Source organism: Aeromonas sp. CA23, from assembly GCF_002587065.1.
Classification (GTDB): Bacteria; Pseudomonadota; Gammaproteobacteria; order Enterobacterales; family Aeromonadaceae; genus Aeromonas; species Aeromonas bestiarum.
The window spans coordinates 444,499-670,835 of sequence record NZ_CP023818.1 but is presented as its reverse complement, the minus strand read 5'-3'; the positions used below and the strand labels follow the sequence as shown (position 1 = coordinate 670,835).

At 62.0% G+C, this 226,337-nt stretch carries 205 protein-coding genes, 3 pseudogenes and 2 riboswitches (2 of these 210 only partly in view); of the genes and pseudogenes, 109 read left to right on the top strand and 99 right to left on the bottom strand.

Translation table 11 applies throughout. The features are described from left to right. The 20 genes from CK910_RS03085 to tldD all read left to right on the top strand — a co-directional run. Positions 1–609: the 3' portion of a tetratricopeptide repeat protein gene (locus CK910_RS03085; RefSeq protein ID WP_172955221.1), read on the top strand. It extends 477 nt beyond the left edge of the window; only the last 609 of its 1,086 coding nucleotides appear in the window; its start codon lies beyond the left edge, outside the window; it ends in the stop codon at positions 607–609. A 32-nt stretch (positions 610–641) separates the two neighbouring features. Then, positions 642–2,351 carry an MSHA fimbrial ATPase MshE gene (gene mshE, locus CK910_RS03080; RefSeq protein WP_043139715.1) on the top strand — a complete coding sequence of 570 codons (1,710 nt, stop codon included), beginning with the start codon at positions 642–644 and terminating at the stop codon, positions 2,349–2,351. 68 nt (positions 2,352–2,419) lie between these two features. Beyond that, complete coding sequence (gene mshG / locus CK910_RS03075) at positions 2,420–3,640, top strand: MSHA fimbrial biogenesis protein MshG (RefSeq protein ID WP_098980980.1); 1,221 nt, start codon at positions 2,420–2,422, stop codon at positions 3,638–3,640. A gap of 237 nt (positions 3,641–3,877) precedes the next feature. Further along, entirely contained in the window at positions 3,878–4,339 is a 462-nt protein-coding gene (locus tag CK910_RS03070) for a hypothetical protein (RefSeq protein ID WP_098980979.1), read from the top strand. A gap of 77 nt (positions 4,340–4,416) precedes the next feature. Beyond that, a complete protein-coding gene (locus CK910_RS03065; RefSeq protein ID WP_098980978.1) occupies positions 4,417–5,088 on the top strand; it encodes a prepilin-type N-terminal cleavage/methylation domain-containing protein in 672 nt (223 codons plus the stop codon). A 14-nt stretch (positions 5,089–5,102) separates the two neighbouring features. Next, positions 5,103–5,534 carry a prepilin-type N-terminal cleavage/methylation domain-containing protein gene (locus CK910_RS03060; protein ID WP_098980977.1) on the top strand — a complete coding sequence of 144 codons (432 nt, stop codon included), beginning with the start codon at positions 5,103–5,105 and terminating at the stop codon, positions 5,532–5,534. Positions 5,535–5,600: 66 nt separating this feature from the next. Beyond that, on the top strand, positions 5,601–6,101 hold the full coding sequence (locus CK910_RS03055; protein ID WP_098980976.1) for a prepilin-type N-terminal cleavage/methylation domain-containing protein: 501 nt from the start codon (positions 5,601–5,603) through the stop codon (positions 6,099–6,101). Beyond that, on the top strand, positions 6,088–6,648 hold the full coding sequence (locus tag CK910_RS03050; protein WP_098980975.1) for a type IV pilus modification PilV family protein: 561 nt from the start codon (positions 6,088–6,090) through the stop codon (positions 6,646–6,648). Before CK910_RS03055 ends, CK910_RS03050 begins: the two co-directional genes overlap by 14 nt. A gap of 11 nt (positions 6,649–6,659) precedes the next feature. Continuing rightward, entirely contained in the window at positions 6,660–7,475 is an 816-nt protein-coding gene (locus tag CK910_RS03045) for a PilW family protein (RefSeq protein ID WP_441296860.1), read from the top strand. Then, a complete protein-coding gene (locus CK910_RS03040) occupies positions 7,465–7,935 on the top strand; it encodes an MSHA biogenesis protein MshP (protein WP_172955220.1) in 471 nt (156 codons plus the stop codon). Before CK910_RS03045 ends, CK910_RS03040 begins: the two co-directional genes overlap by 11 nt. Continuing rightward, entirely contained in the window at positions 7,932–11,600 is a 3,669-nt protein-coding gene (locus CK910_RS03035; RefSeq protein ID WP_098980973.1) for a DUF6701 domain-containing protein, read from the top strand. Before CK910_RS03040 ends, CK910_RS03035 begins: the two co-directional genes overlap by 4 nt. A 204-nt stretch (positions 11,601–11,804) precedes the next feature. Beyond that, the gene (locus tag CK910_RS03030; RefSeq protein ID WP_005308111.1) at positions 11,805–12,845 is read left to right on the top strand and encodes a rod shape-determining protein; all 1,041 of its coding nucleotides are present in this window, start codon (positions 11,805–11,807) and stop codon (positions 12,843–12,845) included. A 42-nt stretch (positions 12,846–12,887) separates the two neighbouring features. Continuing rightward, entirely contained in the window at positions 12,888–13,793 is a 906-nt protein-coding gene (mreC, locus tag CK910_RS03025) for a rod shape-determining protein MreC (RefSeq protein WP_042868624.1), read from the top strand. After that, positions 13,793–14,278, top strand: a complete 486-nt coding sequence (gene mreD / locus CK910_RS03020) for a rod shape-determining protein MreD (RefSeq protein ID WP_042037959.1) — start codon at positions 13,793–13,795, stop codon at positions 14,276–14,278. Before mreC ends, mreD begins: the two co-directional genes overlap by 1 nt. A 51-nt stretch (positions 14,279–14,329) precedes the next feature. Next, the gene (locus tag CK910_RS03015) at positions 14,330–14,917 is read left to right on the top strand and encodes a Maf family protein (protein ID WP_042868627.1); all 588 of its coding nucleotides are present in this window, start codon (positions 14,330–14,332) and stop codon (positions 14,915–14,917) included. A 194-nt stretch (positions 14,918–15,111) separates the two neighbouring features. Continuing rightward, positions 15,112–16,581, top strand: coding sequence for a ribonuclease G (gene rng / locus CK910_RS03010; protein ID WP_042868629.1), 1,470 nt, complete (start codon positions 15,112–15,114; stop codon positions 16,579–16,581). Next, the gene (locus CK910_RS03005; protein WP_098980972.1) at positions 16,582–20,481 is read left to right on the top strand and encodes a YhdP family protein; all 3,900 of its coding nucleotides are present in this window, start codon (positions 16,582–16,584) and stop codon (positions 20,479–20,481) included. Positions 20,482–20,518: 37 nt separating this feature from the next. Then, complete coding sequence (locus tag CK910_RS03000; RefSeq protein WP_098980971.1) at positions 20,519–20,839, top strand: Dabb family protein; 321 nt, start codon at positions 20,519–20,521, stop codon at positions 20,837–20,839. 25 nt (positions 20,840–20,864) lie between these two features. After that, a complete protein-coding gene (locus CK910_RS02995) occupies positions 20,865–21,686 on the top strand; it encodes a carbon-nitrogen hydrolase family protein (protein ID WP_098980970.1) in 822 nt (273 codons plus the stop codon). A 271-nt stretch (positions 21,687–21,957) separates the two neighbouring features. Next, the gene (gene tldD, locus CK910_RS02990) at positions 21,958–23,406 is read left to right on the top strand and encodes a metalloprotease TldD (protein ID WP_172955219.1); all 1,449 of its coding nucleotides are present in this window, start codon (positions 21,958–21,960) and stop codon (positions 23,404–23,406) included. A gap of 153 nt (positions 23,407–23,559) precedes the next feature. On the opposite strand, the gene CK910_RS02985 is transcribed toward tldD, so the two are convergent. The 3 genes from CK910_RS02985 to CK910_RS02975 form a co-directional block, all read right to left on the bottom strand. Then, positions 23,560–23,763, bottom strand: coding sequence for a hypothetical protein (locus tag CK910_RS02985; protein WP_042868639.1), 204 nt, complete (start codon positions 23,761–23,763; stop codon positions 23,560–23,562). A gap of 161 nt (positions 23,764–23,924) precedes the next feature. Then, positions 23,925–24,641 carry a MarC family NAAT transporter gene (locus CK910_RS02980; RefSeq protein WP_043139769.1) on the bottom strand — a complete coding sequence of 239 codons (717 nt, stop codon included), beginning with the start codon at positions 24,639–24,641 and terminating at the stop codon, positions 23,925–23,927. Positions 24,642–24,776: 135 nt separating this feature from the next. Beyond that, on the bottom strand, positions 24,777–26,093 hold the full coding sequence (locus CK910_RS02975; protein ID WP_098980967.1) for an MFS transporter: 1,317 nt from the start codon (positions 26,091–26,093) through the stop codon (positions 24,777–24,779). A gap of 247 nt (positions 26,094–26,340) precedes the next feature. On the opposite strand from CK910_RS02975, the gene CK910_RS02970 reads away from it, so the two are divergent. After that, complete coding sequence (locus CK910_RS02970; protein ID WP_098980966.1) at positions 26,341–27,024, top strand: ATP-binding protein; 684 nt, start codon at positions 26,341–26,343, stop codon at positions 27,022–27,024. Here CK910_RS02970 and CK910_RS02965 read toward each other — a convergent pair. Genes CK910_RS02965 through CK910_RS02945 form a run of 5 tightly spaced genes read right to left on the bottom strand, consistent with a single transcriptional unit; the run spans position 27,021 to position 33,509 of the window. Continuing rightward, the gene (locus CK910_RS02965) at positions 27,021–28,151 is read right to left on the bottom strand and encodes an HD-GYP domain-containing protein (protein ID WP_172955218.1); all 1,131 of its coding nucleotides are present in this window, start codon (positions 28,149–28,151) and stop codon (positions 27,021–27,023) included. The two genes, CK910_RS02970 and CK910_RS02965, sit on opposite strands and share 4 nt — an antisense overlap. Positions 28,152–28,161: 10 nt before the next feature. After that, entirely contained in the window at positions 28,162–30,828 is a 2,667-nt protein-coding gene (locus CK910_RS02960) for a response regulator (protein ID WP_098980964.1), read from the bottom strand. Continuing rightward, positions 30,829–31,893 carry an ATP-binding SpoIIE family protein phosphatase gene (locus tag CK910_RS02955; protein WP_098980963.1) on the bottom strand — a complete coding sequence of 355 codons (1,065 nt, stop codon included), beginning with the start codon at positions 31,891–31,893 and terminating at the stop codon, positions 30,829–30,831. A 5-nt stretch (positions 31,894–31,898) separates the two neighbouring features. Beyond that, entirely contained in the window at positions 31,899–32,270 is a 372-nt protein-coding gene (locus tag CK910_RS02950) for an anti-anti-sigma factor (protein ID WP_098984970.1), read from the bottom strand. 15 nt (positions 32,271–32,285) lie between these two features. Beyond that, complete coding sequence (locus CK910_RS02945; protein ID WP_098980962.1) at positions 32,286–33,509, bottom strand: PAS domain-containing protein; 1,224 nt, start codon at positions 33,507–33,509, stop codon at positions 32,286–32,288. A gap of 293 nt (positions 33,510–33,802) precedes the next feature. Between CK910_RS02945 and aphA the strand changes: the two genes are divergently transcribed. Beyond that, entirely contained in the window at positions 33,803–34,513 is a 711-nt protein-coding gene (aphA, locus tag CK910_RS02940; RefSeq protein WP_098980961.1) for an acid phosphatase AphA, read from the top strand. 64 nt (positions 34,514–34,577) lie between these two features. Here the strand turns inward: aphA and ypfJ are convergent, their stop codons facing one another. Beyond that, entirely contained in the window at positions 34,578–35,423 is an 846-nt protein-coding gene (ypfJ, locus tag CK910_RS02935) for a KPN_02809 family neutral zinc metallopeptidase (RefSeq protein WP_098980960.1), read from the bottom strand. 107 nt (positions 35,424–35,530) lie between these two features. Continuing rightward, positions 35,531–35,794 carry a hypothetical protein gene (locus tag CK910_RS02930; protein WP_043134924.1) on the bottom strand — a complete coding sequence of 88 codons (264 nt, stop codon included), beginning with the start codon at positions 35,792–35,794 and terminating at the stop codon, positions 35,531–35,533. Positions 35,795–35,968: 174 nt separating this feature from the next. Here CK910_RS02930 and CK910_RS02925 point away from each other — a divergent pair, with 174 nt between their 5' ends. From CK910_RS02925 to CK910_RS02905, 5 genes are all read left to right on the top strand, one after another. Continuing rightward, the gene (locus CK910_RS02925; protein WP_043134925.1) at positions 35,969–36,790 is read left to right on the top strand and encodes an HDOD domain-containing protein; all 822 of its coding nucleotides are present in this window, start codon (positions 35,969–35,971) and stop codon (positions 36,788–36,790) included. A 117-nt stretch (positions 36,791–36,907) separates the two neighbouring features. After that, positions 36,908–37,411, top strand: a complete 504-nt coding sequence (locus CK910_RS02920; RefSeq protein WP_098980959.1) for a GNAT family N-acetyltransferase — start codon at positions 36,908–36,910, stop codon at positions 37,409–37,411. A 218-nt stretch (positions 37,412–37,629) separates the two neighbouring features. Then, positions 37,630–38,982: an alpha-glucosidase/alpha-galactosidase gene (locus CK910_RS02915; protein WP_098980958.1), complete on the top strand. Its 1,353-nt coding sequence runs from the start codon at positions 37,630–37,632 to the stop codon at positions 38,980–38,982. A gap of 43 nt (positions 38,983–39,025) precedes the next feature. Next, the gene (gene melB / locus CK910_RS02910; protein ID WP_098980957.1) at positions 39,026–40,426 is read left to right on the top strand and encodes a melibiose:sodium transporter MelB; all 1,401 of its coding nucleotides are present in this window, start codon (positions 39,026–39,028) and stop codon (positions 40,424–40,426) included. A 61-nt stretch (positions 40,427–40,487) separates the two neighbouring features. Beyond that, positions 40,488–42,086, top strand: a complete 1,599-nt coding sequence (locus CK910_RS02905; RefSeq protein WP_157774589.1) for a hypothetical protein — start codon at positions 40,488–40,490, stop codon at positions 42,084–42,086. Between the two features lie 27 nt (positions 42,087–42,113). Here the strand turns inward: CK910_RS02905 and melR are convergent, their stop codons facing one another. The 3 genes from melR to CK910_RS02890 form a co-directional block, all read right to left on the bottom strand. Then, positions 42,114–43,040 (bottom strand): transcriptional regulator MelR, encoded by a 927-nt coding sequence (gene melR, locus CK910_RS02900; RefSeq protein WP_098980955.1) that lies wholly within the window; start codon positions 43,038–43,040, stop codon positions 42,114–42,116. A 344-nt stretch (positions 43,041–43,384) separates the two neighbouring features. After that, a complete protein-coding gene (locus tag CK910_RS02895) occupies positions 43,385–43,561 on the bottom strand; it encodes a hypothetical protein (RefSeq protein ID WP_098980954.1) in 177 nt (58 codons plus the stop codon). A gap of 466 nt (positions 43,562–44,027) precedes the next feature. Beyond that, entirely contained in the window at positions 44,028–45,305 is a 1,278-nt protein-coding gene (locus CK910_RS02890; protein ID WP_098980953.1) for a cation:proton antiporter, read from the bottom strand. Positions 45,306–45,508: 203 nt separating this feature from the next. Between CK910_RS02890 and metH the strand changes: the two genes are divergently transcribed. From metH to brnQ, 3 genes are all read left to right on the top strand, one after another. Continuing rightward, positions 45,509–49,204 carry a methionine synthase gene (metH, locus tag CK910_RS02885; protein ID WP_098980952.1) on the top strand — a complete coding sequence of 1,232 codons (3,696 nt, stop codon included), beginning with the start codon at positions 45,509–45,511 and terminating at the stop codon, positions 49,202–49,204. Positions 49,205–49,442: 238 nt separating this feature from the next. Continuing rightward, a complete protein-coding gene (rimK, locus tag CK910_RS02880; protein WP_043134929.1) occupies positions 49,443–50,339 on the top strand; it encodes a 30S ribosomal protein S6--L-glutamate ligase in 897 nt (298 codons plus the stop codon). A gap of 512 nt (positions 50,340–50,851) precedes the next feature. After that, the gene (brnQ, locus tag CK910_RS02875) at positions 50,852–52,186 is read left to right on the top strand and encodes a branched-chain amino acid transport system II carrier protein (RefSeq protein ID WP_098980951.1); all 1,335 of its coding nucleotides are present in this window, start codon (positions 50,852–50,854) and stop codon (positions 52,184–52,186) included. A gap of 74 nt (positions 52,187–52,260) precedes the next feature. Here the strand turns inward: brnQ and CK910_RS02870 are convergent, their stop codons facing one another. Next, on the bottom strand, positions 52,261–53,520 hold the full coding sequence (locus CK910_RS02870; protein ID WP_098980950.1) for a sensor histidine kinase: 1,260 nt from the start codon (positions 53,518–53,520) through the stop codon (positions 52,261–52,263). A 131-nt stretch (positions 53,521–53,651) separates the two neighbouring features. Continuing rightward, positions 53,652–54,320, bottom strand: a complete 669-nt coding sequence (locus tag CK910_RS02865; protein ID WP_043556991.1) for a response regulator transcription factor — start codon at positions 54,318–54,320, stop codon at positions 53,652–53,654. Positions 54,321–54,410: 90 nt separating this feature from the next. On the opposite strand from CK910_RS02865, the gene CK910_RS02860 reads away from it, so the two are divergent. Beyond that, positions 54,411–54,827 carry a hypothetical protein gene (locus CK910_RS02860; protein ID WP_098980949.1) on the top strand — a complete coding sequence of 139 codons (417 nt, stop codon included), beginning with the start codon at positions 54,411–54,413 and terminating at the stop codon, positions 54,825–54,827. Positions 54,828–54,914: 87 nt separating this feature from the next. Then, positions 54,915–55,388, top strand: coding sequence for a hypothetical protein (locus tag CK910_RS02855; protein ID WP_098980948.1), 474 nt, complete (start codon positions 54,915–54,917; stop codon positions 55,386–55,388). Positions 55,389–55,423: 35 nt separating this feature from the next. Here the strand turns inward: CK910_RS02855 and CK910_RS02850 are convergent, their stop codons facing one another. Beyond that, entirely contained in the window at positions 55,424–56,953 is a 1,530-nt protein-coding gene (locus tag CK910_RS02850) for an aryl-sulfate sulfotransferase (protein ID WP_172955217.1), read from the bottom strand. A 652-nt stretch (positions 56,954–57,605) separates the two neighbouring features. Here CK910_RS02850 and aerA point away from each other — a divergent pair. The 7 genes from aerA (at position 57,606) to thiH (ending at position 66,228) form a co-directional block, all read left to right on the top strand. Next, positions 57,606–59,087: a beta-barrel pore-forming toxin aerolysin gene (aerA, locus tag CK910_RS02845; RefSeq protein WP_098980947.1), complete on the top strand. Its 1,482-nt coding sequence runs from the start codon at positions 57,606–57,608 to the stop codon at positions 59,085–59,087. 105 nt (positions 59,088–59,192) lie between these two features. Next, a riboswitch (TPP riboswitch) is annotated at positions 59,193–59,306 on the top strand. Between the two features lie 278 nt (positions 59,307–59,584). Then, the gene (gene thiC, locus CK910_RS02840) at positions 59,585–61,621 is read left to right on the top strand and encodes a phosphomethylpyrimidine synthase ThiC (protein ID WP_098980946.1); all 2,037 of its coding nucleotides are present in this window, start codon (positions 59,585–59,587) and stop codon (positions 61,619–61,621) included. Beyond that, on the top strand, positions 61,618–63,240 hold the full coding sequence (gene thiE, locus CK910_RS02835; RefSeq protein WP_098980945.1) for a thiamine phosphate synthase: 1,623 nt from the start codon (positions 61,618–61,620) through the stop codon (positions 63,238–63,240). Before thiC ends, thiE begins: the two co-directional genes overlap by 4 nt. Beyond that, positions 63,230–64,003 carry a HesA/MoeB/ThiF family protein gene (locus tag CK910_RS02830; protein ID WP_098980944.1) on the top strand — a complete coding sequence of 258 codons (774 nt, stop codon included), beginning with the start codon at positions 63,230–63,232 and terminating at the stop codon, positions 64,001–64,003. The genes thiE and CK910_RS02830 overlap by 11 nt, the downstream gene beginning before the upstream one ends. Beyond that, on the top strand, positions 64,000–64,212 hold the full coding sequence (gene thiS, locus CK910_RS02825) for a sulfur carrier protein ThiS (RefSeq protein ID WP_098980943.1): 213 nt from the start codon (positions 64,000–64,002) through the stop codon (positions 64,210–64,212). Before CK910_RS02830 ends, thiS begins: the two co-directional genes overlap by 4 nt. A gap of 1 nt (position 64,213) precedes the next feature. Then, a complete protein-coding gene (locus CK910_RS02820) occupies positions 64,214–64,981 on the top strand; it encodes a thiazole synthase (protein WP_098980942.1) in 768 nt (255 codons plus the stop codon). Positions 64,982–65,010: 29 nt separating this feature from the next. Beyond that, positions 65,011–66,228 carry a 2-iminoacetate synthase ThiH gene (thiH, locus tag CK910_RS02815; protein ID WP_098984968.1) on the top strand — a complete coding sequence of 406 codons (1,218 nt, stop codon included), beginning with the start codon at positions 65,011–65,013 and terminating at the stop codon, positions 66,226–66,228. Positions 66,229–66,857: 629 nt separating this feature from the next. Here thiH and CK910_RS02810 read toward each other — a convergent pair. Then, on the bottom strand, positions 66,858–67,661 hold the full coding sequence (locus tag CK910_RS02810) for an AadA family aminoglycoside 3''-O-nucleotidyltransferase (RefSeq protein WP_098980941.1): 804 nt from the start codon (positions 67,659–67,661) through the stop codon (positions 66,858–66,860). Positions 67,662–67,813: 152 nt separating this feature from the next. Further along, the gene (locus CK910_RS02805; RefSeq protein ID WP_441296866.1) at positions 67,814–68,473 is read right to left on the bottom strand and encodes a Vat family streptogramin A O-acetyltransferase; all 660 of its coding nucleotides are present in this window, start codon (positions 68,471–68,473) and stop codon (positions 67,814–67,816) included. Between the two features lie 219 nt (positions 68,474–68,692). Here CK910_RS02805 and CK910_RS02800 point away from each other — a divergent pair, with 219 nt between their 5' ends. Further along, complete coding sequence (locus tag CK910_RS02800) at positions 68,693–69,274, top strand: penicillin-binding protein activator LpoB (protein WP_098980939.1); 582 nt, start codon at positions 68,693–68,695, stop codon at positions 69,272–69,274. Between the two features lie 100 nt (positions 69,275–69,374). Here the strand turns inward: CK910_RS02800 and CK910_RS02795 are convergent, their stop codons facing one another. The 3 genes from CK910_RS02795 to CK910_RS02785 all read right to left on the bottom strand — a co-directional run bounded on the left by CK910_RS02795 (position 69,375) and on the right by CK910_RS02785 (position 71,141). Next, a complete protein-coding gene (locus tag CK910_RS02795; protein ID WP_098980938.1) occupies positions 69,375–69,977 on the bottom strand; it encodes a DUF642 domain-containing protein in 603 nt (200 codons plus the stop codon). 267 nt (positions 69,978–70,244) lie between these two features. Further along, positions 70,245–70,673, bottom strand: a complete 429-nt coding sequence (locus CK910_RS02790; protein WP_098980937.1) for a GNAT family N-acetyltransferase — start codon at positions 70,671–70,673, stop codon at positions 70,245–70,247. Positions 70,674–70,823: 150 nt separating this feature from the next. Beyond that, positions 70,824–71,141: a DUF6968 family protein gene (locus CK910_RS02785; protein ID WP_059169200.1), complete on the bottom strand. Its 318-nt coding sequence runs from the start codon at positions 71,139–71,141 to the stop codon at positions 70,824–70,826. A 370-nt stretch (positions 71,142–71,511) separates the two neighbouring features. On the opposite strand from CK910_RS02785, the gene CK910_RS02780 reads away from it, so the two are divergent. Both CK910_RS02780 and CK910_RS02775 read left to right on the top strand, forming a co-directional pair. Next, the gene (locus tag CK910_RS02780) at positions 71,512–72,351 is read left to right on the top strand and encodes a sensor domain-containing diguanylate cyclase (RefSeq protein WP_098980936.1); all 840 of its coding nucleotides are present in this window, start codon (positions 71,512–71,514) and stop codon (positions 72,349–72,351) included. Positions 72,352–73,097: 746 nt separating this feature from the next. Then, positions 73,098–74,150: an amino acid permease gene (locus CK910_RS02775; RefSeq protein WP_253852810.1), complete on the top strand. Its 1,053-nt coding sequence runs from the start codon at positions 73,098–73,100 to the stop codon at positions 74,148–74,150. A 66-nt stretch (positions 74,151–74,216) separates the two neighbouring features. On the opposite strand, the gene CK910_RS02770 is transcribed toward CK910_RS02775, so the two are convergent. Next, positions 74,217–74,855, bottom strand: coding sequence for an exopolysaccharide biosynthesis protein (locus tag CK910_RS02770; protein WP_042868709.1), 639 nt, complete (start codon positions 74,853–74,855; stop codon positions 74,217–74,219). Between the two features lie 247 nt (positions 74,856–75,102). Here CK910_RS02770 and CK910_RS02765 point away from each other — a divergent pair, with 247 nt between their 5' ends. Further along, positions 75,103–75,723 (top strand): outer membrane beta-barrel protein, encoded by a 621-nt coding sequence (locus CK910_RS02765; protein ID WP_098980933.1) that lies wholly within the window; start codon positions 75,103–75,105, stop codon positions 75,721–75,723. Between the two features lie 23 nt (positions 75,724–75,746). Here CK910_RS02765 and CK910_RS02760 read toward each other — a convergent pair whose 3' ends face one another. Then, complete coding sequence (locus CK910_RS02760) at positions 75,747–76,052, bottom strand: monooxygenase (protein WP_098980932.1); 306 nt, start codon at positions 76,050–76,052, stop codon at positions 75,747–75,749. A gap of 121 nt (positions 76,053–76,173) precedes the next feature. On the opposite strand from CK910_RS02760, the gene CK910_RS02755 reads away from it, so the two are divergent. Continuing rightward, a complete protein-coding gene (locus CK910_RS02755) occupies positions 76,174–76,542 on the top strand; it encodes a winged helix-turn-helix transcriptional regulator (protein WP_098980931.1) in 369 nt (122 codons plus the stop codon). On the opposite strand, the gene CK910_RS02750 is transcribed toward CK910_RS02755, so the two are convergent. From CK910_RS02750 to CK910_RS02720, 7 genes and pseudogenes are all read right to left on the bottom strand, one after another. Then, positions 76,539–76,973: an N-acetyltransferase gene (locus CK910_RS02750; protein WP_098980930.1), complete on the bottom strand. Its 435-nt coding sequence runs from the start codon at positions 76,971–76,973 to the stop codon at positions 76,539–76,541. The two genes, CK910_RS02755 and CK910_RS02750, sit on opposite strands and share 4 nt — an antisense overlap. A 127-nt stretch (positions 76,974–77,100) precedes the next feature. Continuing rightward, a complete protein-coding gene (locus tag CK910_RS02745; RefSeq protein ID WP_098980929.1) occupies positions 77,101–77,673 on the bottom strand; it encodes a hypothetical protein in 573 nt (190 codons plus the stop codon). 146 nt (positions 77,674–77,819) lie between these two features. Beyond that, positions 77,820–78,857, bottom strand: coding sequence for an acyltransferase (locus tag CK910_RS02740; protein WP_098980928.1), 1,038 nt, complete (start codon positions 78,855–78,857; stop codon positions 77,820–77,822). 177 nt (positions 78,858–79,034) lie between these two features. Further along, entirely contained in the window at positions 79,035–79,655 is a 621-nt protein-coding gene (locus CK910_RS02735) for a PepSY-associated TM helix domain-containing protein (protein WP_098980927.1), read from the bottom strand. Between the two features lie 65 nt (positions 79,656–79,720). Continuing rightward, positions 79,721–81,763: a TonB-dependent receptor gene (locus CK910_RS02730; RefSeq protein ID WP_098980926.1), complete on the bottom strand. Its 2,043-nt coding sequence runs from the start codon at positions 81,761–81,763 to the stop codon at positions 79,721–79,723. 230 nt (positions 81,764–81,993) lie between these two features. Further along, a pseudogene (locus tag CK910_RS02725) lies at positions 81,994–82,907 on the bottom strand (ABC transporter substrate-binding protein). Positions 82,908–83,039: 132 nt separating this feature from the next. Continuing rightward, the gene (locus CK910_RS02720) at positions 83,040–84,104 is read right to left on the bottom strand and encodes a porin (RefSeq protein WP_043134966.1); all 1,065 of its coding nucleotides are present in this window, start codon (positions 84,102–84,104) and stop codon (positions 83,040–83,042) included. A gap of 218 nt (positions 84,105–84,322) precedes the next feature. On the opposite strand from CK910_RS02720, the gene glpX reads away from it, so the two are divergent. Together glpX and CK910_RS02710 are read left to right on the top strand one after the other, a co-directional pair. Beyond that, entirely contained in the window at positions 84,323–85,333 is a 1,011-nt protein-coding gene (glpX, locus tag CK910_RS02715) for a class II fructose-bisphosphatase (protein ID WP_043134967.1), read from the top strand. A gap of 184 nt (positions 85,334–85,517) precedes the next feature. Next, positions 85,518–85,769 carry a YkgJ family cysteine cluster protein gene (locus tag CK910_RS02710; protein WP_043556964.1) on the top strand — a complete coding sequence of 84 codons (252 nt, stop codon included), beginning with the start codon at positions 85,518–85,520 and terminating at the stop codon, positions 85,767–85,769. A 92-nt stretch (positions 85,770–85,861) separates the two neighbouring features. Here CK910_RS02710 and CK910_RS02705 read toward each other — a convergent pair whose 3' ends face one another. Genes CK910_RS02705 through hemC form a run of 4 tightly spaced genes read right to left on the bottom strand, consistent with a single transcriptional unit; the run spans position 85,862 to position 89,792 of the window. Further along, positions 85,862–87,025 carry a heme biosynthesis HemY N-terminal domain-containing protein gene (locus tag CK910_RS02705; protein ID WP_098980925.1) on the bottom strand — a complete coding sequence of 388 codons (1,164 nt, stop codon included), beginning with the start codon at positions 87,023–87,025 and terminating at the stop codon, positions 85,862–85,864. Between the two features lie 10 nt (positions 87,026–87,035). Further along, on the bottom strand, positions 87,036–88,085 hold the full coding sequence (locus tag CK910_RS02700; RefSeq protein WP_098980924.1) for a uroporphyrinogen-III C-methyltransferase: 1,050 nt from the start codon (positions 88,083–88,085) through the stop codon (positions 87,036–87,038). After that, positions 88,082–88,816 carry a uroporphyrinogen-III synthase gene (locus tag CK910_RS02695; RefSeq protein ID WP_098984967.1) on the bottom strand — a complete coding sequence of 245 codons (735 nt, stop codon included), beginning with the start codon at positions 88,814–88,816 and terminating at the stop codon, positions 88,082–88,084. The genes CK910_RS02700 and CK910_RS02695 overlap by 4 nt, the downstream gene beginning before the upstream one ends. 46 nt (positions 88,817–88,862) lie before the next feature. Then, positions 88,863–89,792: a hydroxymethylbilane synthase gene (gene hemC, locus CK910_RS02690; protein WP_157774588.1), complete on the bottom strand. Its 930-nt coding sequence runs from the start codon at positions 89,790–89,792 to the stop codon at positions 88,863–88,865. Between the two features lie 323 nt (positions 89,793–90,115). On the opposite strand from hemC, the gene CK910_RS02685 reads away from it, so the two are divergent. Continuing rightward, positions 90,116–92,647, top strand: a complete 2,532-nt coding sequence (locus CK910_RS02685) for a class I adenylate cyclase (RefSeq protein WP_043134973.1) — start codon at positions 90,116–90,118, stop codon at positions 92,645–92,647. Between the two features lie 114 nt (positions 92,648–92,761). On the opposite strand, the gene CK910_RS02680 is transcribed toward CK910_RS02685, so the two are convergent. Together CK910_RS02680 and cyaY are read right to left on the bottom strand one after the other, a co-directional pair. After that, a complete protein-coding gene (locus tag CK910_RS02680) occupies positions 92,762–93,415 on the bottom strand; it encodes an alpha/beta hydrolase (protein WP_098980922.1) in 654 nt (217 codons plus the stop codon). Further along, positions 93,412–93,726: an iron donor protein CyaY gene (gene cyaY, locus CK910_RS02675; protein WP_042868743.1), complete on the bottom strand. Its 315-nt coding sequence runs from the start codon at positions 93,724–93,726 to the stop codon at positions 93,412–93,414. The genes CK910_RS02680 and cyaY overlap by 4 nt, the downstream gene beginning before the upstream one ends. Positions 93,727–93,799: 73 nt before the next feature. Here cyaY and lptM point away from each other — a divergent pair, with 73 nt between their 5' ends. The 6 genes from lptM (at position 93,800) to CK910_RS02650 (ending at position 98,657) form a co-directional block, all read left to right on the top strand. Beyond that, positions 93,800–93,976: an LPS translocon maturation chaperone LptM gene (lptM, locus tag CK910_RS23595; RefSeq protein ID WP_017408874.1), complete on the top strand. Its 177-nt coding sequence runs from the start codon at positions 93,800–93,802 to the stop codon at positions 93,974–93,976. A 19-nt stretch (positions 93,977–93,995) separates the two neighbouring features. Further along, entirely contained in the window at positions 93,996–95,246 is a 1,251-nt protein-coding gene (lysA, locus tag CK910_RS02670) for a diaminopimelate decarboxylase (RefSeq protein ID WP_098980921.1), read from the top strand. 124 nt (positions 95,247–95,370) lie between these two features. Next, positions 95,371–96,201 (top strand): diaminopimelate epimerase, encoded by an 831-nt coding sequence (gene dapF, locus CK910_RS02665; protein WP_042868747.1) that lies wholly within the window; start codon positions 95,371–95,373, stop codon positions 96,199–96,201. An 81-nt stretch (positions 96,202–96,282) separates the two neighbouring features. Continuing rightward, on the top strand, positions 96,283–96,963 hold the full coding sequence (locus CK910_RS02660) for a DUF484 family protein (RefSeq protein WP_172955216.1): 681 nt from the start codon (positions 96,283–96,285) through the stop codon (positions 96,961–96,963). Next, the gene (gene xerC, locus CK910_RS02655) at positions 96,956–97,912 is read left to right on the top strand and encodes a tyrosine recombinase XerC (RefSeq protein ID WP_098980920.1); all 957 of its coding nucleotides are present in this window, start codon (positions 96,956–96,958) and stop codon (positions 97,910–97,912) included. Before CK910_RS02660 ends, xerC begins: the two co-directional genes overlap by 8 nt. A gap of 34 nt (positions 97,913–97,946) precedes the next feature. Then, entirely contained in the window at positions 97,947–98,657 is a 711-nt protein-coding gene (locus CK910_RS02650) for an HAD-IA family hydrolase (protein ID WP_098980919.1), read from the top strand. A 28-nt stretch (positions 98,658–98,685) separates the two neighbouring features. Here CK910_RS02650 and CK910_RS02645 read toward each other — a convergent pair whose 3' ends face one another. Both CK910_RS02645 and CK910_RS02640 read right to left on the bottom strand, forming a co-directional pair. Beyond that, on the bottom strand, positions 98,686–99,084 hold the full coding sequence (locus tag CK910_RS02645; RefSeq protein WP_098980918.1) for an STY0301 family protein: 399 nt from the start codon (positions 99,082–99,084) through the stop codon (positions 98,686–98,688). A 41-nt stretch (positions 99,085–99,125) separates the two neighbouring features. Beyond that, complete coding sequence (locus CK910_RS02640; protein WP_098980917.1) at positions 99,126–100,652, bottom strand: mechanosensitive ion channel family protein; 1,527 nt, start codon at positions 100,650–100,652, stop codon at positions 99,126–99,128. Between the two features lie 115 nt (positions 100,653–100,767). On the opposite strand from CK910_RS02640, the gene CK910_RS02635 reads away from it, so the two are divergent. Next, on the top strand, positions 100,768–101,181 hold the full coding sequence (locus CK910_RS02635; protein WP_098980916.1) for a hypothetical protein: 414 nt from the start codon (positions 100,768–100,770) through the stop codon (positions 101,179–101,181). On the opposite strand, the gene CK910_RS02630 is transcribed toward CK910_RS02635, so the two are convergent. The 3 genes from CK910_RS02630 to CK910_RS02620 form a co-directional block, all read right to left on the bottom strand. Next, on the bottom strand, positions 101,182–101,955 hold the full coding sequence (locus CK910_RS02630) for a gamma-glutamyl-gamma-aminobutyrate hydrolase family protein (RefSeq protein ID WP_098980915.1): 774 nt from the start codon (positions 101,953–101,955) through the stop codon (positions 101,182–101,184). It abuts the gene before it with no gap. 361 nt (positions 101,956–102,316) lie between these two features. Next, positions 102,317–103,126: a sugar-phosphatase gene (yidA, locus tag CK910_RS02625; protein ID WP_098980914.1), complete on the bottom strand. Its 810-nt coding sequence runs from the start codon at positions 103,124–103,126 to the stop codon at positions 102,317–102,319. A 156-nt stretch (positions 103,127–103,282) separates the two neighbouring features. Beyond that, complete coding sequence (locus CK910_RS02620; RefSeq protein WP_353852268.1) at positions 103,283–104,953, bottom strand: DUF342 domain-containing protein; 1,671 nt, start codon at positions 104,951–104,953, stop codon at positions 103,283–103,285. Between the two features lie 292 nt (positions 104,954–105,245). Between CK910_RS02620 and CK910_RS24565 the strand changes: the two are divergent. The 3 genes and pseudogenes from CK910_RS24565 to CK910_RS02605 all read left to right on the top strand — a co-directional run bounded on the left by CK910_RS24565 (position 105,246) and on the right by CK910_RS02605 (position 108,333). Beyond that, a pseudogene (locus tag CK910_RS24565) lies at positions 105,246–106,210 on the top strand (HlyD family secretion protein). Further along, the gene (locus tag CK910_RS02610) at positions 106,203–107,132 is read left to right on the top strand and encodes an ABC transporter ATP-binding protein (protein ID WP_098980912.1); all 930 of its coding nucleotides are present in this window, start codon (positions 106,203–106,205) and stop codon (positions 107,130–107,132) included. Before CK910_RS24565 ends, CK910_RS02610 begins: the two are co-directional and overlap by 8 nt. A 106-nt stretch (positions 107,133–107,238) precedes the next feature. Next, positions 107,239–108,333, top strand: a complete 1,095-nt coding sequence (locus CK910_RS02605) for an ABC transporter permease (RefSeq protein ID WP_042868772.1) — start codon at positions 107,239–107,241, stop codon at positions 108,331–108,333. A gap of 44 nt (positions 108,334–108,377) precedes the next feature. Here CK910_RS02605 and CK910_RS02600 read toward each other — a convergent pair whose 3' ends face one another. Together CK910_RS02600 and CK910_RS02595 are read right to left on the bottom strand one after the other, a co-directional pair. Then, positions 108,378–109,541, bottom strand: coding sequence for a competence/damage-inducible protein A (locus CK910_RS02600; protein ID WP_098980911.1), 1,164 nt, complete (start codon positions 109,539–109,541; stop codon positions 108,378–108,380). Positions 109,542–109,599: 58 nt separating this feature from the next. Beyond that, on the bottom strand, positions 109,600–110,838 hold the full coding sequence (locus CK910_RS02595; RefSeq protein WP_098980910.1) for an HD-GYP domain-containing protein: 1,239 nt from the start codon (positions 110,836–110,838) through the stop codon (positions 109,600–109,602). A gap of 143 nt (positions 110,839–110,981) precedes the next feature. On the opposite strand from CK910_RS02595, the gene metA reads away from it, so the two are divergent. Further along, positions 110,982–111,926 carry a homoserine O-acetyltransferase MetA gene (gene metA, locus CK910_RS02590; protein WP_098980909.1) on the top strand — a complete coding sequence of 315 codons (945 nt, stop codon included), beginning with the start codon at positions 110,982–110,984 and terminating at the stop codon, positions 111,924–111,926. A gap of 17 nt (positions 111,927–111,943) precedes the next feature. On the opposite strand, the gene CK910_RS02585 is transcribed toward metA, so the two are convergent. Continuing rightward, complete coding sequence (locus CK910_RS02585) at positions 111,944–112,462, bottom strand: cyclin-dependent kinase inhibitor 3 family protein (RefSeq protein ID WP_098980908.1); 519 nt, start codon at positions 112,460–112,462, stop codon at positions 111,944–111,946. A 157-nt stretch (positions 112,463–112,619) separates the two neighbouring features. On the opposite strand from CK910_RS02585, the gene CK910_RS02580 reads away from it, so the two are divergent. Then, entirely contained in the window at positions 112,620–113,090 is a 471-nt protein-coding gene (locus CK910_RS02580) for an Lrp/AsnC family transcriptional regulator (protein ID WP_042868783.1), read from the top strand. A 64-nt stretch (positions 113,091–113,154) separates the two neighbouring features. On the opposite strand, the gene CK910_RS02575 is transcribed toward CK910_RS02580, so the two are convergent. Next, the gene (locus CK910_RS02575; protein WP_098980907.1) at positions 113,155–115,119 is read right to left on the bottom strand and encodes an LTA synthase family protein; all 1,965 of its coding nucleotides are present in this window, start codon (positions 115,117–115,119) and stop codon (positions 113,155–113,157) included. Between the two features lie 259 nt (positions 115,120–115,378). Here CK910_RS02575 and CK910_RS02570 point away from each other — a divergent pair, with 259 nt between their 5' ends. After that, on the top strand, positions 115,379–115,636 hold the full coding sequence (locus CK910_RS02570) for a DUF2442 domain-containing protein (RefSeq protein ID WP_043556947.1): 258 nt from the start codon (positions 115,379–115,381) through the stop codon (positions 115,634–115,636). Here CK910_RS02570 and CK910_RS23590 read toward each other — a convergent pair. Beyond that, entirely contained in the window at positions 115,629–115,883 is a 255-nt protein-coding gene (locus CK910_RS23590) for a hypothetical protein (RefSeq protein WP_157774587.1), read from the bottom strand. The two genes, CK910_RS02570 and CK910_RS23590, sit on opposite strands and share 8 nt — an antisense overlap. Between CK910_RS23590 and CK910_RS02565 the strand changes: the two genes are divergently transcribed. Then, on the top strand, positions 115,882–117,849 hold the full coding sequence (locus tag CK910_RS02565) for a TonB-dependent copper receptor (RefSeq protein ID WP_098980906.1): 1,968 nt from the start codon (positions 115,882–115,884) through the stop codon (positions 117,847–117,849). The two genes, CK910_RS23590 and CK910_RS02565, sit on opposite strands and share 2 nt — an antisense overlap. Before the next feature lie 123 nt (positions 117,850–117,972). Beyond that, a complete protein-coding gene (locus CK910_RS02560) occupies positions 117,973–119,589 on the top strand; it encodes an alpha-amylase family protein (RefSeq protein ID WP_172955215.1) in 1,617 nt (538 codons plus the stop codon). Positions 119,590–119,644: 55 nt separating this feature from the next. Here CK910_RS02560 and CK910_RS02555 read toward each other — a convergent pair whose 3' ends face one another. Then, positions 119,645–120,181: an MgtC/SapB family protein gene (locus CK910_RS02555; protein ID WP_172955214.1), complete on the bottom strand. Its 537-nt coding sequence runs from the start codon at positions 120,179–120,181 to the stop codon at positions 119,645–119,647. Between the two features lie 24 nt (positions 120,182–120,205). After that, positions 120,206–121,648 (bottom strand): RimK family protein, encoded by a 1,443-nt coding sequence (locus tag CK910_RS02550; RefSeq protein WP_098980904.1) that lies wholly within the window; start codon positions 121,646–121,648, stop codon positions 120,206–120,208. Positions 121,649–121,834: 186 nt separating this feature from the next. Here CK910_RS02550 and CK910_RS02545 point away from each other — a divergent pair, with 186 nt between their 5' ends. The 3 genes from CK910_RS02545 to CK910_RS02535 are packed head-to-tail and all read left to right on the top strand — an operon-like array spanning position 121,835 to position 123,434. Continuing rightward, a complete protein-coding gene (locus CK910_RS02545) occupies positions 121,835–122,389 on the top strand; it encodes a GNAT family N-acetyltransferase (protein WP_052449206.1) in 555 nt (184 codons plus the stop codon). Then, positions 122,386–122,631, top strand: coding sequence for a DUF3624 domain-containing protein (locus tag CK910_RS02540; protein ID WP_098980903.1), 246 nt, complete (start codon positions 122,386–122,388; stop codon positions 122,629–122,631). Before CK910_RS02545 ends, CK910_RS02540 begins: the two co-directional genes overlap by 4 nt. A gap of 56 nt (positions 122,632–122,687) precedes the next feature. Further along, the gene (locus tag CK910_RS02535) at positions 122,688–123,434 is read left to right on the top strand and encodes an SDR family oxidoreductase (RefSeq protein WP_098984964.1); all 747 of its coding nucleotides are present in this window, start codon (positions 122,688–122,690) and stop codon (positions 123,432–123,434) included. Between the two features lie 62 nt (positions 123,435–123,496). On the opposite strand, the gene CK910_RS02530 is transcribed toward CK910_RS02535, so the two are convergent. After that, a complete protein-coding gene (locus CK910_RS02530) occupies positions 123,497–124,969 on the bottom strand; it encodes a C69 family dipeptidase (protein WP_098980902.1) in 1,473 nt (490 codons plus the stop codon). Between the two features lie 465 nt (positions 124,970–125,434). Here CK910_RS02530 and CK910_RS02525 point away from each other — a divergent pair, with 465 nt between their 5' ends. Beyond that, on the top strand, positions 125,435–125,887 hold the full coding sequence (locus CK910_RS02525; protein WP_098980901.1) for a hypothetical protein: 453 nt from the start codon (positions 125,435–125,437) through the stop codon (positions 125,885–125,887). Positions 125,888–126,136: 249 nt separating this feature from the next. Here the strand turns inward: CK910_RS02525 and CK910_RS02520 are convergent, their stop codons facing one another. After that, on the bottom strand, positions 126,137–126,718 hold the full coding sequence (locus tag CK910_RS02520; protein WP_098980900.1) for a hypothetical protein: 582 nt from the start codon (positions 126,716–126,718) through the stop codon (positions 126,137–126,139). A gap of 196 nt (positions 126,719–126,914) precedes the next feature. Between CK910_RS02520 and CK910_RS02515 the strand changes: the two genes are divergently transcribed. Further along, a complete protein-coding gene (locus tag CK910_RS02515) occupies positions 126,915–128,090 on the top strand; it encodes an iron-containing alcohol dehydrogenase (protein WP_098980899.1) in 1,176 nt (391 codons plus the stop codon). Between the two features lie 211 nt (positions 128,091–128,301). Here the strand turns inward: CK910_RS02515 and CK910_RS02510 are convergent, their stop codons facing one another. The 3 genes from CK910_RS02510 to CK910_RS02500 all read right to left on the bottom strand — a co-directional run bounded on the left by CK910_RS02510 (position 128,302) and on the right by CK910_RS02500 (position 130,637). Further along, positions 128,302–128,928, bottom strand: a complete 627-nt coding sequence (locus tag CK910_RS02510; protein ID WP_098980898.1) for a glutathione S-transferase family protein — start codon at positions 128,926–128,928, stop codon at positions 128,302–128,304. Between the two features lie 106 nt (positions 128,929–129,034). Beyond that, entirely contained in the window at positions 129,035–130,303 is a 1,269-nt protein-coding gene (locus CK910_RS02505; protein ID WP_098980897.1) for an O-acetylhomoserine aminocarboxypropyltransferase/cysteine synthase family protein, read from the bottom strand. Positions 130,304–130,460: 157 nt separating this feature from the next. Beyond that, positions 130,461–130,637, bottom strand: coding sequence for a hypothetical protein (locus CK910_RS02500; protein WP_098980896.1), 177 nt, complete (start codon positions 130,635–130,637; stop codon positions 130,461–130,463). 100 nt (positions 130,638–130,737) lie between these two features. Here CK910_RS02500 and sgrR point away from each other — a divergent pair, with 100 nt between their 5' ends. The 3 genes from sgrR to CK910_RS02485 are packed head-to-tail and all read left to right on the top strand — an operon-like array spanning position 130,738 to position 133,671. Beyond that, a complete protein-coding gene (gene sgrR, locus CK910_RS02495; RefSeq protein ID WP_172955213.1) occupies positions 130,738–132,480 on the top strand; it encodes an HTH-type transcriptional regulator SgrR in 1,743 nt (580 codons plus the stop codon). Positions 132,481–132,530: 50 nt separating this feature from the next. Continuing rightward, complete coding sequence (locus CK910_RS02490) at positions 132,531–132,926, top strand: acyl-CoA thioesterase (RefSeq protein WP_043140443.1); 396 nt, start codon at positions 132,531–132,533, stop codon at positions 132,924–132,926. Between the two features lie 31 nt (positions 132,927–132,957). Continuing rightward, positions 132,958–133,671: a hypothetical protein gene (locus CK910_RS02485; RefSeq protein WP_098980894.1), complete on the top strand. Its 714-nt coding sequence runs from the start codon at positions 132,958–132,960 to the stop codon at positions 133,669–133,671. 145 nt (positions 133,672–133,816) lie between these two features. Here CK910_RS02485 and CK910_RS02480 read toward each other — a convergent pair whose 3' ends face one another. Continuing rightward, complete coding sequence (locus CK910_RS02480) at positions 133,817–134,575, bottom strand: lipase secretion chaperone (protein ID WP_098980893.1); 759 nt, start codon at positions 134,573–134,575, stop codon at positions 133,817–133,819. After that, positions 134,572–135,483 (bottom strand): lipase family alpha/beta hydrolase, encoded by a 912-nt coding sequence (locus tag CK910_RS02475; RefSeq protein WP_172955212.1) that lies wholly within the window; start codon positions 135,481–135,483, stop codon positions 134,572–134,574. The genes CK910_RS02480 and CK910_RS02475 overlap by 4 nt, the downstream gene beginning before the upstream one ends. A 289-nt stretch (positions 135,484–135,772) precedes the next feature. Here CK910_RS02475 and CK910_RS02470 point away from each other — a divergent pair, with 289 nt between their 5' ends. After that, positions 135,773–136,198 (top strand): hypothetical protein, encoded by a 426-nt coding sequence (locus tag CK910_RS02470; RefSeq protein ID WP_043557062.1) that lies wholly within the window; start codon positions 135,773–135,775, stop codon positions 136,196–136,198. A gap of 21 nt (positions 136,199–136,219) precedes the next feature. Then, positions 136,220–136,834 carry a superoxide dismutase gene (locus CK910_RS02465; protein ID WP_098980891.1) on the top strand — a complete coding sequence of 205 codons (615 nt, stop codon included), beginning with the start codon at positions 136,220–136,222 and terminating at the stop codon, positions 136,832–136,834. Positions 136,835–136,906: 72 nt separating this feature from the next. On the opposite strand, the gene CK910_RS02460 is transcribed toward CK910_RS02465, so the two are convergent. The 3 genes from CK910_RS02460 to CK910_RS02450 form a co-directional block, all read right to left on the bottom strand. After that, positions 136,907–137,893, bottom strand: coding sequence for a SanA/YdcF family protein (locus tag CK910_RS02460; RefSeq protein WP_098980890.1), 987 nt, complete (start codon positions 137,891–137,893; stop codon positions 136,907–136,909). A 171-nt stretch (positions 137,894–138,064) separates the two neighbouring features. After that, complete coding sequence (locus CK910_RS02455) at positions 138,065–140,812, bottom strand: collagenase (protein ID WP_098980889.1); 2,748 nt, start codon at positions 140,810–140,812, stop codon at positions 138,065–138,067. A 479-nt stretch (positions 140,813–141,291) separates the two neighbouring features. Continuing rightward, positions 141,292–141,615 (bottom strand): fimbrial protein, encoded by a 324-nt coding sequence (locus tag CK910_RS02450; RefSeq protein WP_172955211.1) that lies wholly within the window; start codon positions 141,613–141,615, stop codon positions 141,292–141,294. A 93-nt stretch (positions 141,616–141,708) separates the two neighbouring features. After that, a riboswitch (cyclic di-GMP riboswitch) is annotated at positions 141,709–141,795 on the bottom strand. Positions 141,796–142,862: 1,067 nt separating this feature from the next. Here CK910_RS02450 and CK910_RS02445 point away from each other — a divergent pair. The 6 genes from CK910_RS02445 (at position 142,863) to CK910_RS02420 (ending at position 148,803) form a co-directional block, all read left to right on the top strand. Continuing rightward, complete coding sequence (locus CK910_RS02445) at positions 142,863–143,399, top strand: fimbrial protein (protein ID WP_065401982.1); 537 nt, start codon at positions 142,863–142,865, stop codon at positions 143,397–143,399. Between the two features lie 99 nt (positions 143,400–143,498). Then, positions 143,499–143,879 (top strand): hypothetical protein, encoded by a 381-nt coding sequence (locus CK910_RS02440; RefSeq protein ID WP_172955418.1) that lies wholly within the window; start codon positions 143,499–143,501, stop codon positions 143,877–143,879. Positions 143,880–143,947: 68 nt separating this feature from the next. Continuing rightward, positions 143,948–146,482 (top strand): fimbria/pilus outer membrane usher protein, encoded by a 2,535-nt coding sequence (locus tag CK910_RS02435; protein ID WP_098980886.1) that lies wholly within the window; start codon positions 143,948–143,950, stop codon positions 146,480–146,482. A 10-nt stretch (positions 146,483–146,492) separates the two neighbouring features. Next, the gene (locus CK910_RS02430) at positions 146,493–147,224 is read left to right on the top strand and encodes a fimbrial biogenesis chaperone (RefSeq protein WP_098980885.1); all 732 of its coding nucleotides are present in this window, start codon (positions 146,493–146,495) and stop codon (positions 147,222–147,224) included. Positions 147,225–147,226: 2 nt separating this feature from the next. Further along, positions 147,227–148,255, top strand: coding sequence for a fimbrial protein (locus CK910_RS02425; protein WP_098980884.1), 1,029 nt, complete (start codon positions 147,227–147,229; stop codon positions 148,253–148,255). Positions 148,256–148,263: 8 nt separating this feature from the next. Then, positions 148,264–148,803: a fimbrial protein gene (locus CK910_RS02420; RefSeq protein WP_098980883.1), complete on the top strand. Its 540-nt coding sequence runs from the start codon at positions 148,264–148,266 to the stop codon at positions 148,801–148,803. Positions 148,804–148,805: 2 nt separating this feature from the next. On the opposite strand, the gene CK910_RS02415 is transcribed toward CK910_RS02420, so the two are convergent. From CK910_RS02415 to CK910_RS02385, 7 genes are all read right to left on the bottom strand, one after another. Beyond that, on the bottom strand, positions 148,806–150,029 hold the full coding sequence (locus tag CK910_RS02415) for a winged helix-turn-helix domain-containing protein (RefSeq protein ID WP_098980882.1): 1,224 nt from the start codon (positions 150,027–150,029) through the stop codon (positions 148,806–148,808). A 301-nt stretch (positions 150,030–150,330) separates the two neighbouring features. After that, positions 150,331–151,737 carry an AMP-binding protein gene (locus CK910_RS02410; protein ID WP_098980881.1) on the bottom strand — a complete coding sequence of 469 codons (1,407 nt, stop codon included), beginning with the start codon at positions 151,735–151,737 and terminating at the stop codon, positions 150,331–150,333. 10 nt (positions 151,738–151,747) lie between these two features. Beyond that, positions 151,748–152,677 carry an o-succinylbenzoate synthase gene (gene menC, locus CK910_RS02405; protein WP_098980880.1) on the bottom strand — a complete coding sequence of 310 codons (930 nt, stop codon included), beginning with the start codon at positions 152,675–152,677 and terminating at the stop codon, positions 151,748–151,750. Beyond that, entirely contained in the window at positions 152,677–153,537 is an 861-nt protein-coding gene (gene menB / locus CK910_RS02400; RefSeq protein WP_098980879.1) for a 1,4-dihydroxy-2-naphthoyl-CoA synthase, read from the bottom strand. The genes menC and menB overlap by 1 nt, the downstream gene beginning before the upstream one ends. Before the next feature lie 158 nt (positions 153,538–153,695). Further along, positions 153,696–154,463 (bottom strand): 2-succinyl-6-hydroxy-2,4-cyclohexadiene-1-carboxylate synthase, encoded by a 768-nt coding sequence (menH, locus tag CK910_RS02395; protein WP_098980878.1) that lies wholly within the window; start codon positions 154,461–154,463, stop codon positions 153,696–153,698. Continuing rightward, positions 154,453–156,171: a 2-succinyl-5-enolpyruvyl-6-hydroxy-3-cyclohexene-1-carboxylic-acid synthase gene (gene menD, locus CK910_RS02390; protein WP_172955416.1), complete on the bottom strand. Its 1,719-nt coding sequence runs from the start codon at positions 156,169–156,171 to the stop codon at positions 154,453–154,455. Before menD ends, menH begins: the two co-directional genes overlap by 11 nt. 50 nt (positions 156,172–156,221) lie before the next feature. Next, positions 156,222–157,541 carry an isochorismate synthase gene (locus tag CK910_RS02385; RefSeq protein WP_098980876.1) on the bottom strand — a complete coding sequence of 440 codons (1,320 nt, stop codon included), beginning with the start codon at positions 157,539–157,541 and terminating at the stop codon, positions 156,222–156,224. A gap of 207 nt (positions 157,542–157,748) precedes the next feature. Here CK910_RS02385 and CK910_RS02380 point away from each other — a divergent pair, with 207 nt between their 5' ends. The 5 genes from CK910_RS02380 to CK910_RS02360 all read left to right on the top strand — a co-directional run bounded on the left by CK910_RS02380 (position 157,749) and on the right by CK910_RS02360 (position 162,670). Next, entirely contained in the window at positions 157,749–158,654 is a 906-nt protein-coding gene (locus CK910_RS02380; protein WP_172955210.1) for a 1,4-dihydroxy-2-naphthoate polyprenyltransferase, read from the top strand. 251 nt (positions 158,655–158,905) lie between these two features. Then, the gene (gene cstA, locus CK910_RS02375) at positions 158,906–161,041 is read left to right on the top strand and encodes a pyruvate/proton symporter CstA (protein WP_216640173.1); all 2,136 of its coding nucleotides are present in this window, start codon (positions 158,906–158,908) and stop codon (positions 161,039–161,041) included. A gap of 59 nt (positions 161,042–161,100) precedes the next feature. Further along, positions 161,101–161,298, top strand: a complete 198-nt coding sequence (locus tag CK910_RS02370) for a YbdD/YjiX family protein (protein WP_025325546.1) — start codon at positions 161,101–161,103, stop codon at positions 161,296–161,298. Positions 161,299–161,424: 126 nt separating this feature from the next. Next, the gene (locus CK910_RS02365; RefSeq protein ID WP_098980874.1) at positions 161,425–162,438 is read left to right on the top strand and encodes a CobW family GTP-binding protein; all 1,014 of its coding nucleotides are present in this window, start codon (positions 161,425–161,427) and stop codon (positions 162,436–162,438) included. A gap of 13 nt (positions 162,439–162,451) precedes the next feature. Then, the gene (locus tag CK910_RS02360) at positions 162,452–162,670 is read left to right on the top strand and encodes a DUF6500 family protein (protein WP_042868861.1); all 219 of its coding nucleotides are present in this window, start codon (positions 162,452–162,454) and stop codon (positions 162,668–162,670) included. A gap of 73 nt (positions 162,671–162,743) precedes the next feature. Here the strand turns inward: CK910_RS02360 and CK910_RS02355 are convergent, their stop codons facing one another. After that, positions 162,744–164,189: a PepSY-associated TM helix domain-containing protein gene (locus CK910_RS02355; protein ID WP_098980873.1), complete on the bottom strand. Its 1,446-nt coding sequence runs from the start codon at positions 164,187–164,189 to the stop codon at positions 162,744–162,746. A gap of 277 nt (positions 164,190–164,466) precedes the next feature. Between CK910_RS02355 and CK910_RS02350 the strand changes: the two genes are divergently transcribed. Next, positions 164,467–164,880, top strand: a complete 414-nt coding sequence (locus CK910_RS02350; RefSeq protein ID WP_098980872.1) for a hypothetical protein — start codon at positions 164,467–164,469, stop codon at positions 164,878–164,880. On the opposite strand, the pseudogene CK910_RS24250 reads toward CK910_RS02350, so the two are convergent. The 3 genes and pseudogenes from CK910_RS24250 to dbpA form a co-directional block, all read right to left on the bottom strand. Continuing rightward, a pseudogene (locus CK910_RS24250) lies at positions 164,867–164,989 on the bottom strand (YkgJ family cysteine cluster protein); the annotation flags it as partial. The gene CK910_RS02350 and the pseudogene CK910_RS24250 overlap by 14 nt on opposite strands. A gap of 163 nt (positions 164,990–165,152) precedes the next feature. Further along, positions 165,153–165,443 carry a YkgJ family cysteine cluster protein gene (locus CK910_RS02340; protein ID WP_042868866.1) on the bottom strand — a complete coding sequence of 97 codons (291 nt, stop codon included), beginning with the start codon at positions 165,441–165,443 and terminating at the stop codon, positions 165,153–165,155. 114 nt (positions 165,444–165,557) lie between these two features. Next, positions 165,558–166,937, bottom strand: a complete 1,380-nt coding sequence (gene dbpA / locus CK910_RS02335; protein WP_043140516.1) for an ATP-dependent RNA helicase DbpA — start codon at positions 166,935–166,937, stop codon at positions 165,558–165,560. A gap of 563 nt (positions 166,938–167,500) precedes the next feature. On the opposite strand from dbpA, the gene CK910_RS02330 reads away from it, so the two are divergent. Further along, positions 167,501–168,706 carry a NupC/NupG family nucleoside CNT transporter gene (locus CK910_RS02330; protein WP_043140518.1) on the top strand — a complete coding sequence of 402 codons (1,206 nt, stop codon included), beginning with the start codon at positions 167,501–167,503 and terminating at the stop codon, positions 168,704–168,706. 114 nt (positions 168,707–168,820) lie between these two features. Here CK910_RS02330 and CK910_RS02325 read toward each other — a convergent pair whose 3' ends face one another. From CK910_RS02325 to CK910_RS02310, 4 genes are all read right to left on the bottom strand, one after another. Beyond that, positions 168,821–169,321, bottom strand: coding sequence for a metal-dependent hydrolase (locus CK910_RS02325; RefSeq protein ID WP_098980871.1), 501 nt, complete (start codon positions 169,319–169,321; stop codon positions 168,821–168,823). A 92-nt stretch (positions 169,322–169,413) separates the two neighbouring features. Beyond that, entirely contained in the window at positions 169,414–169,971 is a 558-nt protein-coding gene (locus CK910_RS02320; protein WP_098980870.1) for a cytochrome b/b6 domain-containing protein, read from the bottom strand. A 48-nt stretch (positions 169,972–170,019) separates the two neighbouring features. Then, positions 170,020–170,289 (bottom strand): PepSY domain-containing protein, encoded by a 270-nt coding sequence (locus CK910_RS02315; RefSeq protein WP_043140526.1) that lies wholly within the window; start codon positions 170,287–170,289, stop codon positions 170,020–170,022. A gap of 119 nt (positions 170,290–170,408) precedes the next feature. After that, positions 170,409–170,861, bottom strand: a complete 453-nt coding sequence (locus tag CK910_RS02310; RefSeq protein ID WP_098980869.1) for a YaiI/YqxD family protein — start codon at positions 170,859–170,861, stop codon at positions 170,409–170,411. 104 nt (positions 170,862–170,965) lie between these two features. On the opposite strand from CK910_RS02310, the gene zntB reads away from it, so the two are divergent. Beyond that, positions 170,966–171,958 carry a zinc transporter ZntB gene (zntB, locus tag CK910_RS02305; protein ID WP_098980868.1) on the top strand — a complete coding sequence of 331 codons (993 nt, stop codon included), beginning with the start codon at positions 170,966–170,968 and terminating at the stop codon, positions 171,956–171,958. 9 nt (positions 171,959–171,967) lie between these two features. Beyond that, positions 171,968–172,486, top strand: a complete 519-nt coding sequence (locus tag CK910_RS02300; RefSeq protein WP_042868883.1) for a mechanosensitive ion channel domain-containing protein — start codon at positions 171,968–171,970, stop codon at positions 172,484–172,486. Between the two features lie 42 nt (positions 172,487–172,528). On the opposite strand, the gene CK910_RS02295 is transcribed toward CK910_RS02300, so the two are convergent. The 11 genes from CK910_RS02295 to CK910_RS02245 all read right to left on the bottom strand — a co-directional run bounded on the left by CK910_RS02295 (position 172,529) and on the right by CK910_RS02245 (position 185,577). Further along, entirely contained in the window at positions 172,529–172,777 is a 249-nt protein-coding gene (locus tag CK910_RS02295) for a hypothetical protein (protein ID WP_098980867.1), read from the bottom strand. 64 nt (positions 172,778–172,841) lie between these two features. Continuing rightward, a complete protein-coding gene (locus tag CK910_RS02290; protein WP_098980866.1) occupies positions 172,842–173,426 on the bottom strand; it encodes a DNA-J related domain-containing protein in 585 nt (194 codons plus the stop codon). Further along, entirely contained in the window at positions 173,423–175,210 is a 1,788-nt protein-coding gene (locus CK910_RS02285; protein ID WP_098980865.1) for a cation:proton antiporter, read from the bottom strand. Before CK910_RS02285 ends, CK910_RS02290 begins: the two co-directional genes overlap by 4 nt. Before the next feature lie 176 nt (positions 175,211–175,386). Continuing rightward, the gene (locus CK910_RS02280; protein WP_042868891.1) at positions 175,387–175,908 is read right to left on the bottom strand and encodes an MltR family transcriptional regulator; all 522 of its coding nucleotides are present in this window, start codon (positions 175,906–175,908) and stop codon (positions 175,387–175,389) included. Between the two features lie 126 nt (positions 175,909–176,034). After that, positions 176,035–177,180: a mannitol-1-phosphate 5-dehydrogenase gene (locus tag CK910_RS02275; RefSeq protein ID WP_172955209.1), complete on the bottom strand. Its 1,146-nt coding sequence runs from the start codon at positions 177,178–177,180 to the stop codon at positions 176,035–176,037. Positions 177,181–177,217: 37 nt separating this feature from the next. Next, entirely contained in the window at positions 177,218–179,140 is a 1,923-nt protein-coding gene (locus CK910_RS02270) for a PTS mannitol transporter subunit IICBA (RefSeq protein WP_098980863.1), read from the bottom strand. Positions 179,141–179,595: 455 nt separating this feature from the next. Next, positions 179,596–180,642 carry a heparan-alpha-glucosaminide N-acetyltransferase domain-containing protein gene (locus CK910_RS02265; protein ID WP_098980862.1) on the bottom strand — a complete coding sequence of 349 codons (1,047 nt, stop codon included), beginning with the start codon at positions 180,640–180,642 and terminating at the stop codon, positions 179,596–179,598. Positions 180,643–180,663: 21 nt separating this feature from the next. Further along, the gene (locus tag CK910_RS02260) at positions 180,664–181,257 is read right to left on the bottom strand and encodes a TetR/AcrR family transcriptional regulator (RefSeq protein ID WP_098980861.1); all 594 of its coding nucleotides are present in this window, start codon (positions 181,255–181,257) and stop codon (positions 180,664–180,666) included. 378 nt (positions 181,258–181,635) lie between these two features. After that, the gene (locus CK910_RS02255; RefSeq protein ID WP_098980860.1) at positions 181,636–183,687 is read right to left on the bottom strand and encodes an exoribonuclease II; all 2,052 of its coding nucleotides are present in this window, start codon (positions 183,685–183,687) and stop codon (positions 181,636–181,638) included. Between the two features lie 100 nt (positions 183,688–183,787). Beyond that, complete coding sequence (locus tag CK910_RS02250; RefSeq protein ID WP_098980859.1) at positions 183,788–184,687, bottom strand: LysR family transcriptional regulator ArgP; 900 nt, start codon at positions 184,685–184,687, stop codon at positions 183,788–183,790. Between the two features lie 266 nt (positions 184,688–184,953). Then, entirely contained in the window at positions 184,954–185,577 is a 624-nt protein-coding gene (locus CK910_RS02245) for an acyl-homoserine-lactone synthase (RefSeq protein ID WP_098980858.1), read from the bottom strand. A 62-nt stretch (positions 185,578–185,639) separates the two neighbouring features. Here CK910_RS02245 and CK910_RS02240 point away from each other — a divergent pair, with 62 nt between their 5' ends. The 3 genes from CK910_RS02240 to CK910_RS02230 all read left to right on the top strand — a co-directional run bounded on the left by CK910_RS02240 (position 185,640) and on the right by CK910_RS02230 (position 189,352). Further along, complete coding sequence (locus CK910_RS02240; protein WP_042868909.1) at positions 185,640–186,422, top strand: LuxR family transcriptional regulator; 783 nt, start codon at positions 185,640–185,642, stop codon at positions 186,420–186,422. A gap of 202 nt (positions 186,423–186,624) precedes the next feature. After that, positions 186,625–187,245 (top strand): L-lysine exporter, encoded by a 621-nt coding sequence (gene lysE / locus CK910_RS02235; RefSeq protein ID WP_043140744.1) that lies wholly within the window; start codon positions 186,625–186,627, stop codon positions 187,243–187,245. Positions 187,246–187,372: 127 nt separating this feature from the next. Beyond that, a complete protein-coding gene (locus CK910_RS02230) occupies positions 187,373–189,352 on the top strand; it encodes a bifunctional 2',3'-cyclic-nucleotide 2'-phosphodiesterase/3'-nucleotidase (protein ID WP_172955415.1) in 1,980 nt (659 codons plus the stop codon). Positions 189,353–189,427: 75 nt separating this feature from the next. Here the strand turns inward: CK910_RS02230 and CK910_RS02225 are convergent, their stop codons facing one another. The 8 genes from CK910_RS02225 to hslR form a co-directional block, all read right to left on the bottom strand. Continuing rightward, a complete protein-coding gene (locus CK910_RS02225) occupies positions 189,428–189,904 on the bottom strand; it encodes a glycine zipper 2TM domain-containing protein (protein ID WP_043140749.1) in 477 nt (158 codons plus the stop codon). A 138-nt stretch (positions 189,905–190,042) separates the two neighbouring features. Continuing rightward, positions 190,043–190,495 (bottom strand): GNAT family N-acetyltransferase, encoded by a 453-nt coding sequence (locus CK910_RS02220; protein ID WP_098980856.1) that lies wholly within the window; start codon positions 190,493–190,495, stop codon positions 190,043–190,045. 124 nt (positions 190,496–190,619) lie between these two features. After that, entirely contained in the window at positions 190,620–191,015 is a 396-nt protein-coding gene (locus CK910_RS02215) for a nitrous oxide-stimulated promoter family protein (protein WP_172955208.1), read from the bottom strand. Between the two features lie 112 nt (positions 191,016–191,127). Beyond that, the gene (locus CK910_RS02210; protein ID WP_098980854.1) at positions 191,128–192,930 is read right to left on the bottom strand and encodes an aminopeptidase P family protein; all 1,803 of its coding nucleotides are present in this window, start codon (positions 192,928–192,930) and stop codon (positions 191,128–191,130) included. Between the two features lie 33 nt (positions 192,931–192,963). Further along, positions 192,964–193,629 carry a GntR family transcriptional regulator gene (locus CK910_RS02205; protein ID WP_043140759.1) on the bottom strand — a complete coding sequence of 222 codons (666 nt, stop codon included), beginning with the start codon at positions 193,627–193,629 and terminating at the stop codon, positions 192,964–192,966. Between the two features lie 178 nt (positions 193,630–193,807). Continuing rightward, positions 193,808–195,433 (bottom strand): phosphoenolpyruvate carboxykinase (ATP), encoded by a 1,626-nt coding sequence (gene pckA, locus CK910_RS02200; RefSeq protein ID WP_043140762.1) that lies wholly within the window; start codon positions 195,431–195,433, stop codon positions 193,808–193,810. Positions 195,434–195,582: 149 nt separating this feature from the next. Next, the gene (hslO, locus tag CK910_RS02195) at positions 195,583–196,467 is read right to left on the bottom strand and encodes an Hsp33 family molecular chaperone HslO (RefSeq protein ID WP_043140765.1); all 885 of its coding nucleotides are present in this window, start codon (positions 196,465–196,467) and stop codon (positions 195,583–195,585) included. 108 nt (positions 196,468–196,575) lie between these two features. After that, positions 196,576–196,974, bottom strand: a complete 399-nt coding sequence (gene hslR / locus CK910_RS02190) for a ribosome-associated heat shock protein Hsp15 (protein WP_043140769.1) — start codon at positions 196,972–196,974, stop codon at positions 196,576–196,578. Between the two features lie 214 nt (positions 196,975–197,188). Here hslR and exeC point away from each other — a divergent pair, with 214 nt between their 5' ends. The 12 genes from exeC to exeN all read left to right on the top strand — a co-directional run bounded on the left by exeC (position 197,189) and on the right by exeN (position 209,027). Then, complete coding sequence (gene exeC / locus CK910_RS02185; RefSeq protein ID WP_277604369.1) at positions 197,189–198,037, top strand: GspC family type II secretion system variant ExeC; 849 nt, start codon at positions 197,189–197,191, stop codon at positions 198,035–198,037. A 21-nt stretch (positions 198,038–198,058) separates the two neighbouring features. After that, positions 198,059–200,095 carry a GspD family T2SS secretin variant ExeD gene (gene exeD, locus CK910_RS02180; protein ID WP_098980850.1) on the top strand — a complete coding sequence of 679 codons (2,037 nt, stop codon included), beginning with the start codon at positions 198,059–198,061 and terminating at the stop codon, positions 200,093–200,095. After that, positions 200,095–201,600, top strand: a complete 1,506-nt coding sequence (gene exeE / locus CK910_RS02175) for a GspE family T2SS ATPase variant ExeE (protein ID WP_098980849.1) — start codon at positions 200,095–200,097, stop codon at positions 201,598–201,600. The genes exeD and exeE overlap by 1 nt, the downstream gene beginning before the upstream one ends. Positions 201,601–201,671: 71 nt before the next feature. Next, entirely contained in the window at positions 201,672–202,892 is a 1,221-nt protein-coding gene (gene exeF, locus CK910_RS02170) for a GspF family T2SS innner membrane protein variant ExeF (protein ID WP_098980848.1), read from the top strand. A 151-nt stretch (positions 202,893–203,043) separates the two neighbouring features. Next, positions 203,044–203,475, top strand: coding sequence for a GspG family T2SS major pseudopilin variant ExeG (exeG, locus tag CK910_RS02165; protein ID WP_042868940.1), 432 nt, complete (start codon positions 203,044–203,046; stop codon positions 203,473–203,475). Positions 203,476–203,638: 163 nt separating this feature from the next. Further along, positions 203,639–204,190 (top strand): GspH family T2SS minor pseudopilin variant ExeH, encoded by a 552-nt coding sequence (gene exeH / locus CK910_RS02155; protein WP_098980847.1) that lies wholly within the window; start codon positions 203,639–203,641, stop codon positions 204,188–204,190. Continuing rightward, complete coding sequence (exeI, locus tag CK910_RS02150; protein ID WP_043140785.1) at positions 204,187–204,546, top strand: GspI family T2SS minor pseudopilin variant ExeI; 360 nt, start codon at positions 204,187–204,189, stop codon at positions 204,544–204,546. Before exeH ends, exeI begins: the two co-directional genes overlap by 4 nt. Positions 204,547–204,650: 104 nt before the next feature. Beyond that, entirely contained in the window at positions 204,651–205,268 is a 618-nt protein-coding gene (gene exeJ, locus CK910_RS02145; RefSeq protein ID WP_098980846.1) for a GspJ family T2SS minor pseudopilin variant ExeJ, read from the top strand. Positions 205,269–205,381: 113 nt separating this feature from the next. Further along, a complete protein-coding gene (exeK, locus tag CK910_RS02140; RefSeq protein ID WP_441296859.1) occupies positions 205,382–206,377 on the top strand; it encodes a GspK family T2SS minor pseudopilin variant ExeK in 996 nt (331 codons plus the stop codon). Positions 206,378–206,498: 121 nt separating this feature from the next. Then, a complete protein-coding gene (exeL, locus tag CK910_RS02135) occupies positions 206,499–207,683 on the top strand; it encodes a GspL family type II secretion system protein ExeL (RefSeq protein ID WP_098980845.1) in 1,185 nt (394 codons plus the stop codon). Then, positions 207,680–208,171, top strand: coding sequence for a GspM family type II secretion system protein ExeM (gene exeM, locus CK910_RS02130; protein WP_043557439.1), 492 nt, complete (start codon positions 207,680–207,682; stop codon positions 208,169–208,171). The genes exeL and exeM overlap by 4 nt, the downstream gene beginning before the upstream one ends. 97 nt (positions 208,172–208,268) lie before the next feature. Continuing rightward, on the top strand, positions 208,269–209,027 hold the full coding sequence (gene exeN / locus CK910_RS02125; protein WP_098980844.1) for a GspN family type II secretion system protein ExeN: 759 nt from the start codon (positions 208,269–208,271) through the stop codon (positions 209,025–209,027). 62 nt (positions 209,028–209,089) lie between these two features. Here exeN and CK910_RS02120 read toward each other — a convergent pair whose 3' ends face one another. Beyond that, positions 209,090–209,911: a helix-turn-helix transcriptional regulator gene (locus tag CK910_RS02120; RefSeq protein ID WP_098980843.1), complete on the bottom strand. Its 822-nt coding sequence runs from the start codon at positions 209,909–209,911 to the stop codon at positions 209,090–209,092. A gap of 159 nt (positions 209,912–210,070) precedes the next feature. Between CK910_RS02120 and tyrS the strand changes: the two genes are divergently transcribed. Beyond that, the gene (gene tyrS / locus CK910_RS02115; protein WP_098980842.1) at positions 210,071–211,339 is read left to right on the top strand and encodes a tyrosine--tRNA ligase; all 1,269 of its coding nucleotides are present in this window, start codon (positions 210,071–210,073) and stop codon (positions 211,337–211,339) included. A 134-nt stretch (positions 211,340–211,473) separates the two neighbouring features. Here tyrS and yrfG read toward each other — a convergent pair whose 3' ends face one another. Continuing rightward, positions 211,474–212,142, bottom strand: coding sequence for a GMP/IMP nucleotidase (gene yrfG, locus CK910_RS02110; RefSeq protein ID WP_098980841.1), 669 nt, complete (start codon positions 212,140–212,142; stop codon positions 211,474–211,476). A 148-nt stretch (positions 212,143–212,290) separates the two neighbouring features. Here yrfG and nudE point away from each other — a divergent pair, with 148 nt between their 5' ends. The 3 genes from nudE to CK910_RS02095 all read left to right on the top strand — a co-directional run bounded on the left by nudE (position 212,291) and on the right by CK910_RS02095 (position 215,443). Then, positions 212,291–212,899 carry an ADP compounds hydrolase NudE gene (gene nudE, locus CK910_RS02105; RefSeq protein WP_172955207.1) on the top strand — a complete coding sequence of 203 codons (609 nt, stop codon included), beginning with the start codon at positions 212,291–212,293 and terminating at the stop codon, positions 212,897–212,899. Positions 212,900–212,943: 44 nt separating this feature from the next. Next, positions 212,944–213,765 (top strand): 3'(2'),5'-bisphosphate nucleotidase CysQ, encoded by an 822-nt coding sequence (gene cysQ, locus CK910_RS02100; RefSeq protein ID WP_042868960.1) that lies wholly within the window; start codon positions 212,944–212,946, stop codon positions 213,763–213,765. A 406-nt stretch (positions 213,766–214,171) separates the two neighbouring features. After that, a complete protein-coding gene (locus CK910_RS02095; protein ID WP_098980840.1) occupies positions 214,172–215,443 on the top strand; it encodes an aromatic amino acid transport family protein in 1,272 nt (423 codons plus the stop codon). A 70-nt stretch (positions 215,444–215,513) separates the two neighbouring features. On the opposite strand, the gene CK910_RS02090 is transcribed toward CK910_RS02095, so the two are convergent. The 3 genes from CK910_RS02090 to metJ all read right to left on the bottom strand — a co-directional run bounded on the left by CK910_RS02090 (position 215,514) and on the right by metJ (position 217,058). Continuing rightward, a complete protein-coding gene (locus CK910_RS02090) occupies positions 215,514–215,852 on the bottom strand; it encodes a tRNA-binding protein (RefSeq protein ID WP_043140821.1) in 339 nt (112 codons plus the stop codon). 84 nt (positions 215,853–215,936) lie between these two features. Beyond that, positions 215,937–216,695, bottom strand: a complete 759-nt coding sequence (locus CK910_RS02085) for an AraC family transcriptional regulator (RefSeq protein WP_098984961.1) — start codon at positions 216,693–216,695, stop codon at positions 215,937–215,939. A 39-nt stretch (positions 216,696–216,734) separates the two neighbouring features. Continuing rightward, on the bottom strand, positions 216,735–217,058 hold the full coding sequence (metJ, locus tag CK910_RS02080) for a met regulon transcriptional regulator MetJ (RefSeq protein ID WP_005315809.1): 324 nt from the start codon (positions 217,056–217,058) through the stop codon (positions 216,735–216,737). A gap of 210 nt (positions 217,059–217,268) precedes the next feature. On the opposite strand from metJ, the gene metB reads away from it, so the two are divergent. Together metB and CK910_RS02070 are read left to right on the top strand one after the other, a co-directional pair. Further along, the gene (metB, locus tag CK910_RS02075) at positions 217,269–218,441 is read left to right on the top strand and encodes a cystathionine gamma-synthase (RefSeq protein ID WP_098980839.1); all 1,173 of its coding nucleotides are present in this window, start codon (positions 217,269–217,271) and stop codon (positions 218,439–218,441) included. After that, complete coding sequence (locus CK910_RS02070; protein WP_098980838.1) at positions 218,441–220,897, top strand: bifunctional aspartate kinase/homoserine dehydrogenase II; 2,457 nt, start codon at positions 218,441–218,443, stop codon at positions 220,895–220,897. Before metB ends, CK910_RS02070 begins: the two co-directional genes overlap by 1 nt. Before the next feature lie 272 nt (positions 220,898–221,169). On the opposite strand, the gene ppc is transcribed toward CK910_RS02070, so the two are convergent. Together ppc and argE are read right to left on the bottom strand one after the other, a co-directional pair. After that, a complete protein-coding gene (gene ppc / locus CK910_RS02065) occupies positions 221,170–223,803 on the bottom strand; it encodes a phosphoenolpyruvate carboxylase (RefSeq protein ID WP_043140830.1) in 2,634 nt (877 codons plus the stop codon). A gap of 214 nt (positions 223,804–224,017) precedes the next feature. Further along, on the bottom strand, positions 224,018–225,163 hold the full coding sequence (gene argE / locus CK910_RS02060) for an acetylornithine deacetylase (RefSeq protein ID WP_098980837.1): 1,146 nt from the start codon (positions 225,161–225,163) through the stop codon (positions 224,018–224,020). A 278-nt stretch (positions 225,164–225,441) separates the two neighbouring features. Between argE and argC the strand changes: the two genes are divergently transcribed. After that, on the top strand, positions 225,442–226,337 hold the 5' portion of the coding sequence (gene argC, locus CK910_RS02055; RefSeq protein WP_098980836.1) for an N-acetyl-gamma-glutamyl-phosphate reductase. 112 nt of this gene lie beyond the right edge of the window; only the first 896 of its 1,008 coding nucleotides appear in the window; the start codon lies at positions 225,442–225,444; its stop codon lies off the right edge, out of view.

Sequence of the window (226,337 nt, the reverse complement as noted above, 5' to 3'; positions counted from 1 at the left end):
CCGGGCGTACTGAAGATAGAGACGGTGAACCTCTCCGAGGCCGAACTGGCGACCCTGGCCGAGCGCAAGGCCACCACCGCCATGGCCAGAGGGCAACTGCGCGATGCCCAGGACAACTACTATCAGGTGCTGGCCCACGACCCGCACAATCAGGGCGCCCGCGAACAACTGGCGGGCCTGCTCTATGGCGAAGGGCGGCTGAGCGAGGCCACCCAGCTGCTGGAAGAGGGGATCCAGCTCGATCCCGCACAGGCGGATTTTCGGCTGCTGCTGGCGCGGCTCGCCATCAGCAGCGGCGATCAGCTCAAGGCGCTCGGCTGGTTGACCGGCTATCAGCCGGATCTGGCCAGCAATCTGGATTATTACGCCACCTGGGCCGGCCTGACCCAGGAGCTGGGCCGCAACGCCGAGGCGGCCGAAATCTATGTTACCTTGCTGCGCCAGCAGCCGGATCAGGGGCGCTGGTGGCTCGGGCTCGGCGTGGCCGAAGATGGTCAGGGCCACAGCCAGCGGGCGCTCGACGCCTATCGCAACGCCCAGCTGCACGGCAACCTCGGCGAGGCCTCGGCCAGCTGGATTGAACAGCGAATTGCCCAGCTTGCCCCCTGACGGGCGGGCTGGTTCACTTTTTTGGAGTTTGCATGGCACAACCCAGACTGAAAATGCGCCTCGGCGACCTGCTGGTGCAAGAGCAGATCATCTCGGATGATCAGCTGCAGCTCGCCCTGCAGCAGCAGCGTCAGACCGGCCGCAAGCTGGGCACCACACTGATCGATCTCGGCTTCATCAGCGAGGTACAGCTGTTGCAGTTTCTTGCCCGCCAGCTGGACGTGCCCTTCTTCGATCTCAACAACCTCACCATAGACGCCTCGGCGGTACCGTTGCTGCCCGAGGTGCAGGCGCGTCGCTATCGCGCGCTGGCGGTCAACCTCACCGACAACCGGGTGACCGTGGCCATGTCGGATCCGGCGGACTTGAGCGCCCTCGACGCCATCGCGGCGCTGCTGCGCCCGCGGGAGATGGTGCTGGCGGTGGCGCGGGAAGGCCAGCTGCTGGAGTATTTCGACCGCCTCTATCGCCGTACCCGTGAAATAGAGAGCTTCGCCGAACAGCTGCACGAGGAGTACCAGGATACCGGCTTCGAGCTGGGTTCCAGCAACCTCGGGGCCAACGACGAGGGGGAGGCGACGGTGGCCAAGCTGCTGCGCTCCCTGTTCGAGGACGCGGTGCAGGTGGGGGCCTCCGATATCCACATAGAGCCGGACGAGAAGGTGCTGCGCATTCGCCAGCGGATCGACGGCATCCTGCACGAGAATATCCTCAGCGAGGTGCGCATCGCCCAGGCGCTGGTGCTGCGCCTGAAACTGGTGGCAGGGCTCGACATCTCGGAGAAGCGGCTGCCCCAGGATGGCCGTTTCAACATGAAGGTGCGCGGCCGGGACGTGGATGTGCGTATGTCCACCATGCCGGTGCAGTACGGCGAGTCGGTGGTGATGCGGCTGCTGGATCAATCCTCCGGCATACTGTCGCTGAGCGAGACCGGCATGCCGCCGGAGATCCTGACCCGTTTCCGCCGTCAGCTCAAACGCCCCCACGGCATGATTTTGGTGACGGGCCCGACCGGAAGCGGCAAGACCACCACCCTCTACGGCGCCCTCTCAGAGCTCAATCAGGCCAGCCACAAGATCATCACGGTGGAAGATCCGGTGGAATACCGGCTGCCCAGGGTCAACCAGGTGCAGGTGAACCCCAAGATTGGCCTCACCTTCTCCCACGTGCTGCGTTCCACCCTGCGCCAGGATCCGGACATACTGCTGGTGGGCGAGATGCGGGACAACGAGACGGTGGAGATAGGCCTGCGCGGCGCCATCACAGGCCATCTGGTGTTGACCACACTGCACACCAACGATGCGGTCACCAGCGCCTTGCGTCTCATCGACATGGGCGCGCCCGGCTATCTGGTGGCGAGCGCGCTGCGGGCCGTGGTGGCCCAGCGGCTGGTGCGGCGGGTGTGCGAGCACTGCGTCGAGGAGAGGGCGCCTGACGAGGGTCAGGCCACCTGGCTGACCGTGCTCTCCGGCGAGGCGCCCGGTCAGCATGCCTATCACAAGGGGCGTGGCTGCCAGAGCTGCAACTTCACCGGTTACTCCGGCCGGATCGGGGTCTACGAGCTGCTGGAGCTGGATCAACCCATGATGGATGCCCTGCGCCGCAACGATGCCGAAGGCTTCGCCAAGGCGGCGCGCCAGCATGAACACTATCGGCCGCTGGCCCTCACCGCCCTTGACTACGCACGCCAGGGGATCACCTCGGTGGACGAGGTGCTGAGGTTGGCCGAGGATCTGGGGTAAGCCATGACTCACTTCAACGCCAACCCCCGTGCTGGTTGCCATGACGCTGTCGGTCAGGGGCACTCCTCATGAGTACCTTTGCCTACAAGGGGCGCGACAGCCAGGGCAATGCCGTCAGCGGCGTGGTGGACGCCGCCAACGAGATGGCGGCGGCCGAGCAGCTGATGCGCCGCGGCGTGATGCCGACCGAACTCAAGCCGGGCAAGGCGAAATCCGCCGCCATCGACTGGTCGCTGCTGCTGGAAGGGGGCGTCAAGCTGGACGAGCTGGTGGTGTTCAGCCGCCAGATGTATGCCCTGACCCGGGCGGGGATCCCGATCCTGCGCGCCATCGCCGGGCTGGAGGAGAGCGCCCACAGCAAGCCACTCAAGCGAGCGCTGCACGCGCTGGGGGAGGATCTTGGCAACGGCCGGCCGCTGTCCAGCTCGATGCAGGCCCACCCCAAGGTATTCGGCAGCCTGTTCGTCGCCATCATTCACGTGGGCGAGAACACGGGTCAGCTGGAAGAGGCCTTCCTGCAGCTCGCCAACTATTTCGATCTGGAGCTGGAAACCCGCAAGCGGATCAAAACCGCCATGCGCTACCCCAGCTTCGTGCTGGCGGCCATCGGCATCGCCATGGTGATCCTCAATATCATGGTGATCCCTGTCTTCGCCGGCATGTTTGCCAAGTTCGGCGTCGAGTTGCCGCTGGCGACCCGGATCCTGCTCGCCACCTCCCACTTCTTCGTCCACTACTGGTGGCTGCTGCTCGGCATACTGCTGGCCATGGTGTTTGGCTGGCGCCGCTGGGTGAGCACGGTCAAGGGCAAGCTGATCTGGCACAGATGGCAACTCAGGCTGCCCATCGTCGGCACCATCATAGAGCGCTCCCTGCTGGCCCGCTTCGCCCGCAGCTTCTCCATGATGCTCAAGGCCGGGGTGCCGCTGAATACGGCGCTGACTCTGGTCGCCGATGCGGTGGACAACGCCTGGATGGCGGGCCAGATCCGCGACATGCGGGCCGGTATCGAACGGGGTGAGAGCCTGCTGCGCACCGCCGGCAGCAGCGGCCTGTTTACTCCCCTGGTGATGCAGATGATCGCGGTGGGAGAAGAGACGGGGCAGGTCGACGATCTGCTGCACGAGGCCGCCGAGTATTACGAGCGGGAGGTGGATTATGACCTCAAGAGCCTGACCGCCCGTATCGAGCCCATCCTGATCGGCATAGTCGCCGTCATGGTGCTGGTGCTGGCGCTCGGTATCTTCACGCCCATGTGGGACATGATGCGTGCCGTGCGCGGCAAGTAAACCGGTATTTTTGCCGTCAACGAGGCGGGAGATAATGCGGGCCGTGCGTGGCAAGTAAACCGGTATCTTTGCCGTCAACGAGGCGGGACATGATGCGGGCCGTGCGCGGCAAGTAAACCGGTATCTTTGCCATCAACGAGGTGGCACATGATGCGAGCCGTGCGTGGCAAGTAAACAGGCAGCTTTACCGTCAGTGATGCGGGGAGTGGATAAGCGGCAAGATGTGGAGCGAAACGGGTGAGCAGACAGTCACAACAGGATGATCGCTGGCTGGGGGGATATAGACGGATGGCCGTGCTGATCTTGCTGCTGATCATAGTGGCGACCCTGGCCCAGAGCTATCGCACCCACAGAGCGGAGGCGCTGGCCCTCAGCCTGGCCCTGCTGGGGGAACAGTTTGCCGAGCGGGCACAAAGGTTGCACGGGCTCTGGCTGGATCAGCGCCGTCCCACGAGTCTGTTCGCCGATGGTCTGGCCTGGCAGTTCGATGACAGGGGTTGGCCGATCGGGGCCGGATCCCTGCTGGCGCCCTCGGAAAATTGCCGCCAGCTCTGGTTGTCGATCATAGGTGCACAGAGCCAGGATCTGCCGCCGCTGCAAGCGCTGGCGAGCCGCGATGGCGGGGGATGCGAGTTCGGTTGGGAAGATAATTGGCTGATTTATCAATTTTCTGATGGCAGAGTGCTGCAAAAGCCTTGAATGAGGCCGATTGTGTGGCTCAGTTAAATGATTTTTTTATATCTGCATGAAATAATGCGGGTTATTACGGAGGGACCATGGCAACAAATCGAATGGCACCAACACATCCCAGGTTGGTGATGACACCTCGGGCGGCGGGTTTCTCGTTGATCGAACTGGTGATCGTCATCGTTATTCTGGGGATCCTGGCGGTGACCGCCTTGCCTCGCTTCCTCGATGTGACCGACGAGGCCAAGAAGGCCAGCGTGGAAGGGGTCTCCGGCGGCTTTGCCACCGGCGTTTCGCTGGTGCGTGCCCAGTGGGAGGCCGAAGGGCGCGCCAAGCAGGACAGCCTCAATACCGTGCTGTATGACGGTTCCCGCTTCTATCTGACCACGCCGACCGAGACCCAGGTCAGCAATGGCGAGCTTTCTCCCGGTTATCCCATGGATACCTCGGCGGGTGGCGGCATCGATGTGGATCCGGCCAACCTGACGGCCCCGCGCTGTCTCAAGATTTGGGAGGGTCTGTTGCAGAACCCGCCCAAGGCTACTGCCAGCTTTAACGAGGTGCGCGGTAGCGGCAATGACCTGAAATACTATGTCAGTGTGACCAATAACGGCCTGGACTCGGTCTGCCGCTACTATCTGGTCAATAGTTTGAGTAAGGGTAGTGATGGCAAGTATCAGGATCCGCAAGGCAGTACTGATGCATTCATGAGTTTCAGTTACCGTCCGGCTTCCGGTCAGGTGACCACCAATATCAATTGACAGAGGAAAGTAAAATGAAAAAACAGGCGGGTTTTACCCTGATCGAGCTGGTCATAGTGATCATCATTCTGGGCATTCTGGCAGTGACAGCTGCGCCCAAGTTCCTGAATCTGCAGGATGATGCCAAGAAGTCTGCCGCTCAGGGCGTGCAAGCCGCAGTCAGCAGCTCAGCTCAGCTGGTTTACAGCAAAGCAGCACTGGTTGGTGTTGAACGTGATGCGAGCGGTGCTGTGAGCAGCAGCGATGGTACCAGCATTAGCGTTGTTTATGGTTATCCGGCTGCGACCAACACTGGTATCCCGCGTGCTGTCACCATCGATGGCTCTTGGGCTGGTGCTGTATCTGGCGGTACTTTCGTATTTGCCACCAGCGGTTCCAAATGCACCGTGACCTATGCCCCTGCTACCAGCACTGCCGGAGCTACTACCACTCTGGGTGGATGCTGATTCAAAGTTAGTTTCAAGGAGGCGAGGCTTATGCCTCGCCTCATTGTTTATAAACAGGGAGCAAGAATGCAACGAGGCTTTACCCTGATTGAACTGGTGATTGTGATCCTGTTGCTCGGGATTCTGGCCGCCTTTGCCGTGCCCAAGTTGCTGGGCAAAGGCGGCTTTGAAACTCAAACCGTCCGCGATGAGCTGCTGACCCGGCTGCGGCTGGTGCAGACCGTCAATATGCACGAACCTGCCAGCCGCTGTACCCAGTTGATCGTTGCCTCCCCCCGTTTTGCCCATCGCACCTATGGCGTCACGGCCCAGACGGCTTGCCCGGGCAGCGATCCCTTGACTGGCTGGACTGACAACCAACTGACCCGTGGCCGGGTGGTGAGCGCCTCATCCGGCCTGCAGATCTCTCAGGTCGGTACCGGTAATGGCCGTTTTGTGCTCCGCTTTGATCCGATGGGACGGCCGCTTGGCGCCTGCGCGGGGGGCTGCACTCTGCAGGTGAGTGATGGGGGCGAGACGAGTCGCATCAAGATCGAATCCGAGGGGTATATCCATGAGAGCCCCTGAGCGCGGCTTTACCCTGATAGAGCTGATCGTCGGCATAGTGCTGCTGGCGGTGGCGCTGACCGGCATTCTCGGTCTCTTGATCAATCAGGCGCCCCAGGCGGTGGACCCGGTGCAGCAGGTACGCGCCGCCCAGCTGGCCCAGCGCCTGGCCGGGGAGATACTGCAAAAGTCGTTTGATGAAAACTCGGATCACAACGGCGGCCGTTACCGCTGCGGCGAGACGGTCGTCGGCGTCACCATTCCTGCCTGTTCGACCCGCTATGGCCTGGATGGCGAGCCAGCCCCTTATGCTTTCAACGATGTGGATGACTTCGATACCTCGGGTAACTGGGTGGATGCCAATCTGTTTACTCAGACGGCAGCGGGGATCAGCAGCGAGGAGTATCGCAACTATCGGGTCAAAATCGCGGTAAATGCGGTCGATTTCAGCGATGGTACTTTCAAAAGCTGCGCCGCCCCCTGCTCTGTGGGCAAACGCATCGATCTGCAGGTGCGCCTGCCGGATCAGAGCCTGCTCGACTTCTCCTTCTACCGGGGGAACTACTGATGAGAGGGGCAATGCGCGGTTTTACCCTGATCGAACTGGTGATGGTGATCCTGCTGCTCGGCATCATGGCGACCTTTACCAGCCAGTTTATCGGCATCGGCACCCAGATCTATGGGGATGCCAGCAGCCGCGAGCAGTTGATGAGTGATGCCCGTTTCGCCATGGAGCGGCTCAATCGCGAGCTGCGTGATGCTGTGCCGGGCTCTGAGCGGATTGAAGACCAGAATGGCAACTGGCTTGACGAGGGGGCCTGCCTGCGTTTCTGGCCCATCAGCGCCTCCAGCCGCTATCTTGCCCTCAACCGTGCCCAGTCTGGTAGCACATCCACCCTGGAGCTGGTGATGGCCACTCCCGCCTCTGCGGCCAATCCACTGAGTCAGGATGCCAATGCCGTCAAGGCAGGGGATCTGATGGCCGTCTTCCCGGTGCCGAATTCAGACGTGGATTCACTGACCGCTGGTTGCGACTATGGCCGTTGTGTCGCCCGAGTGACCGAGGTGCTGGCTCCGGTATCCGGGGCCCAGACCATTCGCTACAGCAGTAGCGAGACCCTGGCAGGCCTCTCGCCGGGCAGCCGGGTCTACTTTGCCAGCCAGCAGGTACGTTACTGCGTGGCAGGGAACAGGCTCACCCGCGCCAGTGCGGCCATCGCTGCCGCGTTACCTGCCACGGGAGTGCTGATGGCGGAGTCCCTTCGTACTGGCGCTTTCTATCGGGAAACCTCGGCCTTCAACGCCGAAGGGGAGTTTGGCATGCGGCTGGTGTTTGAGCGCAAAGGTGAATCCGTCGCTTTCAACCACAAGATAGGGGTGCTCAATGTGCCCTGATGCCAGACAACCGAGACGGGCGGGGGGCAGCGCCCTGATGATAGCCCTGTTTGTCATAGTGGTGATGGCGCTGCTGGCGGCCGCCATGGGCCGCTTTCTGACCGACAGCAGCGAGAAAAACACGGTGGAGGTGCGCAGTGTGCGTGCCCTGCTGGCAGCCCAGAGCGGGCTTGAGGTCATTCTTTATCGGCTGTTCCCGAATCGCACCCTGGCGCAACCTCTGCCGCCGGCGCTCTGTGACGCCAGCTTTGTGACCTCTTTCCCCGGCAATGCGGGCCTTGCCGGCTGCAGGGCCGAGGTGAGCTGCGCCAGGGTGCCCGTTACCTACAATGGCAACGTCACGAACGGTTACCGCCTGGTCAGCACGGCGGCCTGTGGAGTCGGGGATATCGATAGCGCCAACCCGGATTTTGCCGTCAGCCGCACCCTGGCCGTTGAAGCCTATGATGGAGGTTCATGATGAAATGGCTATGGGCGCTGGCCCTCTTCACTGGCCCGGTCTGGGCATTTGACCCCATCGACACCAGCACCTTCTTCCCTGCCGTGGTGCAGGGCCACCATGGCAACAACAACAATACCTGCCACCAGATCAGCGGTTATCAGCTGAGCCAGCTCAACAATCCCAAGATCAATGGTACCGGCGGATTGCCGCTCAACTTCTGCTCCATCCTGCCGGATCAGAACAACACCCCTCGTTGCGATAACGGGGCTGGCGGCTACAAGGTCTGCTCCATCACCGGCAGCGATATTCGCGGCCTCACTCTGACAGGGAACAACAAGTTTCCGACCATCACCTCTGTGGTGCCGCTTCTTTGTCTGCAGGGCCAGCAAACCGCCCTCTTCTCGGACTATGGGTCCGCCTCGGTCGAGAATTGCACCGTGACTTTTCCCAGCCGCAGTACCTACCAGATCAAGTCGCTTAGCGTGCGCAACAACGGTGTGCTGGTATTGGGGGACGGGGATTACTTTATCGACTCGCTGATCCTCGACAACGCCACCATCCGCCTGTCCGGCAACGGCACGACGCGCATTTTTGTCAATCAGGACGTGAAGCTGCTCAACACGGTCAACATCAATGCGATCAATCAGGGCAGCCTGGTCTGGGTCAACTATGGCGACATGACCATCGACAACAACTCCAAGTTTTATGGTTACCTCTACACCGATGGTCGTTTGACCATGAACAACAATGCCACCGTCTATGGACGGGTGACGGCCCGCTATCTGAGCATGGATACCCAGTCCAGCATCAACGACTATGCTGTGCCTCCTCCGTTGACCTGTTTTGACGACGGTTTTGACAGCGCCCAGATCAACCCGGACAACTGGGTGGTGGCCCAGCGCAACAACAGCACCCTGCCATCGGTGCAGAACGGCCGCCTGCGCCTCACCCAGAACGTGACCAATCAGGCCACCTCGGCCACCTTCCAGCGCCTCTTCCCGGGAGCCAGCAACCTGGTGACGATCGAGTTCGATCAGTTCGCCTACAAAACCTCTGGCACGAGCGGAGCGGACGGGATGGCGGTGGTGCTCTCGGATGCGACCCAGACGCCGCAGCCGGGGGCCTTTGGCGGTCCGCTGGGCTACGGCTTCAAGACCGGATTCAGTGGATTTAGCGGCTTTGCGGGCGGCTGGCTCGGGGTGGGGCTCGACGAGTACGGCAACTATGCCAATGAAGGGGGCAACTACAACCTTGGATCACGCCCGCAGGCAGTTTCCATCCGTGGTTCGGGTTCTGGCACCTCTGGCTACAACTATCTCGCCGGTACTGGCAGCAACCTGAGCCCCCCCGTTGACAGCGGCACCAACGGCAATCGCCCCCACCGCTATCGTATTACCGTCGACTCCCGGACGGCAGGCAGCTCGCTGGCGAAAGTCGAGCGGGATACCGGCTCGGGTTATGGCACCCTGGTTGGTCCCATCAACATGGCGAGTCAGGCCGGCCAGGCGGCAGTGCCGGCCAATTTCCTGCTCTCCCTGACCGGCTCCACCGGTTCGGTAACCAACTACCACGAGATCGACAACGTGCGGATCTGTGCCCTGCGCTCCAACCCGGTCGGGGTGCAGATCGATCACTTCCAGCTCGATCACTCGGGTCAGGCGCTGACATGCAATCCGGAGACGGTGACGGTCAATGCCTGTGCCGATGCCGCTTGTACCACACTTATCAAAGATCCGGTGACCGCGACCCTGAGTCTTACCCCTATTTCTGCCAGCAATGGTTGGATTGGCGGCAATACGGTGACCTTCAGTGGCGGCTCCACGACCGTTCAGTTGCGCAACAATACCGCCACTGCGGTTACCATAGGGGTGTCCGGCTCGACCCCGGCCACCAAGCCATTCAGTACCACCCTGTGCAAGGCTGGCGCAGGGACGCCCAGTGCGGCAGCCTGTACCCTGAATTTTGCCGATAGTGGCTTTTTCTTCGATGTGCCGGATACCTATTCCAACCAGCCGCAGACGGTGACCATCAAGGCGGTCAAGAAGAGCGACCTGACCCAGCAGTGCGTGCCGGGTTTCGCCAGCCAGAGCAAGAGCATCAAGTTCTGGAGCAGCTATCTCTTGCCGAATAGCAATAACTACAACAGCAAGATGAGTGTCAACAGCAGTGTGATCGGTACCAGTCTGGGCACTGCGACGCCTGTATCCCTCATGTTTGATGCCCAGGGCCAGTCGACCATCACGGTTAATTATCCGGATGCGGGCAAGGTGCAACTGGATGCCAGTTATGATGGCACCGGCAGTGAAGCCGGTCTGGTGATGCTCGGCGCCGACCAGTTTGTGGCACGGCCGGTGGGGCTCTGTATCACGACCGCTGCGGCAGCATGTTCGGGCAACTATGCCAGCTGCCCGATCTTCAAGAAGGCGGGGGAATCATTTCAGGTCGACATCAAGGCGGTGGCCTGGGAGTCAGCCAACGACGGGGACATCTGCACCGGCAATCTCGCGACTCCCAATTTCTCGCTCAACGGCATCGCCCTGAGCAATACCCTGGTGGCGCCGATGCCGGGCAGTACCGCCAGCCTGGGTAAAACCAGCTATGACCATGGCGCCGCGGCCAACGGGACAACCAGCATAGAGCAGAGCGTCAGCGAGGTGGGGGTGTTCAGGCTGACGGCGACCCCGCCGACCAATGGCTATTTTAATACCACAGTCCCGCCGAGCCAGAGCCAGCCAGTGGGCCGCTTTATCCCGGCCGACTTCAATCTGGTGAGCGGCGACATAGTGCCGGCCTGCAATGTCTTTTCCTATATGGGCCAGCCCTTCGGGGTTGCGCTGGATGTGCTGGCCCGCAACCTGTCGGGTGGCCAGACCCAGAACTATACGGGGCTGTTTGCCAAGGGGGACGCCTATCTCTCCGTTGCCAACAACAAGGATGGGAAATCCCTGTCGGCCCGGTTGCGCAGCCTGTCTGCGCTACCCTGGGTGAATGGGCGGTCGGCGTTTACCGGTAATAGCGAGTTTGTTCGCCTCTCAGACACTCAACAGGATGGCCCTTACCAGTCTTTGCTGTTTGGTCTCTATATGAAAGACAACGATGGTGAACGTACCCTGATTGCCAGCCCCGACTTCAACGATGCCGTGGCCGGCAATTGCAGCGGCGCTGGTTGCAATGCCCGGCTGATCGACAGTGTGGCCATGCAGGTCTATTTCGGTCGATTGCTGGCGGGCACGGGGGCTGGTCTTGCTTCTGCGCCGCTGGCCGTTCCCTTGCAGATGCAGTATTACGAGGCGGGCAACTGGCAGTTGAACAAGCTGGACCAATGTACCCAGCTCTCTCTGGCCAATCAGGGGTTCAGTTTCCTCAATCCGGGCCAGACCTTTGATGCGACCAGCAGCGAGCTTAACCTGGGGGGGAACCACAAGATAAAGCTGGGGCTGGGCAGCTCGCTGCCGGGCGGCATGTCGGCGGTGGCCATGGATGGCGAGATCCTGTTTCACTTTGCCAAGCCGGATATCTCGGTACGCATTCCCTACAAGGTCGATTTGGCAAAACAGCCATCACGGCCGCTCTGGTTGTCCGATCCGGCGAGTTCCAACGACAGTCACCTGAAAGGCGAGGCCATTTTTGGCTCCAGCCGGGGCAATGACAGAATTATTTATCGGCGCGAAGTGATGCCGTAATGGAGGCGGGGCGGCGGATCTTCGCGATCTTCCCCCCTATCTTCTTGTTTATTAGCGTTTGTCAGCCTGTGCGGGTGAGTGATGACTCGCATTTTTGTCGCGCCTGATGGGTTGGCGACAGTTTGAGCGCTTGCCCATTGGGGTGGGCATTGGTAAAGTTAGCCGGTTTTCTGCACCTCCAAATTCTTAGGATTTCCCGTAGCCATGTTCAAAAAGCTCAGAGGCGTCTTTTCCAACGATCTGTCGATCGACTTGGGAACTGCCAACACCCTGATCTACGTAAAAGATCAAGGGATCGTCCTTAACGAACCCTCAGTTGTCGCCATTCGCCAAGAGCGCGGGAACGCCAAATCGGTCGCTGCCGTCGGTCATGCCGCCAAGCAGATGCTGGGTCGTACCCCAGGCAACATCTCCGCCATCCGTCCGATGAAAGACGGCGTCATTGCCGACTTCTACGTGACCGAGAAGATGCTGCAGCACTTCATCAAGCAGGTTCACGACAACAACTATTTCCGCCCCAGCCCCCGTGTGCTGGTGTGTGTGCCGTGTGGCTCTACCCAGGTAGAACGCCGTGCCATCAAGGAATCCGCACTGGGCGCCGGCGCCCGTGAGGTTTACCTGATCGACGAACCCATGGCTGCCGCCATCGGTGCCGGCTTGCCGGTCTCCGAAGCGACCGGTTCCATGGTAGTCGACATCGGTGGTGGTACCACCGAAGTGGCCATCATCTCCCTGAACGGCGTGGTTTACTCCCAGTCCGTGCGGATCGGTGGCGACAAGTTTGACGAAGCCATCATCAGCTACGTGCGTCGCAACTATGGCAGCCTGATCGGGGAAGCCACCGCCGAGCGCATCAAGCACGAAATCGGCTCCGCCTATCCGGGCGAAGAGGTGCGCGAGATCGAAGTTCGTGGTCGCAACCTGGCCGAAGGTGTGCCGCGCAGCTTCACCCTCAACTCCAACGAGATCCTGGAAGCGCTGCAAGAGCCGCTGTCCGGTATCGTCTCCGCCGTGATGGTGGCGCTGGAGCAGTCTCCGCCGGAACTGGCGTCCGACATCTCCGAGCGCGGCATGGTGCTGACCGGTGGTGGCGCACTGCTGAAGGATATCGACCGTCTGCTGATGGAAGAGACCGGCATACCGGTAGTGGTTGCCGAAGATCCCCTCACCTGTGTGGCCCGTGGCGGCGGCAAGGCGCTGGAGCTGATCGACATGCACGGTGGCGACCTGTTCCACTACGAATAAGACCCAAAGCCGGCCAGCGCGCCGGCTCTTTTTTGACGACTCATGAAACCCATTTTTGGTAGAGGCCCTTCGCTTCAGTTACGGTTGTTTCTCGCCGTCATCATCTCCATTGCTGCCATCGTAGCGGACTCTCGCTTCGGTGTGTTTACCCATGTCCGTGTCTACCTCAGTTCGCTCGTCAGCCCGCTGCAATACATGGCCAATGCGCCAGGTATCATGCTCGATACCATGTCGACCCAGGTGCAGACCCGGGCCGGCCTGATCGAGCAGACCAAGCAGCAGGAACAACAGCTGTTCACCCTGCGTTCGCGTCTGCTCAAGATGGATCATCTGGAGCACGAGAACCAGCGCCTGCGTGAGCTGCTGGGTTCTCCGGTGCACAAGGAGTCCCGCAAGATGGTGGCCGAGCTGCTGTCGGTGGATTCAGACCCCTTCAGCCATCAGGTGCTGATCAACAAGGGGGCGCTGGACGGTGTCTACAACGGCCAGCCGGTGATCAACGATCAGGGGGTGATAGGTCAGGTGCTGCACGTGGGTTCCACCACCAGCCGGGTCCTGCTGATCACCGACTCCAGCCACGGCATCCCGGTGCGGGTGCTGCGCAACGACCTGCGCGCCATTGCCTCCGGCAGCGGCGAGCTGGACAAGCTGGAGCTGCGCAACCTGCCGCGCAACACCGATGTGCAAGTGGGCGACCTGCTGGTCACCTCCGGCCTTGGCGGCCGCTTCCCGGAAGGGTATCCGGTGGCGACCGTGACCCGCTCCGACTATGTGGAGGGCAAGCCCTTCGCCCAGGTCGAGGCCAAGCCGCTGGTGGCACTGGACAGATTGCGCTATCTGCTGCTGTTGTGGACCGACAAGAAGCCGGACGTGCACGATGATGAAGAGGCGCCGACCCCGGCGGCTGCGCCGGTAGCGGCAGCCTCGGCTGCGGGAGCGACGCGCTGATGTTGCAACCCGCCAGCGGCAGGATCTGGATCTGGATCTCGATCCTGTTGGCTCTGTGCCTGTCGATCCTGCCGCTTCCCTTTCAATTTGAACCTTTCCGTCCGGACTGGCTCGCCATGGTGCTCATCTACTGGGCGCTGGCGTTGCCGCACAGGACCAACGTCGGTTCCGCCTGGGTGGCAGGCCTGCTGCTGGACGTGCTGCTGGGCAGCACCCTCGGCGTGCGGGCCATGGCCATGGCCATCACCACCTATCTGGCGGCCTTCCAGTTCCAGAAGATCCGCAACTTCTCCCTCTGGCAACAGGCGCTGATCATCGGCTGTCTCTCGCTGGTGGGCAAGGTGACCATCTTCTGGGCCGAACACCTGTTCAGCCGTGCCAGCCTCAATCTTGCCTACTTTTGGTCGACCCTGAGCACGATGCTAATATGGCCCTGGGTGTTTCTGGTCTTGCGCAAGGTGCGTCGCCGCTTCAATATCAAGTGAATATGAGCAAAAACAATGCATTGTAACTTTACCTCATCTCATTAAGTGAATATGAACAAGCACAACGAACTGCAACTGTATCTCGCCTCGGGCTCGCCCCGCCGTCATGAACTGCTTGCCCAGCTGGGGTACCGCTTCGAGGTGCTCAGACTGGATGTGCCGGAACGGCGGGAAGAGGGTGAAAAGGCGCAGGATTACGTCTGCCGCCTCGCCCGCGACAAGGCGATGGCCGGCGTGGCAGCCGCCCCGACGGCACTGCCGGTGCTGGGCGCCGACACCATAGTGGTGCTGGGGGATCGGGTGCTGGAGAAGCCGTCCGACCTGCTCGATGCCAAAGACATGCTGGAGGCGCTCTCCGGCAAGGTGCATCAGGTGATGACGGCGGTGGCGCTGGCGACCCCGGAGCGCTGCGATGTGCGCCTGGTCACCACCAACGTGGCGTTTCGCAAGCTGGACGAGGCCGAGATCGAAGCCTACTGGCGCACGGGTGAGCCCTGCGACAAGGCGGGTGCCTATGCGATTCAAGGGATTGCCGGCAAGTTTGTCAGCCGCATCGAGGGGAGCTACAGCGCCGTGGTCGGCCTGCCCCTGCTGGAAACGGATCTGCTGATCAAGCATCATCTGGAACAGTCTCGGTAATCTATCCGCCAGCCGTGTTCTGCGAAGCCCGTTCAGCGGGTAGGCACAGGGTCGGAACATGGCGGTCAGAATTTGAAGCCATCACAGGCAAGGTATGGGTCGGTGAAACCCGCCGGCTGTTTCTTACTGCGTTACTCACCGGGCACGCGCCGGTTTGGCTGCCAGAATTTAAAACTAGAAAGGCAAGGTAACTTATGTCGGTAGAACTGCTGGTGAACGTCACCCCCTCCGAAACCCGGGTTGCCCTGGTCGAAAACGGTCTGCTGCAGGAAGTGCACGTGGAGCGTCAGGCCAAGCGCGGCATAGTGGGCAACATCTACAAAGGCAAGATCAGTCGGGTGCTGCCCGGCATGCAGGCGGCTTTCGTCGATATCGGCATGGACAAGGCGGCCTTCCTGCACGCTTCCGACATAGTGCCGCACACCGAGTGCGTGGCGGTGAAGGAGAAGGAGCAGTTCCAGGCCGGCAACATAGCCGAGCTGGTGCGCCAGGGGCAGGACATCATGGTGCAGGTGGTGAAAGATCCGCTGGGCACCAAGGGCGCCCGTCTCACCACCGACATCACGCTGCCGTCCCGCTATCTGGTGTTCATGCCGGGCAGTGCCCATGTGGGGGTTTCCCAGCGCATCGAGTCCGAAGCTGAGCGCGAGCGCCTCAAGCGCACCGTGGCCAGCTATGTGGATGATCTCGGTGGCTACATCATTCGCACCGCCGCCGAAGGGGTGGGGGAGCAGGAGCTGGAGCAGGACGCCGCCTTCCTCAAGCGGCTGTGGCGCAAGATCCTGGAGCGCAAGCAGAAGTACCCGCCCTGCAAGATCCTCTACGAAGATCCCAGCCTGGCCTTCCGGGTGGTGCGCGACTTCGTCGGCGCCGAGCTCGACAAGATCCGGGTCGACTCGCGCCAGAGCTTCGATCAGCTCAAGCGCTTCACCGAGGAGTACGTGCCCGAACTGGCCGGCAAGCTGGAATACTACTCCGGCGAGTCACCCATCTTCGATCTCTACGACGTGGAGAACGAGATCCAGCGCGCGCTGGATCGCAAGGTAGAGCTGAAATCCGGCGGTTACCTCATCATCGACCAGACCGAAGCCATGACCACGGTGGACATCAACACGGGTGCCTTCGTCGGCCATCGCAATCTGGAAGAGACCATCTTCAATACCAACGTCGAGGCGACGGCGGCCATCGCCCGCCACCTGCGCCTGCGCAACCTCGGCGGCATCATCATCATCGATTTCATCGATATGCAGTCCGAGGATCATCGCCGGCGGGTGCTGCACAGCCTGGAGCAGGCGCTCTCCAAGGACAGGGCCAAGACCAACGTCAACGGCTTCTCCCAGCTCGGTCTGGTGGAGATGACCCGCAAGCGTACCCGCGAGAGCCTGGAGCACGTGCTCTGCTCCGAGTGCCCCGAGTGCAAGGGGCGCGGCCGGGTCAAGACGGTGGAGTCGGTCTGCTTCGAGATCCTGCGGGAGATCATCCGGGTCAATCGCGCCTACGATGCGGATCAGTTCACCGTCTACGCCGCGCCGGCCGTGGCCGACTACCTGCGGGGCGAAGAGTCCCACAGCCTCGCCGAGCTGGAGGTGTTCATCGGCAAGCAGGTCCGGGTGGTGAGTGAACCACTCTGCGGCCAGGAACAATTCGATGTGGTGATGATGTAATTGGTCTATCGCTGGCTGAGTCGGGGCTGGTTAGCCCTCGGGGTCTTCTTCGTGCTGCTGGCCATCCTGGTCAGTCTGGTGCGCTTTGGCGGCCCCTTGCTCAATCAGCACAGGCAGGCACTGCTCGACACCCTGCTGGCCGACAGCAAGCTGGAAGCCAGCGTCGATCGCATCGGTCTGGACTGGACCCGGCGCGGCCCTGCTCTCGAACTGCAACAGCTGGTGATAGCGCCGGATTCCGGCCGTTTCGCCCTGCGTCTTGGCAAGGTGTGGGCGCACCTCGACTTCTGGCGCTCCCTCAACGAACTCAAGCCTGTGTTCGGCCAGCTCATCTTGAGCGATGGCGACATAGCGCTGGATCTGGCCCAGCCGGCCGACCCCGAGCCCAGTGACGGCCGCGATCAGCAGCAGGCATTGCTGCGCTTCCTGCTGACCCAGCTCTCCACCTTCGACATTCACGACACCCGCCTCAGCCTGACCACGGCGCTGGGGGAGGTGCGGGCCCTCGACATTGCCCAGCTGCGCTGGCAGAACCGCGGCAAGCGCCATCAGGGGGTCGGCAAGGCCTATCTCATCAACGGGGTGGGCGAGAGCACCATAGATCTCATCCTGGATGTGGATGCCCCCGAGGCGCGGCTCGATCGGCTCAAGGGGCAGCTCTATCTGGGGGCCAGCCAGCTCGACATCAGCCCCATGCTGGCACGGATCCACGCCGGCGAGCCACGGGTGGCCGGCCAGCTCGATTTCCAGCTCTGGAGCACCTTTGCCAGCGGTCAGCTGGGGGAATCCCTGCTGGCATTCGGCAATAACTACCTGATCTGGCAGGATGAAAAACAGGGTGCCATGCACCGTCTCGGCCTGCAGGGGGGCAAGATCCAGCTGCGCCGGGATGGCGAAGAGTGGCAGCTCGCCAGCCATGACGTGACCTTCAAGCTCGACGGCAAGCCCTGGCTGCAGAGCCGGTTGCAGCTCGAGCGGGTTGGCTCCCGCATTCAGGGCTATGTGCCCGCCATCGATCTGGATCAGGTCGCCAATCTGAGCCAGCTGGTCTCCGGCCTCTACCCAGAGTTGACCGAAACCCTCAAGCGCACCCAGCCCAAGGGCCAGCTGCAGGATCTTGTCCTGCAGGCCGACGCCGACTGGCGCGGGCTCTCCCTCAGCGGCCAGCTCTCCCACATCAAGGTCACTGCCTGGCAGGACGTGCCCGGCGTGCAGGATCTCAACGGCGAGTTCTGGCTGACTCCGACCGGCGGCAGCGCCCGGCTGGCGCTGCACAAGGACAAAGTGGATCCGGCGCGCCACTTCAAGGAGCCGATTCCCATCGACAGCTTCTCGGCGCGGCTTGACTGGTGGCAGGATCCCAGGGGCTGGGTGCTCTATGGTCAGGACGTGGCGCTGGACAACCCGGATTTGACCCTCGCCAGCCGTTTCAGAATGGATCTGTACGAACATACCTTCCTCGCCCTGACCGGTCGCATCGACGTCAAGAATGCGGGCAATGCGGATCGCTACTACCCCTTGCAGGTGATGAGCAAGAGCCTGGTGGACTACCTGAGCGGTGCCATCAAGGGCGGCCAGGCCAGGGGCGCGGATCTGCTCTGGTACGGCGAGTTCAAGGATTTCCCCTACAGCAAGGGCGAGGGCATCTTCCAGGTGGCGGTGCCGCTGGAACGGGCCACCTTCCAGTTCTTCCCCGGTTGGCAACCGCTCACCGATCTGCAGATCGATCTCTTGTTCCAGAACGCCAGCCTCGACATGAACAGCCGCTCCACCCGGCTCGGCAAGGCCGGCTCCGACTCGGTCCATGCCTGGATCCCGGATCTCTACCCGGGTGCCCACCTCTATGTGGATGCCAAGGTCGAGGGCGAGGGCAAGGCCATCAGCGACTACCTGCAGGACTCCCCGCTGGGGGACTCTGTCGGTCAGGCGCTGCGGGAGATCGAGATCCGGGGCCCGCTCAAGGGCTCGGTCAAGCTGGATATCCCCCTCGATGGCGAGAGCGAGGTCAAGGCGAGCGGCGACGCCCTGTTCAGCAACAACAAGGTGCGGGTCGCCAGCCTGGATCTGCCGCTGGAGCAGGTGCAGGGGCGGCTCGAATATGACAACGAGCAGACCCGTTTCAGCAACCTCAAGGCGAGCCTGTGGAACCAGCCGCTGACTCTGGATTATCAGGGCCGGCAGCAGCCGAACCGCTATCAGGTCGACCTCAAGTTCAAGGGCTTGTGGGACAGCAGCCGCCAGCGCCGCGATCTGCCTGTGCTCGACATCCTCAAGGGGCGCGGCAACTGGGCCGGCACCCTGGGGCTGACCCTGCCCAACGACAAGCCGTTCAGCTTCCAGCTGGCGCTGGACTCCAACCTGCAGGGCATGGGGCTGGATCTGCCCTCGCCGCTGGCCAAGGACGCCAACAGCCGCTTGCCGCTCAAGGTGACAGCCCGTGGCCGCGACGGCAGCGCCGACATTCGCGCCGTGTTGGGCGCCGATGTGGATATGCAGAGCCGGCTGGTCTATGGCGATAGGGTGCCTTACCTCAGCCGGGTGCGGGTGGACGTGGGTCAGCCCGGCGCCCGGGTGCTGCGCGACAAGCCCATGCTGCTGGCCATCAACCAGCAGCAGGCGGATGTGGCCGGCTGGCTGGCCCGACTCAAGCAATGGCTGCCGGCGAGCACGGCGGCGGGCGGCAATGCCGTGGTCGGCCCCGCCTTCCTGCCCCAGGAGTGGTGGGTGGATGGCCAGCTGGCCCGCGCCGACATCGGCAGCGCCAACCTCAAGGCGGTGCACTTCACCGTGGGGCCGGTCAAGCAGGCCACCGAGGTGATGATCGACAGCCCGGACGTGATGGGAGTGGTGCGCCTGCCGGTGACCGAGCGTCAGCCCATAGACGCGAAATTTGCCCGCATCTATTGGTCCGGCAAGAGTTCGGATCTGAGCCCCGAGCCCGATGCCAGACAGGACAGGGCCATCATGGACGCCATTCCCTGGCTCACCTTCAGCTGCGTGGATTGCCGCTTCGGCGCCCTGCCGCTGGGGGAGGTGAAGGGAGAGCTGGTGCCCGGCGCCAACAAGCTGACCCTCAAGGGGCTGGACATGCGGCTGGCGGGCAGCCAGCTGACCGGCACTGTGGACTGGCTGGCCCAGCCCGGCCGCATGCAGACCCATGCCCGTGCCAGCATCAGCAGCAACAACAGCGAGCTGCTGCTCAAGCGGCTCGGCTATACCTCGCCCATCGGCGATGCGCCCGGCAAGATGGCGCTGGATCTGAACTGGAACGATGTGCCCTATCGGCTGGATGTGCCGACCCTGGCCGGCAGTGCCAACTATCAGCTGGAGGGGGGCACGCTGCGCGAGGTCAACGACAAGGGGGCGCGCCTGCTCTCCCTGCTCAGCCTGGACTCCCTGCTGCGCAAGCTGCGGCTCGATTTTCGCGATGTGTTCGACAAGGGCTTCTACTTCGAATCCATGTCCGCCTCCGCCAAGATCAAGCAAGGGGTGGTGGATAACCAGGACTTCTACATGAAGGGGGCGGCGGGCAACCTGCGCGGCGAAGGCATCGCCGACCTGGTGCGCTGGCGACTCGACTACGAGCTGAGCTTCTCCCCCAACCTGGGCGGCACCCTGCCGGTGGTGGCGGCCTTCTCCCTGACTCCGATCACCGGCCTCTATGTGCTGGCCCTCTCCAAGCTGCTGGAGCCGGTGGTGGACGTGGTCACCCGCATCGATTTTCGGGTCTCGGGTCCGCTGGATGCTCCCAAGCTGATCGAGGCGGGGCGGGATCGGGCCCGCATCAAGCTCAACCAGCAGCAGAAGGAGGCTGTCGATGCTGTGGCGCCCAATCTGCCGGCGCAGGAGGTGACCCCCTTCCTGCTGACCCCCAAACACGCGGGGCCCGCCCAGCGCTGAGGCTGGTGGCGGGTCTTGCCATCACAAGGAGTGAGCCATGATCCGACATATTCTGCTGATCACCTTCAAGGGTGAGGCCAGCCCCGACGATATCGCGGCCGTCAGGGCGGCCTTTCTCGCCATTCCGCACCAGGTCAGCGGCGTGCTGGCCGTGGAGTGGGGCCAAAATGACAGTCCGGAGGGACGGGCCGAGGGTTTCACTCACAGCGTGCTGATGACCTTCGCCGATGAAGCTGCCCGCCAGCGCTATCTGCCCCACCCGGATCACGATGCCCTCAAGGCGCTCTTTCGTCCCGTGCTGGATCGCATCATAGTGCTGGATTACACCCTGCAAGCGGGGGATGCTGTCACTGTCTGACGGCCAGAGCGACAAGGAGAGAGTCATGTGGTTAGCCGCAATACAGCTGGTGTCCGGCCGTCGCTGGCAGGATAACCGGGAGCAGATCGGCGCCGAGCTGGCCATGCTGCCCAAAGAGCGGCCGCTGCTGGTGCTGCTGCCGGAGAACTTCGCCCTGTTTGGCGAGCGGCAGGGCTATCTGGATGGGGCCGAGGCCATAGGCCCCGATCTGGGCGGAGCAGCGCCGATCCAGCAGCAGCTGGCCGAGTGGGCCCGCGACTACGGCATCTGGCTGGTGGCGGGGGCCATGCCGACCACCATCGCCGGTTCCGACCATATCCACACCAGCTCGCTGGTGTTCGACCCCAGCGGCGAGCTCAAGGGCCACTACCACAAGATCCACCTGTTCGATGTGGACGTAGCCGACAATCAGGGTCGCTACCGGGAGTCGGAGACCTTCAGCCCGGGGAGCCAGCCTGTGCTGGTGGACTCCCCCTTTGGTCCCCTCGGCCTCTCTATCTGTTATGATCTGCGCTTTCCCGAGCTTTACCGCCAGCTGGCCCGGGCCGGAGCCCGCGTGCTGCTGGTGCCTGCCGCCTTTACCGCCGTGACCGGCGAGGCGCACTGGGAGCCGCTGCTGCGGGCCCGCGCCATCGAAAACCAGTGTTATCTGGTGGCCGCCAATCAGGGCGGTACCCACGGGACGGGGCGCCAGACCTGGGGCCACAGCATGGTGATCGACCCCTGGGGCCGGGTGCTGGCCTGCCAGCCAGCGGGCCGTGCCACAGTGCTGGCAAAGATGGATGCCGGGCTTGTCGATGAATTGAAGCGCACTATGCCGGTGCTGAGCCACGCCCGCCTGCTTTGACGGTATGGTGGCGAATTGAAACGCTGCCTGTTGGCGGTGCTGAGCTGTGCCCGCCTGCTCTGATGGCGTGATGAAAAATTGAAACGCAGCCGCTGACCGCTACTAAGCCGGGTCCGGCTGTTGTCGGGTCGATTGGGCAAAGTCTGATAGGCCGTGATGCAGACCCTATGCAATTGGATTCGCAGCCATTCGATGATGCCGCCATGCGGCCAATCGACCCTGCGAGTCGACAAACGGTTAAAACATCTCATTACGAGAGTGGAGAAGAAGATTGAGTCTATTGAGCCAGGTTAGTGCCTCCCTGTTGGCCCCGAACGACCTAGATGAAGGGCGGCTGCAACAGCTGCTCGGCAGCCTGATGAGCCATCAGGTGGAGTTCGGCGACCTCTATTTCCAGCGCAGCTGGCACGAGTCCTGGATGCTGGAAGACGGCATCGTCAAGGATGGCAGCTACAACATCGACCAAGGGGTCGGGGTGCGCGCCGTCAGTGGCGAGAAGACGGGCTTCGCCTATTCCGATGAGCTGAGCCTGCTGGCGCTGCAACAGTCGGTTACCGCTGCCCGTGGCATAGCCGCCGCCGGCGCGCAGGGCAAGGTGAAGGCCTGGGCCCGCACCGAGGCCAACCTGCTCTATCCGGCCATGGACCCCCTGCAGACCCTCGACAAGTATCAGAAGATCGCCCTGCTGGAGCAGATGGACAAATTTGCCCGCAGCCTGGATCCCGCCATCAATCAGGTGATGGCCTCCATCAGCGGCGTCTATGAGGAGATACTGGTGGCCGCCACCGACGGCACGCTCGCGGCCGACGTGCGCCCGCTGGTGCGGTTGTCGGTGACAGTGATCGCCGAGAAGGGGGATCGCCGGGAGCGCGGCAGCGCGGGTGGCGGTGGTCGCTGCGGTTACGACTATTTCCTGGAGCTTGACGGGCTGGAGAGCCGGGCTTTCGGCTATGTGCGCGAGGCGGTGCGTCAGGCGCTGGTCAACCTCGAGGCCATAGACGCCCCGGCCGGGACCATGCCGGTGGTGCTCGGCGCCGGCTGGCCCGGCGTGCTGCTGCACGAGGCGGTGGGCCACGGTCTGGAGGGGGACTTCAACCGCAAGGGCTCGTCCGCCTTCGCCGGTCGCATCGGCGAGCAGGTCGCCTCCAAACACTGCACCATAGTCGACGACGGCACCCTGCCGGGTCGGCGCGGCTCCGTCAGCATAGATGACGAGGGGACGCCGGGTGGCTACAACGTCTTGATCGAAAACGGGATCCTGAAAGGCTATCTGCAAGACAAGCAGAACGCCCGCCTGATGGGGGTGCCGCTCACCGGCAACGGCCGCCGCGAATCCTACGCGGCCCTGCCGATGCCGCGCATGACCAACACCTACATGCTGGCGGGTCAGTATGATCCGGCGGAGATCATCGCCTCGGTGAAGAAGGGCATCTATGCCCCCAACTTCGGCGGCGGTCAGGTGGACATCACCTCCGGCAAGTTCGTCTTTTCCGCCTCCGAGGCCTACCTCATCGAGGATGGCAAGATAACGACCCCCATCAAGGGCGCGACCCTGATAGGTAATGGCCCAGAGGCCATGAGCCAGGTCTCCATGGTGGGTCGGGATCTGGCGCTCGATCGTGGAGTCGGCGTCTGCGGCAAGGAGGGGCAGAGCATTCCAGTCGGGGTCGGCCAGCCCACCCTCAAGCTGGACCAGCTCACAGTGGGTGGCACCTCCTAGCCCCGCTAGGTTGGGTCGGCCGCGCCGTGCATAACCCGACGCTGCATCTGCAAAGTCAAACCCCGGCACCTGCCGGGGTTTTGTCATTCAGGCAGACGGCAACCAACAAAAAGCCCCGGTACATGGCCGGGGCTGGTGGATAGGGTGACTGGGTCAGTTGACCGATATGGCTCTGGCGTCTATGTAGAAGCGCGCATTGCCTTGTGGATCGACCCTGATCTGGGCAACCAGACGATCGCTCTGTTTGTATTCCCACCGTGTTTTTATCCTGGCCAGGGCGGGGCTGGCTGCACCGACCACATTCAGATATTCATGAAACAGGCTGTAGCTTCCAATCTCGGTCAGCATCTTTTCCATTTGCACATCTCCTGCAGTGAGTGGGTGTCTCCACCCACAAACCTATCAAGCACACTCTGAATCGAGTCTGTACAAAAAACACACTATCTCATTTATGTGTCAGCAACATGATCAGGCGCAAGATCAGTGACGATTGTCGGCGGTTATGACACCGTTTTCAGTCAGGGCTGGCGGGCCTCTTCCAATTGTTCGAGTGCACCGGATACATGTGGCAATGCAGGTGCCGTTTGTGCCGCAGTGGCGCCGTGGAACACGGGATCCTGTGCCACTTCCTTGATGCCGTTGATGCAGAACTGCATGCCCATGCACACCAGCAGGAAGCCCATGATCCGGGTCATGGCATCTATACCGGTGGCACCGAGGATCTTGCAGACAGGATCCGCCAGCTTGAGCACGCCCCAGCTGAGTGCGCTCATCAGGGCGAAGGCGGTCACCATGGCGGCATAGATGGTGAAGCGGTTGTACTCGTCGGGCAGCTCGGCTATCTGGGCGGCGCCACTGATCACCAGCGCCATGGTGCCCGGCCCGCACATGCTGGGCATGGTCAGCGGCACGAAGGCGATGCTCTGGTTGATATCGACCCCGGCCGCCTGGCTCGGGGCCGGGAACAGCATGCGAAAGCCGATGAAGGCGATGATGAGACCGCCGGCCAGGCGCAGGCCGGGAATGGAGATCCCGAACAGATCCAGGATGGAGGAGCCGATGAAGAAGCTGACGCAGAGGGTGCAGAACAGATAGATGGCGGCCAGGTTGATCTGGCGGCGCACGTGCTCGCGCGACATGCCCTTGCTCAGCCCCAGCAGCAGGGTGGCCGTGGTGGGTGGATTGACCATGGGCAGCAGGGCAAGCAAGGCGAGAAATACGACCTGAAAGAACATCATGAACCTCGGATGACTAGAGTGGAGGAGTGTCCCGGGCCGTCGACAGGCCCGAGAGGGAGGCTATCTTATGTCGGCCGGGCTGAACACCAGCCATATGAAAAAAGCCCCGATTCCAGCGGGGCTTGCGAGGGGTCAGGCGATTTGCGGCGCAGCCTGCCGCTGGTTGCGCCGTTGCAGCCAGAGCAGCAGGCCGATGGCAAAGCCCAGTGCCGACAGGCTCACCACATAGTGGGAGGGGGCCAGCACGTCGTTCTTCATCCACAGGGTCACCAGCATGGGGGTGAGGCCGCCGAAGATGGCGTAGGCCACGTTGTAGGAGAACGACAGCCCGGAGAAACGCACCACTGCCGGGAAGGCGTTGACCATGACGTAGGGCACGGCGCCGACGATCCCGACCGCGAAGCCCGCCAGCATGTAGAGCGGGATCAGCTGATCCATGCCGGCCGCCAGGCCGTGGTAGAAGGCGTAGCTGGCGCCAGCCAGCAACAGGGAGCCCAGCATGAAGGTGGGACCGCTGCCGAGGGCATCGATCAGCCGGCCATAGAAGATGCAGCCCAGGGTCAGGGCCAGGATGGCCAGGGAGTTGGCGGTCAGGGCATCGGCGGGGCTGATGCCATGCACCTTCTGCAGGTAGGTGGGGGTCATCAGGATCACCACGACTATGCCGGCGGAGAGCAACCAGGTCAGCAGCATGGAGATCAGCACGCTGCCCTTGTGGTTGCGCAGCACAGTCTTGAGCGGCAGCTCTTCCGCCAGCGCCTTGTTGGCCTGCATCTCGGCGAAGACAGGGGTCTCGTGCAGCCAGCGGCGAAGGTACATGGCGACTATGCCGAACGCTCCGCCGAGTACGAAGGCCAGACGCCAACCCCAGTCGCTCACCTCGGCCGGGCTCATGCCGCGGTTGATGGCGGTGGCCACCAGGGAGCCAAGCAGTATGCCGGCCGTCAATCCCGCGGTGAGGGTGCCGCAGGCGACGCCGACCCGGCGGGCAGGCACGTGCTCCGCCACGAACACCCAGGCACCGGGCACTTCGCCACCGATGGCAGCTCCCTGCAGGATACGCAGCAGCAGCAACAGCAGGGGCGCGGCGATGCCGAGCGTGGAGTAGGTGGGCAGCAGGCCGATCAGCAGGGTTGGCAGCGCCATCAGCAATATGCTGAGGGTAAACATCCGCTTGCGGCCGATGAGATCGCCGAAGTGGGCCATGATGATGCCGCCGAGGGGGCGCGCCAGATAGCCGGCGGCGAAGATGCCGAAGGTCTGGAACTGGCGCAGCCACTCGGGAATGTCGGCCGGAAAGAACAGCTCGCCGATCACCACGGCGAAGAAGACGAAGATGATAAAGTCGTAGAATTCGAGGGCGCCACCGAGAGCGGCCAGGCTCAGGGTCTTGTAATCCTGTCGGTTGAGGGGACGGCTGTGGTCGTAAGCTTGCGTGACTGTCGTCATATCCTTATGTTTCCCATCGTTTTTTTAGTTATTGTTCCCCATCCTTTGAGGGGACACGCTCATGACCGAGGGTATGCTTTTGCATCCCGGTATGTAAATCGCACAATTCGCAATACTGTCTTGCAGCTTTTTGGTGCAGCGAGGCTGGGAACCTGGCCCATATCCGGAAGCCTGCTCCCGGGGCGAATGACAACGACTATGCCCGGATACTCAACCCGTTTCCGGGTACAAGACAGCTGGAGAAATCATGAAGAAAACCAAGGTGTTGCTCTCCTGGAGCAGCGGCAAGGACAGCGCCTGGGCGCTGCACACATTGCGGCAGGATCCGGCCATCGAGGTGGTGGGTCTGTTTACCACCCTCAATCAGGCCTTCGAGCGGGTGGCCATGCACGGGGTGCGCAAGCAGTTGCTGATGCAGCAGGCCGAGTGCGTTGGCTTGCCGCTGACCGCCATCGATCTGCCCTGGCCCTGCACCAATGAGGATTACGCCCGCATCATGACCGACTTCATCGCGGGCGTGGTGGCAGAGGGGATCCACCAGATGGCGTTTGGCGATCTCTTTCTCGAGGATGTGCGCGCCTATCGGGAGAAACAGCTGCTGGGAACGGGCATTGAGCCGCTGTTTCCGCTGTGGGGCAGCGACACGGCCAAGCTGGCGCAGCAGATGATGGCGGCTGGGCTCAGGGCCAGGATCAGCACCCTTGATCCGAAGAAACTGGATGCCAGCCTGGGCGGCCACGAGTTTGATCCCGCCTTGCTGGCGGCCCTGCCAGCCGGGGTGGATCCGTGCGGCGAGAATGGCGAGTTTCATACCCTGGCCTGGGACGGCCCCATGTTCCACCGGCCGCTGGCCATACGGGTGGGGGAGACTGTGCTACGGGATGGCTTCGTCTTCACCGACCTGCTGCCTGCCGACCTCCCTATCGTCTAGTCGGTCTTTGTCTCCCGCTCGCCCTTGTCGTCGTTGTAGCGCAGGGCTATGTCGTGAAACTGCGAGTGGATGCGGGCGAAGGTATCCGTGATGTCGGGGTCGAAGTGGCTGCTGCGCCCCGCCAATATGATGGGAACCACCTCATCATGGGACATGGCGGCCTTGTAGCAGCGCTTGCTGATCAAGGCATCGTACACATCCGCCAGCGCCATCAGCCTGGCCGAGAGGGGGATCTCGTCCCCCATCAGGCCATAGGGGTAGCCGGTGCCATCCCACTTCTCATGGTGGTAACAGGCGATCTCCTTGGCCAGGCGCAGAAACTCGACCTCCACCCCCAGCGCCTCCTCGGCATGGACTATGGCCTCCTTGCCGAGGATGGAGTGATGCTTCATCTGGGCAAATTCGTCTGCGTCCAGCTTGCCGGGTTTTAGCAGGATCCGGTCCGGCACGCCGACCTTGCCGATGTCGTGCAGGGGCGCCGACTTGAACAGCAGTTCTATGGTCTTGGGGGTCAGCTCGGCGCGAAAGCGGGGGTGATCGCACAGGGTCTCCGCCAGCAGCTTCACGTAGTGCTGGGTGCGCAGTATGTGGTTGCCGGTCTCGTTGTCGCGGGTCTCGGCCAGAGAGGCAAGGGAGTGGATGGTGATGTTCTGGATCAGCTCGTTCTCCCGGGTGCGCCGTTCCACCTCCTGCTCCAGATAGGCGTTCTGGTCGTGCAGCAGGTCCCGCGCGGCTTTCAGCTCCAGATGGTTTCTGACGCGGGCCAGCACGATGGCGGGGGTGATCGGCTTGTGGATATAGTCCACCGCACCCAGCGCCAGCCCGTGTGCCTCCGCGCTCTCCTCTACCTTGGCGGTCAGGAAGATCACTGGAATGTCCCGCGTCTGCGGCATCTCCTGCAGCGCCTGCATCACCTGGTAACCGTCCATCAGGGGCATCACCACATCGAGCAGGATCAGATCTACCCGGGTGCCGGCCGACAGTATTTCCAGCGCCCGCCGGCCGCTGATGGCCACCTTGACTCTATAGTGAGGGCTCAGCAAGGCGCTGAGCAGGGAGAGATTCTCCGGCGTGTCATCGACCACCAGCAGGGTGGGTTTGGTGTCGGGATCCAGCAAATTGAGCATGATGGTGCCCTCACTCTTGGTTGAACAGATCGGGCTTGAGGGCCCGGACTTGTTGCAGATGTGCCAATGCGTCGGTGAAGCGGAACCGGGTCATGGCGTTGGCCATGGCCGGTGCGGCCTCCTCCAGCAAGGGGGCGAGCCTGGCCTGATGGTGCTGGAACAGGATGAAGGCCTCGGCATCATCCTCCAGCAGCAATTGGGTCAGCCGTGTCAGTACGGACGCTATGTCCGGTTGCGCCAGCTCGGATCGAGCCGGGGAGGCCTGGGGGGGCAGCAGGGGGAGCAAGCCATCGGTCAGTTGTTGCTGCATCTGCAACCCCTGCTCGGCCAGGGGTAACAGGCTGCTGGCATCGTCTCCCCGGGCGATGGCACTCTCCAGCCGGGCCGCTATGTCCCGTAGCGGGTCGGCGCCCAGGGTGGCGGCTATGCCCTTGAGAGTATGGGCTTGCCGATGCGCCTCTTCGCTATCGCTTTTCTGCAGGGCGGCGATCAGATGCTGCATGGGTTGAACGCCCTGCTGGGCGAAGCGGCGCAGCAGGTCCCGATACCACTCCCAGTTGTGCATCAGGCGTTGCAGTGCTGTCTCTGCCTTGAACCCGAGCGCCTGCAACTGCGCCTGCAAGGGCTCCTCGCGCTGGGTCACCGAGGACTTGATCCGCCCCCCGGTTTCACGGCTGAAGGAGGTCGCCCAGCGCTGCAGGGCGGCATAAAGCTTGTCGGGATCTATGGGTTTGGCGATGTGGTCATCCATGCCAGCCTCCAGGCAGCGCTCCCGATCGCCGGCCATGACATTGGCCGTCATCGCCAGGATCGGGATGTGATGCCCCTCGCGCTCCTGCAGGCGCAGTAGCCGGGTAGCGGCCAGCCCGTCCATCACCGGCATCTGCATGTCCATCAGGATCAGGTCGTAGTGCGCTTGCTCCGCCATCTTCAGGGCGATGGCGCCATTGGCGGCTATGTCGACCTTGGCCCCGACCGCTCGCAGCAGCTCCCGCGCCACCTGCTGGTTCAGCTCGTTATCTTCCGCCAGCAGTATGGTGAGCCCGTCGAAGCGGTAGCTGTGGGCCGGTTGTTGTGACTTGAAGGCGACCGGCGTGGCTTGCTGGCCAAACAGACCTATGACGGTATCAAACAGCACTGAGGCGCACACCGGCTTGACCAGTACCCGGTCAAATCCGGCGGCCTCCGCCTCGCGAAATACCTCCTCCCGTCCGTAACCCGTCACCATGACCCGGTAGGGGCGTTGGGTGAAGCCGCGGGCGATGAGGCGGCGACCCGTTTCTATGCCATCCAGCCCCGGCATGTGCCAATCCAGCAGCACCACCTCATAGGGTCTCCCCTCCTGCTCGGCGCTGGCGATCATCTGCAGCGCCTGCTGGCCAGACTCTGCGGTGTCCACCACGAAGCTCATGCTGCTCAGCAGAGCGGCCAGTATGGTGCGGGAGCTGGCGCTGTCGTCGGTTACCAGCATGCGGCGGCCGCGCAGATCCAGGCTGGGCAGGTAGCGGGATCTGTACCTGCCCCGGCCAAGGCGGGCGGTAAACCAGAAGGTGCTGCCCTGGCCCGGTTCGCTCTGCACCCCCACCTCGCCTCCCATCAGCCCAGCCAGTTTGCGGGAAATGGCGAGTCCGAGGCCGGTGCCGCCGTACTTGCGGGTGGTGGAGCTGTCCGCCTGCTGGAAGGACTGGAACAGCCGCTGCTGCTGTTCCTGGCTCATGCCGATCCCCGTGTCCTGCACCGAGCAGTGCAGCAGCACCTCCTGCGGCAGTTTTTCCAGGCAGCTGACCTTGACCAGGATCTCGCCCTGCTCGGTGAACTTGACCGCGTTGTTGGCGTAGTTGATCAGGATCTGGCCGAGGCGCAGCGGATCGCCATAGAGCAGGGTATCGAGCTGGTGGTCGACCTCGAACAGCAACTCTATGCCCTTGGCCTCGGCCTTCTCGCCCACCAGGGTCGCCAGGTTTTCCAGCACATGGTCGAGATCGAATTCGATCCGCTCCAGATCCAGCTTGCCGGCCTCGATCTTGGAGAAGTCGAGGATGTCGTTGATGATGCCGAGCAGGTGCTGGGCGGAGCGCTGGATCTTGCCCACGTAGTCGAACTGCTGCGGGTCGAGCCGGGTTTGCAGGGCGAGGTGGGCCATGCCGAGGATGGCGTTCATGGGGGTGCGGATCTCGTGGCTCATGTTGGCGAGAAAGTCGCTCTTGGCCCGGGTCGCGCTCTCCGCCAGTTCATAGGCTTGTTCCAGCTCCTGATTCTTGGTCTGCATCACGGCGAACAGCTCTTCCCGTGTCGGCTCGGCGAACTGCTGCTGCATCTGTTGCAGCATGCCGTCATCCGGCCAGTGGGGCAGGTGGCAGACCAGGGCGATGGCACTGTCCGAGTGAGAGACCAGCCGTATGGTGCCATGAGCGGCGCCAGAGGAACCGGGTTGCAGCGGTTCATCGGCGGCCAGAGAGAGCCAGAGCTCCTGCGTCTTGCTCTCCAGCCACAACCGCAGTTGCAGCCAGCCGGTCGTCGCCGCCAGCTGGCGCACCAGCTCCGAGGTGGCCCCCGCCAGCGGGGCCACGAAGGTGGGGCTCTTGTCTATGCAGGTGAGAACCTGGATCACCTTGCGTCTGGCGGTGAGGGCCGCCGCCGGGCCAGAGAGCCGAATGTCACCGATCAGCTGTTGCATCTAGCCTTCCTCCTCCGGTTGCACCCGCAATATTATGCAGCTCGCATCGTCCGTGCTGCGGCCGCTGTGGGCTATGACCTGGCGAGCCAGGGTGGCGGGATCCGCCCCCAGTTCCAGTGCGCCATCGCGCAGGTTGAGTGATTCGCTGATGCCATCCGAGTAGAGCATCACCACATCCCCCGGCACTATGGGTTGACGTTGCAGCAAGGGGGTAGGGAAACGCTCCCCCAGCACGCCGTCGCGGGAGATGCCGCGCCAGGGCTCGTGGCCACGCAGGCAGATGCGGGTATTGCCGATGCCGGCATAGCTCAGCTCGCCGCGTTCGCCATTGATCAGCGCCACGCCGGCGGCGGCTCCCCGGGTGCCGATGCAGTGCTGGTGGAGCAGGTGCAGCAGACGGGCAGGCTCCTGCTCCCGGCTGTTGTGCAGCGCCTCTTCGAGGATCTGCACCAGCTTGTTGGCCGAGGCGCCGTGGCCGCTCACATCGATCAGCACCAACGAGACCCCGTCGGGGCCTGGGCGAATAAAGGCCAAGTCGCCCGAGACCCGCTCCGGATAGCAGGGCCGGTTCTCGCTGGCCCACTCCAGTGTCAGCGCGCGGGTGTTCGACACCTGAGTGGGCAGGGTGACGCGGGCCATCGAGGGTGCCGCCCCGAGCCACTTGCGGGCCTGTACCAGGGTGCCCCCCTCGGGCGGTGTGCTGATGGTGAGTTCGGACATCATGCGCCGCACGCCGGGCAGCCCCAGCCCAAGCGTGCCCGAGGTGCTGTAGTGATCCTGCATGGCCTGGTGCACGTCCGGGATGCCGGGCCCCTTGTCACGGGCGATGATGTCGATGCAGGGGCGTCCCTTGGGGTGATTGAGAGCCAGGGTGATCTCCCCCTTCGTGGCGTATTTCAGGATATTGCTGCCAAGCTCGGAGACCACGGTGGAGAGCATGGCGCGGTCCACCTCGGACAGGCTGGCGATGAAGGGGAGACGACGCACCGCCATCACCGTCAGGTGCAGGTCGATGTCGTGGCGCAACGGATACCTGGCTTCCTGCGCTGTCTGTTCCAGTTGCATGGGATTTACTCCTCGGCCTTGAGGCGATTGACATGGGCGAAGGCATCGTCCATGTCGATGAAGCAGCGCAGCTGTCCCGGCTGCGCCTCGGCCAGCGCCAGAAAGGCGGCGATCCCTGCATTCAACCCGACCAGCAGGCAGATGGCGCCGAGCAGGCGGCACACGTCGGCCAGCTTGCACACCTGTCTGAATTCGTGGTGATCGAGCAGCATGACGCCGGAGAAGTCGAGCAGCACGGCGCGCTGACGGCCCTGTACCAGCCGTTGGGAGAGGGTCTGCATCAGCAGTTGCATGCCGTCGTCACCGAGATCGGGACGCATGCTGACCACGACGCAGTCAGCCACATTGGCTATGCCCAGATCGTTGTTGAGCTGCATGGTCATGGTCGCCTCCTAGAGGGTGGATCCGACCCGCTTGAGGGCAATTTCGAAGGCATCCCTCAGGGTCGCCGTGGTGCGGATATCGCCGACCGAGACCCCCAGCTCCACCATGGTGCGGGCGATGGCGGGAGAGACCCCTGAGATGATGGCCTCGCACCCCATGAACTGGGTCGCCTTGGTGATCTTGATCAACTGGTTGGCGACCCCGGTATCCACGGTGGCGACGCCGGCTATATCCAGCACGAAGACCCGGGCCCGGGTCTCGGCAATCTTGGTGAGCGACTTGTTCATCACGTCGGCGGTACGCATGGAGTCTATGATCCCCACCAGTGGCAACAGCAGAATGCCGTCCCAGATGGGGGTGACCGGGGTCGACATCTCCTGCAGCGACTTGTGCAGCTCCTCGCGCACCCTGGCGGCCTCTTCCGCCTCCTCCATGGCCCGTTTGAGCTGACGGTGCTGCTCCACCTGGGCCGTGATGTCGGTGGCAAACTTGACGATCTTGCTGGGCTTGCCGTTCAGATCCAGCACCGGATTGTAGGATCCCTGGATCCAGACCTCCTCGCCCTGCTTGCCGAGCCGGCAGAACTCGCCGGCCAGGTACTCGCCGCGGCGCAATGTCTCCCAGAAGGCGTGATAATCGGGCGACTGGGCGTAATCCGGGTCGACCAGCAACCTGTGGTGCTGACCCTTCAGCTCCTCCAGCTGATAGCCCACTATGTCGAGAAAGCGCGAGTTGGCATCCAGAATGGTGCCATCCAGGGAAAACTCCACCTTGCCCATGACCCGGCTCAGGGCATTGATCTGTCCCTCGAAGTTGGCGTTGAGCTGCTTTTGTTCGGTCAGATCCATGGCGTATTCGATGATCCGGATCAGCTTGCCCTGTGCATCCAGCATCGGGCTGCAGGTGCCCAGGGTCCACACATCCCGCCCCTGCTTGTCCAGCCGGTGGAACTCCCCCTCCTGTGGCTGGCCGCTGCGCAGTGCCTCCCAGAAGGCGGTATAGGATGGGGATTGCGCTTCATCCCGTGAGAGCAGCACCTCGTGGTGCTGGCCCTTGAGTTCGTCCAGCGAATAGTTCATGAGGGCGAGAAAGCGCGGGTTGGCATCCAGGATCTGCCCGTCGGGGGAGAGTTCGAGCCGCGCCAGCATCTTGTCGATGGCGTCCATCTGGGCTTGGTGAGGGGATGATGCTGAGCCGGTCTTGGTGGAATGGGCAGAGGTGTGTGCGTCCATGGCATCTCCAGTGAGAGAATGTCGTTGATGTTGATATCAATAAAGGGTGTTAAGCAGTTATAGCTCACGCGGGCTCTTTAGGCCTGAATTAAGGGTCAAAAGGGGCTGGTGGCGATCAGATGTGACGATCGCTCGGATGAGGCCACATTCACGCGGCGCCTGGCGTTCATCCCGCGTGGAAAATGCCGGTTGGCGCGAGTCACCTGGTTCCGTTTTGTGGCCGGTTTCACGGTTTCGGTCGACAGCATGGGGCAGGATTGGCACCCTGTTTTATTCACGTCACGAGTCGTACCATGCCCGCTTTCCCCCGTCTTGCCCTGCTAGCCTCCCTGTTCGCCGCAACCCTCAGCCTGCCCGCCCTGGCCGATCAGGCCGTGACCAGCCCGACCGGTGTCACGACTGTGACTCTGGCCCAGCAGGCGCCCATTCACTGGGTGTCGGTGGCGCAGATTGCCGCCAGTCTGGATGGCCTGCCGCCGATGGCGGTGGGCTTCGACATCGACGACACCCTGCTCTTCTCCAGCCCGGGTTTCTATCGCGGCAAGCAGGAGTTCTCGCCCAACGACGAGAGCTACCTCAAGAATCCCGCCTTCTGGGAGAAGATGAACAACGGCTGGGACGCATTCAGTGTGCCGAAAGAGGTGGGCAAGGCGCTGATCGCCATGCACCTCAAGCGCGGCGATCACATCTATTTCGTCACGGGTCGCTCGGCGACCAGGACCGAAACGGTGAGCCAGACGCTGCAGCAGACCATGGGGATCCCGGCCGATCGGCTCAATCCGGTGATCTTCGCCGGCGATCAACCGGGTCAGAACACCAAGGTGCAGTGGCTCAAGGATAAACAGATGAAGATCTTCTACGGCGATGCGGACGGGGATATCAAGGCGGCGCAGGCCGTGGGTGTGCGCGGCATACGCCTGCTGCGGGCAGCCAACTCCACCTACCGGCCGCTGCCGCTGGCGGGCGCTTTGGGGGAAGAGGTTATAGTCGACTCCCAGTTCTGATCGCCGTCTTGCGGTTGGCAAAAGGGCCGGCTCCTGTCAGGAGCAGGCCCTTTTTTCCTGGCGTCTAGCGGGCGGCGAAGGTATTGCAGCTGGCGGGTTTGCCGCTGTCAAAGCCGCGCTTGAACCAGGCGTAACGCTGGGCCGAGCTGCCGTGGGTGAAGCTGTCCGGGATCACCCGGCCCTGGCTTTGCTGTTGTAGGCGGTCGTCACCTATGGCCTGGGCGGCGTTGAGCGCCTCTTCCAGATCGCCGTGCTCCAACACCTGCTCCCGCTCCATGTAGTGGCCCCAGATGCCGGCGAAGCAGTCGGCCTGCAATTCGAGTTTGACCGACAGCTTGTTCTGCGCGGCGCGGCTCAGTCCCTGTTGTTGCTGGCGCATCTTGCGCTCTATGCCGAGCAGGTTCTGCACGTGGTGACCCACCTCGTGCGCCACCACATAGCCCTGGGCGAAGTCGCCGTCGGCTCCCAGCTTGTCGCGCATCTCCTGATAGAAGGAGAGGTCTATGTAGACGGTGCGATCCGCCGGGCAGTAGAAGGGACCCATCACCGACTGGCCCTGACCGCAGCCGGTACGGGTTGCGCCGCGATAGAGCACCAGTTTGGGGGCCTGATAGGGGTTGCCGCTCTGCTGGAAGATCTCGCCCCAGGTATCTTCGGTGGAGGCCAGCATCACCGAGGTGAACTTGGCCAGGGGATCCTTAGCCGGCTGAGACACCTCCTGACGCTGGGGCTGGCTCTGGGTCGTCGGCTCGTTGAGCAGGGGGGAGAGGTCCACCCCGTAGTAGCCGGCCACCATGACTACCACCAGCAGGATCAGGCGACCCTTGCCGCCGATGGGAAGCCCGCCACCGCCGCCCTGTTGGCGCCTGTCTTCAACATTGTTGCTCTCACGGCGATTCTGCCAGCGCATAGCCTTGCTCCCCTCATGTGCAATGGCAGTAATGATAATGGCTGGCGGTGCGGCTTGCCTAACGGGGCCAGGCCTGCGGCAGGGCCGCAATCGGCTGGCAAGCGCGTTTATTCGGCCCAGGGCATCTCGGGCAGGGAGTCCAGAAACTGGGCGTAACGCTCAAGGTTGAAGGGACCCTGCTCCGCCTCCATCGCCATTAGTTCGGCGCCGAGGGCACAGGCGATGTATTGCAGCGCCTCTTCCCGTGGGGTGCCCTTCATCACCAGCCGCATCAGGGTCGCCTTGACCTGCAACGGGTGACCATCGATCAGCTGGTTGTCGACCATCTCCAGCAGGGTCTGTTCGTCAAAGAACTCGGTGGGTTCGCTCATGTTCAACTTCCTCGTCATGTCATAAAGGGTGCCAGTATAGCCACAATGCTATTAACACATTGAAATATGTCGATAAAAACATTCCTGTGAGGCCGCTTTTTGTTACCCATACTTACTGAGGGTTTGCTGTCGGCAAACGAAAGACATCATAAAATTGCATGGACGGATATCAAGATGCCCACCATAGACTCGCTGTTATCCAAGCCCCAAAATCTGCCCAATGTGCCCGAAGTCATGCGCGATCTGGTGCAGACCTTCAGTGAGAAGGAACCGGATATCCTGTTGATCGCCAAGAAGATCAACAAGGATCCCGTCATTTCGGCCAAGCTGCTGCGGCTGGCCAATTCCGCCAAGTTTGGCGGCAGTCGCCAGGTCGCCACCGTCAACGAGGCTGTGGTGCGACTCGGGGTCGATGTGGTGCGCAACATGGTGCTGGCCTGCGGTTTGACAGGCTCCATCAATGCGGTGCCCGGCATCGACCTCAAGCACTTCTGGGGCAAGGTGTTCGACGTGGCCGAGCTGGCCAGACGGCTTGCCAAGCTCAAGGGCATGAAGGGGGAGGAGGTGTTCACCTGCGCCCTGCTCTACGACATGGGGCGGCTCATCATGCATGTGGGACTGCCGGAGAACATGGTGAACCACATCAAGGATCTGGAGCCCAGCAAGGGGCGCGCCAAGGCCGAGGAGCTGGTGGTCGGCTTCAACTATGCCCAGACAGGGGCCGAGATGGCCAGGCGCTGGCAATTTCCCCTCAGCATCTGCCATGCGGTGGAGTATCACTACAACCCCTTGCTGGCCAAGGAGTTCTCTGCCGAGGCTGCGCTGATCCACCTGGGCATAGTGCTGGCGGCGCAGTCGGATGTGGGGGAGGAGGCGCCACCCGAGTGGCCCGTCCAGGTGGCCGAGCGACTCGGCCTGGCTTGGCCGGATTGTGCCGCCGTGTTCATGGCCTTGCGCGAGCAGGGTAATGGCTATGCGGGTCTGCTGGCGGCCTGAGCCTGCTCATCCTGTTATCGGGGTCGCACTGCGGCCCTTTTTCATGGGGTTTGCCTTGCCAATGAGGCGGAGCAGGGGCAGTCTTGAGGGCCTGTTTTTGTTGAAAGAGCCCTTGCCATGATCCTCTCCGAGCGCCTGCTGCTGCGCGAACTGACCACAGCCGATGCCCCCTTCATTCTCGAATTGCTCAACGACAGCGACTTTCACCGTTATATCGGTGATCGCGGCATACGCACCCTGCTCGACGCCGAAAACTACATCCAGCAGGGGCCTGCCGTCAGCTATGCCCGCCATGGCCACGGCCTCTATCTGGTCGTGCGCAGGAGCGATGAGGCCAGGCTCGGCATCTGCGGCCTTATCAAGCGCGATACCTTGCCCTGCGAAGACATAGGCTACGCCTTCCTGCCCGCCTATCGGGGTCAGGGTTACGGCATAGAAGCGGCGCAAGCGGCGCTGCAAGATGGTCGGGAGAGGCTGGGGATAGAGCGAGTGATCGCCATCGTCACCCCGGGCAACGAGCGATCGGTGGCACTGCTGGCCAAGCTGGGGCTGAGTCAGGGTCGGCTGGTCAGGCTGGGAGAGAGCGAGGAGGAGTGCCTGCTGCTGGAACAAGCGGACTGAGTGGCTGCAAATATGTGGCGAGATAACAAAATAAGCTGGTGAGCCCTGCCATGCTGGCTCTCCCGTAAATAGGGAGAAGAGTCCTATTTTGTAAGATCTTGCCATCTGTTCCATCGAATGTGAGGTTTTGGGAGTCTCATCCCCGGAAGCGAGACGCTCGTGACAGGCCGGTTCGCCATAGTAGGCGTACTGATTCAACTGTCACTGGAGCAACGGAAATGAGAACTCCCAATATCACCTTTATTGGTGCTGGCTCGACCATCTTCGTGAAGAACATTCTGGGGGATGTCTTTCACAAACCGGCGTTGAAAAATGCCAACATCTCCCTGATGGACATAGACCCACAGCGGCTGGAAGAGTCCCAGTTGGTCGTCCGCAAACTGATGCACTCGAGTGGCGCCAAGGGCCGCCTCGACTGCCATACCGAGCTCGAACCTGCGCTGACGGGGGCTGATTTTGTCATCGTGGCCTTCCAGATCGGTGGTTACGAACCCTGTACCGTCACCGACTTCGAGGTGTGCAAGCGCCACGGCCTGGAGCAGACCATCGCCGACACCCTGGGCCCGGGTGGCATCATGCGGGCGCTGCGCACCATTCCCCAGTTGTGGCGACTGTGTGAGGTGATGGAATCCGTCTGCCCAGACGCCACCATGCTCAACTATGTCAATCCCATGGCCATGAACACCTGGGCCATGTACCGGCAATTTCCCCATATCAAGCAGGTGGGGCTATGCCACTCGGTGCAGGGCACGGCCCACGAGCTGGCGAGGGATCTCGACATAGACCCGGCCACTTTGCGCTACCGCAGTGCCGGCATCAACCACATGGCGTTCTACCTGAGCCTTGAGCGTCAGCTCGAGAATGGTGACTACATCGATCTCTATCCCGAACTGCTGGCGGCCTATGAAGCCGGCACTGCACCCAAGCCCGGTCTGCACCACAACCAGCGTTGCCAGAATCTGGTGCGTTATGAACTGTTCAAGAAGTTCGGCTATTTCGTCACCGAGTCATCCGAGCATTTTGCCGAGTACACCCCCTATTTCATCAAACCGGGTCGCCCCGATCTCATCGCGCGTTACAAGGTGCCGCTCGATGAATATCCCAAGCGCTGCATCGAACAAATTGCTCGCTGGAAGGATGATCTCATCGCCTATCGTCAGGCGGATCGGGTCGAGGTACCAGAATCGAATGAATACGCTAGCGTCATCATCAATTCCCTGTGGAGCGGTGAACCGAGCGTCATCTACGGCAACGTCAGAAACGATGGCCTCATCACCAACCTGCCGGAGGGGTGCTGTGTGGAGGTGCCCTGTCTGGTCGATGCCAACGGGATTCAACCTACCGCGATTGGCCGCTTGCCAACCCATCTGGCGGCATTGATGACCACCAATATCAACGTGCAGGCACTGGTGACCGAGGCTATTACGGAGCGCAAACGCGAAAGCATCTACCATGCGGCCATGCTCGATCCTCATACCGCTGCTGTGTTGGGCATGGACGAGATCTATGCCCTGGTCGACGAACTGATTGAAGCCCATCGTGGCTGGTTACCCGAGTGGATTCACGGCTGAGCCAGAGCCCCCTGCGGGGGGCTTAACCCCAAGGAGATACACCATGAGCGTCTCGCTTAAAACCAAGTTGAGCTATGGCTTCGGGGCCTTCGGCAAGGATTTTGCCATCGGCATCGTCTACATGTACCTGATGTTTTACTACACGGATGTGGTGGGGATATCGGCTGCGGCTGTCGGTACCATCTTCCTCGTCGCCCGCATCTGGGATGCAGTCAATGACCCCATCATGGGCTGGATTGTCGACAACACCCGTTCTCGCTGGGGCAAGTTCAAACCCTGGATCCTGATCGGCACCATAGTGAACTCGATCGCCCTGGTGATGGTGTTTTGTGCCCACTATTTCGAGGGAACGGCCCTGCTTATCTATGTGGCGGTGACCTATATCCTGTGGGGCATGACCTATACCCTGATGGATATACCCTTCTGGTCGCTGGTGCCTACCCTCACCCTCGACAAACGCGAGCGAGAGGCACTGGTGCCTTATCCCCGTTTCTTTGCCAGCCTGGCCTGGCTCATTACCGGAGCCATCGGTCTCAAGGTGGTGGATTACTTCGGGCAGGGCGACAAGGCTCATGGTTTTCTGATGTTTACCTTTATTCTCATCGCCTTCTTCGTGGTCTCGACCCTGGTGACCCTGCGCAACGTCAAGGAGCGCTACAGCTCGGCGGTGGTTCCCGGTGCGGTCAGTCAGCAGCGCACCACCATCATCGATTCAGTCAAACTGATCTTCCGCAACGATCAGCTCACCAGCGTGCTGTTCATGGCGCTTTGCTATAACGTGGCGAACAACATCATCACCGCCTTTGCCATCTACTACTTCACCTATGTGATAGGCCGCGAGGATCTCTTCCCCAACTACATGATGTATTCCGGTGTGGCCAACCTGCTCACCCTGATGATTTTCCCCCGTCTGGTCGGGTTCATCTCTCGCCGGGTATTGTGGGCGCTCGCATCGCTCAGCCCCATCCTCAGCTGTCTGACCCTGCTCTATGTTGGTCTCTACGATACCCAGAACGTGCCGTTGATCGCCCTCTCCGGCATCCTGCTCAACATTGGTACCGCCCTGTTCTGGGTACTGCAGGTGATCATGGTCGCCGATACCGTGGATTACGGTGAGTACAAGCTGGGAACTCGCAACGAGAGCATCGCCTACTCGGTGCAGACCATGGTGGTCAAGGCGGGCTCCGCCTTCGCCGGCTTCTTCATCGGTATCATTCTGACCCTGATCGGCTATGTACCGAACGCGGTGCAGAGTGCCGGTACCCTGCTCGGCATGCAGGTCATCATGGTCGGGCTGCCAGCCATCTTCTTCGCCCTGACTCTGTTCGTCTACTTCCGCTTCTACCGGCTCAATGGCCAGTTCCAGCACAAGGTGGTAGAGCATCTGATGAGCAAGTACGGCCCCGAAGGCGTCGACGTCTCGCCAGCCAGAGCCGCCTCCTAATGAACCGCTAGTTTACTGCGCCGGTCCTGTGACCGGCGCTCATCATGGAAGGAAAAAGAACATGGGATATCCAATGAGCCGTCGTGCCCGTCTCTCGTGCGCCCTGATGGCGGTCGGCATCACGACATTTTGCTCACAGCTGGCGGTTGCCGCCCAAGCGGCATCAACCCAAGCGCCACAACTCCGTCTGACCTCTTCCAGCATCGAGTTGACCGAGGGGTTTAACTGGGCCGTTGGCAAAACCGGGCAGTTCATCATGACCGGCAAACGTGGGGTCACCAACAAGGACGAATATCACCCGAGTGGCGATGGCAGTGGACTGCATGACTATTTGCCCTCCTACTGGGCCGGTTACTACGACAGGTCCGCCTTCTATGGGCGTGACTTTGCTCACCAGGTAACGGGTGCCGAGATCGCCGGCTGGGGCGCCGAGAATTTCTCTATGTTCAAGGTATTTGCCCGCAACGCCACCGAGGCGCGCAAATGGTATACCCTCTGGGCCTTCAACTTCGATGGTTCTCCCCACACCATCGACTACAAGCATGACGACTATTTCGTGCGGGAGGTGCCAGCCCAGTTTGAACTGGTCGAGAAGGCCTACCGTGCCTATTTGTGGAGCGGGGATCGTCGCTATCTGGATGATCCCGAGCTATGGCGTTTCTATCGCAAAGTGTTAACCGACTTCGTTGCCCTGCATGATGATCAGCATCCCAACGGCATTGCCGAAGGTAGGGGAGGCATCTTCCAGGGCTCCTGTACCTACAACGAACGCGGCGAACACCCCATCGAGGCGGCGGATGCCATCGGTGCCCAGTATCAGGCCACCCTGGCGTTTGCGGCCATGTTGCAGGCTCGCGGCGAGTCGCGGGAGGCGCGAGAATGGCAAACCAAGGCGAGACAGTTACGGCGTTACTTCAACCAGGAGTGGAGTCGGGTGGAGGGGGATGAGGAGGGCAACTATGCCCGTATTCTCGACGACAATCTCAGCAAGAAGAGTGACTTTGGCAAGGAGAACAGCTGGTTTATCCCGATGAAGTTGCTGTCGGAGCCGGGGCCGCGCAACGATCGTTACCTCGACTTCATCGGCAAGATGGTGGGAAACGGGATCGGCAGCACGCCTGAATCGCCAGCCAATATCGAGGCTTACACCTATCTGCCAGAGACCTATTTCCCCTATCTGCGCAATGAGGAGGCATGGCACTGGATGCGCTATATCCTGACCATGCGCGATCTGCCTCATGAGCGGCCGAGCCAGGGTACCAATGGGGATTATCCCGAGATCTCTTTCAGCCTGGTTGCCCAGACGGTCGAGGGGTTGATGGGTGTTGAACCTGATGCCGCCGCTCACCGGGTGGTGACCTTGCCCAGGCTGCCGGCGGCTATCGACTGGGTCGCGATAGAGCAATTGACGCTGGGCAGCCATCGGCTCTCTCTACGCCACGATGGCAAGATCGCCAGCACTCTGGGCAATGAGGGCCGGCACCCCCTCACCTGGGAGGCTCGTTTTCCCGGTCGCCATGTCACCCTGCTGGTGGATGGTAAACGGCGCAAGGCGCGTCAGTTACTCTTGAATGGCATCAGACTCAGCGTGATTGAGGTGGCAGTACTGCCGGGACAGCAAGTGAATGTCATGGTCCCTGCACCCAGATCCGATCGATGATGCAGAGAGGGGGCATGGCCCCCTCTTTTATGTGTTTGTTGAGCTGGCTCGTCCACGGCTGAGCTGACGATAGTGGTTCGGCGTCAGGCCAAGATAGCGCTGAAAAGTCTCATAGAAACGACTGCTGGAGTTGAATCCCACCGTCAGAGCTATGTCGAGGATGTTTCGTTCGGTATCGCTCAGCAGGGCGCGAGCATGGTTGATACGCATGGCGGTCACGTATTGTTTGACACTCATTTTCATCACCTTCTGGAACAACCCCATCGCATAGTTGGGATGCAGCCCAACATGTTCCGCCAGTTCTTGGGTCGTCAGGGGGGCGTCATGGTGTTCGGCTATGTATTCGAGCATCTGTTGTACGTGAAATTGAGCGTGTCTGGAGGAACCGTTGGCCGTACGCAGGCCATGGTGACTGGCGAGCAATCGGGTCCAGCCATCCAGCCCGATGCGACGTAACATCAAACAGATTTCGTCGGTGACCAGTTGCTGGCGTCCAGGCTCGTTCATCCGGCTTTCTGCCACCCAGCGAGCCAGTTCGAACTCACTCACCAGCATGGGAGAGCGGGACTGCAATACACCGCCATGGGTTACCTGAGTCAATAGATCCCGGTTGATGGGCCAGGAGAGAAACAGATGGACAGGCACGTTGATCAGTCCCATCCGCGTGCAATTGCCGACCCGGGTCAGTTGATGCGGGATCGTGGCCCAGAACAGTCCGGCATGACCGGCCGTCAGAGTGAAGGATTGACCATTCATGGTGTATTCCACCTCACCATCGAATGGAATATTCACCTCTACCTGGCCATGCCAGTGGTAACCGGCCATCTCGTGGGGAGCCCGCAATTCGACGTCGAGCGCGTCATAAGCAGAGTAAAGTGACAGCGGGCTGCTTAGGCCTGCATCTGTCGAGCCGGTGTCGCGTACGCTAGAGAAGTAAGGGCGTTCAGGCTGCATTGCATCGCTAAGTAGCTGAGAAGATCAGGCTTCAGATCTACCATCATTTCGTCTTGCTGCCTGTGGCATAGGTCCATTTATTCGGCCTCGCATCACTATCAGCGCAAGGAATTGTCTATGAGATCACAGAAACGAGCCGAGATAAAATATAGCGGAGAGTTTCCTTGCCGGCGTGCAGTGCGAGCGCCTGTCAGAAAAGAGGGGGTATGTCGTGCATGGCAAACGTCAAGGTGCCGTTTGACCTGCGGGTGTTCTGGAAGGCTGGGGATGCGCATGATTGAAACAAAGAGGCCGCCGTGAGTTGCGGCCTGTCTGCATCGGGCGCTGCCGGTTGGCAGGCAGGATCAGTTGAGGTCTTCGATGGAGAACTCGCCAGCGATACCATCACAGGAGATGGCGAAACCGCCGCTGAAGCGGGTGCTGAACTGGATCAGGAACGCATCGGAATCCTGCTCTTGTGGAGGCAGGTTGATGGGTTTGCTGCGACGCAGGGGCTTGTGTGTATGTATGGCTTTCATCATGGTATTTCTCTATATAAATTAAGTGTTTGCTCCTTGTTTTTGCAAATTTCAGGTTAATGGGCGCGGTCAACCGCCAGGGTCGACAAGCGCGCAGGAATACCCAGCCCGAGTCACGGGCGTCTGCACTGTCAAGGAATATGCTGATGCATAAATCAAATTGGGTGGGCAGAACGGGTCTGCGCCGTGAGAGCCGGGCAACGCAGGCAGACAGCCTGACGGTTCTCGAGGCGAGTAAATCAGAGGAAGGTTATGTAGGTACTGGCAGGATTCATCTAACGTTGAAGCATTGCGAACATAAACAGGGCTGATTAACTAGCCGGTGCGCATTCTCTCCTCGATATGAATAAAAAGCAAACAATTATTTGGTGATTTTGTCTCAAATCGGTTTTTTTCAGTATCGTCAGCCACAAAAAGGGCTCCCGTCGGGAGCCCTTTTGCATTATGCCAACCGGGGTCAGCGGGTGACTCAGTAGTCGCCGCAGGCCTTCTTGGCGGCGGTGATCATGGGAGTGATGGTCATGCCCTGCACCACGATGGAGAACATCACCACCGAGTAGGTCATCACCAGGATCACTTCCCGCAGATCGACGCCGTGTTCCGGCAGCATCATGACGCCGGAGGGCAACGCCAGCGCCATGGCCATGGCCAGACCGCCGCGCAGACCGCCCCAGGTGAGGATCCGCACCGAGAACTTGTTGTAGCTGCGATAGCGGCGGAAGGCCATGTAGGGCAGCGACACGCTGATGAAGCGGGCGGCCAGACAGAGGGGAACCGCGATGACCAGCAGGATCCAGTCTTGCCAGGCGAGCTCCAGCAATACCAGCGCCAGACCGATCAGCAAGAACAGCAGGGCGTTGAGGAACTGATCCATCAACTCCCAGAAGTGATCCAGATGGTGCTTGCTCTGCTCGGAGAAGCCGGACTGGCGGGTCCAGTTGCCGATCATGATGCCGGTGACCACCATGGCCAGGGCGCCGGAGACGCCGATCATGTTGGCGAAGGCGAAGCCGGCAGTGGGGATGCAGAGGGTCAGCAGCAGCTCCAGGGAGCCGTCGTCGGTGGCGCTGATCATCACGTGGGCGATGAGGCCCAGCACGGCGCCGAACAGGATGCCGCCGAGGGCCTCATGCAGGAACAGGCCGGCCACGCTGCCGAAGGTGGGTTCAACTCCGCCAAAGGCGACGGCAAACACGGTGGCGAAGATCACCAGGCCAACACCGTCGTTGAACAGGGATTCCCCTTCGATCTGGATGGCGATCTGGGGTGGCGCCTTCATCTTCTTGACGATGGCCAGCACGGCTATGGGGTCGGTGGGGGAGATCAGGGCCCCGAACAACATGCAGTAGACCAGCGGCAGCTCCCAGCCCAGCAGCTTGGCGATGAACCAGAAGCCGTAGCCGATGAGGAAGGTGGATAGCAGGGTCGCCACTATGGAGAGAATGGTGATCTCCCACTTCTGGCTACGCAATGCCTTCAGGTTGATGCCGAGACCACCGGCGAACAGCAGGAAGCCCAGGATCCCCTTCAGCAGGAAGTTCTGGAAGTCTATGCTCTCCATGGTTTTGACGGCCAGGGGTTCGAGATTGAACCAGCCCAGCTTACCGAACAGCACCAGCAGCGCGGAGATCAGCATGGATCCGGCTGTGATGGCGATGGTGGTCTGGATCTTCACAACATACTGATTGGCAAAGGCGATGAAGATCGCCAAGGCTGCCAGGAAGCAGAGTGTGTAGTAGACGCTCATAGTTATTTTTCTCTTTAGTAAACAGCAAGCACGTATCCCTATTGAGGACGGGCATAGGGTACTCTGGGGTCACATGTTACTCATTACCCATTTATGAGTATATAGGTCGCAATTACGGACAGATAGACGGCTAGATTTCCATTTGATTTGTTTGCTGCTAGGATGAAGTTCACGCAGTTGCATGGATGTAAGAGGAACGAGCGGTGTCGAGCATAGAGTCGAATAAAAAGTCGGACATAAAGAAGAAGCTGGAATCCTGTCTCAAGGAACGGATCCTGATCATCGACGGTGCCATGGGCACCATGATCCAGGGCTACAAGCTGGGTGAGGCGGACTATCGGGGCGAGCGCTTTGCCGACTGGCACACCGACATCAAGGGCAACAACGATCTGCTGGTGCTGACCCGGCCCGCCGTCATTCGCGAGATCCACGATCAGTACTGCGCCGCCGGCGCCGACATTCTCGAGACCAACACCTTCAACGCCACCCGTATCGCCATGGCCGATTACGAGATGGAAGCCTTCTCCGCCGAGATCAACCGCGAGGCCGCTCGCTTGGCCCGCGCCGTGGCGGACGAGTGGACGGCCAAGGACCCCACCAGGCCGCGCTTCGTGGCCGGGGTCCTGGGTCCCACCAACCGCACCTGCTCCATCTCGCCGGACGTGAACGATCCCGGCAAGCGCAACGTCACCTATGACCAGCTGGTGGCTGCGTATACGGAGTCGACCCACGCCCTGATCGAGGGGGGCGCCGACCTCATACTGATCGAGACCATCTTCGATACCCTCAACGCCAAGGCCGCCGCCTTCGCGGTGGATCTGGTGTTCGAGGAGCTGGGCTATGCCCTGCCGGTGATGATCTCCGGCACCATCACCGACGCCTCGGGCCGCACCCTCTCCGGCCAGACCACGGAAGCCTTCTATCATTCCCTGCGTCACGTCAAACCCATCTCCTTCGGCCTCAACTGCGCGCTCGGCCCGGACGAGCTGCGCCAGTACGTGGAAGAGTTGTCGCGCATCAGCGAAACCCATGTCAGTGCCCACCCCAACGCCGGCCTGCCCAACGCGTTCGGCGAGTACGATCTGGACGCGGGGGAGATGGCGGAGCACATCCGCGAGTGGGCCCAGAGCGGCTTCCTCAACCTGGTGGGGGGCTGCTGTGGCACCACTCCGACCCATATCCGCGCCATGAGCGATGCGGTGGCGGGCATCAAGCCGCGCGTCTTGCCCGATCTGCCGGTGGCTTGCCGCCTGTCGGGCCTGGAGCCGCTGATCATCACGGCGGAGTCCATGTTCGTGAACGTGGGGGAGCGCACCAACGTCACCGGCTCGGCCAAGTTCAAGCGGCTGATCAAGGAGGGGCTCTACGACGAGGCGCTGGATGTCGCCAAGCAGCAGGTGGAGAGCGGCGCCCAGATCATCGACATCAACATGGACGAGGGCATGCTGGACGCCGAGGCGGCCATGGTGCGCTTCCTGAACCTGATCGCCGGCGAGCCGGACATCGCCCGGGTGCCCGTGATGATCGACTCCTCCAAGTGGGAGGTGCTGGAGGCGGGCCTCAAGTGCGTGCAGGGCAAGCCGGTGGTCAACTCCATCTCCATGAAGGAGGGGAAGGAAAAATTCATCGCCCAGGCCAAGCTGCTGCGTCGCTATGGCGCCGCCGTCATAGTGATGGCGTTCGACGAGGTGGGCCAGGCGGACACCCGTGCCCGCAAGTTCGAGATCTGTCAGCGCGCCTACCGGATCCTGGTGGACCAGGTGGGCTTCCCGCCGGAAGACATCATCTTCGACCCGAACATCTTCGCGGTGGCGACCGGCATCGACGAGCACAACAACTACGCGGTGGACTTCATCGAGGCGGTGAAGGACATCAAGACCCATCTGCCCTACGCCATGATCTCCGGCGGCGTCTCCAACGTCTCCTTCTCCTTCCGCGGCAACGAGCCGGTGCGTGAGGCGATCCACGCCGTCTTCCTCTATCACGCCATCCAGAACGGCATGGACATGGGTATAGTCAACGCCGGTCAGCTCGCCATCTACGAAGACATTCCGGCGGAGCTGAAGGCGAAGGTCGAGGCCGTGGTGCTGAACCTGAACAACAACGCCACCGAGGATCTGCTGGCCATCGCCGAGAAGTATCGCGGCGCCGGTGCCCAGGCGGAGGATCCACGGGATCAGGAGTGGCGCAGCTGGCCCGTGGGCAAGCGGCTCGAACACGCCCTGGTCAAGGGGCTCACCGACTTCATCGAGGAGGATACCGAGGAGGCGCGGGCCGGGGCCGAGAAGCCGCTGCACGTGATCGAAGGGCCCTTGATGGACGGCATGAATGTGGTCGGCGATCTGTTTGGCGCGGGCAAGATGTTCCTGCCCCAGGTGGTGAAGTCGGCGCGGGTGATGAAACGGGCTGTGGCCTATCTGCAACCCTACATCGAAGCCGAGAAACAGGGCGGTTACAGCAACGGCAAGATAGTGCTCGCCACCGTCAAGGGGGACGTGCACGATATCGGCAAGAACATCGTCGGCGTGGTGTTGCAGTGCAACAACTACGAGATCGTCGACTTGGGAGTCATGGTCTCCTGCGAGACCATCCTCAAGACCGCCCGCGAGGTGAACGCCGATATTATCGGGTTGTCGGGCCTGATCACCCCGTCTCTCGACGAGATGGTACACGTGGCGAAAGAGATGGAGCGCCAGGGCTTCAAGCTGCCGCTGCTGATCGGCGGGGCTACCACCTCCAAGGCCCACACAGCGGTCAAGATAGAGCAGAACTACAGCGAACCCGTGGTCTATGTGTCGAACGCGTCGCGCGCCGTCGGGGTGGCCCAGAGCCTGCTGAACCCCGAGCTCAAGCCTGCGTTTGTCGCCCGCATCGACAAGGAGTACGAGGTCGCCCGGGATCAGCATGCCCGCAAGCAGCCGAGATCCAAGCCGGTCAGCCTGGCCCACGCCCGCGCCAACCGCCATCAGCTGGACTGGGTTGGCTATGAGCCGCCCAAGCCCCGGGAGCCCGGCGTGCAGACCTTCGAGGACGTGCCGGTTTCGGTGCTGCGCCCCTACATCGACTGGACGCCGTTTTTCCTGAGCTGGGAGCTGGCGGGCAAGTATCCGCGCATCCTGGAAGACGAGATCATAGGCGAGGAGGCGACCAAGCTGTTTGCCGATGCCAACGCCATGCTCGACAAGCTGGAGCGGGACAAGAGCGTGCGCTGCGCCGGCATCATAGGCCTGTTCCCTGCCAACGGGGTGGGGGACAGCATAGAAGTCTATACCGACGAGTCCCGCACCGAGGTCATCAAGGTGCTGCACCACCTGCGCCAGCAGAGCGAGAAGCAGGGCTTCCCGAACTACTGTCTGGCGGACTATGTAGCACCCAAGGAGAGCGGCAAGCCGGACTGGATCGGTGCCTTCGCGGTGACCGGTGGCATAGGTGAGGAGGTCATAGCTCAGGCCTACAAGGCCGATCACGACGACTACAACGCCATCCTCATTCAGGCGGTGTGCGATCGTCTGGCGGAGGCCTTCGCCGAGTACCTGCACGAGCAGGTGCGCAAAGTGCACTGGGGCTATGCCCAGGACGAGGCGCTCTCCAATGAGGAGCTTATTCGCGAGAACTACCGCGGCATACGTCCGGCACCGGGTTATCCGGCTTGTCCCGAGCACACAGAGAAGGGCAGCATCTGGGAGCTGCTGGGGGTGGAGCAGGCCATCGGCATGAAGCTCACCGAGTCCTACGCCATGTGGCCGGGGGCGGCCGTGTCGGGCTGGTACTTCTCCCACCCGGACAGCAAATACTTCGCGGTGGCGCAGATCCAGCAGGATCAGGTGGAAGACTATGCCGTGCGCAAGGGCATGACGCTGGTGGAAGCCGAGCGCTGGCTGGGGCCAAACCTGAACTGAAGGGTGATCTCCCCGTGACACGGGTTGATCTTTGACGAGAAACGGCGGCATCCTTGGGCTGGTGGACAGACCAGCTTAGGGCCGCCGTTTGACATATCGGTGACAACGGGATTGCAGTGTGCAGTTCTGTGTGGTTTGTCTTGTTGTCAGGAGAAACAATTGGCGTTGTCTTGGCGCTGTGGCACCTTATACTCTCCCGCCCCATCCTGCCCAGGCACTGCCTTCTAGCGGAATTTTCATGAAGATCGCCATTTTATCCCGTGAGCCCAGAAACTATTCCACCCGCCGTCTGGTCGAGGTGGCACAGGCGCGCGGTCATCAGGTAGAGGTGCTCGACACCCTGCGCTGCTACATGAATATTGCCTCCCACAGCCCCTCCATTCACTACGAAGGACGAGAGCTGGAGAGTTACGACGCCGTGATCCCGCGCATCGGCGCCAGCATCACCTTTTACGGCACCGCAGTGCTGCGCCAGTTCGAGATGATGAACACCATGGCCCTCAACAGCTCGGTGGCCATCTCCCGTTCCCGTGACAAACTGCGGGCCATGCAGTTGCTGTCGCGCCACGGCATAGGTCTGCCCATCACCGGCTATGCCCACAGCACCCACGACGTGCCGGATCTCATCACCATGGTGGGGGGCGCACCTCTGGTGGTGAAGCTGCTGGAGGGAACCCAGGGGATAGGCGTTGTGCTGTGCGAGACCCAGAAGGCCGCCGAGAGCGTGATCGAGGCCTTTATCCAGACCAACAACAACATCCTGGTGCAGGAGTATATCCGCGAGGCCAACGGCGCCGACATTCGTTGTCTGGTGGTCAATGGCAAGGTGGTGGCGGCCATGCGTCGTCAGGCCCAGCCGGGGGAGTTTCGCTCCAACCTGCATCGTGGCGGCACCGCCGAGGCGATCAAGATAAGCCCGGAAGAGCGCGCGACTGCGGTGCAGGCCGCCAAGATCATGGGGCTGGATGTGGCCGGGGTGGATATTCTGCGCAGTGCCCGTGGCCCGCTGGTGCTGGAGGTAAACTCCTCCCCCGGCCTGCAGGGGGTGGAAGCGGCCTCCGGCAAGGATGTGGCGGGCAAGATCATCGAGTTCCTCGAACTCAAGGCGAGCCGCAAGAACAAGCCTGCCGAATGAGTGCAGCAACCAGGATGGTTGGAACAGACGAGGCGCCTTCGGGCGCCTCGTCGTTTTTTGGCTCGCCGCTCGGGTGAGGGGCCGGGCCGCCAGGGTGAGCTCGAGCTGGCCGTCGGTGCAGCTCAACACCCTCTGATCAGATTGCCGAGGGGTCGAGCAAGAGGGGGTGGAGAAGGTCATAGCGCTGCGTGAGAAGGAGGGTTCCAGGAGGCCCTGGCCGGCGGAAGAAGCGGCAAAGAAGGGCTGTAAATGGCGCTCATGCTTGCGTTATCATCTGTTGCAAAATTGCACCACCTCACGATCAAACACCAATGCTTAATTATTTTCTGGATGAAGTGACTGGATTGCGGTGCCGCACTTGCCTCCGGGTGGCACAAACGCTCTACTTGGCGCCCTTCGCACGTCGCGGAACATAAAAATTTAATAAAACTATCTGCGGATTTCTTGCACGAATACGCCATTCGCGCCGACTTCCGTCATGATTTTACCTTGTCATAGGCAGACTACGCAGCATGAATAACCAAAAATTAACATCCAGAGACATAGTCGCTCTGGGCTTCATGACCTTCGCGCTCTTCGTCGGCGCAGGTAACATCATCTTTCCACCCATGGTCGGATTGCAGGCCGGCGAGCTGGTGTGGAGCGCTGCCGCCGGCTTCCTGCTGACGGCGGTCGGTCTGCCGGTGCTCACAGTGGTGGCGCTGGCCAAGGTGGGGGGCGGCGTGGATGCCCTGAGTGCGCCCATCGGTCGCAAGGCCGGGCTGCTGCTCGCCACCGTCTGCTATCTGGCCGTGGGGCCGCTGTTTGCCACCCCGCGCACGGCGACCGTCTCCTACGAGGTGGGGCTGGCTCCCCTGTTTGGCGATGATGGCTCGGCCTTGCTGATCTACAGCCTGGTCTATTTCAGCCTGGTGATCGGCATCTCCCTCTACCCGGGCCGGCTGCTCGACACAGTGGGCCACGTGCTTGCGCCGATCAAGATCCTGGCGCTGGCTGCGCTGGGCCTCGCCGTTCTGCTGTGGCCTGCCGGTTCTGCCATCCCTGCCATCGAGAGCTACCAGCATCAGCCTTTCTCCAACGGCTTCGTCAATGGCTACCTCACCATGGACACCCTGGGGGCCATGGTGTTTGGCATCGTCATCGTCAATGCGGCCCGCTCGCGCGGGGTGAGCAGTGCCAAGTTGCTCACCCGTTACACCATACTGGCCGGCCTCATCGCCGGGATGGGATTGACTCTGGTCTACCTCAGCCTGTTCCGCCTCGGCTCGGTGAGCGGTGAACTTGTGCCCCATGCCCAGAATGGCGCCGAGATCCTGCACGCCTACGTCCAGCACACCTTCGGCAGCATGGGCAGCGGCTTCCTGGCGCTGCTCATCTTCATCGCCTGTCTGGTGACGGCCGTCGGCCTGACCTGCGCCTGTGCCGAGTTCTTCGCCCAGTACCTGCCGCTCTCCTACCGCACCCTGGTGTTGCTGCTGGGGGGCTTCTCCATGCTGGTTTCGAACCTGGGGCTGAGCCACCTGATCCAGCTCTCGGTGCCGGTGCTGACCGCCATCTATCCCCCCTGCATAGTGCTGGTGGTGCTGAGCTTCACCCTGCGCTGGTGGGGCAACGGCACCCGGGTGGTGGGGCCTGTCATGCTGATCAGCCTGCTGTTCGGCCTGATCGACGGGCTCAAGGCCTCGGCCCTGGCCGACCTGCTGCCGGCCTGGAGCCTGGCCCTGCCCCTGAACGAGCAGGGGCTGGCCTGGCTGCCGCCCTCGCTGTGTGCCCTGCTGCTGGCGGCCCTCTGGGATCGCCTGCAGGGTCGCCCACAGGTGGCGCCTGTCAGTAAGGGCCTAGCCTGAATGCAAAACCGGCCTCCTGGCTGGTTTTTATGACGGAAACAATGAACAAGGCGCCCTCGGGCGCCTTGTTGTTTTTACTCCCGCATCGCCAGTCTGGCGCTGAAGATGCCGTCCTCCAGCCGGGTCTCTATCTGCCAGCCCAGCTTCTCGCAGATGCGCTGGATGATGGTGAGGCCGCAGCCATAGCCCAGGATCTGATCCGGCGCGGCCGCCGTCGGGTTGCTGATGGTGAGCAGGGGCCCGCACAGCTCGATCTCGATGTGTCCTTCGGCATAGCTGAGGGCATTCTTGAGCAGGTTGCCGAGCGCGATGGCGAGCAATGAGAGGGGGGTGTTCACCTCGCTCTCCTCATCCAGATGCAGCCGGATGTCCAGCGTCTCCCGCTGCAACAGCGGGGCCAGGCGCGCCAGCTCCTGCTGGATCAGCGGCGCTACTCGTTGTGGGGGACGCTCCACCGCCTCCTTGCGGCCCAGCAGCAGAAAGGTCTCGGTGAGCAGCGCCATCTCGTCGGCGGCGGCGCGAATGCGCAGGGTGGCGCGGGCGGCCGGAGCCGGCAGGTCAGTTACCTTGCCGAGCAGGGCGGCGGACCCCTGGATCACCATGTTGGGGGTGCGCAGTTCGTGGCTGGCGAAGCGGCTGAACTCCTGTTCGCGGGCGAACACGGCGGCCACCTCGTGCTTGCCGGTCAGCAGCGCCAGCTCTATGTCCCGCAGCTCCTGCCAGGGGGCGTCGGGTACGAAATCCGCCTGATCCGGCGTGAGATGAGCCACCCGTTGACGCAATCGCTCAAGGGGGCGCGTGATGTGGCGCACCAGCCAGATGCCGAAGCCGATGCAGGCGAGCAGCAGGGCCAGCCCGATCAGCCGGGTCGCCAGATGCAGCTGGTCTTCGTAGGGATCAAGGTAGTCGTCGGCGTCATCGTTGAATACCAGATAGAGCAGCCCCTCGCCGGACGGATGGGGCCGCACCAGGAAGTGCTTGTCTTCATCCCCCAGCACATGTTCGTAGAAGCCCGGGCTCTGATAGGGCTTGAGCCAGGCGGGCAGGCGACCGGCCTGGGTCCAGTAGCTGGAGAACTGACGCGGGCTGGGGGCGGGGGCCGCCACGCCGAGCCGCAGCCAGTCGTCGTTGTAGCGGGTCACCTCGGCTTCCAGCCAGTGACGCAGGCTCAGCTCCTCCATCTTGTCTTCGGCCACCACCATCAGCAGGCTGATGATGATCAGCAGCAGCATGCCGGCCCCGCTCAGGGTCAGGATCAGGCGACGGCGCAAGCTGGGCAGGCTGTCCTGGGCATCTGGCCGTGTCTGGTCAAGGCCCTCTGCAGGCTGGTCCATTGAGTCACCCGATGGGGATGGCTCATGGCCTCCGGGTTGGGTCATGGGGTCACCAGTCGCTGGTCGGTCATGGCCTCCGGGTTTGGTCATGGGGTCACCAGTCGCTGGTCGGTCATGGCCTCTGGGTTTGGTCATGAGGTCACCAGCCGATAGCCCTGGCCGTGAAGGGTTTCCAGCATGGGGGTGGCAAAGGGCTTGTCGAGGGCGTTGCGCAGGGCGTAGATGTGGCTGCGCAGGGCGTCGGAGTCGGGCTCTTCATCGCCCCAGACGGTGTCGAGCACCTCCTGACGGCTCACCAGATGGGGGGCGCGACGCACCAGCAGGGTGAGGATCTGGAACGGGATCTTGCCGAGCTTGAGCTCGACCCCGGCGCGGGTGGCGCGGCCACTGGCCGGATCCAGCGTCAGCTCGCCCACGCACAGCGCCCCCATGTCGCTGCGGGGGCCGCGCAGGGCCAGCGCCTGCAGCCGCACTTCCAGCTCCTCCATGGCGAAGGGCTTGACCAGATAGTCATCGCCACCGGCCCGAAAACCCGCCAGCTTGTCATCCAGGCTGTCGCGGGCGGTGAGAAACAGCACCGGGGTCGCGACCCCGTCGGCTCTCAGCCGCTCTACCGTGCTCAGACCATCCAGGCGTGGCATCATGACGTCCATTATGATGACGTCGAAGCGCTGCTGCGCCAGCAGTTGCAGCGCTGCCTGACCGTGATAGGCACAGTCCATCCTGTGCCCGGCCAGCTCCAGGTAATCCATGATGGTTTCCGCCACCTGGGGATTGTCTTCCACCACCAGTATTTTCATGTTTTGATCTCCTGGTTTTGACCGGCATTTCACGCTCGTCTCACACCGGACAAGCCATCCTGTGTGGCAGTGTAACCCCGAGGATCCCCGATGAAGAAGTCTCTCTGCGCGCTCTTGCTGTTTATCTTGTTGCCACTTGGCACCGCGCAGTCGGCCGAGTTCAAATTGACCGGCCGCACCACCTGGCAGCTGGGCCAGCTGATGGTCAACGGCATTCCCTTCGTGCTCGATGAAGGGACCCGCTTCAAGGACGGGCTGAGCGAGGACGATCTCGGTGGCACCTGGGTCGATCTGGAAGGGGTGATGGAGGGCGAGCTGAGGGTGATCCGAGAAGTGGAGGCGCTGGAGGAGGGCGATGAGATGGAGCTGGAAGGGCCGGTCGCGCAGGGGCGTATCTGGGGATATGTCACTTCGGATGACAGCCTGACCCCCTTCGAAGGCCGCTGGCTGGAGCTGGAGTGCAAGTTTGACGGCATGCGGTTGAGCCGCTGCCGCGAGGACGACTGAACATCAGCTTCAATTGTCTACCGGCAAAATGGCCTGCCCAGATCCATAGTTAAACCTCGACACGAGTTTGACCATGGGCTTATTGCTATGACGCGCACCTCCCTTCTGTTGCTGGCACTGCCGCTCTGCACCCTGGCCGCCGATGGCGAGCTCTGGCTGGTGGAACTGGAACACAACGACGGCATTCGCCTGCAATTTCAGGGCGCCGAACTGGAGCTGGGCAGTGCACGCCTGAGCGGGGTTAGCCACACAGGCGAGCTCAGACCCGGCATGTGGCTCGCCATCCTCAGTCGTGACGGGGTCGCCGAGCATATTCGCCGCACAGATCTCGCGCCCGAGTCAGTGGCGGCCGTTCACTGGCGACGGGCACAGGCCCCCTTGCTCGCGGTGGCCGGTCACTCGCTGCAATTGCAGGGGTTGGGCACAATCACCTTCGATGCCGGCACCCGCTGGCTCAATGGCGGTCCCGCCGATCTGCAACCGGGTCGCCAACTGGTGCTGAGTCGCGATGAAACGGGCCGGGTAACCGAGATCCTAATCCCCAACCCCGAGGATGAATAAGGAGATAGCGCCACAGGGTGGCGCTATCTTGCCGCTTATTTGAAGTGAATATTCTCGAGAGGTATCTGGGTTGCGTTCCATGATGTAGCGCAGGGGGTCGGGCTTGGATAGGTAAACTCGAACAGTTTCTGTTTATCCTTATTGAGCCCCTGAATGATGACTCGGGTTCGGTTGTCGGCAGCGGCATAGTTGATCAGAAAGTCCCCTTGGTCAGACAACTTGTCTTCGTAGATGCTGGAGCAGATATCTGAATAGATGCCGTCGTCAAAACTCCAGGCCACCTGAGCCGTCTTGTTCTGGCTGTCGATATCGAAAATGGCGGTCTGACTGGTGGCGAGATCTATGCCGGTCGGGGTGCCTGCAGGGTTGTTGAAGCTTCTTCTCCCATTGTTGAACAGCATCAATTTTCCGCCTTTGGTGATGGACACTGCGTGTTGCCCTATGGGTGTTTGCCCCGATGAGAGTGACAAGGCCAGCTTTTGCAGGGAGGGGTAGGAGTACCAGTGTTTGGTTTCATCCCCCAGCAACCAGATGATTTTTCCTGTGTTGTAATCCAGCTTTACGACAAAATTTTCGCGGCTTGAGACTAATAAGGTATCATCGGCAGGATCGTAAGCTGCTGCGTTCATGTGGAACCAATCCACGCCATCTCGGACAAAATTGCTGGGGTCATCCCCCTCCTGCAGCATATATTCAGAGAATATTTTACCCAGATCCCACTCTTTGATTATCTTGCCCTTGCTGTCTATTTCACTTAAAAATGACTCTATTTTCAATGCTCCACCGGTAGTGCCATCCAGTTCAATCAATACACCGGTTTTTCCTTGGTCAATATTATGGTGAAAATAGGCATCACTGCCCATTACCGTTCCATCAACAGCGAATGAATCTATTTTCCCATAGAGGGACAAGACATCTATAGTTTTGCTTTTTGTACTGCCAGTCAGGAAGTTATTTTCCATGAAAGCAGATGAGCTTGAAGACCTCTTTATATCAGCATCCCAACGGACCTCACCATCTACATCCATTATGATGGGCGATTTTTTTGACCCTTTTAGATAAAAATAACTGTAGCTAGGAGTCGAGCTCGGCTTGATGCCAATACCAACATTGTCATAAATACCTATGCTGTCTATATAGGCTGCCGTTGCGAGTGTTTTCTTGAATGAGTAGGTGCTGTCATCGATTAACTGGATGTTAATCGTCAGTTCATTGAGGTAATCACTATAAAGACCAAAAATCGGAATTTGTATTCTATTATTTGCAGTGTCATATAGGTTGTTTTTTGATAGGTAGTTCCAATCATATGTTGCGGAGACTGACTTTGCGTGATTGCCCTCTTTCGTTTTGATATTAAAAGAGACGTTTTTTATTTTGTTTGTATCCAGCCCAGTCAGATCCAGGGCGGAGATAAATACGGAATCATGAATATCATCTTCCATGGCCTGTGTCGTTGGATCATAAACAAGTTGTTCCGCCAGTGTTTTACTGCTGCTACCACCATTACAACCATATAGCCCGGAGCAGACGAGACTCAACAGAAATGCCTTCTTCATAGTCATCATAAACATCATCCTTGTGTTAATGAACTGCATCCATTGTAGTGAAAAATTCATGGTTGAGCTGAAAAGCGAGCTTTGCATGTTGGCGCCATCTTGTCGGAGAGCCGCCCGTATAGCAACGTCAGGCTGAGACCGTTAATTCGGGGGCCGGGGAACCTGACCAGGCTAACAGCAGCCTGCGGCAAGGCGCGGGGGCACAGAAGAGCTCGATGTTCTCTGTACTACCTTCACTCAGGAGAGCCTCGCCGATGAAGTGCTGGGTCATCAGCATTTTGATAACTTATCCAAGCTCCACCGATCTGCAACCGGGTCAGGTGACCGAGATCCCGCTCCCCAATCCCGAGGATGAACTGGAGTAAGGTTTACACCATCCAATTCCGTAATATCGATATTGCTAATTTAGAAATATCTTTTCTACGTATATTCTGAAAAATGATTAAGTAACGAATAAAATAATAGAGTGGATGCTCTGATATGATATCAATCAATATTGAATGAAGTTAAATTTATGATTTTGTTAATATATTGTGCATATTAAAATGTGGGCTGGATCGCATATTGAGATTAATATGACTGATATTGTCGTACTCACATGCCACCCGCTGATATATAAGGTTGGTGAATGCATGTCAATGTTCAATATATTGGGGTTGCTATGCAAAAAATAAAACTAACTGGCTTGTCATTAATCATATCCGGCCTGCTGATGGCACAGGCGCAAGCGGCAGAGCCCGTCTATCCAGACCAGCTTCGCTTGTTTTCATTGGGCCAAGGGGTCTGTGGCGACAAGTATCGCCCCGTCAATCGAGAAGAAGCCCAGAGTGTTAAAAGCAATATTGTCGGCATGATGGGACAATGGCAAATAAGCGGGCTGGCCAACGGTTGGGTCATTATGGGGCCGGGTTATAACGGTGAAATAAAACCAGGGACAGCGTCCAATACCTGGTGTTATCCGACCAATCCTGTTACCGGTGAAATACCAACGCTGTCTGCCCTGGATATTCCAGATGGTGACGAAGTCGATGTGCAGTGGCGACTGGTACATGACAGTGCGAATTTCATCAAACCAACCAGCTATCTGGCCCATTACCTCGGTTATGCCTGGGTGGGCGGCAATCACAGCCAATATGTCGGTGAAGACATGGATGTGACCCGTGATGGCGATGGCTGGGTGATCCGTGGCAACAATGACGGCGGCTGTGACGGCTATCGCTGTGGTGACAAGACCGCCATCAAGGTCAGCAACTTCGCCTATAACCTGGATCCCGACAGCTTCAAGCATGGCGATGTCACCCAGTCCGACCGCCAGCTGGTCAAGACAGTGGTGGGCTGGGCAGTCAACGACAGCGACACCCCCCAATCCGGTTATGATGTCACCCTGCGTTACGACACAGCCACCAACTGGTCCAAGACCAACACCTATGGCCTGAGCGAGAAGGTGACCACCAAGAACAAGTTCAAGTGGCCACTGGTGGGGGAAACCGAACTCTCCATCGAGATTGCTGCCAACCAGTCCTGGGCGTCCCAGAACGGGGGCTCGACCACCACCTCCCTGTCTCAGTCCGTGCGACCGACTGTGCCGGCCCGATCCAAGATCCCGGTGAAGATCGAGCTCTACAAGGCCGACATCTCCTACCCCTATGAGTTCAAGGCCGATGTCAGCTATGACCTGACCCTGAGCGGCTTCCTGCGCTGGGGCGGCAACGCCTGGTATACCCATCCGGACAACCGTCCGAACTGGAACCACACCTTCGTCATAGGCCCGTACAAGGACAAGGCGAGCAGCATTCGCTACCAGTGGGACAAGCGTTACATCCCGGGTGAAGTGAAGTGGTGGGACTGGAACTGGACCATACAGCAGAACGGTCTGTCTACCATGCAGAACAACCTGGCCAGAGTGCTGCGCCCGGTGCGGGCGGGGATCACCGGTGATTTCAGTGCCGAGAGCCAGTTTGCCGGCAACATAGAGATCGGTGCTCCCGTGCCGCTCGCGGCTGACAGCAAGGTGCGTCGTGCTCGCAGTGTGGACGGCGCTGGTCAGGGCCTGAGGCTGGAGATCCCGCTCGATGCGCAAGAGCTCTCCGGGCTTGGCTTCAACAACGTCAGCCTCAGCGTGACCCCTGCTGCCAATCAATAACGGCAGCGCGTTGTAGTGATGGAACCGGGCCTCTGGCCCGGTTTTTGTTTGCACTGGTCGGGCTTGTTAAAGGCTTGTGCTTTCCATTTCCCCACTTATACTGGCGCCATCTTGTCGGAGTGCCAACCGTCGAACGACGCGAGGCTGAGACCGTTAATTCGGGATCCGTGGAACCTGATCAGGCTAGCACCTGCGAAGGGAAACAAGGGTAACTTGCGGGTTGCCGCGCCGGGGGAGGGACAAGCCTCTCCCGCTCATCAAGAGGAGCCATTCCTCGATGAGTCAGGGCGCACAAGAGGGAGTCTGTCCCGTCCGGTCTGCCCAGGAGGGCGCCGTACGACCCACCTGACAAGGGGGATCCGGACAGCAGAGCAGGGAGAAACAGATCCCGGGCTCGCTCCCTCTTGCGGCACAGCTCACCCACAGGTTCATCACTTCTCCTCGAACTCCAGACAAGCAAACACCCATAACTTCAACCAGTTAATGAGAGTTTTGCTATGTCTACTTCCGTATCATCCGCCACTGAACAGGCCGTATCCGAGCAGGCTGTTTCCGAACAGCGCAAGCCAGCCCCCAGTCGTCGCGAGCAGCGCGCCAGCGCCCAGCGCTTTATTGACAACCTCAAGGGCATGGCCCACCCCAACTCCAGCCGCATCTTCATCGAAGGTTCTCGCCCCGATATCCGGGTGGGGCTGCGTGAAATCACCCTGGCCGACACCCTGGTCGGCGGCAGCAAGGAGAACCCGCAGTTCGAAGCCAACGAGCCCGTCCCCGTCTATGACACCTCGGGTGCCTATGGCGATGAACATGCGGTCATCGACGTGCGTCTCGGTCTGCCGCGCCTGCGGCAAGGCTGGGTGCTGGAGCGGGGGGATACCGAGGAACTCTATGGCCTCAGCTCCGCCTTCACCCAGGAGCGCCTCGCCGACGAGGGGCTGGATCACCTGCGTTTCGATAACTTGCCCAAGCCCCGCCGCGCCAAGCCGGGCCGCCGGGTGACCCAGCTGCACTATGCCCGCCAGGGGCTGGTCACCCCGGAGATGGAATTTATCGCCATCCGCGAGAACATGGGCCGCGAGCGGGTGCGCTCCGAGCTGCTGCTGCGCCAGCATCCGGGTCAGGGTTTCGGCGCCCGCCTGCCCGAGAACATCACCCCCGAGTTCGTGCGCGATGAGGTGGCTGCCGGCCGCGCCATCATCCCCAACAACGTCAACCACCCGGAAACCGAGCCCATGATCATAGGCCGCAACTTCCTGGTGAAGATCAACGCCAACATAGGCAACTCGGCGGTCAGCTCCAGCATCGAAGAGGAGGTGGAGAAGCTGGTCTGGTCCACCCGCTGGGGCGCCGACACCGTCATGGATCTCTCCACCGGTCGCAACATCCACGAGACCCGCGAGTGGATCCTGCGCAACAGCCCGGTCCCCATCGGTACCGTGCCCATCTATCAGGCGCTGGAGAAGACCAACGGCATCGCCGAAGACCTCACCTGGGAGCTGTTCCGCGACACCCTGCTCGAACAGGCCGAGCAAGGGGTGGACTACTTCACCATCCATGCCGGCGTCTTGCTGCGCTACGTGCCCATGACCGCCAAGCGCCTCACCGGCATCGTCTCGCGCGGTGGCAGCATCATGGCCAAGTGGTGCCTGTCGCACCACAAGGAGAACTTCCTCTACCAGCATTTTCGCGAGATCTGCGAGCTGTGCGCCGCCTATGACGTGGCCTTGTCGCTCGGCGACGGCCTGCGTCCCGGCTCTGTCTATGACGCCAACGACGAGGCCCAATTCGCCGAGCTGCACACCCTGGGCGAGCTGACCAAGATCGCCTGGGAGTACGACGTCCAGGTGATGATCGAGGGGCCGGGCCATGTGCCCATGCACATGATAGAGCGCAACATGACGGAGCAGCTGGAGCACTGCCACGAGGCACCTTTCTATACGCTGGGTCCGCTTACCACAGACATAGCCCCCGGTTACGATCACTTCACCTCCGGCATAGGCGCCGCCATGATCGGCTGGTATGGCTGCGCCATGCTCTGCTATGTCACCCCCAAGGAGCACCTGGGGCTGCCGAACAAGGAGGACGTGAAGCAGGGTCTCATCACCTACAAGATCGCCGCCCACGCCGCCGATCTCGCCAAGGGGCATCCGGGCGCCCAGATCCGCGACAACGCCATGTCGAAGGCGCGCTTCGAGTTCCGCTGGGAGGATCAGTTCAACCTGGCGCTGGATCCCGAGACCGCCCGCGCCTACCACGACGAGACCCTGCCCCAGGAGTCCGGCAAGGTGGCGCACTTCTGCTCCATGTGCGGCCCCAAGTTCTGCTCCATGAAGATCACTCAGGACGTGCGCGACTATGCGGCCAGCCTGGAAGCGGTCGAGGTGAAACTGGTGGGCATGGATGGCCAGCAGGAGCGGGTGGTGGCCCAGGTTGAGAGCGGCATGGCCCGTATGGCTGAGACTTTCAAGGAGACCGGCGGCGAGATCTACCATCAGGCGGCGGCGCTGAAACAGGCTGCAGGGGAGGAGGCGTGAGCAGCGAAAGCGGGGCTGTCAGCCCCGCCGACCTGTCGCCCGTGACGGACTCGCGCCCTGTGGTCTGGACCATAGCCGGTTCCGACTCGGGGGGGGGCGCCGGCATTCAGGCCGACCTGCACACATTGCACAGCCTGGGTGTACACGGCTGCTCCGTCATCTCCGCCATCACGGCCCAGAATTCGGTGGCGGTGAAGATGGTTGACCCCGTGCTGATGCAGACCTTCTGCGCCCAGATCGACGCCCTCGGCGTCGATCTGCCGCCGGCGGCCATCAAGATAGGCCTGCTGCCGACCCGGCTCCATGTGGAGGTGTTGGCCCGGCGGCTCGATACTCTGGCGGCGCCTTTTGTGGTCTATGACCCGGTGGCGATTGCCAGCACGGGCACCCCCATGGCCGAAGCCAATATGCTGGCGGCGGTGCGTGAGCATCTGCTGCCGCGCCTCTCCCTCATCACCCCCAACGGCCCCGAGCTGGAGGCGCTGACCGGCATTCCCGCCAGCAGCCCTGAGCTGGTGCGAGCGGGGGCGGCGCGACTGCGTGAACTCGGCGCCTGCGCCGTGCTGGTCAAGGGCGGGCATCTGGGCTGGAGCGACGAGCTCTGCCTCGATTACTACCAGGACGAGCACCGCGAGTTCTGGCTAGGGGCCCCACGCCTCGACACCCGCCACGGCCACGGCACCGGCTGCTGCTACGCCAGCGCCATCGCCGCCGTGGTGGCGCAGGATCACCCGGTCGATGACGCCATCACGCTGGCGCGCGCCTACCTGCAGCAAGGCTTGGCGGGGGCGCAAGGGGTGGGGGCCGGCCCGGGCCCCATAGCCCATCTCGGCTGGCCGACCAGCCTCGCACACTTCCCCCGCGCCGTACTGGCGGGGTCGAGCCTGGATCGCCGTTTTGGTCTCTATCTCGCCAGCGAGGCTCGCCTGCCGGATGACCCCTTCGCCCGGACAGAGCATCGGCTCGGCCTCTATCCCGTGGTGGATTCGGTCAAGTGGCTGCGCCGCCTGCTGGGGCAGGGGGTCAAGACCATCCAGCTGCGCATCAAGAACCTGCCCGCCGCCCAGGTTGCGCCAGCGATAGCCGAGGCGGTGGCGCTCGGTCACCGCTTTGGTGCGCGGCTCTTCATCAACGACCATTGGCAGCAGGCCATAGCCGCCGGTGCCTACGGGGTGCATCTGGGGCAGGAGGACATGGAGACGGCGGATCTCGCCGCCATCCAGGCCGCCGGCCTGCGCCTCGGTCTCTCCACCCACGGCTACTTCGAGCTGATGCGGGCCCGCGAGCTGGCCCCTTCCTACATAGCGCTGGGTCATATCTTCCCCACCAACACCAAGCAGATGCCGTCCCGCCCGCAGGGGCTGGTGCGACTGCAACGCTATCGGGCACTCATGTGCGACTGGCCGACGGTCGCCATCGGCGGCATCGGCGAGGATAGAGTGGCTGAGGTGCAGGCAAGCGGGGTGGGCAGCATTGCCCTGGTCTCTGCCATCACGGCAAGCGACGACTGGCAGGGGGCCACAGCCCGACTGCTGGCGGCCGTGGGGGCGGGGGATGAGCCCTGCTCTGCGCTTACCCATCAGGCCATCACGCAGCAGGAGGCCGATCATGCTCTCTGATGCTGAATACCTGCGCTACGGCAGGCAACTGATGCTGAGCGAAATCGGCGAGGCGGGGCAGGCGAGGCTGAAAGAGGCATCCGTGCTGATCATCGGCCTCGGCGGCCTCGGCTCACCGCTGGTGCTCTATCTGGCCGGGGCCGGGGTGGGCACCTTGTGGCTTGCCGACGGCGATACTGTGGATTCCAGCAACCTGCCGCGCCAGATCCTGTTCGATTCCGAGGCGGTCAATCGCTCCAAGGCCGAGCTGGCCCGCGAGCGGTTGGCTGCCCACAACCCCCATGTGGAGCTGATCGCCATCAACCAGCGGCTCGATGAGCAGAGCCTGCCGGCCTTCGTGGCCGAGGTGGATCTGGTTGTCGACTGCTGCGACAACCTGGCCAGTCGCCACGCCATCAACGCCGCCTGCGTGGCTCATAACAAGCCCTGGATCTCCGCCGCCGCCGTCGGCTGGCAGGGTCAGCTGATGGTGCGAACTGCTCCCGAACAGGCCTGCTACGCCTGCCTCTACCCGGCGGATACCGAAATCAAAGAGAGCTGCCAGAGCAGCGGTGTCGCAGGCCCGCTGGTCGGCGTGATGGGCGCCTTGCAGGCGCTGGAAGCCCTGCGTCTGCTGCTGGGCAAACCCAGCCCGGTTGCGGGCACATTGCGCCGTTTCGATGCCCTGACCCACGAGTGGCAGACCCTGGGGTTGTCCCCCGATCCCGCCTGCCCTGTGTGCGGCAGCGTCACCCTTGCCCAGCCCATGGAGGATGCGCAATGAAGATCCGATTGAACGACAGCGAGCTGGTGCTGACGACCAGCCCGGATAACCAGATCAGCGTGGCCGAGCTGCTGGCGGCCCGCGAGGTAGCCCCGCAAGGGGTGGCGGTGGCCCTCAACGGCGCCGTGCTGCCCCGCAGCCGCTGGCCAGACACCCGACTCAATGACGGGGACCAGATCCACCTTTTCACTGCCATCGCCGGAGGCTGAGATGCTGACCATAGCCGACCATGAATTTTCGTCCCGTCTCTTTACCGGCACAGGCAAGTTTGCCCGCCCGGATCTGATGGCGGCCGCCATCGAAGCAAGCGGCTCCCGGCTGGTGACCATGGCCATCAAGCGCCTGGACCCCGGCAAGCGCCATGACGATATCCTCACCCCGCTGCTCAAGCTCGGGGTCAAGCTGCTGCCCAACACCTCGGGCGCCAAGACGGCCGCCGAGGCGGTGTTTGCCGCCCATCTGGCCCGCGAGGCGCTCGGGACTAACTGGTTGAAGCTGGAGATCCACCCCGATCCCAAATACCTGCTGCCCGATCCCATAGAGACGCTCAAGGCCGCCGAGCAGCTGGTGAAAGAGGGTTTCGTGGTGCTGCCCTACTGCGGGGCCGATCCCGTGCTCTGCAAGCGGCTGGAAGAGGTGGGCTGCGCCGCCGTCATGCCGCTCGGCGCCCCCATAGGCTCCAATCAGGGGCTGGTGACCCGGGATTTCCTCGCCATCATCATCGAGCAGGCGCGGGTGCCCGTGGTGGTGGATGCGGGGATAGGTGCGCCAAGCCACGCCGCCGCCGCCTTTGAGCTGGGCGCCGACGCCGTGCTGGTCAACACCGCCATCGCCGTGAGCCGGGATCCGGTCGCCATGGGGCGCGCCTTCGCGCTGGCCTGCGAGGCCGGCCGCAGCGCCTATGAGGCGGGCCTCGGCGCGCGCGGCTTGCAAGCCAGCGCCTCCAGCCCGCTCACTGATTTTCTGGAGGCCTTATGAGCCTGAGCACAGGGCAAGACTCGGTGGCGATGGCCTCTCTCGTCCCAATTCCCGAGATGGATGGGATCCGCTCCCCTCTCCCTGTGGGAGAGGGGTTGGGGGTGAGGGCCGCGGCTGAGACAAAGGAAGCAAGCTTTGTCGACCGTTGGCGCGAGCTGGAGTGGGACGATATCGGCATGCAGATCCGCGCCAAGACGACCCGGGATGTGGAGCTGGCGCTGGCCAATCCGCGCCGCACCCTGGTCGACTTTATGGCGCTGATCTCGCCAGCCGCCGAGGCGTTTTTGCCGAAGATGGCGGCTGAGGCCGAGCGCCTCACCCGCCAGCGTTTCGGCAATACGGTGGGCTTCTACGTGCCCCTCTATCTGTCGAACCTGTGTGCCAACGACTGCTCCTACTGCGGCTTCTCCATGAGCAATCGCCTCAAGCGCAAGACGCTTGATGCAGAGGAAATTGAGCGGGAATGTCTGGCCATCAAGGCGCGCGGCTTCGACAGCGTGCTGCTGGTGACAGGCGAGCACGAGAGCAAGGTGGGCATGGCCTATTTTCGTGAGCAGCTGCCGCAGATCCGCCGCCATTTCAGCGCGTTGGCGATGGAGGTGCAGCCACTGTCGCAAGCGGATTACGCCGAGCTCAAAACCCTGGGTCTGGATGCCGTCATGGTCTATCAGGAGACCTATCACGCCCCCAGTTACGCCCGCCATCACCTGCGTGGCAACAAGCAGGATATAGAGTGGCGGCTCGCCACCCCGGAGCGGCTGGGCCGGGCCGGCATCGACAAGATAGGGCTGGGGGCGCTGATCGGCCTCTCATCTGATTGGCGCGTCGACAGCTATTTCGTGGCCGAGCACCTGAGCTGGCTCGAGCGCCACCACTGGCAGAGCCGCTATTCGCTCTCCTTCCCGCGTCTGCGCCCCTGCACCGGCGGCCTGCAGCCCGAGGTGGTGATGTCGGACAGGCAGCTGGTGCAACTGATCTGTGCCTGGCGCCTCTTCTCGCCGACCCTGGAGTTGTCGCTCTCCACCCGGGAATCCCCTGTGTTTCGCAACGGCGCCCTGCGCCTCGGCATCACCCAGATGTCGGCGGAATCACGCACCCAGCCGGGTGGCTATGCGGAAGGAGACAAGGAGGAGCTTGAGCAGTTCGCCATCCACGATGCTCGCCCGCTGGGTGAGGTCGCCGCTGCCGTCAGGCAGGCTGGGTTGCAGCCGGTGTTTAAGGACTGGGAACCTTTCCTTGGCCGGTAGCCGCCCGGCATGGCGGCTGGATTCCGCTGCCTGAGGCAAGCTTGATGGCACGGCGTCGCCGTGCCGTCGTAGGTTTGATTAGCGAAGCGTAATCAGACGAGCGAGTGGGGAAATTGGCGCGTTCCACGATCCTTGGGGTGCTTAATCGAACGTCTTTCGCCTGCGGTTGGTTGAGTGGCACGGCTTTGCCGTGCAGGACGCGAGGCTGCGGCCTCGAAGGGGTTTCGCCCGCCCTTCGGGCTTGGGCGAGTGACTTTGGAAAGACCCGCTCTTTTCAAAATATGCACCAAAGGTCTTCTTCCCGCTTATTCGCCCGACTGCGTCGGGTTCCTTCGGTTCACCCGCTTGCCCAAGGGCACGCGGCGACGGGCCTTTGGCCTTCGCCATTCATGGCCTCGGCCAAAGCCCACTTCGAACATCCTGTTTCCCGATTTGGTCCATGGCCTGGCGCCACTCGCTCGACATCCTGTCTCGTGGCCTGGACAAGCAGGCTAGCCTCAGCGAATAAGAGGGGACGGACAGTCGGAGGGTGCAATAAGTGGAGCACATTGCACCGCTTTTGTTGTGGCTGATAATTTCAGGCGCAATTCACTTTTTATTGCACCCTACGGTACTGGGTTAATAAATTGTCAGACGCCAGTATTAGCTCCAAGTAATTCTATCGCTTTATCCTTAGCAAAATAAATAAAGGCTGCAACCTGATCCGGTAGTGCAGCCAAGCCATCTTTTTCTTCTCCAAGATAAGCTTGTCGGGCGTTAAGCAAAACGGGCTGATATTGAGCTGGCGAGTGTTCCATTACCCAGTTAGCTGCAATATCTTTTGGCGCTATCTTGCCAGTTGCTGCGCTGTACCAGATGCGACACAACGTAAGCACAACATTTCGCTCATCACCGGCCCAATCTGGCTGAGAATTCCATAGTGTCAGTGTGTGGGCCAGCGCTTTGAGCAGATCTCTGCCCGGAACTGGTTTGAAGAAAAATTCAGCTACCGGGCCTACCAAGGCAATGCTGTGTTGTCTTGCCTGTGTCAGCAGGATGGCTAAATCAGCATCGGTTGTGGCAGGCATTATAGAACCCGCAAGAATATCTTGGCGAAGCCATTCCCCAAATTGGAGTTCCCGTCTGGCTGGATAACGCCAAGGGACTATATCGCTGTGTACGATGACGGTAACCTCCAGAGCGCGCAACACCTTGTTGTGGCCTGGAAACGCAGAGGTCTTCAGGAGGTCGGTAAACATAGCTTGCCGCACGTGTTCATTAAGCGGTGCAGTAACTGTAACCAGCAGATCAATATCACTGTATGGTTTTAGGCCACCATCAATTGCAGAGCCGTATAAATGCACAGCCAGCAACATAGAACCCATATGATGCTCAATTATGTTGATGGCTTGCGATAGTTGCAGTGATATCTCGTCAGGAAGTGAGTTATTCATAAATTCTCAAATTACCCATTATAAATTGTGGGCCAGTGCGCTGCGGGCTGGTTTTGCTTGAGGTCTTGTCGTCCGGGGCATAAGCTGATGCTGCCTTATGAGTGGACAAAATAGTATGACGGCTAGAGCCTGTCACTACATAATTACCCGAATTAATACCCATGATCCACTTTCTCCAACACCGCAATATCTCCGCCGCTGATCAACGGCAAATTCCGGCTGATCTGCTCCACCGGCCAATTCCACCAGGCGAGGGTGTTGAGGCGGGTGATGGTGTCGTCGTCGAAGCGGTAGCGGATCACCTTGGCGGGGTTGCCGCCGACGATGGCGTAGTCGGGCACGTCGCCGGTGACGACGGCGCGGGCGGCGATAATGGCGCCGTTGCCGATCTTGACGCCCGGCATGATCAGCGCGTCATAGCCTATCCAGACATCGTTGCCGATCACTGTATCCCCCTTGTAGGGGAGCGTGCCCGGAGCGGGGGCTGCGCTTTCCCAGCCGTTGCCGAAGATAAAGAAGGGGTAGGTGGAAAAGCCGGAGGTCTGGTGGTTGGCACCGTTCATGATGAACTTGACCCCGTGGGCGATGGCGCAGAACTTGCCGATGACCAGTTTGTCGCCGATGAAGGGGAAGTGATAGAGGACGTTGCGCTCAAAGCCTGCCGAGTCTTCCGGGTCGTCGTAATAGCTGTAATCGCCCACTTCGATATTGGGCCCCTTGATGGTGTTCTTGATAAAGCACACCTGGGGGAAGCCCTTCATGGGGTGGGGATTGGCGGGGTCGGGTCCGTGCAAGGTGCTCTCCTTTCGAATCTGTCAGCACAGTACCCTAAAGGAAGTTGATGAGGGTCTGCCACCTTTTTGTGGTGCAGCACTGGCCGGGTGCGGGTTGGCCAGGCTCTGTCGTCCCGTGTCATCTGGCGTATCGACCCGGGACGGGTTTGTCTCTAGCATGGAGCCGATGCGGGGCAAGGGCTCCGCCACGGGCTTTTGGCAAAGTCCGTCCTACGGACTTTTGGCGGAGAGAACAAGATGAAGATGCGTCACCTGCTCATGCTGAGCGCCCTGCTGCTGGGCGGCTGTGCGGTCAATCCCTACGGTGGCACTCAGGCCCCGGTCAGTGAACCGGACCAGCCAGTGAGCCAGCCGGACAAACCTGTTACCAAGCCGGATACCGGGGCGCCCCTGCCCAAGCCGGTGGCCCCGACCGGGCTGGCGCTGGCCATGGCGGATGCCTTCGTGCAGGCCCCCGAGGTGCGGGAGCTGGTGAAGAGCGGCAATCCCGTGCTGCTGCTCACCCCGCCCCGAGACGGTACCAATGACGAGATCGATACTCGCACCATGGCGGCGGCCATGAGCAAGCGGATCCAGTCCAAAAGCGGTTTTCGTTTCGTCGATCCCGGTCAGGTGGCCGCCATCACGGGGCAGCTCGAGTATCAGCAGGGGGGCATGAACCCGGCATCCCTGGTGCGGCTCGGCCGCCAGACAGGGGCCGGTTACATGCTCTATGGGGATCTGGTGTCCGAGGGGAGTCGCTATCGGCTCACCATGAGCCTGATGGAGCTGCGCAGTGGCGAGCTGCTCTGGAACGGCAGCCGCTCCGCCAGCCACTAAACATGACAAAGAGGGTTGCAGGAGCAACCGAATGTTATTGCTCCTGCATTCCCTGTCCTATGGGCACTTTGCCGCCCTTATATTTGAATGCTAGGGTATCTCAGTTGACGAGAATGGCGCGAGGCTTGTTAAGCGGAACAATATTGACATCATCAATGACGGTAAAGTGTTCCAATGAGTTGGTATCCGTTGTGAACTTTATGGTTGTACTGGGTTGGCCTGCCACGAAAGAAAATGAGAAATAAGTCCAGTCAATAGCATCGCTACGCTCTGTCTTCAGATTATATATATAGTGTTCATCGCCAATAATGACGTTTAGTTTGGCAGTCCCATCCCGGTTATAGTTCTTTTGTGTGCCAGCGTGAAATGTGACCAAGTACTTTGCTCCAACCTTGGTTGGGAATGATTGTTCGATACCCCCACCATTTTTTGAATAATAATTGTTGAGGTCAATCATATAGTCGCCATCCGGTGTGTAGAGCTTGCTGCCACCTGAGGCGGATACGTGAGAAGACCACTCAACGCCCTCACCCAACGTTTTCCAGCCAGGGAGGCTGGTTTCATCATTTCCAGGAAAAGTTTCCCAAATAGAGGGTCTGGCAGGCGAACTTTCGAAACTGCCGTTGACTATCAGGCTGTCGCATTCGTTGGCATGAATAACATAGCTAAAAAGAATACTGAGTATTAATGCAATATTTTTCATAAATAAAAACCTCCATTTTAAAAGTCAATCTTATGATGGGGGATATTTATAAGATATATCCATGTGGGGCTTGACGGAAGGATGAGGTATGAAGAAAGTAAATTTATGGCCTTCAATAAAAATGTATTTTATAAGTTCGTATGAGCGCCAAGTTTATTGCTGCTGACCTCCTAACAAAAGGGGCGGGGCTTATATGTGGAAAGGCCGCATTTATCATGCGGCATTATTAAGTTTAGATTGAAAAATGTTCTATTCGCAGGTCTATTTTTAAGTAGAGCAGGCCTGCCCCATCTTCTTAAGAAAATAGGTGATATGCCCCGGCGGCATATCCGGCAGTTCGCCAAAGACGGTGTAGCCCTGTTTCTGGTAGAAGGGCAGCGCCTGGAAGCTGGTGGTTTCCAGATGAAAGTGGGTGATGCCCTGGTCGCGGGCATATTGCTCCATGGCGCCGAGCAGGCGGGCGCCCCAGCCATCCTGGCGGATGCGCTCGTCGATCCAGAGCCAGTCCACGTGCAGCCAGCCCCACTTGATATCGGCGAGGATGCCGCCCAGCACCTTGCCCTGTTCATCCTTGATAAAGCTGGCGATCCGCTCGCGCAGGTGTGTGCCCGCCTTGTCCGTGTTGTAGCCAGACAGGCCGATCCGCAGGGCATCGAGCTCCTCATCCTGCGGCGGTAGGGGTGGGGTCAGTCGCATATTGGCTCCAGGTCCATGAAAATAGCCTCAATAAATAATGGCTTGGACTCAAGCTAGTCAAGCCCTCTGACCACGGAACCGGACATCCGCCATTGCCCTGTGACCTGTTTCGATGAGCAGATAGATAAAGGCGTTGCTACCGGGGGTTCGTCAAATCTCGGGGAAATAGCAGGCGGCGATATCCACGGGCTGATCGGGGCAACCGGGGAGGTAGAATTGCCAGCCGGCGTCGGAGAAGGCACGCAGCTCATTTTCGACGAATTTCAGGGCCAGGCTCAGGGCCTGCAGGGCATCGACGCCATAGATGAAGGTCTTGTCGCTCAGCCCCTCCAGCTTCACCTTGCAGCGCCAGTCGCCACTGGCGGATTTGGGGTCCGGCTCCGGCGCCTTGATCGCTATTTTCAGGGTCACTTGTTCGCCTTCGATGCTCACGGCCTCGAACTTGGCGGTCACTATGCTCTTCTTCATCTGGATATCCTTTCTCCGCTTGCCCACAATCCTGTTTCGCCAAGGCGATGAGCATGAAATGGTGAGTCTGGGCAGACAGCAAAGACAGACTCAGGAAGGCCAGCCTAATGGAAGCGAGGGCGGGAAACAATCTGCGCACGCACGGCCTGTGAAGTGGCTTGAATATCCACGTGCCGCAGCCGACGAGTCTGGCTTGTTGCCTGTTTTTCATCCGACCCAAGCTGACTGCGTATCTTATTTTCTTGAATGTATTGATTAATATCTATCAATGACAGGATCCGTTATTGGCCCAGAGCCAGCCTGGGGACGATAATCGGGATCAGGTGGCAAGTCTGGCGCCGCCTCTCGGCAATCGGATCAAGGAGATGGTATGGCTCTCTCGGTCAAACAACTATACGAAGTGATGGCCCAGCTGCCTGATCCTGTCTTCATCCTGAGCGAGGATGGTTACTACATCGAATACATTGGCGGCATGGAGCAGCAATCCTATCAGGATGGCAATCCGCTGGCGGGCAAGCGGCTGGCCGATGTGCTGCCCGCCGACATGGCGCAGTGGGTGATGGAGCAAGTTGCCCTGGCCCTGAGCTCGGGCCAGGTGCAGGTGGTGGAATACGGCCTGGCGGCGGTGGAGGTGGTGGGGATCGATTCCTCGGTGGGGCCGCAGGGAGAGCAGAGGTTCGAGGGCAAGATAGCCCCGCTGCCATCTCGTTACGATGGCAAGCGGGCGGTGGCCTGGGTGACCCGCAGCATCACCCGCCAGTACGAGCAGCAGCAGCGGCTCAAGCTGCAGAGCGAGACCGACCAGCTCACCGGCCTCTACAACCGCCGCTTCTTCTTTGAACACTGCCAGCAGCAAAGGGTGAACCCCGAGTGCAGTGGCCTCATCATGCTGGATATAGATCACTTCAAGCAGATCAACGATCGCTTCGGCCATCAGCAGGGTGACAGGGCGTTGCAGCGTTTCTGCAAGTGCGTGGCGGCCCAGTTGCGGAGCGAAGACCTGTTTGTGCGCAGTGGTGGCGAAGAATTCCTGATCCTGTTGCCAAGGCTGGGTGAGTCAGAGCTGTGCATGATAGCGGAGCGGATCCGTGCTGCCGTGGAGGCACTGGCGCCTGATCCAGTGGCCTTCACCGTCAGTCTGGGCACGACTCTGGTGACGCAGGGGGAAGAGATCAACCTGGCATTGGCGCGTGCCGATGAGTGGTTGTAGCGGGCCAAGCGGGCGGGGCGCAACCGGGTTGCTCATTGCCCGGCAACCTGATGACGGGGACTGTACTTGTTGCATGAAACAAGTTGATTTATATCGGTAAAATCCATCAATGACACCGATGTCAATTGGGTCGAAATATGACTCGCTTATTCCGCTGATATTCCCGGCTTGATGGTGCTAATATTATCGGCCTGATTGCTGATTTTATTCATGTTGTTGGACAACGCGCAGAGGTTTTGTCTTATGTTATCAGCCGGGAATGAACTGGTCATATTGAGACCAAAATGATACATCTCATTGTCTTTTGAAACAATTCTATTCAAACAGTCATGAATTATTAACCTTGACCTTTATGGCGATTTCAACGATGGTAGCGTGACATTCCCGTTTCATATTGGCTGTCTTATTGACCGCTGGCGGGTTTGCTTTTTCTACAATCTGGTGATGTGCACAGACATATCACCCGCCTATTACACGGGCTAATAAAATAACAAAGATGACAGACAAATAAGGTGTATATCGCAATGAGTATTGCTATTGCTGAAAAGAAGACCCCAGCTTCAAAGTTGAAATGGGAGAAAAGTGATTCGATATGGACCATGGGCTTGTATGCCACTGCAGTCGGTGCCGGTACACTCTTTCTCCCTATTACCGTAGGCAGTAATTCGCCGGTTATTTTGCTGTTTATATTATTGATGGCATTCCCGCTCTCTTATTATTCCCACCGAGCGCTGAGTCGCCTGGTATTGTCCAGCTCCCATCGGGAAGGGGATATTACCCATGTGGTGGAGGAGCACTTTGGTGCCAAGGCGGGCAAGCTGCTGATGCTGGTCTATCTGATGGCCTTCTACCCCATCATTCTGGTCTACAGCATCTCCATCACCAATGCCATTGAGAGCTTCATGGTGCATCAGCTGGGGGGCGCCGTGCTGAGCCGTGGCTGGCTGGTGCTGGCTGTGATGCTGGGTCTGCATCTGATCCTGCTGACCGGCAAACAGGTGGTGGTGTCGGCCATCAGCGTGCTGGCGTTGCCCATGGTCGCCTTCCTGCTCGGCATCTCCATTTATCTGCTGCCCCAGTGGAGCCTCTCCTATTTCACCGAGAGTCAGGTGGTGGAGTGGCGCGATCCCGCCTTCTGGAAATCCCTCTGGCTGATAGTGCCCGTGATGGTGTTCTCGTTCAGTCATGCCCCCATCATCTCCTCCTTTACCGCCGCCCAGAAGAAGCGCTGCCATGTGAGCGCCGACGTGCGCAGCAAGCGCATCATCAAGTGCAGCAGCCTGCTGATCTGCGGCAGCGTGCTGTTTTTTGTCATCAGCTGCGTGATGAGCCTGAGTCAGGCGGAAATGGCGTTGGCCCGCACCGACAATATTTCCGTGCTGTCGGCGCTGGCGAACAAGTTTTCCAATCCGCTGATCGCCTACGTGGGTCCGCTCATCGCCATTCTGGCCATGTCCAAATCCTTCCTCGGCACCTCCATGGGGGTGAGCGAGGGGACGGTGAGCATGGTGAGCGGCGCCTGTCAGGGGTTGGGGCTCTCCCTCAGGGAGACCACCATAGCCCGGGTCTCGTCTGTCATCCTGTTTGTCGTGACCGGGATCATCACCTATCTGAACCCCAATGTGCTGGACATCATAGAGAAGGTGAGCGGACCGCTGATCGCTGTGATCCTGTTCCTGCTGCCGGCCTGCTCCATCTATCGCCTGCCGGCGCTCGCGCGCTATCGCGGCCCCAGCACACTGTTCGTGATGGTGGTGGGGCTGCTCGCCATCTCGGCCCTCATCTACGATCTGCTCTGACGAGCGAGAGACGGCGCAAAACAACAGGGGCGACCACTTGGTCGCCCCTTTTTCATGCCCGCCTCGTCAGCTCAGCAGGGTCGAGACGCTCTGCCCCGCCATCAGCAGGCCTATGGCCAGCGCGCTGAACCAGACCAGGGTCGCGCTGACCAGCAGGTAGCCGCTGGCGACGAACAGGCCGTCCCGCTGCAGCATGCCGATGGCCAGCAGCAAGATGGCCCAGGCGGGCATGGCATTGGTGAAGGGGATGGCCCCGAGCGGCAGCATCAGCAGCAGGGCCGCCAGCATGAGCAGCAGGCCGTTGCAGCGGTTGATGGTACCGCTGCCGGTCAGCAGCAGGAGGCGCGGGCGAATGAAGCGATCGATGCGGGCCAGCAGGTCGGCGCCCTTGTGCAGGGTCGGCTTGAGCTGATCGGCGGCGAAGCGGCGCTCCATCAGGATGGCGGGCAGCCAGGGCACCCGGTTGAGGGTGATGCCGATGCCGATAAACAGGATCAGCAGGCCAAACGGGGTGCTGACGCCCGGGATCGAGACCGGCAGCAGGAAGGGCACGGTGAGCAGCACGCAAAACAGCAGCATGCCCTGCTCACCCACCAGGGCCAGCATCTGGCGCAGGCTGATATGGCTCTCCTCGATGGCGTGGGCGGTCGCCCGCAGGGTGTCGGAGAGCTTGTGTTGTGGGTCTTTGAGTTGCGCGGCAACCATTCCCGTATGTCCTTCTGGTGACTTGAACCGGCTCACCATGAGCCGGTTGCGCGCCAGCATACGTGGCAGAGGTTAATCCCCGATGAATAACGGCAGCGGCGATGAGCGGGGTGGTGGCGGGAGATGATCGTGGCAACAGAGTGTGATCCTCCCTGCGAAAATGGGTTGATACAGGCCAGGTTTAGGATGGGGGTCAGGGGGCTCTGATATGCTTGGTGGGCACTGGTGCACAAGCAGAGGGATTGCGATGAAACGAGCAGGGATCATGATGATGGGGCTCTTGCTGCCGCTGGGGCAGGCCTGGAGCGCCGACGGCGAGGCTGGGCTTGGCTGGCAGGTGACGCCGTTTTTCGGCTACAGCTCGTCCATCGACTTCGAGGCAAACGATGACCCGCAGCCCATGCCAGTCTCCACCCAGCTGCAATCCTTGCAGGGGGAGAGCTCCGGCAGCTGGGGCCTGTTCATCAGCAAGGAGGTGGATGACCCCGGCATGATAGAGCTGCTCTACAGCCACCAATCCACCCGCCTCTCCCCGGATCAGTCGGAGCGGCTGACGGTGGACACGCTGCACTTCGCCGGGGCCCTCACCCTGTCGGACAACCTGATGGCTCCCTACATAGGCGCCGGCATAGGGGCGACGCGCTTCGCCGCCTACGACAGCGAGGTGGCCCCCTCAATGTCGCTGGCGCTCGGGGTACAGCCGCGTCTGACCGAGCGTCTGGCGCTGCGGGCCGAGGTGCGCGGCTACGGCACCCTGGTCAACGACAACAGCCAGTTCCTCTGCAACCCGGATAACTGCGTGTTCAAGGTGCGCGGCGAGCTGGTGACCCAGTGGCAGGCCAATATCGGCCTGACCCTGAGGTTTTGATGCCAGCCCTGTGACGTGCCATGTCAGGCAATGCCGCGGGTGATCCGGCTAAGGGGCTCGTTGACGTCGAACAGTTTGTACTGCACCGCGCTGGCGCCCATGGCGAGCACCCGCTGCTCGTGCATTGTCGCGTAGGCGAGGGCGCTGGCCTCATCCTCGAACAGATAGATGCCGCCCGCCTCGCCGGTGCGCGGGTTCTCGGTCCAGATCTTGGAGATGAAGCCGGGCTCCCGGCTGATGGACTCGGCCAGCGGCATGGCGGCGGCTGTCAGTGCCGGCCCCATCTGCTCGGCGGGGAAATTGAAATGGATTTGCAGCAAACTGGGCATGATGCACCTCTCGTGCGGATGGAGTGACAGAGTCCGCATCATAGGAAGCCGGCATCTTGTCCGCAAGAAGGCACCTTTTCGTGGCATAGTTACCGCAAAGTAACCACTCGCGAGTCATCAGGTGTCCCCACTCCCTTGCCCCGCCTACCGGGTGCTGCGGCTGCTGACCGGTAAATGGAAACCGGCCATCCTGTTTCATCTGCGCAGCCAGACCCTGCGTTTTGGCGACCTGCGCCGCTGTCTGCCCGAGGTGAGCCAGAAGGTGCTCACCGCCCAGCTCAAGGAGCTGGAGAGCGACGGCGTCATCATTCGCACCCTCCATCCCGATGTGCCCCCCAGGGTGGAGTACGCCCTGAGCCCGCTTGGCGTCGCCCTGCTGCCCCTGCTCCAGCAGATGCACGACTTCGCGCTGAGCCATGCCGACCTGCTGGTGCGGGCCGGGGATGGCCCGGCGAGCGAACCACACCCAGCCGCCATCGAACGGGGTTAGTCTTGCGCCGACCAGACCATCACCCACTCGGCGCAGCCGGTGTGGGGATCCTGCTGTTCACCCTCGATCTGAAAGCCCTGAGATAGATAGAAGTCGCAAGCGGCCAGGTTCTGCCGGTACACCTGCAGTCGCAGGGCCGGCCGCTGCCGTTTGGCGTGGGTCAGCAGGGCCTTGCCATAGCCGCGTCCCTGCTGCTGCGGGACAACGAAGATGGCGGCCAGAGTCTCTTCATACAGGGAATAAAACCCCAGCGCAGAGCCATCTTGCCAGAGCATATAAGAGTCGGCGGCGGGCAGGTAGGTCTCTCGCATCGGCGCCAGGTTGGCGTGCCAGTAGGCCGGGTCGATGAAGTGGTGGGCCTGCAAAGAGGCTTCCAGCCAGATGGCGAGGACGGCCTCCATGTCGGCCGGGGTGAAGGGGCGGATCTGCATAGCTGTCTCGTCTGGATTCGTCACAATAGGGGCATGGTAACAGCGCCAGCCTGGCCGTCACCCGGCGGTTGGCCAAAGTGGCGCCCTCATAACAAAAAAAGGCGACCCGCGGGTCGCCTGTTGCCGCTTAACCGGTGTAGGGGAGGGAGGAGTGGTGCAGCACTATGCGCACCTTGCCGTCGTCCCCCTTCTTGAAGCCCCAGGTCTTGTCGACCGTGGTCTCCTTGTTGTCCCTGTCTATCAGGTGAACCTTGCCCATGGTGAGGGCCATGTCGCCGTTGATATAGACGGCGGCGTTGTCGTAGTTGTAACTTTTCCAGTTCTTGAGGGCGAAGCCGGTGTCGGCGGGATAGGCCTGATTGTTGCCGACGAAGTAGGCCAGCGCCCCTTCCTGGTTGAGGCGGAAGGTCTGTTCGCCCCCGGCCAGGGTGGGCTTGAACAGGACAGGGCCATTGTTGTAGCCGTAGGCGCTGTCGAGCACGGCAGTGGCCGTCGTTTTGGCCTTCGCTATGCCACCGCTGCGGTAGTCATCGCTGATCTGGATCAGGGCCTTGCCCCAGGCATCCTGCGCGGCCTTGATCTCGGCTTCGGTGATGTTGTTGTTGGCGATTTCGGCGGCGCTGAGGGAGCCGCTGGCGGCGAGCAGAATGAGGACAAGGCCGGATTTCTTGGTGAACAGCGTTTTGGTGAACAACGTCATGGGATGATGACTCCTGGGTTCGCGTTTAAGGAGACCCGGAGTTTATCTGTCCGCGATGAATAAAAATTGAACCAACCGTTCAGCCACGAGAAGGGAGGGATCGGCATTGCTCCCGTCTCCTCTCTCTCCATCTCAGATGTTTCTCGTCAGCGGGCGCGCAGCAAGCTACGGCTGGCCGGGGTTGCCGCCAGCAGCCGATAAGCGAGCAGGGAGAGGGCGAGCAAGGCCGGTACTTTCAGCAATTCCCACCAGAGCAACTTACCCTGCGGGCCAAAGATCATCAGCCACACCACCAGCATCATGTGCAGGCAGTAGAGGCCGAGCACTTTCGGAGCCTGACGTTCCAGCCAGCTGCCTTGGCCCCAGCCCGGGTTGGCCAGCAGCAGGCCGAACAGGCCCAGGCCCCAGAGCAGCGAACCGAGCAGGAAGTCGTGGCGACTGAGGGGCACCGAGGCCCAGTGCAGCAGGCCCCAGGCTTCCAGGGCGTAGAGTGCCATCCCCACGATCAGCAGCAGGGCGCTGCGCCTGGCATCCGGCTGCCAGGCGCGAAAGCGCAGCTCGGCGCCCAGCGCCACGAACAGCAGCGAGAAGAAGGGGCCGTTGCGGGTCAGCAGGGCCCACTCTCCCCCGAGCAGCGGCTGGCCATAGGAGCCGCCGAGCAGGGCCAGCAGGTAGAGCAGAACACCGAGCACCAGGGCCAGCCGAGGCAGCCCAATCCGATGACACAGTGCCTGCAGCAAGACAGCCAGCATCAGGGCCGGCAGGAACCAGAGATGGATCATGCCACCCACCCACCAGGCGTTGAGAGGATCCCCCAGCTGCATCTGCCACTGGCTCGCCATGGCCGGCAGATAGCCGTCGCTCAGTGCCGCCGGCGGGTTGAATGGGATCAGCAGATAGAGCAGGCTCCACGCCAGCCAGAGCCCCAGCAGGGGGCGGCAGTAGCGCAGCGCCACCGCCATGGGGTTGCCTGCGGCGAGGGCGGGTTGCAGAAAGTAGCCGGCGCACAGGAAGAAGAGCGGCACCGCGAAACGGCACAGCTGGTTGATGACGCCCCCCAGCCAGAAGTAGAGGGTGCCGTCCCACAGGGCGGGATCGAACGGATTGCTGAAGGGGGAGAGGTGAATGGTCATCACGGCCATGATGGCCACTACTCGCCCGCACTCTATGCTGGAGATGCGCATGATACCTCTTGGCGCCAGGAATTCTGGCCGCACCCTAACAGCCGCGAGCGGCCCCCATCCAGTCATGGCGCCGACAAGTGTGACCCCCATCGGCACCCGCTTACCTTTTGTTACCTCGGGTGCGGGCAAGGTTACCCCCCGTGGGCGCCAGATCCCGTTTTGGTGTCGGTAAACGCGCTAGAGCAGGGCAATCAGCACAGTGGCGAGGGCCCCGAGCAGCAGCAGGGCTATGCCGCGACCGGCCGGGCCGTGCAGCTTGTTCCACATCAGCAAACTGGTGAGAGCCAGCAACAACATGGCCAGTGCCGCCAGATCGCCGAACAGCTGCCAGGAGAGGCCTGTGCCCATGCCGCGATGCAGCCGGTTGAGGCTGGCGGCGAAGTTGGCCTGCTGCCGCTCGGTGCGCACCAGCAGTGTGCCCTCCACATAGCTGGCGGCCAGGCTCTGGCTGAGGGTGACGCCGCGCATCTCCCAGCGGGCCGGCAGTGTGAGGGGGCCCGCCGGGGTGGGTAGGGTCTGCGCCGGGGTGATCATGGCGCGCCCTTCCTCGAAACTGTCCGGGTAGCGTTGCTGCAACAGGGTTTTCAGCTCGTCCGGGCTGGCCAGGGGCGCGTCCAGCCCTATCTCCTCGCTCGACTTGTCGGTGTGGGGGCCAGGGATGGGCAGCACGGCCCTGTGTTGCAGCCAGAGGCCGGTCAGGCCGTAGAGCAGCATCAGGGTGAGGGTGGCAAAGCCGGCCCAGGCGTGGATGCGGCGCACCCACTTGTTGTTGTGAAGGGGGAGTCTTCTGCGTTTCATCGGTTGCGCTTCATAAAAATCTGGCCAGCGAGGGCTGGCCAGAGAGATCGTGGAAGAGGGTGGGATCAGAAGCGGTAGGCGGCGCTCAGATTCAGCTGACGGGGCGTGCCCGGCATGATCTGGGAGGCGCTGGTGGCGCTGACGAAGTAGTCGTGGTCGGTCAGGTTCTCCACGCTCAACTGGGTTTCCCACTGTTGCCAGCGGTAGCCGGCGCGGGCATCGAAACGGGCATAGCCGGGCAGCGTGGTGGTGTTGGCGTTGTCGGCGAAGCGATCGCCCACCGCAGTCACCCCTGTCTCGCCGAACCAGCCCTGGGTGCCGCTCTGGTAGCCTGCGAACAGCTGACCGTTCTGGCGGGAGACGTTCATCGGCCGCTTGCCCTGCAGATCCGCATCCGCCTTGACCTGCTCGGCGTCCTGGATGGCGATGCCGCCGCGCAGGTAGATCTCGTCGGTCAGCTGGGCGCGGGCGCTCAGCTCTATGCCCTCGGTGCGTTGCAGGCCGGTGAGGATCACCTTGGTGGGATCCAGCGGATCCTTGCTGCGCTTGTTGTACATCTCCAGCCGGTAGACGGAGAGGGTGGTCGCCAGCCGGCCATCCAGCCAGTCGCTCTTCACGCCGCCCTCGTACAGCCGGGTGTGCTGGGGATCCAGACTGTTGTTCTTGTCACCCGGAGTGATGCCGATCAGCTCGCCGCCCACCGGGGTGAAGGTCTTGCTGTAGGAGGTGTAGAAGGCGTGTTCCTCGAGCGGATTCCACACCAGCCCCAGCCGCGGGCTCAGGCTGGTGACCGACACTGTCTCCTCCTTGTTGAGGTCGTTGCGGCGGCTGGTGACGGTGAAGTCGTCGCGGCGCAGGCCGCCCAGCAGATGCCAGTCGCCCAGGCTGAGTTGATCCTGCAGATAGAGACCGTAGCCGCGCACCTTGTGGTTGGCGTCGCTGGAGAGCTTCATGGCGCCATCATAGGTGGGCAGGGAGCCAGGATCATAAAGGTTGCCGGCCGGGATAGGGCTGGCGTTCTGGTAGAGCTTGGGGGTGCGCTCCTGCCAGTTCTGCTCGAAGCCGATTAGCAGACGGTGCTCGATGGGGCCGGTCTGCAGCTGGCCTTCGGCCTCGGTGTTGCTGATCAGGCTGTTGGCCTTGAGATCCTGCTGCCAGCGGGAGCGGGTCACCTGATCCCCCTTGACGCTGGTGACATAGGTGTTGTCGAACTGACTGTCGAGGCTGGTGTAGCCCAGCTGCTGGCGCAACTGCCACTGATCGTTGATGTCCCAGGAGAGGCGGGAGCGGGTGGACTGGGCCACATCGTCGATGAAGTCGCGGCGGGTGTCGCTGTAGACGTACTCCTTCGGCACGTCGGCCGGGCGGCCTTTGACGCCGGGGATGCCGCGATCCGGGGTGCGGTCGTGCTCGTTGCGCTCGTACTGCACCAGCCAGTTCAGCCTGTCGCTGATCTCCCAGTTGACGGAGGGGGCCAGCAGGGTGCGCTTGCTGGTCACGCCGTCGCGGAAACTGTCCTTGTCCTCCTGGGCCAGGTTGAGGCGCAGCTGCACCCGTTCACCCGCCTCGCCGTTGAGGTCGGCGGCCAGCCGCCGGTTGTCGAAGCTGCCGACCAGGGCGCTGACGCTGGACTCCTGCCCCTTCTGCGGCTTCTTGCTGACCCGGTTGACTATGCCACCCGTGCTGCCGCGGCCATAGAGCACGGCGGCCGGGCCCTTGAGCACCTCGACTCGCTCTATGTTGCCAAGGTCGCGAGTGTACTGCATGTCATCGCGAAAACCGTCCAGATAGAAGTCGTTGCTGGCGCTGAAGCCGCGGATGTTGACGCCATCGAAGCGGGTGTCGCCGCTGGCGTTGACGCCGGGGATGCCGGTCAGGGCCTCGCTCAGGGTGGGCTGGCCGAAGGCGGTCAGCTCGCTGGCCTTGACGCTGTCGATGGCCTGCGGCACCAGCTTGGCCGGGGTGTTGGTACGGGTCGCTGTGGCGACCTCTTCGTGCTGGCTGCGTTTGCCGACGACCGTCATGGTCTCGTCTTCGGCACGGGCGCCGGCACTCAGGGCCAGCAGAGCGACGCCCAGCAGGGCGCGTGGGTGATTGGGTGTGTACATGTTGCGTGTTGACTCTTGAGGAAGCGACCTGATGGTCTGAACTTATTGATTTGTTTATAATTATTGGTTTCTCTCCTGCGAGAGGATGCTAATGATATTGATTTTCATTAGCTCTGCAACATAAAGATGTGATGAGCCTTGGCAAGGGGATCGGATGGAACGCAGCGGCCGGCAGCGCCGTGCAACTGGGTGTCAGGGGCGGTTTGGGGCCCATGGGGGAGGCCGGGTGGTCAGCGGCCCTGGGTACCCTGATTGTCGGCGGATGCCAGCTGCTTGCCCAGCACCAGCCGGGGGGCCGGATCCGTCTGCAGTGGAATGTCTTGCAGCGGCGTGCCCTGCAGGTTGCGGTGGATGATGTTGGCCGTCATCCGGCCCAGGGTTTCATAGCTGCTGATGGTGCCGACGGTGCAGCCGTGCTCGACAAACAGCTCGGCGCTGCAGATGGTGGGGATGCCCACCTCGTTGAGGGCGGCCAGCAGCTCGGGGGCGATGGAGAGCAGATAGCTGTCGGCGGCGAGGAAGACGATGCGCTGACGGGCATCCTGTTGCAGACGCTTGAGCTCGCCGGCCAGCCGCCGCTTGTCAGGCGCTATGCGCCAGGTGGTGAGATCCCATTGATAGCGCTTGGCTTCGCGCAGCAGCAGTTCACCGGTCAGCAGGTGTTCTGCTCGCGGGGGTTGAAGGGTAGCAGCAGTCCCTTGTCGGTGGGCAGGTGCTGGCGGGCGTTGGCGAGCTGGAGTGCCATGGGCACCAGGTTGCTGGTGCCGGCCACCATCCGGTTGTCCGCCTTGTCTTCCGACAGGATCCCGGCCCCGACAGGGTCAGACACTATGTTGAAGATCAGCGGCTTGCGATCGCCGATCAGGCTCCTGACCATGGTCGTGGCCGTGGTGCCGAAGCAGTAGATGTAGTCGTAGTCGGCGAGGGAGGGCAGCAGTTGCTGGCGCAGCTGGGTCGCGAAGGCGGCGCGATCCTGATTGGCGTTGAAGGTGACGAAGGTGGGTTGATGGCCGAGCCGGATCAATTCGGCACGAAAGCCCCGCTCGGCATCCGTTTCACCGCGCCACAGCACCATGGCGATGGTCAGCGCCTGAACGGGAAGGGCGAGCAGCAGGCAGCAGCAGATGAGCAGGCGTAACGGCATGATGATCTCCTCTTCGTGGTTCTGTTGAGCCTAGATCATGAGCCGGACGGCGGCTGGCCTGCATCCCTTTGCGGGCCAACAAAAAGCGCGCCGGCATAAGCCGGCGCGCTGTTTTCTGACTGAGAGCCGAGATTAGAAGTCGTAACGGGCTGCCAGCTGGAAGTCATCCTTGACGTTGAGCTTGCCGCTCTCCTGGCTGTCCAGGTTGTTGATGCGGTACTCGCCGATGACCCGCAGGTTCTTGTTGAACTTGTACTGGGCGCCCAGGGTGTAGTAGTCGATGGAGTCGTAATCGCTCTTGCCGTCCTGCTCCACCTTCTGCTTGTTCCACAGCGCCATCAGGCCGAAGCCGTTCTCGAAGTTGTAGCCCAGCGCGCCTTCCCAGCCGGTGTGATCCTTGCCGGTGGCCAGGAAGTCGGTGCCATCGGCATAGCTGAGGGCGGCATAGACGGCCTTGTTGTCGTACTTGGCGGAGAGCAGCCACAGCTTGGCATCCTCTTCCCCGTTCTTGTCGCGGATACCCACGTTGTAGGCGGTACCCAGCGCCAGGTTGAACGGGAAGGTGTAGGCCACGGCGGCGCCGTAGGCGGCATCGCTGTCCTTGCTGGTGGTCTCTTCGGTGTCACCGCCATCGAACTTGTAGCTGGTGTCGACCTGGAAGCCGTTGAACAGACCCGAGTATTTCAGCACTGAACCGGCGCGGTTGGTGGCGAAGGTATCTGTCTTGGCGCCGAGGGCTTCGTTGCCGTAGCCGTCGGAGAGGGAGACGTCAGTCCAGTCGGCCAGGAAGCCGGGGGCCCCCTTCTGGCGACCGAAGGTGATGTTGCCCCAGTCGGCGCCGACACCGGCGAACGCCAGACGGGTGCGCAGGTTGTCGGAGTTCTCGCTGATGGTCTTCTCGCTGTCGTTGATGTACATCTGCACTTCGTACTGGGCCAGCGCCTTCAGTTGGCTGTTGATCTGGCTATCAACCTTGGCGCCGAAGCGGACAAACTGGTTGGCGCCCTGCTTGTCGCTGTACTCCTGGGTGCCGTTCGGATGGGTGGTGTCGACCCCTTCCTTCTTGTCACCGAAGAACTGGCCGGCATAGATGCGGCCGTACAGATCCAGGGTGGTGGTGTCATTTTTGTAAACTTCAACGGCTTGTGCCTGGAAGGCCGCGGTGAGAGCCAGTGCCACTACAGTCAGCTTTTTCATCTTAATCCCTTGTGTTGCAAGCTTTTGTTTTAAAGACGGGGCCATGCTAGGCGAGGGGGATGACAGCGGGGTGACACTCAAGTGACGTGTCGGTGGCGATTTGATGTCAGTTTGGTGAAGGGCCGTGATTTGTGTGGCGATCCGCCACTTTTGCGCGCAAAGGTTTGCCCTTGTGATAGAATGCCGCCCGTTTTCGAGCTCCAAAGGTTGGATATGCGATGAGACGTGAACTGGCAATCGAGTTTTCCCGAGTGACGGAAGCGGCTGCACTGGCTGGCTACAAGTGGCTCGGACGTGGTGACAAGAATATCGCCGATGGGGCGGCCGTAGCGGCCATGCGCCATATCCTCAATCAGATCCAGATCGATGGTGAGATTGTGATCGGCGAAGGTGAAATTGACGAAGCCCCCATGCTCTACATAGGCGAGAAGGTGGGCACGGGTCTGGGCGACGCCGTGGATATCGCGGTCGACCCGATCGAAGGTACCCGCATGACCGCCATGGGCCAGGCCAACGCCTTGGCCGTGCTGGCAGTCGGCGACAAGGGTTCCTTCCTCAAGGCGCCCGACATGTACATGGAAAAACTGATCGTGGGTCCCAAGGCCAAGGGTGCCATCGACCTGGATCAGGCCCTCGAGCTGAACCTCAAGGCCGTGGCCAAGGCGCTGGGCAAGCCGCTATCCCGCCTGACCGTGATCACCCTGGCCAAGCCGCGTCACGACAAGGCTATCAAGGAGATGCAGGGGCTGGGCGTGCGGGTGTTTGCCATTCCCGATGGCGACGTGGCCGCCTCCATCCTCACCTGTCTGCCGGACAGCGAAGTCGACATGCTTTATGGCATCGGCGGCGCGCCGGAAGGGGTGATCTCGGCGGCGGTGATCCGCGCGCTGGATGGTGACATGCAGGCTCGCCTGATACCCCGTCACAAGGTCAAGGGCGACAGCCCGGAAGTGCGTGCCTTGGGCGAGCAGGAAATTGCCCGCTGCGAGGCGCTCGGCATAGACCTGAGCAAGGTGCTCAAGCTGGAAGACCTGGCCAAGAATGACAACGTCATCTTCTCGGCCACCGGCATCACCAAGGGTGATCTGCTGGATGGCATCACCAGCGATGGCGTCATGGCGACCACGGAAACCCTGCTGATCCGTGGCAAGTCACGCACCATTCGTCGCATCAAGTCGATCCACTTCCTGGATCGCAAAGACAGCGTGGTGCGCGACATCATTCTCTGATGAGAGTGGGTTGAACCTGCTGTTGCAACATAAAAAGCCCGACCGCTGCCGCCGTCGGGCTTTTTATTGTCTGCGGGCTGACACAGCCCCCTGACTGGCCACTATTTTACGGGCGCGGGGGATAAGGCTAAGGGGAATCGCGGCCCTTTGATAGACTGGTTCGCCACGCACAGGAAAGCGTTACATGGAATGTCGTCAAGGTTGTGGAGCCTGTTGCATTGCCCCCAGTATCAGCAGTGCCATTCCGGGCATGCCCGCCGGCAAACCGGCCGGGGTGCCCTGCGTCCAGCTCGATGTGCGGCTGGGCTGCAAGATCTTCGACCAACCGGATCGCCCTCTGGTGTGCAGCGGTTTTAGACCCATGCCGGATGTGTGCGGCTATCACAGGGAGGAGGCCATCTGGCTCATAGGTGAGCTGGAGCGGCTGACGGCATAAGCGGGTTGCGGCGTAACATCAGAGCAGAACAGATAAAAGAGAGGCCGCAATTGCGGCCTCTCTTGTTGGTGCTTCTGGCGCAGGGACCAGGATCAGACGTCGGCCAGTTGCAGGGCCTGCCGATAGTATTCGTTGGCCTTGTTGGTGAGGCGGCGCTTGTCCATGACCTGGCCGAGGGCGTGGTAGACGGCGGCACTCGGTGCCTTGGCCACCGCCTGCTCCAGCAGGCGCTGGGCCTCGTCCAGCTGGCCGGCCAGCAGATAGGTCTGGGCCAGTGCGGCGTCGACACCCGGCTGATCCTGGATCTTCTGCAACAGGGTCAGCATGGGCTGGTAGTTGTCGAGCTTGAGTCTGGGCAGGCGGGCCAGCAACTGGGGGGAAACCTGCTTGCGCAGCGCATCCAGCCAAAGCTCGGCGGCTTCGTTGTCGGCACCGAGCTGACGCAACCGATCCCCATAGCAGGCCAGCAGATCCGGATCCTGGCGCAGCTTGCGCGGCAGATCCTGCCAGACAGGACGCAGGGTATCGAGGGCGTCGCTGGCGGCTTTGAGCCGGCCACGCCAGGCCTGATGCAGCAGATCCTCTTCCTGTTTGGGGGTCAGCTTGCCCACCTTGTGCAGGGCGGGGATGAGGTCGATGAGGGCCGTCCAGTCCTCGCGCGCCAGGTGTACCTGACGCAGCTGATCCAGCACCATGGGGTGGCGCGGGTTGAGGGCATAGATGGATTCCAGCATGGCCAGCGCCGTATCGTACTGGCCCTGCTCTATCTGCAACTGGGTCTGGGTCAGGGTCAGCGCCAGCTCGGCCTTGGGGTTCTCCTCCTGCGCTTTTTGCAGGTATTGATCCCGGCGCACGTCATCGCCACGGGCCTGGGCGGCCTTGGCGGCGCTCAGGTAGTTGAGCAGCGGTGTGTCGCTGTTGCTGGCGCCCTTGAGCATCAGCTTCTCGGCCTGGCTGTAGTGACCTTCGGCCATGGCCAGGGTGGCGGCCACGGTCTGCTGGTTGGCCTTGCGGCGTCGACGCGAGCCGTACCAGCCCAGCGTTTTGCGACGCAGGCCGAACACCCGGCCCAGCACCCACTCGACGATGAGCAGGGCGCCATAGAAGAGCACGGCCAGGATCACGGCGCTGGTGACCGAGGACTCTACCGTGTAGTTACCCAGGGCGATCAGCACATACCCCTTGTTGCCGGAGGCTTGCGGGCCGAATATCAGCCCCGCCACCATCACGGCCACCAGAACAATCAGACGAATCATGGTGCCCTCCTCAGTTGCTGGCCAGAATGCGTTGCAGGCGCTCGGTCAGCACCTCTTCCAGCATGGCTTGGGTCTTGAAGCGATCCGGATAGTCGAACTGGATCTGCTCACCCTTGAGCTTGTCCAGTTCGGACTGCATGTAGTGGGTCGCGCTGTTGTCGGTATCGAAATACTGGGTCAGCCAGCGCTGTGCCTTCTCCAGGCTGTCGTCATACAGGGCCTGCTGCTCGCGGTAGACGGCGAGCTGGGCTTGCAGCAGCTTGGTCTTGAGGTTCTCGCGCAGGAAAATCTCCTGCTGCGGGGAGAGCAGGGCCTCCACGGCACCATCGCGGCGACGTATGGTGATGAAGTTCTCGGTGAACTTGACCCAGTTCTTCTTCAGGTTGCTTTCCCACTCGTCCGGGTTGGTGCTGACGGCCTGATCCGGTTCGATTTTCGCTTCCGGCATGCTGACGGTGGAGAGCGGCAGCAGCTCTATCTGATCGGAGAGGGCGGCCAGCTTCAGGGTCAGCCCCTCGCGATCGACTCTGGGCATCCCCTTGAGCTGGGCTATGTCTGCCGCCAGCGCCTTGCGGATGGGCATCAGGCTGGGGTCGTTGAGCGCCTTGATGCGCTCGTCGGCATTGCCGAGCAAGGTGATGGCGGAGATGAGGTCATGCTCCAGCCACAGCTTGCGGCCCGCCATGCGCACCAGATATTCGGATTCGGCCAGCATCCAGTCGTTGGGGCGCTTGTCGTTGAGATCCAGCACCCGGTTCTGCAGGCCCTTGAGCTCGTCTTGCAGCAGTTGCTGCTGCTTGCCGAAGGCTGCCAGCTGCTCACTCTCCTTGCTGTTGCTCTGATCCAGTTTGCTCATGGCCTCGGCCAGCTGCAGCTTGAGCTGATCCAGTTCCCCCTGCTGGGCCACCGCACTCTTGTGGCCGTGCAGGTAGAGACCGCCGGTCAGGCCGAGGGCCAGCAATATGGCCACGCCGCCCAGCAGGGCGCCGGAACGGCTCTTGCCGCCGTTGACCACGGCGGTCGGCTGGGGCTTGACCTGGGTTTCTTGTTGTTCAGTCATTCCATCTTCCTCAGTTCCAGAGCGGCCGTCAGGGCCTGGTTGGATGCACCTTGGGCAATCGTGATTCGGGTAAAGCCCGCCGCCTCGGCCATCTCGGCCACGCGGGGGCTGGGCACCACCAACAGGCGGTCATAAAGCCAGGGTTGCTGCTGGCTTGGCACCAGTTCCAGCAACCGCTGCAACAGTTCGCCACTGGTGATGAGCAGGCTGTCGAGCCCGGCCGCCTGCCAGTGGCGAGTCAATGCGTCCCCGTCGAGCTCGGGGTAGTGGCGCTCATAGGCCGCACAATAGTGCACCAGAGCACCGCGTGAGGCCAGCGTCCGGGCGATGAGATCCCGACCGCCATTGCCGCGCAGGATCAGCACCCGCTTGCCGCTCACCTGTTGCAGGGCGGGCAGGGCCAGCAGCCCTTCGCTGCGTGGATCGTCCGGGCAGCTCGCCGCTATGCCAACGTCGGCGAAGGCGTCCGCGCTGGCCTGACCGACTGCAAAGTAGTCAATATGTGGCCAGGTCTGACCAGTTTGCAACAGAAAATGGTGAGTAAAATGAACTGCATGCATGCTGACGGCTATGACTATGTCTGCCTGGGGCAGCAGTTCGGGCAGGCGAGAGAGTTTACTGCCCGCCACGGTTTCCAGCAGCGGGCAGCAGAGCGGTGCGTGGCCGTGCTGGCGCAACAGCTGCACCAGCTCGGCGGCCTGGGCGGCCGGGCGCACCACCAGCGGGACCATCAGGCAGCGCTCGGCGGTTGTGGCCATGATCCGGCCCGACCCGCACTCATGCCCGGTAGACCTCGGCCAGAATGACGTCGGCGCCCGCCGCCAGCAGGCGCTGGGCCAGGGTGTGGCCCAGCGCCTCGCCATCGGCCAGCGGACCGCGGATCTCGTCGCGGACCACCTGACGGCCATCCGGGCTGCCCACCAGGCCGCGCAACCAGACTTCCTCCCCCTGCACCAGGGCATAGGCACCGATGGGCACCTGACAGCCCCCTTGCAGGGCGCGGTTCATGGCGCGTTCGGTCAGCACCCGGATCCGGGTCTCTGCGTGTTCGAGCGGGGCCAGCAGGGCGTGCAGCTCCTCATCGTCGAGCCGGCACTCGATGCCGACTGCCCCCTGACCGTTGGCGGGCAGGCTATGTTCCGGTTCGATGAAGGCGGTGATGCGATGTGCCATCTCCAGCCGTTTCAGGCCGGCGGCGGCGAGTATGATGGCGTCATATTCACCGGCATCCAGCTTGGCGAGACGGGTATTGACGTTGCCGCGCAGGTCGCGGATCACCAGATCCGGGCGGGCGGCGCGCAGCTGGCATTGACGGCGCAGGCTGGAGGTGCCGACCACGGCACCTTGCGGCAGCGCCTCTATCTGGCTGAAACGGTTGGACACGAAGGCATCGCGCGGATCTTCGCGCTCGCAGATGGTGTGCAGACCCAGTCCCTCGGGGAACTCCACCGGCACATCCTTCATGGAGTGAACGGCGATGTCGGCGCGTCCCTCCAGCATGGCGGTCTCCAGCTCCTTGACGAACAACCCCTTGCCGCCCACCTTGGCGAGAGGGGTATCCAGGATCTTGTCACCCTGAGTGCTCATGGGTACCAGCTCGACCTGCAACTCTGGGTACAGGGCTTCCAGCCGGTCTTTGACGAAGTTGGCCTGCCACAGGGCCAATGGGCTCTTGCGAGTGGCAATTTTCAGGGTTCGGGCTGCCATATCAATCAGTTGTTTCATCTTTAGAAGGAAAACGATCTTACCACCCTTTGCAGGGGCTTTCATGGCGCAGCCAGCAAAAGCGGGGCCAAGCTCAAAAAGGGGGGCTGAAAATGATTTTCATTAAGTTGAATTAATTTATTAATTCATTGAATCTACTAATTTTTATTGCTTTCCATTGATACTGTTCAGCTGCCAGTCATAAATAATCCGGTGATTCAGTGCGGGCTTGTTTACCACCGCTGTTTGCATTGTTAACATGATCACACTTTTTTGACGTCTCCCCGTTTTGGTGCGTCATTTCTCACCTCGGTATAGGCAGGGCATTGCTGGTAAAACTCGATACGCTGGTGGCGCGCTACGACGAACTCAATCGTCTCAAGACGCAACGGGCGTTAGGTCTCATGAGTCGCTATGGGCAGCAGGTCTTCCAGCTGCTGCCCGTCATGCTGCACTTCAATCATCCCCTGTTGCCCGGTTATGTGGCAGGTGATGTGCCCCACGGCATCTGGAGTTTTACCGCCAACGAGGCCCAGCAGGCCTTCATCCAGGATCTGTGCCAGAACGCCAACTGCCAGAACGGCCTCACCACCCACGACAAGTCGATCCAGGGGCTCTACTCCATGGGCAGCACCTCGTCCATCGGCCAGTGCTGCCACTCGGATCTCGATATCTGGGTCTGCCACGTGGCCGGTTTGTCGCAGGAGCGGCTCGAGCTGCTGGATCTCAAGTGCCAGCAACTCTCCAAGTGGGCCGAGCAGCGCGGGGTGGATCTCAACTTCTTCCTGATCCCCGAGGACAAGTTCCGCCAGCGCAACGATGCCCAGATGCAGGGGGAGAGCTGCGGCAGCGCCCAGCACCTGCTGCTGCTCGACGAGTTCTACCGCAGCGCCATGCTGATCGCCGGCAAGCGCCTGCTCTGGTATCTGGTGCCTGCCGAGTATGACGATCGCTACGACGAGTACGTGAACGGCCTGTTTGCCCACGGCAAGCTGAGCCAGGACGACTGGCTCGATCTCGGCGGCTTCGACCGCATTCCCGCCGAGGAGTACTTCGGCTCCGCCTTGTGGCAGCTCTATAAGGGCATCGACTCCCCTTACAAAGCCGTGCTCAAGTCGGTGCTGATGGAGGCTTACTCCCACGAGTATCCCAACACCCGCCTGCTGTCTGTCACCAGCCGCGACTGGTTCCAGCACAACGAGGGCATGCACTACCGGCTCGACAACTACTGCCTGATGCTGGACAAGGTGACCAACTACCTCAAGTCCATCGGCGACATGCAACGGCTGGATCTGGTGCGGCGCTGCTTCTATCTGAAAGTGTGTGACGGCCTCAGCCATCCGAAGGAGGATCACTCCCCGGCCTGGCGCCGCGAGCAGATGACCCAGCTGGTGGCCTACTGGGGCTGGAGCCCGGAGCGGCTGCATCATCTGGATCACCGCCAGGAGTGGAAGGTCGAAGACGTCAAGGTGGCTCACGCCGAGCTGCTGGAAGCCCTGATGCAGAGCTATCGCAACCTCATTCAGTTCGCCCGGCGCAACAACATCAGCGAGTCCATCAACCCGGAAGACATCGGCATACTGTCGCGCAAGCTCTATGCCGCGTTCGAGAGCCTGCCGGGCAAGGTACAGCGCATCAACCTGACCATAGCGCCGGATCTGAGCGAACCGGATCTCAGCCTGGTGCAGGTGCCCCACGGCCGGCTGAATCGCGCCGGCTGGTATCTCTACAAACATTCGCTGGAGCCGGCGGACATCATAGGCCGGGCACCGCTCGAATATAACGGTTACATCAGCAAGCTGGTCTCCTGGGCCTACTTCAACGGCCTGCTGACGCCCCAGTCCCGGGTGCACCTGTTCAATCAGGGCTCGGATCTGCACATCGACAACCTGCACCAGTTCTGTCGTGACCTGTCCGGCACCTTCCCGGTCAAGTATCCCCGCGCCACCAACCTGGCCCTCAGCCGTCCGTGCGAGATCCGTCAGCTCTCCATCTTCCTCAACCTGGAGACGGATCCGACCAGCCACTGGGTGGGTCAGGTGATCGAATTTGACGCCAATGCCGCCGACGTCTTCTCGTTCGGCCGCAATCTGGAGTGTCTGGTGGGGTCGGTGGATCTGGTCTATCGCAACTCCTGGAGCGAGATCCGCACCCTGCACTTCCAGGGGGACGAAGCGGTAGTCGATGCCCTCACCACCATACTCGGCAAGATGCACCAGGATGCCGCCGCCCCCGAGATGATAGAGGTGTTCTGCTACAGCCAGCATTTCCGCTCCCTGGTGCGGACCCGTTTCCAGCAGCTGGTGGCCGAGTGCATCGAACTGCGCCTCGCCCGTGACAAGCAGCAGCTGGTCAAGACGCTCGCCCTCGGCAAGGAGAAGTACGGCATTTTCTTCGAGCGGCGCGGGGTGTCGGTCAAGAAGCTGGAAAACGCCATCGACTTCTACCGTCACATCTCCCACAACAAGCTGGATCACCTGCCGCTGCGGCTCGACAAGACCCACAGCCAGCACCTGCCCGGTATCGTCGACTCCTACGCCAGCGAAGGGCTGGTGCAGTTCTTCTTCGATACCCGGGATGCGGGGACCAACATCTATATCCTGGATGAGGCTAACCGGGTGGAGATCTACCAGCATTTCGCCGGCAACAAGGATGAGCTGGTGCAGGGGGTGAACCGTTTCTACACCTCCAGCCACGAGCGTTTCAGCGATGCGGGCCAGTTCAGCAACTTCAACCTGCCCCAGTACTACGAGATAGTACAGGTCAACGGCGAGCTGGAGGTGATCCCCTACCGCAGCCAGGGGCCGTTGCGTGATGGCGCAGGCCAGGCCCGTGAACTGGGTTCGGCGACGGGGTAGCACCAGGGGTCGGGCATGGGGTGGCTGACGAGGCCCTCTTGCTGACGCGGCTCCTCGAACCTGCCAAATAAAAACGGCCTGCAGATGCAGGCCGTTTGGCTATCCGGTGCTGGCTCAGTCCGCGAGGCAGGCCAGCAGCCAGCTGCGGATGTCGTCAAGCTGGGGGCGACAGATCTCGTGGCGCATGGGGTACTCGTGCCACTCGAGCGTCAGCCCTGCCGCTTCCAGCCGGTTCTTGGCGTCCCAGCCCATGGAGAGGCTCACCACGTCGTCATAGATGCCGTGCATGTAGCAGATGGGCAGGCTGCGGGCGGCCTCGCTCATCTCCGCCAGCAGGGCGTCGGGCGCCGCCAGATAGGTGGACATGCAGAGCAGCCCGGCCAGCCGTGCCGGATGGCGCAGGGCGGTGAAGGAGGCGATGACGCCACCCTGGGAAAAGCCGGCCAGCAGGATGCGCTCGGGAGCAAAGCCTTCGGCCACCAGCTTATCCAGCAGGGCGGCGATGCGATCGGCCGATTCACGCACATGGGACTCCACGGCGCGGTCCGCCGGGTCGTCGAAGCTCTTGATGTCGTACCAGCCGCGCATCTTGTAGCCCATGTTGATGGTGATGGCGCGCTCGGGGGCATCGGGCAGCAGATGGCGCACCGGCAGGTCGGCAGGCAAGTCCAGCGCATCCACCAGCGGTGCCAGACCCGCGCCGGAATCCCCCAGCCCGTGCAGCCAGATCACGGCGTGGCGGGCGTCCTGCGGATGTAGGTCGATCATGGGAATACCACAGCCTCACCCGCCTGGGTGGTGCAGGCCTTGGTCAGCAGGGCCTTGAGCTCATGGCCGAAGCGGTTGTCGATCCAGGTTTCCCCTTGCAGCTCGAAGTGGAAACCGTTCTCGCGGGTGGCGACCCAGATCTGGTGCAGGGGTTCCTGCTTGTTGATGATGACCTTGGTCTTGTTCTCGAACGACAGGGTCAAGACCCCGCCGGCGCGTTCACAATCAATATCCGGATATCCTGCGTCGACAGTGTCTTCCACATATTGGAAAAAGGCGTCGGTCAGGGCGTGATACTCGTGATCCTTCATCGGTTTATCCTGTTGCTTTTAACAATGTGAGTGCGATTATAGAGGGCCAAAAATTTTTTCGCAGCGAACCATTATGATTACCCAGCTTACCAAGTGTCTGCTTGCCACTCTTCTGTCTCTTGGTTTGGCCGCGTGTGGCCTGACGGGGCCGCTTTACATGCCGCCCCCCGAGCAGCCCCAGACCCAGAGTACACCGCAAGCACAGACGCCTGCGACCGCCGAAGCCGCCCCAGAGGCCGCGCCGCAATAATTCAGGAAGGAACCGCCCCTTGGATCACTTTAACTACGACGCCGACGGCCAGCTTCAGGCCGAACACACCTCGCTGCAATACCTTGCCGAGCAGTACGGCACTCCGCTGTACGTTTACTCCCGCGCTACCCTTGAACGCCACTGGCATGCCTTCGATCAGGCCGCAGGCGATATTCCCCATCTGATCTGCTATGCGGTCAAGGCCAACTCCAACCTGGCGCTGCTCAACCTGCTGGCCCGCCTGGGCTCGGGGTTTGACATAGTCTCCGGCGGCGAGCTGTCGCGGGTACTGGCGGCGGGCGGCGATCCGGCCAAGGTGGTCTTCTCCGGCGTGGCCAAGAGCGAAGCCGAGATGCGCCTGGCGCTGGATAAAGAGATCCTCTGTTTCAACCTGGAGTCGGAAGCCGAGCTGGAGCGTCTGAACCGGGTGGCGGGCAGCATGGGCAAGAAGGCCAGGGTTTCGGTGCGGGTCAACCCCGACATCGATGCCGGGACTCATCCCTACATATCCACCGGCCTCAAGCAGAACAAATTCGGCATTCCCATCGAGCAGGCGCCCGCCATCTATCGCAAGGCGGCGGCCATGACCAACATAGAGATCAAGGGGGTGGATTGCCATATCGGCTCCCAGCTCACCGAGTTGACGCCCTTCATGGAGGCGGCCGACAAGCTGCTGCGGCTGATCGACGAGCTGGCGGCGGAAGGCATCCACATTCACCACCTGGACGTGGGCGGTGGGCTCGGGGTCAACTATGGCGCCGAGCAGCCACCACACCCCACCGAATATGCCGAGGCGCTCAAGCAGAAGCTGGCGGGCCGGGATCTGACCCTGCTGTTCGAGCCGGGCCGTGCCATCGTCGCCAACGCCGGCGTGCTGCTGACCCGTGTCGAGTTCCTCAAGCCTGGCGAGACCCGCAACTTCGCGCTGATCGATGCCGGCATGAACGATCTGCTGCGCCCCTCCCTCTACGGCGCCTGGATGAACATCATAGAGGTGGACAGCCGCACGGCCCATGAGCCGGCGCTGTACGACGTGGTGGGCCCGGTGTGCGAGACGGGTGACTTCCTCGGCAAGGAGCGCACCCTGGCCATAGGCGAGGGTTCCCTGCTGGCGGTTCGCTCCGCCGGTGCCTATGGCTTTACCATGTCATCCAACTACAACACCCGTCCGCGCGCGGCCGAGGTGCTGGTGGATGGCACGCAATCCTTCCTCATCAGAGAGCGCGAGCAGTTGGCCGATCTCTGGCGCGGTGAGCATCTACTGCCCTGAAAACAGGAAGGCACCATGGCGATGGGATGGTCCAGACGCGTCTCTGTGTGCGTTGAACGCGCGAGCAGTTGACCGATCGCTGGTGTCGCGAGCATTTACTGCCTAAAGGGTACAGGAACGCACGATGTTGATAGATTTTTCCAAGATGCACGGGCTGGGCAATGACTTCATGGTGGTGGATGGCGTCACCCAGAAGGTGTTTTTCAGCAATGACGTCATCAAGAAGCTGGCGGATCGCCACTTCGGGATCGGCTTCGACCAGCTGCTGCTGGTGGAGCCGCCCTATGACCCTGAACTCGACTTTCACTACCGTATCTTCAATGCCGATGGCAGCGAGGTGGAGCAGTGCGGCAACGGTGCCCGCTGTTTCGCCCGTTTCGTGCGCCTCAAGGGGCTGATCAACCGGGATCGCATCGCGGTCAGCACGGCCCGCGGCCGCATTATCCTGCAGCTGGAAGGGGAGAATCAGGTCACGGTCAACATGGGCGTCCCCCAGTTTGAGCCGGGCAAGATCCCGTTTCGGGCCCAGAAGGCGGAAAAAACCTATCTGTTGCGGGCGCAAGAGCATACTGTGATGTGTGGTGTCGTCTCCATGGGCAACCCTCACTGCGTCATCGAAGTGCCGTCGGTGGCCGAGGCGCCGGTCGAGACACTGGGCGCCATCATGGAGCGGCACGAGCGTTTCCCCGAGCGGGTCAACGTCGGCTTCATGGAGATGGTCAACGCCACCGAGATCAAGCTGCGGGTGTTCGAGCGCGGGGTGGGCGAGACGCTTGCCTGCGGCACCGGCGCCTGTGCGGCGGCTGTGATCGGCATCAGTCAGGGCAAGCTCAAGGAGCGGGTCACCGTCAGTCTGCCGGGTGGCAAGCTGACCATCGCCTGGAAGGGACCGGGTCAGCCTGTCTATATGACGGGCCCGGCCGAGCATGTGTTCGACGGCCAGATAGAGTTGTAGGCATGGGGCGGAGATGACTCCGCTCTGCCAAGCGCTAATGTCGGGGCCTTGTGCCCCTTTTTCGGATGGACCAACCAAGTTATGAGCGAACTCAAACGGCAGGAATCACTGGTGGATGAAGCCACAGTGCTGGAGTACCTGGCCCGTTATCCCGAGTTTTTCCAGCGCCACGCGGCCATGCTGGATCGGATCCGCATTCCCCACGAGCGCAAAGGCTCGGTCTCGCTGGTCGAACGCCAGATGGACCGGCAGCGCGAGCGCATAGAGCAGTTGGAGCAGGAGATCACCGAGCTGATGGGGATCGCCAGCGAGAACGAGTGGATCTTCCGGGTCTACGCCGATCTCTACGGCGAGCTCTACGGCTGCCAGACCCTGTTCGAGGTGAGTGCCGTGATGGGCAAGGCCTTCGTGCAGCGACTGCGGCTGACTGGCCTGCGGCTCTGGCTCAGCCCAAAGAAATTCCAGTTGAGCGGCCCAGAGCTGCGCTTCATGGCGGAGGGCAAGCAGCTCGATCAGCTGCTGGGCCAGCGGCTGCCGGGGCAGGATTACTACTTCGGCCGGCTCAACCAGAGCGAGAAGCAGGCGCTGTTTGGCCACGATGTGCTGGTCAACTCCGTCGCCCTGATGCGGCTCGGCGATCTCGGCGTGCTGGCCTTCGCCAGCTCGGATCCCAGCCACTTCAGTCCCCATAACGACACCCTGCTGCTGGGTCAGCTGGGCCGCTTGCTGCAACTGCGCCTGCCCGAGCTGGTTCGTGGCTAAGGCACAGTCTCCAGCCGCCGAGCCTCTGCCGGCCAGCCTGGCCGATGAGTTGGCGGCCTTCATCGAATACCTGAGGGTCGAGCGCCAGCTCAGCCCTCATACCCGCAGCAACTACCGTTCTCACCTGGAGATCATGACAGCCGAGCTGGTCAGGCTTGGCCTGAGCGACTGGACCCGGCTCGAGGCGAGCCAGGTGCGCAGCCTGGTGACCCGGATGCACAAGGCCGGACTGGTGCCCAGCTCTCTTGCCACCAAGCTCTCAGCCCTGCGCAGTTTTTGCGACTGGCAGGTGCGCCAGGGGCGGCTCAGCGCCAACCCGGCCCGCGGCATAGCGACCCCCAAGCAGGGGCGACCCCTGCCCAAGAACCTGGATGTGGACGAGATGTACCAGCTGCTCAACATCACAGACGAGCAGGATCCGCTGGCGGTGCGGGATCGCGCCATCATGGAGCTGATGTACTCTTCCGGCCTGCGCCTAGCCGAGCTGGTGGGGCTCAATCTGACGGACATCAAGCTCGATGATCGCCAGCTCAAGGTGACCGGCAAGGGCGCGCGGGAGCGGGTATTGCCCATGGGGCGGATGGCGGTGGAGTGGTTGCAGAAGTGGCTCAAGGTGCGCCCCCTGCTGGCGGGGGACGAGGCCGAAGCCCTGTTCGTCTCGCAGCGCAAGCGGCGGCTGTCGGCCCGCTCGGTGCAGGAGCGGCTCGATGGCTGGGGCAACAAGCAGGCGCTCAATGCCCACATCCATCCCCACAAGCTGCGCCACAGCTTCGCTACCCACATGCTGGAGTCGTCCGGCGATCTGCGGGCGGTGCAGGAGCTGCTGGGGCACGCGGATCTCTCCACCACCCAGATCTATACCCACCTCGATTTCCAGCATCTGGCCAAGGTGTATGACAACGCCCATCCCAGGGCCAGGCGGGATCCTGCCACCCCGGAAGATGAATAACGGGGTCTGGTTACCCCGCCGTGAAGGAGCATGAATGCATTTTTATCGCCGCTGGCAGCCGGTGGCCGCCATCTCGTTCGACCTCGATGACACCCTCTACGACAACGGCCCCGCCATTGAACGGGCCGAGCAGTGGATGCTGGCCCATCTGCGCAGCGAATACCTGGCCACCGCCATGCTGGACAAGCCGCGCTGGCTGGAACTCAAGCGCGCCATGCTGCTTGCCCATCCCGAGTTGCGCCAGGATGTCAGCCTGGCGCGTCAGCGCACCATTCATGAGGCCATGGTGCAGGGCGGCATGATGGCCACCACCGCCAGCCGGGAGGCCGAACAGGTATTCGCCGCCTTTCTCGCCGAGCGATCCAGGATAACGGTGAGCGCCGCGACCCACGACTTGCTGGCGCGATTGGCCGGGCGCTACCCCTTGGTGGTCATCACCAACGGTAACCTGGATCTGGTACAGGCGGGGCTGGCGGATTATTTCACCCTGGTCTGCAAGGCGGGCGCGGGCGCCAGAATGAAACCGGCGCCGGACATGTTTGTACAGGCGCAGAGGGCCCTCAAGCTGGCTCCCGGCCAGATCCTGCATGTGGGGGACCACCCGGAGACGGATGTGCTGGGCGCCCGCCTGCACGGTTTTCGGGCCGCCTGGCTCAACGATCGCCAGCAGCCCTGGCAGGGGCTGCAACTGTTGCCGGATGTGGAGCTCAATGCCCTCGGCGAGCTGGCCGACTTGCTGCTCTGACGGCGATGGCTGGTCGCCCTTCACTGCGTTATTTGCGGCAGATCAGCCCGTGCAGATCGTAAGGGTCGCCCTGATTGACCCGGCAGTAGCTGATGCCGAGGGGCAGCGGCTGCTGCAGGGTGAGGGCGGTATCCTGATAGTGGCAGACCAGATAGAGGGGACGCAGGCTGCTGCCGAGCAGGCTCCAGTAGTGGATCTCGTTGCTGTCGCCATTGTCCGGTTTGAGCTGAACCAGCTCACCCGGCTCACCATCAAACAGCGCCAGGTTTGCCAGCCGGCGGCTCAGGGTCTGACTCGGTTTTCCTTCCGGATCCCGGCTCAGACCCTGCCAGCCCTCTGGTGTGGTCAACAGTTGCTGGCGGGTCTCGATTCCGGGTGGGCAGTCAAATTGCAGGGTGGCACTCAGGGCCAGGGCAGTCAGCAGCATGGAGTCGGTCTCTTGTCGAAAGCTCGGGCCTCCATGCTACGTCATAGGCCGCCAAACAGCGCCTTCAGTTTATCCAGCAGATCCCGCGGCGGCGTGACCTGTCTCAAGGATTCCGCCTCCCTTGCCAGCAGGGCCTGCTGCTCCTGCTGCCTGGCGCTCAGCACCCGGTAAAGCGGCTCGACCAGCGATTCGCGCTGCATGACCAGCTCCTGGAACATGGCCTGATTGATGCGATAGGTTTCGACGGTGCCGAGCGCCCGCACAGTGAACGGGCTGGGCTCGCCGGTGAGCAGGCTCAGCTCGCCGAAGAAGTCGCCGGCGCTGAGGGTGCCGAGCAGCAGTTCGCGCCCTTCCACCTCCACCAGCATCTCCGCATCCCCTTTCACCAGCACGAACAGCCAGCCCGAGATCTCGCCCTGGGTGAGCATGCGATCGCCGTTGACGAAGGGGGCGAACCTGACCTGATCCGCCAGTTGCAGCAGCTCCTCCTCCTGCAGCATGGCGAACAGCGGCAAGCGGCGCAGGGTGGCGGTGCGCTCGGCGGTATGCCGTTTGTGGCGCTGATCCTTGTGATCCTGATCCGTGGTCATGAAGACGTTGAAGATGGGGGGCGTGAGGCGGCGGTCGTTGCGGCGCAGGGCGGCATCGATCAGGGTGCGCACCGCAGAATCGGTGGGATCGTCCACCGCCAGATCGGTGAGCCAGTAGCGCACCGCGTAGCGGGCGACGCCGTTCTCCACGTTCATCAGCAGGCAGTCGGGCATCGGGCTGGCGGAGACGTGGCGGAGGCGTGTCTCCCGCAGGGAGTGTTCCACCAGCGCTATGATCTGGGTCGGCAGCGTGTCCAGGGTGATGTCGAACCAGACCCAGCGCCGCCACTGCAGGGGGGCGTTCTGCCGCCGTCCCAGTACCGTGAAGCGCTGTTTGAGCAGGTGGCTGTTGGGGATCACCACGGTTTCCCAGTTGCGGGTCTCTATGGTGGTGGCGCGCCAGTTGATCTCCACCACCCGGCCCTGGGTAGTCTCCACCTGCAGCCAGTCGCCGATGGCGATGGAGTTGTCGAGCTGGATGGAGACACCGGCCAGCAGATTGCCCAGGGTGTCCTGCATGGAGAAGGCGATGACGGCCGTGATGACGGCCGAGGTGGTGACTATCTCGCCGAGCGCCATGCCGGAGGCGTAGAGCCGGAACAGGCACCAGCCGATGTAGCCGACCGTGATGACGATGTCGGCTATGATGCGCGGGATGCGGATCTGGCACAGGGGCAGCAGAAACTGGAACAGCAGTATTCCCCAGACTTTCACCAGCACCAGGCCGGCCAGCAGGCTGGAGATCTCCACCAGCCAGTGGTGGGGCAGGGGCAGGCGAAACCAGCCGCCCTCGAACTGGATCAACAGTATGGTGACGGTGCTCAGCATGACGAAGCCAAGCTCGGCGACCAGCTCCCGCCGCCGGCCAGGGGAGCGCCAGAAATGGGTAGCGAGTAGAGACAGGGTCAGCAGGGTCCAGAACGGGTGCTCACCAATCCACAGCAGGGTAGGTAGCGCAATGAGGTGATCGCTAAACATAACAGCCCCTTATCATTGGTTATTTCCAGCATAGTTGCTTTCGAACCGCTAAATGGGTGCGGGGTGAGGGCAATTTATTTATGCTGGGCGCCAATGTGGCAGGGGAGTGGCGAGTGTGCGCAAGTTGAACAAGCTGGTCTGTATCGCGGGGGTCTGGTTGCTGGCGGGCTGCGATCAGCTGGCCGACAAGTATAGAGTCGAGTTTCGCGATGGCTCCTGGCGCGAGATCGCCATTACCCCCTTCTCCGACGAGGCCCGCTGGCGCGAGGGCTGCGCCACCGGTGAGGTGCTGAGCGACATGACGCTGCCGCTCAAGCGGGGCAAGGTGGTCAATGGCCGCGAGCAGCTGCTGATCGGCGGTGAGCTGTTCGAGTTGGATGACGATGCCCTCTATCGCAGCAACGGCATGGTGTTCGGCCACACGCCGGATCACATCCAGCGCGGGCTCAAGGGGATGGAGATATGCCGCACCCTGCGCCCCGAGCGGGGTGGTTTGCCCAAGCTCAAGGCGCGAGGGTTTGGCGACTAGTCAGCCCTTGCTGGCACGGGCCCGGCAGGCGTCGCCGAAGGCCCCGAAAATCTTGATGGAGTGGGGATTCTCGCTTGCCTTCCACTCCGGGTGCCACTGCACCGCCAGCAGGAAGGAGGCGAGGGTAGGGGCATGGAGCGCCTCGATCAGTCCATCCTCGGCGTGGGCCAGCGGTTCAAGCCCCTTGGCCAGCGTCTTGATCCCCTGCCCATGCAGCGAATTGACCGGGATCGACGGCTGCCCCATCAGCTCGGCAAACCAGCTGCCGGGCACCAGCTCGACCTGATGACTCTCGCCATACTGCTCGTCGACCGGATCGTCCGAATCTTCCCTGTGATCGTCATAACCCGGCTCGTTGTAGACCTTCTGATGAATGTCGCCGCCAAGGGCCACGTTGATCTCCTGCATGCCGCGGCAGATCCCGAGGATCGGCAGGCCGCGATCGAGGGCGGCGCGCACCAGCGGGATGTCGAACAGATCCCTGTCTCTGTCCTGCTGCTTCTCCGGGGTCAGATTCTCCTGGCCGTAGAGGGCGGGATCTATGTTGGATCCGGCGCCGCTCAGATAGACGCCATCCGCCAAATCCAGATACTGCGCCAGATCCTCTGTGCCGCAGCAGGTCGGCACCAGCAGCGGCACGCAGTCGCTGATCTCCACCAGCGGCATTATGTATTTGTGGGTCATCACCTGATAGGGGTGACCATTGCGGGGCTGGGCGCCCATGGTCATGAGTACGACGGGTTTACGCGGGGTGTGGGGGTTGCGAGCTGTCATGATTCACCTTGCTATCCTTTGCGGTCCTGCGCCTTGGGAAGGCCCTTGCTGCCGCTGAAAGGGCAAGGGCATGCCTCAAGGCATGGTCATGGGATCAGGGTCGTGCCGCAGTACCAGAATCGTCGGTCAGCCTGGGCAATGACAGCCTGGATCCTGATCCCAGTCTGCCAAGGCCGTTCAATATGTCAAACGAAATGATGCTGAGATGTTAACTGTTTTAAGCGAGGAGCTGCCTTGAGTCCCTTTTGAAGGGGCCTGCGGGGGTGTTGGTGAGATGAGGGATATGGTCTGTGGTGGATATATTAAACATCTGGCCGGGGTAACCGGATAGCAGAAGGGGCCCGCAGGCCCCTTTGTCGACTCAGGCGTTCAGCACGAATCGTTCGATGATCTGGGCGACCCCGTCTTCATCGTTGCGCGCCGTGGTGTGCTGGGCCAGCGCCTTGATCTCGTCGGTGGCATTGCCCATGGCGACTCCCAGCCCGGCGTATTCGATCATGTGGTGATCGTTGCCCGCATCCCCCACGGCGATCACCTGGGCGGCGTCCAGCCCCAGATGCTCGGCCAGGGCGGCGACGCCGGTCCCCTTGTTGCTCTGCTTGTGCATGAACTCGAGGAAGTAGGGGGCGCTGCGCACCACTGTGTAGCGCTCATAAAGCTCGGCGGGCAGGCGTTCGATGGCGCGGGAGAGCTGGGGCTGCTCGTCGATCATCATCACCTTCATGATCTGCTCGTCGGCGGGCAGGGTGGCGAAATCGATCAGATTGATGGGCATGCCGATGAGGCGGGATTCGTGCTCGGTATAGGTACTGACCCTGGGGCTGATGAGGCCACGGGTGACAGAGAAGCCGTGTACGTTCACTTCCAGCTCGTTTGCCAGCCTGGCGATGGCGCTGGCGTCGCTGCCGGTCAGCAGCTGGCTGCGGATGATGCGCTGATCGGCCACCTGTTGCACCAGGGCGCCGTTGTAGCAGATGACGTAGTCATCCTGACCGGTGAGGCCGAGCTCGACCAGGTAGCGGCTCATCCCCTCCAGCGGGCGGCCCGAGGCCAGCACCACAGTCACGCCCCTGGCGCGGGCGGCCTGAATGGCGGCGTGGGTGCGGGGTGAAATCTGGCCCTGGGAGTTCAACAGGGTGCCATCCATATCCAATGCGATCAGCTTGTACATCTCTCACTACCTGAAGTCTGGCTGGCCCGCCCTATGGGGCCAATGGGAGGCCGAGTGTAGCGAAATTCGCCGCCAGGATCACGGGTTGGCGGCGAGAGGCTGCGCCAGCAGGGGGGAGCTTGCCGGGGAGTAGCGAGCCGCAGGGCCCGCAGGCCGTCACTTGTGGGGTTCGTAAGGGGTCAGCTGCAACTGATCTTCGTGGATGGCGAAGTGGATGGGGCCGTGCTCTATGTCGACCCTGTAGTGGTGGTGGGCCATCTCTACCTCGACCCCGGGGAAGACGCGCTGGGTGGCTATGATGTCCATCTCCGTCATCAGTTTTTGCAGCTCTTCCTGCGCCGCCTCCAGCTGTTCATCCAGCAGCTTGCTCTCGTCGATATGCTGGGTGCGGATCAATTTTATCTTCTGCACTGTCTGGGGATTGCGCTTGTCCCCCGGCAGCTGCAACAGCTTGAGCAGCAGATCCTGCAGCTTGTCCAGCTGATCCCGGCACTCCTGCTTGCGCTGGCGCAGGGCCTGCTCCTGCTCCTTGTGGGTGAAGTAGCCGCCGAGGATCTGCAACCGGGTCTGGTTGTAGGCCGAAGCCCCCAGTATGGGAGCCATGATGAGGCGATTGGCGATGCTGATACCCCCCAGCAGGTGGCCCTTGCGCATGCCGCTGTCGCCCACCTTGATGTCTTGCCCGCTGCGGCTGTAACAGTGGCTGAGCTGGCTCTGGATCTGGATGTCGCCGCCGGCCTCCAGCTTGGCGTACTGGGCATAGCTGGCGTGGATCTCGCCCTGGGCATTGAGGTGGCAGAGGTACTCGTCACTCTGCTCGCTCTTGCGGCCTATGATGCCGCTGCGCACCGTAATGGTGCCGCTCGATTCTATATAGCCCCCCTCGACGAAGCCGCCGATCACCACGTCGCCGCTGGTCTTTATCTTCATGCCGGGGGTGACATCCCCCGCCACTATCAGGGCCCCCTCGAAGATGACGTGGCCGTGGCGGATGTCGACCTGCTTGACGCTCAGCACGTCGTCCACCTTCATGCCGTTTTTCTCCTGGCGGGGCAGACCGGGGCGGCCGGCCAGCAGCAGATCCACATCGTCCGGCGAGGCGAAGGTGCCCTCGCCGGCGACCATGGGGCTGTCCTTGCCGTGTTTGGCGGGCAGCTCCTGGCCGGTGACGGTAAAGCCGGGCACGCCCTGGGTGGCGGGGTGGCGGCGCATCAGCTGGGCGCCCGCCTTGACGGTGAGCAGGGTGCCGAGGTCGCGCATGTCGACCCGGCCATGATCCAGCTCCTGGGGCTTGAGGATCCGCTCGGCCGGGGTTTCCACCAGCCGCTCGAAGCGGGTGTCCTGGCCGTTGACGGCGGCCTTGCCCAGCGCCACCGGCAGCTTGATCAGGGCCCCCGGCGTCGCCTCCTTGGCGGCCAGAATGGCGGCGGCTATGAGGGGCGCCTGTACTCCCTGGCTGATCTCGCTGGCCTGCACCGCCTGCTCCAGCTGTTCAGTGGTGAGATACTTGCCACCCCAGTCGGCGGTGATCTGGGCGACGGCGCTCATCCGGTCTTTCTCCACCACCAGGGTGACGCGGGCATCGTGGCGCTGGGCGACGGGGACCGGATTGCCGGGCAGGGGGGCGGCCGGGTTGCTCAACAGGGTATTGAGCAAACTGATGGCCTGCTTGATCCCCTCCGTCAGCGGCTGGTAGCGGCGACAGTTGGAAGCCAGCAGCAGCGTCTGGATATCGCTCTCCGAGACGGGTTTGGTCAGCCCGGGCACTATGCGCAGGCAGGCGTACTCCATATCGGTTGATAACAGTAACCACTCTTTGCTTAACACCCGGTTCCCTTCCCTCGTCTGCATCCATATCGAGATCGCTTCTTACTTCCATTTAATCGGCTTTTTGTTAAAAACGCGAGTCATCAAGATGGTTCCGGTCTGCAGTATTCGGGTATTTCTCCTTTTTGGTCAACGAACTAAGCACAAATGGGTGAGCTGGGACGAGGAAATCAGGGATGACAGCGGGTATGCTGACGGCACGAGAAGCCCGCAGGTCTGCGAGAGACGTGCCGGCCCTGAACCCGGTGGTGGTTTGCATCGGTAAGTCTGGCCCGCCGCGAGAGGAGTATCGATGTTGCGTCATTGTCTGCTGCCCCTGGCCCTGACGGGCCTGCTCACCGCCTGCCAGCCGCAGGTGTCCACCATTGCACTCGGCACCCTGGAGCGGGATCGGGTGCTGCTGACCGCCACCGCCAGCGAGATCATTCGCGCCCTGCCGGTGGCCCAGGGGAGTCAGGTGGCTGAGGGGGCCCTGCTGGCCCGGCTCGACGATCGCCGCCAGCAGGCGGTGCTGGCCCGTGCCCGTGCCCAAGAGGCGCAAGCGCGCGCGGCCCTCGCCCGCATGACCAATGGCGAACGGCCGGAAGACATAGCCGCCGCCCGGGCCAGCCTCGACAAGGCGCAGGCCAATGTCAGGGAGAGCGAACGCAACTTCGAGCGCATCGATCGACTGGTGCGCCAGAAGCTGGTGAGCCCGGCCGATCTCGACAAGGCCCGCGCCCTGCGTGACGGCGCCCTGGCCGAACAGGACGGGGCCCGCCAGCAGCTCGACAAGCTGACCCGAGGCGTGCGCAGCGAAGACATAGACGAAGCGGATGCGGCCCTGCAGGCCGCCAGGGCCGAAGTGGCGCTGGCCGAGCGGGAGCTGGCGGATCTCTCCATCGTCGCCACTCGCAGCGGCCGGCTCGACAGCCTGCCCTATCAGGTGAACGGGTATCGGTCGGTGCCGTGCTGGCGGCCATTCAGGCGGATCAGGCTCCCTACGCCCGGGTCTATGTGCCCGAGCCCTCCCTCGCCAGCTACCGCCTCGGCGAGCCGGTACGGGTGCGGGTGGACGGGGTGGCAGAGCCGCTCATGGGCCGGCTGCGCTGGATCTCGAAAGAGCCCGCCTTTACCCCCTACTATGCCCTCAACGAACAGGACAGAGCCCGGCTGGTCTATCTGGCCGAGATAGATCTGCCGAACGGGGCGCAGGATCTGCCGAGCGGCCTGCCGTTGCAGGCGGAGCCCGGCGATGAGAGGGCGGGCCATGAGTGAACTGGCGATCCGGGCGCAGGGAGTGAGCCGCCGCTTCGGTGATTTCCTGGCGGTGGACGGGCTGGATCTCTGCGTGCCCAGGGGGCAGATCCACGGCTTTCTCGGCCCCAACGGCTGCGGCAAGTCCACCACACTGCGCATGCTGACCGGCCTGCTCACCCCCTCGGCGGGAGAGGTGGAGGTGCTGGGACTCAGCATTCCCAAGCAGGCCGAGGCACTCAAACGCCGGATCGGCTACATGACCCAGAAGTTCTCTCTCTACGACGAGCTGACGAGCTGGGAAAACCTGGAATTCATGGGCCGCATTCACGGCATGGGGGGGGCTGCGCTTAGCGCCCGGCTGCACGAACTGCTGGCCACCTATGAGCTGACCGCGCTGGCCCGGCAGCGGGCCGGCGCCATGAGCGGCGGCCAGAAGCAGCGGTTGGCGCTGGCGGCGGCCGTGATCCACGGCCCGGATCTGCTGCTGCTCGACGAGCCTACCTCGGCGGTGGATCCGCAAAACCGGCGCGATTTCTGGGAGAAGCTGTTCGATCTCAGCGAAGGGGGCACCACCATATTGGTCACCACCCACTACATGGACGAGGCGGAGCGCTGTCATGCGCTGGCCATCATGGAGGCGGGGCGGGTGCGGGCCCAGGGCTCGCCCCAGGCGCTGATGGATGCCATGAGCACCCGGGTGGTCGAGGTGCAGGCCAGCGACCTGCGGCTGCTCAAGCAGCAGCTGGTGCAGCTGGCGCCGGTGCGATCCGCCGCCCAGCTCGGTCAGCGCTTGCGGGTGCTGGTGGACAAGGAGCTGGCCGAGCCTGTGACCTGGTTGCAGCAGGCCTGCCCGGCGCTGGCCGGTGCCGCCATGGCGCTGGTCAGACCCAGCCTGGAGGATGTGTTCGTCAGCTGCACCGGGCAGGAGCCAAGGGCATGAACAGTCTACGACGGCTCTGGGCCATCACCCAGAAAGAGCTGCGGCAACTGGCCAGAGACAGGCTCGCGTTCGGCATTGTGGTGGTGAGCCCGGTGGGGGGGAATCGATGAACAGTCTGCGACGGCTCTGGGCCATTACCCAGAAAGAACTCAGGCAGCTGGCGCGGGACAGGCTGACCTTTGGCATGGTGGTCATGATCCCGTTGATCCAGCTGCTGCTGTTTGGCTACGCCATCAACACGGATGTGCGCCACATACCTGTGGGGCTGGTGGAGATGAGCCAGAGCGTGCCGGGACGGCTGCTGGTGGAGGCGGTGAAGGCGAGCCAGGTGGTGCGCATCGAACACCATTACGTGGGAGTGCAGCAGGCCGAAGCGGCGCTGACCCGGGGCGAGGTGCGGGCCGTGCTGGTGCTGCCTCCCGACTTGAGCCGCCGGCTCAGCGCCGGCGAGACGGCGGGCCAGTGGCTGGTGGACGGTTCGGACACCATGATAGCCGGGGCCCTGCTGGGGCTGCGCAACATGCCGCTGTCGGATCTGAAACCTGGGCTTGAATCCGCACCGCCCACCTTCGAGACTGTGCTCTACTTCAACCCGGCCCGCCGCTCGGCGGTCAACATAGTGCCCGGTTTGCTCGGGGTGATCCTCACCATGACCATGATCATGTTCACCTCGGCGGCCATAGTGCGCGAGCGCGAGCGCGGCAATCTGGAGCTGCTCATCACCACCCCGGTCAGCTCGATGGAGCTGATGCTGGGCAAGATTTTGCCCTATATCGGGGTGGGGCTGGTCCAGGTGGCCATCATACTCGGCCTCGGCCACCTCATCTTCGATGTGCCCGTCAACGGCGCCCTGAGTCAGGTGCTGCTGGCGACCCTGTTGTTCATCGCCGCCAGCCTGACCCTGGGGCTGCTCATCTCCACCCTGGCACAGACCCAGCTGCAGGCGATGCAGATGACGGTGTTCATCCTGCTGCCCTCGATCCTGTTGTCGGGCTTCATGTTCCCCTACGAGGGGATGCCGGTGCCGGCCCAGTGGATTGCCGAGGTGTTGCCGGCCACCCACTTCATGCGGCTGATCCGGGGCATAGTGCTGCGGGGTGGTGAGTTGTCTGAGCTGCTGCCGGACGTGCTCTGGCTGGCCGGTTTCACCCTGCTGGTGCTGACCCTGGCCGCCCACAGGTTCAAGAAGAGTCTGGATTGAGGCGTTTGCCTGTGCCCGATTTGGCGGATACCGGCATTTGATGCCTAGCTGCCGCGCTGCGCCGTTCTGGCCAGGGTGCGGTAGTCGCCGAGCACAGGCAAGCCTTGCAGCTGACGGCGCAGCATGTCGAGGGCGGCGAAGGCGAGGATCTTGCGTCGGCTCTCGGGATCCGGGTGGCTGGCCTTCAGCGTCTGGCCGATCTGCTGCCCATTGACGCAGAGCAGCAGCGGCACGCCGTCCGGCCCCTCCCATCCCATGGTCAGGCTCAGCCCCTCACTCCTTGCCTCCAACTGCGCCAGCTCGCTGGCGACATCGCCGCGAAAGCCGGCCTCAAGCCGGGGATGGTCGTGGCAGAGGGCGAGCAGGGCACCCCGGCTCTCCCCCTCCAGCAGGGTCAGCGGCCTCTCCCCCAGCAGGGCCAGGATCTGCCGCGCAGGCTCCTCATCCCCCCGTCCCACCAGCCAGGGCTGGATCGCCGCGAGCAGTCGCGCCTCGGCGGCATCCATGTCGGCGGCGCTGGCACCGTGGCCTATGAGTTTCAGCTCGATCAGCGGCATGGAGGAGCGGTAGCCCAGCTCTATGCCGGCGGGCCAGGGGGCTGCATCCAGCATGTCGGAGAGGGCCGACTCCGAGATGCCGAAGCTGTAGAAGCGGCGCAGTTCGGTATCGGTCTGCGCGCCCGCCAGCGCCTTGAGGCGCGGCAAGATCTGCTCGTACACCATCTGCTTGAATTCGAACGGCACGCCCGGGGTGAAGAAGAGCTGGCTCTGGCCCTGATGGCCTGTGTGGGTGACCACAAAGCCGCAGGCGGTGCCGACCGGGTTGTCGAGGATCTCGCAATCTTGCGGCAGCCAGGCCTGCTTGGCGTTGCTGGCGGGCATGGGCCGGCCGCGGCTGGCGTAGCGGGCCGCTATGGTGGCGAGCCAGTCCGGGAACAGGGCCAGGGGCTGGCCGAACGCCTCGGCCGCCGCCTGGGCGGTGAGATCATCGGCGGTGGGGCCCAGGCCGCCGCACACCAGCACCACCTCGGCGCGGCTGGCGCTCTCCTGCAGCACTGTTTTCAGATCGGCGAGGTTGTCCCCCACTGTGACGCGGCGGCGCACCTGCCAGCCCTGTTCCAGCAGCAGGGCGCTGAGCCAGGCGGCATTGGTATCCACCACCAGACCCGTCACTATCTCGTCTCCGGTGCTGATGATCTCGATACGCATGGGGGCTCCTTGGGCTGGGGACCTGAACTGGGGCGGCCATGAACCATGGCCGGGACAATCAGGGTTTGGCGTGTTCGAAGTAGTAGCTGATCCGGGTACGTGGATTGAGGTACTCGAACACCGCCGGAGGCAGTCGTTTGGGGTGGATCACCTTGGCGATTGAGAGCTCGGCCTGTTGCAGATCTATGATGGCCGCCTCCTGGCGCGGGATGCGGGGATCGTACACCAGCACAGAGGGGTAGAGCAGGCGGGAGGCATTCACCGACATCACCAGGCCTACCTGACCGTTGGAGAGCTGCACCACGCTGCCGGGCGGGTATATGCCCATCAGCCGGATCAGCATGCTGAGGTATTCAGGGTTGAACTGGGCCTTGCGCTGCTTGTAGAGGCCGCTCAGGGCCGAGTAGGGCACCTTGGCCTGCAGGTGGCAGAGGTTGTCGTACTCGTTGATCAGCGACACCATCTGGGTGAGGGGGTCGAGCTGCCCCTTCTTGAGCCCCTCGGGCCCGCTGCCATCCAGGTATTCGTGGTGATGCAGCACGATTCCCTTGGCCCCGGCCGGAAAATCCTTGGCCAGATTGAGCAGATCCAGGCCGTAGCGCGGGTGCTGGGCCATCAGGTTCTGCTCAGGCTTGGTCAGCGGCTCCGTCTTGCGCAGTATCTGGCTCGGGATCTTCAGCTTGCCGATGTCGTGGAACAGGGCGCCCATGCCGACCTGGCGGATCTCGTCGGCCGACATGTTGCACTCCTTGGCCAGCAGCATGCTGAGCACGCTGACGTTGAGGGAGTGGAAGTAGAGGTTGTTGCCATCCTCGCTGTCGGAGACCAGGTGCAGCACCATCTCGTCCACCGACAGCAGCTGCTCCGTCATGGCGTTGATCAGCTCCTGCGCCTCGCCGATGGCGTTGAGGGGGCGGGACTGGATCTTGCTCATCACGCTGCGCACCTGCGCCAGCGACTGCTGGAACTGCTTCTCGCACTGCTGCAAGTCGCGACGATATTGCTGCAACTGCTCGATGCGGCGCTCTTTTTCCAGCTGCATCTCGGCCTGGCGCTGGGAAGTGTCCGGCGCCTCGACCGGTTGCGGCTGGATCTGGCTCAGCGGCTTGGGCGGCGCATCGCTCTTGTCGGGGATGATGGTAACGAGCTTGAGGCCGAGCCGGCGGATCAGCTCTATCTCCTCTTCAGTCTTGAGCTTGAAGCTGGAAAACAGGAAGGGGTGTTCGCGCCAACCCAGTGGCAGAGAGACGAAATTGCCGACTTGCAGTCGGTCTACGGAAATCTTGATACCTGTCATTGTCTTGGCTGCGAGAGACACATGAGCCGTATGCTAGTCAAAGGCGGAGGTGAATACAAAAGGTATCTGATGACAGGGTAGACGCTTTATTATAGGCTTCTGGATGTCCAGACATATTTACCGATGCAGTACAGGGAGTAAGCATGCCGATCAAGATCCCGGATCAGTTACCCGCCGCCGAAGTGCTGGGGCAGGAGAACATCTTCGTGATGACGGAATCCAGGGCCGTCACTCAGAACATACGCCCGTTGCGGGTGTTGATCCTCAACCTGATGCCCAAGAAGATTGAAACCGAGATCCAGCTGATGCGGATGCTCTCCAACTCGCCGTTGCAGGTGGACGTGGATCTGCTGCGCATCGACGATCGGGAGTCGAAGAACACGCCCCAGGCACACCTGGAGAACTTCTATCACGACTTCGAACAGGTGCGGGCCAACAACTACGACGGCATGATCATCACGGGAGCGCCGCTCGGGCTGGTGGAGTTCGAGGAGGTGGTCTACTGGCCGCGCATCGTCGAGATCATAGAGTGGTCCCATCAGCACGTGACCTCGACCCTGTTTCTCTGCTGGGCGGTGCAGGCGGCGCTGAAAGCCTTGTATGGCATGGAAAAACAGACCCACGGCGAGAAGCTCTCCGGCATCTATCGCCATCACAGGCTCGATGAGCATGAGCCGTTGCTACGCGGCTTCGACGACGAGTTCGTGGCGCCCCACTCCCGTTACGCAGCGTTCGATGGGGATCTTATCCGCGCCCACACCGACCTGCAGATCTTTGCCGAGTCGGAGGAAGCCGGTGTCTATCTGGCGGCGACCAAGGATTGCCGCCAGGTGTTCGTCACCGGCCACCCTGAATATGATGTCCTGACTCTGGATGGGGAGTACCGGCGGGATCTGGCGGCCGGGCTCGAGCCCGTCATCCCGGTCAACTATTACCCGAACAACGATCCCGGCCAGACCCCGCGCGCCAGCTGGCGCAGTCACGGCCACCTGCTGTTCTCCAATTGGCTCAACTACTACGTCTATCAGCTCACCAGCTATCGGGTGGAGGACATAGGCAAGGTGTTTACCTACCAGCAGCCCAAGTAAGGATCAGAGTGGCGGGCTCAGTCGGCCCGCTCCCGTCGTGCGGTCAGGGCGTCGAGCCACTGGCGATGCACCGCCAGGGTGAAGGCCTTGGGCCTGTGGGCCCGGATGGCGGCCATGGCCTCCTGCTGTGGCTGGCCGAGGGAGACAAGCAGTGCGGCCGCGACCAGACCTGTGCGGCCGCTGCCCCCCTTGCAGTGGATGACCAGGTGTTTGCCCTCGCGCAGCAGGCCGGTCAGTTGCGGCAGAGCCTGTTGCCAGGCCTGTTCGAAGGCGGCATCGGGGGCCTGATCGTCTTCGATGGGCAGGTGGAACCAGCGCATGCCGCTCGCCTCGACCTGCGGGCCAAGCTGGCTCAGTGCGAGCCGGGCCAGTTCGGCCTCCGTCATCAGGGTCAGCACGCCATGGGCTCCCGCCAGCCTGAGCTGATCCAGTGCCAGTGGCAGCGCCACCTGCTGGGTGCCGGGGCAGGGGGTCAGCAGCAGTTGGCCATCGACGCGGGGCACTTCCTGGCTCCAGAAGGGGTGAGACGGGTGCATAAAGGTCCTTATGAGGCCAGCAAGGGCGAGGCGAGCCGGCATGGCCGGTTTCTGAGTGCGCCAAAGCATAGGGGGCGCGGCCCCGATGTCAATCTGCGTTGTGTTCGGCCCGGTTTACGGGCAGAGTCTAAAAAATTGATCGGTTCAAGGAGTTAAGATGAGAAACCTGGATCAACTGGATTTGGATATCCTGGCCCATCTGTTTCGCGATGCGGGCATGACCAACAAGGATCTGGCTGCCCTGGTCGGTGTGGCGCCGTCCACCTGCCTGGAGCGGGTGCGCAAGCTGCAACAGGACGGGGTGCTCAAGGGCGCCCATTGCGAAGTGGATCACCAGGCGCTCGGTGGCCATATCCAGGCCATGGTCTCGCTGCAACTGGCGCGTCACAGCCGCCAGATCATCGATGCCTTCCGCGACGCCATACTGGCGCTGCCCGAGGTGATCAGCCTGTTTCACATGGGTGGCAAGGATGATTTCCTGGTGCACCTCTGCGTCGCCGATACCGAGCATCTGCGCAACTTCGTGTTCGATCACTTCACCTCCCGGGAGGAGGTGGTGCACCTCGAGACCTCGCTGGTGTTCGAACACAGGTTCAGCCGCTCGCTGCCCTGTTTCCTCAACACCTGATCCCCTGTTGCGCCCAACATAAAACCCGCCAATCGGCGGGTTTTATGTTATTGCGGCGGCGGGCTCAGTTCAGCGCAGTCTGGGTATCCGGCGCCGTCTGGTAGAGCCCTTTCTGATAAGCCAGGCTGCCCCACAGCGCCAGCCCGAGCGCGGCATCCTTCATGGCATCCGGTTGCGCCGCCGGGGTGAGGGTTTCGGTGGCATCCTCGTAGATGAAGCCTTCTGTCGGGCGCTCGGGTTGCAGTATCACCACGTCCTTGCCCCGCATCAGGGCGAAGTTCTTGTCGTACTGCATGATGGCGCGCCCCGGCCAGTCGGCGGGCATCCGGGTCAGATCCTTGCCCAGCATGGGGTAGTCGGCGCTTATCCCCATCAGGGAGAGCAGGGTCGGCGCCATGTCGATCTGGCTGACGATACGGGGATCCTGCTTCGGCGCTATGCCGTCGCCGACGATGACGCCGGGAATGTGGAAGCGGGGGATGGGCACCAGGCTGGCACCGCCGACCCGGCTGTCGTGATCGGCGATGACCAGGAACAGGGTGTCCTTCCAGTAGTCCGACTGCTTCGCCTTCTTGAAGAATTCACCGATGGCGTAGTCGGCGTACTTGGCCGCGTTGTTGCGGGTCTGCTTGGGCTGCTCATAGAGGGCGATGCGATTGTCCGGGAATTCGAACGGATCGTGGTTGCTGGAGCTGAACACCAGGCTGAAGAAGGGCTTGCCCTCCTTGTGCAGCGCCTGGAAGGTCTCGTCCGCCTTGGCCATCAGATCCTCGTCCGAGGCACCCCAGGCCCCCTTGAACACCGGGTTCTTGAAGTCCTTCTGCTCGACTATGGTGGTGAAGCCGTTGCCGAGGAAGAAGCTGCGCATGTTGTCGAAGTGACTCTCGCCGCCATAGATAAAGCTGGTGTCATAACCCCGCTGTTTGAGCAGATCCGCGATGGTGAAGAAGTTGGTCTGGCTCTTGCCAAGCTTGACCACGGCCTGGGCCGGGGTGGGGGTGAAGCCGGTCAGCACGGCTTCTATGCCGCGCACCGAGCGGGTGCCGGTGGCGTAGAGCTGCTCGAAGGCCCAGCCCTGCTGCGCGAGTGCATCCAGATTGGGGGTGAGCGGCAGGCCGCCGAGGGAGCCGACGAACTGGGCACCCAGGCTCTCCTGCAGCAGGATCACCAGGTTCTTCGGCTTGCCGATATAGCTGGCTTCGTTGAAGGTCTGGCTGGGCAGGCTTGCCGAGCTGAATTCGTGGGGCTCGCGGCCACTCTCCTGGCGAATGAGCGCCAGGATACGCGCCTGGGGCAGCTTGCCGTAGAACTGGCTGGCATCTTCTTCATCGTCCATCTGATTGATGGCGAAGAAGAGGGAGTAGGAGGAGTTGACGGTCAGTGCATTGATCAGGGGATCGCTGGCAAACGCCACCATGGCCGGGTTCAGGGCGCGATGGCCCAGACTGGAACGGGCGCCGAGAAAGCCTATGGCCAGAATGAGCAGGGCGAAGGCGGGCCGCCAGTACCAGCGCGGGAAGGTGAGATCGCGCAGCAGGCGCCCACTCAGCCACCAGCCACCGCCCAGAGTCAGCAGGCTGAACAGCATGGCGGCCAGCAGCTCTCCCTTGCGGCCGGCCCACAGCATGGAGAGCACCTCCTTCGGATAGATGAGGTACTCCACATAGAGGCGGTTGGGCCTGACCCCGTATTCGGTCACGAAGGAGGGGGTGGAGATCTCCAGGAAGAGCATCAGCCAGAGCCCCAGGGTCAGCCAGACCCGGATGATCTGCAGCCAGGCCCGACCGATCGGGTGGGGCCCTGCCAGCAGCTGGGTCAGCATGGCGGGCACACCCCACAGCCAGCAGAGGGTGGCGAAATCGACCCTCAGCCCTTGCAGCAGCATCTCCTGCCAGCCGGCGACGGCGTCGACCCGTTCCAGTTGCCAGAAGCCGAGGCCGAGTCGGCTGACGGAGAGAGAGACGAGCGCGATCAATGAAAAAACGGCAATGGGCCAAAACGGTCCCAGCCATTGTCTGATAGTGGTCATTGTTGTTCCTACAAGCCTGTTTGCACCCGTCCTCGGGCACATTGTTTTTATATTGCAGGGTTATGACAGCGGGTCAGGGGAAAGGTTGCGTGTAGGTGCCGTTTAAAAGGATGTTTTGGCACGATTTATGATTTTTATGTGAGGGCGAGCAGGGATCCAAGACAGCATAAACGGCTGGGGAAACTGTGATCTCCCTTGCAAAGTCATGTAGGCCGCTTCCCTATAATGACGCCGAATTTTCTCAATCGGAGCCGAAGGGATGCCGGTCTTTATCGATGTGGAATATTTGCAGGGATGGCGCCTGTTCGTGGTGCTCTCCGACGGCACCACGGGGGCGCTGGACCTGACCCCCTGGCGCGCGCAGCCCCTGTTTGCGGCGCTGGATTCGGAGCGGCGTTGCGCCCGGGTCTTCATCAATCGTCACCACCAGCTGGAGTGGCCTGCCGGCTGCACCCTGTCGGCCCACGAGGTCTATCACCTGATCAGACCCATCAACGAGCGGGAGGCTTTCAGTTAACCCCCTGTTTTTGTGAGCCATCCCCAGATTCCTGTAACTGGAATGTTTGTTCATTTGCCTTCTCTACCCAATTTGGGTAAAACCTGCGCAACATTTTGCCAACCCCTCTCCCAGCTTTGCCCGTCAAGGCTTGCCGCCTCCCGCCGCAGGCCTTTTTTGCGGCCGGATGACAAACCTTTCCCCAGCTGAAAGGTTTGTTGGGTGAGATGAGAAAAACAAAATAAACAAAGAGATAAGGAATAAACATGGCTTGTCATATGCGCACCCCGCTGGCCCTGCTGGTGGGCGGTCTCGCCTGCCACGGCGCCGCCGGTCAGGAGCAGGTCCAGCAGCTGGAACCCATGGTGGTGGTCGCCAGTCGCCCCGCCAGCACCCTGGAAGTGACCCTGGATCCCAAGAAACCGGGCTCTCCCATGCCTGCCGCCGACGGCGCCGGTTATCTGAAGAACGTCACCGGCATGAGCATGGTGCGCAAGGGCGGACTGGGGGGCGACCCTGTGCTGCGGGGTATGGGCATGTCCCGTCTCAACGTGCAGATGGATGGCGGCATGCTGGCCGGCGGCTGCGGCGGCCGCATGGATCCTTCCACCGCCTATGTGTTTCCCCAATCTTTCGACCGGATCCGGGTGCTGAAGGGGCCGCAATCCCTCGAGCAGGGCGCAGCCCTGGCGGGCACAGTGCTGTTCGAGCGGGACAGACCCGAGTTCACCGCCCCCGGCGTCAAGGCCGAGGCCTCGGCGCTTTATGGCAGCTTCGGGCGCGACGACCAGATGCTGGACGCCACAGTCGGTGCGCCCGAGGGGTATCTGCGCGGCCAGTTCACCCACTCCGACAGCGATGACTACCGAGATGGCCACGGCGACAGGGTGCGTTCCTTCTATCGCCGGGAGAACGGCACAGCCCAGCTGGGCTGGACGCCGGGGGAGCACACCTGGCTCGAACTCACCGCCGAGCGCAGCAACGCCCGCGCCGCCTATGCGGATCGCACCATGGACGGCCCCATGTTCGATCGGGAGTCCTTCGGCCTCAAGCTCAGGCAGGAGCAGATCAGCAGCCACTGGCAGCGCAGCGAGCTGACCCTGTGGGACAACGACATAGACCACATCATGGACAACTTCAGCCTGCGACAAAGCAGCGGCATGAAGATGCTCTCCAACCCGGATCGGCGCAACACAGGCGGGCGTTGGGCCAACGACCTGGCCCTGCCGGCCGACTGGCTGCTGACCGCCGGGCTCGATGCCAACCGGGATCAGCACAGGGCCCGCAGCGGGGTGGATTACGCCAGCCAGCCGCGTCAGCGCACCCTGCGTTTCGAGCAGCAGGGGGGCTTCGTCGAGCTGGGCCGTCAGCAGGGGGCCCACGGCTACAAGGGGGGTTACCGGCAGGACAGGGTCGAGACCACCCGTTATAGCGCTGGGGATCAGACCCTTTACAGCGATACCCTGACCCTGGACAGCGGCTTTGGCCGCTACGAATACCAGTGGTCGCCGGCCTGGTCGAGCTATCTGGCCTGGGGCCAGGCCGAGCGGGCGCCGGATTACTGGGAGCGCAGCAAGGACAGCGTCCCCTTCACCCTCAACCCGGAGCGCAGCCGTCAGTGGGATGCGGGGCTGGCCCTGCGCAGCCGCGAACTGGATCTGACCCTCTCCCTGTTCAGCGCCGACATCCAGGACTACCTGCTCTATAACAACAAGTCGAACAAGGTGCGCAACATAGATGCCCGGACCCGGGGCGGCGAGCTGGAAGGGCGCTGGCAGTTTGCCGAGCAGTGGCGCCTCGATGGCGGCCTGGCACTGGTCTATGGCGAAAACCAGAGCGATAACCAGCCGCTGGCCCAGATGCCGCCGCTCGATGGCAAGCTGGCGTTGGGCTGGCAGCCGGCCGAGGCGTGGAACCTCACCCTGCTTGGCCGCGCCGTTGCCGCGCAGGATCGGGTGGACGTGGGGTCCGGCACAGTCGCCGGTCAGGATCAGGGGGGGACCCCCGGCTTCTTCACCCTGAACCTGAGCGGTGCCTGGCAGTTTGCAGAGGGGTGGCAGCTGTCGGCCGGGGTGGACAACCTGTTCGACACCTTCTACTACGAGCACCTCTCCAAGTCGGTGCACGCCAGTCAGGCGGGGCTGGGCTATGAACAGGTGGGTCGCATCCCGGAACCGGGCCGCGCCGTCTGGCTCTCCCTCAACTACCGTTTCGCCTCCGCCGGCGTGCTCTAGGCAGACACGCCAACCGACTGAACCGGGTAACGTTTTCAGTCACAGACCCGTGCTGGCGGGGCCGCTATCATGGCCCCGGAGTGGCGCCTTGTGCGCCGATACCACTACAGCGGGAACATAACAATGAAACAAGGAACGTTGCGCTATGGCGGCCTGATCGGGGCCGCCCTGTTACTGACGGCTTGCGGCAGCGGAGGCGGGGGATCCAGCAGCGAACCCCAGCCCCCCGTGGTCAATCCGCCGCCTGCCACCGCCAGCCGCGTCTGCTACGGCAATGATCAGCCCGCCTGCAACCTGCGCACCTATCAGGTGATGGTGGAGTCCTTCGTCGATGGCGACAGCGCCGCCAACTACGGCGTCGGCTACGGCCCCTCCCGGCACAACGGCGATCTGCAGGGGATCATCGACAGCCTGGATCACATCAAGAGTCTCAACGTCAACGCCATCTGGCTCACCCCGGTATTCGACTCCTGCGCCGGTCAGGGCGGGGATGACAAACTGGATGCCACCGGCTACTTCGCCTGCGACTTCTTCACAGTGGATCCCAACTTCGGCAGCAATGCCCAGCTCAAGAAGCTGGTGGAGGCGGCGCATCAGCGTGGCCTCTACGTCTTCCTCGACGGCGTGTTCGGTCACGTCAACAAGGTGGGGGTGAGCAAGCCCTCGCCAGAGGGGCGCCTGCCCGCCCTCAAGAGCGGCGGTGCCGGTTATCCGGGCCAGCTGGTGGATTACAGCCAGCCCCAGAGCCTGGCCTACTTCAAGGAGGTGGCGCGTTACTGGGTCGAGCAGTACGGCATCGACGGCTGGCGTCTCGATCAGGCCTACCAGCTGGGGCTGGACGAGTGGCGTGCCATTCGTGGCGAGGTCGAGCAGGCCAGCGCGGCACGCAAGGCGGCCGGTCAGCAGTGGGGTACGCTCGGCTACCTGGTGGGCGAGGTGTGGAAGGGGGCCGACGAGATCCGGGCAGAGGCTTATGGCCCGAGCGACAATCCGGCGCTCTCCTCGGCGTTCGACTTCCCGCTGCGTTACGGCCTGGTGCAGGCGCTGGCGGTGGAGGAGTCCGGCAAGGGTGGCCAGGGCGCCAGCGTGCTCGACGCCAGCTGGAACAAGGTGGAGAACTACCCGGATCACGCCATGCCCAATCTGATGCTGGGCAACCACGATCTGGTGCGTTTCGGCGATCTGCTGGAGCGCGGCAACTTCAATCCGGCGGACTACTGGCAGCGCCACAAGGCGGCCTTCAGCTTCCTGGCGGCCCGCTCCGGCCCCATCACCCTCTACTACGGCGAGGAGTTTGGCGACGAGGTGCCAGGCTTTGCGGCGCAGGTGAACGGCGACTGTGCGGCCCAGGGGCTCTGTGACGATCACGTGGCCCGCAGCGACGGCAAGGTGCCGGTTACCACCGGCTTTGTGCCAAGCGGCGAGCAGGCCGAGCTCAAGCAGTGGCTCAGCCAGCTGCTGGCCCTGCGTGCCAAGCATCCCGCCCTCTATCAGGGTGAGCGGGTCAAGCTGGTGGCCGATGGCAGCGTCTATGGCGACATCAAGCAGACGGCGGCGGAGCAGATAGTCTACCTGCTCAACGTTTCAAGCACGCCCCAGAGCTATGCCTTGCCGGTCGGCAAGCTGCGCAGCGGCAGCGCCCTGCTGGATCTGCAGAGCGGCGAGAGTCTGGCCATAGGTGGCAGCAGCGTTACGGTGGACTTGCCGCCGCTGAGCGGTCGCTTCCTGCTGTTGCAATAAGGCTGGCGAGTAACAACAAGGGCTCCAATCTGGAGCCCTTGTTCATTGTGGCGGGTTACTTCTCTATGCCGCTGCCCAGCTCGTCCTGATGGGCGTTGGGGGCGGGGGCGTGACTATTGCCGTGGCGCCAGCTCTCCAGCCGGTTGTGCACGCCGCGGCGCAGGCTCTTGAAGCTGGTTTCGAGATAATCCACCCCCACCAGTATGGCCAGGGTGACGCCGGTGAGCAGCACGGCCTGGTGCAGCATCTGCATGCCGATGAGGGCGCCGAGGGCCGCCAGCATCCAGACGGTGGCGGCCGAAGTCACCCCCAATACCTGACCATCCCGGGTCATCATGACACCGGCGCCGAGAAAGCCGATGCCGGTGATGAGCTGGCCCAGCACCCGCGCCCGATCGGCACTCTCCGGGCTGACGGCGGCACCTATGGCGAGAAAGCAGTAGGTGCCGAGAATAATGAGCGAGGAGGTGCGGATGCCGACCGGCTTGCCGCGTAGTTGCCGCTCCAGCCCCACGAGCGTGCCACACACCAGGCAGGCCAGGATGTTCTCCCAGCCAAGGGGCGCTATGTCCCACCAATCCGTTGTCATCATAATCACCTCTGCTGTCGATGCTTGTTATCCTGCCGCGCTCTGCCCCCGGTTTTCCAGCCGTTGCCGGAAGGCCCTGGCCAGGCGCTCGTAGAGGTCCTTTGCCTCCCTGTCCTCAATATCGCCACGTATCCAGGGATTGTCGATGATTTCCAGCAGCACGCAGTCCCTATCCTGCTGGCGCAGATCCACCCCGAACAGGCCATTGCCGAGCTGGTGCACGGCGCGCCTGGCGGTCTGCAACACCCGCTCCGGCACTTCGGTGAGCGGCAGTGCCTCGATCCGGCTCATGTCGAGGGGATGCTTGCGGCGGCGGATGCGGTTGCCCGGCTCGGGCCGGTAGCGGCGACAGGCGAACAGCGGCGAGCCGTCGAGAAAGCCGATGCGCCAGTCGAATTCGGCGGGGATCCGGCTCTGTACCAGCAGCAGGGCGGAGCGGCCCAGCCCCTCGTCCAGCAAGCGGGCGAGCTGCTGGGCGTCGCTGGCCATGGCGAGATCCCGCCCCTGGGCGCCGTCGGGTATCTTCACCATCAGCGGCAGGCCGAGTCGCTGCACCAGCTCGTCCACCTGATGGCGGCCACGACGGGTCACCACCATGGTGGGTGGCATGGGTACGCCGCTGCGCACCATCAGCTCGTAGAGGTAAAGCTTGTTGCTGCAGGCGAGGATGGCGCGGGAGCTGTCGATGACCGGCATCTTGAGCTGCTCGGCGCGGCGGGCAAATTCGAAGGTGTAGTGGCCGACCGCCGTTTCGGAACGCAGCCAGAGAGTATCGAACTCCGGCAATCGCTCGATGGCGGACGGCGCCAGCCTCTCGGCCTGGATCCCCTGGGCGGCGGCGGCCCGGATGAAGCGATCCAGCGCCAGGGCGTCGCTGCTGGCGCGGCCGTCATCGGGATCTACCAGGATGGCGAGCTGGTAGAGCGGGGCCGCCTGCTCCTCATCGCCGGCACCGACCAGCGCCTGGGCGTGGTGCAGCATCAGCGCCTTCTCGCTGGCACTCAACTCCAGGGGCGACAGGCTCTGCTGCTGGCGCACAGACCAGCCGTGGCGGCCGCGTTTGAGGGTCAGCTCCTGCAGCGGAAGCTGGCTCAAGCCATAGTAGTAGCGGGCCAGCCCCGCCAGCTCGTTCTGTTCGCTCTGGCCGAAGATGGCGCGCACCCGAATGCGATCCTCGCTCTGCTGGGCCAGCCAGCCCTGTACCTTGCGCCACAGCTTGGCCGGCGGCTGCTGGGGTTGCAGCACGCTGATGGCCTGCAATCCCGGCAGGCAGTGGTGGCCACGGGCCTGGGCCAGCAGGGAGCAGTAGTAGCCCGCGCTCAGGTGCTCCAGGTTGCGGCAGAGGTTGATGATGCGGGGTCGGCCGCCTGTGGTCGGCACGCCGTGTTGCAGATAGGTGCGGGCGGTCAGCAGATAATCGGCATGGCAAGGCCAGTCGCCCGGCTCTTCGACTATGACGTAGGTACTCATATTTTCGGCTCCACAGATCAGGCTGCCTTGAATGGCAGGATCCCCAGTGGGCTTCGATGCACCGACAAGCACGACAATGGCGCGAGGGGAAACAAGAGGTTACAGTGCCTAATATTCTGCTTTGGTAACTTGTGATACAAGTCGCATTTCTGGTGCTGAAGATAAATAACCGAACAAGGACTCCCCGTGTTGACCGTACGAGCGGCCCGAACCGATGATTTGGGCGCCATCGTTAAGCTGGAACGCTACTGTTTTCCCCCCGAAGTCGCCTTTGGCCGCAGCCGCTGGCACTATCTGCTTACCCATGCCAAGGGACGCACCCTGCTGGTGCTGGATGAGAAGGATCAGCTGATGGGTTATCTCAGTCTGCTGGAGCACAGGGGCTGGGATCGACTGGTGATCCAGACCCTCGCCATCCGCTGGACCATCCGTCGCCAGGGCTGGGCCCGTCGTCTGCTGGAGCAGGTGATCCGGGAGGGGCGCGAGGCTGGCTGGGGGGCAGTGCGCCTCGAGGTGGGTGATGCCAATGAAGAGGCGCTGGCCCTCTATCAGGCGCTGGGATTCAAGGCTCAGCAAAGGTTGCCGGACTATTATGGCCGCGACCAGCATGCCCACCGGCTGGTGTTGCCGCTGGTGAGCGACGAGGTTCGCACCCTCAGGCGCCAGCGCCGCAGTGTACAAGCCGCCCTGTGTCGCCAAGCCCGCGCCCTGAGCGGCCATGGATCCGGAGGATCGGCATGAGCTGTGATGACTGTCTGGCCACCGCCATCAAGGCCAAGCTGGGGCGCTGTTCTGTCTGCTCCGGCCAGACTCTCGTCATCGGCATGCTCGGTTGGCTGGCGTGGTGGTGGTTTGGCGCCGATACCTCGGTCAATGCCCTCACCGGCCTGCTGTTCGCGTTGGGGGGCTCGGGCCTGTTTCTGCTCCATCTGCTGGTATTTGTCTGGCGCAAGGTGACCGGGCGTGAATTGAGCGATGAATGAATCAGATTGGATTCAAATACATAAATAACAATATCGGTGTAGATATGGAGGTTCAGATGATAGCAATGGTAACGGGCGCCTCGTCCGGTTTTGGTGAAGCCATCAGCCGCCAGCTGGTGAACGCGGGCTACCAGGTGATAGGCACGGGTCGCCGTGCCGAGCGGCTGGCCGCCCTGGCCGATGAGCTGGGCGAGCAGTTCCTGCCGCTGGTGTTCGACGTGCAGGACAAGGCCGCGACTCAAGCCGCCATCGCTGGCCTGCCGGCCGAGTGGCAACAGGTGGATCTGCTGGTCAACAACGCCGGTCTGGCGCTGGGGCTGGAGCCGGCCCACAAGGCGGATCTGGAAGACTGGGAGCAGATGATAGCCACCAACATCAGCGGTCTGACCCTGCTCACCCGCTTGTTGCTGCCGGGCATGGTGGCACGCAATCGCGGCCACGTGGTCAATATCGGCTCCATCGCCGGCACCTATCCCTATCCGGGCGGCAACGTCTACGGTGCCACCAAGGCGTTCGTGAAACAGTTCAGCCTCAACCTGCGCGCCGATCTGGCAGGCACCGCCATCCGCGTCACCAACGTGGAGCCAGGTCTGTGCGGCGGCACCGAGTTCTCCAACGTGCGCTTTCACGGCGACGACGCCAAGGCGGCCACCGTCTACCAAGGGGTGCAGGCCATTCAGCCGGAAGACATCGCCAATACTGTGCTCTGGGTCAGCCAGCAGCCCGCCCACGTCAACATCAACAGCATAGAGATAATGCCGGTGGCCCAGACCTTCGGTCCGCTCCAGATCAGCCGTCGCTGAGCTTCCCGTTTGACGAAATGAGAAGAGGCACCCAAGGGTGCCTCTTTGCTTTGCAGAGCCGGTCAGAGGCTCATGATCTTCTTGAACTCTTCCTCCGAATACTTCTTCTCGCTGCTCTTGGTGAGATCCGTCATCAGCTTGTAGCGCAGGTCCTTGGCCATCTGGTAGGTCTGCTCCAGCTGGCCGTAGGAGTAGTCGGCGGCCAGCCCGAGCGCCGTCGCCTTGTCGCTGGCATAGCTCTGCTTGAGGGTCTTGTCGAGCAGGGCGACCTCCTTGTAGAGCTTGGTGCTCTCCTTGCTCCAGACCCCCCGCAGCAGCGGCAGATACTTGTCCGGGTTGGTATTGGCCAGCGCGGTCAGGCTGCGGAACTGCCAGTAGGCGGAATCATCGGAGTAGCTGTCGCTGCCGCTGCGATAGGGCAGGGGGTAAGACTCCAGCGGGCTGTAGAGCGGCACCATCACCGACTCGGCCAGCACGCCGTAGCTCTGCCAGATGAGCCCCTGCAGCTCCTTGGGCATCTCCTTGCGCAGCTGGATGACGTGGGATTCCAGCTGGCGATCGATGCGGATCGGCCGCTCCGCCTTGCCCGCCAGCGCCGTGCCCTCATAGGCGGCGCTCAGCACCCTGGCCACGTCCGGCACGGCTATGGGGGCGTCCGGCTTCATGAACAGCGGGTATTGCGCCTGCCGGGTCGCCTGCTGATGGGAGGCGGTCAGCAGCTGTTGGCCGAGCCACTCCCGATCCACGTTGTAGGGGTCGGCAATCACCCCGAATGCCTTGGCAAAGTTGAAATCCTTGGGGTCGGCCTGATCGAGCAGTTTATGTTCGCGCACGAACTCCAGCAGCCTGGGGGAGTGCAGCACATCGGCGCTGTCGAGATTGACGCCGTGGATGCGCAGGCCGTTGGCCACCATGGCGTAGCTGTCGTCAGGCACCCGTACCGCGATCCAGTGGTGGCCTGAGCCTATCTCCATCAGCCAGGCCTCGTTCACATCCGCCAGATAGAGGCTGTTGCCCTCACCGGCGCCATATTGCTCCACATAGCGGCCGAGCAGTTCGACCCCCTCTTTCGCGCTCTTGGCCTGCGGCAGGATCAGGGTGGGGATGATGGCTTCTATGACTCCTTTCTCGATCAGCGGATCGGCTTTCTGGGCCTTGTCGTTGACCTCGGCGCTGGTGGTGGCCGAGAGGGCGACGTTGAGCTCGTTGATGCCGCGCTCCTCATAATATTTGCCCGCCGGGTCGCTGGTGGCGGCGTCCCAGTCGCGAATGGCTGAGTAGGCGAGGAAGGCCTTGGGCATGGGCACTTCCAGCCCGTTGCCCAGCATCCAGACCTTGCCCTCGTTTTGCTGGGCGGGTCGGAAGGCCAAATACTTGTTCCAGTTGTTGACGCCAAAATCCTCGTTTCTGGCGATCATCACGCTGCCGTCGGCGCTGGCGCCCTTGCCGACGATGAGGCCGGTACAGGCGTCGGCACTGGTGCCAAGCAGGGTGAGCAGGGTGGCGGAGAGAAGACTCAAGGTGTGTTTTTTCATGGGGTTGCCCGAAGCGTAACTGTGAGTGAAAGCCAGGCGGTGGGATGCAGGTCTGCCGCAGTGCGATCAGCCGCCGATACGCTGCCGGGGGATCGTGCTGCTCATGGTCGATGACGCAAACATTTCATCCATAACACTGCTTGCTGGTCGTTTTGTGCGCCGAAATTGTATGCCCCGATGGTTGTTTGTTTTGTGATCTATGAGTCGTTCCTTTGCTTTGTCTGGTAAAGCATGAAAATGGCAGCGATATGCACCAGAATCTGCCGATTGGACAGCGCAGCGTCATGATTCTGACGTCGGGATGGCCATCAGTAAGCCTGCGAGCCCATGCGGGCCGGGATCTGCACCAATTTGGCAAGTTGGCCTGCAACTTGCTGGTTTTATTGCCAATGATGGGGCCTGGCGCCTCATGCCATCGAATCAGCGACCTCGTCATGCCGGATCGGCATGCAGACTGGAGCCCCCATGGATATCAAACCCTACAGCCAGCAGCTTGCCCAGAGTGCGTCCAATTCCCGCGCCCTCGCCACCCTCAGCGGTGCCGAAGGGGGTCAGGGGGGCGGCTGGGAGGATCTGGTCAACCTCTCCTCCCAGCGGCTGACCAGCAAGGCCCAGCAGACGCTCACCTATGAGCACCTGGCCAAGAACAGCAAGCTGCCGCCGGCGCTGGACATCAGTTCAGACAAGGGGGGCATGATGCAGCAATTGGTGGACAAGGCGCTGGGGTTTGATCGCAAAAAATTCAACGAGATAGAAGACAAGCTCAAGGAGATAGCCGACAACAAGCAGCTCTCTGCCGAGGAGCGCGAACAGCAGAGCAAGGCCTTGAACGAGCAGCGGGACGCCATGCTGCAGGATGCCATGGATCGCCTCACCGGCAAGAAGAGCGAGCCAAAGGAAGAGACCAAGAGCGCCTGAGTGATGGCCTGCGCGACTCTAACGGCAATCCCTGGTCGTCGGGGGCAAGCCGTTGCCCCTGTCTGGGCGTCATGGCCGGGTTGATGACCTGGCAACGTATGGGCATGCTGGCGCCACAAAAGAGGCAGCAAAAAAGGGAGGGCGGATGCCGCTCCCTTTTTGATCTGGCTGAGCCTGCCAGTGCGGCCCAGGCTGCGCCGGCAGAGGATTCGCTGCTTATTTTTTCTCGGGCACTATTTTTTTCGGGTACTATTTTTTCTCGGGCACTATGCCGATGCCCACCGCCTGGGTCTGGACGGCCTTGATCTGATCCCCCTTGGCGATCAGGGCAAACTGCGCCGGGTTGTGCACCTTGAGCACCAGGGTGTGATCCACCCCCTTGACCGTGACCGTCTGCTGCGCCTTGTCGACGGCGATGACGTCCCCGTACAGTGTGACCTTGACGCCAACCCCGGCCCCCGGTTTCTGGCCCGCGGCGGCCTTGTCCGCATCCACCTCGACGACGCGCTGTCTGACGCCTGCCGTGCCCTTGAGCAGTTCCAGATCCAGCATCTGCAGGTATTTCAGCGCCACCACGTCGCCGACCTTGAGGTTTTGCAGGTTGGTGACCTGCTCACCTGCGACTATGTCGAACGCCTCACCGGCGGCATTCTTCAGGCTGACCTTGCGGCTCGCCATGTCGATGGCGGTCACCGTCGCCTGGGCGGTCACGGCTTCCACCAGATTGGCCTTGCCCGGGGCGGTCGCGACTTCGGTGACCACCTCGGCGGCTTGCACCAGACAGGTCGAGAGGGAGAGCAGACCGGCAATCCATGCATGCTTCAGTTTCATGTTTCAGACCTTATGACGGGAAAATGAGGATGAGAGGGGGTGGGCATGTGGGTCCTGATGGGGCATGGCACCGCCTTCCTGACAGACCATAGCAGAGCCGCGCCTGGCCACCCCGCCGGACTCGAACGCAATGCGTGTTTTGATAGCCAGCTCCCGTTTTTTGACCTCATGACGCCACAGGCGCACAATTCCCTGCATGCATTCAAGCGAGGGCTCTGCCGTGTACAACTTCCAATATGCCAATCCTACCCGCGTCTGTTTCGGTGAAGGCCAGATAGCCAGCCTGCCCGATCTGATCCCGGTGGGCAGCCGCCTGCTGGTGCTCTACGGCGGCGGCAGCATCAAGCAGAACGGCGTCTATGAGCAACTGACCCAGGCGCTGGCGGGGAGGGATTGGCAGGAGTTCCCCGGTATCGGCGCCAACCCCCAGTACGATCAGCTGATGGAGGCTGTGGCGCTGGTCAAGCGCGAGCGCATCGACTTCCTGCTGGCGGTCGGCGGCGGATCCGTGGTGGATGGCACCAAGTTCGTGGCCGCCGCGGCCTGCTTCGAGGGGGCGGATCCCTGGGAGATATTGCTGCACAAGGCACCCGTCAAGGCGGCGCTGCCGCTGGGCTGCGTGCTGACCCTGCCCGCCACCGGCTCGGAGAGCAATCCCGCCGCCGTGGTGAGCCGGGGGGAGGCCAAACTCTCCTTCATGAACCCGCTGGTGCAGCCTGTGTTTGCGGTGCTGGATCCCGCCACCACCTACAGCCTGCCCACCCGTCAGATCGGCAACGGGGTGGTGGATGCCTTCGTCCACATCATAGAGCAGTACCTCACCTTCCCGGTGGGGGGCGAGGTACAGGACAGGCTGGCGGAAGGCTTGCTGCAGGTGCTGGTGGATAACGGCCCCAAGGCGCTGGCGGAGCCCACCAACTACCAGGTGCGTGCCAACCTGATGTGGGCCGCCAGTCTGGCGCTCAACGGTCTCATCGGCCGCGGCGTGCCGCAGGACTGGTCCACCCATGCCATCGGCCACCAGCTCACCGCGCTGCACGGGCTGGATCATGCCCAGAGTCTGGCTGTGGTGCTGCCCTCCCTGCTGCGTGAGCAATCGGCCCAGAAGCAGGAGAAGCTGGCCCAGTTCGCCGAGCGGGTCTGGCATTCGAGCCGGGAGGACAAGGCGCTGCGCATCGAGGAGGCCATCATCCGCACCGAGCAATTCTTCCGGCAGATGGGGGTGGGCACCCGTCTCGCCGATTACGGCCTGAGCGAGAGCTGCATCCCCGGCATCTGCTCCAACCTCAAGCGTTTCGGCCTGACCACGCTGGGGGAGCAGCAGGACATAGATCCCGACAAGGTAGCCAGGATCCTTTCTCACGCGCTTTAAGTCAGGGGACTTGCGCCTCGCAATCAGAGTGGCGCGGATCCTTTCTCACGCCCTCTAGGCCTGAGGTCCTTGGCCAAGGGGCGATCCTGACAATAAGTGCGGCCAGGATCCTTTCCCACGCGCTCTGATCATCTGGCTGACGAGCTGAAAAGAAAACGCCCCGGTTGTCGGGGCGTTTTGCATTCAGGGGTGAGGCGCTGAGGGCAGAGGGTCAGGCGCCCAGATCCAGCTCGCGCTCCAGTGCCGCCGCCTTCTGGCGGGCCGGATGGGTGTTGAGTCGCTGCCAGTAGGCCAGCAGATGCGGGAACTGGGCCAGCTGGCCGCCCTGGGCCAGCAGATCCACTAGGAAGGAGTTCATGATGTCGGCACCGGAGAGGCGATCCCCTACCAGATAGTGGCGGGCTGCCAGCACCTCATTGAGATAGCCCAGCACCTTGGCACACTCCGCCTTGGCGTAGTCCGGCAGGAAGCGCATCGGGCTGCCATCCTTGCGCACGAACATGTCCAGCAGCAGCGGCAATATGCCTGAACTCTCGGCAAAGTGGAGCCACTGCAGGTACTCGGGGTAGTCGGGGCTATCGGGGGCCGGCGCCAGCCTGTCGGCCGCGTATCGGGCGATCAGGTACTCGGTGATGGCGCCGGACTCTGCCAGCACGCGGCCTTCCAGCTCGATGACAGGCGACTTGCCGAGGGGGTGAATGGCCTTGAGTTCGGGCGGCGCCAGAAAGCTGGTGGCGTCGCGCTGGTAGGCCTTGATCTGGTAAGGCAGCCCCAGCTCTTCGAGCAGCCAGATGATGCGTTGGGAGCGGGACTTGTTCAGGTGGTGCAGGACTATCATGGGAACCTCGATTCGGTGGCAGGATGGTGTGTACGAACGGGCGAGGGGCGTGGTTCACCGGCGGATAAAAAAGAGCGGGCAGATGCCCGCTCTCTCGTCGGTTGGCTCAGGCCTCCAGCGCCTGATCCAGATCCGCCAATATGTCCTCGATCGCTTCGATCCCCACCGACAGCCGGATCATTTCCGGTTTCACACCCGCCCTGGCCTGCTCGGCTTCGCTCAGCTGGCGATGGGTGGTGGAGGCGGGGTGGCAGGCCAGCGACTTGGCGTCGCCGATATTGACCAGCCGCTTGAAGATCTTGAGCGCATCGTAGAAGCGCACGCCCGCTTCGTAGCCATCCTTCAGACCGAACGAGAGAATGGCCGAGGGGCGGCCGGCCATGTACTTCTCCGCCAGCAGGTAGTGGGGGTGGCCCGGCAGTCCGGCGTAGCTGACCCAGGCCACCTTGGGGTGATGCTTGAGGTGGTGGGCGACCCGCAGGGCGTTGTCCACGTGGCGCTCCATGCGCAGGCTCAGGGTCTCCAGCCCCTGCAGCAGCAGGAAGGCGTTCATGGGGGCCAGCGCCGCACCTGTATTGCGCAGCGGCACAGTGCGCACCCGGCCGATGAAGGCGGCGGGGCCGAAGGCGTCGGTGTAGACCACGCCGTGGTAGGAGGGTTCGGGCTGGGTGAGCTGGGGGAAGCGTTCGGCGTTATCCGCCCAGGGGAACTTGCCCGAGTCGACGATGACGCCACCCAGTGAGTTGCCGTGGCCACCCACGTACTTGGTGAGGCTGTGCACCACTATGTCGGCGCCGTGCTCTATGGGCTTGCAGAGCACAGGGGTGGCGACCGTGTTGTCGACGATGAGGGGCACGCCACGGGCGTGGGCCACCTTGGCGAAGGCGGCCAGGTCGACTATGTTGCCCGCCGGGTTGCCTATGCTCTCGCAGTAGACCGCCTTGGTCTTGTCGTCGATGAGGGCTGAGATGGCCTCGGCGCTGTCATCCCTGGCGAAGCGCACCTCGACCCCGAAGCTCGGCAGCATGTGGGCGAACAGTGTGTAGGTGCCGCCATAGAGCTGGGGCGTGGAGACTATGTTGTCACCGGCGGCGGTCAGCACCTGGATGGCGTAGGTGATGGCGGCGGAACCCGCCGAGACCACCAGACCGGCAATGCCCCCCTCCAGCGCGGCCATCCGCTGTTCCAGCACGTCATTGGTGGGGTTCATGATGCGGGTATAGATGTTGCCAGGCACCGCCAGATTGAACAGGTCCGCCCCGTGCTGGGCGCTGTCGAACTCGTAGGCCACCGTCTGGTAGATGGGTACGGCGACGGCCTTGGTGGTGGGGTCGTGGGAAAAGCCGTGGTGCAGGGCCAGGGTCGCATCTTTCATCACACACTCCTTGTTGGATGTTGCTGGGTAGCAGTTATAGATGGATAGACGTCCAATCTATCAGGCCCAGCGCTGATGTAAACCACCCAATCCGGCAAAGCAATTGCGCCCGCTGACGATATGCGTCTCCCTTGAGCGCTCCGTGCGGGGATGGCACTCAGAGACGGCGACGATACTCCCGATCGTCTATCTGGTGCATGTCCCACTGCATCAGGCGGTTGAGCTGGCTCATGGGATCCTCGATCAGGGTCAGCGGCCTGGGCAGGATCCGCTTGAAGTAACGACGCAGGGTCTGCTGGATCCGGTTCGGTTTGAGGGGGTTGGCTTGGTTCATCATGGTGCTCCTGTGCTGTGGTTCTCACGTTCGCCAGCAGTATTGAGCTAAAATGCGGAAGTAAAAACTGATGACTTACAGCAACAGGATTTCCTCTTTTATGCCGACCGGTCGCCTCTACCAGCAGTTTCAACGACTCGCCCAGCAGCTTGGCTGCGATGAGCAGGAGACAAGCCTCGCCGAGGTGGCGGATCTGCTCTGCTGCACCCCGCGCAACGCGCGCCTGCTGCTGCGCCGCATGCAGGATCAAGGCTGGCTCAGCTGGTCGGCCGAAGCAGGACGGGGGCGGCGCTCCCGGCTGGTGCTGCTCGACAGCCAGGAGAGCCTGACCCGGCGCCGGCTGCGGGAGCTGCTGAGTCAGGGCCAGCTGGCGCAGGCGGTACGGCTGGCGGAGGGGCGGTTGGATCTGCTCACACCGCTGCTGATCGAGCAGCTCGGCCAGGCCACCCGGGAGGGGCGCCAGATCCTGCGGGTGCCCTACTATCGTCCGCTGCCCCAGCTGTTGCCCACGGATCCGCTGCGTCGCTCCGAAATTCACCTGAGCCGGCAGATCTTCAACGGCCTGACCCGACGAAATGAGGAAAATGGGGAAATCGAGGGGGATCTCGCCCACCACTGGGAATGCCTAGCCCCCTGTCACTGGCGCTTCTATCTGAGGCCGGCCGTGCGTTTTCACCATGGCCGCGAGCTGGGAGTGGAGGACGTGATGGAGAGCCTGCTGGCCTTGCGCGATCGTCCGCTGTTCGCCCATCTTGCCCGGCTGGAGAGCCATTGGCCGCGCACCCTGGATATGTATCTCGACAGTCCGGATCCCCTGCTGCCCCATCTGCTGGCCGAGCCGGTGGCCGCCATTTTGCCGCGTGAACTCAAGGGGGAGGCGGGTTTTGCCCTGCAGCCGGTCGGCACTGGCCCCTACCGGGTGACCACCAACGATCCCCTGCACCTCTGTCTGGCAGCCTTCGACGACTACTTCGGCCTGCGCGCCCTGCTCGACGAGATCGACATCTGGATGCTGCCTGAGCTGGCGGATCGGCTGGAGAGCCACCTGCAGCTGGGACGCGACAGTCCCGAGCTCGGCACCATGCGCGGCGAGTCCGAGCTGGAGTCGGGCTGCTACTTCCTGTTGCAGGACGACAGATCCGGATCCTTGCAGGATCCCGCCCTGCGCCAGTGGCTGGCCCACCTGCTCAATCCCATAGCCCTGATGGCGCGGGTCGCCCCCGAGTTGCAGCGGGGCTGGACCAGCGCGCTGGGCCTCTTGCCCCACTGGCGCGAGGCCTTGCCCGCGCCGTTGCCAAAGCCGGCGCAGTTGCCGACGACACTGGTGCTGGCCTGTTTCAACCAGCATCTGGAGTTCAACGAGTGCGCCGGGGCCATGAGCAGCCTGCTGGTGGAGCAAGGCATACGGCTGGAGGTGCGCACCCTGGATTACGGCCGCTGGGTGAGCGGGGCGGATGAAGACGTGGATCTCTGGCTCGGCACCCTCAACCTGGAGCACGAGCACGCCTTCGCCCCCTATGCCTGGCTGCTGGGCACGCCGCTGCTGCGTCAGGTGTGGGCAAGCCAGCGGCCCCTGTGGCAGGGTCTGACGCAGTGGCGTGCCAGCGGTGAAGAGCCGGGCCCGCGCGCCCTGCTGGCCCGGGTGCAGCAACAGGGCTGGTTCGTGCCCCTGTTCCACCACTGGCTGGAACTGGAGAGCCGGGTCGGCGTGCACGGAGTGCGCATGACGGCGCTCGGCTGGTTCGATTTTCGCAGTGCCTGGCTGAGGCCGGAGCTGGCCGGGAGCGAGGCGGGTAAAGCGGGCGGCAGCTCCCGCCCCGAGACAGGGGAGCTTGAGTCCTGACGCGGGCCGCGTTAGCCTGAGCGCGGTCCAACGACAAGGAGTCGATATTCATGCTGGAAATGCAGATCCAACCCCGTTTTCAAGAGACTGATGCCCTCGGCCACATCAACAATACGGTGCCGGCGGTCTGGTTCGAAGCGGCCCGGGATCCCCTGTTTCGCATCTTCTCCCCCGAGCTGGATGTGCACAACTGGCACCTGATCATCGCGGGCTATACGGTGCAGTTCAAACGGGAGCTGTTTTATGGCCAGCAGGTATCGATCAAAACCGGGGTGCGTCGCATCGGCTCCAGCTCCTTCACGCTCTGGCAGGAAGCCTGGCAGGGCGGCGAGCTGGCGGTGACCGCCGAGACGACCCTGATCCATTTTGACTACCAGACCCGCCAGTCCCTGCCCCTGAGCGACAAGCACAGGGAGGGGCTGCGGGCCTGGTTGATAGAGAGTTAACCTTGGCCTTTCGGCCAATCACAGGACACTTATGCGCAATACCGTGATCGCCCTGAGCCTCGGCTTGGGGCTGGGGCTCTGTTCCCTCCCTTCCGTGGCTGCTTCCCTCGCAGAGCAGTTCACCCTGATGGAGCGGGGGGCCGAGAGCGCCCTCGACACTCGCCTGTTCAGCCACGATGGCGTCGACATCAAGGCCTGGATCGATGGTTCCCCCGTCATCATAGCCGTGCCCATCATGAACGAGCAGGGCAAACTGGAAGGGGAGAGCCGCTACTACTTCAAGGGCGGCAAGCTGTTCGGGGTGAAGGAGCCTGCGGCCCAGTTTGCCTTCGATGACAAGGGGACGCTCACCCAGTGGCTGGACGACAAGGGCCAGCCGGCCGAGTTCGTCAGCAAAATGAGCATGCAGCAGCGCGAAGCCTGGCTCACCAAGCGGGCCGCCGAGCTGGCCACACTGTTTGCCCAGAGCCCGGCCGAGCAGAAGGCGGCCAAGGGGGGCGTCAAGCTGAAGGGGGCGGATCTCGCCCACTGGCTCTGCAATGGCAAGCTGATGGATCTCGCCAGAGGGGACAAGGTGATCTTCGAGCAGGCGAAGCTGAAGATTGCCGAACAGGGCGTGGAGGGGGAAGTGTCCCTGCGTCAGGACAAGGGGTGGCAGGATCTCTGCCTCAAGTGCGAGGTGCAGGGCACGCAAGTGACCCGCCTCACCTGGCAGCCGCTGCCGGGAGCCAACAAGCCGCAATGATCGCGGTTGCAGCATGAAACAAGGGGGCCGTCGGGGCCCCCTTGTCGTTGTGGTCTATCCCCTCCTGGCAGCCGCTGCCGGGGGCCAACAAGCCGCAATAAGCATGGTTGCAGCAAAGCGAGGGGCCCAGATGTGGGCCCCCTTTTCATTGCGGCGACGACTCGCCCAGCTTGAGCCGGGTAAGAGCCTCCACCCGCCGCCATTGCTCGGCGGGAAACCAGCGCGCCAGTATCTCCTGCTGCTGCTCGGCCCGATCCTGGGTGGGCAGGGGCTTGAGTTCGGCCAGATAGCCCGCCAGCTGTCGCTCGAACCCTTGTTGGCTCTGCTCCAGCTGATGCAGCCGATCCACCGCCTCAGGCCCCAGCCTCTCCAGCAGCACGGCGTCGCGCTCTGCGGGCGCCAGTGGCTCCAGCGCCTGCAGATCGCCGAGCAGGCGGCTGTTGGCCTCGGCCTCCCTGAACCACTGGGGTTGTTCCGCCAGCCAGAGTTCGAGCTCATCGGCCAGCATCTTTTTGTCGGCCTCGCTCGTTTCTGCCAGCGCCTTGCGGCGCAGGGTCCACTGCTCCATCAACCTGTCCTCGGCAAACAGCTGCTCCTGCTCGGCCGGGGTGAAGCTCTGCTGGCGCAGCTGCTCGCGCTCGTCAAACAACACCTGCAGACTGGCGAGGCCCGGATCCGCCGGCACCGTCAGGCTGCCCTCCGCCGCCAGAAAGCTCTGGTAGCGGGCCAGCAGTTCATCCTCCGCGTTCGTTTCTCCCTGTTCCAGACGCTGGGCCAGCTGATGGCGCAGGGCCCCCTGTTCGGGGGCTGCCGTCAGATCTGGCGGCGAGTCGGGCCAGAACAGGACGGCCCCCAGCAGCAGGGCCGACCCCAGAGGCACGGCGATCCGCAGGGATCTTTTCATAGCCCCAGCCCCTGCAAGCGATTGGCATGCTGGCGATAGAGGGTGACAGGATCGGTTTCAAACAGGTGGTGGATGCCGAACGACTGGTTCACCTCGTCCAGATGGTTCATCCGGTAGCCGGTGCCGATCACCTTGCCGAGGTGGCTGCTGCACACCCCGACCAGACCGTCGTTGGGTTCGCTGAAGAAGGTGCCGGTGAGGGCCAGCGCGGGATCCACCGGATCCAGTATGTTGGTCATGTTGCCGCGCCCGCTCCAGGAGAAGTAGTAGACCCCGTTGGCGGCCTGCAGCGGCCCGTCACCGCAATATTGGCCGGGCAATCCCTCTGGGTAGCGCTGGTTGAAGCGCTGGGCTCCCGAACTGGTCAGGGCATCGAGGGCGGCGAGGGGATCCTGCGGCAGCTGGCTGCCGCCGGAGAGCAGCGAGATGACGCCGGACAGTGCCGAGGCGGCGGCCACCGCCAGCTTCTCGGCCACCGAGCCAGGTGCCACGTTGGCGCGCACCAGATCGGCGATCTCCGAGCCATAGTTGACCCCGCCCACGCTGGTGGCGGAGGCGACCAGCTCGGGGGCGACCGAGGCGACGTAGCGTATGGTGGGGCCGCCGTGGGAGTGGCCGATGAGGTTGACCTTGTCGGCCCCCGTGATGGCGAGCACCTGCTGTACCTGCTTGAGCAACTGCTCACCGCGCAGCTCCGAGCTCTCGGTGGCGGAGACCTGCGCCACGTAGACCCGGGCGCCATCCCGGGTCAGCGCCTGGGGGATCCCGTAGAAGTAATCGACCCCGAGCAACCTGTCGAAGCCGAACAGCCCGTGCACCAGCACTATGGGGTAGCGGGTCTGGGTATAACCTGCCGCCTGGCCCAGCATGGGCAGGGCGCACAGCAGCACCAATAGCCATCTTTTCATCTTGTCCATCCTTGTGAATAAGGTTGCCACAGCGGCAACCACCGGCCTCATGCCAGTACCGACCAGCATGACGGAGCGGGACGTTTGCATCTGTGCAAATGATCACCAAACGGACAGATTCAAAAAAGCCCTACCCATATGGGCAGGGCTGTTGGCGGTGCTGGCACAAGTATCCCTTGTGTTCGGCACTTACATAAGTTAAATAATAATTATTATCATTTGAGTGGTCAGGATCATGACGGGAACCTGGGTGAAGGGATGGGTCGGTTCGAGCGACGCGGACAGCAGCATGGTGCACTGGAAAGTGCAGACCCTGAGTGGCAATCGCCACTTCGATGCCGGCGAGCACGCCAAGGCGCTCTCCTATTACCAGCAGGCGTTGTGGCTGGCGCGCCAGCAGTTCGCCTGCTGGCATGATGCGGACGAGGCGGTGGCCGCCCTGGTGGTGGCTCACCACAATCTGGCGGATCTGCTGGTGGCCATGGCGCTGCCGGAGCGTGCCGCCGATCTGCTGTGCCATATCCACGACTGCCTGCTCGCTACCAGCCAGTCTCCCGCCAGCCCTGTCCCCTTGCGGGATGCCGCCCTGCGCCACACCCGCAGCACCCGCACCGAGCTGCTCGCCTTCGTGCGCAAGCACGGCACCCAGGATGCAATTCAGCGCTGTCTCGGCCAGTGTCTGTGTCAGACAGAGCCAGCCCATCAACTGCATTAATCACAATAAAAAGAGGTGATCATGAGCCATACCCTGCCAGCCCTTGCCTACGGCTACGATGCGCTGGAACCCCACCTGGACGCGCTGACCATGGAGATCCATCACAGCCGTCACCATCAGACCTATATCACCAATCTCAACGCGGCCCTGGCCGAGCTCCCCGAGCTGGCGACCCTGCCGGTGGATGCGCTGCTTGCCCGCTTCGACAGCCTGCCGGCGCACGTGCAGGGGGCGGTGCGCAATCACGGCGGCGGCCACGCCAACCACAGCCTGTTCTGGCAGGTGATGAGCCCGCAAGGGGGCGGTGAACCGGGCGGCGAGCTGGCCGAGGCGATCAATCGGGATCTGGGCGGACTGGATGCCTTCAGGCAGGCCTTTACCCAGGCGGCGCTGAGCCGGTTTGGCAGCGGCTGGGCCTGGCTGGTGGTGGACAAGGAGGGAAGATTGCGGGTGGAGAGCAGCGCCAACCAGGACAGCCCCCTGATGCAGGGCCAGGTGCCCATACTGGGGCTGGACGTATGGGAGCACGCCTATTACCTCAAGTACCAGAACAAGCGACCCGACTACATAGCCGCGTTTTACAAGGTGATCGACTGGGACGAGGTGGAACGCCGCTATCGTGCCGCGTTGGCATGACCGCCGGCAGGATAGTGCACTCTGCCAAATGAAAGAGACCCGCCTGATGGCGGGTCTCTTGTTTCTCTCTTGTCAGGGGGTCGAAGCGGGGGCCGCACCACTGGCTGCCACGGCCGGGCTGGTCGAGAGTGCCGCGCTGGTTGCGGCGGCAGCGCTGGCCGCTTTGGCTGTATCCGCCTCCTTGCTTGCGGTGGCCGCGCTGGTCGATATGGCGGAACTGGTGGTGAGCGCGGCGTCAGTGGCGGTGGCTGCACTGGTCGCCGTGGCCGGGCTGGCGGCAGGCGCAACCGGCGGCTTGTGGGTCACGGGCGGGATGGGCAGGCAGGGCTGACTTGCGCCTATGGTGCTCAGGGCCTGACAAGGGGTGGGGCCACCGATGACGATGGGCTCGCCGAGGAACTTGGGCCCCTTGTCCAGTACGTAGAGATCGAGCAGCCCCATCAGGCGGGCGAATACCTCGCGTACCCGGGTCTTGATGCCCTGATAGGCGCTGGGATCCTTGGCGTTGAAGCCGACGGCCTCGATGCCGAAGTGGCGGGCGATGAAGATGGCGCGTTCGTTGTGAAAGGCCTGCGACACCACGGTGAAGTGGGCCTGACCAAACACCTCCTTGGCGCGGACTATGGAGTCCAGGGTACGAAAGCCGGCGTAGTCGCTGTAGATGGCCTTGGCCGGGATGCCGGCCTGGATCAGGGCCCGCCGCATCTGGCGCGGCTCGTTGTATTGCACGGTCGCGTTGTCACCGGATACCAGTATGTAGTCCACCTTGCCGTTGTTGTAGAGCTCGGCGGCGGCCTTGATCCTGTACTTGAAGTAGTGGTTCGGACTGCCCCCGATCAGGTACTTGGAGGTGCCCAGCACCAAGGCGACCCGGTTGTAGGGGACTGCATCGACGTCGTCATAGGTGTAATGACGGGCGTCCGAGACGGTCCACTCGCTGTAGCCCAGCAGCATGGCGGCAGATGCCAGCAACAGGCAAAAGCAGGCGAGGAGGATCTTGGCAAACTTCTTCATGCGCGGTGCGGTTCGGGTCTGAAGTAAGAGGTGACAGAGGGTCATTCTATTACAAGTTGCCGCTGCGCGTCAGGCTTGATAGCGGCCGATGGCGTCACTCGGGCAAAGGCTGTCGCATACTGTGGCTGGCTAACCGCTTGATCCAGCACCGATAAAAACCTTTCGTATAAAAACAAGGGGCAGCCGTGGCTGCCCCTTGTCGCTAGCGTCTCATCCTCAGTGGGAGGAGTCGTTCGCCTTGCACTCGTCAGACTCCTTGTTGGCTTCCCACCAGGGCAGCAGATCGCGGCTCAGCCAGCTCTGGTAGGCCTCGCTGTCATTGGCGATCAGCTGATCCAGCTCGGCTTCGAAGGCGCTCATCGCCTGCTGCTGATCCGGGTTGCGCAGGGCCTGGGCCATGGCCAGCCAGCTGGCGCCGCGGCCGGTCTCGTTCAGGAAGCGATGCACCGTATAGGACCAGGAGTAGACCATCTCGCCACCCTTGTCGTAATCCAGGTGCAGTATGTCGGCCAGGCTCGGTCGCTCGGCCGCCGGGCGACCCGAGACGTTGTCCATGCCACGGGCGAAGCACTGACCGTGGGCGATGAACTCCGCCAGCCCTTCCGACCACCAGGTGGTGCGGTTGAGCGGGTAGTGACCGAAGCTGCCGTACTGGTTGAAGCGACCATCCAGGTAGTGCACGTACTCGTGGCGCAGGTTCCACACCTGGAAGGCCGGGCGTTTCCACTCCGCCTCATAGGCGAAGAAGCGGGCCTGGTTGCCGGGACGCGCCGGATCCCCTTCGATGTAGATGCCGCCGTTGTCGGTGGAGACGCCACCAAACAGGGCGCTGCCGTAGCGCTTCCAATCGGCGGAGGAGTTGAAGATCACCAGCTCCAGCGCCTCGTTGTTGTCATCACTCACCGGCTGCCAGCCTGTTTCCATCTGCTGATGGAACTGCTGCTCCTCGGCGCCCAGCTCGCGGCAGATGCCGTCGGCCTGATCCTGGCTCAGCTCCTGGGCCCGCAGGCGCAGGGTCGGCGAGCAGGTGTGCTCGAACGGCAGCACGTCTTCCATTCGGATCGGGGTGCAGAGTCCGGCAAAGTCACCGCTGATGCAGGCCTCGCTGGTGCGATCCGTGTAGGTCAGGTAGTAGGTGGAGAGGGTCAGTGACATGTCTTCCAGCAGATCCTGACTCTGTTGACCGCCGGGGATCAGGCCGTGATGACGGATGAGCTCGATGACTGAGCCATCCAGCAGCTTGCGATAGCCTTCGCTCTCGTCGGGACGGGTATAACGGGCGACCCGGTAGAGGCGGGTATAGGCATCCAGCACGTTGTTGAGCAGGAACAGATCCTTGCCATCCCGTCCTTGCCACAGCGACAGCTCGCTCATGCCGAGGGCGTGCAGCTGTTTGCGCAGCTCGCCATCCTGCTGGCGGAAATCGGCGGCGAAGGCGTCGCTATGGTCGCTGGCGAAGTCGAGGAAGTTGAGCAGATCGAACAGACCGGTTGCCCAGGCATGCTGACCATTGATCTCGCTAGCATGCCGGGTGCTGTAGGCCAGCATCTGGTTGAACTGGCCGAGCAAGGTGCCAAACCGGCTCTGCACCGCCGGGCTCTTGAACTGGCCATGCAGGGCTATGCTCCAGGCGCCCATGACGGCTCCCACTTCATCGCTGGCCTGCTCCGGGTAGAGCAGCGGATGGGCGCCGAGCGCGGTCAGCGCCTCGGCCAGTGCCTCGGCGGCGGCCGGGCCGTCTTCCTTGTGTTTGCCATAGTTGTGATAGTTGTGGGCGCGCACGTATTCCAGCAACAGCTTCATGGCCGGATGAGCGGGCTGATTGGCCGCCAGCAGGCTCTGGATACCGCGGGACACGGCCAGCAGCTTGGTGTCATCGTGGCCATAGTTCTCCTGCCAGACGGGGGCGGGCTGGCCGCTGGCATCCTGCACTATCCTGGCGGCATCGGCATCCAGCAGATCCGTGCCTGGCTGTTCCGGCTCGGAGCAGGCGCGGCCATCGGCGCGGCGGCAGTCGAGCTGCTCCTCCTTGCTGGCCAGCACTATGGGGCGATTGAGCACCCGACTCTCCTGCCACTCGTCGGTTTCCGGCAGTGTCTGCCATTCGCTGCCACCAACCGGGTATTGATAGCCGGTGTCTTTCAGTACTACCTGTACCTCGCTGCCGGCGGGCAGGGTCTGGCGGCAAACCCGGTAGCTGATGGTCTTGTCCCCTTCCTGGCGGGTCTGGGGCTCATCGCACTCCTGCTGTGTCTTGGTCTCGTCCAGCTGCCAGCTGTACTGGCGCCAGACGTGGATCTCGCTCACCTGGCTGGCGGCCTGACTGCCCGCCACGGGTTGCAGGCGGAAGAAGATCTGCTCGAGGCGGCCGTCCCGCTCATTGGGAGTCTCTTCCAGCACGCTCAGCTGTTGCCAGTTTTGCGGCTGGTATTGCCAAACCTGTTCGGCGCAGCGCCCCTGGGCATTGAGCTCGCAGCGATCCAGCTCCTGCTCGCTGTGACCCAGTATGATGCGCTCCGCCAGCGGCAGACGATCCTGACGCGGGGCGGTCGGGGTGCCCGTCAGCGGTTCCCAGCGGCCCTGTTTCAGGCCGTAGCCAAAGTCATAGCTGCTGGCCGGGATGGCCTTGCCTGCCGGCACCACCTGCTCGCAGCTGAGGTAGCGGATCTGCCAGCCCTGCTCGATCTTGAGCTGCGGCTCGCCGCACAGCTGTTCTGCCTGCGCGGTCAGATTGGCATCGCTCCAGTCGAAGCGGCGGTAGACCCGCAGTTGCTGATAGGGGGCATCGTCATCGCGGGCGCTGAGCTCGTAGGTGACTTCGGTGACGCGATCGCTCAGCTGGCGGCTGGATTCACCGTTCAGCCGGTACTGTTGCCAGTCGGCGGGGGAGTAGTTGGCCAGCGCCGAGGTGGCGAGCAGGCCCGGTGCTGCCAGCAGCAGCAACCTTGTTCCCAGATTGTTCATTTTTATCCCTTTGGATGAGAGTCTGCGTGGTTATCGCGGGCAATGTACTCAGTTCCAAAGGGGTATCAACTCACCAGTCAGGCCATATAAATCATTTATTTAGATTGAATCAAAACAAAGTGAGTGCCATTGGGGGCTCAGCTGATAGCAAGGACTCATCTGCCATCTGGGGGGTATCTCAGCCTTCGGCTGACAAGTGTGATCAAGGTCTCGTTTGAGATGCGTTGGCAGTGTGTTGTTGCGACAGTACGAAGGAGGCGATGGAGTGGAAAACCGAGCGACGCTATGGCTGTGTGGTGAACCGGATCCTGAGAGGACTTTGCAAGAGAGGAAATGCGAGAGGGGCTGGTGCCGCTAGAGGGCGACGGTTGGATGCTAAACAAGCGCTGTGTTCGGCGTGGGCTCTACTTGCTAAGGGGAGGCGAGCAAGTCGGCCCGAGGCAATGAACAACCCCGGGCAGATGGGATGGCTAACTCGATCAGAGGTAGCTGACGGTCACTATGGCCATCTTGTTGCTGCCGGCAGACAGCTTGTACTGCATGGTGCTGCTGATGGTATTGAGGCTGCCGGCTTGCTGCAGGCTGGCCAGATCCAGGGTCTGGCGCTGGGTGCCCGAATAGCAGGTCACGCTGTTGTCAGCGAAGTCGCAGGGGGCTTCGTAGATGGTTCCGGTGAAGGTCACGCTGCCATCGTAGGCAGAGGCTGTTGCCGGCAACAGGGCGACGCCCAACAGCATGGCTGCGGCGGCAGAAGAGGCAAAACGGATGGTGCTGTTGCGAACGGAAGCGGTGGAAGTGTTCATTTTTATGTCCTTTTCGTCACATGTCGTTGTACGAAAAGGGCAACGCAATCAAAGAGAATGACACAGATACAACTGATGACATCGCTCTTCTCAGATGGCAGCTCCGCTGTCTTAGGTATTTAAACCCTTAGACCGGTGGCTTTGCGTCCCGACCTTTCGACCGGTTTGCCCTTTACTCTATGTTTAGATGATAACACCCTACTTTGAGAAATCAATCAGCATAAAAAAGCATGAGATATGGGTCACAGATAGCAGGAATAATAAATGTCTACGTGGGATATATATTGCTGACCTACTGCGGGAATGGCGTTGTTGAGTGTCAACATTATCGTCATAACACAGCGCGACAGTGAAAACCCCCTCATTTATTGAGCCATGTCGGACTTTAATAAGCAGGTTATTCATCCCAGGCACGGAACAGCGGCCATTTACTGCTTGTATGCCATGGGCTGTCATTATGATTACCTGATTACCTGATTACCTGATTACCTGATTACCTGATTACCTGATTACCTGATTACCTGATTACCTGATTACCTGATTACCTGATTACCTGATTACCTGATTACCTGATTACCTGATTACCTGATTACCTGATTACCTGATTACCTGATTACCTGATTACCTGATTACCTGATTACCTGATTACCTGATTACCTGATTACCTGATTACCTGATTACCTGATTACCTGATTACCTGATGATTACTTGGCAAAGATGAGGGTGGCGATTTGCTTGGTCAGTGGCGTTTGTTTTTAGTGGTTGATGTTGGTTTTTTGTTAATTTGGTTTGTGATGTGAGTGGGTTGTGAAACTCACTATTGTCAGTCGAGTGATATATATAGTGGTTAATTGTCTCTCATTGTTTTGAAATGTCATGTGCGATTGTAAGTTTATGATTTTAAAGTGTTTATAAAGGAATTTATAAAAATCAAAATGTATTTGATGTGCATCAAACGTGTCGTTAATTTATCCACCAAGCAAAAGTTGAATTCGGTTTTTTGTGCAGATGACATGGATGTATGTAGTCGTGCAAATGGGAGGTGGCGGGAACTGCCTCTAATACTGCAAACACCTTTGCTTGTTTGATATGCACAGATAATTGCACCAGTGGCCATATCTCATTAATGAGGCGTCGGTCTGCTGACAGTTGCTGAGCAATAATATCGCGGCATCATCGAAAATCATGACTCCAGCTTGATCCAGATGATGCCGCATAACAACACACGTTAATGTAGGTATATACGAATGAACGCTAATAAAATCTTGGTTGCTATGGGTGTTGGTTCCATTCTGCTGTGCGGCTCCGCCGTTGCTGCCGGTGGTGCTGGTTCAGGCAAAGTCACCTTCAACGGTGAAATCATCAACGCTCCTTGCTCCGTTGCTCCCGAGTCTGTTGATCAGGTTGTAGAGATGGGCCAGGTCAGCACCAAAGAGCTGGTCAATGGTGGTGAGTCCAACTCCAAGCCGTTCAGCATCAAGCTGCTGAACTGCGAAATCTCCGACAAGGAAGATGCCGTCAAGGTGACCTTCAGCGGTGCCTCCGAGCATGATGGCCTGCTGGTGATCGGTGGTGGTCAAGCTGCCGGTGCTGGTATCAAGATGAGTGCGCCGGGTGGTTCTGCCATCGTGCTGGGTACCCCGACTGCAGCCTTCAACCTGGTAAACGGTGACAACGAGCTGCCCTTCAGCGCCGTGCTGAAAGGTTATTCCGATCAGACCGCCAACCCGCTGCAGGCCGGCGCTTTCACTGCAGTGACCAACTTTACTCTCTCCTACGAGTAATTGGCTGCCTTAACGTGTGACAAGGGTTGTGGTGGTGCGAACCACCACAACCTCACACATTCTGTTTCCTCGTATCGAACCTTGATCATGAAAACTTCAATGATGGTGCCGGTAGTGCTGCAGATGGTGATGATGGCGGGGCCTGTTCTTGCCAATGAGATCACGGATGGCCTGGCTGAATCTGGGTGTACTCTGGATATTTTGCACAGCATCCCCCAGCAAGAACAACACCAGGGCACGCTGAAAATCAGCGGGTGTCAGGCTGAAGGCACATCACTGCCTTTTATTGCCATGTCCGTGCACAGTGCCATGAGCGATGAATTGAGCATCATCAGCAATGGCCAATATTACAAGGTATCCGGCGAACGCTTTATTGTCTCGGATATTGTCAACAGCGATCTGGAATTCAATTTTAAAATAAACGGCAACCAGCTGTTTGTTTCAGATAGAACGACGCTGTTTGAGCTCGATTATATGTAAGCAAGTCCATTGCTTAGTGTAGATACCTCATTAATGTGAGACCGTTATGCCATCCCTAGAGTAAATTTATGAGCGTTTCAACATCAAACTCTGCAAGAAAAAAACATTATTCAAAAATGGCTTTTATGCTATGCGTGCCCGGCCTGATGGCGGTGGCAAACCACGCATGGGCAGAAACGGAGTTTAATATTGATGCGCTCGATCTGGACGAACGGACCAAGATCGACCTCTCCCAGTTTGCCGACGAAGGCTACATCCTGCCCGGTGACTACTACCTCGAGATCGAGGTCAACAAGAACAAGCTGCCTCTGCAGAAGATCCCTTTCTACGAGACCAATGCCGGCAAGAGCAAAGGCGGGGTTGCCTGTCTGCCGCAAGAGGTGATCCCCAAGCTGGCGCTGACCGATGAGGCCATCGCCAAGATCGATACCTGGCACGATGGCCAGTGTGCCAACCTGCTGGCTCTGGACGGGGTCGTGATCTCGAACGACATCGGCAATGGCCTGCTCAGGATTGCCGTGCCCCAGGCGTGGATGAAATACAGCGACCCCAACTGGATTCCACCGGAGCAGTGGGATGTGGGTATTACCGGTCTGATGCTGGATTACAACATCAACGCCCAGGTCAATGAAGGGAGTGACTATTCCAATAGCAATATCAGCAGCTATGGCACCCTGGGGGCCAACTATGGCGCCTGGCGCCTGCGTGGTGACTATCAGGCCAGCTCTTATTGGGGTGATGATGAGCGGTCGTCAGCCGAGCTGAATCGTATCTATGCCTATCGCCCCTTGACCGACATGGCGGCCAAGCTGACGGTGGGCGAGCAGCAGCTCAACTCCCAGCTGATCGACGGCTTTCGCTACACGGGCGTGAATCTGGCCAATGACGAGCGCATGCTGCCGCCGAGCCTGCAGGGTTATGCGCCCGAGGTGAGCGGCATCGCCAAGACCAACGCCAAGGTCACCATTTCCCAGTCCGGCCGCATCATTTATGAGACCAACGTGCCAGCCGGCCCGTTTCGTATTCAGGGGCTGGACAGCTCGGTACGCGGTCGGCTCGATGTGCGGGTAGAAGAGCAGGATGGCAGCGTCAGCTCGTTCCAGGTAGACACAGCGACAGTCCCCTACCTGACTCGTCCCGGCTATGTCAGATACAATCTGGCCGTCGGTGCCCCCTCCGAGCTGGGGGATTCCGCCCACGACGTGCATGGCCCGGCCTTTGTCACCGGCGATTTCTCCTGGGGGGTGGCGAACTCCTGGTCACTTTACGGCGGCAGCCTGATCGCCGGTGAGTACAACTCCATGGGGCTGGGTATAGGTCGCGACCTGTATGCCTTCGGCGCCATCTCCGCCGACCTGACCCAGTCCATTGCGAAGCTGCCGGGCCTGTCCACCAAGATTGGCCAGTCGGTGCGCGTGAACTACGCCAAGCAGTTCGATGAATACAACAGCGCCATCACCTTCGCGGGTTATCGCTTCTCCCAGCATAACTTCATGACCATGTCGCAATTCTTGAGCAACAAGGATCGGCTGGAGAACAACAATACGACCTCGAGCGATGACTACAACACCTGGGGTGACAAGGAGCTATATACCATCACTGCCAACAAGACCTTCTGGGCGGATGATACGGCCAAGGCTCTGACAATCTATCTGGACTACACCCACAGAACTTATTGGGCTCACGATGCCGAGGACCGCTACGGCCTCTCCATCAACAAGAACGTAAACATCGGCAGCTTCAAGGATGTCTCCGTCTATGTATCGGCCTACAAGACCAAGACCGAGAACTACGAGGATGACAAGAGCGTCATGCTGACCCTGAGCATGCCGATTGGGGACAGGAAGAGCGCGGGATACAGCGTGCAGTCCTCCAACGGCAAGGTTACCCATCTGGCCACCTATCAGGATTACAGCCGGCCGGATGATACCTATCAGCTGGGGGCCGGGGTACAGAGCAACGGCCACGCCGTGGCGCGCGGCTACTACAACCACAACGGCGATGTAGGTGCCGTCAGCCTCAACGCCTACAGCGTGCAGAGCGAGTACACCTCGGTCGGAGCCAGCCTGCGCGGCGGTCTGACGGCGACCGAGCATGGGGCGGCGCTGCACCAGGCGACTCGCCGCGGCGGTACCCGCATGATGGTGGACACCGACAAGACCTCAGGCGTCTCTTTCAACAATGGCCGCGCCGTGACCAACCGCTTTGGCGTCGCTGTGATCAGCGACATGACCGACTATCGCAAGAGCGACACCCGGATAGACGTGGACCAGCTGGGCGATGACATAGATGCCATGAATGCCATCAAGCAGGGGACCCTGACCGAAGGTGCAATTGGATATAATGCCTTCGAAATGGCCGAAGGGTTCAAGTTGCTGGCCAATGTCAAACTGCCCGATGGCTCAGTACCGCCGTTTGGTGCCACAGTCGTCAAGGATTCCGGTCGGGTGCTCTCGGTGGTGGATGAGGATGGCCTGGTCTATCTGACCGGGGTGAAACCGAATGAAGCGTTTGAACTCTCCTGGGGCGGGGCTCGCCAGTGCCAGATAGTGGCGCCGCAAGAAGTAACCGATCTGTCGATGAAGACTCTCACTTGCAAGTAATGGGATACCGATGAAAAAGCTGCTCTCTTATACCTGTCTGGCCGTGCTGGGCATGACCTCGCTCAACGTCAGTGCTGCCATAGTGCTGGATCGTACCCGTGTCGTGTATCCGGGCGGTGCCAAATCCATCAGCCTCAACATCAAGAACGAGAACCAGAAGCTGCCCTACCTGGCGCAGGCCTGGATTGAAGACACCCAGGGACAGAAGATATCTTCTCCCTTCGTGATATTGCCGCCGGTACAAAGGGTGGATGCCAACCAGAAGTCCATCGTGCGCATCGCCAGCGTGCCGGCCATCGACAGCCTGCCCAAGGATCGCGAGTCGATCTACTACTTCAACCTGCGCGAGATCCCGCCCAAGAGCGAGAAGAGCAACGTGATGCAGATTGCGGTGCAGTCCAAGATCAAGCTGTTCTACCGCCCCGAGGCCATCCTGCCCGAGCGCGGCGCCATCTGGCAGGATCAGGTGCTGATCACCAAGCAGGGCAAGGCCCTCAAGGTCAACAACCCGACACCTTACTACATCACCTACGTGGGCCTCGGCCATCCGCAGGGCAAGGAGCGGACCACCATCAAGGGTTTCTCCGCCTTTATGGTTGCCCCCAAGTCAGAGCAGACGGTCACCATCCCGGAAACCCTGGGCAATGAATTTGTGATCAGCTACGTCAATGACTACGGCGGATATATGGATATCAAATACCAGTGCACAGGCAATGCCTGTAAAGCCGTGAAGGAGAGATAAAGATGATATTGCGTACCGGTGTACTCGGTATCATGCTGTTGTCTATGCCCGCATTGGCTATCAATGGTGAAGTCAGGGCCGACACAAAAACCTATGATATTGAGCTTAAAAAGGAAGACATCGTTAACGAGACTGGTAAAGAGAAAGAGTTCAAGTGGAATCTAAATGGGACCTATCCGGGGACGGCATACTGTCCAGAAAAAGATATTGAAAGTCAACCCTTCTATTACCAAGCAAGGATGAGCGCGGGTCTGCCCAGTGTCGGTGGTGGATATGTAAAGTTGAATGAGTTTCTGGACCTCAAGGTCGATATCTGGATTGCGGGGGGGCGTAAAGCCTATGTTACGGCTCCTTTCAATGAAGAGTCTAATAATGCGTTCTCATATAGTTGCGACAAGAAAAAGGGTTATGCTGATTTTAACTTCGCTAGTGGTAGCGAGGGAAAGGTGACCTTTCGCGTTCGCAAACCAATCATCAATGGTGTGCAAATCGCCGACCATGAAATAGTCGAGATGTTTGGCCGCTTGGGTAACCGGGGGGCTGGCTTCAACGATAATGTCATGTCCAGGATCGTTATCAAGTCCTCAGTATTATATGTGCCAGAAAAATGCACTATCAATGGAGGGCAGACGATTGAGGTCGAGTTTGGTGACTTGCCTGGTTCCGGGTTGGATGGCAACAACTTTGAAAAAACAGTACCACTTAACTTTGTGTGCAGTGGCGGTGTATTTGACAAAGGAGCATCACTGAAAATAAATCTCGCCATTTCTGGCAAACCGACCTCGTTTAGCCAGAACTATCTGAGAACAACGCGAGATGGATATAAAGGCGGTGATGTTATCAAGGATCTTGGTATCAAATTCAAACAGCTGGATGGCTCGACACTGAATCTGAATGATTGGTATCCGGTTTCCATGCAGGGAAATATCGGCGACTGGGGTTTTATTGCTGCCCCGATAAGCCCTGCCGGTGCAGAGGTCGCTGCGGGTGATTTCTATGCAACCGGTACGATCGTTGCGTCATTTCAGTAGGAGGGGATATGTTGCGCTTAGTCTATTGCGGGTTGCTCATTATCCCTTTATGGGTCAGTGCTGCGGCTGACGATCTTGAACTCTTGGGTGGAGCGCTCAACCTGCATGGCCGGATCATCGATCAACCGTGCGTGATTGCCCCCGAATCGGCGGATCAGTCGGTCGATATGGGGGTGGTCGATGTCAGGGAGCTCTATGCCAATGGGGGTGGGGTCCAGGTGCCCTTTGTCATCCGCCTGACCAACTGCAAGCCGGGTATCTTCCGCATGGCCAAGGTGACCTTTACCGGCTCGCAGGATACCCAGCTCAGCGGCGGCCTGGCGTTTTCGGCAGGCGCCGCCAAGGGCGCCGGCATCCGCCTGTATGATGTTACTCAGTCCCCCTTGAACCTGGGGACGCCCTCCCGTGGTTATCTGCTAGGCGGTACGACGGAGAATGAACTGCAATTCTCTGCCCGGGTGGAAGGGCATCCGGACGCACTGTCCGCCAAGCAGATCCAGCCCGGCGATTATACCGCCGTAGCCAATTTCATCGTGGCTTACGAATAGACTCAGAGATCATTGTGCTGAACGACCTTTGAATTGCCGAGACTGGGCCAGGTGATGACGCCGCCCAGATAATTGGAGAGGTAAATGCCGCCCGGCAGCTGAATGAATTGTGCCGTTTGCTTGGGGGGCGTCAGTGCCGCCACCAGGGTCGCCACCATGCCATTGCTGGTCAGCGCCTGTTGGTCAATAAAATTGACTATGGTATTTTTCACTTCGATGGAAATATCGCCGTCATCTCGCTCTATATCCCCGACAGAATCCAGATTAAATAGCGTTTGAGCCTTGTCGTCGGTTGCGATTACGGTCGCCACCACAATTTCCCTGTTCATGGTGACAATGAATTTGTTCTTTCTGGTCATCTCCACCCAGTTATCCGGTGCCTGACAGCTGCTGTGGTATCTGACTGTGGTATCTGGATTGTGGTAATAATTGTGGGAGACATTTTTTCCCTGCTGTGCCATGGTCGTGATCACGCACTGCAACTCTTCGGCGATGGGGTGGCCATTGCGCAGCATGAATATATTTTCCGATAGTTGCTGGTTTTTATTGTCGATCGAAAAATAACTGATGGCTTCCTTGCCGACAAGAATGGATACCTGCTCGTCAGCATAATGAGGAATGCGTTTTATCGGTGGCAGCAGCGTATCAATCTTCAATTTCAGGGCGCTTTCGGTATCGCTGGTCATGTAGAGAGAAACATGGCTGAGATTGATGGTTCGCAGGGTATTTGCCATGACATAGTTATATATGATCAGCGCCAGTGCAGTCAGTGATATCAGCAGCAGTGCAAGCAGCATGATGCGCTTCGGGTTGAAATAGCGATCGTATTTTCTGCGAGAATATTGTCGTCTGGCCCGCGGTGAGGCTGCGGGTGTTTCTGTCCTTTCCTCCGTATTTTCGGCCTCACCAATGACCTCAATGGGTGCACAGAAGATATAACCTACCCTGGGGATGGTATCAATTGAGTTCAGCAAGCCAAATGATTCCAGTTTTCTCCTCAGGGAGAGGATCTGTCGATTAAGGTTGGTGTCGGTATTATCCTGATTTGGCCACAAGGCTTCCTGCAGTATGTTTCTGGGAATGACACTGCCTGCCTCATCACACAGCATTTCGAGCAGCTCGGCTTCTTTGTTGCTGAGCTTGATGTCCTTTTCTCCCTTAGAGAGTCGGAATATTGCTGCGGAGAAAAATATCTCCTCTGCAATTTTATAAATTTTGTTACTCATGTGTGACTCGCCTTACTGCCAAGGAGTGCATTTTACCACCATGTCGCAGTTGTTCAAATAACGCCAAATTAACAATTTCCTTTACTATCAATCGATTATATTTCCATCGAGATACTGGGCGAGGGACATGGTACTACAGTCGATTAATTTGGTTCAAAAAATGCTCAAAAAGATGACCAATGATGTAATCGTTCTCACTCAGGATGACGACGGAGGGATAATGTTGGCCTTGAGCGGGGTTTCTCTTGAATAAGGTGCATACAGACGGCTCCTGCCGTGTCGGAAACTGTCGTATGACGCCTTATTGCTTGAAGATAGATGGCTGATGCAGCTTTCGCTGTGGCTTGAGCGCCCCGCCCATGTCGGGCCAGGGTTGCCAGAGGTCGGGCACCATGAAGCCGGGCAGGGTGGCGCGGATCCAGGCGGCCAGCTCCGGATAGGGCACAGGCTCGCCATGCCAGTCGATGAAGGCGGCGGGGCGTTGCCCCCACTCGTCGCTCGGCATGGGCACCACCAGTGCCTGCGCCACGGCGGGATGATCCACCAGCCGCTGCTCTATGGTTTCGGGCTGTATGTTCTCGCCCCCCGAGATGAACAGATTGTCGATCCGCCCCTCCACCACCAGCTCGCCGTCGGCGGTGATATGCCCCTTGTCGCGGGTGTGAAACCAGCCAGCCTCGTCGAGCGGCCTCTCCAGTACGCCCGCCTTGAAATAACCGGCAAACAGGGTGTCACCGCGCACGCAGATCTCATCTTGCTGGATGCAGACTTCCCGCCCCGGCAGCGGTTTGCCAACCACGCCAGCGGCGGATGGCTGGCCGGTGCAGACCTGGCTGCCCATCTCGGAGAGGCCGTAACTCACCTTGGGGGTGAGCCCCATGGCCTTGAGGCGGCTCACCAGCGGCTCGGGGATGGCGGCGCCGCCGAGCAGCAGCTCGCGCAAGCGGGTGCGGGCTGGGTCGAAGCCCTCTGCCAGCAGCCGCCAGAGCTGGGTCGGCACCAGCGAGAGGTGGGTGATGGGCTGGCGTTCGAGGCGCGCCTTGAGGGGCTGACTGCGATCGTCGAGCACCAGGCTGGCGCCTGCCAGAAAGACCCTAAACAGGATGGCGTAGCCGCCGACGTGAAACAGCGGCAGGGAGAGCAGCCAGCCGCACTCTTCATCGAGCGGGATCAAAGACGCCGAGCCCCGTGCCGAGGCCAGGTGGTTGGCGAGGCGATGCACCACGGCTTTCGGTGTGCCGCTGGAGCCGGAGGTGAGGATCATGTTGTTCAACTGGGCAGGCGCGAGCGGCCAGGGCTGATCGGCCGCCGCCAGTTCAGTGTCGAAATCCAGCCGCAGTGGGCACCCGCTTCCCGCCTGAATGTCGTCGGCCGACCAGCCGGCGGCCACGTCCAGCTGCTGCGCCAGTTCGGCCTGTCTGGCCGCAGGAAAGGCGGGATTGAGCGGGCAGAAGACGATGCCGCTGCGCACGCAGGCCCAGGCCAGCAGGACGTCCGGCAGGGCGCCGCGTACCACGGCAGCCAGCCGGTCGCCGGCTTTCAGGCCAGCCAGCGCCAGCTGCCGGCAGAGGCTGTTGAGCCGTGCATCCAGCTGCTGATAGCTGAGGGGCTTGTCTGTGTGGATGGCGATGCGCTGGGGAGATATATGTGCCCAGTAACGCACCGGGCAGGGTTCCAGGGGGAAGTGATGGTCAGATGTCGGCAGCATTAAGGCCCCTTCAGTCACGGTGAAACAGGGGCTCCAGCAGGCCAGGATCGGGTTTGCCTTGCTTGTCCAGCAGATCGCTTGCCAGCCAGCGTTTGGTGTCCAGGCCCGGCGCCTGATCCGGCGCCCACTCACCCGCGAGACGGGCGAGCTGGCCGAGGCCGACCCCGGACTCGAAGCAGGAGGAGACGATCACTTTCAGGCGCAGCTCGCGGGCGCGGGCGACCAGGGCCTCGCTGTTGGCCAGCGAGCCAAGCAGCATGGGTTTGAGCACCAGAGCTCTCAGCTGCGGGATGGGCTCCCAGGGCTTGCCCTGTGCCAATAGCTCGTCGATGGCCACCGGCATGCCGGTGCGGTTTGCCACGAAGGCGATATCGTCAAAGTTGGCGCAAGGGTCTTCCAGATACTCGATCCGGTTCGAGTCCAGGTGACCGCAGAAGGCCCAGGCCTCCTCACGGGTCCAGCCCTGGTTGGCGTCCAGCACCAGCTTGAGGGTGGGGATGCGATCGCACAGCAGGCGGATCAGCGCCAGCTCGTCGCGCATGGGATAACGGGCCACCTTCAGCTTGGCCTTGGTGGGCGTCTGATGCAGCCAGTCCTTCCAGTGTTTGAGCAGCTCCTGGGGGGAGCCTTGAATGAGGGGATAGGGCTCGGGCAGGGTGGCCGTCTGTTCGGGCCAGACCCGCCGCGCACAGTCCAGACCAAATTGCACCGAGGGCAACAGGGGCGCTATGGGCTGCCCCTGAGCCAGCTGCTCCAGACAGGCGAGCGCTTCGGCTTGCGCCTCGGCCAGGGTCTCTCTGGAGAAACCGGGCAGGGGGGCTATCTCCCCCCAGCCCTTGTCGATGCGAACCAGCAGGCCCTCTCGCGCCACCTCCACCTTGCCGTGAAAGGTCAGGGGCTGGGTAAAAGGCAGTTGGTAGCGATAGAGAGCGAGTTTCATCAGGGATTCCGCTTGTATTTGGAGAAGTCGGGACGGCGTTTCTCGTTGAACGCGTTGCGCCCTTCCTGACCCTCTTCGGTCATGTAGAACAGCATGGTGGCATTCCCCGCCAGCTCCTGCAAGCCGGCCTGGCCGTCGCAGTCGGCGTTGAGGGCCGCTTTCAGGCAACGCAGTGCCATCGGGCTGTTCTGCAGCATCTCGCGGCACCAGCGCACGGTTTCGCGCTCCAGCGCGGCCAGCGGTACGACTGTATTGACCAGCCCCATGTCGAGCGCTTGCTGGGCATCGTACATGCGGCAGAGGAACCAGATCTCGCGAGCCTTCTTCTGGCCGACGATGCGCGCCATGTAGGAGGCGCCCCAGCCGCCGTCGAAGGAGCCGACTTTCGGGCCTGTCTGGCCGAACTGGGCGTTGTCCGCCGCTATGGTCAGATCGCACATCATGTGCAGCACGTGGCCGCCACCGACCGCGTAGCCGGCCACCATGGCCACCACGGGTTTCGGGCAGGTGCGGATGTCGCGCTGGAAGTCGAGCACGTTGAGGTGATGGGTGCCTTCGTCATCCTGGTATCCGCCGTAGTCGCCCCGGATCTTCTGGTCGCCACCGGCGCAGAACGCCTTCTCGCCGAAGCCGGTGAGTATGATGGTGCCGATATGGTCGTCATAGCGGGCATCGGCCAGCGCCTGCAGCATCTCTTTGACGGTGCGGGGACGGAAGGCGTTGCGCACCTGGGGACGATTGATGGTGATCTTGGCAATGCCATCGTCGGACTTGTGATAGAGGATGTCCTCGTAACCGGTGGAGCAATCGCGCCACTCTATCGGTGCATACAGTTCTGCTTCCGTCATTGCCTCAATCATCTATTTTTCCTTCTGTTGTAGTGCACAGTGAGCAATCGCGTCATCCGAAACAGGTGCGTACAGCTCCGCTTCCGTCATTGCTTCAATCATGCGCACTCTCTTTTTCTTGTTGGTGATAAGCCCGCAACGCCGGCTCAGGTAAAGGGTGTCATGCCGTTTTATGGCGTGTTCACAACCCACTCCCGCAGGAGTTGGGCAAACGTCTCGGGCTGGCTGGCGTGCAGATTGTGGCCGCCATCCAGGGTCAAGTGATTGATATTGCAGCCCTGCTTCACCAACTGGCAAGCCAGCTGATGGAATTTGTGATCCCGGCTGCCGGAGAGCCAGGTCACCGGCAAGCGGGTACCGGCCAGCGGTTCTGCTCTTAGCCAGGGGGCGAGATCCGGCTGCTGGCCCAGCGAGGTGGCGCGCAGCATGCTAGCGACGGCTCTGCCCTCGTTGCCAAGGCGGCGAGCTATCTGGCGGGCGCGGGCCGCCTCGTCGAGATCGGCGAACACCCCTTGCCGATACCAGTCGGCCAGCACTTCTGTCAGCGGTTCGCGCTCGAAGCGCCGGGCCCAGCGCTCGTCGTGTTCGATGCGAGCGGCCCGCTCGGCCAGCGGCAGGCCGGGATGGCAGTTTTCCAGCAGCAGGGCCTGCAATCCGGCGGGGGATCGGCTGGCGTGATAGAGGGCGAGCCGCCCGCCCAGCGAATAGCCGGCCAGTCGGTACTGCTCGATGCCGAGTGCCTTGAGCGCATTACAGAGCCACTCATGGGCTTCTTCGAAGCCGCTCAGCCGCAGATGCTGGTTGTGGCCGTGGCCCGGCAGATCCAGTCCATGGCAATCCATCCCAGGCAAGGCTTCGATCACCGGCTGCCAGTCGTTGGCATCGCCGAGCAGACCGTGCAGCAGCACCAGGGTTGGCTGGTCAGTGCTAGATGCCACGGATAAGGGTTCCCAAGGCTTTCAGATCTTCGGCCACCTCGCTGCTCGGTACCTTGATTTCAATCAGGGTTACTTTCTTTTCCAACGCAGGGTTTGTCAGGGCTGCGCCGTAGGCCTGCTCGAATTCAGCCAGCGTGGTTGGTGCCCGATAGTGGAGGCCGAACATGGCGGCGGCATGCTCGAAGTGCAGACCGTGGGGCAGGCAGTAGTAGGTCTCCAGCAGCCGATCGCCGATGGGCACAGGCAACATGCGAAAGATGCTGCCGCCGTCGTTGTTGAGCAGGATCACCACCAGCGGCCGGCTCGATTTGCCGAGCAGGGCCAGGCTGTTGAGATCGTGCAGGGCGCTGAGATCGCCGATCAGCAGGGTCGTCGTCTGCTCGCTCGACTGGGCGAAGCCATAGGCGCTGGCGATCAGGCCGTCGATGCCGGAGGCGCCGCGGTTGGTCATCACCCGACTCGGTCCCTTGCCCGCTTCGCCGAGCATGTCCATCAGCCGGGCCGGCATGCTGTTGCCGACGAACAGCTGGCCTTGAATGAGGGAGCCCAGCCGATGGCAGACGCCGAGCTCGGAGAAGCGATCGCAGGCGCTGCGGATCTGGCGGGTGGCGCTCTGCTGGCGCTCTGCCAGCCGGTGCCAGGGCAGGTGGCGAGTGCTCACCTTGTGGGTCGCGGCGAAGGCGGCGGGCTCGCACACCAGACGGCGGCGCAGCCGGTAATCGGGGTCGAGCCGCGCCGGCTGCGGATCCACCAGCCAGTAATCCTGCCAGGGGTGCTGCTTGATGAACTGGCCGAGCCGCTTGGAGATGAGGCGGGCACCGAATTGCAGCAGCACTTCGGCGCGAGCCAGCTCGGCCACGAAGCAGCTGTTCTGCAGGGCGAGATCCATGTGGATGAGGTTGCGGGCATCGAAGCGGATCTGGCTCTGCAGATCCGCCAGCAGCGGCCAGCCGAGGCGCTCGGCCAGCTCGGCCACCAGCTGCGCCTGGGCGGGATCCTGGATGCGGCCCGCGACTATGACGCCACGCTTGCCCTGCAAGGCCGCCCAATCCGGCTGGCGGGGGCAGATCTGCTCGTTCTGCTGCCAGGGGCTCCAGGGTTCGCTGGAATGGAGCCAGTCACCGAGGGGGGCCAGGTAGTCGCTGAAGTCTTGATATGCGTCGCCGGGGTAGAGCGGTTCCGGGTACATGCAGTTGAAGTGCACAGGCCCCGGCGTCAGCGCCTGCTGGGCCAGCGCCTGATCCACCGAACTCAGCACGAAGGCCGCCGGTATGGTCGGGGTGGGGCTCGGCAGGTTCTGCTGATAGACGGGGTAGCGACCGAAGATCCCCTGCTGATCGATCGCCTGGTTGGCGCCGTTGTCGATAAGCTCAGGCGGGCGATCGGCCGAAAGAATGATGAGCGGCACACCGGTCAGCTGGGCTTCCGCCACCGCCGGCCAGAGGTTGGCCACCGCCGTGCCCGAGGTCATGATCACCGCCACCGGTCGGCCGCTACCCTTGGCCAGCCCCAGCGCCATGAACCCCAAGCCCCGCTCGTCAAAATGGAGGTGGCGACGAAAACCTGGGTGGGCGGCGGCAGCCATGGTGAGCGGCGCCGAACGTGAGCCCGAGGCCAGCGCTATGTCCCGCACGCCGAGGCGATGGAGCTCTTCCAGCAAGAGGGAAGACCAGACGTGATTGAAGGTGGCATGTTGACTGGCAAACACGGGGCTCGCAAACATGGGGCTCTCGCTGAATGAGGGTCGATGGGAAAACGCTATCCCAGCAGGGAGAGCACGTTGGCGATCTTGTTGTCGAGTTCGGCCCACTCGGCGGCGGGCTCGGATCCCGCCACTATGCCGGCACCGGCGAACAGTGTGATGGTCTGCGCCGTGACGCGGGCGCTGCGGATGGCGACCGAGAATTCCGAGGTCTCCCGGCTCAGCATGCCGCAGGCCCCCGCATACCAGCCGCGCTGGTAGGGTTCACATTCGCGGATAAAGGCCAGTGCGGCTTCGCGCGGGGCGCCGCCCACCGCTGGGGTGGGGTGCAGGGCGTCCAGCAGTTGCCAGTCACAGACCCCGGGGCTGAGTTCGGCCTCTATGTCGCACTTGAGGTGTTGCAGCAGCCGCAGTTTCAGAATGCGCGGCTCGGTCAGGCTGGCGCCCGTGGTGAGCGGTGCCAGCCGGCTGAGGATGTCGGCGTGCACCAGCCGGTTCTCCAGCCGGTTCTTGCTGTCGGCCAGCAACTCTGCGGCCAGGGCCGCGTCGGTCGCCTCGTCGCCGGAGCGGCGTATGGTGCCCGCCAGCGCCTCGGTGAAGAGGTGGCTCCCTTCCCGGCGGTAGAGCCGCTCGGGGGAGCAGGAGATGAAGCTCTGCTCGGGGGAAAACTGAAAGCCGAAGTGGAAGCAGTCCTGGGCGTGCTGTGCCCACTGCGCCAGCAGGGACCAGGGGCAGAGGTCATCATCGTGCCGCGGGCGGGAGAGCAGGCTCTCCCGCGACAGCACCACCTTGGGGGTGTGCGCCTGAAAATCGGGCGCCGTCACCCGCTCGACCAGCGTCTGCCACTGGGCTGGGCCCGGGCAATCCTGGCGCTGCCAGCTGTGGGGTTGCAACGCAGGCAGGGTCGCCTCCGGTTGCAGGGCCGCGAGGGCCGCCTCGGCCGCCTGCAGCTCGGCATCCAGATTGCCGTCGGTCAGCCAGAGATTGAGGCAGAGGCTGACACACTCGCCTCTGCGCACCAGCTCGATGCGGGGCAGCACGAAGCGGCAGGGGCCAAAACCCTGCCAGCCGGGCTGAGCGGGATCGAACGCCAGTCCGCCGTAGTAGCGCGGACTGTCGTCGTGGGGCTGGCCCGTGTGCGCGCAGACTTGCTGTATGTCCTGCGGCCGGGTCAGCTCGCGAATGCAGCCCAGCGCCACGTATTCGGGCTTGTCGTGCCCTCTGGCATGCCAATAGATACGGGGGTAGAGGGTCTGCGCCGCGAGCCAGCCCAAGAAGGAGTCGACCTCGATTGCCACGCGCAGCCGCACGAAGCCGCTGGCGTTGCCGTGACGCAGGGCGTCCAGTTGTTGCTTGATATGGGTCTGAGCCAACATGGATTTCGTCTATGAGCCGATAGTGACGGTCAATCCTGCAGAAGGATGCCGTTGGTTTATGCCAAAGGAGCGATTATTCCTATATATTATCTGCCCATTCGTCCATGTAAATCGCCCGGGGAGCTGACTCCCGAGGGGCCAAGTATACCGAAATCCGGTTCGATAACCCTTAACACGATCAATATCTGATTGTTTGGCCATCACAATATGACAAATACCTTCTCTATCTGGTTGCTGGCGGCGCGTTTGCGAACACTGCCGCTCGCGTGCTCCTCCATCTTGCTGGGATCCGGGCTGGCGGCCAGCCGTGGCGCCTTCGATGGCACTATCATGGTGCTCTCCCTGCTGACCGCCATACTGCTGCAGATCCTCTCCAACCTGGCCAACGATTACGGGGATGCAGTCTCCGGTGCCGACAATGGCGAACGGATCGGTCCCCAGCGCGCCGTGGTCTCGGGTCTCATCACCCAAAAGCAGATGTGCATGGCCATGGCGTTGACCGCCCTGGCCGCCGTGGTGAGCGGCCTCGCCCTGCTGGGCTGTGCCTTCGGCGATCAGTGGCTGCAGATCTTCACCTTCGTGGTGCTGGGCGGCGCGGCCATAGTCGCGGCAATCACCTACACGGTGGGCAAGACCCCTTACGGCTACCGCGGGTTCGGCGATATCTCGGTGTTCCTGTTCTTCGGTCTGCTGGGGGTGCTCGGCTCTTACTACCTGTTCACCAAGACGCTGCAGTGGGATCTGCTGCTGCCGGCCACCGCCTGCGGCCTGCTGGCGACCGCCGTGCTCAACATCAACAACGTGCGGGACATAGAGACGGACGCGGTCAGCGGCAAGATCACCCTGGCGGTGCGGCTCGGTCGCAACCGCGCCATCGCCTATCACTGGCTGTTGCTGGGGGCGGCGCTGATCAGTACCATCGCCTTCCTGCTGACCCAGCCCGCCAGCTTCTGGCCCTGGATCTTCCTGCCTGCCATGAAGCCGCTCACGGACGCCGCCAAGACATTGCGCACGAGTTTCGATGGCGAGGTGCTGACCGGCGCCCTCAAGAAGACCGCCATCAGCGCCTTCCTGTTCAGCCTGCTGCTATCCATCGGGCTGGCACTCTCCTGATGGGATGATGATGCATGAAAGGCTCCGAACAGGGGCCTTTTTTGTGGGCATCCCCGCCGGTTTTTCCAATCATTTCAGTCTCATCAAGATCGCCATTCCCCAAACAGCCGTGATCCGGTCGGCAATATTGAGAAATTCTCCGACCAGCGAGTTGAGTTGTGACGGGCCCCGATTGTAGCGCCAGAGCGATTGCTATAGAGATGTAACCGTATCTGGTTGCACATGTAAAAATCGATGGCGGGAGCAGACTGATGGACAAGTTAGGGAAACACCTGGGATGGGGGCTGATGGCGCTGGTGGGCGCCAGTTCGCTCGGCTATATCGCCCTCAACCGGGGCGAACAGATAAACGCACTCTGGATCGTGGTCGTGGCTGTGTGCGTCTATCTGATTGCCTATCGCTATTACGGCCTGTTTATTGCCAAGCGCGTGCTGGCGGTCGACAGCACGCGCATGACACCGGCGGTGCGTCACAACGACGGTCTGGACTATGTGCCGACCGACAAGAAGGTCTTGTTTGGCCACCATTTCGCCGCCATCGCCGGCGCCGGCCCCCTGGTCGGTCCCGTGCTGGCGGCCCAGATGGGTTATCTGCCCGGCATGCTCTGGCTGCTGGCCGGGGTGGTGCTGGCGGGGGCGGTGCAGGACTTCATGGTGCTGTTCGTCTCCACCCGTCGGGATGGCCGCTCCCTCGGTGAGCTGGTCAGGGCTGAGATGGGGCCCACGGCGGGTGTCATCGCCCTGGTCGCCACCTTCATGATCATGGTGATCATACTGGCGGTGTTGGCGATGATAGTGGTCAAGGCGCTCGCCCACAGCCCATGGGGTACCTACACTGTGGCCTTCACCATACCGCTCGCCATCTTCATGGGGATCTACATCCGCTACCTGAGGCCGGGCCGCATCGGCGAGGTGTCTGTGATCGGTTTGGTGTGCCTGATTTTTGCCATCATCTCCGGTGGCTGGGTGGCCGAGAGCGAGACCTGGGCACCCTATTTCGACTTCGACGGCGTGCAGCTGACCTGGATGCTGGTGGGCTATGGCTTCGTCGCCTCCGTGCTGCCGGTCTGGCTGCTGCTGGCACCCCGTGATTACCTCTCCACCTTCCTCAAGATCGGTACCATAGTGGGCCTCGCCATCGGCATACTGGTGACCCAGCCGACCCTGCAGATGCCGGCGCTGACCCAGTTCATCGACGGCACAGGTCCGGTCTGGGCCGGGGATCTCTTCCCCTTCCTGTTCATCACCATCGCCTGTGGTGCCGTTTCAGGCTTCCACGCGCTCATCTCGTCCGGCACCACCCCCAAGATGCTGGCCAACGAGGATCAGGCCTGCTTCATCGGTTACGGCGGCATGCTGATGGAGTCCTTCGTCGCCATCATGGCGCTGGTGGCCGCCTGCGTCATAGATCCGGGTGTCTACTTCGCCATGAACAGCCCCATGGCTGTGCTGGCGCCGGCAGGCACCACAGACGTTGTGGTCTCCGCCGCCGCCGTGGTGAGCAACTGGGGCTTCCAGATCACCCCCGAGACCCTGACCCGCATCGCCAGCGAGGTAGGTGAGCAGAGCATCATCTCCCGTGCCGGCGGTGCCCCGACCCTGGCGGTCGGCATGGCCTACATACTGCACGGTGCCCTCGGCGGCCTGATGAACGTCGCCTTCTGGTATCACTTCGCCATCCTGTTCGAGGCCCTGTTCATCCTCACCGCCGTGGATGCGGGGACCCGGGCGGCGCGCTTCATGTTGCAAGATCTGCTGGGGGTCATCTCCCCCTCCCTCAAGCGCACCGACTCCCTGCCGGCCAACCTGCTCGCCACCGCCCTGTGCGTGCTGGCCTGGGGTTACTTCCTGCATCAGGGGGTGGTGGATCCCCTCGGCGGCATCAACACCCTGTGGCCGCTGTTTGGCATAGCCAACCAGATGCTGGCGGGCATGGCGCTGATGCTCTGCGCCGTGGTGCTGTTCAAGATGAAGCGTCAGGCCTATGCCTGGGTGGCGCTGCTGCCCACCAGCTGGCTGCTGATCTGCACCCTGTCTGCGGGTTGGGAGAAGACCTTCAGCGACAATCCCAAGCTCGGCTTCCTGGCCATAGCCAACAAGTTCCAGGCCATGATCGACAGTGGCACAATCCCGGCCCAGTACACCGAATCCCAGCTGGCCCAGCTGGTGTTCAACAACCGGCTGGATGCAGGGCTGACGGTGTTCTTCATGCTGGTGGTGGTGGTGCTGGCCGGCTTCTCCCTGAAGACGGCCCTCAAGGCGCTGAAAAATCCGCAGCCGACCGCCAACGAGACACCGTATCAGGCTATGCCGAAACAACCGGGCGCAACCCGGCCCAAGTCTGACGACGATGCTGACGACGGCGAGCTGGCCCCCAGCCTCAAGTAAGTCAGCAGGCCGGCACCCGCGGGTGCCGGCTCTTCATCGACGGCCTTTAAGGAGTTTGCATGTTCGATACCCTGGCCAAGGCGGGCAAGTATCTGGGGCAGACCGCCAGACTCATGGTGGGTGTGCCCGATTACGACAACTACGTGCAGCACATGCGGCTGACTCATCCCGAGCAGACCCCCATGAGCCACGACGAGTTCTTTCGCGAACGCCAGGATGCCCGCTACGGCGGCAAGAATGGCGGGCGCTGCTGTTAGGTTTCACGTCACAGGACTTCCACCATGACGCATGCTGTCGCGGTCATCCTTGATTGAACGGTTTTCTCGGCTCTGGCCGGATATAGCGGACAGTGCGACTAGCCCCCTCACCACAGGACTCCCATCATGACGAATGCTGTAGCGGTCACCCTGCTGACCGGTTTTCTCGGCGCCGGCAAGACCACGCTGCTCAACCACTTTCTGCGCCACCACGCCGACGCCTCCGTGGCCATCCTGGAGAACGAGTTCGGCGCCGCCAACATAGACGGCGCCCTGCTGGAGGGAGGTGAGGGGATAAGCGTGGTGGAGCTCAGCAACGGCTGCGTCTGCTGCAGCGTGCGCGGTGAGTTTCGGGCAGCGCTGAGCGACCTGCTGGCCCGACGGGCGGCGGGGGAGCTGAGGTTCGAGCGGCTGATCGTCGAGACCACGGGGCTCGCCGATCCGGCCCCCATCATCCAGACCTTCTTTGTCGAAGAAGAGTTGCGCGATGCCTTGCGCCTGGATGCCGTCATCACCCTGGTCGATTGTGAACACATAGGCCGCCAGCTGGACGAGCATCCGGTGGCGGCGGCCCAGATAGGTTTTGCCGATCGCATCCTGCTCACCAAGACAGACCGGGTGGACGGGGCGACGCGGGAGGCGGCCATAGCGCGAGTCCACGGCATCAATCCCAGGGCGCAGATCCTCGACATAGTGCAGGGGGAGTGCCCGGCCGAGTGCTGGCTGGATCTGGATGCCTTCAGCCTGAGCGATGAGCTGAGCCTGAGCCCGGGCCTCAACATAGTGCGGGCCGGACGCCAGGGCTTCGAGGCGTTTCGCCCGCTTTCGGCCCGGCCGCGCTCCTGGCAGGATGCCATCTCGGCCCAGCTGTTCGAGGGGGGCGAGCTGGATTTGAAGCAAATCGGCGCCTTCATGGAGCAGTGCATCGAGTTGCATGGCAATGACATGCTGCGCTACAAGGGGGTGCTGGCCATCGCGGGCGAATCGCGCCGCCTGATAGTGCAGGGGGTACACAGGGTGGCGGGGTTCGATTACGGCTCTCCCTGGGAGGAGACGCCTCCTCAATCTCGGCTGGTGATCATCGGCCGCTACCTGCCCGTCGAGGCACTGCGGGAGGGGTTTGCCCGGACGCAAGCATGAGGGAGAAAAGCACATGCGCGGATCATTGAAAAAGAAAATCATCCAGGTCTGCCACCAGAAGATTGCGCAGAAGGGGGAGGCGGTAGGTGTCTCCTTCTATGCGTTTTTTGCCAACCGCAATGACGACCCCGAGTTGTTGATGGAGGCGGCGACCTGGTGGATCCAGACCCAGAGGCTCGACCATTTCGAGAAGGCGCGGAAGATCATAGCGCTGGTCGAGGCGATGGAATAATAGGGGAGAATGAAACAAGAAGGGCTCCTGATGAGGAGCCCTTCTTGCTTACCGCCACGGTGGGCGAGCGGCCTCAGCCGGCTTGCGTCAGTCCAGCCGCACGGCGGGAGAAGATCAGGCTGTCCAGCAGCCAGATGACGACCATGGAGGCACCCACCAGCGGGAAGCAGATGCCGAGCAGTACCAGCACGGCGATGGCGCCGCGCATGGGGGGCAGTTTGGCCGGCAGCGGCGGCGCCGCGAGACGACCCTGCGGACGGCGGCTCCACCAGATCCAGAGGCCGCTCACGGCGCTCAGCAACACCATCAGGCAGATGAGCAGCATGGCCAGCTGATGGGGCCAGCCGTAGAGCTTGCCGGTGTGCAGCATGACGCCGGTTTCCACCGTCTTGGCGACCAGGCCGTAATCCTGCCAGCGCACGTCGGACAGCACCTTGCCGCTGTACTGATCTATGTGCAGGGTGGCATCGTTGCGCGGATCATCGGCGAACAGGGCTATGGTGTAGACGCCGCTCTTGCCGGCCGGCGGCGTGATGCTGTAGCCCGGGGTGACCAGGCGCTCTCTGGCAATCTCCACCACCTGCTGCAGCGGGATGCGGTGCTCGGCCATCACCATCCCCTCGTGTTCCCCACCATGGTTCATGGCGCTGTGATCGTGCCCTTCCGCACTCTGTGGCATGGCCGTGTCCGCCATCGCCATGGAGCCAATCTCATCGGGCGTGACCGAGCTCGGCATGGGGGTGCTCTCCATCGCCCAGGGCACAGTTTGATCGTGGGCCTGGTTCAGGCTGCGGGCAAGCGGTGCTGATGCGGGCACCTGGTTCCACATGGCGGCGGGGAAGCGGTTCCAGACGTTGGCGAACTGATCGCCCCAGAAACCGGTCCAGGTCATGCCGCTCAGCAGCAACAGCAGCAGGAAGCCCGCACCCCAGAAGCCGACCACGGCGTGCAGATCGCGCCACCAGAGGCGTCCACGCTGGTTCATTCTGGGCCAGAGGATGCCGCCCACGCCGGGCCCCTTGCGTGGCCACCACAGATAGAGGCCGCTGATGAGCAGCACTATGCCCCAGCCTGCGGCCAGTTCGATCAATCTATCCCCTGTGGTGCCGAGCAGCAGCTCGGCGTGCAGGGCGCGGGCCACCGCCTGCAGATTCCATTGGTTGTCCAGGGTGCCGAGCAGGGCGCCGCTGGCGGGATCGAGGAACAGGGTCAGCTCGCGGCCCCCCTGGCGGACGATGAACTGGGCGCTGGCATCCGGGCTGACCGGCGGCAGGTACTTGCTCAGGCTGGCGTCCGGCATGGTCACCATCGCCTTGACCAGCAACTGATCGGCGCTCAGGGACTGGCTGGCAGGCATCACCTTCATCAGCTCGGGATACATGAGATTGTCGAGCTGGGGCTTGAACAGGTACACAATGCCGGTGAGGGAGAGCAGGATCAGGAAGGGGGCGACGAAGAGGCCGGCGTAGAAGTGCCAGCGCCAGATCCGCTGGTAGTGACTCGAGTCCCGGTTTTTCATCTCTGATCCTTGCGTTGATGACCAACGTTTCCGCTGGTGGAATGTTCATGGCGGCGCGGATGATAGCAGCAACGTTTTGTTAACTGCAACAGAACATGACGGGAGGGGAGGCCGCTCCATATTGCCTGGGCATCTGTGCCGGCCAGGGGCTGGCTGGCGGTGGGACAAGGGGTTGGCCATGCGCAGTGGCATGGACTTTGTGTAGATAAATCCTTACCTTGTTGCAACATGCCACCGTTTTGGTGCAGTGGGAAAGGATCCAAGGAAGGAGACTGGCGTGAAGTTGCAACCACACGGCCATTTTGAGATGCAGCGGCGAGGACAGGTGCTGATCTGTCAGCCAAGCGGCCCCTTCAACCTGGCGGGGGCCATGGCCTATGAGGCCGCCTTCAGCCGGCAGATAGCGGAATTGCGCGATGCGCCCTGGGGGCTCGTCGAGGTAGCGACCGAGTTTGAGGCGGCAGGGCCCGAGGTGCTTGCCCGCTTTCGTCGCCAGTTCGGCTGGTGCGCCGTCAATGGCTGCGCCTTTCTGGCGGTGGTGCTGGCAGGGAGCTTCAAGCAATACCTGGCCGATCAGATCTTCAGCGAGCTGCCATTTCAGGCGATCCGCTACTTCGAGCAGACAGACGAGGCACTGTGCTGGCTGGAGCAGCGGCTGGCCGCCGATCCGGTTCCGCTCACTCCCGCTTGATAAACCATGTGTCCCGCTCGTCGATACAGTCGGGCTCGCCCATCTCGAACTCGCGACAGATTAAAGGGCGTACCTCGTAGATGCGGCACATCATAGAGGGGCGATCCAGCCGCTCGCTATCCCTTGGTCAACTCAGGTTGATAAACCACTTGTCCCGCGCGTCGACGCAGTCGGGCTCGCCCATCTCGGACTCGCGGCAGATGAGGGGGCGTACCTCATGGATGCGACACATCATAAAGAGGAGCGATCCAGCGCCGCTCGCTATCCCTTGGTTAACTTAGGTTGATAAACCACTTGTCCCGCTCGTCGATGCAGTCGGGTTCGCCCATCTCGAATTCACGGCAGATCAGCGGTCGCACTTCATATATCCGGCACATCATGGTGTTGCGATCCAGCGCCGCACACCAGCCATCTTCCAGCCGGTGCATCACGGGCACCTGTCCCTCTATCTCGTCCACGTAGCGATCCGGCACGCCGGTATCGGTAAACAGCATGACTTCGAGGCGGCAGCAGCAGGCTTCGCAGTTCTGGCAGCTGACGTCGGCTTGGGGTTCTCTGTTCATCTGTGTTGTCCATGCCATGGGAATGGCACATGTGCGATAAAAAACAGGCGCCTGCAAAGGCGCCCGTGCTGTGGTTCGTGACGAGTCGGGCAGCTGCGCCGCCCGGCTGCATCGTTAACCCAGTTTGCGGGCGCGGTAGGTGCGCCCCTTGATCTTGCCTTCCTGCAACCGCTTGAGGGCAGCGCTCGCCACGCTGCGCTTCACCGCCACGTAGGAGTACTGCTCGGAGATCTGGATCTTGCCAACATCGGCCCCGGCAATGCCGCCTTCGCCGGTCAGGGCGCCCAGGATGTCACCGGCCCGCACCTTGGTCTTGCGGCCCGCATCGATGGAGAGGGTGGCCATCAGCGGCGCGATCGGTTTGATCTCGCGGCCAATCTCGGCCAGATCCCCTTGCGGGATGGGAGCTTGCTGGTACTCCTCGATAAAGTTGACGCGCTGGGCCTCGTTTGGCTGATACAGGCTCAGGGCCAGACCCTGCTGGCCGGCGCGACCGGTACGACCGATGCGGTGCACGTGCACCTCGGGGTCATAGGTCAGCTCGAAGTTGATGACGGCGCCCAGCTCCTTGATGTCCAGACCACGGGCGGCCACGTCGGTGGCCACCAGTATGGTGGCGCTGCCGTTGGCAAAGCGCACCAGTACCTGATCCCGCTCGCGCTGTTCCAGGTCGCCGTTCAGCGCCAGCGCCGAGAAGCCCTTGGCGGCCAGATGATCGGCCACGTCGTTGCAGGCCCGCTTGGTGTTGCAGAACACCACGCAGGAGCTCGGCTGGTAGTGGCTCAGCAGCCAGGTCAGGGCGTCGAGGCGCTGGCCGGCCGGCACTTCATACAGCTTCTGTTCGATGGCGCTGCCTTCGTGCAGGGACTCCACGCTCACCTCGACCGGGTTGCGCTGCACGCCGCGGCTCATCTGGGCTATGCCCTCCGGATAGGTGGCGGAGAACAGCAGGGTCTGGCGGCGCTCGGGCGCATGGCTGATGACTTTATTGATGTCTTCGCCAAAGCCCATGTCCAGCATGCGATCCGCTTCGTCCAGCACCAGCGTCTCCAGGCTGGACAGCTCCAGGGTGCCCTGTTCCAGGTGCTTGAGAATGCGGCCAGGGGTGCCGACGGCTATGTGGGCACCGAAGCCCAGAGTGGCGGACTGAGGCGCGGTCGGGGTGCCACCACACAGGGTCACCAGCTTGACGTTCGGCAGGGCGCGGGCCAGACGACGGATCTCCTGGGCCACCTGATCCGCCAGTTCGCGAGTCGGGCAGAGCACCAGCGCCTGCACATCGACGCGGTTGACGTTAAGCCGGGAGAGCAGACCCAGGGCGAAGGCGGCCGTCTTGCCGCTGCCGGTTTTTGCCTTGGCGATCAGATCTTTGCCATCGAGCACCAGGGGCAGGCTCTGGGCCTGGATCGGGGTCATCTGCAGATAACCCAGACTGGCGAGGTTCTCGAGCAGGGCGGGGGAGAGGTTGAGGCTGCTAAATTCGCTGTTGTTCACAAAAGGACTCTATTTCGGAGAAAACGGGGATGCGCTAACGCTAAGGCCGCGCATTGTACCAGAATGCGGCCTCGGGTGTGGCGGATTTTTGAACGCCTGAGCAAAGGAGCCTGGTGAGGCGCGTGCAGTAAAACGCGGGCGATTTCCCGTTTGTGTGCACGGAACAGAATGCAAAACAGCGTCAAAAATAGTGCGACTAAGCCGGCGTCGTTCATCGCAAATAAGATAAACGTTTGTCACTCTGGTTTGATTAAATATTTTTGTCTTAAATTTAACCTGACCGCTACGACGGGGCGGCCAGCGTTTTAAGCAGATGTTGATATTGTGTTGTGATAGGTCTTTCTGGTTGAGATGTTTATTTGTAACTGGCTGTTTATTATCTATTTTTATATTTATTGAACAATGATTAGATGCCGCAATGAGCGTTTAATTAATTTAAAAACGTTTGTATTATCCAACATGCATATTTTTACCGCAGATTGTGATGGCTATCTGATTTTTAAATATGCAAATGTCTATGATGGCGCCGGTCAAAAATAACAATTCACTCAGGTGCTACTGGTATGGAATACGTTCACTTTGTGCTCGGACTCGTGATGGTCCTCGCTCTTGCTTTGCTGGCTAACCGCCACAACTGGAAACAGATCAAACTGCGCTATATCGGCCAACTGCTGGTGGTCGAACTGGCGCTGGCCTGGTTCATGCTGAACTCCGAAGTGGGTCTGGCTGTGGTGGGTGGCTTCGCAGCCGGCTTCACCAAGTTGATGGAGTTTGCCAAACAGGGTACCGACTTCGTGTTCGGTGGCCTGGTCAACGAAGGGGCCTTCTCCTTCTTCCTGATGGTGTTGATGCCCATCGTCTTCATCTCCGTGCTGATCGGTATTCTGCAGTACATCCGTCTGCTGCCCATCGTCATTCGTGGCATAGGTACAGTGCTGGCCAAGATCAACGGCATGGGCAAGCTGGAATCCTTCAACGCCATCAGCTCCATGATCGTCGGCCAGTCCGAGAACTTCATCGCGCTCAAGAACACACTGCCGCACCTGAACGAGAAGCAGATGTACACCCTGGCGGCGACCGCCATGTCCACCGTCTCCATGTCCATCGTCGGTGCCTACATGCAGCTGATCGAGCCGCGTTACGTGGTGGCCGCGCTGGTGCTCAACATGTTCAGCACCTTCATAGTGCTGTCCCTGATCAACCCGTATGAGCCGGACAACTCTGTCACCGACCTGAAAGCCATCGCTGAGGGCGACGAGCACCACACCCCGAAGAAAGAGAACTTCTTCGAGATGCTGGGCGAGTACATCATGGCCGGTTTCTCCGTGGCCGTGATCGTGGCTGCCATGCTGGTGGGCTTCATCGCCCTGATCGCCCTGGTCAACTACCTGTTCGAGCTGGCGTTTGGCGTCAACTTCCAGTACGTCATGGGCTACCTCTTCTACCCGATCGCCTGGATCCTGGGCATCCCGGGTGGTGAAGCGCTGCAAGCCGGCTCCATCATGGCGACCAAGCTGGTGACCAACGAGTTCGTGGCCATGATGGACTTGGGCAAGATCGCTGCCGAGCTCTCTCCGCGCACCGTTGGCATCCTCTCCATCTTCATGGTGTCATTCGCCAACTTCAGCTCCATCGGCATCATCGCCGGTGCGGTAAAAGCGCTGAACGAAGAGAAGGGCAACATGGTCTCCCGCTTCGGCCTGAAGCTGGTGTACGGTTCTACCCTGGTGAGCCTGCTCTCCGCCGTGATTGCCGGTGTGATGCTGTAACTCATCCACCCGCTCTCACCATGACAAACCCCTGCCTCGGCAGGGGTTTGTTTTTTTCAGGGGGGAGCAAAAGAGCTTCCGGCCAATCCGCAGTCGCGTCGGGTCTGGGCCCGCTCAACCGGCCCAGTGGTTCCAGTAACCGGCGGCCAGCAGGGTGAGGGTGCAAAAGCCGGTCTCGACGGCCCCGCCGCTCTTGAGCGGCCAGCCCGGCAGCCGGTAGCGCCGCTTGAGGGGCCAGAACAGCGGTATGCCGGCCGGGGTGAGCCAGTCTCCCAGCAGGTGGCTGAGGTAGCCGATAATGAGCGCATCCTTGACCCCGACGGGCAGCAGTTCGGGCACCAGGCTCTGATCCAGCCCCCACACTGCCACGGCTACCGCCAGCAGGCTGTGGGTGAAGCCGCGATGACCGAACAGCCGTGACAATGGCTTGGAGATCCAGGGCAGCCGCTGACCCAGCACGGACTTGGGGTGGTCGAGATCCGGCAACAGGGTGCTGGCCAGCGCGGCGGGTATGGTCTGCCACAGACTGGCATCGGCCAGGGCCGGCGTGAGCTGGAACTTGTGGGCGAGCAGGGTGCAGGTGACGGAAAACAGCAGGTGCCCTTGGGCTGTCATGGTGGCTTACGGCATGGAGAAATGGCGGCGCATCTTACCAGTGTCGCGGGCCATTGCAGCAAAAAACCGGGGCCGGCGGACCGGCCCGGTCATTAACTGTGCGGATCTTCCACCTTGGCATCGGCGGGCACCCGTTTTTTGCCCAGCACCATGGCGCGCAGCAGATCGCTGCGGGTGAGGCGGTCGGTCAGGATCACCACGGCGGCATGGACACCGACGGCGGCCATCAGGGTGTTGGCGACGACCCCGTGCAGCTCTTCCATCCAGTCTTCACCCCAGAAGGCATCCCAGGTGGTGAACCAGCCGGTGGCTATGGTGCCGACCAGCGACAGCAGCAACAGCCAGATCATCAGGGCGCCGAGCGGATTGTGGCCGAGATAGTAGGGGTGGCGGCCCTGTGCCAGCTGGCGCAGGTAGTAACGAATGCGGGCCGGCGTCGGCCACCATTGGCCGAAGCGGGCGTAATGGGGGCCGACCAGTCCCCACAGCAGCCGGATCAGCAGCAGGGCTGCCAGGGTATAGCCGACGTATCTGTGGTTCTTGCTGCCCTCTTCCAGTACGAAGAAGTTGAGCAGGCAGAGGATCACGGTCGCCCAGTGAAACACCCGGATGAGGGGATCCCAGACTTTCACTTCAGACGGGGTTGTCATGGCAAGGCTCCATCAAGGGGGCCGGCGACAGACCGGCCCATGGCTGGGTTAGTCGTCTATCTCTTCTTTCACTTTCTTCAGATCGGTCGGGTCGAAGTAGATCTCGACCTTGCGCTTGTCCTTGTCCCAACCATAGATCTCGTAGCAGTGGGTCTTGGTCACCTTGAACTTCTTGATGTCGTAGCCCATCGCCTTGATCTGCTGCTGGGCATCCGCCTCGCTCAGCCATTGGCTCTTGTCGGTCTGGGTACACTGGGGATCGGCCAGAACGGCGCCGCTGAACAGGGGGATCAGTAACAACAGAGGGGTCAGTTTCATGTGTGCTCCTTGCGGGTGGGTGTGAAACAGCCACAAGGTTAGGGCACCAAACTTAAGGAAAAATTAAGCACAAGGAGGTAGGAATGAATATCCCCGGCTGGCTGCCGGGGAGGCAGCAATCAGCTCAGCTTGCCCTTGATCAGCCACTTGTCGAGGGCGTTGGCGAAGCGCTGCTTGTCGGCGGCGTTGAAGGGCGCCGGGCCGCCGGTCTGCACCCCGGCCGAGCGCAGCTCCTCCATGAAGTTGCGCATGCCGAGCCGCGCCTGGATGGTCTCGCGGGTGTAGATCTCGCCGCGGGGGTTGAGCGCCTCGCCACCGGCATCTATCACCCAGGAGGCGAGCGGTATGTCGCCCGTGATCACCAGATCCCCCGGCGTGACTTGCTGGGCGATCACATGATCCGCCACATCGAATCCCTTCTCCACCTGCTGGGTCTTGATGAAGGGGGAGGGGGGCACGCGCAGCCCCTGATTGGCCACCAGCGTGGTGACGACCTGGGCGCGGTGGGCGGCGCGGTAGAGGATCTCCTTGACCGGGAGGGGGCAGGCATCGGCATCGACCCAGATGGGCATGGCATGGCTTCCTGTGTCTGAAATGAGGCCGCATCTTAACATGGCCGGCACGGGCCGGCTGCCCCGGGGCTGAGTCAGGCCCGGCTTTCGTGTAAGCTGGGCCGATGAATCGGAACGAAAAGGACGAGCAGATGGATCGGGTGCCCAGTGACGTGATTTATGGCCTGACCCTGGATGGCAAGGGCGGCATGCAGCCGCTGGCGGCGGGGAGCGAGATACCGGGGGATAAACCCGGCTGGTTGCATCTGGATTACGGCAATCCGGAAGCGGCCCGCTGGCTGCTGCAGACCCCGTTGCTCAATGACGCGGCGCGCGAGTCCCTGCTCGGCCAGAGCAACAGGCCCAAGCTGGTGCGGATGGGGGAGACGGTGCTGCTGATCCTGCGCGGCATCAACCACAACAAGGATCACAGGCCTGAAGAGATGGTGGCGCTGCGCATCTATATCACCCCGGATCTCATCATCAGCAGCCGTCGTCGCGCCTTGTTGTCGGAGCAGGACGTGTATGGCCAGCTGAAACTGGGGGGCGGTGCCGATACCCCGGCCGACTGGCTGGTGGAGATCTGCGATGCCCTGACCGACAGGGCGGGAGAGTTTGTTGAGGAGTTGCACGATCAGATCCTGGATCTGGAGGAGATGGTGCTGATGCGCGACTTGCCCGCCAACGGCAGGCTGGCGCTGATCCGCAAGCAGCTCATCATGATCCGCCGCTACCTCTCCCCCCAGCGGGATCTGGTGGCGCGCCTCGCCAACGAGAAGATCAGCTGGCTGGACGAGGATGACAGGCGCCGCCTGCTCGACATCGCCGACCGGTTGCGGCGCTGGCTGGATGATCTGGATGCCGGGGTGGCGCGTACCGCCGTGCTGGCGGACGAGATCAACAACCTGATGGCGGAGGCGACCAATCGCCGGGCCTACCAGATGTCGGTGATGGCGCTGCTGTTTCTGCCCGCCAGCTTCCTGACCGGTCTGTTTGGCATCAACCTGGGGGGGATCCCCGGGGCCGAGAGCCCGACCGCCTTCTGGGTCTTCTGCGGCTCCCTGGTGGCACTGGCCACCGGGCTGGCCGTCTGGCTCAAACACAGACGCTGGTGGTAAGGAGCCGTCATGACCATGTGGCAATCTTTTGGCGTGACCCTGCTGCTGTTGCTGGGCCACACCCTGATCCGCAGCCTCATTCACAAGAGTCTGCTGGCGCTGGCCCAGAGCCGGCAGGTGAGCGAGAACCGGGTGCTCTACGTGGAGCACGTGTTCCACTTCCTGCTCGGCTGCGCCACCCTGTTGATCCTGGCCGGGGTGTGGGGGCTCGACTTCTCCCGGCTGGTGGTGCTCGCCTCCTCCTTCTTCGCCGTGCTTGGCGTCGCCATGGTGGCGCAGTGGTCGATCCTCTCCAACATCACCGCCAGCATCACCATCTTCTTCGCCTTCCCCTACAAGATTGGCGACCGGATCCGCATCCTCGACAAGGACGATTCCGTCACCGGCGTCATTACCGAGATAGGTCTGTTCTACCTGAGGGTGCGCGATGACAATGGCGATCTGGTCACCTATCCGGCCAACCTGATCCTGCAAAAACCGGTCAGGCGGCTGGAGGGCAAGGGGGCGGAACCGCTGCAACCTGAATGAGAAAAGGCTCCCTCGGGAGCCTTTCTTGATCCTGAATGCCGCTCAGCGTTCGAAGAAGCGATAGAGATGCTCGACCTGGATCGGGCAGTCCGCCACCAGATGCACGTGCTGGCGGGCCTCCTCGATCGAGCCGAAATAGCGGGGGCAACCCAGGGTGTCTGTCAGCTCGTACAACCTGCCATCCTGACCCCTGAACTCCACGATCCAGCCCGGCAGTATGGCATCCTGCAGGATCTCGGCTTCCTTGAAGGCTTGCTGTTGGTAGAGCAGGCGAAGTTCACTGACTGTCATGACGTCCTCCTGTGACTCTTGGCGCCTCTTCAAGTCTAGCGGCTGGGGCAGGTGGCGGCCCGGCTCATTTGGCCGTGTTCAGGCACTCCCAGGCCCAGCGAATGCGGATGAAGGTCTCGGCATCGCCACCCCGATCCGGGTGGTGTTGCAGCGCCAGCTCCCGCCAGCGGCGGCGCACTGTCTCCTGGCTGGCATCTGCGGTCAGCTCGAACAGGGCCAGCGCCTCCGCCCTGCGCCCCGTTCCGTCATAAGCGAGCCAGAAGCGGGTGAGCAGGGCCTCCACCTCCTCCTTGTCGGTCTGCCAGAACACCCGCCAGTCCAGGTAGTAACTGCGCAGAGGCTGGCCGAGGGCCAGCCTCTGGCGAGTATCTGTTGCCCCGGCAAGGGGTTCGAGCCGGATATCCAGGGTGCTGATCACCAGCCACCAGCCCTCGTCATGGAGCTCGGCCTGCAGCTGGTAGAGGGCGTTCATGATGAGGAAGTTGACCCGAAACAGCTGCAACTGCTCATCCTCCGCCAACGTCGGAACCGCCCCCTGCCGGCGCAGGGCGGCCAGCAGCTCGTGTACCTTGTAGCCGCCCCTGGCCTGTTGCAGCAGGGCCAGCAGCGGTGCGAGCAGCGGATTGTGGTGGTGCGACGTCTCGCTCATGAGCTGGCTGCCTCCTTCGGTGGTTGCAGGGCGATCAGCAGCTCCCCCGCCAGCGGCGTGACAGGGCCAGTGACTATGCGGGGCCTGGCCTTGCCATCCAGCACGAACAGCGGGATGGCACCGGGATTGGCCACCTGGTATTGCGCCCAGTCAAACGCCTCGCTCAGGCGGGTCGCCTTGATCTGGCCGCCCCGGCTCAGCAGGCCGCTCAGGCGGGCATAGTTGACCTCGGGGCCGAACAGGTTCTGGCGGGCGCGGAAGGTGGCGCTCTCCCGGTTCGCTTTGCCGTGCTGCTCGCTGGAGCGCAGGGAGTAGACCTTCTCCTCGCCATAGAGATGAGCGAAGTGCAGCACGCCGAGGGCGTTGTTGTGACGGTTGGGGGAGAGCGCCAGCACTGTGCTGATGCTGGTGAGCGGCAGGTGCAGTTCGGCATGTTCGGACTGGGGGTTGCCGAAGTAGCAGGGCAGGTTGCTCATGCGCGCCTGGCGGCAGAACTCCCAGGCCGGATCGCAGAGCTGCACTGGCACTCCCTGCTCCGCCAGCGCCCGGCCTATGGCCCGCGCCACCGAGTTGGCCCCTATGATGAGCCAGGTGTTGGGGGCGCTCTGACGCATCTTGAGCAGACCGGCCAGCGGCGCCGAGGTGAGGCTCTGCAGCACCACTGTGGAGATGATCACCGCGAACACCAGGGGCACCAGCTTGTCCGCATCGGGAATATCGGCCTGATGCAGGCTGATGGCGAAGGAGGCGCTGACCGCCGCCGCCACTATGCCCCGCGGCGCTATCCAGCTGAGCAGGGCGCGGGCTCGCCAGGAGAGATCCGAGCCCCAGGTCGAGACCAGGATGCAGAGCGGACGCGCCACGAACTGCACCACGCACAGCAGCGCCAGCACCATGGGGCCCAGTTGCCAGAGCTGGGCCAGATCGAGGCGGGCCGCCAGCAGGATGAACAGGGAGGAGATGAGGATGACGGCGAGATCCTCCTTGAAGGCCAGCACCTCCTCCAGATCCAGCCCCTCCTGGTTGGCGAGCCAGATGCCGAATACGGTGACCGCCAGCAGGCCGGATTCGTGGCTGAGCCAGTTGGAGAGGCTGAAGGTGACCAGCACCAGCGCCAGCACCCCGAACTTGTGCAGGCTGACCGGCAGCCAGTCCTTGCGAATGAGCAGTGTGGTGAGCCAGCCGGCGGCCACCCCGATCAGGGCGCCGACCCCCACCGTCTTTGCCAGTGCCAGCAGGGTGTGGCCGATGAGATCCCCCTGACTGCCGAGGCGCACCGCCTCGAACACCAGCACGGCGAACAGGGCACCGATGGGGTCTATGACTATCCCCTCCCAGCGCAGGATGCGGTCCACTTCCCGGGTGGGGCGGATCACGTTGAGCATGGGGGCGACCACGGTCGGCCCCGTCACCACCAGCACGGCGCCGAGCAGCATGGCGACCCGCCAGTCCAGCCCCAGCAGGAAGTAGCTGGCGCTGCCGATGACGGCGAAGCTGGCCAGCATGCCCACCGAGCAGAGGTTGCGCACCACCTTGCCTATCCCCTTGAGCTCGGCCAGATGCAGGGTCAGGGCCCCTTCGAACAGTATGATGGCCACCGACAGGGAGACCAGCGGAAACAGCAGGTCGCCGAGCAGGGCATCGGGGTCGAGCAGGCCGCTGACCGGGCCCAGGGTCAGGCCGGTGAGCAGCAGAAACAGGATGGCGGGCACCCGCAGCGACCAGGCGAGCCACTGGGCCAGCACTGAGACCAGGGCGATCCCGGCCAGGGAGAGAGCAGTCATGCAGACCTCGATTCAGCTAATGGACTAGGGGGAAGTGTAGCGGGGAAGCTGGTCAGATTGACACCCGGTGGCGGCGCGAGCAAGGGCGACGGAGATGGGCGCGACAGCCGGCGTCATGGTCGTCGGGAAGAAGGGGTGGGCAAGGGGAGGCTGCTGACCCGACGCCTCCAGCCGGATTAGATGGGGCTCTCTTTGTGGAGATCGGTGACGCAGTCGGCCACCGCCAGTACCAGCGCCGAGCGCACCACCTGATCGAGCCGGTTGAGCTGCATCTGGTAGAAGGGCCAGTCTTCCTCGTTGGCCGGGGGATCCTGCGGCATCATGCTGCCCTGGTTGAGACCGTGCAGACGATTCAGCAGATCGCGGATAGGCTTGTCGCTGAAACGGTAATCCTTGGGATCGCGCACCAGAAAATCGCGGATCTTCAGGTAGGCTTCCAGATCCTGATAGCGCTCGAGGGAGATGAGACCGAGGGCGAAGATGAGCTTGAGGCGCACCTCCAGCTGGCCGAGGGGGCCGCTCTGGTTGAGCAGGGGTTCGATGGCGTATTTGACGGCATACTCCTCCTGGCGGAACGCGCGCCGCATCAGGGAGTCGACCGCCTCTTCCAGGATGGTCACGACTTCGAGAAAGAAGCCGCGGGGGCCATCCTGCTCGTTCAGTCGTTCCAGTACTTCATCTTCCTGGTGTGTGGTCATAGTTGCTTAGGGTCCAGCTGACTGGGAGAGAGTGTGTCTCTCTCCCGGTTTTTATCATATGGGGCGAATCCCATGCCATTCAACCGGTTGAGGCGGTTGTCCGGCGGTGAGTACGCCCCATCAGGGTCACTTCAAGGTGTCGTAACGGGCGACGATGGCACGCACTATCTCGCTGTCGGCGGCAAGGCCTGTCACCCGGGCCAGGGCCCGGGCCGGGCCAAGTTCTGCCAGCAGGCTCTGCAGCTCCACCGCCTGGGGGTCATCGGCGTTGCAATAGTGCAGCGCCGCGGCTATCCCCTCTTGCAGGTGATCGCTCGGCAGTCCGTACTCCAGAGTGCCGAGCAGCGGCTTCACCAGCCGGTCTCCCGCCGCCAGCTTGCGCAGCGGTTGACGGCCGACCCGGTCAATCTCGTCCACCAGGTAGGGGTTGGCGAAGCGGGCCAGGATCTTCTCTATATAGGCGGCGTGCAGACGGGGATCGAAGCCGTAACGCTTCACCAGCACGGCCCCGCTCTCCTCCATGGCGCGGCGCACCTTGCTGCGGATCACTGGATCTTCAATCGCCTCGCGCACGGTGCGATAGCCCCGCAACTTGCCGAGGTAGGCGGTGACTATGTGGCCCGTGTTGAGGGTGAACAGCTTGCGCTCGACGAAGGCCATCAGGTTGTCGGTGGGCTCCATGCCCGCCACCTGCGGCAGTTCACCCTTGAACTGGGTCTGATCGACGATCCACTCGCTGAAGCTCTCCACCGTCACTTCCAGCGGATCGTCGTTGGCCGCCGCCGGTGGCACTATGCGATCCACCGCCGAGTCGACGAAGCCAACGCAGGATTCGAGCGTGGCATGATACGCGACCGGCAGGAACTTGAGTACCTCCTGCTTGAGATGGCTGGTGCCGCGCACCATGTTCTCGCAGGCGATGACGTTGAGCGGGGTCAGATTGCCGGCATCGAAGCGGGCCTGCAGCCCCTTGGCCAGGGTGCTGGCAATCTTGTCCAGGATATTGGGGCCGACCGCTGTGGTGACCAGATCGGCGGTGATGATGCGGGCGATCACCTCGTGGCCGGCGGAGCTGACCGCCGCCACGTTGCGCACCACGTCCAGCTTCTGATCCGCCCCCACCACGTGCACCTTGTACTCCTGGCGGTGGTTGAGCTGATCGATCAGGGTCTCGTTGACGTCGGCGAAGGTGACCTGGTGGCTGGCGTCCGCCAGCAGTTTTCCGATGAAGCCACGACCTATGTTGCCGGCACCAAAATGCAATGTTTTCATGATATTAACCTCTACAACCAAAGACGATGAAGGACGATTACGCAGCCTGTTCGGCACCCAGCAGATCCAGAAACTCCTGGGGATCCTGGGTGCTGGCCAGCCGGTCGATGAGACCGGGTTCATCCAGTGCATTGGTCAGGCGGGTTATCACCTGCATGTGTTCGTCGTTGCGGGCGGCGATGCCGATCACCAGTCGTGCCACTTCATCGGCCGCCTCGCCGAAGGCGACCCCGGCCGGATACTGGCAGATGACGATGCCGGTACGCTTCACGAACTCCTTGGCGGCTATGGTGCCGTGAGGCACGGCGATGGACTCGCCGAGGTAGGTGGAGACCAGCTGCTCGCGCTCCAGCATGGCGTTGACGTAGTCGGGTGCCACGTAGCCCCGCTCCGCCAGCAGCTTGCCGGCAGCCCGGATGGCGGCCTCCTTGTTGTCGGCCTTGAGCCCCAGGTGCACGTCCTGACGACTCAGGGTGAACACCTCGCTGGCTTGCGGCGCGTAGTGGTCGTCGTTGGCGGCCACCAGCAGCTGCGGGTGGGCGACGTCATCGTTGGCGGCCTGGGTCAGGCTCTGTACCAGCTCCTGATAGAGGCCGTTGTCAAGGAAGTTGGTGAGCGAGATGTGGTGGGCGTGCGGCGCATGGCGACGGGCCCGCTCGGTCAAGTCCTTGTGGGTGATGACCCAGTCCACCTGATCGTCGAGCTGATCGATGGCGCGGTTGGTGACGCTGATGTCGAGCCCGGCGGCCTGCACCCGCTTGCGCAGCATGCCGGCGCCCATGGCGCTGGAACCCATGCCCGCATCGCAGGCAACCACGATATTGCGCACCGCCATCAGTTCACCGCCCGGCTTCTTGGCCGCCGCAGTTTCGGGTTTGGCACCCTTCATGGCTTTCATCTTGCGAGTGGCTTCACCCAGGGCATCGGCCTCGTCGGCTTCAGGCTGCTGGGCGCGCACGAACACGGCGGCGACCAGGAAGGAGACCAGGGTCGAGCAGATGATGGAGAGAGCAACCCCGATCAGGGAGGCTTTCGGCGTCATCAAGAGCACGGCGAAGATGGAGCCCGGCGAGGCGGGGGAGACCAGACCCGCGTTGAACAGGGTCAGGGTGAAGACCCCTGTCATGCCGCCGGCGATCACCGCCAGTATGAGGCGCGGGTTCATCAGCACATACGGGAAGTAGATCTCGTGGATGCCACCGAAGAAGTGAATGATGGAGGCACCGGCAGCGGACTGCTTGGCGGCACCGCGACCGAACACCATGTAGGCCAGCAGCACGCCCATGCCCGGGCCCGGGTTCGCTTCGATCAGGAAGAAGATGGAGCGGCCATGCTCGGTCGCCTGCTGGATCCCCAGCGGCGAGAAGATGCCGTGGTTGATGGCGTTGTTGAGGAACAGGATCTTGGCCGGCTCGACGAAGATGGAGGTGAGCGGCAGCAGGTTGTTGTCCACCAGGAAGCCAACGCCACCGGCCAGTACGCCGGAGAGCACCTTGACGAAGGGACCGATCACGAAGAAGGCGAGGATGGCCAGCAACATGCCGATGAGGCCGGCGGAGAAGTTGTTGACCAGCATCTCGAAGCCGCTCTTGACGCGGCCTTCCATCACCTTGTCGAAGCGCTTGATGGCCCAGCCACCCAGCGGGCCGACCATCATGGCACCCATGAACATGGGGATGTCGGTCCCCACTATGACGCCCATGGTGGTGATGGCACCGACCACGCCGCCCCGTTCACCACCCATCAGCTTGCCGCCGGTATAGCCAATCAGCAGCGGCAGCAGGTAGGTGATCATGGGGCCGACCAGCTTGGCCAAGGTTTCGCTTGGCAGCCAGCCGGTGGGGATGAAGAGTGCGGTAATGAAGCCCCAGGCGATGAAGGCGCCTATGTTGGGCATGACCATATTGGACAGGAAGCGTCCAAAATTCTGTATCTTGACTTTGGTATCCGGTGATAACATGTCGGGACCCCGTTTTAAGCCTGTTTGATTAAAAGTGGTAGTCGGGATGACGGGTTTTGCCGAACCCCCATCCCAGTCGTCTAAGCAACTTCAATCTACCAGCTTGTGATCAAATTAGGCTGAAAACGGGGTGTCTTGTGACACGCCTCTCAAATACCCAGACCACCCCCCTCCCTTCATGGTGACGCCGATCACATTCAGACGCTGTAGTTTGGCTACATTTCGATCTTTCCTGCCGATCACGCAGATTTAATGTGATAAATATCACCTTATGTGGTTTGCGCAAACTGGCTGTCAATGTGATGTGAATCACAAATACATTATTTGTATTCAAATGGGGCGATCGCAGTGACCCCAAATCAGCGAGTCAGGACGATGAATTCTTCGCTTTATGTCATTAATCACCAATGAATCAATTATTTTGTAACCCACTTTCAGCTTTCCACTCAGCTCCTTCAGCCGCACAGCCGGCGCATCACCCCCTCCAGCGGGCCTCGCTCGAAGCGCTGACTCCATAGAGTGGCAAACAGCAGTGCCGCCAGGGCGAAGAGGGCGGCGGCCAGCACCACCTCGGGCAGATCCTGCCCCTGCAGCCAGCCTAGCGCTTCCAGCACGCCCATGCCGATCATGATGTGGGCAATATAGAGGGTCAGCGTCTGCCGTCCGACCGGCAGCCAGACCCGCCACCAGCGCGCATGGGGCAGGGCGCGGCCGAGCCAGAGACAGAGCGCGATCAGGGTGCTGGCCGCTCCCATGCCGAACAGCAGGTAGAGCGGGGCCGGAGGTATGGGTTGGGTCGCCAGCAGAGGCGCCAGCTCAGGCTGGGGAAACAGTGTCAGCAACCAGAGCGACAGCCCCTTGGCCAGCCCCATGGCGCCGACACCGCCGACCAGCAGCCAGCGCTGTACGGTTGCACTCGCGAGGGCCTGGCGGCTCAACCAGAGGCCGTAGAGCAGAAAGCCCAACCAGGGCACCACTGGGTGCCAGCCATTGAACAGCAGATTGCGGACAAAGCCGTGCAGGGTCCAGAACTCGGGATAGCTGAAGCTGTGCCACTGCCAGCCCTGATCGTAATTGAAGTGAAACAGCAGGCTGACGAAGCCCGCCGCCAGCAGGGGGATCAGGGCGAGCAGCCAGGGGGAGGGAAGCCGCAGACAGCAGGCCCCCAGCAGGAAGTAGACGGCGTAGTAGTGGATGATGTCGGCCGGAAACACCAGGTAGTTGAGCAGCCCCAGGAGCAGCAGGAACAGAGCCCGCCTGGCGGTGTGGCGCATGGCTGCCGGCCAGCTCAGCTTGCGGGTCGACAGACCCAGGCCTATGCCAGCCAGCACCACGAAGCTGGCGGCGGAGCGCCCCTCCAGCGCATCCAGCAGGGCTTTGAGCCAGTCAGGCCCGCCCGTCAGCACCCCCATGGCGATGCGAAAGTTCACCAGCACCATGCCGAGCAGGGCCAGGGCGCGGGCCAGATCCAGTCCTTCCAGTCGATTGAGCGGGGAGGTCATGATGGCGACTCCTTGGAGTGATCAGCTGGCCGGGCCCAGCAGCAAGTCCAGCAACTGGGGCAGTCGTTGTTCGACCGGCGCCTGCTCCGGGTGCAGGGCCAGGGCGTGGCGCAGGGCCTGCCCCTCCAGTGCGTCCAGCAGCAGCTGGGCCGTGAGATCCGGCACCAGGCGGGCAGCCAGCTCCCCCGCCTGCTGGCCACGGCACACCGCAGCGGCCAGGGCATCACACAGCTGGCGCTGGTTGCTGGCAAAGGTGGCCGCCATCTCGGGGTGGCGGGTCAGCTCGGCCAGGATCTCGGTGCCGAGCAGCAGGTTCTCCGGGGTCAGCGACCAGGCGAGATAGCCGGCGGCGAAACGGGCCAGCGCCGCGCGGGCCGGTCCCCGGGTCAGCTCATCCAGCAGGGGTTGCAGCTCGGCCGCCTCCAGCGAAGCGATCAGGGCGATCAGCTCCTCCTTGCGGGCGAAGTGGTTGTAGAGGTTGCCCAGACTCACCCCGGCGGCGGCGGCTATGTCACGCATTCCGGTCTGGTGGAAGCCCCGCTCGATGAAGCAGCCGAGGGCGGCCTGGATGATCTGCTCCCGCCGCTGCTCCAGGCGGTTGTGATTGATGGACATGGCCGGTTTCCCCTCTGCTGGTCCAAGCTTTATGAGCGAACGTTCGTTCATTTTCGGTGTTCACCTTATCCCCGGTGTGAAAAATAAGCAAGCCACAGCTGGCCAAGGGGGCGCACCTCCTCGGTCGGCAGGCTCAGGGGCAAGCCATGCCTCCGCCGAGCCGCCCTTAACCCAGCCTTCAAGCCGGTCAGCGCCGTGACTGGGAGGGTGAGCCGCCTCATAGGGCCGCCTGCTCAGCACTCGCCTGTTGGCTCAAGGGGGCCATGGAGAGGGCTGGTTGCGGGCGGGGCATCCTCTTTCTGCTGGCCGTGAACAACGGCCATAAAAAAAGCCCGCAGGGTTGCGGGCTTTATGGATATCCAGTTGCTGACGCCGGGCTTATTCCGCCTTGGGGGCGGCCTCTGCAGGAGCGTCAGTGCTCTCGGCGGCAGTGCTCTCGGTCACTGCGCCGTCGGCCACAGGGGCTTCCGGTGCCGGACCCGGCACCAGATCCACCGCCGGTTTGGCGATGAGGGAGCGGGTATCTTCTACCGCCTCGGTCAGCTTGACCTCGATGATCTGGCCCAGCTCATAGACCACTTCGGTCTTGTCCAGGTAGACGCGGCCGTTGTCCCAGTTGCACTCCAGCCGCTCCTTGTTGTCCAGGATGTGGCGGGCGGGCATGAAGACCACGGCACCGTTCTCCTGCAGGCGCAGTTTGAGACCGGCACGCATCACGTCGATGATCTCGGCGTTGAACACCTTGTCGGTGCCGGCATCGGCCTTGAGGTAACGGACATAGAGCCAGTCGCCGATATCGCGCTCCACCCTGCGGTGCAGGCGGCGGCACTCGGTCAGGTGCTCGGTCAGCTCCTGGCTTGGGCGTTCACCCGGGGTCTTGCCGGCGATGACGGCCTTGAGCAGGCGATGGTTGACCATGTCGCCGTACTTGCGAATAGGTGAAGTCCAGGTAGCGTAGGCATCCAGCCCCAGGCCGTAGTGGGCACCCGGCTCGGCGGACATCAGCGCATAGCTCTGGAAGCGGCGGATCTTGCCGTCCAGCCAGCGGGTGTCCAGGCTGTCGATCCAGCGGCGCAGGGCGCAGAAGCCGGAGAGGCTGGCGATCTCTTCCTTCTCGAACGGGGCCTCGGCGCTTTTCAGCAGGTCGATGGCGCCGTCGAGGGACTCCTCGTCAAACCCTGTGTGGACGTTGAAGATGCCGTAGCCGACGCTCTTGCCCAGCACGCGACCGGCGCAGATGTTGGCGGCGATCATCGACTCTTCGATCATGCGGTTGGCGATGCGGCGCGGCTCCACGTGGATGGCCAGCACGGCGCCGTTCTCACCCAGCTCGAAGTCGTAGTCGGGTCTGTCCGGGAACACCAGGGCGTGCTCGGTGCGCCATGCGATGCGTGCCTCCGTCATCGCCTTCATCAGCGGCAGCTGGGCCATGACGTCTGCGTCTATGTCCAGTGCCTTGCCATGCTCGGCCCAGTCGGAGACCTCGTCATAGTTGAGGCGGGCGTGGGAGCAGATGCGGGCGGCGAAGAATTCGGTCTCTTCCAGCAGCAGGCCGTCTTCGGCGATGAGCAGGCGGGCGCACAGGGTGTTGCGCTCCTCGCCCTCTTTCAGGGAGCAGAGCTCGTCCGAGAGGGTGCGCGGGATCATGGGCACGTTGCGGCCCGGCATGTAGACGGTGAAGGCGCGCTGGGCGGCTTCCTTGTCCAGCTCGCTGCCTTCGGCCACATAGGCGGTCGGATCGGCGATGGCGACCAGCAGTTCCCAGCCGTTGTCCAGCTTGCGGATGGCCAGGGCGTCATCCATGTCCTTGGTCTTGGCGCCATCTATGGTGAAGAAGGGGGTCGCGGTCAGGTCGGTGCGCGGCAGCTCTTCCTCTTCGATGACGTTCCACTCGGGCAGGTCGGCCGGTTCAATCTGGGCCAGGTTGTGGCGCGCCAGCACCACCCACCAGGGCACGTTGTGGTCTTCCTGATCGGCGATCTTGTGGCTGATCTCGGCGGAGAAGTTGCCATCACTCAGGGCGTGGCGCTTGAGGGTCGCCACCACCCAGTCCCCTTCCTTGAAGGACTTCTCATCCAGACCCTTCTTGGCGCGGGCCTTGATGGCGTCCTTGATCAGCGGATGGTCCGGCACCACGTTGAGGCGATCGCGGAACATCTTCACGCGACCGACGAAGCGGGTCACCGCCTGCTCCAGCAGGGCATCCGGCTCGGCCACTTCCTTCTCTTTTTCGGTACGGATCAGGGCGCTCACCCGGTCACCGTGCATCACCTTCTTCATGTAGGGAGGCGGCACGAAATAGCTGGTCTTCTCATCGACTTCCAGAAAGCCGAAGCCCCGGTCCGAGGCGCGGATCACACCCTCTTTCTTGGGGATGTTTTCGCGGATTTGTTGCTTGAGCTGGGCCAGCAGCGGATTGTCTTGGAACATAAGTGAGGAACCTGAAGTGGAAAACCTGGGTGGAGACCTGATGAAGGATCGCCCAGCACTATACGTTTTTACCCCTCCAAAGCCAAGGTGAATGGCCCCGTCAGCCCCTGTGCAGTGCGTGGCGCCCCTGATCGATCAGGCGCTGGGAGATCTGTTTGTGCAGCCCCCGCTCCAGCACCCAGCGGTGCCAGTAGAGCCGCTCGACCAGGTGATGCTGCGGGCTGAGATCGAGCAGGCTGCCCTGAGCCAGCTGCTGGCGGATCTGCAGTTCGGGGATGAGGCAGTAGGCGAGCCCCTGCTCGGCCATGGCGACGAAGGCCTCCGACGAGCGCACCGTGTGGCAGGGATAGCCGCCGGGCTCCAGCCCGAAGTGGCGCGCCATGAAACTGACGTGCATGTCGTCACGCTGATCAAACGCCACAGCCGGCGCCTTGGCCAACGCTGCCCGGGTCATGCCATTTGGAAAATGGCGAGCGACGAAGGCGGGACTGGCGGTGAGCAGGTAGTGCATCTCGCCGAGCTCGTCGACGCAGCAACCTGCCAGCGGCTGGCCGTGCAGGCTGACGGCGCCGAAGGCCTGCCCCTCGCGCACCCGGTCCAGGGTGCGGCACTCGTCATCCACCAGCAGGTTCAGCTCTATGGGGTGCTGCTCCAGCAGAGGTGCGAGGGCTGGCAGGAACCAGGTCGCCAGACTGTCGGCGTTGACCGCTATGCTGACCCGGATCGGGGCCTGGGGCTCGTCGGGTGCTATCTCGCCGGCCAGCTCCAGTTCCAGCTGACGCACCTGGCGGTAGTGGGTCAGCAGCTTCTGGCCGAGAGGGGTCGCCTGCAGCGGCTGGCTGCGAATGAGCAGCGGCTCGGCGAATTGCTGCTCCAGCTGCTTGATGCGCTGGGAGATGGCGGACTGGGTGATGTGCAGGCGCTGGGCGGCCCGCTCGAAGTTTTGTTCCTGCATCACGGCATCCAGCGCCAGCAGCAGCTTGTAGTCCAAGGACTTCATCAGCATTCCTTATCCGTACAGGTATTGAGAAGGGATGCTACTGGAGTGGCGACCGCAGGACAACGCTGCGCTGGCCGGATCGCCGACAGGCCCGGCTGGCGTGGTGTGCGGGGTGAAAGCGGGTTTGTCACTGTGAGATGTGACAGTGGTGGTCAAAAGATATTCAGTGGATACTCTTTTGCGTCCGTTTTTGCATGGGGTGGAAACGGGCCATAGCGAGAACTTTTAATCCCGGGTCTTATCCCGGGATTTTTTTATGACGACTCTCACTCAGTGACCAGCTCGCGGGCATCGGCATACTCGCCCTGCATGGGCTGGCCGACGGCACGGGCGAAGCGCTCATCCAGGTGGAAGCGGATACCGACCCCGCGCACGGCGCCCAGATCCACCGCCTGACGGTGGCCGAGCCGCTCGATGGGCAGGCCGAGACGACGGAAGATGCGCTCCACCGGCAGGCTGACCACGGCCACCAGTTCCCGGATCCCCTTCGCCCTGGCGAAGGCATAGACCTCGCGGAAGATGATGCAGGTCAGCTCGCTCACCCCGTTGCCCATGCGCGGCGCCCGGTTGGCGTCGATGGCGAGGCGGGTCAGTTCCCAGACATCGTTGCTGCGCGGTGGCGCCTCACCGGCGAGGGCGCTGGGGAATATGCTGGGCAGCATGTAATCCTGGGCGCAACTGAGCAGCCGGATGCAGCCACACAGGCCCTCTTCGTCCTCGATCAGCACCCAGTGGGTGTCCGGGGTATCGAAGCTGTCCTGCTCCAGACCACGGTGGGACTCCACATCCCAGCCGAGGCGATCGGAGAAGACGCGATTACGGAAGCGATAAAGCTCGTTTTCTACCTCCCATCTGGGGTGTTCTTTTAATTTTCCTTTGAAAACAAGCATTCAGATGTCTCCATTTCAGTGTTCGGCGCTATAATCGAGGCCCTGGCCAGGGGGGCTAGCATATGAAACAAGACCAACTGCTTGAGTACCTCGAACATTTCACTTCGGTAACGGACGGGGATCGTTTGGCCGAGTTGATCGGTCGGTTCACGCTCGGTATGGGCTATGACTACTACCGGTTCGCGCTGATCATTCCCATGTCGATGCAAAGGCCCAAGGTGGTGCTGTTCAATCAGTGCCCCGACTCCTGGGTGCAGGCCTATACGGCCAACCATATGCTGGCCTGTGATCCCATCATTCAGCTGGCCCGCAAGCAGACCTTGCCCATTTATTGGAACCGGCTGGAAGGACGGGCGCGTTTTCTGCAAGAGGGCAGTCTGGATGTGATGGGGTTGGCGGCGGAGTTCGGGCTGCGCAACGGCATTTCGTTTCCGCTGCACGGTGCGGCGGGGGAAAACGGCATACTGTCGTTCATCACCGCCGAGCGGGCGTCGAGCGATCTGCTGCTGGAGTCCTCGCCCATCCTCTCCTGGATGTCCAACTACATCTTCGAGGCGGCGATCCGGATTGTGCGGGTCAGTCTGCGGGAAGATGACCCTCAGGAGGCCCTGACTGACCGGGAGACGGAATGCCTGTTCTGGGCCAGTGAAGGGAAAACGTCGGGTGAAATTGCCTGCATCCTGGGGATCACGGAACGCACCGTGAACTACCACCTCAATCAGGTCACCCGTAAAACGGGGTCGATGAATCGCTACCAGGCCATCGCCAAGGGGGTGAGCAGTGGCATTTTGCTGCCCAATCTGGAGCAGGTCGTTGTCACCAACTTCCCCAAGCTGATGCAATAAAACCCAATGATTCTCGGGGCAGAGCGACAGGCTCACAATTGTCAGATCATGCAATTGACAGTTGGTGCCGGATGGAATTCATCCCTGCCCTCAGAAATCCGGCTGATTAGGAAAATGAATCCATCAGCAGATTTATGAATTTCTCTGAACACCCCGCCGACCTTTATAGTGCCGTCCAATCCCTCTTCTGGACGTTCAATCCATGTTCGCAACTAGCCTGCAAGGCTTCACCCTCGGCCTTGCCATGATCATTCCCATCGGTGCCCAGAACGCCTTCGTGCTGAGCCGGGGCATACACCGCAACCACCATCTGCTGGCGGCGACGCTCTGCTGCCTGTGCGATCTCGTGCTGATCGGGATCGGGGTGTTCGGCGGGGCCAACCTGCTGGCGGCCAGCCCTATCGGACTGGCGCTGCTGACTTGGGGCGGCGTGCTGTTTCTCGGCTGGTTCGGCATCCGTTCCCTGCGCAGCGCCTGGCGCGGGCAGGGGGCCAAGCTTGCGGACTCGCCGCAGTTGATGGGGGTCAAGAGCGTGCTGGCCATGACCCTCGGGGTGACCCTGCTCAATCCTCACGTCTATCTGGATACCCTGATGCTGCTCGGCTCCTTCGGCAGTCAGTTTGCCGAGGAGTTGCGGCCGGCCTTTGCGGCCGGGGCCATGCTGGCCTCCCTGGTCTGGTTCTACAGCCTGGCGTTTGGCGCGGCTGCGCTCTCGCCCTGGCTTGCCCGCGGCAGGGTTCAGCAAGCTATTGATACTATTGTTGGTTTCATCATGCTGGGGTTGGCGTTGCAACTGGCGAGCGGGGCTTTGCTGGCCTCATAAGGCTATTTTTGTGCCGTACCTCATAAAAATTAATCCCGGCTTCATGCCCTGACATATTCGTCTGTTAAATTCCCGTCGCTGGTAAAGCGACACTCATAATAAAAGGGACAAGACAGTGAATAAAACCATGAAGCTGGGTGCTATTGCAGCCATCGTGCTGTTGTCTGCCTGTAGCAACGAAAACGACAGCAAGGCGCAACCGGGAGCGGTTGCCCTGCGTCTGATCCAGACCTCCGATATCCACTCCAACGTGCTGGGGTATGACTACTACCAGAACAAGGAGGATCGCAAGTTTGGCTTCTCCCGCACCGCGCTGCTGATCCGCGCGGCCCGCGCCGAAAACCCCAACAACCTGCTGCTCGACAACGGTGACTTGATCCAGGGCACGCCGCTGGCGGATTACATCTTCGAGCAATCCGGTGCCGGCTACCTCGACAAGCAGGCCCATCCTGTGTTCAAGGCCATGAACGAGATCGGCTATGACGCCGGCAACCTGGGCAACCACGAGTTCAACTACGGGCTGGATTACCTCACCAAGACACTGCAGGGCGCCAAGTTCCCCTATGTGAACGCCAACGTGTTCGAGGCGGGTGCCTTCAAGCGCGATGCCAAGGGGCAGATCGACTGGAGCGGCAACAAGTTCAAGCCTTACCTGCTGCTTGAGCGCAAGGTGAAGGATGACAAGGGCCAGCTGCAGACCGTCAAGGTGGGCATACTGGGGCTGACACCGCCGCAGGTGCTGCAGTGGGACAAGCGTCATCTGGAGGGCAAGGTGGTGGTGGCCGACATGGTCGAGACCGCCAACCACTATGTGCCCGAGTTGCGCGCCAAGGGCGCCGATATAGTGGTGGTAGTGGCCCATACCGGCATCAACGCCAGCAGCTACGAGGCCATGATGGAGAACTCCGCCTGGCATCTGGCCAAGGTGAAAGGGGTGGATGCCCTGATGCTGGGTCATGCCCACAAGAACTTCCCAGGCGACTTCCCGGATCTGCCGGAGGTGGACAACCAGGCCGGTACCCTGAGCGGCGTGCCGACCGTGATGCCCGGCTACTGGGGCAACCACCTCGGTATCATAGACCTCACCCTGCAGCAGGTAGACGGCAAGTGGCAGGTGAAACAGAGCCAGGCCAGTCTGCGCAAGATCGACTCCAGCGAAGGCAGCGCCGTGGATCAGCGGGTCGTGGACCTGGTGCAGGCCGATCACGACGCCACCAACCAGTGGCTGGACGAGCCGCTCGGCAAGATCACCTCCTCCATCCACAGCTTCTTCGCCCTGGTGCAGGATGACCCTTCGGTGCAACTGGTGAGCGATGCCCAGCGCCGCTATGCCGAACAGCTGCAACAGGACGGTCTGCTCAAGGAGTCCTACCCCATACTGTCGGTGGCGGCGCCCTTCCGCGGCGGTCGCAACGGCATCAACGACTTCACCTATGTGGCCCAGGGTGACATCTCCCTGCGCAACGTCTCCGACCTCTACATCTACCCGAACACCCTGCAGGTGGTCGAGGTGAACGGGGCCACCGTCAAGGAGTGGCTGGAGATGAGCGCCGGTCAGTTCAACCAGATAGATACCGGCAAGACAGAGGTGCAGTGGCTGGTGAACGAGAAGTTCCCCACCTACAACTTCGACGTGATCGACGGGGTGAACTACGAGGTGGATATCACCCAGCCGGCCCGTTATAGCAAGGAAGGGGCCAAGGTCAGCGATGGTCAGCGCATCAGCGGGCTCACCTTCAAAGGCCAGCCCATGGATCCGGCCCAGAAGTTCTACGTGGTGACCAACAACTACCGCGCCAGCGGTGGCGGCCACTTCCCGGGCATAGACGGCAGCAACATAGTGCATGAAGATCCCTCCGAGACGCGGGAGATCATAGCCCAGTACCTGAAGGCCCAGTCTGCCGACAACCCGGGTGGTTTCAGCCCGGCGGCCAACAACAACTGGCACATGAAGGCACTGCCGGCCAACGTGGACGTGCGGCTCTACTCCTCTCCCCGCGAAGAGGCCAGGCAGCTGGCCGGCGCGGATCTGGAGTACAAGTCCACCCTGCCGATGGACGATGCCAAGCACCCAGGCTACGCCATCTTCCGCCTGATCCGTCAGTAATGCCTGACTGACACCGGCGATAAAAAAAGCCCTCGCAGTGCGAGGGCTTTTTCGTGGGCGGCTGCTGGCCTGTGCTTAGTTCACCACGGCCACGTTGATGCTGCCGTTGCCCTGGGTCATGCGTACCCGGGCGCCCGGCACGAAGGTGGGGCTGGCTTTTTGCACCACTACGATGGATTCGCCATTCTCTTTCTTGATCTCGAGCTCGACGCCATCGACCTGATTGAACTTGTCACCGGCGGCCTTGCCGGCGGCGGCCCCGGCGATGGCGCCACCGGCGGCGGCGATGTCGCTGCCGCGACCGCCCCCTATGGTGCTGCCGAGCAGGCCGCCGACCACGGCGCCGCCTATGGTGCCGACCAGGGAGTTCTCATCGGCCTGGATCTTGACCGGGCGGGTGGAGAGTATGGTGCCGTAGCTGACGGTCTGGACCTGCTTGGCACGATCCTTGGTGTAGACATCACCGGAGTAGACGTCGCTGTTGGCACAGCCGCTGAGGGTGGTGGCTGTGGTGGCGGCCAACAAGGCGATAAGGGTGATACGTTTCAACATGATGGGCCTCCTGGGCTGGCATCTGATCTGGTTAATTCGGTCAGTGAGTTCAACTTTACGCCAACCGGATTGGGCATGAAACCAGCAAAGTGTAACCAATTATAAGGCCCGGGCGTCGCAAATCCCGTCAGCAGTGGCTCAGCCGAGCCGTTTTTCCAGCAGCAGGCGATCCTCGCCCGCGCCGAAATAGTCGCGCTCCTCGGCCAGTTGCTGATAACCGAGTCGAAAGTAGAGGCGTTGGGCCGGATTGGCGGGATCCACCGTCAGTTTGATCCGATCGATCCCCAGTTTTGCCAGTCCCTGCTCCACCTGCAGCATCATGCGCTCGGCCAGGCCGAAGCCGCGCGCCTCGGGCAACACAGCCAGGGAGAGCAGCCAGCCCTGCGACCGATCCTGTCCCAGCCCGCCCAGGGCATAGCCCAGCAGTTTGCCGTCCAGCTCGGCCACCAGCAGCAGATCGGGCCAGAGATCCATGGCCTGACGGAAGAAGAAACCGGGGTAGACATCCTCCCCGAAGACGTCGACGTCTATCTGCCAGATGGCGTGCATGTCGGCGTGGCGGGCCACTCTCAAAACGGGGGGCTGATGCATCCTGGCTCCTGTCATTGCGTACGTGCTGCCGTGCGGCAGTCAAAAAGGAGTGACAGGTTAGTGGGCCATCCGGGCTGATGCAAGCGGGTCTGGTGATGGGGGCGGGCGTCGCAGCTTGCCCGGTTCAGGGCGGCAGGGGCCGGTTGCTGGGCAATCTGGGGGCCTTGCGGCGGCTGTCCAGCAGGTGGCGCAGGGCGAGCCAGGGGTGATGCCACAGCATGCGCGGGCCGCTCCACTTCATGATCAGCTGTATCTGTTTGCGCATGGCCGGGGCGTAGCAGTGGATGTTGCAGTTGGCACAGGTGGGTTTGTGGCCGTGGCCATAGCGGCAGCGCCGCAGGCGCTGGTGGGCGAAGGCTTGCAACTGCTGGCAGTGGCGGCAGGCGGGATCCTGATGATGGTGGTCGCAGTAGAGGCGGATCATGGCGCTGACCGTCTGCTGCTCCCGCTTGAGCCTGGGGTGCTCGGGTGCCTTGCGGGCACGGGGCTGGCGCACGGGATCGGGGTGATGGGTTTTCATGGGAGTCATTGTCCTGACCTGCCCCGGCGGGGTCTTGATACAGGTCAAGCCGGCGGGCAAAAAAACAGGGCCCGCGGGCCCTGTCTCATCAGACAACTCTGCTTGTCTGCACTTAGATGAGGCTGGTTGCCTGCTCCAGCCAGGCGAGATCCTCGCCCTCCAGCAGCGGGCTCAGGCGGCGGAACACCTCGACATGGTATTCGTTGATCCAGCGGAACTCGGCCGGGCTCAGCAGGCTGCGCTCGATGAGGCGGGTATCGAACGGCACGTAAGTCAGCCGCTCGAAGCCCAGCATCGACAGCTCGCCGATCTGCTCCTGCTCGGTCACCACCACCAGGTTCTCGCAGCGGATGCCGAACGCATCTTCCCGGTAGTAACCCGGCTCGTTGGAGAGCACCATGCCCGGCTGCAGGGCCACCAAGCTGCCCTTGGGGGCAATGCGCTGCGGGCCTTCGTGCACGCTCAGGAAGTGGCCGACCCCGTGGCCTGTGCCGTGGTCATAGTTGTAACCGGCCTGCCACAGCGGCATGCGGGCCAGCACGTCGAGCTGGATGCCGGCGGTGCCGCGCGGGAAGCGGGCCTGATCCAGCGCGATATGACCCTGCAGCACCCGGGTAAACATCGCCTTGTGCTCGTCGGTGACCTCACCCACCTTGACGGTGCGGGTGATGTCGGTGGTGCCGTCCATATACTGGGCGCCGGAGTCCACCAGATAGATGCTGTCCTGACCGAAGGCGCGCGGTGTGCCGTTGGTGTGACGGTAGTGGCACATGGCGGCGTTGGGGCCCAGTGCCGAGATGGTATCGAAGCTCGGCTCGACGTAGTGCTCCTGCTCGTGGCGGAAGGCTTCCAGCTGGTCCGCCAGTGTGCCTTCGTCCACCCCTTCAAACTCGCCGGCGGCGATCAGCCGATCCAGCCAGGCGAGGAAGCGGGTGACGGCGACGCCATCGCGCAGGTGGGCACGCTGCATGCCGGCCAGCTCAACGGCGTTCTTGCACGCCTTCGGCAGCATGGTCGGATCCTGGCCCGCCACCAGGATGGCGCCCGCCTCTTCCATGATGAGCTGGGTCCAGGCGTTGGCCGTGTTGGGGTCGGCCAGCACTTTTTGCTGGTCTTCCCCTATGCGTTGCAGCACGTCACCCAGCTTGTCGATGGGGTAGACGGAGACATCCTGCCCCACGTGCTGGCTGAAGGCGAAGCAGTCGATCTTGTCGGTGTCGACGAAGAAATCCATGCTGGTGTTGGCGTAGAGCACGGCAAAGCCCAATACCACCGGCAGCCGCTCCACGTCGCGACCGCGCAGGTTGAGCAGCCAGTTGATGGGCTCGGCCTGGGTCAGCAGCACCGCATCCAGCCCGCGTTTGCGCAGATCGCTGGCCAGCAGTTCACGCTTGGCCTGGCTCGACTGGCCCGCCAGCTCTTCGCTGTAGAGGATGACTGGGGTCTTGGTGGGGGCGGGGCGATCGCTCCAGTGCAGGTCTATGGGGTTCTGCTCTACGCGTACCAGCTCGATACCGCGCTCGGTCAGCACGGCCCTGGCGTTTTGATACCAGGCCAGGCTGTGCAGGCGGGCGTCGAAGCCGACCCGGGAGCCGGACGGCAGCTGATCCGCCAGCCACTGGACATGGGGATCTTCGTTCAGATGGAGAAACTCAAACAGCTCGGCCGGTGCCTGCATGCGGGCCTGCACCGTGTAACGACCGTCGATGAACAGGGCCGCCCGCTGCGCCATTATGATGGCGAGCCCGGCGGAGCCGTTGAAACCCGTGATCCAGTCCAGACGCTCGGCGTAGGCGGGGATGTACTCGCCCAGGTGCTCGTCATCGTGGGGGACTATGAAGGCGTCCAGCTCTTGTGTGGCCAGTGTGGCCCTGACCTGGGCGACGCGGGTTTCAATAATCTCGAAATGATTCATGTCGTTAATGCCAGATTGTTGTGATGTGAGTGTTCATTGGTGGTGGCCGCTGTCCAGGATCCGCTTGACTGACTGGCCAGCCGCCTCGATATGTTGCTTGAGCAGCACCACGGCCTCGTGTTTGCGACGGGCGCGGCACAGTTCCAGCAATTGGGCGTGTTCACGCTCGGCCTTGTCCACTCCATCGCTGGCAAACAGCAGCTCGAAGCGCACATAGCGGTCACAGCTCAGATTGATCTGGGCGATCAGCTCCAGCGCCTGGGGGCGGCCGGCAGCCTGATAGAGGGTGGCGTGAAAACTGTGGTTCAATTCGGCCCAGTGTTCGATCTGGGTGCCTGACTCGAGCGCCTGATCAAACTGGGCGAGGATGGCCTGTGCCTTGACGAAGGTCTCCTCCGTCATCATATCCACGGCGTGAAACAGGGTATCGGCTTCCAGCAGGGCTCGCAAATAAAAGAGCTCCTCGATGGCCGAGGCGTCCAGCATGGTGACCACGGCGCCGCGGTGGGCCTCGAACTTCACCAGCCCCTGGGCCTCCAGCTGCATCAGGGCTTCGCGCACCGGAATGCGGCTCACCGCCAGCTCCTTGGCGATGGCATCCTGACGCAGGGGGGCGCCGGCGGGGAATTCGCCACGCAGGATCCGGCCACGGAGATTTTCCATCACCATCTGGGTTCGGGTCTTGTAGGGTGGGGTCATGATCGGGTCACAGGGGATTCGTTACAAAATTGTATATTGTATAAAGTTGGGCTGAATCTAACGCGCAACCGCCCACAAGGCAAGGTTTGGCGGGGATCAAACGCCGTCCTCTGGTTAAAAAAATACCGGTCAGCAGGGCTGACCGGTATGGATGTCGGCAAGAGAAGGGAGGCTGGTGTTACAGCTGTGGACCCGCAGCAACCAGGCGCTTGCCCTCTTCGTTGTCGGTGAAGCGCTCGAAGTTCTTGATAAAGCGCTGGGCCAGATCCTGGGCCTTGGCATCCCACTCGGCCTTGTTGGCGTAAGTGTCGCGCGGGTCGAGGATCGCCGGGTTCACGTCGTGCAGCGCAGTCGGCACTTCCAGATTGAAGATCGGCAGCACCTTGGTCTCGGCCTTCTCGATGGAACCGTCCAGGATGGCGTCTATGATGGCGCGGGTATCCTTGATGGAGATACGCTTGCCGGTGCCGTTCCAGCCGGTGTTGACCAGGTAGGCTTCTGCGCCGGCCGCTTCCATCCGTTTCACCAGCTCCTGACCGTACTTGGTCGGGTGCAGGCTGAGGAAGGCCGCACCGAAGCAGGAGGAGAAGGTCGGGGTCGGTTCTGTGATGCCACGCTCGGTACCGGCCAGTTTGGCGGTGAAGCCGGACAGGAAGTGGTACTTGGTCTGCTCCTTGGTCAGCTTGGAGACAGGGGGCAGCACGCCGAAGGCATCGGCGGTCAGGAAGATCACCTTGTTGGCATGACCCGCCTTGGAGACCGGCTTGACGATGTTCTCGATGTGATAGATGGGGTAGGAGACACGGGTGTTCTCGGTCTTGGAGCCATCATCGAAGTCGATGGTGCCATCGGCGGCAACGGTCACGTTCTCCAGCAGCGCATCGCGACGGATGGCGTTGAAGATGTCCGGCTCGGCTTCCTTGGAGAGCTTGATGGTCTTGGCGTAGCAACCCCCTTCGAAGTTGAACACGCCGTCGTCGTCCCAGCCGTGCTCGTCATCGCCGATCAGCTGACGCTTGGGATCGGTGGAGAGCGTGGTCTTGCCGGTGCCGGAGAGGCCGAAGAAGATGGCCACGTCGCCGTCCTGACCCACGTTGGCGGAGCAGTGCATGGAGGCAATGCCGCGCAGGGGCAGGAAGTAGTTCATCATGGAGAACATGCCCTTCTTCATCTCGCCACCGTACCAGGTGCCGCCGATGAGCTGGATCTTCTCGGTCAGGTTGAAGGCGACGAAGTTCTCGGAGTTGAGACCCTGCTCCTTCCAGTTCGGGTTGGTGCACTTGGCACCGTTCATCACCACGAAGTCAGGTTTGAAGGCTTTCAGCTCTTCATCGCTCGGGCGAATGAACATGTTCTTGACGAAGTGAGCCTGCCAGGCCACCTCTGTGATGACGCGCACGGCCAGGCGGGTATCCGGGTTGGCACCGCAGAAGCCATCGACCACAAACAGGCGCTTGCCGGAGAGCTGTTTGGTCACCAGGGATTTCAGATGTGACCACACTTCCGGGGTAATAGCTTTGTTATCGTTTTTACCCTGGTCAGACCACCACACAGTATTCTGGGTAGTAGCGTCTTTGACGATATATTTATCTTTCGGGGAGCGGCCGGTGAAGATGCCGGTGTTTACGTTGACGGCGCCCAGCTCGGTCACCACGCCGCGCTCGAACCCTTCCAGGTCAGAACGTGTCTCTTCCGCGAAAAGCTGATCGTAAGAGGGGTTGCGAACGATTTCTTGGCTGTTTTTGATACCGTACTGGTCCAGTCCTAATTGTTGGGCCAGGGTGGGTTCTGCCACGATTGTCATTGTATTCTCCTGGGTTCAGAGGTTTGTAGGGTTCTATCTGGCGTTCATCCTATCACTTAGGTGGTAGAGTTTAGCGATCGCCATCAAACTTTATAAAATAGGGTATTTTTTTGTTATTTAAGTTAAAGGCGGGTTTTGCCCGCCTTCAATTAGTGTAACTTGTTTGCATCATTATCGGGAGCCCTGCTGAACAGGGTTTCGACGTCGATCCCATCGAATTGGTACTGGGCGCCGCAATAATCACAATGCATGTCGATCTTGCCGAGCTCCTGCACCATCTCCATCACCTCTTCCTTTTCTATCTGCAACAGGGCCCCTTCGCAGCGTGCGCGGGAGCAGGTGCAGCGGAACTCGACCGCCTGCGGATCGAACACCCGCACCTTGTCCTGGTGATAGAGACGGTAGAGGATCTCTTCCGCTTCTAGGCCGAACAGCTCTTCATCCTTGATGGTGGCGGTGAGCTGGGTCAGGTGATCGAAATCTGCGCTGTGATCCTCGCTCTGGGCGGGCAGCGCCTGCAGCAGTATACCGGCTGCGCGGGGCTCACCCTGGTGGTAGCCGGTACGGATCCACAGCTTGGTGGCCAGCTGTTCAGACTGGGCGAAGTAGTGCTCCAGGCAGCCTGCCAGGGTGTCGGCATCCAGCGCTATGATGCCCTGGTAGCGCTCGCCCTGCTCCGGGGTGATGGTGATGATCAGCTGGCCTTCACCGATCAGGCTCTGCAGCTTGCCATCGCTCGGCAGTTCGCCCTCAAAACGGGCCACGCCGCGCAGTTGCTGGTTATTGTCACCGTTGATGACGGCGAGGCGCACCGGGCCATCGCCCTGCAACTGCACTGTGATGGAGCCTTCAAACTTGAGGGTGGCGGTCAGCAGGCTGGTGGCAACCAGCAGCTCACCCAGGAGTTTTTGCACCTGCACCGGGTAGTTCTGGGCTTCCACCACGTGGCGGTAGGTATGGTCCAGCTGGACCAGCTCACCCCGGACTTCGTACTCTTCAAACAGATAGCGATACAGGAGATCTTGGTTACTCATCATGCATTCCTGGGTTCTTAGGTGAGGTAAATAGATAAAAACATTATTAAACAGGTGGTTAGGAACTAATCCCATTTCCTGTCGTCATAAAAGGGCCACGTTGGCGAGTCAGTATTGCTTGACCTTGATCAGCTGGCGCCGCTCCTGCTTGTCGGGACGACGCTCGGGGCTCGGGGCAAACTGGCTGTTGAAGCGGCGCGCCTCGCTGTTCTCGGCCCGTTTTTTCAGGCTGGCTTCCGTCTCTTCATAGAGCAGCTGGGCCAGCGGGGCGGACTTGCGCTGTTCGCTCACTTGCAGCACCCGCACCTCCCGTTCGTCCTGGCCTTGCCAGACACGGATGAGAGCACCGGCTTCGACGGCCTTGCCCGGCTTGCTGCGCTGGCCGTTGTAGTGCACCTTGCCCCCTTCAATCTGCTCGCGGGCCAGGCTGCGGGTCTTGTAAAAACGCGCCGCCCACAACCATTTGTCGAGGCGGACCTGGGTTGTGGTTTCTGCGGGATTCGGCATGAATCGACTCCGGGATGGCTGAAAGGGGAGCCTGATTATACCAGAGGCAGGCCTCGGGATAGAAACGGGGGGGCTTATGGTGTGACGGAATGTCAATTTTCGCAGCTTCATCCCATCCGGTCGGTTGTCTCTGGGTCCATTGCCGTACACAATAGCCAACCGATTTGGATGCCAGAATATATTGATAAACATGACGCTACCGTTCAGGGATGACTTGTTGAGCTCCCTTCTGGCCCGTTGCAAAACCGTGCCGCTCTCCCGTTTCAGCCAGCCCCTGTTCTGGCTTCTGCTGCTGTTGCTGGCCCACCAGTGCGCCGGTCTCACCTGGCGTCTGCTGGATCTCGGCAGCCAGCAGGCCAGCCAACCCTGGCAGCCGGCCATGGTCGCCAGTCAGGGCCAAGGTTCGGCCCGGCTCGATCTCAGCGGCATCAGCCGGCTGTCGCTGTTCGGCAAGGCGAAGCAACAGGCCCAGGCGGCCGATGCTGTCGCAGCCGATGCCCCAAAGACTCAGCTCAACGCCCAGCTCAACGGTGTGCTGGCGAGTTCAGATCCGGCCAAATCCATCGCCATCATCGCCCACAACGGCGTGCAGAACTCCTATGGCATAGGTGATTTCATCGATGGCACCCAGGCCAAGATCCGTCAGGTGTTCGCCGATCGCGTCATCATAGAGCGGGACGGGCGGGACGAGACCCTGATGCTGGATGGGGAAGAGTACGGCAAGCCGTTGCCCAAACCGGGCAATCAGGATGACAAGCTCTCCTCGGTGCGCAGCGAACTGCTGGGCAACCCCGGCAAGATCACCGATTACCTCAATATTTCCCCGGTGCGGGTAGATGGCCGCATGGTCGGCTATCGCCTCAATCCGGGCAGCAATCCAGAGCTGTTCAATCAACTCGGTCTGGTCGCCAACGACATGGCGGTCAGCATCAATGGCCTGGATTTGCGGGATAACGCTCAGGCCATGCAGGCAATGCAGCAGGTGGCTGGCGCCACGGAAATGACCGTCACCGTCGAGCGGCAAGGACAGCTCTACGACGTTTATGTCGGCTTGTCAGAATAATGATTTGGAGTAGCACCAAGAATGATAAATAAAGGGAAGGGCTGGCGTCTGGCCACGGTTGCGGCGGCGCTGATGATGGCGGGCTCCGCCTGGGCCACCGAGTATTCTGCCAGCTTCAAGAATGCCGACATCGAAGAGTTCATCAACACGGTCGGCAAGAACCTGAGCAAGACCATCATCATAGAGCCTTCGGTGCGCGGCAAGATCAACGTCCGCAGTTACGACCTGCTCAACGAGGAGCAGTACTACCAGTTCTTCCTGAGCGTGCTCGACGTCTATGGCTTCGCCGTGGTGCCCATGGATAACGGTGTGCTCAAGGTGGTGCGCTCCAAGGACGCCAAGACCTCGGCCATCCCGGTGGTGGATGAGACCAACCCGGGCATAGGCGACGAGATGGTGACCCGGGTGGTACCGGTGCGCAACGTCTCGGTGCGCGAACTGGCGCCCCTGCTGCGTCAGCTCAATGACAACGCCGGTGGCGGCAACGTGGTCCATTACGATCCCTCCAACGTGCTGCTCATCACGGGCCGTGCCGCCGTGGTCAACCGTCTGGTGGAAGTGGTACGCCGGGTCGACAAGGCGGGCGATCAGGAAGTGGACATCATCAAGCTGAAATATGCCTCCGCCGGCGAGATGGTGCGGCTGGTGACCAACCTCAACAAGGATGGCAACAGTCAGGGCGGCAACACCTCCCTGCTGCTGGCCCCCAAGGTGGTGGCCGACGAGCGTACCAACTCTGTGGTGGTCAGTGGCGAACCCAAGGCGCGGGCCCGCATCATACAGATGGTGCGCCAGCTCGATCGGGATCTGCAGAGCCAGGGCAACACCCGGGTCTTCTACCTGAAATATGGCAAGGCCAAGGACATGGTGGAGGTGCTCAAGGGCGTCAGCTCCAGCATAGAAGCGGACAAGAAGGGCGGCGGCACCACCACGACAGCGGGTGGCGGCGCCAGCATAGGGGGTGGCAAGCTGGCCATCTCTGCCGACGAGACCACCAATGCCCTGGTCATCACGGCCCAGCCGGATGTGATGGCCGAGCTGGAGCAGGTGGTCGCCAAGCTGGATATCCGCCGCGCCCAGGTGCTGGTTGAGGCGATCATAGTCGAGATCGCCGACGGCGACGGCCTCAACCTCGGCGTGCAGTGGGCCAATACCAACGGCGGCGGCACCCAGTTTTCCGATACCAACCTGCCCATCGGCTCGGTGGCCATCGCCGCCAAGGATTACCAGGATAACGGCACTACCACGGGTCTGGCTGCCTTGGCGAAAGACTTCAACGGCATGGCGGCCGGTTTCTACAAGGGCAACTGGGCCGCGCTGGTAACGGCGCTCTCCACCAGTACCAAGAGCGATATTCTCTCCACCCCGAGTATCGTGACCATGGACAACAAGGAAGCCTCCTTCAACGTTGGTCAGGAAGTGCCGGTAAAGAGCGGTTCTCAGAGTTCCACCACCAGTGATCAGGTGTTCAACACCATAGAGCGCAAGACGGTGGGTACCAAGTTAACGGTCACGCCGCAGATCAACGAAGGGGATTCGGTACTGCTCAATATCGAGCAGGAAGTCTCCAGCGTGGCGCAGAAACAGGCGACCGGTTCGGCCGATCTGGGCCCCACCTTCGATACCCGCACCATCAAGAACGCCGTGCTGGTGAAGAGCGGTGAAACAGTGGTGCTGGGTGGCCTGATGGACGAGCAGACTCAAGAGAAGGTTTCCAAGGTGCCTTTGCTGGGCGACATCCCCGTGCTGGGCTATCTGTTCCGCTCCACCAACAACACCACCTCCAAGCGCAACCTGATGGTCTTTATCCGGCCCACCATATTGCGGGATGCCAACGTCTACTCAGGCATCTCCAGCAACAAGTACACCCTGTTCCGGGCCGAACAGATCGAGGCTGCGGCTCAGGAGGGTTATCTCACCTCACCGAAACGCCAGGTGCTGCCTGAATATGGTCAGGATGTGGCCCAGTCGCCCGAGGTACAGAAGCAGATCGAGTTGATGAAGGCGCGCCAGCAGGCGACGACCGATGGAGCGCAGCCGTTCGTGGGTAACAAGTAATGGCAGCGTACCAGCTTGACGGAACGGATCTGCCTGCAGCTCTTCCCGAGCTGCCGTTCGCCTTTGCCCGCAACTTCGGTGTCGTCCTGACCGAGCGGCAAGGGACCCCCCTGCTGCTTTGCCGTCCGGGGGTGGCGCCGCAAACCCTGCTGGAGGTGCGGCGGGTGGCGGGTTGCGCCTTCGAGGTGGAGCAGCTCGGCAATGACGAGTTTGAAGAGTTGCTGATGGCACACTACCAGCGCGACTCCTCCGAGGCGCGCCAGTTGATGGAAGATCTCGGCAACGAGATGGACTTCTTCGCCCTGGCCGAAGAGCTGCCCCAGAGCGAGGACCTGCTGGACGCCGATGACGATGCCCCCATCATTCGCCTCATCAACGCCATGTTGAGCGAGGCGATAAAAGAGGAGGCGTCCGACATCCATATCGAGACCTTCGAACGGGTGCTGGTCATTCGCTTCCGCATCGATGGCGTGCTGCGGGAGATACTGCGTCCCCATCGCAAGCTGGCCTCCCTGCTGGTGTCGCGCATCAAGGTCATGTCGCGGATGGACATCGCCGAGAAGCGGGTCCCACAGGATGGCCGCATCTCATTGCGTATCGGTGGCCGGGCGGTGGACGTGCGGGTTTCGACCATGCCGTCCAGCTATGGCGAGCGGGTGGTATTGCGTCTGCTCGACAAGAACAACGTGCGCCTAGAGCTCAAGCAGCTCGGCATGACGCTGGCCAACCGCAACATCATCAGCGAACTCATTCGCAAGCCCCACGGCATCATATTGGTGACGGGTCCGACCGGTTCGGGCAAGTCCACCACCCTGTATGCGGCGCTCTCCGAGATCAACTCGCGGGATCGCAACATTCTCACGGTGGAAGATCCTATCGAATATGACCTGGAGGGTGTGGGTCAGACCCAGGTCAACACCAAGGTGGACATGACCTTCGCCCGCGGCCTGCGCGCCATTCTGCGTCAGGATCCGGATGTGGTGATGGTGGGGGAAATTCGCGACCTCGAGACCGCCCAGATAGCGGTGCAGGCGTCGCTGACCGGTCACCTGGTGATGTCGACTCTGCACACCAACACTGCCATCGGCGCCATCACCCGAATGCGGGACATGGGGATAGAGCCTTTCCTGCTCTCCTCATCCTTGCTGGCGGTACTGGCCCAGCGGCTGGTGCGGACCCTCTGTCCGGATTGCCGCACTCCACGCCCCATCACCGAGCAGGAGCGGGAGGCCATGGGTATGGAGCTGGCGCCAGATCAGCAGGTGTGGCGCCCGGTTGGCTGCGAGCAGTGCAACCACACCGGCTATCGCGGCCGGACCGGTATTCACGAGCTGGTGGTGATCGACGAGGCGGTGCGCGAGGCGATCCACAGCGCCAGCGGCGAACTGGCCATAGAGCGGCTGATCCGCGGCCATACACCCAGCATCCGCCGGGATGGCATCGACAAGGTACTCAAGGGCCAGACCAGCCTCGAAGAAGTGCTGAGGGTGACCCGGGAAGATTGATGTTCGGTCAGGCAAGCGATTTGAATCGGGATAGCAAGACGTCACAGTGCTAGGGCAGAGGAGCAAGAGTATTGTCAGCATTTGAATACAAAGCCCTCGACAGCAAGGGGCGCCAGAAGCAGGGGGTGACCGAGGGCGATTCGGCCCGTCAGGTACGCCAGCAACTGCGCGAGCAGGGGCTGACCCCGCTCGAGGTGAACGAGACCACAGAGAAGGCAAAGCGGGAAGCGAATCGCTTCGTGCTGTTTCGCCGTGGTGCCTCCACTTCCGAGCTGGCCCTCATTACTCGCCAGTTGGCGACCCTGGTTGGTGCAGGCCTGACTATCGAAGAGGCGCTGCGGGCAGTGGCCGAGCAGTGCGAAAAGGCCCACCTGCGCAGCCTGGTGGCAACCGTGCGCAGCAAGGTCGTAGAAGGCTACTCGCTGGCCGATTCGCTGGGGGCTTTCCCCCACGTGTTCGATCAGCTGTTCCGCTCCATGGTGGCGGCAGGGGAGAAGTCTGGTCATCTGGAGAAGGTGCTGAACCGGCTCGCCGACTACACGGAGCAGCGCCAGCATATGCGCACCAAGCTGCTGCAGGCGATGATCTACCCCATAGTCCTCACTCTGGTGGCGGTCGGGGTCATTTCGATCCTGCTCACTGCCGTGGTACCCAAGGTGGTGGCCCAGTTTGAACACATGGGCCAGCAGTTGCCTGCGACGACCCGTTTCCTCATCGGCACCAGCGAGCTGATGCAGCATTACGGCCTCTGGTTCCTGCTGCTGCTGTTCCTGAGTGGTTTTGTCTGGCGCTGGTGGCTGACCGACGAGAAGCGCCGCCGTCACTGGCATCAGGTGATACTGCGCCTGCCGGTCATAGGCCGGGTCAGCCGTGGTCTCAACACAGCCCGCTTCGCCCGCACCCTCAGCATACTCAACGCCAGCGCAGTGCCCCTGCTGGAGGGGATGAAGATCGCCGGCGAGGTGCTCTCCAATGACTTCGCCCGTACTCGCATCGGTGAGGCCACCGAACGGGTGCGGGAGGGGACCAGCCTGCGCAAGGCACTGGATGAAACCAAAATTTTCCCGCCCATGATGCTGCACATGATCGCCTCCGGCGAGCAGAGCGGCGAGCTCGACAGCATGCTGGAGCGGGCGGCTGACAACCAGGACAGGGAATTTGAAACCCAGGTGAATATCGCCCTCGGCGTGTTCGAGCCCCTGCTGGTGGTCTCCATGGCCGGGGTCGTGCTGTTTATCGTGATGTCGATCCTGCAGCCGATCCTCGAGCTCAACAACATGGTGAATTTGTAAGGTTCGGGTGTCCGAATACGCTTCGCTATTCGAACCTACAAATCCAATCGAACTCGCAGGTTCGATTAGCCGGCAGGCGTAATCGAACGATCGCGGTTTAACAGTTAATCGTTGATGGTTCATGCCATCTCATTTCGTTAGGGAGTAAGTCATGCAAAAGCGTCGTCAATCCGGTTTTACCCTGCTGGAAGTCATGGTGGTCATAGTGATCCTCGGGATCCTGGCCAGCCTGGTGGTGCCCAACCTGATGGGCAACAAGGAGAAGGCTGACCAGCAGAAAGCCGTCTCCGATATAGTGGCGCTGGAAAATGCCCTCGACATGTACAAGCTGGACAACAACCGTTACCCGACCACGGAGCAAGGCCTGGACGCACTGGTCAACAAGCCGACCGCCGCCCCCGAGCCGCGCAGCTACCGTGACGGCGGCTACATCAAGCGCCTGCCGCAGGATCCCTGGGGCAACCCGTACCAGATGCTGAGCCCGGGCCAGTTTGGCAAGATCGACATCTTCTCCATGGGGCTGGATGGCGAAGCCGGTACCGATGACGATATCGGCAACTGGAATCTGAAGGATTTCCAATAAGTGATTGATTGCGCTGCCATCAAGCTGCTGTGGATGAGGCTGCCGTGAGGGGCTTGTCGTCTCGCCATCGCCAAGCCGATTTCCCCCTGCTGGAGGTGATGTTGAGTGGCGCCATGCTGATGAGGCTGGAGCCTGCTGTCGTCACCTTGGTGGGGTGGGACCAATGAGGCGTCATCGCCAGTCGGGTTTCACCCTGCTGGAGGTATTGCTGGTCGCCATGCTGATGGGGCTGGTGGCCACCGCCGTTACCCTCAGCATGGGGGGCGCCAGAGGCGATCGCGAGCTCGACAAGCAGGCGCGCCGCTTCATGGCGACCCTGCAACAGGCGCAGGAGTATTCGGTGATGGATGGCCGGCTGGTGGGGCTTCGCATCGAGGATCACGGCTGGCAGTTCATGCAGCGTGCCGCCAAGGATCGCAAGTGGCAGGCGCTGACCGGCGACAAGATCCTGGGACAGGTACAACTGCCCGACACCATGCTGCTGGCGATCGAACTCGAAGGGTTCAGCTGGCGAACCGAGTCTGACGAGAAAACCGAGCGGGGTCGGGACGAGAAGGAGCGCACGCCCCAGGTGCTGATCTTCCCCGGTGGCGAGCTCAGCCCCTTCGTGCTGACTCTGACCCAGCAGGATGAGGATGTGCGCTACCTGCGTACGGTCAAGGCGGATGAATTCGGCCGCTTGCGACTGCTGCAGGACGAGGAGGAAGAGGAATGAACGCCCGTGGCATGACATTGCTGGAAGTCATGGTCGCACTGGCGGTGTTTGCCATCGCGGGTCTCGCCGTGATGAAAACCGCCAGCGAGCACCTCTCTGCGCTCAATTATCTGGAAGAGAAGACGCTGGCGACCTGGGTGGTGGAGAATCAGCTGGTGCAGCAGAAGCTGGAGGCCAAGTGGCCCGGTGACAGCTGGGTGGAGGGGGACGAGCAGATGGCGGGCCAGACCTGGTACTGGCGCTATCGCGGCGTCGCCACCGCCGACAACAACTTCAAGGCGCTGGATATGGAAGTGCGTACCGCGCCCAAGGCCGAGAGCCCAGTGGCCTTCATCCGGACCTATATCAGCCGATGACAACCGCCAACGACACCCAAATGAGGTCCCGTCAGAGCGGTTTCACCCTGCTGGAGGCGTCGATGCGGCCATCGCCAGTACCAAGGCCGCGAGTTCGGCATTGCATGCGTCAGGGCGGCTTCACCCTGCTGGAGATGCTGGTGGCCATCGCCATCTTCGCCAGCCTCAGCATGGGCGCCTATCAGGTGCTGCAAGGTGTGCTCACCAGCGACGAGGTGGCTAAGAAGAAGGAGGCCCGCCTCTCCGAGTTGCAGCTGGCCTTCACCCTGATGGAGCGGGACATCACCCAGATGGTGCCCCGCAGCGGCCGTATCGACGGCGAGAACAACAAGGTGCTGCTGGCGGCATCCCGCTTCGGCCAGCAGAGCGATGACTGGGGCATGGCCTTCATTCGCGGCGGCTGGCTCAACCCGGATGGCATGCTGCCACGTTCCGGTTTGCAGCGGGTCGGCTGGCGGCTCAAGGATCACAAGCTGGAGCGGCTGAGCTATCTCTACCCGGATCCCGTGATAGGCACTGAGCCGCGCATCCAGCCCATGCTGGATCGGGTGACGGCGCTGCGGCTCTATTTTTACGACAAGGGGGCCTGGAAGGAGGAGTGGACCCAGCGCAACGTGCTGCCTTACGGCCTGGCTGTGGAGCTGGATCTGGAAGATTACGGCACCCTTCGCCGCCAGTTCCTCATCGGGGCCGGTGGCCAGAGGGCTGATAATGGTAATTGATCGTCGTTTTCCTCTGACCGTCATTGAAGATGACGGCACCATTCGTCGTGATCAGTACCTGATCGGGGCCGGTGGCCAGCGAGCTGAAAATGCGAACTAAGCGGACCGGCAGCATGCCGTCTTGTCGTCGCCAGGGGGGCATGGCCCTGCTGGTGGTGCTGCTCATCTTGTCGGTGATGGTGATCATCGCCAGCAACATGAGTGGCCGCCTGCAGCTGGAGTTGCGCCGTACCGGCAACCTCACCGCCGGCAAGCAGGCCTGGTGGTATGCCATGTCGGCGGAAGCCCTGGTGAGCAAGGTGCTGGTTCAGGATTTCAAGGATGACCCCAATGTGGTGAACCTGGGGCAGAACTGGGCCAGGCAGGATGCTGTCTTCCCGGTGGATGACGGCAAGCTGACCGGCCGGGTGCGGGATCTGCAATCCTGCTTCAACCTCAACAGCCTGAGCGTGCCCCTGAAAGACGGGATCAGCGGCGACGACCTCGAGAAGCAGCCTTATCCGGTCAAGGCGTTTCGCGCCCTGCTCAAGCAGCTCGAGGTCGAGGATTACGAGGCGGTGCAGCTGACCGATGCCATCCGCGACTGGACCGACAAGGACACGGCACTGGTCTCCAGCTACGGCGCCGAGGATGCCTATTACGAGGGGCTGACGCCCCCTTATCTGACCGCGAACCAGTGGATGCTCAGCACGGACGAGCTGAGGGCGGTGCGCGGTGTGAGCGCCAAACTGTATGCCCGGCTGGCGCCTTATGTCTGCGCCCTGCCGAGCGACAAGCTGCTGGTGAACATCAACACCATCAAGCCGGAACAGGCGGCGCTGCTGGTGGCCCTCTATCTGGACAAGGTGGGGCTCGATGACGCCAAGCGGGTGCTGACCAGCCGTCCCCAGAAGGGGTGGAAGGAGAAAAAGGCGATGACGGATCAGATGCCGGTGCCGCTGAGCACCATCCCCGGGCTGGATGCCGTGCTGGACGTCAAGAGCAGCTACTTCGAGGCCAGGCTGATCGCCGAGGTGGGTGATACCCGGGCTAGGCTGGAGAGCGTCTTCGTACGTGGCAAGGACAACAAGCTGGTGATGCTGCGTCGCCTCAACGGCGGCGCCGAATGACAGACAGGTGTGGGTGGCGGCCGCTGGCCGTACCCGCCCTGACCCCGTATTGGACAGCAGCCAAGGGCTGCGCTCCCGCCCATCCAGAGGGATGCGGACGGGAATGGCAGGAGAGATATTTGTGAGCGAGAGTCTGGTCATCCGTCTGGGGACCAATGCGCAGCAACCGGTCGAGTGGCTGGTGTGGTCGGCCAAGGAGGAGGAGATCATTGCCTCCGGCACCCTGGCCTCGGCCCATGCCCTCGGCGAGTTGCGGGAGCGTGCCGGTGGCCGCCCCGTGGTGACCCTGGTACCGGGCAGCGATCTTATCTTCCGGCGGGTGAGCCTGCCGGGCAAATACAATCGCCAGGCCGCGGCCGCCTTGCCCTACCTGCTGGAGGAGCAGATCGCATCCGACGTGGATGAGCTGCATCTGGTGGTGCTGGGCCACGAGGGCCACGAGGTGGACCTGATGGCGGTCGACAAGGAGAAGATGCAGATCTGGCTGGGCTGGCTGCAGCAGGCGGGCCTCAAGAGCCAGCAGCTGTTGCCGGACGTACTGGCCCTGCCGCCCGCTGCCGACGGCTGGTCTGCCCTGCAACTTGGCAAGGAGTGGCTGCTGCGTCAGGGCCCCTGTCAGGGCATAGTGGCCGACGAGTCGCTGCTGGCCATGTTGCTGGCGGCCGAGGCCGACCCCGTCACCATCCACAGCCATACCCCCTTGCCGGCGATCCCGGCGGCCAACTGGCTGGCGGCGGATCCCGAACTGCCCATGTTGCTGCTGGCCAAAGGGGCGCTGAACTGCCAGGCCAACCTGTTGCAGGGCCCCTACCGGCCGCAGACCGAATACTCCCGCTACTGGCTGCAGTGGCGCAAGGTGGCCGTGGTGGCCGGGCTCTTGCTGCTGGTGGCGCTGACCCAGCGCGGTATGCATCTTTATCAGCTGGCGGAGCAGGACAAGGCCCTCAAGGCCGAGATCCGGCAGGTCTACACCCGCATCTTCCCGGGGGAGAACCGCATCGTCAACGTACGCAGCCAGATGGCACAGCACCTCAAGTTGCTGGGGCAGACCCCGCAGGATGGCGTGCTCTTGCTGCTGACCGAACTGGCCCCCACCTTTGCCGAGGTGCCGGGCCTCAAGCCGCAGGTGTTGCGTTTCGACGCCGCCAGGGGCGAGCTGAGATTGCAGGTGACGGCGCCCGGTTTCGCCGAGATAGAGCGCTTTCGCGAACTGGCGGGCAAGCGCTTCGAGGTGCAGCAGGGCGAGGTGCGCAGCACAGAGGGCAAGGTTGAAGGGGCACTGGTGCTGAAGGGTAAATCATCATGATGGACAAACTACAAGGCTGGTGGCGCAGCATCAGCGCCCGCGAGCAGCGGCTGGTGGCCGTGGGGGGCAGCTGCCTGCTTATCGGGTTCTGCTACTGGATCGTCTGGCAACCCATCGCCAACCGCATCGCCGAGCGCGAGCGGCAGGTGCTGAGCCAGCAACAGACGCTCGCCTGGCTGAAAGAGAAGGGGGAAGAGGTGCTGGCGATGCAGGGCGGTCAGGGCCGCCAGATCGACACCAGCGGTACCCTGGAAGGGGTGGTGAACCGCACCGCCTTCAACCAGAAGATCAAGATTGCCCGTCTGCAACCCCAGGGTCAGGAGCTGCAGGTGTGGATCGATACGGTCCAGTTCGATGATCTGCTGATCTGGCTGGCGAGCCTGGCCGATCAGCACGGTGTACAGGTGCAGGTGATCGAGGTGGCCCGCGAGAATCTGGCGCCGGGTCTGGTCAAGGTCAGACGCCTGCAGTTGAGTCGTCCCCAATGACGCCAGGCGTGCCGGGCGTCGTCCGGTTTCCTGCATCTCGTCCCGGTATGGTGCCGGGCCTGGCCAAGGCCAGATATTTGCAATCGAGTCGTTTTCTATGAAGCAAAAAGTACTGATCGCCGTCCTGTTCCTGGTGGCCTATCTCGGTTTTCTGCTGGTAAAGCTGCCAGCCACCCTGGTGGTGCGCCATCTGCCGTTGCCGCCCAACCTGGTGCAGCTGGAAGGGGTGAGCGGCACCCTCTGGAGCGGCCAGGTCGCCCGGCTGCAATACGCCAGCGAGTCGCTGACCCAGCTGCGCTGGGAGCTCAACGGCTGGTCGCTGCTGCGCTTCGCCCCCGAGGTCTCCCTGCGTTTCGGTGATCGCAGCGGCCTCAACGGCCAGGGCGTGGTCGGCTGGAACGGCGCCGCCTTTGGTCGCGACATCACCCTCAACGTGCCCGCGTCCTGGGTGCTGGATCGGGTGCCCATGCGGCTGCCGTTCCCGCTGACGGTGGCGGGCCAGCTGCAGCTCAAGGTCGATCAGTTTGCCCAGGGCAATCCCTGGTGTGACAACCTCTACGGCAACCTCCATTGGTATGGTGCCGATGCCGATACCCCGGCCGGCAAGCTGCCGCTGGGGGATCCCGAGCTCAAGCTGACCTGCATCGACTCCCGGCTGGTGGCCGAGCTCAAGCAGGGCTCGGAGGCGGTGCAGGTGCTGGGCAAGCTGGAGCTGCAGCCCAATCGCCAGTACCTGTTCCAGGGCACCCTCAAACCGGGCCCGGAACTGCCGGATCAGATGAAGCAGGGGCTGCCCTTCCTCGGTCAGCCCGACGGTCAGGGGCGCTTCCCGCTGCGCTATCAGGGCCGCATCTGACGACATTGTCTGCCGGTCTGGAAAAAGGATGAACAGGACCCCGCTTCGGCGGGGTCCTGTCGTTATGGGGTTTCAGTCTCGCCGCTCGGCGCCGTGATGAGATGGTTCAGAAAGAAGCTGAACAGCTCGGCACGCGAGCCGAGCCGCAGCTTGCTGTAGAGGTGCTTGCGGTGATTCTTCACAGTGCCGCTGCCAATCCCGAGCGCAGCGGCAATGGCCTCGGTATCCAGCCCCTGCAGCAGCAACCCCGCCACCTGGCGCTCCCGGCGGGTGAGTCTATCCCTGCCCACGCTGGCGATGGCCTGCGCCACCGCGGCCTTCAGGCTGGCACTGTCAGGCAGCGTCGGGCTTTCCGCCAACAGCGGTTGGCTCTGCTGCCACTGCTGGCGGCAGAGGGAGTGCACCAGCGGAAAGATCGCCTCCAGTCGGGTCAGCTCGCCGCGGCTCAAGACGCTGCGCTTGTCGAGGCGGCCGAGAAACAGCATGAGCGTCAGTCCGTCCCGCACCGGCAGGATCAACCCCACCTCCTCCTGCCAGCCGGTAGCCTGATAGAAGTGGTGGCGATACTCGGGATCCAGCCGTCCCCGCGAGACCTGCGCCAGGGTCCAGACCCCGGCCTCCAGACCCTGTTCCAGCGCCAGCATAAAGGGATCCTGACTGAAGTGACTGGTGAGGTAGCGGTCAAACAGCAGGGCCCGCTGGTGGCTCAGGTTGTCGTAGAGGTAGACGGGGCGCTGCCCCACTCCGAGCAGCAGGGCGCAGTCGAACGCCACCTGTTGCTGGATGAGACGCACCAGGGCCGCCGGAAAGGCGCTGCCGTGCAGGGCATCGACCACCTCGGTCATGCTGCGGGTCAGGGCATCTGTGGCGAATGGCTGGGTCATGGTCGTTGAATCATGGTGGTGGGCTCCCGGGGGTGGGGAGCCGCTCCCCACTATGACAGGATGCTAGCACGAGAGTGGCAAAACTGTCCCCTAGGGGACATATCCGCAGCGCGCCAGAGCGGCGAGTATGGCCACTTTTCCCCTGCTGCTGGAGCACCCATGATCAACCCCCACCTGCTCGATGAGCTGACCGAGCGCGGCCTTGTGGCCCAGAATTCCGACCCGGCGGCACTGGCCGATCATCTCGCCACGCCGCGTACCCTCTACTGCGGGTTCGATCCCACCGCCGGCAGCCTGCACATAGGTCATCTGGTGCCGCTCCTGATGCTGCGCCGCTTCCAGTTGGCGGGCCACACCCCGGTGGCCCTGGTGGGCGGGGCCACAGGTCTTATCGGCGATCCCAGCTTCAAGGCGACCGAGCGCAGCCTCAACGGCAGCGAAACCGTACAGGGCTGGGTCGCCAGCCTGTCGGCCCAGATCAGGGCGCTGCTGCCCGCCGACGACGGCCTGTCAGCCCCTGTGCTGGTCAACAACGGCGACTGGATGGGGCAGATGTCGGCCCTCGATTTTCTGCGTGACATCGGCAAGCACTTCTCGGTCAATGCCATGCTGGCGCGGGAATCGGTGCGCCAGCGGCTGGCCCGCCCGGATCAGGGTATCTCCTTTACCGAGTTCTCCTACGCCCTGCTGCAATCCCAGGATTTTGCGGTGCTGCACCAGATGCTCGGCTGCACCCTGCAGATCGGTGGCAACGATCAGTGGGGCAATATCACCAGCGGCATGGATCTCACCCGCCGTCTGCATCAGGCCCAGGTGTACGGCATGACGTTGCCGCTCATCACCAAGGCGGACGGCACCAAGTTCGGCAAGACAGAGGGTGGCGCGGTCTGGCTGGATCCTGCGCTCACCTCGCCCTACGCCTTCTACCAGTTCTGGCTCGGCACCGCGGATGAGGATGTCTACCGCTTCCTGCGCTACTACAGCTTTATGTCGCTGACCGAGATTGATGCACTAGAGGCTGAAGATGCCCAGCGGCAGGGGCGCAAGCAGGCCCAGCAGGTGCTGGCGGACGAGCTGACCGAACTGGTGCACGGCAAGGCGGCGCTGGCGGCGGTACGGCGCATCAGCGAGCTGCTGTTCAGCGGCGAGGTGGCACGCCTTGGCGAGAGCGATCTCGCCCAGCTGGCGCAAGACGGCATGCCGAGCTGTACCGTCGGTGGCGAGACGGATCTGGTCAGCCTGCTGGTCGAGAGCGGTCTGGCAAACTCCAAGCGCATCGCCCGCGAACTGCTGGCGGCGGGGGCCATCAGCCTCAATGGCGCCATCAAGCAGGATGAGCAGCTAAGTGCAGAGGATCGGCTGTTTGACCGCTACCTGCTGCTGCGCCGGGGCAAGAAGCAGTACCAGCTGGTGGCGTGGGCAGATTAGCCTGCCGCGCCATAGCAACGAGAAAGGGCTGCCCGGGCAGCCCTTTCCATTGTGCGGCAGTCAGCAGGCTCGCTCTGCCAGCAGCAGTTGTCCGGCATCACGGAGAAGACGATTAGCGGCTTATTTTTTGATGTTCAGAGGGCGAGGGGCAGCAGTTCGGCATAGTCACGGATCGCCGGGAAGGCGGTGATGTGCTGCTCGGGCTGGCGGCTGTCAGGGTTCTGGATGGCGAGCTGATAGCCGATGCCGTAGTCGGCGGCGGCGCGCAGGATCCGCTCGCTGTCATCCACAAACAGGGTGCGGGCCGGCTCGAACGCCAGTCGTTCCGCCAGCGCCTGCCAGCAGTGCTGGCTCTCCTTCGACCAGCCCAGCTCATGGGTGCTCACCATCAGATCCAGATGATCAGACAGCCCCAGCTGCGCATCCTTCACCGACAGGCTGGCGGGGTGGGCGTTGGTGAAGAGCACCAGCCGCTTGCCTGCCGCCCGCAGCTCGGCCAGAAAGGGGATGGCGTTGGGCCGCCACCGGATCTTCTCCAGCAGCTCCTGCTTGAGGGCGCGTATGTCCAGCCCCAAAGTCTGGCTCCAGTAATCCACGCAGTACCAGTCGAGGGTGCCGTTGACCGCCTGATAGTGCATCTCGATCTGCGCCTTGGCCTCATCCAGCGGCAGACCGAGCCGCTCGGCGTAACGCTCCGGCACCAGTTGCTGCCAGAGGTGGTTGTCAAAATGCAGATCGATCAGGGTGCCATCCATATCGAGCAGAACTGTGTCTATCTGGTGCCAGGGCAAGGGGGTCGGCATGGGGCTTCTCGCGGTCAATGAGGGGGAGGGAAACGGGGCGGCATTATAACGGATTTTTCCGTCCGCTTTCGCCGCTTTGCCCCGTGGTGTTCGCTCGGGGAGTCGTTTACTCTTGAAGCACGATTTTTTAACGAGCAGCCAGCGCCTGATGAGTGACCACCACAAGAGCCAGCCCGAATACCTCAGCGTCGAGAAGATGGCGCATGACAAGAGCAAGCCGGAGATCCTCAAGGCCGAAATAGTGGCCGAGAGCCGGCTGTTCAAGGTGGAATCCCTGCATCTGAAATTCAGCAATGGAGAAGAGCGGGTCTACGAGCGGATGCGCGGTGGCAACCGGGGCGCCGTCATGGTGGTGCCCATGTTCGATGCCCACACACTGCTGCTGGTACGCGAGTACGCGGCGGGCACCCACTCTTACGAGCTGGGCTTTCCCAAGGGGCTGATAGATCCGGGCGAGAACGCCTTCGAGGCGGGCAACCGGGAACTGATGGAGGAGGCGGGCTTCGGCGCCAACAGCCTGATCCCCCTCAAGCAGGTGTCGCTGGCGCCGGGTTACTTCTCCAGCCGGATGGACATACTGCTGGCGCGGGATCTCTTCCCGGAGCAGCGGATCGGCGATGAGCCCGAGCCCCTCGAGGTGATCCCCTGGCCCCTCAACCGTATCGATGAATTGCTGGCACGACCCGACTTCAGCGAGTCGCGCAGCATCAGTGCCCTGCTGCTGGCCCAGAAGTGGCTGGCGGAGCAGGAAAACTAGCCCAAGCCTGGGCAAGGCAATAAATAAAAACAGAGGATAACAAGATGCAGGAGTTGTTGGCCTGGGTTCCTGGGGTCAAGGAGATCGCCCGCGAAGCGGGGCGTATCCTTCACGAAATCTATCACGGCGGTCAGTTCGAGCGTCAGCTGAAGGAGGATGCGACCCCGGTCACCAGTGCCGATCTTGCTGCCGATGCCTACCTCAAACAGGCGCTGTCGGCGCTCACCCCCCATGTGCCCGTGCTGACCGAAGAGGCGGCCGATGTGCCCTTCAGTCTGCGAGCCAACTGGCGGCAGTACTGGCTGGTGGATCCCCTCGACGGCACCGGTGAGTTCATCGCCGGCAGCGGCGACTTCGCCACCCTGATCGCCCTGGTGCGGGACAATGTGCCCGTGCTCGGTGTCATCTATGCACCCGAATCCGACGTACTCTACTGGGCGGTGCGCGGCCACGGCGCCTTCAAGGAGGTGAATGGCGAGACCTTGCCCATCAGCGCCATGCACCACGAACACGATCAGCCCGATTCGCTGGTGGTGGCCATCAGCCGTCGCCAGAAGCTGGAGAACCTGACCCGTCGTCTCAATCCGGCCATCAACTACGAGTTGATCCCGCTCGGCTCCAGCTCCCTCAAGTCCTGTCTGGTGGCGGAAGGGGCGGCGGATTGCTACGTGCGGCTCGGTCCCACCGGCGAGTGGGATACCGCCGCCGCCCAGTGCATCGTCGAGGCGGCGGGTGGCCGCATCCTCAGCCTGGCGCTGCAGCCGCTCAGTTACAACGAAACCGAGTCGCTGGAGAACCCGGACTTCATCGTCATGGGGGATCCGGATCTCGCCTGGGGCAAGATCCTGGCCCATCAGGCAGGTTGATCCTCTGTCGTCAGACGACACAAACAGGCGGCCTCAGGGCCGCCTGTTTGCTTGGTGTGATCCGCTGGTTTTATCGCAGATGAGCAGGGATATCCGCTGGTAAAGCATGAGAATGACAGTGGATGATCACAATCCTTCTTGGGTAATTGGCATTATTTTTCAGGTAATTCTGAAAACGATCCGTTGGGCAAAATAAAAAAGTGAGTATGAATAAAAATTTGGTTTAATATTCCATTAAAATTGAGTTTTGTAGTTTTACTCGATTATGTGATCCCGATTGAATTCCTAATCTCACTGGCTGAAGCCCGTTATGGTAGTGATATGTTTCAGTCCCGCTTTTTGAGAATTAAATCCTGATAAACCACAATAAGCTCAGATTAAAATACTGACAAAATGTGGATTAGTAATGAGTTTATCTGTAGACGTCGTAAAGGATTTGTCCGGTTCCCAGCCCGCCGTTGCCAGCGCCAGCCGCTGGCGTCGTCATGACACCCACTGGGCGATCAGCCTGTTTGGTACCGCCGTCGGCGCCGGCATACTGTTTCTGCCCATCAACCTGGGTCTGGGCGGGATCTGGCCCCTGGTCATAGTCGCCGTGCTGGCGGGTCCCATGACCTTTCTGGCTCACCGCGGGCTGGCGCGCTTCGTGCTCTCCTCCTCCCGCCCTCACGCCGATTTCACCGAGGTAGCCGAGGAGCACTTCGGCAAGATGGCCGGTCGCCTCATCTCGGCGCTCTACTTCCTCTCCATCTTCCCGATCCTGCTGATCTACGGGGTGGGGCTGACCAACACGGTGGAGAGCTTCATGGTCAACCAGCTCGGCATGGCCACCCCGAACCGGGTGATGCTCTCCGGCCTGCTGGTGTTCGCCATGATCGCCGTGATGATGGCGGGGGAGCAGGCGATGCTGCGGGCGTTTGCCTTCATGGTCTATCCGCTGGCGGCCATCCTGGCGGCGCTTTCCTGCTATCTCATTCCCCAGTGGCAGTGGCCACAAATGACCGCCTTTGAGGGCGGCAGCTTCCTCAACACTGTCTGGCTGGCGCTGCCGGTCACGGTGTTCGCCTTCAGCCATGCCGCCGCCATCTCGGGCTTTGCCAACGTGCAGCGGCGGGAATATGGCGAGCAGGCCGAGGCCAAGAGCGGCCTGATCCTGCGCAATACCACCATCATGCTGGTGGGTTTCGTGCTCTTCTTCGTCTTCTCCTGCGTGCTGAGCCTCTCCCCGGCCCAGCTGGCCGAGGCCAAGGCGCAGAACGTCTCCGTGCTCTCCTATCTCGCCAACATCACAGACAACCCCGTGATAGTGACGCTGGGGCCGCTCATCGCCTTCATCGCCATCAGCACCTCTTTCCTCGGCCACTTCCTCGGTGCCCGCGAGAGCCTGAAAAGCCTGATCGCCAAGCCCACCGGCCTGCCGCTGGCGAAGGCGGACCGGCTCGGCATAGTCCTGATGTTCTTCGCCATCTGGGGCGCCGCCGTCATCAACCCGGGCATCCTGGGTCTGATGGAGACCCTCTCCGGCCCCGTCATCGCCATGATCCTCTTCATCATGCCGGTGGTGGCCATCTACAAGGTGGAGGCGCTGGCTCGCTTCCGTCAGGGCTGGACCAACGGCTTCATCCTGCTGACCGGGTCGCTGGCGGTCTCGGCGCTGATTTTCAGCTTGTTGAAGTAACAGCGCGCTGCGGCAAAAATGAGAGAGGCGACCCCGGGGTCGCCTCTCTTTTTTCATGGGGCCAAGGGCATCAGCCCAGCTTGGCGCCGTTCTCCACCGCCTGCTCCGGAATGGCCATCACAACGGCGCCATCGGCCCGGTAGAAACCGGTCAGCAGAAACTCCGACTGGATGGGGCCTATCTGTTTGGGGGGAAAGTTCACCACGGCGACGATTTGGCGTCCCACCAGATCCTCCGGGCGATAGAGATCCGTTATCTGGGCGCTGCTCTTGCGCACCCCGAGCTCGGGGCCGAAATCCGCCCACACCTTGTAGGCGGGCCGGCGCGCCTCGGGGAAGGGCTCGACCCGCACCAGGGTGCCCACTCTCAGCTCCACCATCTCGAAATCCTGCCAGCTAATGGTCTGCATCTTGGCTCCTCGTTTCACACACCTTGCATTGGCCTCAGCATGCCTCGAAACGGCGCTGGCTGTCTTCGGTGACTGGCCGCCCTGTTACGGCAGAAGGCCGTTTTGCTGGCGCCAGAGGGAAGGGGGAAGCCCGCTCTCGGTCAGGAAGCGCTCGGCGAAGGCCCCCTGATTCTGGTAGCCGCAGCGACTGGCGATCTCGCCTATGGGCAGTTGGGTGTGGGCAAGCAGGGTGCGTGCCAGCGTCATGCGCCGTTCCCGTATGTAGTGGGAGATGCTCATCCCCAGCTGCTGGCGAAAGGCGTGCTTGAACTGGCTCTGACCGAGGCAGGCGATGGCGGCGAGCCGCTCATTGTTGAGGGGCTCGGCGAGGTGGGCCTCGATATGGCGCTGCACCTTGAGGATTCGGGCGGCAAGACGAGGGGGAGCAGAGGAGTGCACTCCTTGCCCTTGTGCCAGCAGGGAGAGCCACACCTGCTCCATGCCCGCCACCTGGCGCCCCGCTGCCACCATGCGGTGCAGGAAGGCGAGGTAGTGGCGCTGGGGCTCGTCCAGCTCGATGAAGGGGTGGGCCGCCAGATCGCCGGGCAGCCAGTCGCTCTCCTGCACCAGAAACGAGAGGGCCGGGTCGGCGGCGTAGTCGTGCCGCTCGCCGGGGGCTATCACGCAGACGAAACCGGGGGCAAGGCGACGCCCCTGGCCCTGCACCTCGATCTCAATGGGACCGCCGAGAGGGATCACCAGTTGGGCGAAGTCGTGGCTGTGGCTGCAGATGTCGTTCTGGTAGCGGCGCAGGCTGAAGGGGGAGGCGACGGATAGCAATGACGCGGCACTGGGCCGCGTCATCTTCAAAGAGGGATTGCTGTTTGGCATAGGTCGCAGGTATTACTCTGCGTCGAAATCTTCGATCTCTTTGCCCAGCGCTTCCATGATGGCGCGCACCTCGGCGGGGACGCTGTCCGGATGATCCTTGCGCAGATCGTCGTCGCAGGGCAGCGGCTGGCCGGTGAACGCGTGCAGGAAGGCTTCACAGAGCAGCTCACTGTTGGTCGCATGACGCAGGTTGTTCACCTGGCGACGGGTGCGCTCGTCGGTCAACACCTTCAACACCTTGAGCGGGATCGAGACGGTAATCTTCTTGACCTGTTCGCTCTTCTTACCGTGTTCCGCGTAGGGGCTGACGTAGTCGCCGTTCCACTCTGTACCCATGATCCACCTGTTCTCGTTTGGCCGTGAGCGCGGATTTTAACCCTTGTGGAAATTAATGGCAATCCAACAGCAAAGCCATTTAGACGTCTGGAAGTGTTGACGGCTTTTTTATGCTGGCGTAAGGTGGTTCACCATAGGCCAGCAATGGCAGGATAGCCGTGGCAGAGGCAGAGCGGCCATCGCCCAGCGACAGTTCAAGGAGAGAGTGACATGACCCACAAGGCCACCCAGGCGGTACGCACCGGGATTGAGACAGACACACAGCACGGTGCCGTGGTGCCGCCCATCTACCTCTCCAGCAACTACACCTTTGCCGACTTTGGCGAGCCCCGTCAATACGATTATGCCCGATCCGGCAACCCGACCCGCACCAATCTGGCGGATGCGCTGGCGGCGCTGGAAGGGGGCGCCGGTGCCGTGGTGACCGGCACCGGCATGGGGGCCATCCATCTGGTGACGACGGCCCTGCTCAAGGCGGGGGATCTGCTGATAGCCCCCCACGACTGTTACGGCGGCACCTGGCGCCTGTTCGAGTATCTGGCGGCCAAGGGCCACTACCGGGTGCAGTTCGTCGATCAGGGGGATGAAGCCGCGCTGGCCGAGGCCCTGGCGCAGAAGCCGGCACTGGTGTGGGTGGAGACTCCCTCCAACCCCCTGCTGCGGGTGGTGGACATAGCCGCCATCGCCGCCGCCTCCCATGAAGTGGGGGCCCAGGTGGTGGTGGACAACACCTTCCTCTCGCCGCTGCTGCAACAGCCGCTGGCACTCGGTGCCGACCTGGTGGTGCACTCCACCACCAAGTACATCAACGGCCACTCAGACGTGGTGGGCGGCGTGGCCATTGCCAAGGAGCAGCCACTGGCCGAGTCGCTGGTGTGGTGGGCCAACTGTCTGGGGCTCACCTCCGGGGCGTTCGACTCCTACCTCACCCTGCGCGGCCTGCGCACCCTGGCTCCCAGATTGCGCGCCCATCAGGAGAACACGGATCGCATCCTCGCCTTCCTGCAGCAACAGCCGCTGGTCAAAAAAATCTATCACCCCAGCCTGCCGACCCATCCGGGCCACGATATTGCGCGCCGTCAACAGTCCGGCTTCGGCGCCATGCTAAGTTTTGAACTCGATTGCAGCGAGGCCGGATTGCGCACCTTCCTCGCGGCCCTCACCCTCTTCTCGGTGGCCGAGTCCCTCGGCGGGGTGGAGAGTCTGGTGGCCCATCCGGCCAGCATGACCCACAGGGCCATGACACCGGCGGCGCAGCAGGCGGCGGGCATCAGCGCCCAGCTGTTGCGGCTGTCGGTCGGCATTGAACACGGTGAAGACCTAGTGGCCGATCTGGCTCAGGCTTTTGAACAGGCGCAGCAGGCAGAGCAGGTAGCGAAGTAATGGAACAGCAGCAACAAGGAGAGATCGCGGTGGCAACAGAAGCAGGATTGAAGCGGCGCCATGTGCACAAGTTTGGTGGCAGCAGTCTGGCGGATCCGGTCTGCTATCGCCGGGTCGCGGCTATCGTCGAGCAGCAGGTTGGCGGAGATGAACTGATCGTGGTCTCTGCCGCCGGCAAGACCACCAACCGGTTGATCCAGCTGGTGGAGCTGGCCGAGGCGGGGGACGAGGCCGCCGGTGAAGCCATCTCCGCCCTGCAAGCCTATCAGCAGAGCCTGATCGACGGCCTGCTGGAAGGGGATCTGCAGCTCGACTTGAGTCAGCAACTGGCCGACGACATGCAGCTGATCGCCAAGACCCTGGAGGGGCAGTTTGACCGCTTCGCCCGCAACGGCCTGCTCGCCTTCGGCGAGGTGTGGTCGGCGCGCCTGTTGGCGGCCCTGCTCACCAGCCGCGGCGACAAGGCCATCTGGCTCGATGCACGCAGCTTCCTGCGCGCCGAGGACGGCGCCCTGGTCAAGGTGGATACTGCGCTTTCCAGCGAATTGCTCAAGGCGCGGCTGGCCGAACATGCCGGTCGCATAGTGGTGACAGGTTTTATCGCCGCCGACATGGAGGGGCGCTCCCTGCTGCTCGGTCGCAACGGCTCCGACTACAGCGCCAGCCTGCTGGCCCTGCTGGCGGACGGCGAATCCACCACTATCTGGAGCGACGTGGCCGGGGTCTACAGCGCCGACCCGCGTCGGGTCAAGGAGGCGCGCCTGCTGGAGCGCCTCAGCCTGGCCGAAGCGAACGAGCTGGCCCGTCTCGGCTCCTCGGTACTGCATTCGCGCACCCTGCAACCCGTGGCCGACAGCCGCCAGCGCCTCACCCTGCGCTGCAGCTACAACCCGGACGAGGGTTGCACTCACATACTGCGCCGGGCGCCGCGCTCCGGTGGCGCCCGCATCGTCTCCTCGGTGGACCAGATTGCCCTGATCGAGCTGAAAGTGCTGCCGCAGACCCATTTTGAGCAAACGGTGGCGGCCATCGAGGCCCATCTGGCCCGCCACCGCCTCAACCCGCTCACCCTGCAGCGCCAGCCGGATCGGCGGGTGCTGCGTCTGGCCTACACCCTGGAAGTGGCGGAAGGGGCGTTCGAGCTGCTGCGCGACTTCCAGCTGCAGGGCAGCTTCACCGGCCTGATCCAGAAAGAGGGGTTCAGTCTGGTGGCTTTGGTGGGTGCCGGGGTGACCGACAACGCCGAGCAGTGTCACCGTTTCTATCAGTTGCTGGCGGATCAGCCGCTGGAGTTCGTGCAGGTGGCCAGAGATGGCCTGAGTCTGGTCGCCGTCGTGCGTCAGGTGGTGCTGGAGCCGCTGCTTATCGCCCTGCACAGCGCCCTGTTCAGCCGCCCGACCCGGGTCGGGCTGGTGGTGTTCGGCAAGGGCAACATAGGCGGTCACTGGCTGAGCCTCTATGGCCGCGAGAAGGCGCGCCTCGAACATGAACTCAATCTGGCGCTGACTCTCTACGGGGTGTTCAGCTCGGAAGGGGGCCTGCTGGACGAAGAGGGGCTGGATCCCCTCAAGGTGCAGGACAAGTTCAACCCCAAACCGCTGATCTGGCCCGAGCTGCTGGCCCAGCTGGAGCAGCACGGCTTCGATACCCTGATTGCCCTCGACATGACCGCCAGCGAGACGGTGAGCCGCTACTACCCGGACTTCGCCCAGCTCGGCATCCACATCATAGCGGCCAACAAGTTTGCCGGTGCCGCCGACAGCGAGTTCTACCAGCGCATCAAGCAGAGCTGCCGCGACCATCAGGTGCAGTGGCGCTACAACGCCACCGTGGGCGCCGGGCTGCCGATCCAGTCCAGCATCCAGATGCTGCGCCAGAGCGGCGACCGCATTCAGGGGGTCTCCGGCATCTTCTCCGGCACCCTCTCCTGGCTGTTCCAGCAGTATGACGGCAGCCGCCCCTTCTCCGAGCTGGTGGACGAGGCGTGGCAGCACGGCCTGACCGAGCCGGATCCTCGCGAGGATCTCTCCGGTCAGGATGTGCGCCGCAAGCTGCTGATCCTGGCGCGGGAGGCAGGTTTTGAGCTCGACTCTGCCGACATCGAGCTGGAGAACCTGGTGCCCGTGCCCCTGCGCAAGGTGAGTTCGGATCAGTTCATGGACAGACTGAAAGAGCTGGACGGCCCGATCCAGAGCGCCTTCGAGGGAGCCAAGCGCCTCGGCAAGGTGCTGCGTTACGTTGCCCGCTTCGAGCACGATGGCAAGGCGCGGGTCGGGCTGGAGGCGCTGGAGCCCCACCACCCGTTCGCCAACCTGCTGCCGTGCGACAATATCTTCGCCATCGAAAGCGACAGCTACCGCACCAACCCGCTGGTCATCCAGGGGCCTGGCGCCGGTCGGGAAGTTACGGCCGCCGCCATCCAGTACGATCTCTGGCAGATCTGTGCCAGCCTGTAAGAGCGGATAAACAGTTCAGCAAAAGAGGCGCCAGTGGCGCCTCTTTTTGTTGTTTAGCCACAGTTTTTTAGGTCTGTGGGCTGGTTCCCTACCCGACGTAGTCGGGCGAATAAGCGGGCGATTACGCCTGACGGCTAATCGACCCTACGATTCCATGGCAACGCCTAACGACCAAGGTTTCTACGGCAACATGACTCCAGCGGGCCCTGTAGATATGACAAAGGACGCCGAGGCGCCCTTTGTCATTGAGGGGAGCTTGATAGCCCCAACCATCAACCCGTGTTGCGCATGCCTGCGGCAATACCGGCGATGGTGACCATCAGCGCCTGATCCAGCTCGGGGTGCAGGATCTCGGCATGGTTGCGCGAGCGGCCCAGCAGCTCGACCTGCAGCACGTTGAGCGGGTCAGTGTAGGGGTTGCGCAGCTTGATGGATTCTTTGATCCAGGGCTGGTCGTCGAGCAAGTCGCCCTGCGGGCGCAGCTCCAGCACCACCTGAATGGAGTCGGCAAGCTCCTGGCGCAGCTGTTTGCCCAGGCCCCACAGCTCCTTGGGTACCAGACGGGTGTCGTAGTACTCGGCGAGCCAGACGTCGGCCTTGAGGAACACCATCTCCAGCATCTCGAGACGAGTGCGGAAGAAGGGCCACTGGCGGCTCATCTCTTCCAGCACGCTCTTCTGGCCGTCTGTGATGGCCTGCTGCAGCCCCTTGTGGGCACCGAGCCAGGCTGGCAGCATCAGCCGGTTCTGGGTCCAGGCGAAGATCCAGGGGATGGCGCGCAGGCTCTCGACGCCGCCGTTGGGCTTGCGCTTGGAGGGGCGTGAGCCGAGCGGCAGCTTGCCAAGCTCCATCTCGGGGGTGGCGGCACGGAAGTAGGGGACGAAGTCCGGGTGGCCGCGCACTATGCTGCGGTAGTGATCGCAGGAGACGGTGGCCAGCTGCTCCATCACGGCGCGCCAGCACTCCTTCGGTTTGGGCGGTGGCAGCAGGTTCCCTTCCAGCACGGCGCTGGTGTAGAGGTTCAGGCTGTGGATGGCCACTTTCGGCAGGCCGAACTTGAAGCGGATCATCTCGCCCTGTTCGGTCACCCGCAGGCCGCCGCGCAGGGATCCCGGCGGTTGTGACAGGATCGCCTGATGGGCGGGGGCGCCGCCACGGCCGACGGTGCCGCCACGGCCGTGGAACAGGGTGAGGCGCAGATTGTTGGCCTCGGCCAGTGCCACCAGGGATTCCATGGCGGCGTACTGAGCCCAGCCGGCGGCCATCATGCCCGCGTCCTTGGCGGAATCCGAGTAGCCGATCATCACGTACTGACGACCCTGGATGTAACCGCGATACCAGTCCACCGACAGCAGGCGCTCCATCACGGCGGTGCCCGCCATCAGGTCTTCCTGAGTCTCGAACAGCGGGGCGACCGGCATGCGGAACTTGCAGCCGGCCTCTTTCAGCAACAGCTGCACCGCCAGCACGTCGGACGGTGCGCCGGCCATGGAGATGATGTAGATGCCGAACGCATCGGGATCGTGACCGGCGATCACCCGACAGGTGTCTATGGTCTCGCGGGTTTCGTCGCTCGGTTCCCAGTCGGTCGGGATCAGCGGGCGGCGGGAATTCAGCTCGTTGAGCAGGAAGGCCTGCTTGTCGTCCTCGCTCCACTCGGCGTAGTCGCCCATGCCGAGGTAACGGGTCAGCTCGGAGAAGACCTGACCGTGACGCTCGCCATCCTGACGTATGTCCAGCTTGACCAGATGGATGCCGAAACAGGCCAGCTTGCGCAGCACGTCCAGCAGCATGCCGTCGGCTATGTTGCCCATGCCGCAGGCGTGCAGCGAGTGGTAGCAGAGCTCCAGCGGCTCGCGCAGCTGGGCCGTGGTCTTGACCAGATCCCGGCTCTCGCTCGCCTGACCCTGCACCTTGGCAGTGAGAAATTCCTGGGTCTCGCGCAGCTGTTCACGCAGCTCGCGCACCAGAGCGCGGTAGGGCTCGGGGTGATCGCCCACCCGCTCGCGCACTGCGTCTGTGCAGTCGGACATGGAGAGCTCGGAGGTGAGCTCCTTTATGTCCTTGTAGAACAGGTTGACCGCCATCCAGCGGCCCAGCTCCAGTACTTCTGCGGTCACCTTGGCGGTGACGAAGGGGTTGCCGTCACGGTCACCGCCCATCCAGGAGGTGAACTTGACCGGCGCGGCATCCAGCGGCAGCCGCACACCCAGGTGCTGTTGCAGACGCTCGTCCAGATTGCGCATGAATTCGGGAATGGCCGGCCACAGGCTGTTTTCCACCACGGCGAAGCCCCACTTGGCTTCGTCCACCGGGGTCGGACGTTGCTCGCGGATCTCGTTGGTGTGCCAGGCCTGATTGACCAGCTGCTCGATGCGATTGAGGATCTTGTCCCGCTCGCGGGGCAGCAGATCGGAGAGCTCCAGCGCCTCCAGGCAGTCGTTGAGCTGCACGTGCTTGTGGATCAGGGTGCGACGGGTCACCTCGGTCGGGTGAGCGGTCAGCACCAGGTCGATATCCAGCTCGCGCACGGCCTGAATGATGGCTTCCTGTGACAGGTTGGAGGCCTTGAGCTTGGCGAACATCTGCTCCAGCGGATCCGGGGTGCAGACCTGCTCTTCGCAGCGGCGGGAGATGGTGTGGAACTGTTCGGCCACGTTGGCCAGGTTGAGGAACTGGCTGAAGGCGCGGGCCACCGGCAGCAGCTCGTCATCGCTCAGGGTGCGCAGGGTATCGAGCAGACGTTCCCGGTCTGCCTCATTGCCTTTGCGGGAGGATTTGGCCAACTGGCGAATGGTTTCGATCTTGTCGAGGAAGGCCTGTCCCTGATGATCCTTGATGGACTTGCCCAGCAGTTGACCCAGCATGCCTACGTTGGCGCGTAGCGCGGCGTACTTTTCGTTCATTCCACATCCTTATCTGGTTGGTGTCTCTCTCCATCCGAGGTGAGAGACAGCCTCACTTATTGTTGTGTGATTACAACATATGCTCCGTCATCTTAGGGTGACAATCTACCCAGATTGTCTGCGCAAGGTCAAATAACAGGCCGATTCAGAACATGTATTTCCCTCACCTGTCCCGAGGCGGCATGTTATGTAACTTACTTACATTCCCGTCAATTCAGAGGCAAAACCGGCGGATCAGGTGTTGCAGCACAGCCGTGGTCGGTTTGACGAAGGAGAGATCCAGGTATTCGTCCGGCTGATGGGCCTGGGTGATATGGCCCGGGCCCAGCACGATTGTCTGGCATCCCAGCTGCTGGATAAAGGGCGCCTCGGTGCAATAGTTCACCGACTCCGCCTTGTGCCCGCTCGCCTTCTCGGCCTCGCGCACCAGCACTGAGTCGTCCGCGCAGGCATAGGCGGGGATGGGCTCGTGCAGGTGTTGCAGGTGCAGGCAGCCCGGCTGGTGGATTTCGATGGGGGCGAGTGCCTCCTTCAGCATGCCCATCAGCTCGTCCGGCCCCACCTGCGGTGTGGGGCGCATGTCTATGTGCAGCTCGCAGCAACCGCAGATGCGGTTCGGGCTGTCGCCGCCCTGGATATATCCCAGATTCAGCGTGGGCTGCGGCACCGCGAATCTGTGGTCGGCGTAACGATCTTTCAGATCCTGCTGCAAGCGCAGCACCCGCCCCATGGCCTGGTGCATTATCTCCAGCGCATTGACGCCGTTGGCGGGATCCGAGCTGTGACCGCTCTTGCCCGTGATGCGAATGGCCTCCGACATGTGCCCCTTGTGGGCCACCACGGGCACCAGCCCGGTGGGCTCGCCGATCACGGCGTAGTCGGGTTTCAGCTCGGCCGCCGCTGCGATGGCGCGGGCGCCCGCCATTGTGGTCTCCTCATCGGCGGTGGCCAGGATGCGCAGGGGCTTGCTGAGGGTGGTGAGATCTATCTCTTTGAGCGCCTCCACGATAAAGGCGAAGAAGCCCTTCATGTCTATGGTGCCGAGGCCGTAGAGGCGATTGCCCTCTTCGGTCACCTTGAAGGGATCCTTGCTCCAGGCGCCCTCGTCGAACGGGACTGTATCTGTATGGCCCGCCAGCAGCAGGCCGCCCTCGCCCTGACCGATCGTCGCCACCAGATTGAACTTGCCAGGCAGATCCGGCAGGGCGGTCACCTCGCACTGAAAGCCGAGCTGGCCGAACCAGTCGGCCAGCAGCCGGATCACCGCCTCGTTGCTCTGATCCCAGCGGGGATCCGTGCTGCTGATGGAGGGAATCGCAATAATATTCTTATAAAGTGCAAAAAAATCCAGATTGGCCATCAGCTCCTCCTTGCGTCCCCGGAATGTTTCTGTTAGAAAATACAAATGCAAAGTGAGTGCATGAATATTCTGTAAGTTTGCCTGAATATCTGGCTCATCGACAAGGCTTCTAGTTGTAAGGGAAAGTTAATGTTCTGTCACCTGATCTATAACCGACGACACACACCCGCCTGAATTGCCCCTCCGCACGCGTTGCGTCAAAGGGGCGGTTCCTCACCCCTTGCACCATCTGCAGCACCATGCTGTGAATTTCGAACCCTGACTTGGAATACTCAATAATGCTTAACACCGTTATCGTCGGTGCCAGTGGCTACGCGGGAGCCGAACTGGCCGCACTGGTCCAGAACCACCCTCAACTCAAGCTGTTCGGCCTCTATGTGTCGGCCGGCAGCCAGGATGCACACAAGCGTTTCTCTTCCCTGCATCCCCAGTGGGTCGGCGCGCTGGATCAGCCGCTGCTGCCGCTGGACGAGGATGGCATGACCCGGATCCTGACCCAGGCCGATCTGGTGCTGCTGGCCACCGCCCATGAGGTGAGTGCCGAGCTGGCGCCCAAGTTCCTGGCCAAGGGTCTGCCGGTGTTCGATCTCTCCGGTGCCTTCCGGGTCAAGGATCAAGGTTTCTACAACAGCTTCTATGGCTTCACCCACGAGAGCGAGCAGTGGCTGGATCAGGCCGCCTACGGTCTGGCGGAATGGAACAGCGATGCCATTGCCGCCGCCCAGCTGATTGCGGTGCCGGGTTGTTACCCGACCGCCTCATTGTGCGCCCTCAAGCCGCTGCAGCAGGCCGGCCTCATCGCCAAGGGGTGGCAGCCCATCATCAACGCCGTGTCCGGTGTCTCCGGCGCAGGTCGCAAGGCTGCCATCAACACCAGCTTCTGCGAAGTGAGCCTGAATCCCTACGGCACCTTCAACCACAGACACCAGCCTGAGATCAGCCACCACCTGGGCTGCGAGGTGCTGTTCCAGCCCCACCTCGGCAACTATGTGCGCGGCATCCTGGCCACCATCTATGTGCAGCTGGCGGACGGCGTGAAGCAGACCCAGGTGGATCAGGCCTTCCTCAAGGCTTACGAAGGCAAGCCGCTGGTGCGCCTCACCGGCCAGATGCCCTCCATCCGTGGTGTGGCAAGCACCCCTTACTGCGATATTGCCTGGCAACAGCAGGGCAA

What these genes read in the sequence shown, in the direction of transcription:
- CK910_RS03000 (WP_098980971.1), top strand. Translation starts at nt 20,519, where the DNA reads ATGATCCGACATATTCTGCTGATCACCTTCAAGGGTGAGGCCAGCCCC.
- CK910_RS02915 (WP_098980958.1), top strand. Translation starts at nt 37,630, where the DNA reads ATGAGAACTCCCAATATCACCTTTATTGGTGCTGGCTCGACCATCTTC.
- CK910_RS02650 (WP_098980919.1), top strand. Translation starts at nt 97,947, where the DNA reads ATGCATTTTTATCGCCGCTGGCAGCCGGTGGCCGCCATCTCGTTCGAC.
- ppc (WP_043140830.1), bottom strand. Translation starts at nt 223,803, where the DNA reads ATGAACGAAAAGTACGCCGCGCTACGCGCCAACGTAGGCATGCTGGGT.
- melB (WP_098980957.1), top strand. Translation starts at nt 39,026, where the DNA reads ATGAGCGTCTCGCTTAAAACCAAGTTGAGCTATGGCTTCGGGGCCTTC.
- CK910_RS02550 (WP_098980904.1), bottom strand. Translation starts at nt 121,648, where the DNA reads ATGAGTACCTACGTCATAGTCGAAGAGCCGGGCGACTGGCCTTGCCAT.
- CK910_RS02090 (WP_043140821.1), bottom strand. Translation starts at nt 215,852, where the DNA reads ATGCAGACCATTAGCTGGCAGGATTTCGAGATGGTGGAGCTGAGAGTG.
- CK910_RS02955 (WP_098980963.1), bottom strand. Translation starts at nt 31,893, where the DNA reads ATGCAACTGGAACAGACAGCGCAGGAAGCCAGGTATCCGTTGCGCCAC.
- CK910_RS02535 (WP_098984964.1), top strand. Translation starts at nt 122,688, where the DNA reads ATGATAGCAATGGTAACGGGCGCCTCGTCCGGTTTTGGTGAAGCCATC.
- aerA (WP_098980947.1), top strand. Translation starts at nt 57,606, where the DNA reads ATGCAAAAAATAAAACTAACTGGCTTGTCATTAATCATATCCGGCCTG.
- CK910_RS02890 (WP_098980953.1), bottom strand. Translation starts at nt 45,305, where the DNA reads ATGAGCGTCTACTACACACTCTGCTTCCTGGCAGCCTTGGCGATCTTC.
- CK910_RS02800 (WP_098980939.1), top strand. Translation starts at nt 68,693, where the DNA reads ATGAAGATGCGTCACCTGCTCATGCTGAGCGCCCTGCTGCTGGGCGGC.
- CK910_RS02965 (WP_172955218.1), bottom strand. Translation starts at nt 28,151, where the DNA reads ATGCTCAATTTGCTGGATCCCGACACCAAACCCACCCTGCTGGTGGTC.
- CK910_RS02310 (WP_098980869.1), bottom strand. Translation starts at nt 170,861, where the DNA reads ATGCCCATCTGGGTCGATGCCGATGCCTGCCCCCTCCCGGTCAAGGAG.
- brnQ (WP_098980951.1), top strand. Translation starts at nt 50,852, where the DNA reads ATGAATAACCAAAAATTAACATCCAGAGACATAGTCGCTCTGGGCTTC.
- CK910_RS02455 (WP_098980889.1), bottom strand. Translation starts at nt 140,812, where the DNA reads ATGAACAATCTGGGAACAAGGTTGCTGCTGCTGGCAGCACCGGGCCTG.
- CK910_RS02735 (WP_098980927.1), bottom strand. Translation starts at nt 79,655, where the DNA reads ATGAAACGCAGAAGACTCCCCCTTCACAACAACAAGTGGGTGCGCCGC.
- thiS (WP_098980943.1), top strand. Translation starts at nt 64,000, where the DNA reads ATGAAGATCCGATTGAACGACAGCGAGCTGGTGCTGACGACCAGCCCG.
- CK910_RS02975 (WP_098980967.1), bottom strand. Translation starts at nt 26,093, where the DNA reads ATGACGACAGTCACGCAAGCTTACGACCACAGCCGTCCCCTCAACCGA.
- CK910_RS02855 (WP_098980948.1), top strand. Translation starts at nt 54,915, where the DNA reads ATGACGCGCACCTCCCTTCTGTTGCTGGCACTGCCGCTCTGCACCCTG.
- CK910_RS02765 (WP_098980933.1), top strand. Translation starts at nt 75,103, where the DNA reads ATGAAACGAGCAGGGATCATGATGATGGGGCTCTTGCTGCCGCTGGGG.
- CK910_RS02870 (WP_098980950.1), bottom strand. Translation starts at nt 53,520, where the DNA reads ATGGACCAGCCTGCAGAGGGCCTTGACCAGACACGGCCAGATGCCCAG.
- CK910_RS02960 (WP_098980964.1), bottom strand. Translation starts at nt 30,828, where the DNA reads ATGCAACAGCTGATCGGTGACATTCGGCTCTCTGGCCCGGCGGCGGCC.
- nudE (WP_172955207.1), top strand. Translation starts at nt 212,291, where the DNA reads ATGAGTGACCACCACAAGAGCCAGCCCGAATACCTCAGCGTCGAGAAG.
- cysQ (WP_042868960.1), top strand. Translation starts at nt 212,944, where the DNA reads ATGCAGGAGTTGTTGGCCTGGGTTCCTGGGGTCAAGGAGATCGCCCGC.
- CK910_RS02300 (WP_042868883.1), top strand. Translation starts at nt 171,968, where the DNA reads ATGACCATGTGGCAATCTTTTGGCGTGACCCTGCTGCTGTTGCTGGGC.
- CK910_RS02320 (WP_098980870.1), bottom strand. Translation starts at nt 169,971, where the DNA reads ATGACAACCCCGTCTGAAGTGAAAGTCTGGGATCCCCTCATCCGGGTG.
- CK910_RS02820 (WP_098980942.1), top strand. Translation starts at nt 64,214, where the DNA reads ATGCTGACCATAGCCGACCATGAATTTTCGTCCCGTCTCTTTACCGGC.
- CK910_RS02325 (WP_098980871.1), bottom strand. Translation starts at nt 169,321, where the DNA reads ATGACAGCCCAAGGGCACCTGCTGTTTTCCGTCACCTGCACCCTGCTC.
- CK910_RS02760 (WP_098980932.1), bottom strand. Translation starts at nt 76,052, where the DNA reads ATGCCCAGTTTGCTGCAAATCCATTTCAATTTCCCCGCCGAGCAGATG.
- CK910_RS02565 (WP_098980906.1), top strand. Translation starts at nt 115,882, where the DNA reads ATGGCTTGTCATATGCGCACCCCGCTGGCCCTGCTGGTGGGCGGTCTC.
- exeJ (WP_098980846.1), top strand. Translation starts at nt 204,651, where the DNA reads ATGCGTCAGGGCGGCTTCACCCTGCTGGAGATGCTGGTGGCCATCGCC.
- CK910_RS02530 (WP_098980902.1), bottom strand. Translation starts at nt 124,969, where the DNA reads ATGAAAAAACACACCTTGAGTCTTCTCTCCGCCACCCTGCTCACCCTG.
- CK910_RS02460 (WP_098980890.1), bottom strand. Translation starts at nt 137,893, where the DNA reads ATGACCCTCTGTCACCTCTTACTTCAGACCCGAACCGCACCGCGCATG.
- CK910_RS02505 (WP_098980897.1), bottom strand. Translation starts at nt 130,303, where the DNA reads ATGAAAGATGCGACCCTGGCCCTGCACCACGGCTTTTCCCACGACCCC.
- CK910_RS02365 (WP_098980874.1), top strand. Translation starts at nt 161,425, where the DNA reads ATGACGAATGCTGTAGCGGTCACCCTGCTGACCGGTTTTCTCGGCGCC.
- CK910_RS02370 (WP_025325546.1), top strand. Translation starts at nt 161,101, where the DNA reads ATGTTCGATACCCTGGCCAAGGCGGGCAAGTATCTGGGGCAGACCGCC.
- mshG (WP_098980980.1), top strand. Translation starts at nt 2,420, where the DNA reads ATGAGTACCTTTGCCTACAAGGGGCGCGACAGCCAGGGCAATGCCGTC.
- melR (WP_098980955.1), bottom strand. Translation starts at nt 43,040, where the DNA reads ATGCAGCCTGAACGCCCTTACTTCTCTAGCGTACGCGACACCGGCTCG.
- CK910_RS02610 (WP_098980912.1), top strand. Translation starts at nt 106,203, where the DNA reads ATGAGTGAACTGGCGATCCGGGCGCAGGGAGTGAGCCGCCGCTTCGGT.
- CK910_RS02595 (WP_098980910.1), bottom strand. Translation starts at nt 110,838, where the DNA reads ATGACAGGTATCAAGATTTCCGTAGACCGACTGCAAGTCGGCAATTTC.
- CK910_RS02980 (WP_043139769.1), bottom strand. Translation starts at nt 24,641, where the DNA reads ATGTTCTTTCAGGTCGTATTTCTCGCCTTGCTTGCCCTGCTGCCCATG.
- CK910_RS02500 (WP_098980896.1), bottom strand. Translation starts at nt 130,637, where the DNA reads ATGAACCAAGCCAACCCCCTCAAACCGAACCGGATCCAGCAGACCCTG.
- lptM (WP_017408874.1), top strand. Translation starts at nt 93,800, where the DNA reads ATGATTACCCAGCTTACCAAGTGTCTGCTTGCCACTCTTCTGTCTCTT.
- exeH (WP_098980847.1), top strand. Translation starts at nt 203,639, where the DNA reads ATGAGGCGTCATCGCCAGTCGGGTTTCACCCTGCTGGAGGTATTGCTG.
- CK910_RS03040 (WP_172955220.1), top strand. Translation starts at nt 7,465, where the DNA reads ATGTGCCCTGATGCCAGACAACCGAGACGGGCGGGGGGCAGCGCCCTG.
- CK910_RS02510 (WP_098980898.1), bottom strand. Translation starts at nt 128,928, where the DNA reads ATGATAGTCCTGCACCACCTGAACAAGTCCCGCTCCCAACGCATCATC.
- exeG (WP_042868940.1), top strand. Translation starts at nt 203,044, where the DNA reads ATGCAAAAGCGTCGTCAATCCGGTTTTACCCTGCTGGAAGTCATGGTG.
- mshE (WP_043139715.1), top strand. Translation starts at nt 642, where the DNA reads ATGGCACAACCCAGACTGAAAATGCGCCTCGGCGACCTGCTGGTGCAA.
- CK910_RS02745 (WP_098980929.1), bottom strand. Translation starts at nt 77,673, where the DNA reads ATGACGTTGTTCACCAAAACGCTGTTCACCAAGAAATCCGGCCTTGTC.
- CK910_RS02585 (WP_098980908.1), bottom strand. Translation starts at nt 112,462, where the DNA reads ATGCACCCGTCTCACCCCTTCTGGAGCCAGGAAGTGCCCCGCGTCGAT.
- CK910_RS02525 (WP_098980901.1), top strand. Translation starts at nt 125,435, where the DNA reads ATGGATATCAAACCCTACAGCCAGCAGCTTGCCCAGAGTGCGTCCAAT.
- CK910_RS03060 (WP_098980977.1), top strand. Translation starts at nt 5,103, where the DNA reads ATGAAAAAACAGGCGGGTTTTACCCTGATCGAGCTGGTCATAGTGATC.
- CK910_RS02240 (WP_042868909.1), top strand. Translation starts at nt 185,640, where the DNA reads ATGAAACAAGACCAACTGCTTGAGTACCTCGAACATTTCACTTCGGTA.
- CK910_RS02970 (WP_098980966.1), top strand. Translation starts at nt 26,341, where the DNA reads ATGAAGAAAACCAAGGTGTTGCTCTCCTGGAGCAGCGGCAAGGACAGC.
- CK910_RS02945 (WP_098980962.1), bottom strand. Translation starts at nt 33,509, where the DNA reads ATGGACGCACACACCTCTGCCCATTCCACCAAGACCGGCTCAGCATCA.
- CK910_RS02600 (WP_098980911.1), bottom strand. Translation starts at nt 109,541, where the DNA reads ATGCGTATCGAGATCATCAGCACCGGAGACGAGATAGTGACGGGTCTG.
- CK910_RS02640 (WP_098980917.1), bottom strand. Translation starts at nt 100,652, where the DNA reads ATGTTTAGCGATCACCTCATTGCGCTACCTACCCTGCTGTGGATTGGT.
- CK910_RS02540 (WP_098980903.1), top strand. Translation starts at nt 122,386, where the DNA reads ATGAGCTGTGATGACTGTCTGGCCACCGCCATCAAGGCCAAGCTGGGG.
- CK910_RS02265 (WP_098980862.1), bottom strand. Translation starts at nt 180,642, where the DNA reads ATGACCTCCCCGCTCAATCGACTGGAAGGACTGGATCTGGCCCGCGCC.
- CK910_RS02360 (WP_042868861.1), top strand. Translation starts at nt 162,452, where the DNA reads ATGCGCGGATCATTGAAAAAGAAAATCATCCAGGTCTGCCACCAGAAG.
- CK910_RS23590 (WP_157774587.1), bottom strand. Translation starts at nt 115,883, where the DNA reads ATGTTTATTCCTTATCTCTTTGTTTATTTTGTTTTTCTCATCTCACCC.
- hslR (WP_043140769.1), bottom strand. Translation starts at nt 196,974, where the DNA reads ATGCCGAATCCCGCAGAAACCACAACCCAGGTCCGCCTCGACAAATGG.
- CK910_RS02680 (WP_098980922.1), bottom strand. Translation starts at nt 93,415, where the DNA reads ATGATCGACCTACATCCGCAGGACGCCCGCCACGCCGTGATCTGGCTG.
- CK910_RS02925 (WP_043134925.1), top strand. Translation starts at nt 35,969, where the DNA reads ATGCCCACCATAGACTCGCTGTTATCCAAGCCCCAAAATCTGCCCAAT.
- CK910_RS02555 (WP_172955214.1), bottom strand. Translation starts at nt 120,181, where the DNA reads ATGATGACAACGGATTGGTGGGACATAGCGCCCCTTGGCTGGGAGAAC.
- CK910_RS02430 (WP_098980885.1), top strand. Translation starts at nt 146,493, where the DNA reads ATGAAAAAGCTGCTCTCTTATACCTGTCTGGCCGTGCTGGGCATGACC.
- CK910_RS02705 (WP_098980925.1), bottom strand. Translation starts at nt 87,025, where the DNA reads ATGATTCGTCTGATTGTTCTGGTGGCCGTGATGGTGGCGGGGCTGATA.
- menB (WP_098980879.1), bottom strand. Translation starts at nt 153,537, where the DNA reads ATGATTGAGGCAATGACGGAAGCAGAACTGTATGCACCGATAGAGTGG.
- menC (WP_098980880.1), bottom strand. Translation starts at nt 152,677, where the DNA reads ATGAAACTCGCTCTCTATCGCTACCAACTGCCTTTTACCCAGCCCCTG.
- sgrR (WP_172955213.1), top strand. Translation starts at nt 130,738, where the DNA reads ATGCCGACCGGTCGCCTCTACCAGCAGTTTCAACGACTCGCCCAGCAG.
- CK910_RS02275 (WP_172955209.1), bottom strand. Translation starts at nt 177,180, where the DNA reads ATGAAAACATTGCATTTTGGTGCCGGCAACATAGGTCGTGGCTTCATC.
- thiC (WP_098980946.1), top strand. Translation starts at nt 59,585, where the DNA reads ATGTCTACTTCCGTATCATCCGCCACTGAACAGGCCGTATCCGAGCAG.
- cyaY (WP_042868743.1), bottom strand. Translation starts at nt 93,726, where the DNA reads ATGAAGGATCACGAGTATCACGCCCTGACCGACGCCTTTTTCCAATAT.
- CK910_RS02255 (WP_098980860.1), bottom strand. Translation starts at nt 183,687, where the DNA reads ATGTTCCAAGACAATCCGCTGCTGGCCCAGCTCAAGCAACAAATCCGC.
- CK910_RS02860 (WP_098980949.1), top strand. Translation starts at nt 54,411, where the DNA reads ATGAAGAAGTCTCTCTGCGCGCTCTTGCTGTTTATCTTGTTGCCACTT.
- CK910_RS02630 (WP_098980915.1), bottom strand. Translation starts at nt 101,955, where the DNA reads ATGACAGCTCGCAACCCCCACACCCCGCGTAAACCCGTCGTACTCATG.
- CK910_RS02695 (WP_098984967.1), bottom strand. Translation starts at nt 88,816, where the DNA reads ATGGTCCCGCTGGTGGTGCGCCCGGCCGCCCAGGCCGCCGAGCTGGTG.
- mreD (WP_042037959.1), top strand. Translation starts at nt 13,793, where the DNA reads ATGTTGCAACCCGCCAGCGGCAGGATCTGGATCTGGATCTCGATCCTG.
- CK910_RS02440 (WP_172955418.1), top strand. Translation starts at nt 143,499, where the DNA reads ATGATGGTGCCGGTAGTGCTGCAGATGGTGATGATGGCGGGGCCTGTT.
- CK910_RS02895 (WP_098980954.1), bottom strand. Translation starts at nt 43,561, where the DNA reads ATGATGAAAGCCATACATACACACAAGCCCCTGCGTCGCAGCAAACCC.
- CK910_RS02700 (WP_098980924.1), bottom strand. Translation starts at nt 88,085, where the DNA reads ATGACTGAACAACAAGAAACCCAGGTCAAGCCCCAGCCGACCGCCGTG.
- CK910_RS02560 (WP_172955215.1), top strand. Translation starts at nt 117,973, where the DNA reads ATGAAACAAGGAACGTTGCGCTATGGCGGCCTGATCGGGGCCGCCCTG.
- CK910_RS02230 (WP_172955415.1), top strand. Translation starts at nt 187,373, where the DNA reads ATGAAGCTGGGTGCTATTGCAGCCATCGTGCTGTTGTCTGCCTGTAGC.
- rng (WP_042868629.1), top strand. Translation starts at nt 15,112, where the DNA reads ATGTCGGTAGAACTGCTGGTGAACGTCACCCCCTCCGAAACCCGGGTT.
- CK910_RS02720 (WP_043134966.1), bottom strand. Translation starts at nt 84,104, where the DNA reads ATGAAAAAGCTGACTGTAGTGGCACTGGCTCTCACCGCGGCCTTCCAG.
- CK910_RS02985 (WP_042868639.1), bottom strand. Translation starts at nt 23,763, where the DNA reads ATGGAAAAGATGCTGACCGAGATTGGAAGCTACAGCCTGTTTCATGAA.
- CK910_RS02790 (WP_098980937.1), bottom strand. Translation starts at nt 70,673, where the DNA reads ATGCGACTGACCCCACCCCTACCGCCGCAGGATGAGGAGCTCGATGCC.
- CK910_RS02475 (WP_172955212.1), bottom strand. Translation starts at nt 135,483, where the DNA reads ATGAAAAGATGGCTATTGGTGCTGCTGTGCGCCCTGCCCATGCTGGGC.
- CK910_RS02660 (WP_172955216.1), top strand. Translation starts at nt 96,283, where the DNA reads ATGAGCGAACTCAAACGGCAGGAATCACTGGTGGATGAAGCCACAGTG.
- CK910_RS02785 (WP_059169200.1), bottom strand. Translation starts at nt 71,141, where the DNA reads ATGAAGAAGAGCATAGTGACCGCCAAGTTCGAGGCCGTGAGCATCGAA.
- CK910_RS02380 (WP_172955210.1), top strand. Translation starts at nt 157,749, where the DNA reads ATGACAAATACCTTCTCTATCTGGTTGCTGGCGGCGCGTTTGCGAACA.
- CK910_RS02355 (WP_098980873.1), bottom strand. Translation starts at nt 164,189, where the DNA reads ATGAAAAACCGGGACTCGAGTCACTACCAGCGGATCTGGCGCTGGCAC.
- CK910_RS02425 (WP_098980884.1), top strand. Translation starts at nt 147,227, where the DNA reads ATGATATTGCGTACCGGTGTACTCGGTATCATGCTGTTGTCTATGCCC.
- CK910_RS02415 (WP_098980882.1), bottom strand. Translation starts at nt 150,029, where the DNA reads ATGAGTAACAAAATTTATAAAATTGCAGAGGAGATATTTTTCTCCGCA.
- hemC (WP_157774588.1), bottom strand. Translation starts at nt 89,792, where the DNA reads ATGGCAGCCCGAACCCTGAAAATTGCCACTCGCAAGAGCCCATTGGCC.
- CK910_RS02570 (WP_043556947.1), top strand. Translation starts at nt 115,379, where the DNA reads ATGCCGGTCTTTATCGATGTGGAATATTTGCAGGGATGGCGCCTGTTC.
- CK910_RS02120 (WP_098980843.1), bottom strand. Translation starts at nt 209,911, where the DNA reads ATGACCCAGCCATTCGCCACAGATGCCCTGACCCGCAGCATGACCGAG.
- lysE (WP_043140744.1), top strand. Translation starts at nt 186,625, where the DNA reads ATGTTCGCAACTAGCCTGCAAGGCTTCACCCTCGGCCTTGCCATGATC.
- rimK (WP_043134929.1), top strand. Translation starts at nt 49,443, where the DNA reads ATGAAGATCGCCATTTTATCCCGTGAGCCCAGAAACTATTCCACCCGC.
- CK910_RS02740 (WP_098980928.1), bottom strand. Translation starts at nt 78,857, where the DNA reads ATGCGCATCTCCAGCATAGAGTGCGGGCGAGTAGTGGCCATCATGGCC.
- CK910_RS02420 (WP_098980883.1), top strand. Translation starts at nt 148,264, where the DNA reads ATGTTGCGCTTAGTCTATTGCGGGTTGCTCATTATCCCTTTATGGGTC.
- CK910_RS03015 (WP_042868627.1), top strand. Translation starts at nt 14,330, where the DNA reads ATGAACAAGCACAACGAACTGCAACTGTATCTCGCCTCGGGCTCGCCC.
- CK910_RS02920 (WP_098980959.1), top strand. Translation starts at nt 36,908, where the DNA reads ATGATCCTCTCCGAGCGCCTGCTGCTGCGCGAACTGACCACAGCCGAT.
- CK910_RS02865 (WP_043556991.1), bottom strand. Translation starts at nt 54,320, where the DNA reads ATGAAAATACTGGTGGTGGAAGACAATCCCCAGGTGGCGGAAACCATC.
- metJ (WP_005315809.1), bottom strand. Translation starts at nt 217,058, where the DNA reads ATGGGTACAGAGTGGAACGGCGACTACGTCAGCCCCTACGCGGAACAC.
- CK910_RS02575 (WP_098980907.1), bottom strand. Translation starts at nt 115,119, where the DNA reads ATGACCACTATCAGACAATGGCTGGGACCGTTTTGGCCCATTGCCGTT.
- exeM (WP_043557439.1), top strand. Translation starts at nt 207,680, where the DNA reads ATGATGGACAAACTACAAGGCTGGTGGCGCAGCATCAGCGCCCGCGAG.
- metA (WP_098980909.1), top strand. Translation starts at nt 110,982, where the DNA reads ATGCCGATCAAGATCCCGGATCAGTTACCCGCCGCCGAAGTGCTGGGG.
- tyrS (WP_098980842.1), top strand. Translation starts at nt 210,071, where the DNA reads ATGATCAACCCCCACCTGCTCGATGAGCTGACCGAGCGCGGCCTTGTG.
- CK910_RS02385 (WP_098980876.1), bottom strand. Translation starts at nt 157,541, where the DNA reads ATGTTGGCTCAGACCCATATCAAGCAACAACTGGACGCCCTGCGTCAC.
- CK910_RS02465 (WP_098980891.1), top strand. Translation starts at nt 136,220, where the DNA reads ATGAGCCATACCCTGCCAGCCCTTGCCTACGGCTACGATGCGCTGGAA.
- CK910_RS02205 (WP_043140759.1), bottom strand. Translation starts at nt 193,629, where the DNA reads ATGACCCCACCCTACAAGACCCGAACCCAGATGGTGATGGAAAATCTC.
- cstA (WP_216640173.1), top strand. Translation starts at nt 158,906, where the DNA reads ATGGACAAGTTAGGGAAACACCTGGGATGGGGGCTGATGGCGCTGGTG.
- CK910_RS02250 (WP_098980859.1), bottom strand. Translation starts at nt 184,687, where the DNA reads ATGAAGTCCTTGGACTACAAGCTGCTGCTGGCGCTGGATGCCGTGATG.
- aphA (WP_098980961.1), top strand. Translation starts at nt 33,803, where the DNA reads ATGCCCGCTTTCCCCCGTCTTGCCCTGCTAGCCTCCCTGTTCGCCGCA.
- metB (WP_098980839.1), top strand. Translation starts at nt 217,269, where the DNA reads ATGACCCACAAGGCCACCCAGGCGGTACGCACCGGGATTGAGACAGAC.
- thiH (WP_098984968.1), top strand. Translation starts at nt 65,011, where the DNA reads ATGGCCTCTCTCGTCCCAATTCCCGAGATGGATGGGATCCGCTCCCCT.
- CK910_RS02270 (WP_098980863.1), bottom strand. Translation starts at nt 179,140, where the DNA reads ATGTTATCACCGGATACCAAAGTCAAGATACAGAATTTTGGACGCTTC.
- zntB (WP_098980868.1), top strand. Translation starts at nt 170,966, where the DNA reads ATGAATCGGAACGAAAAGGACGAGCAGATGGATCGGGTGCCCAGTGAC.
- CK910_RS02750 (WP_098980930.1), bottom strand. Translation starts at nt 76,973, where the DNA reads ATGCAGATCCGCCCCTTCACCCCGGCCGACATGGAGGCCGTCCTCGCC.
- CK910_RS02085 (WP_098984961.1), bottom strand. Translation starts at nt 216,695, where the DNA reads ATGACGCGGCCCAGTGCCGCGTCATTGCTATCCGTCGCCTCCCCCTTC.
- CK910_RS02280 (WP_042868891.1), bottom strand. Translation starts at nt 175,908, where the DNA reads ATGACCACACACCAGGAAGATGAAGTACTGGAACGACTGAACGAGCAG.
- ypfJ (WP_098980960.1), bottom strand. Translation starts at nt 35,423, where the DNA reads ATGCGCTGGCAGAATCGCCGTGAGAGCAACAATGTTGAAGACAGGCGC.
- CK910_RS02950 (WP_098984970.1), bottom strand. Translation starts at nt 32,270, where the DNA reads ATGCAGCTCAACAACGATCTGGGCATAGCCAATGTGGCTGACTGCGTC.
- CK910_RS02245 (WP_098980858.1), bottom strand. Translation starts at nt 185,577, where the DNA reads ATGCTTGTTTTCAAAGGAAAATTAAAAGAACACCCCAGATGGGAGGTA.
- CK910_RS02435 (WP_098980886.1), top strand. Translation starts at nt 143,948, where the DNA reads ATGAGCGTTTCAACATCAAACTCTGCAAGAAAAAAACATTATTCAAAA.
- CK910_RS02995 (WP_098980970.1), top strand. Translation starts at nt 20,865, where the DNA reads ATGTGGTTAGCCGCAATACAGCTGGTGTCCGGCCGTCGCTGGCAGGAT.
- CK910_RS02450 (WP_172955211.1), bottom strand. Translation starts at nt 141,615, where the DNA reads ATGAACACTTCCACCGCTTCCGTTCGCAACAGCACCATCCGTTTTGCC.
- exeE (WP_098980849.1), top strand. Translation starts at nt 200,095, where the DNA reads ATGGCAGCGTACCAGCTTGACGGAACGGATCTGCCTGCAGCTCTTCCC.
- exeK (WP_441296859.1), top strand. Translation starts at nt 205,382, where the DNA reads ATGCCGTCTTGTCGTCGCCAGGGGGGCATGGCCCTGCTGGTGGTGCTG.
- CK910_RS02580 (WP_042868783.1), top strand. Translation starts at nt 112,620, where the DNA reads ATGAGAAACCTGGATCAACTGGATTTGGATATCCTGGCCCATCTGTTT.
- CK910_RS02260 (WP_098980861.1), bottom strand. Translation starts at nt 181,257, where the DNA reads ATGTCCATCAATCACAACCGCCTGGAGCAGCGGCGGGAGCAGATCATC.
- exeI (WP_043140785.1), top strand. Translation starts at nt 204,187, where the DNA reads ATGAACGCCCGTGGCATGACATTGCTGGAAGTCATGGTCGCACTGGCG.
- CK910_RS02070 (WP_098980838.1), top strand. Translation starts at nt 218,441, where the DNA reads ATGGAACAGCAGCAACAAGGAGAGATCGCGGTGGCAACAGAAGCAGGA.
- CK910_RS03035 (WP_098980973.1), top strand. Translation starts at nt 7,932, where the DNA reads ATGATGAAATGGCTATGGGCGCTGGCCCTCTTCACTGGCCCGGTCTGG.
- CK910_RS02930 (WP_043134924.1), bottom strand. Translation starts at nt 35,794, where the DNA reads ATGAGCGAACCCACCGAGTTCTTTGACGAACAGACCCTGCTGGAGATG.
- CK910_RS02340 (WP_042868866.1), bottom strand. Translation starts at nt 165,443, where the DNA reads ATGAACAGAGAACCCCAAGCCGACGTCAGCTGCCAGAACTGCGAAGCC.
- CK910_RS02445 (WP_065401982.1), top strand. Translation starts at nt 142,863, where the DNA reads ATGAACGCTAATAAAATCTTGGTTGCTATGGGTGTTGGTTCCATTCTG.
- CK910_RS02480 (WP_098980893.1), bottom strand. Translation starts at nt 134,575, where the DNA reads ATGAAAAGATCCCTGCGGATCGCCGTGCCTCTGGGGTCGGCCCTGCTG.
- CK910_RS02485 (WP_098980894.1), top strand. Translation starts at nt 132,958, where the DNA reads ATGCGCAATACCGTGATCGCCCTGAGCCTCGGCTTGGGGCTGGGGCTC.
- dapF (WP_042868747.1), top strand. Translation starts at nt 95,371, where the DNA reads ATGTTGATAGATTTTTCCAAGATGCACGGGCTGGGCAATGACTTCATG.
- yrfG (WP_098980841.1), bottom strand. Translation starts at nt 212,142, where the DNA reads ATGCCGACCCCCTTGCCCTGGCACCAGATAGACACAGTTCTGCTCGAT.
- CK910_RS02490 (WP_043140443.1), top strand. Translation starts at nt 132,531, where the DNA reads ATGCTGGAAATGCAGATCCAACCCCGTTTTCAAGAGACTGATGCCCTC.
- CK910_RS02730 (WP_098980926.1), bottom strand. Translation starts at nt 81,763, where the DNA reads ATGTACACACCCAATCACCCACGCGCCCTGCTGGGCGTCGCTCTGCTG.
- CK910_RS02220 (WP_098980856.1), bottom strand. Translation starts at nt 190,495, where the DNA reads ATGCATCAGCCCCCCGTTTTGAGAGTGGCCCGCCACGCCGACATGCAC.
- CK910_RS03050 (WP_098980975.1), top strand. Translation starts at nt 6,088, where the DNA reads ATGAGAGCCCCTGAGCGCGGCTTTACCCTGATAGAGCTGATCGTCGGC.
- CK910_RS02810 (WP_098980941.1), bottom strand. Translation starts at nt 67,661, where the DNA reads ATGAATAACTCACTTCCTGACGAGATATCACTGCAACTATCGCAAGCC.
- CK910_RS02830 (WP_098980944.1), top strand. Translation starts at nt 63,230, where the DNA reads ATGCTCTCTGATGCTGAATACCTGCGCTACGGCAGGCAACTGATGCTG.
- CK910_RS02770 (WP_042868709.1), bottom strand. Translation starts at nt 74,855, where the DNA reads ATGGTTGCCGCGCAACTCAAAGACCCACAACACAAGCTCTCCGACACC.
- CK910_RS02795 (WP_098980938.1), bottom strand. Translation starts at nt 69,977, where the DNA reads ATGAAAAATATTGCATTAATACTCAGTATTCTTTTTAGCTATGTTATT.
- CK910_RS02645 (WP_098980918.1), bottom strand. Translation starts at nt 99,084, where the DNA reads ATGCTGCTGACTGCCCTGGCCCTGAGTGCCACCCTGCAATTTGACTGC.
- CK910_RS02285 (WP_098980865.1), bottom strand. Translation starts at nt 175,210, where the DNA reads ATGACTGCTCTCTCCCTGGCCGGGATCGCCCTGGTCTCAGTGCTGGCC.
- glpX (WP_043134967.1), top strand. Translation starts at nt 84,323, where the DNA reads ATGAGACGTGAACTGGCAATCGAGTTTTCCCGAGTGACGGAAGCGGCT.
- CK910_RS02225 (WP_043140749.1), bottom strand. Translation starts at nt 189,904, where the DNA reads ATGTTGAAACGTATCACCCTTATCGCCTTGTTGGCCGCCACCACAGCC.
- CK910_RS03045 (WP_441296860.1), top strand. Translation starts at nt 6,660, where the DNA reads ATGCGCGGTTTTACCCTGATCGAACTGGTGATGGTGATCCTGCTGCTC.
- CK910_RS02515 (WP_098980899.1), top strand. Translation starts at nt 126,915, where the DNA reads ATGCATTCAAGCGAGGGCTCTGCCGTGTACAACTTCCAATATGCCAAT.
- CK910_RS02210 (WP_098980854.1), bottom strand. Translation starts at nt 192,930, where the DNA reads ATGAATCATTTCGAGATTATTGAAACCCGCGTCGCCCAGGTCAGGGCC.
- CK910_RS02290 (WP_098980866.1), bottom strand. Translation starts at nt 173,426, where the DNA reads ATGAGCGAGACGTCGCACCACCACAATCCGCTGCTCGCACCGCTGCTG.
- CK910_RS02780 (WP_098980936.1), top strand. Translation starts at nt 71,512, where the DNA reads ATGGCTCTCTCGGTCAAACAACTATACGAAGTGATGGCCCAGCTGCCT.
- CK910_RS02410 (WP_098980881.1), bottom strand. Translation starts at nt 151,737, where the DNA reads ATGCTGCCGACATCTGACCATCACTTCCCCCTGGAACCCTGCCCGGTG.
- CK910_RS03065 (WP_098980978.1), top strand. Translation starts at nt 4,417, where the DNA reads ATGGCAACAAATCGAATGGCACCAACACATCCCAGGTTGGTGATGACA.
- pckA (WP_043140762.1), bottom strand. Translation starts at nt 195,433, where the DNA reads ATGACAATCGTGGCAGAACCCACCCTGGCCCAACAATTAGGACTGGAC.
- CK910_RS02330 (WP_043140518.1), top strand. Translation starts at nt 167,501, where the DNA reads ATGGAATACGTTCACTTTGTGCTCGGACTCGTGATGGTCCTCGCTCTT.
- CK910_RS03055 (WP_098980976.1), top strand. Translation starts at nt 5,601, where the DNA reads ATGCAACGAGGCTTTACCCTGATTGAACTGGTGATTGTGATCCTGTTG.
- exeD (WP_098980850.1), top strand. Translation starts at nt 198,059, where the DNA reads ATGATAAATAAAGGGAAGGGCTGGCGTCTGGCCACGGTTGCGGCGGCG.
- CK910_RS02295 (WP_098980867.1), bottom strand. Translation starts at nt 172,777, where the DNA reads ATGACAGTCAGTGAACTTCGCCTGCTCTACCAACAGCAAGCCTTCAAG.
- CK910_RS02520 (WP_098980900.1), bottom strand. Translation starts at nt 126,718, where the DNA reads ATGAAACTGAAGCATGCATGGATTGCCGGTCTGCTCTCCCTCTCGACC.
- hslO (WP_043140765.1), bottom strand. Translation starts at nt 196,467, where the DNA reads ATGAGTAACCAAGATCTCCTGTATCGCTATCTGTTTGAAGAGTACGAA.
- CK910_RS02215 (WP_172955208.1), bottom strand. Translation starts at nt 191,015, where the DNA reads ATGAAAACCCATCACCCCGATCCCGTGCGCCAGCCCCGTGCCCGCAAG.
- mreC (WP_042868624.1), top strand. Translation starts at nt 12,888, where the DNA reads ATGAAACCCATTTTTGGTAGAGGCCCTTCGCTTCAGTTACGGTTGTTT.
- CK910_RS03030 (WP_005308111.1), top strand. Translation starts at nt 11,805, where the DNA reads ATGTTCAAAAAGCTCAGAGGCGTCTTTTCCAACGATCTGTCGATCGAC.
- CK910_RS02605 (WP_042868772.1), top strand. Translation starts at nt 107,239, where the DNA reads ATGAACAGTCTGCGACGGCTCTGGGCCATTACCCAGAAAGAACTCAGG.
- CK910_RS02905 (WP_157774589.1), top strand. Translation starts at nt 40,488, where the DNA reads ATGGGATATCCAATGAGCCGTCGTGCCCGTCTCTCGTGCGCCCTGATG.
- CK910_RS02315 (WP_043140526.1), bottom strand. Translation starts at nt 170,289, where the DNA reads ATGAAACTGACCCCTCTGTTGTTACTGATCCCCCTGTTCAGCGGCGCC.
- CK910_RS02710 (WP_043556964.1), top strand. Translation starts at nt 85,518, where the DNA reads ATGGAATGTCGTCAAGGTTGTGGAGCCTGTTGCATTGCCCCCAGTATC.
- CK910_RS02095 (WP_098980840.1), top strand. Translation starts at nt 214,172, where the DNA reads ATGAGTTTATCTGTAGACGTCGTAAAGGATTTGTCCGGTTCCCAGCCC.
- exeN (WP_098980844.1), top strand. Translation starts at nt 208,269, where the DNA reads ATGAAGCAAAAAGTACTGATCGCCGTCCTGTTCCTGGTGGCCTATCTC.
- argE (WP_098980837.1), bottom strand. Translation starts at nt 225,163, where the DNA reads ATGGCCAATCTGGATTTTTTTGCACTTTATAAGAATATTATTGCGATT.
- CK910_RS02470 (WP_043557062.1), top strand. Translation starts at nt 135,773, where the DNA reads ATGGTGCACTGGAAAGTGCAGACCCTGAGTGGCAATCGCCACTTCGAT.
- yidA (WP_098980914.1), bottom strand. Translation starts at nt 103,126, where the DNA reads ATGTACAAGCTGATCGCATTGGATATGGATGGCACCCTGTTGAACTCC.
- CK910_RS02850 (WP_172955217.1), bottom strand. Translation starts at nt 56,953, where the DNA reads ATGATGACTATGAAGAAGGCATTTCTGTTGAGTCTCGTCTGCTCCGGG.